At 70.1% G+C, this 226,434-nt stretch carries 220 protein-coding genes, 2 tRNA genes, 4 pseudogenes and 1 riboswitch (1 of these 227 only partly in view); of the genes and pseudogenes, 91 read left to right on the forward strand and 135 right to left on the reverse strand.

Annotated features, from left to right (window positions below):
- Positions 1–34 precede the first annotated feature (34 nt).
- From ACFFBG_RS12770 to ACFFBG_RS12840, 15 genes are all read right to left on the reverse strand, one after another.
- Positions 35–2,044 (reverse strand): EAL domain-containing protein, encoded by a 2,010-nt coding sequence (locus ACFFBG_RS12770; protein ID WP_375479244.1) that lies wholly within the window; start codon positions 2,042–2,044, stop codon positions 35–37.
- Positions 2,041–3,369 carry a glycosyltransferase family 2 protein gene (locus ACFFBG_RS12775; RefSeq protein WP_375479246.1) on the reverse strand — a complete coding sequence of 443 codons (1,329 nt, stop codon included), beginning with the start codon at positions 3,367–3,369 and terminating at the stop codon, positions 2,041–2,043. The genes ACFFBG_RS12770 and ACFFBG_RS12775 overlap by 4 nt, the downstream gene beginning before the upstream one ends.
- A gap of 25 nt (positions 3,370–3,394) precedes the next feature.
- Positions 3,395–4,582, reverse strand: coding sequence for a non-hydrolyzing UDP-N-acetylglucosamine 2-epimerase (gene wecB / locus ACFFBG_RS12780; RefSeq protein WP_375479248.1), 1,188 nt, complete (start codon positions 4,580–4,582; stop codon positions 3,395–3,397).
- Positions 4,583–4,648: 66 nt separating this feature from the next.
- Positions 4,649–5,080, reverse strand: coding sequence for a hypothetical protein (locus tag ACFFBG_RS12785; RefSeq protein ID WP_375479250.1), 432 nt, complete (start codon positions 5,078–5,080; stop codon positions 4,649–4,651).
- Between the two features lie 356 nt (positions 5,081–5,436).
- Positions 5,437–6,336 carry a helix-turn-helix transcriptional regulator gene (locus tag ACFFBG_RS12790; protein ID WP_375479252.1) on the reverse strand — a complete coding sequence of 300 codons (900 nt, stop codon included), beginning with the start codon at positions 6,334–6,336 and terminating at the stop codon, positions 5,437–5,439.
- Between the two features lie 272 nt (positions 6,337–6,608).
- Positions 6,609–7,559 carry a diguanylate cyclase domain-containing protein gene (locus ACFFBG_RS12795; protein ID WP_375479254.1) on the reverse strand — a complete coding sequence of 317 codons (951 nt, stop codon included), beginning with the start codon at positions 7,557–7,559 and terminating at the stop codon, positions 6,609–6,611.
- A gap of 124 nt (positions 7,560–7,683) precedes the next feature.
- On the reverse strand, positions 7,684–8,139 hold the full coding sequence (locus ACFFBG_RS12800) for a MerR family transcriptional regulator (protein WP_375479256.1): 456 nt from the start codon (positions 8,137–8,139) through the stop codon (positions 7,684–7,686).
- A complete protein-coding gene (locus ACFFBG_RS12805) occupies positions 8,136–9,347 on the reverse strand; it encodes a thiolase family protein (protein WP_375479258.1) in 1,212 nt (403 codons plus the stop codon). Before ACFFBG_RS12805 ends, ACFFBG_RS12800 begins: the two co-directional genes overlap by 4 nt.
- Positions 9,340–10,413 carry an alcohol dehydrogenase catalytic domain-containing protein gene (locus tag ACFFBG_RS12810; RefSeq protein ID WP_375479260.1) on the reverse strand — a complete coding sequence of 358 codons (1,074 nt, stop codon included), beginning with the start codon at positions 10,411–10,413 and terminating at the stop codon, positions 9,340–9,342. Before ACFFBG_RS12810 ends, ACFFBG_RS12805 begins: the two co-directional genes overlap by 8 nt.
- Positions 10,414–10,430: 17 nt before the next feature.
- The gene (locus ACFFBG_RS12815; RefSeq protein ID WP_375479262.1) at positions 10,431–10,967 is read right to left on the reverse strand and encodes a cupin domain-containing protein; all 537 of its coding nucleotides are present in this window, start codon (positions 10,965–10,967) and stop codon (positions 10,431–10,433) included.
- A 73-nt stretch (positions 10,968–11,040) separates the two neighbouring features.
- A complete protein-coding gene (locus ACFFBG_RS12820) occupies positions 11,041–12,255 on the reverse strand; it encodes a sugar ABC transporter substrate-binding protein (RefSeq protein WP_375479264.1) in 1,215 nt (404 codons plus the stop codon).
- 48 nt (positions 12,256–12,303) lie between these two features.
- Positions 12,304–13,365: an ABC transporter permease gene (locus tag ACFFBG_RS12825; RefSeq protein WP_375479266.1), complete on the reverse strand. Its 1,062-nt coding sequence runs from the start codon at positions 13,363–13,365 to the stop codon at positions 12,304–12,306.
- Positions 13,366–13,387: 22 nt separating this feature from the next.
- Positions 13,388–14,974 carry a sugar ABC transporter ATP-binding protein gene (locus ACFFBG_RS12830; protein WP_375479268.1) on the reverse strand — a complete coding sequence of 529 codons (1,587 nt, stop codon included), beginning with the start codon at positions 14,972–14,974 and terminating at the stop codon, positions 13,388–13,390.
- Positions 14,975–15,024: 50 nt separating this feature from the next.
- A complete protein-coding gene (locus tag ACFFBG_RS12835; protein ID WP_375479270.1) occupies positions 15,025–15,798 on the reverse strand; it encodes an SDR family NAD(P)-dependent oxidoreductase in 774 nt (257 codons plus the stop codon).
- Positions 15,799–15,920: 122 nt separating this feature from the next.
- Positions 15,921–16,904, reverse strand: coding sequence for an amidohydrolase family protein (locus tag ACFFBG_RS12840; RefSeq protein ID WP_375479272.1), 984 nt, complete (start codon positions 16,902–16,904; stop codon positions 15,921–15,923).
- A 123-nt stretch (positions 16,905–17,027) separates the two neighbouring features.
- Between ACFFBG_RS12840 and ACFFBG_RS12845 the strand changes: the two genes are divergently transcribed.
- The 8 genes from ACFFBG_RS12845 to ACFFBG_RS12880 all read left to right on the forward strand — a co-directional run bounded on the left by ACFFBG_RS12845 (position 17,028) and on the right by ACFFBG_RS12880 (position 26,637).
- Positions 17,028–18,695 (forward strand): bifunctional 3-(3-hydroxy-phenyl)propionate/3-hydroxycinnamic acid hydroxylase, encoded by a 1,668-nt coding sequence (locus tag ACFFBG_RS12845; RefSeq protein ID WP_375479274.1) that lies wholly within the window; start codon positions 17,028–17,030, stop codon positions 18,693–18,695.
- Positions 18,692–19,786, forward strand: coding sequence for a maleylacetate reductase (locus tag ACFFBG_RS12850; protein WP_375479276.1), 1,095 nt, complete (start codon positions 18,692–18,694; stop codon positions 19,784–19,786). The genes ACFFBG_RS12845 and ACFFBG_RS12850 overlap by 4 nt, the downstream gene beginning before the upstream one ends.
- 8 nt (positions 19,787–19,794) lie before the next feature.
- Positions 19,795–20,721, forward strand: a complete 927-nt coding sequence (locus tag ACFFBG_RS12855; RefSeq protein WP_375479278.1) for a dioxygenase — start codon at positions 19,795–19,797, stop codon at positions 20,719–20,721.
- Positions 20,722–20,730: 9 nt separating this feature from the next.
- On the forward strand, positions 20,731–21,612 hold the full coding sequence (locus tag ACFFBG_RS12860) for an IclR family transcriptional regulator (protein WP_375479280.1): 882 nt from the start codon (positions 20,731–20,733) through the stop codon (positions 21,610–21,612).
- The gene (locus ACFFBG_RS12865; RefSeq protein WP_375479282.1) at positions 21,609–22,517 is read left to right on the forward strand and encodes a VOC family protein; all 909 of its coding nucleotides are present in this window, start codon (positions 21,609–21,611) and stop codon (positions 22,515–22,517) included. The genes ACFFBG_RS12860 and ACFFBG_RS12865 overlap by 4 nt, the downstream gene beginning before the upstream one ends.
- Positions 22,518–22,600: 83 nt before the next feature.
- Positions 22,601–24,238, forward strand: a complete 1,638-nt coding sequence (locus ACFFBG_RS12870; RefSeq protein WP_375479284.1) for a (2,3-dihydroxybenzoyl)adenylate synthase — start codon at positions 22,601–22,603, stop codon at positions 24,236–24,238.
- Positions 24,235–25,713: an MFS transporter gene (locus ACFFBG_RS12875; protein WP_375479286.1), complete on the forward strand. Its 1,479-nt coding sequence runs from the start codon at positions 24,235–24,237 to the stop codon at positions 25,711–25,713. Before ACFFBG_RS12870 ends, ACFFBG_RS12875 begins: the two co-directional genes overlap by 4 nt.
- 9 nt (positions 25,714–25,722) lie before the next feature.
- A complete protein-coding gene (locus tag ACFFBG_RS12880; RefSeq protein WP_375479288.1) occupies positions 25,723–26,637 on the forward strand; it encodes a TrmB family transcriptional regulator in 915 nt (304 codons plus the stop codon).
- A gap of 3 nt (positions 26,638–26,640) precedes the next feature.
- Here ACFFBG_RS12880 and ACFFBG_RS12885 read toward each other — a convergent pair whose 3' ends face one another.
- Together ACFFBG_RS12885 and ACFFBG_RS12890 are read right to left on the reverse strand one after the other, a co-directional pair.
- Complete coding sequence (locus tag ACFFBG_RS12885) at positions 26,641–27,405, reverse strand: SDR family NAD(P)-dependent oxidoreductase (protein WP_375479290.1); 765 nt, start codon at positions 27,403–27,405, stop codon at positions 26,641–26,643.
- Between the two features lie 61 nt (positions 27,406–27,466).
- Positions 27,467–28,327, reverse strand: coding sequence for an amidohydrolase family protein (locus ACFFBG_RS12890; protein ID WP_375479291.1), 861 nt, complete (start codon positions 28,325–28,327; stop codon positions 27,467–27,469).
- Positions 28,328–28,392: 65 nt separating this feature from the next.
- On the opposite strand from ACFFBG_RS12890, the gene ACFFBG_RS12895 reads away from it, so the two are divergent.
- From ACFFBG_RS12895 to ACFFBG_RS12910, 4 genes are read left to right on the forward strand one after another with little or no spacing between them, the layout of a single operon-like run.
- Positions 28,393–29,313, forward strand: coding sequence for a fumarylacetoacetate hydrolase family protein (locus ACFFBG_RS12895; protein WP_375479293.1), 921 nt, complete (start codon positions 28,393–28,395; stop codon positions 29,311–29,313).
- A complete protein-coding gene (locus ACFFBG_RS12900; protein ID WP_375479295.1) occupies positions 29,310–30,203 on the forward strand; it encodes a VOC family protein in 894 nt (297 codons plus the stop codon). The genes ACFFBG_RS12895 and ACFFBG_RS12900 overlap by 4 nt, the downstream gene beginning before the upstream one ends.
- Positions 30,204–30,208: 5 nt before the next feature.
- Positions 30,209–31,246 carry an alcohol dehydrogenase catalytic domain-containing protein gene (locus ACFFBG_RS12905; protein WP_375479697.1) on the forward strand — a complete coding sequence of 346 codons (1,038 nt, stop codon included), beginning with the start codon at positions 30,209–30,211 and terminating at the stop codon, positions 31,244–31,246.
- A 20-nt stretch (positions 31,247–31,266) separates the two neighbouring features.
- Positions 31,267–32,046 carry an SDR family NAD(P)-dependent oxidoreductase gene (locus tag ACFFBG_RS12910; protein ID WP_375479297.1) on the forward strand — a complete coding sequence of 260 codons (780 nt, stop codon included), beginning with the start codon at positions 31,267–31,269 and terminating at the stop codon, positions 32,044–32,046.
- Between the two features lie 54 nt (positions 32,047–32,100).
- Here ACFFBG_RS12910 and ACFFBG_RS12915 read toward each other — a convergent pair whose 3' ends face one another.
- Genes ACFFBG_RS12915 through ACFFBG_RS12925 form a run of 3 tightly spaced genes read right to left on the reverse strand, consistent with a single transcriptional unit; the run spans position 32,101 to position 35,168 of the window.
- The gene (locus ACFFBG_RS12915; RefSeq protein ID WP_375479299.1) at positions 32,101–33,036 is read right to left on the reverse strand and encodes a VOC family protein; all 936 of its coding nucleotides are present in this window, start codon (positions 33,034–33,036) and stop codon (positions 32,101–32,103) included.
- A 39-nt stretch (positions 33,037–33,075) separates the two neighbouring features.
- A complete protein-coding gene (locus tag ACFFBG_RS12920) occupies positions 33,076–33,990 on the reverse strand; it encodes an MBL fold metallo-hydrolase (RefSeq protein ID WP_375479301.1) in 915 nt (304 codons plus the stop codon).
- 38 nt (positions 33,991–34,028) lie between these two features.
- Positions 34,029–35,168, reverse strand: coding sequence for an FAD-dependent monooxygenase (locus ACFFBG_RS12925; protein WP_375479303.1), 1,140 nt, complete (start codon positions 35,166–35,168; stop codon positions 34,029–34,031).
- Positions 35,169–35,293: 125 nt separating this feature from the next.
- Between ACFFBG_RS12925 and ACFFBG_RS12930 the strand changes: the two genes are divergently transcribed.
- The 6 genes from ACFFBG_RS12930 (at position 35,294) to ACFFBG_RS12955 (ending at position 42,193) form a co-directional block, all read left to right on the forward strand.
- Positions 35,294–36,226 carry a LysR family transcriptional regulator gene (locus ACFFBG_RS12930; RefSeq protein ID WP_375479305.1) on the forward strand — a complete coding sequence of 311 codons (933 nt, stop codon included), beginning with the start codon at positions 35,294–35,296 and terminating at the stop codon, positions 36,224–36,226.
- 139 nt (positions 36,227–36,365) lie between these two features.
- Positions 36,366–37,319 carry a fumarylacetoacetate hydrolase family protein gene (locus ACFFBG_RS12935; protein WP_375479307.1) on the forward strand — a complete coding sequence of 318 codons (954 nt, stop codon included), beginning with the start codon at positions 36,366–36,368 and terminating at the stop codon, positions 37,317–37,319.
- Entirely contained in the window at positions 37,316–38,326 is a 1,011-nt protein-coding gene (locus ACFFBG_RS12940) for an amidohydrolase family protein (protein WP_375479309.1), read from the forward strand. Before ACFFBG_RS12935 ends, ACFFBG_RS12940 begins: the two co-directional genes overlap by 4 nt.
- Before the next feature lie 3 nt (positions 38,327–38,329).
- Entirely contained in the window at positions 38,330–39,253 is a 924-nt protein-coding gene (locus tag ACFFBG_RS12945) for a fumarylacetoacetate hydrolase family protein (protein WP_375479311.1), read from the forward strand.
- Positions 39,250–40,107 (forward strand): SDR family NAD(P)-dependent oxidoreductase, encoded by an 858-nt coding sequence (locus ACFFBG_RS12950; RefSeq protein ID WP_375479313.1) that lies wholly within the window; start codon positions 39,250–39,252, stop codon positions 40,105–40,107. The genes ACFFBG_RS12945 and ACFFBG_RS12950 overlap by 4 nt, the downstream gene beginning before the upstream one ends.
- A 625-nt stretch (positions 40,108–40,732) precedes the next feature.
- Complete coding sequence (locus ACFFBG_RS12955; RefSeq protein WP_375479315.1) at positions 40,733–42,193, forward strand: aromatic amino acid ammonia-lyase; 1,461 nt, start codon at positions 40,733–40,735, stop codon at positions 42,191–42,193.
- Positions 42,194–42,223: 30 nt separating this feature from the next.
- Here ACFFBG_RS12955 and catC read toward each other — a convergent pair whose 3' ends face one another.
- The 4 genes from catC to ACFFBG_RS12975 form a co-directional block, all read right to left on the reverse strand.
- Positions 42,224–42,511: a muconolactone Delta-isomerase gene (gene catC / locus ACFFBG_RS12960; RefSeq protein WP_375479317.1), complete on the reverse strand. Its 288-nt coding sequence runs from the start codon at positions 42,509–42,511 to the stop codon at positions 42,224–42,226.
- Between the two features lie 4 nt (positions 42,512–42,515).
- Positions 42,516–43,364 (reverse strand): catechol 1,2-dioxygenase, encoded by an 849-nt coding sequence (gene catA, locus ACFFBG_RS12965; RefSeq protein ID WP_375479319.1) that lies wholly within the window; start codon positions 43,362–43,364, stop codon positions 42,516–42,518.
- 45 nt (positions 43,365–43,409) lie between these two features.
- Entirely contained in the window at positions 43,410–44,513 is a 1,104-nt protein-coding gene (locus tag ACFFBG_RS12970; protein ID WP_375479321.1) for a mandelate racemase/muconate lactonizing enzyme family protein, read from the reverse strand.
- Between the two features lie 133 nt (positions 44,514–44,646).
- On the reverse strand, positions 44,647–45,561 hold the full coding sequence (locus ACFFBG_RS12975; protein ID WP_375479323.1) for a LysR family transcriptional regulator: 915 nt from the start codon (positions 45,559–45,561) through the stop codon (positions 44,647–44,649).
- A gap of 151 nt (positions 45,562–45,712) precedes the next feature.
- Here ACFFBG_RS12975 and ACFFBG_RS12980 point away from each other — a divergent pair, with 151 nt between their 5' ends.
- Positions 45,713–46,456 carry an SDR family oxidoreductase gene (locus ACFFBG_RS12980; protein ID WP_375479325.1) on the forward strand — a complete coding sequence of 248 codons (744 nt, stop codon included), beginning with the start codon at positions 45,713–45,715 and terminating at the stop codon, positions 46,454–46,456.
- Positions 46,457–46,645: 189 nt separating this feature from the next.
- Positions 46,646–46,804: a hypothetical protein gene (locus ACFFBG_RS12985; RefSeq protein WP_375479327.1), complete on the forward strand. Its 159-nt coding sequence runs from the start codon at positions 46,646–46,648 to the stop codon at positions 46,802–46,804.
- A 24-nt stretch (positions 46,805–46,828) separates the two neighbouring features.
- Here the strand turns inward: ACFFBG_RS12985 and ACFFBG_RS12990 are convergent, their stop codons facing one another.
- Positions 46,829–48,196, reverse strand: coding sequence for a DUF2254 domain-containing protein (locus ACFFBG_RS12990; RefSeq protein WP_375479329.1), 1,368 nt, complete (start codon positions 48,194–48,196; stop codon positions 46,829–46,831).
- 270 nt (positions 48,197–48,466) lie between these two features.
- On the opposite strand from ACFFBG_RS12990, the gene ACFFBG_RS12995 reads away from it, so the two are divergent.
- Together ACFFBG_RS12995 and kdpA are read left to right on the forward strand one after the other, a co-directional pair.
- A complete protein-coding gene (locus tag ACFFBG_RS12995) occupies positions 48,467–48,874 on the forward strand; it encodes a hypothetical protein (protein ID WP_375479331.1) in 408 nt (135 codons plus the stop codon).
- Between the two features lie 13 nt (positions 48,875–48,887).
- Positions 48,888–50,531 (forward strand): potassium-transporting ATPase subunit KdpA, encoded by a 1,644-nt coding sequence (gene kdpA, locus ACFFBG_RS13000; RefSeq protein ID WP_375479333.1) that lies wholly within the window; start codon positions 48,888–48,890, stop codon positions 50,529–50,531.
- A 147-nt stretch (positions 50,532–50,678) separates the two neighbouring features.
- Here kdpA and ACFFBG_RS13005 read toward each other — a convergent pair whose 3' ends face one another.
- Positions 50,679–51,668 carry a glycosyl hydrolase family 18 protein gene (locus ACFFBG_RS13005; protein ID WP_375479335.1) on the reverse strand — a complete coding sequence of 330 codons (990 nt, stop codon included), beginning with the start codon at positions 51,666–51,668 and terminating at the stop codon, positions 50,679–50,681.
- A 108-nt stretch (positions 51,669–51,776) separates the two neighbouring features.
- Here ACFFBG_RS13005 and ACFFBG_RS13010 point away from each other — a divergent pair, with 108 nt between their 5' ends.
- The 4 genes from ACFFBG_RS13010 (at position 51,777) to ACFFBG_RS13025 (ending at position 55,741) form a co-directional block, all read left to right on the forward strand.
- A complete protein-coding gene (locus ACFFBG_RS13010; protein WP_375479337.1) occupies positions 51,777–52,922 on the forward strand; it encodes a metal ABC transporter solute-binding protein, Zn/Mn family in 1,146 nt (381 codons plus the stop codon).
- Between the two features lie 140 nt (positions 52,923–53,062).
- Positions 53,063–53,881 carry a metal ABC transporter ATP-binding protein gene (locus ACFFBG_RS13015; RefSeq protein ID WP_375479699.1) on the forward strand — a complete coding sequence of 273 codons (819 nt, stop codon included), beginning with the start codon at positions 53,063–53,065 and terminating at the stop codon, positions 53,879–53,881.
- 34 nt (positions 53,882–53,915) lie between these two features.
- Positions 53,916–54,833: a metal ABC transporter permease gene (locus ACFFBG_RS13020; RefSeq protein WP_375479339.1), complete on the forward strand. Its 918-nt coding sequence runs from the start codon at positions 53,916–53,918 to the stop codon at positions 54,831–54,833.
- On the forward strand, positions 54,830–55,741 hold the full coding sequence (locus ACFFBG_RS13025; RefSeq protein ID WP_375479341.1) for a metal ABC transporter permease: 912 nt from the start codon (positions 54,830–54,832) through the stop codon (positions 55,739–55,741). The genes ACFFBG_RS13020 and ACFFBG_RS13025 overlap by 4 nt, the downstream gene beginning before the upstream one ends.
- A 30-nt stretch (positions 55,742–55,771) precedes the next feature.
- Here ACFFBG_RS13025 and ACFFBG_RS13030 read toward each other — a convergent pair whose 3' ends face one another.
- The 5 genes from ACFFBG_RS13030 to ACFFBG_RS13050 form a co-directional block, all read right to left on the reverse strand.
- Complete coding sequence (locus tag ACFFBG_RS13030; protein ID WP_375479343.1) at positions 55,772–56,548, reverse strand: L,D-transpeptidase; 777 nt, start codon at positions 56,546–56,548, stop codon at positions 55,772–55,774.
- 75 nt (positions 56,549–56,623) lie between these two features.
- The gene (locus tag ACFFBG_RS13035; RefSeq protein WP_375479345.1) at positions 56,624–57,157 is read right to left on the reverse strand and encodes a Fur family transcriptional regulator; all 534 of its coding nucleotides are present in this window, start codon (positions 57,155–57,157) and stop codon (positions 56,624–56,626) included.
- Positions 57,158–57,311: 154 nt separating this feature from the next.
- Positions 57,312–57,821: an asparaginase domain-containing protein gene (locus ACFFBG_RS13040; RefSeq protein WP_375479347.1), complete on the reverse strand. Its 510-nt coding sequence runs from the start codon at positions 57,819–57,821 to the stop codon at positions 57,312–57,314.
- On the reverse strand, positions 57,818–58,813 hold the full coding sequence (locus tag ACFFBG_RS13045; protein ID WP_375479348.1) for a threonine synthase: 996 nt from the start codon (positions 58,811–58,813) through the stop codon (positions 57,818–57,820). The genes ACFFBG_RS13040 and ACFFBG_RS13045 overlap by 4 nt, the downstream gene beginning before the upstream one ends.
- A gap of 246 nt (positions 58,814–59,059) precedes the next feature.
- Positions 59,060–61,357 (reverse strand): EAL domain-containing protein, encoded by a 2,298-nt coding sequence (locus ACFFBG_RS13050; RefSeq protein ID WP_375479350.1) that lies wholly within the window; start codon positions 61,355–61,357, stop codon positions 59,060–59,062.
- Between the two features lie 607 nt (positions 61,358–61,964).
- Between ACFFBG_RS13050 and ACFFBG_RS13055 the strand changes: the two genes are divergently transcribed.
- The 3 genes from ACFFBG_RS13055 (at position 61,965) to ACFFBG_RS13065 (ending at position 63,527) form a co-directional block, all read left to right on the forward strand.
- Complete coding sequence (locus tag ACFFBG_RS13055) at positions 61,965–62,660, forward strand: winged helix-turn-helix domain-containing protein (protein WP_375479352.1); 696 nt, start codon at positions 61,965–61,967, stop codon at positions 62,658–62,660.
- Positions 62,661–62,767: 107 nt separating this feature from the next.
- A complete protein-coding gene (locus ACFFBG_RS13060; protein WP_375479354.1) occupies positions 62,768–62,986 on the forward strand; it encodes a hypothetical protein in 219 nt (72 codons plus the stop codon).
- Between the two features lie 4 nt (positions 62,987–62,990).
- Positions 62,991–63,527 carry a cupin domain-containing protein gene (locus ACFFBG_RS13065; protein ID WP_375479356.1) on the forward strand — a complete coding sequence of 179 codons (537 nt, stop codon included), beginning with the start codon at positions 62,991–62,993 and terminating at the stop codon, positions 63,525–63,527.
- Between the two features lie 88 nt (positions 63,528–63,615).
- Here the strand turns inward: ACFFBG_RS13065 and ACFFBG_RS13070 are convergent, their stop codons facing one another.
- Positions 63,616–63,951, reverse strand: a complete 336-nt coding sequence (locus tag ACFFBG_RS13070; protein ID WP_375479358.1) for an antibiotic biosynthesis monooxygenase family protein — start codon at positions 63,949–63,951, stop codon at positions 63,616–63,618.
- Between the two features lie 699 nt (positions 63,952–64,650).
- On the opposite strand from ACFFBG_RS13070, the gene ACFFBG_RS13075 reads away from it, so the two are divergent.
- Entirely contained in the window at positions 64,651–65,436 is a 786-nt protein-coding gene (locus ACFFBG_RS13075; protein WP_375479360.1) for a class I SAM-dependent methyltransferase, read from the forward strand.
- 1,045 nt (positions 65,437–66,481) lie between these two features.
- Here the strand turns inward: ACFFBG_RS13075 and ACFFBG_RS13080 are convergent.
- On the reverse strand, positions 66,482–66,625 hold the full coding sequence (locus tag ACFFBG_RS13080) for a hypothetical protein (RefSeq protein WP_375479362.1): 144 nt from the start codon (positions 66,623–66,625) through the stop codon (positions 66,482–66,484).
- 373 nt (positions 66,626–66,998) lie between these two features.
- Between ACFFBG_RS13080 and ACFFBG_RS13085 the strand changes: the two genes are divergently transcribed.
- Positions 66,999–67,571 carry a hypothetical protein gene (locus tag ACFFBG_RS13085; protein ID WP_375479364.1) on the forward strand — a complete coding sequence of 191 codons (573 nt, stop codon included), beginning with the start codon at positions 66,999–67,001 and terminating at the stop codon, positions 67,569–67,571.
- Between the two features lie 181 nt (positions 67,572–67,752).
- Here ACFFBG_RS13085 and ACFFBG_RS13090 read toward each other — a convergent pair whose 3' ends face one another.
- From ACFFBG_RS13090 to ACFFBG_RS13130, 9 genes are all read right to left on the reverse strand, one after another.
- Positions 67,753–68,235: a PIN domain-containing protein gene (locus tag ACFFBG_RS13090; RefSeq protein ID WP_375479366.1), complete on the reverse strand. Its 483-nt coding sequence runs from the start codon at positions 68,233–68,235 to the stop codon at positions 67,753–67,755.
- Positions 68,169–68,375, reverse strand: a complete 207-nt coding sequence (locus tag ACFFBG_RS13095; protein ID WP_375479368.1) for a DUF2191 domain-containing protein — start codon at positions 68,373–68,375, stop codon at positions 68,169–68,171. Before ACFFBG_RS13095 ends, ACFFBG_RS13090 begins: the two co-directional genes overlap by 67 nt.
- A 196-nt stretch (positions 68,376–68,571) precedes the next feature.
- Positions 68,572–68,988 carry a hypothetical protein gene (locus ACFFBG_RS13100; protein WP_375479370.1) on the reverse strand — a complete coding sequence of 139 codons (417 nt, stop codon included), beginning with the start codon at positions 68,986–68,988 and terminating at the stop codon, positions 68,572–68,574.
- Between the two features lie 260 nt (positions 68,989–69,248).
- Positions 69,249–69,974, reverse strand: a complete 726-nt coding sequence (locus tag ACFFBG_RS13105) for an RES domain-containing protein (RefSeq protein WP_375479371.1) — start codon at positions 69,972–69,974, stop codon at positions 69,249–69,251.
- 4 nt (positions 69,975–69,978) lie between these two features.
- Positions 69,979–70,398 carry a hypothetical protein gene (locus ACFFBG_RS13110; RefSeq protein WP_375479374.1) on the reverse strand — a complete coding sequence of 140 codons (420 nt, stop codon included), beginning with the start codon at positions 70,396–70,398 and terminating at the stop codon, positions 69,979–69,981.
- A 321-nt stretch (positions 70,399–70,719) separates the two neighbouring features.
- Positions 70,720–70,792 (reverse strand) — tRNA-Glu (locus ACFFBG_RS13115).
- Positions 70,793–70,815: 23 nt separating this feature from the next.
- Positions 70,816–70,887: transfer RNA gene (locus ACFFBG_RS13120), tRNA-Gln, on the reverse strand.
- A gap of 178 nt (positions 70,888–71,065) precedes the next feature.
- Positions 71,066–72,229, reverse strand: coding sequence for an acyl-CoA dehydrogenase family protein (locus ACFFBG_RS13125; protein ID WP_375479376.1), 1,164 nt, complete (start codon positions 72,227–72,229; stop codon positions 71,066–71,068).
- A gap of 139 nt (positions 72,230–72,368) precedes the next feature.
- Positions 72,369–73,268 (reverse strand): alpha/beta fold hydrolase, encoded by a 900-nt coding sequence (locus ACFFBG_RS13130; protein ID WP_375479378.1) that lies wholly within the window; start codon positions 73,266–73,268, stop codon positions 72,369–72,371.
- Between the two features lie 213 nt (positions 73,269–73,481).
- Here ACFFBG_RS13130 and ACFFBG_RS13135 point away from each other — a divergent pair, with 213 nt between their 5' ends.
- Together ACFFBG_RS13135 and ACFFBG_RS13140 are read left to right on the forward strand one after the other, a co-directional pair.
- The gene (locus ACFFBG_RS13135) at positions 73,482–73,739 is read left to right on the forward strand and encodes a hypothetical protein (protein ID WP_375479380.1); all 258 of its coding nucleotides are present in this window, start codon (positions 73,482–73,484) and stop codon (positions 73,737–73,739) included.
- On the forward strand, positions 73,739–73,942 hold the full coding sequence (locus ACFFBG_RS13140; protein WP_375479382.1) for a CsbD family protein: 204 nt from the start codon (positions 73,739–73,741) through the stop codon (positions 73,940–73,942). Before ACFFBG_RS13135 ends, ACFFBG_RS13140 begins: the two co-directional genes overlap by 1 nt.
- A 93-nt stretch (positions 73,943–74,035) precedes the next feature.
- On the opposite strand, the gene gltX is transcribed toward ACFFBG_RS13140, so the two are convergent.
- Together gltX and ACFFBG_RS13150 are read right to left on the reverse strand one after the other, a co-directional pair.
- Complete coding sequence (gene gltX / locus ACFFBG_RS13145) at positions 74,036–75,499, reverse strand: glutamate--tRNA ligase (RefSeq protein ID WP_375479384.1); 1,464 nt, start codon at positions 75,497–75,499, stop codon at positions 74,036–74,038.
- Between the two features lie 58 nt (positions 75,500–75,557).
- Positions 75,558–76,358: a fumarylacetoacetate hydrolase family protein gene (locus ACFFBG_RS13150; protein ID WP_375479386.1), complete on the reverse strand. Its 801-nt coding sequence runs from the start codon at positions 76,356–76,358 to the stop codon at positions 75,558–75,560.
- Positions 76,359–76,433: 75 nt separating this feature from the next.
- On the opposite strand from ACFFBG_RS13150, the gene ACFFBG_RS13155 reads away from it, so the two are divergent.
- Positions 76,434–76,964 (forward strand): hypothetical protein, encoded by a 531-nt coding sequence (locus tag ACFFBG_RS13155; RefSeq protein ID WP_375479388.1) that lies wholly within the window; start codon positions 76,434–76,436, stop codon positions 76,962–76,964.
- A 59-nt stretch (positions 76,965–77,023) separates the two neighbouring features.
- Here the strand turns inward: ACFFBG_RS13155 and cimA are convergent, their stop codons facing one another.
- The 5 genes from cimA to ACFFBG_RS13180 form a co-directional block, all read right to left on the reverse strand.
- The gene (gene cimA, locus ACFFBG_RS13160) at positions 77,024–78,613 is read right to left on the reverse strand and encodes a citramalate synthase (RefSeq protein WP_375479390.1); all 1,590 of its coding nucleotides are present in this window, start codon (positions 78,611–78,613) and stop codon (positions 77,024–77,026) included.
- A 268-nt stretch (positions 78,614–78,881) separates the two neighbouring features.
- A complete protein-coding gene (locus tag ACFFBG_RS13165; RefSeq protein ID WP_375479392.1) occupies positions 78,882–79,904 on the reverse strand; it encodes a 3-isopropylmalate dehydrogenase in 1,023 nt (340 codons plus the stop codon).
- 95 nt (positions 79,905–79,999) lie between these two features.
- On the reverse strand, positions 80,000–81,028 hold the full coding sequence (ilvC, locus tag ACFFBG_RS13170) for a ketol-acid reductoisomerase (RefSeq protein WP_375479394.1): 1,029 nt from the start codon (positions 81,026–81,028) through the stop codon (positions 80,000–80,002).
- Between the two features lie 30 nt (positions 81,029–81,058).
- The gene (gene ilvN / locus ACFFBG_RS13175; protein ID WP_375479396.1) at positions 81,059–81,583 is read right to left on the reverse strand and encodes an acetolactate synthase small subunit; all 525 of its coding nucleotides are present in this window, start codon (positions 81,581–81,583) and stop codon (positions 81,059–81,061) included.
- Between the two features lie 46 nt (positions 81,584–81,629).
- Positions 81,630–83,426: an acetolactate synthase large subunit gene (locus tag ACFFBG_RS13180; RefSeq protein WP_375479398.1), complete on the reverse strand. Its 1,797-nt coding sequence runs from the start codon at positions 83,424–83,426 to the stop codon at positions 81,630–81,632.
- Between the two features lie 487 nt (positions 83,427–83,913).
- Between ACFFBG_RS13180 and ACFFBG_RS13185 the strand changes: the two genes are divergently transcribed.
- Positions 83,914–84,522, forward strand: a complete 609-nt coding sequence (locus ACFFBG_RS13185; RefSeq protein ID WP_375479400.1) for a CAP domain-containing protein — start codon at positions 83,914–83,916, stop codon at positions 84,520–84,522.
- A 120-nt stretch (positions 84,523–84,642) separates the two neighbouring features.
- Here ACFFBG_RS13185 and ilvD read toward each other — a convergent pair whose 3' ends face one another.
- Positions 84,643–86,346: a dihydroxy-acid dehydratase gene (gene ilvD, locus ACFFBG_RS13190; protein ID WP_375479402.1), complete on the reverse strand. Its 1,704-nt coding sequence runs from the start codon at positions 86,344–86,346 to the stop codon at positions 84,643–84,645.
- Positions 86,347–86,376: 30 nt separating this feature from the next.
- On the opposite strand from ilvD, the gene ACFFBG_RS13195 reads away from it, so the two are divergent.
- Positions 86,377–86,850, forward strand: coding sequence for a PH domain-containing protein (locus ACFFBG_RS13195; RefSeq protein WP_375479404.1), 474 nt, complete (start codon positions 86,377–86,379; stop codon positions 86,848–86,850).
- A 48-nt stretch (positions 86,851–86,898) separates the two neighbouring features.
- Here the strand turns inward: ACFFBG_RS13195 and ACFFBG_RS13200 are convergent, their stop codons facing one another.
- Positions 86,899–87,807 carry a 2-hydroxyacid dehydrogenase gene (locus tag ACFFBG_RS13200; RefSeq protein WP_375479406.1) on the reverse strand — a complete coding sequence of 303 codons (909 nt, stop codon included), beginning with the start codon at positions 87,805–87,807 and terminating at the stop codon, positions 86,899–86,901.
- 64 nt (positions 87,808–87,871) lie between these two features.
- Positions 87,872–88,660, reverse strand: a complete 789-nt coding sequence (locus ACFFBG_RS13205) for a polysaccharide deacetylase family protein (protein ID WP_375479408.1) — start codon at positions 88,658–88,660, stop codon at positions 87,872–87,874.
- A gap of 146 nt (positions 88,661–88,806) precedes the next feature.
- Here ACFFBG_RS13205 and ACFFBG_RS13210 point away from each other — a divergent pair, with 146 nt between their 5' ends.
- Positions 88,807–90,015: a PQQ-dependent sugar dehydrogenase gene (locus ACFFBG_RS13210; protein WP_375479410.1), complete on the forward strand. Its 1,209-nt coding sequence runs from the start codon at positions 88,807–88,809 to the stop codon at positions 90,013–90,015.
- Between the two features lie 49 nt (positions 90,016–90,064).
- Here the strand turns inward: ACFFBG_RS13210 and ACFFBG_RS13215 are convergent, their stop codons facing one another.
- The 6 genes from ACFFBG_RS13215 to gatC form a co-directional block, all read right to left on the reverse strand.
- Positions 90,065–90,565 (reverse strand): hypothetical protein, encoded by a 501-nt coding sequence (locus tag ACFFBG_RS13215; RefSeq protein WP_375479412.1) that lies wholly within the window; start codon positions 90,563–90,565, stop codon positions 90,065–90,067.
- 30 nt (positions 90,566–90,595) lie between these two features.
- Positions 90,596–91,723: a hypothetical protein gene (locus ACFFBG_RS13220; protein ID WP_375479414.1), complete on the reverse strand. Its 1,128-nt coding sequence runs from the start codon at positions 91,721–91,723 to the stop codon at positions 90,596–90,598.
- Positions 91,724–91,788: 65 nt separating this feature from the next.
- Positions 91,789–92,232 carry a hypothetical protein gene (locus ACFFBG_RS13225; protein ID WP_375479416.1) on the reverse strand — a complete coding sequence of 148 codons (444 nt, stop codon included), beginning with the start codon at positions 92,230–92,232 and terminating at the stop codon, positions 91,789–91,791.
- On the reverse strand, positions 92,229–93,707 hold the full coding sequence (gene gatB, locus ACFFBG_RS13230; protein WP_375479418.1) for an Asp-tRNA(Asn)/Glu-tRNA(Gln) amidotransferase subunit GatB: 1,479 nt from the start codon (positions 93,705–93,707) through the stop codon (positions 92,229–92,231). Before gatB ends, ACFFBG_RS13225 begins: the two co-directional genes overlap by 4 nt.
- A complete protein-coding gene (gene gatA / locus ACFFBG_RS13235) occupies positions 93,704–95,203 on the reverse strand; it encodes an Asp-tRNA(Asn)/Glu-tRNA(Gln) amidotransferase subunit GatA (protein WP_375479420.1) in 1,500 nt (499 codons plus the stop codon). Before gatA ends, gatB begins: the two co-directional genes overlap by 4 nt.
- Positions 95,203–95,529: an Asp-tRNA(Asn)/Glu-tRNA(Gln) amidotransferase subunit GatC gene (gatC, locus tag ACFFBG_RS13240; protein ID WP_375479422.1), complete on the reverse strand. Its 327-nt coding sequence runs from the start codon at positions 95,527–95,529 to the stop codon at positions 95,203–95,205. Before gatC ends, gatA begins: the two co-directional genes overlap by 1 nt.
- A 144-nt stretch (positions 95,530–95,673) precedes the next feature.
- Between gatC and ACFFBG_RS13245 the strand changes: the two genes are divergently transcribed.
- Complete coding sequence (locus ACFFBG_RS13245) at positions 95,674–96,357, forward strand: ACT domain-containing protein (RefSeq protein ID WP_375479424.1); 684 nt, start codon at positions 95,674–95,676, stop codon at positions 96,355–96,357.
- On the opposite strand, the gene ACFFBG_RS13250 is transcribed toward ACFFBG_RS13245, so the two are convergent.
- Genes ACFFBG_RS13250 through ACFFBG_RS13260 form a run of 3 tightly spaced genes read right to left on the reverse strand, consistent with a single transcriptional unit; the run spans position 96,323 to position 100,444 of the window.
- Positions 96,323–97,132 carry a phosphatase PAP2 family protein gene (locus ACFFBG_RS13250; protein ID WP_375479426.1) on the reverse strand — a complete coding sequence of 270 codons (810 nt, stop codon included), beginning with the start codon at positions 97,130–97,132 and terminating at the stop codon, positions 96,323–96,325. The two genes, ACFFBG_RS13245 and ACFFBG_RS13250, sit on opposite strands and share 35 nt — an antisense overlap.
- Complete coding sequence (gene ligA / locus ACFFBG_RS13255; protein ID WP_375479428.1) at positions 97,129–99,405, reverse strand: NAD-dependent DNA ligase LigA; 2,277 nt, start codon at positions 99,403–99,405, stop codon at positions 97,129–97,131. Before ligA ends, ACFFBG_RS13250 begins: the two co-directional genes overlap by 4 nt.
- 37 nt (positions 99,406–99,442) lie before the next feature.
- Positions 99,443–100,444 carry a methionine synthase gene (locus ACFFBG_RS13260; protein WP_375479430.1) on the reverse strand — a complete coding sequence of 334 codons (1,002 nt, stop codon included), beginning with the start codon at positions 100,442–100,444 and terminating at the stop codon, positions 99,443–99,445.
- A gap of 79 nt (positions 100,445–100,523) precedes the next feature.
- Between ACFFBG_RS13260 and ACFFBG_RS13265 the strand changes: the two genes are divergently transcribed.
- The 3 genes from ACFFBG_RS13265 (at position 100,524) to ACFFBG_RS13275 (ending at position 102,153) form a co-directional block, all read left to right on the forward strand.
- Positions 100,524–100,901 (forward strand): VOC family protein, encoded by a 378-nt coding sequence (locus tag ACFFBG_RS13265; protein ID WP_375479432.1) that lies wholly within the window; start codon positions 100,524–100,526, stop codon positions 100,899–100,901.
- 143 nt (positions 100,902–101,044) lie between these two features.
- Entirely contained in the window at positions 101,045–101,362 is a 318-nt protein-coding gene (locus tag ACFFBG_RS13270; RefSeq protein WP_375479434.1) for a DUF222 domain-containing protein, read from the forward strand.
- A gap of 125 nt (positions 101,363–101,487) precedes the next feature.
- Complete coding sequence (locus tag ACFFBG_RS13275; RefSeq protein WP_375479436.1) at positions 101,488–102,153, forward strand: hypothetical protein; 666 nt, start codon at positions 101,488–101,490, stop codon at positions 102,151–102,153.
- Between the two features lie 54 nt (positions 102,154–102,207).
- Here ACFFBG_RS13275 and ACFFBG_RS13280 read toward each other — a convergent pair whose 3' ends face one another.
- Positions 102,208–102,648, reverse strand: a complete 441-nt coding sequence (locus ACFFBG_RS13280) for a MarR family winged helix-turn-helix transcriptional regulator (protein WP_375479438.1) — start codon at positions 102,646–102,648, stop codon at positions 102,208–102,210.
- Between the two features lie 80 nt (positions 102,649–102,728).
- Here ACFFBG_RS13280 and ACFFBG_RS13285 point away from each other — a divergent pair, with 80 nt between their 5' ends.
- Positions 102,729–103,943, forward strand: coding sequence for an FAD-dependent oxidoreductase (locus tag ACFFBG_RS13285; RefSeq protein WP_375479440.1), 1,215 nt, complete (start codon positions 102,729–102,731; stop codon positions 103,941–103,943).
- Between the two features lie 177 nt (positions 103,944–104,120).
- On the opposite strand, the gene ACFFBG_RS13290 is transcribed toward ACFFBG_RS13285, so the two are convergent.
- Positions 104,121–104,792 carry a response regulator gene (locus ACFFBG_RS13290; RefSeq protein ID WP_375479701.1) on the reverse strand — a complete coding sequence of 224 codons (672 nt, stop codon included), beginning with the start codon at positions 104,790–104,792 and terminating at the stop codon, positions 104,121–104,123.
- Positions 104,793–104,796: 4 nt separating this feature from the next.
- The gene (locus ACFFBG_RS13295; protein WP_375479441.1) at positions 104,797–106,806 is read right to left on the reverse strand and encodes a histidine kinase; all 2,010 of its coding nucleotides are present in this window, start codon (positions 106,804–106,806) and stop codon (positions 104,797–104,799) included.
- Positions 106,807–107,000: 194 nt separating this feature from the next.
- Between ACFFBG_RS13295 and ACFFBG_RS13300 the strand changes: the two genes are divergently transcribed.
- Positions 107,001–107,678: a hypothetical protein gene (locus ACFFBG_RS13300; protein ID WP_375479443.1), complete on the forward strand. Its 678-nt coding sequence runs from the start codon at positions 107,001–107,003 to the stop codon at positions 107,676–107,678.
- Positions 107,679–107,730: 52 nt separating this feature from the next.
- Here ACFFBG_RS13300 and ACFFBG_RS13305 read toward each other — a convergent pair whose 3' ends face one another.
- The 7 genes from ACFFBG_RS13305 to ACFFBG_RS13335 all read right to left on the reverse strand — a co-directional run bounded on the left by ACFFBG_RS13305 (position 107,731) and on the right by ACFFBG_RS13335 (position 113,657).
- On the reverse strand, positions 107,731–108,012 hold the full coding sequence (locus ACFFBG_RS13305) for a GNAT family N-acetyltransferase (RefSeq protein ID WP_375479445.1): 282 nt from the start codon (positions 108,010–108,012) through the stop codon (positions 107,731–107,733).
- Positions 108,013–108,106: 94 nt separating this feature from the next.
- Positions 108,107–109,105 (reverse strand): hypothetical protein, encoded by a 999-nt coding sequence (locus ACFFBG_RS13310; protein ID WP_375479447.1) that lies wholly within the window; start codon positions 109,103–109,105, stop codon positions 108,107–108,109.
- A 7-nt stretch (positions 109,106–109,112) separates the two neighbouring features.
- Entirely contained in the window at positions 109,113–109,295 is a 183-nt protein-coding gene (locus ACFFBG_RS13315; RefSeq protein WP_375479449.1) for a hypothetical protein, read from the reverse strand.
- A 165-nt stretch (positions 109,296–109,460) separates the two neighbouring features.
- Positions 109,461–110,528: a tRNA 2-thiouridine(34) synthase MnmA gene (gene mnmA / locus ACFFBG_RS13320; protein WP_375479451.1), complete on the reverse strand. Its 1,068-nt coding sequence runs from the start codon at positions 110,526–110,528 to the stop codon at positions 109,461–109,463.
- Positions 110,529–110,609: 81 nt separating this feature from the next.
- The gene (locus ACFFBG_RS13325) at positions 110,610–111,785 is read right to left on the reverse strand and encodes a cysteine desulfurase family protein (protein WP_375479453.1); all 1,176 of its coding nucleotides are present in this window, start codon (positions 111,783–111,785) and stop codon (positions 110,610–110,612) included.
- A gap of 104 nt (positions 111,786–111,889) precedes the next feature.
- Complete coding sequence (locus tag ACFFBG_RS13330; RefSeq protein WP_375479455.1) at positions 111,890–112,849, reverse strand: electron transfer flavoprotein subunit alpha/FixB family protein; 960 nt, start codon at positions 112,847–112,849, stop codon at positions 111,890–111,892.
- 28 nt (positions 112,850–112,877) lie between these two features.
- A complete protein-coding gene (locus ACFFBG_RS13335) occupies positions 112,878–113,657 on the reverse strand; it encodes an electron transfer flavoprotein subunit beta/FixA family protein (RefSeq protein WP_375479457.1) in 780 nt (259 codons plus the stop codon).
- Positions 113,658–114,054: 397 nt separating this feature from the next.
- On the opposite strand from ACFFBG_RS13335, the gene ACFFBG_RS13340 reads away from it, so the two are divergent.
- Positions 114,055–115,116 carry a M23 family metallopeptidase gene (locus ACFFBG_RS13340; protein WP_375479459.1) on the forward strand — a complete coding sequence of 354 codons (1,062 nt, stop codon included), beginning with the start codon at positions 114,055–114,057 and terminating at the stop codon, positions 115,114–115,116.
- A 102-nt stretch (positions 115,117–115,218) separates the two neighbouring features.
- Here ACFFBG_RS13340 and ACFFBG_RS13345 read toward each other — a convergent pair whose 3' ends face one another.
- The 4 genes from ACFFBG_RS13345 to ACFFBG_RS13360 form a co-directional block, all read right to left on the reverse strand.
- A complete protein-coding gene (locus ACFFBG_RS13345; RefSeq protein ID WP_375479704.1) occupies positions 115,219–115,599 on the reverse strand; it encodes a DUF779 domain-containing protein in 381 nt (126 codons plus the stop codon).
- A gap of 70 nt (positions 115,600–115,669) precedes the next feature.
- The gene (gene adh, locus ACFFBG_RS13350) at positions 115,670–117,193 is read right to left on the reverse strand and encodes an aldehyde dehydrogenase (protein WP_375479461.1); all 1,524 of its coding nucleotides are present in this window, start codon (positions 117,191–117,193) and stop codon (positions 115,670–115,672) included.
- A gap of 91 nt (positions 117,194–117,284) precedes the next feature.
- Positions 117,285–118,604, reverse strand: coding sequence for a GAF domain-containing protein (locus ACFFBG_RS13355; RefSeq protein WP_375479463.1), 1,320 nt, complete (start codon positions 118,602–118,604; stop codon positions 117,285–117,287).
- A gap of 91 nt (positions 118,605–118,695) precedes the next feature.
- Positions 118,696–119,568 (reverse strand): LLM class F420-dependent oxidoreductase, encoded by an 873-nt coding sequence (locus ACFFBG_RS13360; RefSeq protein ID WP_375479465.1) that lies wholly within the window; start codon positions 119,566–119,568, stop codon positions 118,696–118,698.
- Between the two features lie 137 nt (positions 119,569–119,705).
- Between ACFFBG_RS13360 and ACFFBG_RS13365 the strand changes: the two genes are divergently transcribed.
- On the forward strand, positions 119,706–120,836 hold the full coding sequence (locus ACFFBG_RS13365; protein ID WP_375479467.1) for a magnesium and cobalt transport protein CorA: 1,131 nt from the start codon (positions 119,706–119,708) through the stop codon (positions 120,834–120,836).
- Between the two features lie 19 nt (positions 120,837–120,855).
- Here the strand turns inward: ACFFBG_RS13365 and ACFFBG_RS13370 are convergent, their stop codons facing one another.
- Both ACFFBG_RS13370 and ACFFBG_RS13375 read right to left on the reverse strand, forming a co-directional pair.
- Complete coding sequence (locus tag ACFFBG_RS13370; RefSeq protein WP_375479469.1) at positions 120,856–122,427, reverse strand: ATP-binding protein; 1,572 nt, start codon at positions 122,425–122,427, stop codon at positions 120,856–120,858.
- A 545-nt stretch (positions 122,428–122,972) separates the two neighbouring features.
- Positions 122,973–123,545: an NTP transferase domain-containing protein gene (locus ACFFBG_RS13375; protein WP_375479471.1), complete on the reverse strand. Its 573-nt coding sequence runs from the start codon at positions 123,543–123,545 to the stop codon at positions 122,973–122,975.
- Between the two features lie 88 nt (positions 123,546–123,633).
- Here ACFFBG_RS13375 and ACFFBG_RS13380 point away from each other — a divergent pair, with 88 nt between their 5' ends.
- Positions 123,634–124,854, forward strand: a complete 1,221-nt coding sequence (locus tag ACFFBG_RS13380; protein ID WP_375479473.1) for an XdhC family protein — start codon at positions 123,634–123,636, stop codon at positions 124,852–124,854.
- Between the two features lie 78 nt (positions 124,855–124,932).
- Here the strand turns inward: ACFFBG_RS13380 and ACFFBG_RS13385 are convergent, their stop codons facing one another.
- From ACFFBG_RS13385 to ACFFBG_RS13395, 3 genes are all read right to left on the reverse strand, one after another.
- Positions 124,933–126,801: a substrate-binding domain-containing protein gene (locus ACFFBG_RS13385; RefSeq protein ID WP_375479474.1), complete on the reverse strand. Its 1,869-nt coding sequence runs from the start codon at positions 126,799–126,801 to the stop codon at positions 124,933–124,935.
- A gap of 171 nt (positions 126,802–126,972) precedes the next feature.
- On the reverse strand, positions 126,973–128,727 hold the full coding sequence (locus tag ACFFBG_RS13390; RefSeq protein WP_375479476.1) for a putative bifunctional diguanylate cyclase/phosphodiesterase: 1,755 nt from the start codon (positions 128,725–128,727) through the stop codon (positions 126,973–126,975).
- Positions 128,728–128,913: 186 nt separating this feature from the next.
- Positions 128,914–129,285 (reverse strand): VOC family protein, encoded by a 372-nt coding sequence (locus ACFFBG_RS13395; RefSeq protein WP_375479478.1) that lies wholly within the window; start codon positions 129,283–129,285, stop codon positions 128,914–128,916.
- A 62-nt stretch (positions 129,286–129,347) separates the two neighbouring features.
- On the opposite strand from ACFFBG_RS13395, the gene ACFFBG_RS13400 reads away from it, so the two are divergent.
- On the forward strand, positions 129,348–129,815 hold the full coding sequence (locus ACFFBG_RS13400; protein WP_375479480.1) for a MarR family winged helix-turn-helix transcriptional regulator: 468 nt from the start codon (positions 129,348–129,350) through the stop codon (positions 129,813–129,815).
- A gap of 80 nt (positions 129,816–129,895) precedes the next feature.
- On the opposite strand, the gene ACFFBG_RS13405 is transcribed toward ACFFBG_RS13400, so the two are convergent.
- From ACFFBG_RS13405 to ACFFBG_RS13420, 4 genes are read right to left on the reverse strand one after another with little or no spacing between them, the layout of a single operon-like run.
- Complete coding sequence (locus tag ACFFBG_RS13405) at positions 129,896–132,472, reverse strand: ice-binding family protein (RefSeq protein WP_375479482.1); 2,577 nt, start codon at positions 132,470–132,472, stop codon at positions 129,896–129,898.
- Positions 132,472–132,957 (reverse strand): hypothetical protein, encoded by a 486-nt coding sequence (locus ACFFBG_RS13410; RefSeq protein WP_375479484.1) that lies wholly within the window; start codon positions 132,955–132,957, stop codon positions 132,472–132,474. The genes ACFFBG_RS13405 and ACFFBG_RS13410 overlap by 1 nt, the downstream gene beginning before the upstream one ends.
- Positions 132,954–133,661, reverse strand: a complete 708-nt coding sequence (locus ACFFBG_RS13415; protein WP_375479486.1) for a hypothetical protein — start codon at positions 133,659–133,661, stop codon at positions 132,954–132,956. The genes ACFFBG_RS13410 and ACFFBG_RS13415 overlap by 4 nt, the downstream gene beginning before the upstream one ends.
- Before the next feature lie 5 nt (positions 133,662–133,666).
- Complete coding sequence (locus ACFFBG_RS13420) at positions 133,667–134,146, reverse strand: hypothetical protein (RefSeq protein ID WP_375479488.1); 480 nt, start codon at positions 134,144–134,146, stop codon at positions 133,667–133,669.
- A gap of 536 nt (positions 134,147–134,682) precedes the next feature.
- Here ACFFBG_RS13420 and ACFFBG_RS13425 point away from each other — a divergent pair.
- Positions 134,683–135,474 carry a class I SAM-dependent methyltransferase gene (locus ACFFBG_RS13425; protein WP_375479490.1) on the forward strand — a complete coding sequence of 264 codons (792 nt, stop codon included), beginning with the start codon at positions 134,683–134,685 and terminating at the stop codon, positions 135,472–135,474.
- Positions 135,471–136,916, forward strand: a complete 1,446-nt coding sequence (locus tag ACFFBG_RS13430) for an amidase (protein WP_375479492.1) — start codon at positions 135,471–135,473, stop codon at positions 136,914–136,916. Before ACFFBG_RS13425 ends, ACFFBG_RS13430 begins: the two co-directional genes overlap by 4 nt.
- Positions 136,917–136,941: 25 nt before the next feature.
- On the opposite strand, the gene ACFFBG_RS13435 is transcribed toward ACFFBG_RS13430, so the two are convergent.
- The 7 genes and pseudogenes from ACFFBG_RS13435 to ACFFBG_RS13465 form a co-directional block, all read right to left on the reverse strand.
- Positions 136,942–137,487 carry a hypothetical protein gene (locus tag ACFFBG_RS13435; protein ID WP_375479494.1) on the reverse strand — a complete coding sequence of 182 codons (546 nt, stop codon included), beginning with the start codon at positions 137,485–137,487 and terminating at the stop codon, positions 136,942–136,944.
- A gap of 14 nt (positions 137,488–137,501) precedes the next feature.
- Positions 137,502–138,131, reverse strand: coding sequence for an acyltransferase (locus ACFFBG_RS13440; protein WP_375479706.1), 630 nt, complete (start codon positions 138,129–138,131; stop codon positions 137,502–137,504).
- A complete protein-coding gene (locus ACFFBG_RS13445; RefSeq protein WP_375479708.1) occupies positions 138,131–138,313 on the reverse strand; it encodes an HAD hydrolase-like protein in 183 nt (60 codons plus the stop codon). The genes ACFFBG_RS13440 and ACFFBG_RS13445 overlap by 1 nt, the downstream gene beginning before the upstream one ends.
- Positions 138,311–138,676, reverse strand: a pseudogene (locus tag ACFFBG_RS13450) (haloacid dehalogenase-like hydrolase); the annotation flags it as partial. The gene ACFFBG_RS13445 and the pseudogene ACFFBG_RS13450, both read right to left, overlap by 3 nt.
- Positions 138,631–138,795, reverse strand: a pseudogene (locus tag ACFFBG_RS13455) (HAD hydrolase-like protein); the annotation flags it as partial. The pseudogenes ACFFBG_RS13455 and ACFFBG_RS13450, both read right to left, overlap by 46 nt.
- A gap of 175 nt (positions 138,796–138,970) precedes the next feature.
- Complete coding sequence (locus ACFFBG_RS13460; RefSeq protein ID WP_375479496.1) at positions 138,971–139,930, reverse strand: class I SAM-dependent methyltransferase; 960 nt, start codon at positions 139,928–139,930, stop codon at positions 138,971–138,973.
- Positions 139,927–140,724: an enoyl-CoA hydratase/isomerase family protein gene (locus tag ACFFBG_RS13465; protein WP_375479498.1), complete on the reverse strand. Its 798-nt coding sequence runs from the start codon at positions 140,722–140,724 to the stop codon at positions 139,927–139,929. Before ACFFBG_RS13465 ends, ACFFBG_RS13460 begins: the two co-directional genes overlap by 4 nt.
- A gap of 77 nt (positions 140,725–140,801) precedes the next feature.
- Here ACFFBG_RS13465 and ACFFBG_RS13470 point away from each other — a divergent pair, with 77 nt between their 5' ends.
- On the forward strand, positions 140,802–141,263 hold the full coding sequence (locus ACFFBG_RS13470) for a nitroreductase family deazaflavin-dependent oxidoreductase (RefSeq protein ID WP_375479500.1): 462 nt from the start codon (positions 140,802–140,804) through the stop codon (positions 141,261–141,263).
- Positions 141,264–141,360: 97 nt separating this feature from the next.
- Here the strand turns inward: ACFFBG_RS13470 and ACFFBG_RS13475 are convergent, their stop codons facing one another.
- Entirely contained in the window at positions 141,361–142,194 is an 834-nt protein-coding gene (locus tag ACFFBG_RS13475) for an ABC transporter ATP-binding protein (protein ID WP_375479502.1), read from the reverse strand.
- 70 nt (positions 142,195–142,264) lie between these two features.
- Positions 142,265–143,794, reverse strand: coding sequence for a S1C family serine protease (locus tag ACFFBG_RS13480; protein WP_375479504.1), 1,530 nt, complete (start codon positions 143,792–143,794; stop codon positions 142,265–142,267).
- A gap of 46 nt (positions 143,795–143,840) precedes the next feature.
- On the opposite strand from ACFFBG_RS13480, the gene glgX reads away from it, so the two are divergent.
- The 17 genes and pseudogenes from glgX (at position 143,841) to ACFFBG_RS13565 (ending at position 159,430) form a co-directional block, all read left to right on the forward strand.
- The gene (gene glgX / locus ACFFBG_RS13485) at positions 143,841–146,036 is read left to right on the forward strand and encodes a glycogen debranching protein GlgX (RefSeq protein WP_375479506.1); all 2,196 of its coding nucleotides are present in this window, start codon (positions 143,841–143,843) and stop codon (positions 146,034–146,036) included.
- 116 nt (positions 146,037–146,152) lie between these two features.
- Positions 146,153–146,926 carry an HAD-IIA family hydrolase gene (locus ACFFBG_RS13490; protein ID WP_375479508.1) on the forward strand — a complete coding sequence of 258 codons (774 nt, stop codon included), beginning with the start codon at positions 146,153–146,155 and terminating at the stop codon, positions 146,924–146,926.
- Between the two features lie 73 nt (positions 146,927–146,999).
- A complete protein-coding gene (locus ACFFBG_RS13495; protein ID WP_375479510.1) occupies positions 147,000–147,983 on the forward strand; it encodes an ATP-binding cassette domain-containing protein in 984 nt (327 codons plus the stop codon).
- Positions 147,980–148,828: an ABC transporter permease gene (locus tag ACFFBG_RS13500; protein WP_375479512.1), complete on the forward strand. Its 849-nt coding sequence runs from the start codon at positions 147,980–147,982 to the stop codon at positions 148,826–148,828. Before ACFFBG_RS13495 ends, ACFFBG_RS13500 begins: the two co-directional genes overlap by 4 nt.
- A 107-nt stretch (positions 148,829–148,935) precedes the next feature.
- Positions 148,936–150,264 carry a bifunctional o-acetylhomoserine/o-acetylserine sulfhydrylase gene (locus ACFFBG_RS13505; RefSeq protein WP_375479514.1) on the forward strand — a complete coding sequence of 443 codons (1,329 nt, stop codon included), beginning with the start codon at positions 148,936–148,938 and terminating at the stop codon, positions 150,262–150,264.
- 3 nt (positions 150,265–150,267) lie between these two features.
- On the forward strand, positions 150,268–151,374 hold the full coding sequence (locus ACFFBG_RS13510; protein WP_375479516.1) for a homoserine O-acetyltransferase: 1,107 nt from the start codon (positions 150,268–150,270) through the stop codon (positions 151,372–151,374).
- 155 nt (positions 151,375–151,529) lie between these two features.
- Complete coding sequence (locus ACFFBG_RS13515; protein ID WP_375479519.1) at positions 151,530–152,465, forward strand: hypothetical protein; 936 nt, start codon at positions 151,530–151,532, stop codon at positions 152,463–152,465.
- Positions 152,466–152,517: 52 nt separating this feature from the next.
- On the forward strand, positions 152,518–153,420 hold the full coding sequence (locus ACFFBG_RS13520) for a DUF4397 domain-containing protein (protein ID WP_375479521.1): 903 nt from the start codon (positions 152,518–152,520) through the stop codon (positions 153,418–153,420).
- Positions 153,390–154,118 carry a class F sortase gene (locus ACFFBG_RS13525; RefSeq protein WP_375479523.1) on the forward strand — a complete coding sequence of 243 codons (729 nt, stop codon included), beginning with the start codon at positions 153,390–153,392 and terminating at the stop codon, positions 154,116–154,118. The genes ACFFBG_RS13520 and ACFFBG_RS13525 overlap by 31 nt, the downstream gene beginning before the upstream one ends.
- 139 nt (positions 154,119–154,257) lie before the next feature.
- The gene (locus tag ACFFBG_RS13530; RefSeq protein WP_375479525.1) at positions 154,258–154,713 is read left to right on the forward strand and encodes a tellurite resistance TerB family protein; all 456 of its coding nucleotides are present in this window, start codon (positions 154,258–154,260) and stop codon (positions 154,711–154,713) included.
- Between the two features lie 74 nt (positions 154,714–154,787).
- Complete coding sequence (locus tag ACFFBG_RS13535; RefSeq protein ID WP_375479527.1) at positions 154,788–155,363, forward strand: TerD family protein; 576 nt, start codon at positions 154,788–154,790, stop codon at positions 155,361–155,363.
- Between the two features lie 45 nt (positions 155,364–155,408).
- Complete coding sequence (locus tag ACFFBG_RS13540; protein WP_375479529.1) at positions 155,409–156,074, forward strand: Tellurium resistance; 666 nt, start codon at positions 155,409–155,411, stop codon at positions 156,072–156,074.
- A gap of 128 nt (positions 156,075–156,202) precedes the next feature.
- Positions 156,203–157,165, forward strand: a complete 963-nt coding sequence (locus tag ACFFBG_RS13545) for a magnesium transporter CorA family protein (protein WP_375479531.1) — start codon at positions 156,203–156,205, stop codon at positions 157,163–157,165.
- Between the two features lie 43 nt (positions 157,166–157,208).
- The gene (locus tag ACFFBG_RS13550; RefSeq protein ID WP_375479533.1) at positions 157,209–157,949 is read left to right on the forward strand and encodes an SGNH/GDSL hydrolase family protein; all 741 of its coding nucleotides are present in this window, start codon (positions 157,209–157,211) and stop codon (positions 157,947–157,949) included.
- Positions 157,950–158,014: 65 nt separating this feature from the next.
- Entirely contained in the window at positions 158,015–158,389 is a 375-nt protein-coding gene (locus tag ACFFBG_RS13555) for a hypothetical protein (protein ID WP_375479535.1), read from the forward strand.
- An 87-nt stretch (positions 158,390–158,476) separates the two neighbouring features.
- Positions 158,477–158,716: pseudogene (locus ACFFBG_RS13560) on the forward strand (MFS transporter); the annotation flags it as partial.
- Positions 158,717–158,780: 64 nt separating this feature from the next.
- Positions 158,781–159,430, forward strand: a pseudogene (locus ACFFBG_RS13565) (MFS transporter).
- Positions 159,431–159,518: 88 nt separating this feature from the next.
- Here the strand turns inward: ACFFBG_RS13565 and ACFFBG_RS13570 are convergent.
- Together ACFFBG_RS13570 and ACFFBG_RS13575 are read right to left on the reverse strand one after the other, a co-directional pair.
- Positions 159,519–159,971, reverse strand: a complete 453-nt coding sequence (locus tag ACFFBG_RS13570) for an FxLYD domain-containing protein (protein ID WP_375479537.1) — start codon at positions 159,969–159,971, stop codon at positions 159,519–159,521.
- Between the two features lie 885 nt (positions 159,972–160,856).
- On the reverse strand, positions 160,857–161,051 hold the full coding sequence (locus tag ACFFBG_RS13575; protein ID WP_375479539.1) for a hypothetical protein: 195 nt from the start codon (positions 161,049–161,051) through the stop codon (positions 160,857–160,859).
- Positions 161,052–161,623: 572 nt separating this feature from the next.
- On the opposite strand from ACFFBG_RS13575, the gene ACFFBG_RS13580 reads away from it, so the two are divergent.
- From ACFFBG_RS13580 to ACFFBG_RS13600, 5 genes are all read left to right on the forward strand, one after another.
- Positions 161,624–162,997, forward strand: a complete 1,374-nt coding sequence (locus ACFFBG_RS13580; protein ID WP_375479541.1) for a peptidase S8 — start codon at positions 161,624–161,626, stop codon at positions 162,995–162,997.
- A gap of 202 nt (positions 162,998–163,199) precedes the next feature.
- Positions 163,200–163,433, forward strand: coding sequence for a DUF6290 family protein (locus tag ACFFBG_RS13585; protein ID WP_375479543.1), 234 nt, complete (start codon positions 163,200–163,202; stop codon positions 163,431–163,433).
- Entirely contained in the window at positions 163,430–163,726 is a 297-nt protein-coding gene (locus ACFFBG_RS13590; protein ID WP_375479545.1) for a toxin, read from the forward strand. The genes ACFFBG_RS13585 and ACFFBG_RS13590 overlap by 4 nt, the downstream gene beginning before the upstream one ends.
- 163 nt (positions 163,727–163,889) lie before the next feature.
- Positions 163,890–164,384, forward strand: coding sequence for a helix-turn-helix domain-containing protein (locus ACFFBG_RS13595; RefSeq protein WP_375479710.1), 495 nt, complete (start codon positions 163,890–163,892; stop codon positions 164,382–164,384).
- Complete coding sequence (locus tag ACFFBG_RS13600; protein WP_375479547.1) at positions 164,381–164,548, forward strand: hypothetical protein; 168 nt, start codon at positions 164,381–164,383, stop codon at positions 164,546–164,548. Before ACFFBG_RS13595 ends, ACFFBG_RS13600 begins: the two co-directional genes overlap by 4 nt.
- A gap of 71 nt (positions 164,549–164,619) precedes the next feature.
- On the opposite strand, the gene glgP is transcribed toward ACFFBG_RS13600, so the two are convergent.
- Entirely contained in the window at positions 164,620–167,172 is a 2,553-nt protein-coding gene (gene glgP / locus ACFFBG_RS13605; RefSeq protein WP_375479549.1) for an alpha-glucan family phosphorylase, read from the reverse strand.
- A gap of 77 nt (positions 167,173–167,249) precedes the next feature.
- Between glgP and ACFFBG_RS13610 the strand changes: the two genes are divergently transcribed.
- The 4 genes from ACFFBG_RS13610 (at position 167,250) to glgB (ending at position 174,773) form a co-directional block, all read left to right on the forward strand.
- Positions 167,250–169,250 carry an alpha-1,4-glucan--maltose-1-phosphate maltosyltransferase gene (locus ACFFBG_RS13610; protein ID WP_375479551.1) on the forward strand — a complete coding sequence of 667 codons (2,001 nt, stop codon included), beginning with the start codon at positions 167,250–167,252 and terminating at the stop codon, positions 169,248–169,250.
- A 116-nt stretch (positions 169,251–169,366) separates the two neighbouring features.
- Positions 169,367–171,115 carry a maltose alpha-D-glucosyltransferase gene (gene treS, locus ACFFBG_RS13615; protein ID WP_375479712.1) on the forward strand — a complete coding sequence of 583 codons (1,749 nt, stop codon included), beginning with the start codon at positions 169,367–169,369 and terminating at the stop codon, positions 171,113–171,115.
- Positions 171,112–172,563, forward strand: coding sequence for a hypothetical protein (locus tag ACFFBG_RS13620; protein ID WP_375479553.1), 1,452 nt, complete (start codon positions 171,112–171,114; stop codon positions 172,561–172,563). Before treS ends, ACFFBG_RS13620 begins: the two co-directional genes overlap by 4 nt.
- Positions 172,560–174,773 (forward strand): 1,4-alpha-glucan branching protein GlgB, encoded by a 2,214-nt coding sequence (gene glgB, locus ACFFBG_RS13625; RefSeq protein WP_375479555.1) that lies wholly within the window; start codon positions 172,560–172,562, stop codon positions 174,771–174,773. Before ACFFBG_RS13620 ends, glgB begins: the two co-directional genes overlap by 4 nt.
- Before the next feature lie 4 nt (positions 174,774–174,777).
- Here glgB and ACFFBG_RS13630 read toward each other — a convergent pair whose 3' ends face one another.
- Positions 174,778–175,704: a tetratricopeptide repeat protein gene (locus ACFFBG_RS13630; RefSeq protein ID WP_375479714.1), complete on the reverse strand. Its 927-nt coding sequence runs from the start codon at positions 175,702–175,704 to the stop codon at positions 174,778–174,780.
- Positions 175,705–175,967: 263 nt separating this feature from the next.
- On the reverse strand, positions 175,968–176,108 hold the full coding sequence (locus ACFFBG_RS13635; protein ID WP_375479557.1) for a hypothetical protein: 141 nt from the start codon (positions 176,106–176,108) through the stop codon (positions 175,968–175,970).
- A gap of 67 nt (positions 176,109–176,175) precedes the next feature.
- Here ACFFBG_RS13635 and ACFFBG_RS13640 point away from each other — a divergent pair, with 67 nt between their 5' ends.
- Positions 176,176–176,382 carry a hypothetical protein gene (locus ACFFBG_RS13640; protein WP_375479559.1) on the forward strand — a complete coding sequence of 69 codons (207 nt, stop codon included), beginning with the start codon at positions 176,176–176,178 and terminating at the stop codon, positions 176,380–176,382.
- Here the strand turns inward: ACFFBG_RS13640 and ACFFBG_RS13645 are convergent.
- Both ACFFBG_RS13645 and ACFFBG_RS13650 read right to left on the reverse strand, forming a co-directional pair.
- On the reverse strand, positions 176,367–177,008 hold the full coding sequence (locus ACFFBG_RS13645) for a DUF421 domain-containing protein (RefSeq protein WP_375479561.1): 642 nt from the start codon (positions 177,006–177,008) through the stop codon (positions 176,367–176,369). The genes ACFFBG_RS13640 and ACFFBG_RS13645 overlap by 16 nt on opposite strands.
- Positions 177,009–177,053: 45 nt before the next feature.
- A complete protein-coding gene (locus ACFFBG_RS13650) occupies positions 177,054–177,581 on the reverse strand; it encodes a MarR family winged helix-turn-helix transcriptional regulator (RefSeq protein ID WP_375479563.1) in 528 nt (175 codons plus the stop codon).
- 93 nt (positions 177,582–177,674) lie between these two features.
- On the opposite strand from ACFFBG_RS13650, the gene ACFFBG_RS13655 reads away from it, so the two are divergent.
- From ACFFBG_RS13655 to ACFFBG_RS13665, 3 genes are all read left to right on the forward strand, one after another.
- Positions 177,675–178,862: an acyl-CoA dehydrogenase family protein gene (locus tag ACFFBG_RS13655; protein ID WP_375479565.1), complete on the forward strand. Its 1,188-nt coding sequence runs from the start codon at positions 177,675–177,677 to the stop codon at positions 178,860–178,862.
- A gap of 22 nt (positions 178,863–178,884) precedes the next feature.
- On the forward strand, positions 178,885–179,655 hold the full coding sequence (locus ACFFBG_RS13660; RefSeq protein ID WP_375479567.1) for a DUF2127 domain-containing protein: 771 nt from the start codon (positions 178,885–178,887) through the stop codon (positions 179,653–179,655).
- An 86-nt stretch (positions 179,656–179,741) separates the two neighbouring features.
- Positions 179,742–180,929 (forward strand): alpha/beta fold hydrolase, encoded by a 1,188-nt coding sequence (locus tag ACFFBG_RS13665; RefSeq protein WP_375479569.1) that lies wholly within the window; start codon positions 179,742–179,744, stop codon positions 180,927–180,929.
- Positions 180,930–181,005: 76 nt separating this feature from the next.
- On the opposite strand, the gene ACFFBG_RS13670 is transcribed toward ACFFBG_RS13665, so the two are convergent.
- The 5 genes from ACFFBG_RS13670 to ACFFBG_RS13690 all read right to left on the reverse strand — a co-directional run bounded on the left by ACFFBG_RS13670 (position 181,006) and on the right by ACFFBG_RS13690 (position 186,287).
- Positions 181,006–181,719 carry an energy-coupling factor transporter transmembrane component T family protein gene (locus ACFFBG_RS13670; RefSeq protein ID WP_375479716.1) on the reverse strand — a complete coding sequence of 238 codons (714 nt, stop codon included), beginning with the start codon at positions 181,717–181,719 and terminating at the stop codon, positions 181,006–181,008.
- A gap of 5 nt (positions 181,720–181,724) precedes the next feature.
- Positions 181,725–183,191 (reverse strand): ABC transporter ATP-binding protein, encoded by a 1,467-nt coding sequence (locus ACFFBG_RS13675; protein ID WP_375479571.1) that lies wholly within the window; start codon positions 183,189–183,191, stop codon positions 181,725–181,727.
- On the reverse strand, positions 183,188–183,808 hold the full coding sequence (locus ACFFBG_RS13680; RefSeq protein WP_375479572.1) for an ECF transporter S component: 621 nt from the start codon (positions 183,806–183,808) through the stop codon (positions 183,188–183,190). Before ACFFBG_RS13680 ends, ACFFBG_RS13675 begins: the two co-directional genes overlap by 4 nt.
- An 83-nt stretch (positions 183,809–183,891) precedes the next feature.
- Positions 183,892–183,997, reverse strand: a riboswitch (TPP riboswitch).
- Positions 183,998–184,044: 47 nt separating this feature from the next.
- The gene (meaB, locus tag ACFFBG_RS13685; RefSeq protein ID WP_375479574.1) at positions 184,045–185,013 is read right to left on the reverse strand and encodes a methylmalonyl Co-A mutase-associated GTPase MeaB; all 969 of its coding nucleotides are present in this window, start codon (positions 185,011–185,013) and stop codon (positions 184,045–184,047) included.
- 83 nt (positions 185,014–185,096) lie between these two features.
- Positions 185,097–186,287, reverse strand: a complete 1,191-nt coding sequence (locus tag ACFFBG_RS13690; RefSeq protein WP_375479576.1) for an acetyl-CoA C-acetyltransferase — start codon at positions 186,285–186,287, stop codon at positions 185,097–185,099.
- Between the two features lie 181 nt (positions 186,288–186,468).
- Here ACFFBG_RS13690 and mce point away from each other — a divergent pair, with 181 nt between their 5' ends.
- The 3 genes from mce to ACFFBG_RS13705 all read left to right on the forward strand — a co-directional run bounded on the left by mce (position 186,469) and on the right by ACFFBG_RS13705 (position 189,351).
- Entirely contained in the window at positions 186,469–186,897 is a 429-nt protein-coding gene (gene mce / locus ACFFBG_RS13695; protein WP_375479578.1) for a methylmalonyl-CoA epimerase, read from the forward strand.
- Between the two features lie 68 nt (positions 186,898–186,965).
- Positions 186,966–188,294: a crotonyl-CoA carboxylase/reductase gene (gene ccrA / locus ACFFBG_RS13700; protein ID WP_375479580.1), complete on the forward strand. Its 1,329-nt coding sequence runs from the start codon at positions 186,966–186,968 to the stop codon at positions 188,292–188,294.
- Between the two features lie 52 nt (positions 188,295–188,346).
- A complete protein-coding gene (locus ACFFBG_RS13705) occupies positions 188,347–189,351 on the forward strand; it encodes a hypothetical protein (RefSeq protein WP_375479582.1) in 1,005 nt (334 codons plus the stop codon).
- A gap of 56 nt (positions 189,352–189,407) precedes the next feature.
- Here the strand turns inward: ACFFBG_RS13705 and ACFFBG_RS13710 are convergent, their stop codons facing one another.
- The 3 genes from ACFFBG_RS13710 to nucS all read right to left on the reverse strand — a co-directional run bounded on the left by ACFFBG_RS13710 (position 189,408) and on the right by nucS (position 192,862).
- Positions 189,408–191,183 (reverse strand): 3-hydroxyacyl-CoA dehydrogenase family protein, encoded by a 1,776-nt coding sequence (locus ACFFBG_RS13710; RefSeq protein ID WP_375479584.1) that lies wholly within the window; start codon positions 191,181–191,183, stop codon positions 189,408–189,410.
- 142 nt (positions 191,184–191,325) lie between these two features.
- A complete protein-coding gene (locus ACFFBG_RS13715; protein WP_375479586.1) occupies positions 191,326–192,081 on the reverse strand; it encodes an enoyl-CoA hydratase in 756 nt (251 codons plus the stop codon).
- 121 nt (positions 192,082–192,202) lie between these two features.
- Positions 192,203–192,862 (reverse strand): endonuclease NucS, encoded by a 660-nt coding sequence (nucS, locus tag ACFFBG_RS13720; protein WP_375479588.1) that lies wholly within the window; start codon positions 192,860–192,862, stop codon positions 192,203–192,205.
- A 152-nt stretch (positions 192,863–193,014) separates the two neighbouring features.
- On the opposite strand from nucS, the gene ACFFBG_RS13725 reads away from it, so the two are divergent.
- Complete coding sequence (locus tag ACFFBG_RS13725) at positions 193,015–193,863, forward strand: aldo/keto reductase (protein ID WP_375479590.1); 849 nt, start codon at positions 193,015–193,017, stop codon at positions 193,861–193,863.
- 89 nt (positions 193,864–193,952) lie between these two features.
- Here ACFFBG_RS13725 and ACFFBG_RS13730 read toward each other — a convergent pair whose 3' ends face one another.
- Positions 193,953–195,938 (reverse strand): protein meaA, encoded by a 1,986-nt coding sequence (locus tag ACFFBG_RS13730; RefSeq protein ID WP_375479592.1) that lies wholly within the window; start codon positions 195,936–195,938, stop codon positions 193,953–193,955.
- A 109-nt stretch (positions 195,939–196,047) separates the two neighbouring features.
- Here ACFFBG_RS13730 and ACFFBG_RS13735 point away from each other — a divergent pair, with 109 nt between their 5' ends.
- The 3 genes from ACFFBG_RS13735 (at position 196,048) to ACFFBG_RS13745 (ending at position 197,794) form a co-directional block, all read left to right on the forward strand.
- A complete protein-coding gene (locus tag ACFFBG_RS13735) occupies positions 196,048–196,551 on the forward strand; it encodes a phosphoribosyltransferase (protein WP_375479594.1) in 504 nt (167 codons plus the stop codon).
- Positions 196,552–196,638: 87 nt separating this feature from the next.
- Positions 196,639–196,950 (forward strand): hypothetical protein, encoded by a 312-nt coding sequence (locus ACFFBG_RS13740; protein WP_375479596.1) that lies wholly within the window; start codon positions 196,639–196,641, stop codon positions 196,948–196,950.
- Positions 196,951–197,002: 52 nt separating this feature from the next.
- Positions 197,003–197,794 carry a CDP-alcohol phosphatidyltransferase family protein gene (locus ACFFBG_RS13745; RefSeq protein WP_375479598.1) on the forward strand — a complete coding sequence of 264 codons (792 nt, stop codon included), beginning with the start codon at positions 197,003–197,005 and terminating at the stop codon, positions 197,792–197,794.
- On the opposite strand, the gene murA is transcribed toward ACFFBG_RS13745, so the two are convergent.
- The gene (murA, locus tag ACFFBG_RS13750; RefSeq protein WP_375479600.1) at positions 197,774–199,054 is read right to left on the reverse strand and encodes a UDP-N-acetylglucosamine 1-carboxyvinyltransferase; all 1,281 of its coding nucleotides are present in this window, start codon (positions 199,052–199,054) and stop codon (positions 197,774–197,776) included. The two genes, ACFFBG_RS13745 and murA, sit on opposite strands and share 21 nt — an antisense overlap.
- A gap of 56 nt (positions 199,055–199,110) precedes the next feature.
- Here murA and ACFFBG_RS13755 point away from each other — a divergent pair, with 56 nt between their 5' ends.
- The 3 genes from ACFFBG_RS13755 (at position 199,111) to ACFFBG_RS13765 (ending at position 201,678) form a co-directional block, all read left to right on the forward strand.
- Positions 199,111–199,683 (forward strand): cob(I)yrinic acid a,c-diamide adenosyltransferase, encoded by a 573-nt coding sequence (locus ACFFBG_RS13755; protein ID WP_375479602.1) that lies wholly within the window; start codon positions 199,111–199,113, stop codon positions 199,681–199,683.
- Between the two features lie 94 nt (positions 199,684–199,777).
- Complete coding sequence (locus tag ACFFBG_RS13760; RefSeq protein ID WP_375479718.1) at positions 199,778–200,251, forward strand: gluconokinase; 474 nt, start codon at positions 199,778–199,780, stop codon at positions 200,249–200,251.
- The gene (locus tag ACFFBG_RS13765; RefSeq protein WP_375479604.1) at positions 200,248–201,678 is read left to right on the forward strand and encodes a gluconate:H+ symporter; all 1,431 of its coding nucleotides are present in this window, start codon (positions 200,248–200,250) and stop codon (positions 201,676–201,678) included. The genes ACFFBG_RS13760 and ACFFBG_RS13765 overlap by 4 nt, the downstream gene beginning before the upstream one ends.
- A 100-nt stretch (positions 201,679–201,778) precedes the next feature.
- Here ACFFBG_RS13765 and ACFFBG_RS13770 read toward each other — a convergent pair whose 3' ends face one another.
- The 25 genes from ACFFBG_RS13770 to argS form a co-directional block, all read right to left on the reverse strand.
- Positions 201,779–202,180: a DUF2550 domain-containing protein gene (locus tag ACFFBG_RS13770; protein ID WP_375479606.1), complete on the reverse strand. Its 402-nt coding sequence runs from the start codon at positions 202,178–202,180 to the stop codon at positions 201,779–201,781.
- A 38-nt stretch (positions 202,181–202,218) separates the two neighbouring features.
- Positions 202,219–202,605: a F0F1 ATP synthase subunit epsilon gene (locus tag ACFFBG_RS13775; protein ID WP_375479608.1), complete on the reverse strand. Its 387-nt coding sequence runs from the start codon at positions 202,603–202,605 to the stop codon at positions 202,219–202,221.
- Positions 202,606–202,665: 60 nt separating this feature from the next.
- The gene (gene atpD, locus ACFFBG_RS13780; protein ID WP_375479610.1) at positions 202,666–204,120 is read right to left on the reverse strand and encodes a F0F1 ATP synthase subunit beta; all 1,455 of its coding nucleotides are present in this window, start codon (positions 204,118–204,120) and stop codon (positions 202,666–202,668) included.
- Complete coding sequence (locus tag ACFFBG_RS13785; protein ID WP_375479612.1) at positions 204,117–205,133, reverse strand: F0F1 ATP synthase subunit gamma; 1,017 nt, start codon at positions 205,131–205,133, stop codon at positions 204,117–204,119. The genes atpD and ACFFBG_RS13785 overlap by 4 nt, the downstream gene beginning before the upstream one ends.
- Positions 205,133–206,695: a F0F1 ATP synthase subunit alpha gene (gene atpA, locus ACFFBG_RS13790; RefSeq protein WP_375479614.1), complete on the reverse strand. Its 1,563-nt coding sequence runs from the start codon at positions 206,693–206,695 to the stop codon at positions 205,133–205,135. The genes ACFFBG_RS13785 and atpA overlap by 1 nt, the downstream gene beginning before the upstream one ends.
- Before the next feature lie 93 nt (positions 206,696–206,788).
- Entirely contained in the window at positions 206,789–207,625 is an 837-nt protein-coding gene (locus tag ACFFBG_RS13795; protein WP_375479616.1) for a F0F1 ATP synthase subunit delta, read from the reverse strand.
- On the reverse strand, positions 207,622–208,113 hold the full coding sequence (atpF, locus tag ACFFBG_RS13800) for a F0F1 ATP synthase subunit B (protein WP_375479618.1): 492 nt from the start codon (positions 208,111–208,113) through the stop codon (positions 207,622–207,624). Before atpF ends, ACFFBG_RS13795 begins: the two co-directional genes overlap by 4 nt.
- The gene (locus ACFFBG_RS13805) at positions 208,110–208,655 is read right to left on the reverse strand and encodes a F0F1 ATP synthase subunit B (protein ID WP_375479620.1); all 546 of its coding nucleotides are present in this window, start codon (positions 208,653–208,655) and stop codon (positions 208,110–208,112) included. The genes atpF and ACFFBG_RS13805 overlap by 4 nt, the downstream gene beginning before the upstream one ends.
- 20 nt (positions 208,656–208,675) lie before the next feature.
- On the reverse strand, positions 208,676–208,930 hold the full coding sequence (locus ACFFBG_RS13810; RefSeq protein WP_375479622.1) for a F0F1 ATP synthase subunit C: 255 nt from the start codon (positions 208,928–208,930) through the stop codon (positions 208,676–208,678).
- A gap of 52 nt (positions 208,931–208,982) precedes the next feature.
- A complete protein-coding gene (gene atpB / locus ACFFBG_RS13815) occupies positions 208,983–209,714 on the reverse strand; it encodes a F0F1 ATP synthase subunit A (RefSeq protein ID WP_375479624.1) in 732 nt (243 codons plus the stop codon).
- A gap of 49 nt (positions 209,715–209,763) precedes the next feature.
- Entirely contained in the window at positions 209,764–210,162 is a 399-nt protein-coding gene (locus tag ACFFBG_RS13820) for an ATP synthase subunit I (RefSeq protein ID WP_375479626.1), read from the reverse strand.
- A gap of 17 nt (positions 210,163–210,179) precedes the next feature.
- Complete coding sequence (locus ACFFBG_RS13825) at positions 210,180–210,392, reverse strand: AtpZ/AtpI family protein (protein WP_375479628.1); 213 nt, start codon at positions 210,390–210,392, stop codon at positions 210,180–210,182.
- Positions 210,393–210,543: 151 nt separating this feature from the next.
- The gene (locus ACFFBG_RS13830) at positions 210,544–211,749 is read right to left on the reverse strand and encodes a glycosyltransferase family 4 protein (protein ID WP_375479630.1); all 1,206 of its coding nucleotides are present in this window, start codon (positions 211,747–211,749) and stop codon (positions 210,544–210,546) included.
- Entirely contained in the window at positions 211,746–212,423 is a 678-nt protein-coding gene (locus tag ACFFBG_RS13835; RefSeq protein ID WP_375479720.1) for an L-threonylcarbamoyladenylate synthase, read from the reverse strand. The genes ACFFBG_RS13830 and ACFFBG_RS13835 overlap by 4 nt, the downstream gene beginning before the upstream one ends.
- A 129-nt stretch (positions 212,424–212,552) precedes the next feature.
- The gene (gene prmC, locus ACFFBG_RS13840; RefSeq protein ID WP_375479632.1) at positions 212,553–213,500 is read right to left on the reverse strand and encodes a peptide chain release factor N(5)-glutamine methyltransferase; all 948 of its coding nucleotides are present in this window, start codon (positions 213,498–213,500) and stop codon (positions 212,553–212,555) included.
- Positions 213,436–214,509, reverse strand: a complete 1,074-nt coding sequence (gene prfA, locus ACFFBG_RS13845; RefSeq protein ID WP_375479634.1) for a peptide chain release factor 1 — start codon at positions 214,507–214,509, stop codon at positions 213,436–213,438. The genes prmC and prfA overlap by 65 nt, the downstream gene beginning before the upstream one ends.
- Before the next feature lie 142 nt (positions 214,510–214,651).
- The gene (rpmE, locus tag ACFFBG_RS13850) at positions 214,652–214,870 is read right to left on the reverse strand and encodes a 50S ribosomal protein L31 (RefSeq protein WP_375479636.1); all 219 of its coding nucleotides are present in this window, start codon (positions 214,868–214,870) and stop codon (positions 214,652–214,654) included.
- Between the two features lie 183 nt (positions 214,871–215,053).
- Positions 215,054–215,677 (reverse strand): hypothetical protein, encoded by a 624-nt coding sequence (locus ACFFBG_RS13855; RefSeq protein WP_375479638.1) that lies wholly within the window; start codon positions 215,675–215,677, stop codon positions 215,054–215,056.
- A 278-nt stretch (positions 215,678–215,955) separates the two neighbouring features.
- Entirely contained in the window at positions 215,956–216,660 is a 705-nt protein-coding gene (locus tag ACFFBG_RS13860) for a DUF6318 family protein (RefSeq protein ID WP_375479640.1), read from the reverse strand.
- Between the two features lie 166 nt (positions 216,661–216,826).
- A complete protein-coding gene (gene rho / locus ACFFBG_RS13865; RefSeq protein WP_375479642.1) occupies positions 216,827–218,884 on the reverse strand; it encodes a transcription termination factor Rho in 2,058 nt (685 codons plus the stop codon).
- 292 nt (positions 218,885–219,176) lie between these two features.
- Complete coding sequence (thrB, locus tag ACFFBG_RS13870) at positions 219,177–220,088, reverse strand: homoserine kinase (protein ID WP_375479644.1); 912 nt, start codon at positions 220,086–220,088, stop codon at positions 219,177–219,179.
- A gap of 91 nt (positions 220,089–220,179) precedes the next feature.
- Positions 220,180–221,268, reverse strand: a complete 1,089-nt coding sequence (gene thrC, locus ACFFBG_RS13875) for a threonine synthase (RefSeq protein ID WP_375479646.1) — start codon at positions 221,266–221,268, stop codon at positions 220,180–220,182.
- Complete coding sequence (locus ACFFBG_RS13880) at positions 221,261–222,568, reverse strand: homoserine dehydrogenase (protein WP_375479648.1); 1,308 nt, start codon at positions 222,566–222,568, stop codon at positions 221,261–221,263. The genes thrC and ACFFBG_RS13880 overlap by 8 nt, the downstream gene beginning before the upstream one ends.
- On the reverse strand, positions 222,565–223,971 hold the full coding sequence (gene lysA / locus ACFFBG_RS13885) for a diaminopimelate decarboxylase (protein ID WP_375479650.1): 1,407 nt from the start codon (positions 223,969–223,971) through the stop codon (positions 222,565–222,567). Before lysA ends, ACFFBG_RS13880 begins: the two co-directional genes overlap by 4 nt.
- 4 nt (positions 223,972–223,975) lie before the next feature.
- Positions 223,976–225,631, reverse strand: coding sequence for an arginine--tRNA ligase (argS, locus tag ACFFBG_RS13890; protein WP_375479652.1), 1,656 nt, complete (start codon positions 225,629–225,631; stop codon positions 223,976–223,978).
- Positions 225,632–225,800: 169 nt separating this feature from the next.
- Between argS and ACFFBG_RS13895 the strand changes: the two genes are divergently transcribed.
- Positions 225,801–226,434, forward strand: the 5' portion of a protein-coding gene (locus tag ACFFBG_RS13895; RefSeq protein WP_375479654.1) for a DUF3105 domain-containing protein. 407 nt of this gene lie beyond the right edge of the window; 634 of the gene's 1,041 nt are visible here — the first part of the coding sequence; it begins with the start codon at positions 225,801–225,803; its stop codon lies beyond the right edge, outside the window.

Genomic DNA, 226,434 nt, shown 5'->3' on the forward strand with positions numbered 1-226,434 from the left:
CACCCACCGATGAACGACTCTCACACCGAGTGGATCAGTTCTCGGGGTCCGGCCAGTCCCACGCGTGGCGGTTGCGGATGCCGGTGAGCGAGTCCGTGGTGGCGTAGGTGAGCACGGCGTCGGATTCTGCTCTCGCGGCGTGGAGGGCACGGTCGGCGGCCAAGGAAATGGTGAGGAACTCGGCCAGCATGTCGAGCGTCGGCACGAACTGGACGAGGTCTTGGCGGGGGACGCGGTCCACGCCGAAGATCACGCCGAACAGGCTCCCGTCCGGTTCGGCGATCGGCGCTCCGGCGTAGGCGCCGATTTGGACCGCCGCGTTGGCGGCTGCGGCGGCATAGACGGGGACAGCTGCGGCGTCGGGCGCCACTCGGGGGGCGGTGCCGGCCACCATGTGCACGCAGCAGGAGGCTTGCCACGGCTGGCTGCAGCCGACGGTGAGTCCGTAGTCGTTCTCGTTGAGGTACAGGTGGGTTTGCCGGTCGTTCTCGACACGGGTGATCGACCAGATCGCCATCGGCATGTTCGTGCGCAGGTAGTTCAGCGCGACCTGCGCCGCCGCGCGGAAGCCGCCGGAGTCGGCGGTGACCATCCTAAGAAACGATTCGAGCCCTGGCACGTCGTCGGCGGCCCGTCCCGGACGAGATTTCATGTCAGTTTTCCGCGCCTCGCGGAGCTGTGCGCCCGGGAGCTCACTGCCCTGCTCGGCGTGTCCGTGGGTCATGTTTTCGACAGCTGTGCCGACCGCGCCGGGCGGGTAGCGGTGCGCGGGGTTCGCTGCGAGGTTTTGGGTGAAGCTTCGGGCGGCGTCGATGACGGCGTCGCGATTGTGGGTGTAGATGAAGTCGAATTGGCGATTGCGATCGGCGCTCGGGTCGCCGCAGTCGCGGGCCACGAGCGCGGCGGCGAAGTGCGGGGACAAGACGATGACGAGCCATTCCTGACCCAACGGGCTGTGCGGCGCCAGCGGTCCGATGTGATAGGTCGGCTCGTCGTGGGATGCCAGCCCGTCCGCGAGGACGACCGTGAGCGCGTTGGCGGCGGCCAGTTGTCGGTAGCGGGCCTGCTTGGCGGCGGTGAAGTACGTCTTGTGCTGAAATCCCGCGAGCAGAACGGAGGCATGCGTGTCCTGAGCGGCTTGCTTCTCCAGATGCGAGCTGATGTGCGATAGGTACTGCTTCTCCGCGCGTTGCGGCGTGATCGTCGTGGCCAAGACCTCGAACGGCGTCCGCCCATCCAAGGGCGCCACGTATTGGCGCAGCGGTATCGGCGCGGCGGGTGTTTCAATCGAGTCCGGCAGCGGTCCTGGCCTGCCGTAGTAATAGCCCTGCCCATAGGTAGCGCCGAATATCTTGGCCAGTTGCTCATGAGCGTGCGTTTCGATCCCCTCGGCGAGAATCACGGCGCCGCGCTGTTCTGCGTAGGCCCGGACAGCGGCAGTGATGGTCGCCGCTGCTTCATGCGGCACACCCTGCACCAGGGACATGTCTAGTTTGACGACATCCGGGCGCAGGAACGGCAGCAGCGCCAGCGATGCTTCGTCAGCGCCGACATCGTCGAGCGCGACGCCCCACGAGCTGAGCCGGGCGTCGTCGGTGGCGCGGATCAGCTCCCACACCTTGCCGTTCACATCACGCTCGACTATTTCCATAATCACCCGCAAGTCGATCCGCGCCCGCTCCTGAGCGGCGCGCAGGTGCGCAGGGCAGTCGATGGCGAGCCCAGCGGGTTCGACGTTGATCAGCCAGGACAGCGTGTCCGGCAGCCGCGCGTCGGCCGCGATCTGCATCGCCCGAGTGCGACACAGCCAGTCCAACTCGCCGAGTCGGCCCGCCTGCGTAGCCGCCTGGATCAGCGTCATCGGCGACTCGAAGGCGGTGCCCGCCGGTCCGCGCGACAACGCCTCGAACCCGGCGATCGAGCCGGTCGCCAGGTGGACGACCGGCTGAAAGACGGTGCGCACGGCCTGATCGTCGATGATCGCGTCGATCGACCATCCTGAGCCGATCCGCCCTCCGGGCGACCAAGGCTTGGCGGCGGTCACCGGCCTGCCTGTAACCCGATCGTTGGTGGCAAGGACGGTGTTGGGCCGACGCGTGGTGTCTTAACCCATCCGTTTCGGCGCAGCAGCATTCGAGTCCAGGCGCGCAGGGTCGTGACGATCCAGACGTAGGAGTAGGCCGAGAAGATGAGCGCAAACGTGGGCACTTCCCACCACCTGTAAGGGTGCCGCGAGTTCATTTGGTAGGTCAGCATGAAGATCGCGAGCGGCAGGATGCTCAGCACGAGCGAGGTGACTCGTAGGCCGAGCCCGTCGGGCACGAACGACAGGAACGAGGAGGTGAGGTGGACCAACCCGAGACCGCTGGCCAGCACGGCCGTCATGCTCAAGCTGATGACGACCACCGTCACCACGAGGAACAGGTACGTGACCAGGTCGAACCGTCCGGCATAGCTGGCCCCTTTGGCACGGGCCAGTTTGGGGATGTGCGACCAGCACTGGTAATGACCTTGAATCCATCTGGTGCGCTGGCGCAGCAGCGGTTTCCATCTCGTCAGACCCTGCTGGGCAACGGTGGTGTGGTGGCAAAAACGGGTTCGCCAACCGGCTTCGATCAGACGCAAGCCGAGGTCGAGGTCCTCGGTGAGAGCCGACGTCTTCCATGGTGCGTCGCCCAGCGAGATGAGCGCGGAGAGCCGGGTGAATTGGCCATTGCCGCCCAGCCCGGACGAGCCGATCTTGTCCCTGGCGATCTGCACGAGGTAGGTGAAGCCGACGAACTCCATGTCCTGCATGCGGGCCAGCGTGCTGTCGCCGGCGTTGTAGATCCTGACGCCGACTTGGGTCGAGCCGACGGATGGGTCGATGAAGTACGGCGCCACGACGGTGAGGCTGTCCTTCTCCAGGCGTCCGTCCGCGTCGACGATGGCGTAGACGATGTCGGCAGGCGCGCGGCCGGCCAGCCACGGATCGCCGTCGGCGGCGGCGTCGCGGATCAGCCGGTACGCGTGGTTGAGAACGTCGCTCTTGCCACGGCCGCCCTGCTCCGCTGTCCGCGACAGCAGGCGCACCCTCGGGTCCTGCGAGACATGCGCTGCGATGACGGCGGCGGTGGTGTCGGTGGATGCGTCGTCGACCACGAGGATTCGGCACTCGCCGGCGTATTCCATACCGCGAAGGTTGGCGATGGTCTCCCCGATGACCTTGTCCTCGTTCCGCGCGGGAACGACGACGATCATGAGCGGTGCTTCCCAGCCCGCCGGAGCGGTGTCAGCGCGCGGTCGGCGGAGGGAGACGACGAACAGGACTGCGTAGTACAGCACGACGACGCCGGTGAACCAGCCCGCCCAGGTCAGGTCGATGGTCACGAAATGTCTCCTGTGTGATGCGCGCTCATGCGACGCGCTCGGTGACGGCGCCCGGGACGAGATCGGCGAGCAGCCGCTGGGTGATCCGGCGGGCGGCGCGGCCGTCGCCGAACGGGTTCGCGATCCGCGACATGTCGTGGTAAACGCCCGGGTCATTCAGCAGCAGATCGACAGTGCTCTCGAGCACTGACGGGTCGGTGCCGATCAAGCGGGCGCAGCCAGCCTCGACCGCTTCGGGCCGCTCTGTGGTGTTGCGCAGGACGAGCACTGGCTTGCCGAACGACGGCGCTTCTTCCTGGACTCCGCCGGAATCGGTGAGGACGAGATCGGCGTCGCGCAGCGTGGCGGAGAAATCGAAGTAGTTCAGCGGGTCCAGCAGCCGGACTGCGGCGTTCTCGCCCAATGCTGGCAGGACCGTGGCGCGCACGGCGGGATTCGGGTGGACGGGGAACACGACCTCGAGGTCGTGCCGCCGCGCCAGCCGGCCGATCGCCGTAGCGAGGGCCCCGATCGTCGCGCCGTGATTCTCCCGGCGGTGCATCGTGACCAGCACCCTGCGCCGCCCGGTGGCCTGCGAGGCGAACGCCGAAGTGCCCAATCCACGTTCGGTCACCCAGTGCAGATTGTCGATCACGGTGTTGCCGGTGACCTCGATCGCGGTGGGCGCGAGGTTCTCCAACTCCAGCGCGGCCCGCGCGCGCTGCGTCGGCGCGAAATGCCAGGTGGCAATACGGCTGAGCAGCTGCCGGTTCGCCTCTTCGGGGAACGGATCGGTGATCGAGCCTGAACGCAGCCCGGCCTCGACGTGGGCGACCGGGATGCGGGCGTAGCAGGCGGCGAGCGCCCCGGCGAAGGCTGTGGTGGTGTCACCCTGCACGAGCAGCACACCAGGCCGATGCTCGGCGAGGTCCTCGGCGACCGCCTCGATCACCCGCGCCGTCAGAGCGGGCAGCGTTTGCGCCTCGCACATGAGGTCCAGGTCGCGGTCGGCCGGCGTGCCCAACGCCGGCAGCAGTTCGGCGACCAGGTCCCGGTGTTGTCCGGTGGCGAGGACGCGGGTGTCGACGCCGACCGCCCGCAGATCGCGGGCGACTGGCGCCATCTTGATCGCCTCGGGGCGGGTGCCGACAAGAACGGTGGCGCGGAAGGGCGGTTTGCAGGCGGTCTGGTGAATTGACTCGGACAACAACGAGTTCGGACATCTGGCGGTCATGCGCCGCGCTCCTCACGCTCTGGTTGTCCGGGGCAAAGGCGGAAAGCCTTTGCCCCGGACAGTCGATCAGTAGGTGGAAACGGGCAGGAAGCTGAACAGCGCGTGCTTGGAGACGTGGCCGCCCAAGCGGTACGAATGTCCCGGCCTGAGATGGAACACCTTAATGGCGTGATAGGTCCTATGACCGATACGCGCGGTCACCCTGATGCGATAGGTGCCGCTGTGTTTGCGGTGCAGCACCTTGCGGTAGATGCCCTTCTTGTTGGCCGAGAACCCGATGATGTGCACCCAGTGGCCGGATTTGTTCTTCCTTGCGATGTTCACGCGAACGTGATTCGCAGGCTTTCCTTTGGCGTTGGTGAACTTGCCATAGAGGACCTCGGTCCGGTGTGGCGCCTTTCCGGCGGAGCTCGCCTGCAACGTCAGCGCTGTGGAACTCGGGGCGACCAGGAACAGGGCGACGGCGACGAGCGCCACCACCGAGCTGATGGCGACCACGACGTGACGAGTGCCTCGTCGAATGGTGGGGATTGGCGACACTAGCTTCTCCTTCGGTCGAATACCTGCCTGGGGGTGGCGGGCGTACGTCCATTCGGCGGCACCCCGATGAAGCTGAGCGTCAATAAAATCAGTCTCGAAACCGCTCGCATTTTGAATAGCGAATTCGTCCTCGCACTGATAAACACGTCGCGTCGAGGATTGCAAGAGATCAAAGGCCTGTTTCGTTTTCGACCGATTAGCGCCTTAATCCCGGATTGAAAGACGGTGCGCACGGCCTGGATTCACTGTATGGACGAAGTGTCCAAAGCCATGGGTGTTTTCGGATAAACCGGATAAACCGCAGCCAGGTTTCGCTATGCGCTGGGCGCGGGCTTACGGCGCAGGAGGTCAAGCAGCTCCTGCTGCGAGCCGACGTGGAGCTTCGCGAACACCAAGCCCAGGTGGCTGCGCACGGTGCTCGGACTCAAATACAGCGCGGTGGCGATCGCGGGCACCCGGTCGCCGGCGAGTAGCCGGCCCACTATCTCCCACTCCCGGGGGGAGAGTTCGCTGAGACCGGGCAGGTCACGGTCACTGAGGTCACCGAACCGATCGGCGAGCCCGGCGACCGCAGCGCCACTGTGCAACTGAAGCAACAGCCCCGACAGGTCCGGCGCGGCGCGGTCCGGCGCGTGCGCGGGTGGTACCACCGCCGAGATCTCTGGCAGGCGCAGCAGGACGAAGGCACAACCCGGCGGCGGCGCCATAGGCAAGATCATCAGCTGGTGGACCGCGTCGAGGCCGTTCACGCCGGCAACGGTGGGCTCCCGCATGCGCACGGTGACCGCTCGGTGCGTTGCTGCTGCGGCATCGATGGCAGCTGCCAGCTGGCCGCGCTCATCCTCGGCCACCAGGTTCGTCAGCGGCTGGCCGAGCAGCTTTGCGGTGGACTCGCGGATGGGCGCCGAGCCACCGCTCGTCTCCCGCTCGATCACCAATGATTTATCCGTGGTCCCCACGACGAGTGGCTGGCCGGAGTCCGACCACGGCTCCGCCACGACGGGCGTGTCGGGGACGGAAAACACCGCCAGCGCAAAGCGGGCGCGGGACTGATGGTCGAACTTGAGCATCCGCACGCTGACAGCGAGACTGTCCCCCTCCCTTCTGCGCAGCATGCGAGTTGTCTCGTATCCCGTCACGCGCCCGGACGCGAAGAGGTCGAGAGCGCCGCTGGCGGCGTCGGTGGTGAACTCCTCGACGTGGTGTCCGATCACCTCGCCACCGTCTGGGTCGAGCAGCGAAGCTCCGGACGAACTCGCCGCCACGACGCGTCCGCTCGGAACCTCTAGCACCACAGCAGGCGCCAGGCTTCCTCGCAACTCTTCGGCGGAGTCGAAAAACGCCTGAGCCTCGTCCGGCGCAGAGCCGCGACCGCTGGAGGCGACTGCGTCACCTGGATCGACCACAACGACCAACTCCGTCGGCTTGCGGGTCGCGTCCCAGGTGCGTCGTCACTATCCACGGACCGGGTTACTTGTTGGTGATGCTAGGCGACTACCGCGACAGGTTCTAGTGGGTGAGAGCTTGATTGTCCTGAGCGGTCTCGTGATGTTCGCCTCGATCGTTTGACGGCGTACATCGCGCGGTCGGCCCGCCGCATGGCAGTGGCCGGCGCCTCGCCGGGGACGGCGAGATATGCGCCTACGCTCGCCGGCACCTGCACATGCTGGCCGTGCACTAGATGTGGCTCCTGCAAGGCGGCGGTGATCCGAGCGGCAAGCGCCTCGAGACCGGCAGCGGTGATCCGCGGAGCGACGACAGCGAACTCGTCGCCGCCAAGCCGGGCGACCGTGTCCTGCGGACGAACCAGCTTGCGCAGACGGTCGGCGGTCGTGAGCAACACCTCGTCCCCGGCGTCGTGGCCAAAGGTGTCGTTGACAGGCTTGAAGCAGTCGAGGTCGAGATAGAGCACGCCGACGCCGCCTCGCGCGGTTCGCCCCTTCGGCGGGTTGAGCGCGTTCGTGAGCTTCGCGGTGAATAGCGTGCGGTTGGCAACCGCGGTCAGCGGGTCATGGGCAGCTTCATGCGCGAGCTCACGTTCGGCCTGCTTGCGACGAGTGATGTTCACGTGGGATATGACGGCGCCATGCGCGGGAGCGGCGAGCGGCGCGATCCGGAGCAGGAACCAGCGGCTGACGGCCGGCGAAGGGCAAGGGTATTCCAGCTCGACGTGATGGGTCTGCCCCTCCAGCACAGTCCGGATCCCGTCGGCGACGACAACCGCGTCCGCGCACCCCGCGGCCGCCGACCGCTCGCAGAGCTGGAGATAGTTCACGCCGACGCCGGTGGCCTCTGGCCGTCCCCCGTTGTCGACGGCAAACATCCGCCACGCCCTGTTGACGGCGACGATCGCTCCGCTGCCGTCAATCACCGCCATCGCGTCCGGTAACGCGTCGAGCACCGCGTCGGCGAACCCGACGACCGTGGATCCGGTCATCGATTGCCTCCTCGAGGTCGCCGGCAGGTTGGGTTCTCACCAACCAGCATCGGCAGGAGCGGCCGGTATCTGAAGGTTGTGCGTCGTCGGCTCAGTGAGTCGATGAGCCGAAGTACCCGCGCCGTCAGGACGCGAGCGCACGCGTCTCTTGCTCGGTCGGGCTCGGCGTTGCCGCGCTCCCGCACGAACGAGCGGCGACTAGGACCACGTCCAAGGTCTCACGAGTCCGCACCAACGACGCGATCTCGGCGTCGATGCGGTCCCGTTCCCGGTGCAGCAGGTCGTGCGAGTGCGGCACGTCGGCACTCCCCGGCGTGTCAACACACGGCAGCAGCATGCGGATCGTGTTACTCGACAACCCGGCCGCGTAAAGCTGCTGAATCAATTCGACGCGCTTCACCGCGCCACTTGGATACAGCCGTTGACCAGCAGCGCTCCGCTCGGCTGACAACAGCCGCTGCTCCTCGTAATAGCGCAGCGCCCGCACGCTCACTCGGGTCCGAGCGGCAAGTTCTCCGATGCGCACCTCGCGGCCCCCTTCGATAGCCTGGTCCGGATCGGCGCGTCGGCGCCGGCTCACGGCGTCGCGACGTCCGTCGGATTGCTCCTCGCCAGATTCTCCAGCACAACGGCGAGCCCCTGACCCACCCCGATGCAAATGGCCGCGACTCCCCACCGGTGGTGGCCGGCACGGAGGACCGCGGCCAGCGTGCCGAGGATGCGCGCGCCGGACGCGCCGAGCGGATGGCCGATTGCGATGGCCCCGCCGCGAGTGTTCACGATGTCCGGATCGATCTTCCACGCGTCGAGGCAGGCGAGCGACTGCACGGCGAAGGCCTCGTTCAACTCGACCGCGCCGACGTCGCCCCAGCTAATCCCTGCCCGGTCGAGGGCGCGGTTCGCCGCCTCAACGGGCGCGATGCCGAAGTCCAGCGGATCGAGGGCCATCGCGCCGCGGCTGGCGATCCGCGCCAGCGGAGGGCGACCTAGTCGGTCGGCCGCAGCGGCCGATCCGAGGACGACCGCGGACGCCCCGTCGCTCAGCGGTGACGCGTTGCCGGCGGTGATGGTCCCGTCCGGGCGAAAGGCGGGCCGCAGTCGAGCCAGGGTCTGCGCCGAGGAGTCCGCTCGCACCCCTTCGTCCTGGGCGAGCTCCACTCCGCCGACCGGCACGGTGAGCGAATCGTAGAAGCCGGCGTCCCACGCGGCCGCGGCGAGCGTGTGCGACCGCGCGGCGAACTCGTCCTGCCGCTCGCGGGAGATTGCGAGGCGCTCGCCAAGCCGCTCGTTCGCCTCGCCCATGGACACGGTCCACAGCTCTGGCATCGCCGGGTTCACCAGCCGCCAGCCGAGCGTCGTCGACACTGCGGACAGGTCGCCGGCCGGGAACGCGCGCGCTGGTTTCGGCAGCACCCAGGGCGCGCGGGTCATCGACTCCACGCCGCCGGCGATCATCAGGTCGGCGTCGCCGGTCTCGATTTGCCGCGAGGCGCTCATCGCGGCGTCGAGGCTCGACCCGCAGAGCCGGTTCACCGTCGAGCCGGGAATCGACACCGGCAAGCCCGCCAGCAGCGTGGCCATCCGGGCCACGTTGCGGTTGTCCTCACCCGCGGCGTTGGCGGCGCCGAAGATGATCTCGTCGAGGTCCGAAGGGTCGAGCGCTGGACTGCGTTCGACCGCGGCGCGGAGCACGGTCGCCGCGAGATCGTCCGGGCGGACTCCGGCCAGCGCCCCGTTGAACCGCCCGAACGGGGTGCGGACGGCGTCGTAGAGAAAGGCGTCAGGCACCGGCGACCTCGATCACGACACGTCCGACGTTGCTCATCGCCTCGAGGCGCCGATGGGCGTCGGCGACGGCCTCCAGCGGGAAGGTCGAGTCGATCACCGGACGCAGCTGATGGTCCTCGACGAGCTGCCAGAACAGCGCGCGGGACGCCTCGTTCGCGCTCCGGACGCCGATGATCCGCTGGCTCGCCAGGTACAGCGCGGCGAGATTCAGCTCGACCTTTCCGCCGAACATCGCTCCGGAGCTGACCACCCGGCCGAGCGGCGCGAGCGCTCCCATCGTCAGCTTCCACAGCTCGGGGGACCCGACGTTGTCGACCACGATGTCCACGCCACCGCCGCTGCGCTCGCGGATCTGATCGAGGGCTCCTGGCTCGTTCGAGTCCACCACGGCGTCGAACAGCTCCAGCCGCTCTAGCTCAGCCAGCTTGGCCGCGCTGCGGGTGGTGCCGAGGACCCGGCAGCCGAGCGCGCGGGCCACGACGGCCGACATCGTGCCGGTCGAGGACGCGGCGCCCTGCACCAGCACCGTGTCGCCGGCTCGCACGCCGGCGTCGGTGAGCTGCACCGTCGCCAGCGGACCGTTGACGCTCATCGCCGCCGCCTCGACGAAACTCACGTGCTGCGGCAGCGGCCGCAGGTTGGCGGCCGGCACCACGGTGAACTGCGCGTAGGCGCCGGGTCGCGTGACGCCGACCAGCTCGAGGTTGGCGCAGCTCTCGGCGCGCCCGTCCGAGCACGGCTTGCATGTGCCGCACGAGATCGCGTTGTGCACGACCACCCGCGAGCCGAGCGGGAACTCGGCTTCGGTGTCGGGTCCGTACTCGACGAGCTCGCCGGCGTGCTCGGAGCCCAGTACGTGCGGGAAGTCGTAGCGCGCGAACGGCACCCGGCCGGCCCGATTCGCGACGTCGAGAAAGACGTTGACCGAGACCGCGCGGACTCGGATGAGCGCCTCGCCGAAGCCGGGCCGCGGGGTCGGCAGGTCAGCGGATTCGAGCACGTCCGGATCGCCGTGTCGGCGGATCACCATTGCCTGCATGACGTCCTCGATCCTCGAGCTGTTCACGGTGTCGTGCTCGCGTGTCACGCGCCGGCGGGCGCGCGCCCGCCGTCCAAGGAGGTGATCTGCTCGATGTCGTAGCGGGTGCGGAGCTCGGCCACCGCCTGCGGATCGGGCTTGCCGGCGGAGGCGGCGAGCAGCTCCATCAGCTCGTCGAAGTAGTGCTCGTGGCCGCCTGGAACCGACGACTGGAAGAACACCTTCGCCGGCTGGTCGCTGCTGTTGCCGAACGCGTGCGGGGTGTTGGGCGGCACGAACAGGAAAGCGCCCGGTCCGCCGCGCAGGAAACGCTGCCCGGTTGCCGATTCCCACTCGTGCCAGTCGGCCACCGAACGGTCGAGCGGTTCGAAGGCCAGCACGTCGAGCTGCCCTTCGAGCACGTAGAAGATCTCCTCGCCCACCGCGTGGACGTGGGCGCCGACGTCCCAGCCGGGCCGGACGACGACCTCGAACGTGGACGTCAACGCCGGCTGGTCCATCGTCGTCTTCACGGTCGCGTCGAGGCCGCCGCCGACGATCCGGCGGCCGGCGCCCGGCGGCAACATGAGTCCTTCAGACATCGGCTCGCTTCCTGCTCGTCGCGAAGCTCAGCGGGCCGGCGGCAGATCGCCGCCGGCCCGCCCGGGTGGAACCTCAGCCGAGGCCCCAGAGCTTGGTGTACATGGCCCGGAATCCGCCGTTCGAGTACCACGAACCCGACGCGTAGGCGGCTGCGCTCTTGGTGTCCGACGGCACGTTGGCCTTGTCGAACAGCCGCAGCGCCGGGAGGTAGTCGACCTGCTTGGCGCCGGTGATGATGCGCAGCAGCGAGTCCGCGGCATTCCACATGGTCTCTGCGGTGTCGACTCCCGGGTCGGCGGCCTGCTGCCCACTGGCCACCCGCTGCAGGCCCGGCGGCTGGCCGGTGACCGTCAGGTAGGTGAATTTGCGGCCGGTGACCTGCTTGGCGCCCTGCAGGGCGAAGATGCCCGACGGGGCGTCGTAACCGCCGAACACGTAGTTGATGTTCGGGTTCGCGGTCATCGCGGAGCTAACCGCGGTGGGCAGCTTGTCGATCGTCGGGTCGCTGAAGCTGACGACGGTGAGCTTGCAGCCTGGGCACTGCTTGGCGAACTCGGCCTTCACCGCCGACGTCTGGGTGACGCCTGCGTTGGAGTTGTCGGCGACGTAGAGCACCTGCGCCTTGCCGTCGGAATCGGCGATGATCCAGTCGGCGCCGAGCGCGGCGTACACCGGGCCGCCGATGGTGAGCCGCCGGACGTCCGGGCTGTTCGGGAAACTGCCGGGCTTGTCGTTGTCGGTCGCGACGATCGGGATCTTCGCGGCGATGGCGGCGCCGTAGGCCTGCGAGGCGAAGGAGTAGTCCAGCGCGGCGGTCACGATGCCGGCCGCGTGGCTCGACACAGCCTGCTTCAGGCAGCTGTCGGCGGTGGACGGGTTGGTCGCCGCGTCGCACACGTGCACGGTCGCGCCCGCTGTCTTGAGCGCGTCGGTGAGCGCGATTGACTCGGCGGTGAAGATGGGCGCCTGCAGGAAGATCGGGATGTACCAGACCGTCTTGCCGGCGAGCTTGCTCTTCACGTCGGTCAGCGCAGGTCCGGGCTCAGGGAACGTCGTGCGCAGGGGCGAATACTTCGCCACCTCGCTCTTGGCGTAAGCCACCCCGGTGGCGCCGGGCGAGCTGGTCGACGACCCACCGCCGCCGGTGGTGGTGGCGCCGCCGCCCGATGACGGCGAGGAGCCGCCGCTGCTGCTGCTACTACACGCCGCGAGCGCGACAGCCGCGCTCAGGGCGAGGCAGGCTGCGCCGATCCGTGCGCGGCCTCTCGGCCGGACGAAACGCATCATGATGACACTCCTTCTGCTCTGCTTTGAGCGGGGTTGGTGGGTTGGCGATCAGACGCGCAAGGCGCGTTTGCGGGTGAGGGTCGATGCGATGACAGCGGTGATCAGCGCGGCGCCGTAGAAGACGTCGCTGATCCAACCGGTGTAGCCGAGCAGCTGAAGGCCGACGATCCCGGTGACCAGGAAGTAGATCGCGATCATGGTGCCGATGGGATTGAATCGGCCGGGCTGCACGGCCGCTGTCCCGAGGAACGTCGCCGACAGCGCCGGCAGCAGATACGTGGGCGAGCTGTTGGGGTCGAAGCCGCCGACGGTCGCGGTGACCAGAACGCCGCCGATGCCGCACAGCAGCCCTGAGGTGACGTAGGCCCCGATCCTGATCCGGGTCACGTGCACGCCGGCCAGTCGGGCGACCTCGCGGTTGGCGCCGACGAAGGCCATGTGCCGACCGAGCGAGGTGTACCGCATCAGGTAGGCGATCAGAATCGCCAGCGCGAGGCCGTAGAAGAAGCTGATCGGCAACCCGAAGACGACGGTGGTGTTCGCGATCTTGCTGAAGCCGTTGCTGAGTCCGGACACCGCTTGCGAGCCGGAGAACCCGGAGGTCAGGCCGAGCAGCAGCGTGCCCATGCCGAGCGTGGTGACGATGGCGTCGATGCCGAGCTTGACGACGATGAACCCGTTCACCGCGCCGACACCGCAACACAGCGCGACGGCGACGAGCGACGCGACGGCCGGATTCCACCCGTGCTGGACGACCATCACGGGAATGAAGGTGGCCGACAACCCGAGGATCGCGGAGATGGAGAGGTCGAATTCGCCGACGGCGAAGGTGACCACGGCAGCCATTCCGAGGAAGACGAGCGCGGTCTGCGAACCGAAGATCGTCTGGAAGGTTCCGGACGTGAGCAGCACGTCCGGCTCGATGATCGCGTAGACGGCGGCGACCACCAGCCAGACGCCGACGAGAGCGTACCGGCCGAGGAATCCGCTTTGGCCGCGGCGGTGGAAGCGGCTCATGAACCCGCCGGTGGGCTCCGGCAGGGTCGTCTCCCCGGGCTCGGCAGGCTCACCGGCGACGCCGGCTATCGGGTTCTCGGTGTCGATGCTCACGAGTCCTCCGTCGTTTGGTCGGTCAGCCGGCCGCAACGGGCACCGGATAAGTGGCGGCGGTGATGGTGTGTGGCGACAGGTCCGTCGTCAGTTCGGCCGCGACGACGCCGTCGCGAAAAACCAGAACGCGGTCGCAGACGGCGGCGAGGTCCTGCGTCTCGATCGAGGCCAGCACGACGCCGACGCCGCGGTCCGCGGCGGCACGGATGGCTCGCAGGATGTCGATGCGGGCGCCCACGTCGACGGCCTGCGTCGGCTCGTTGAGCAGCACGACCTCGGGATTGTTGAGCAGCCACTTGGCGAGCAGGATCTTCTGCTGGTTGCCGCCGCTGAAGGACGAGCAGGGCAGGTTCCGCTTCGCCGGGACGATGCCGAGCATGGCGACGGCCTCGCGAAACTCCGCGGCCTGCCAGCCGGATCGCAGCATCAGGCGGCCCCGGGCGCGCGCGCGGGGCAACGTCAGGTTGTCCTGTGCCGAGAGCTCGACCGCCAGGCCTTCCTGGCCGCGGTCTTCCGGGACAAACGCGACGCCGGCTGCGATCAGCTGCCCAGGGCGCGTCGAGGGCAGTGTGAACGCCCGGCCGAGGATGTCGATGTTGCCGCGGCCCTTCGCCGCGACGCCGGCGAGGATGGCCGGCAGCTCGGCGTGTCCGGAATTCGCGCCACCGGTGATCCCGACCACCTCGCCCGGCGCGACGTCGAGGTCGACGCCGCGCAGGAACTCGCCGTGGATGCCGCGCGCCCGCAGCACTGCGGCGGTGTGTCCGGCGTGGGAGGGCGCCTGCGCCGGCGCGCGCTCTTCGAGCAGTTCGATCTCGCGGCCGAGCAGCAGACTCGCCAGCGACGCCTCGGTCAGCGTCTTGGTCTCCCGGTCGCCGGCCACGACTCGGCCGTCCTGCAGCACGGTCACCCGGTCGGTCAGCGCCAGCACCTCGTCCAGGCGGTGGCTGACCAGGATGATCGCTGTGCCGGTCGCCGCCAGTCGCCGGATCGTCGCGTAGAAGTCGGGCAGCAGGTCGCGCGGCAGCGCGCGCGTCGACTCGTCGAACACCACGCAGCCGGTGCCCGGCAAGAGGTTCTGCAGCGCGCGCCCGATGGCGACGATGGCCTTCTCGCCGGGGTGCAGCGTGCTCACCAACCGCGAGGTGTCGATGTCGGAGTGCAGCCGTTCCAGGGTTTGCCGCGCGGCCGAGCGTTCGGTTCGCCAATCGATGCGCCGGCTCAGCCGATGCGCGGAATACTGACCGAGCCGGATGTTCTCCAGCACCGTCAGCTCTTCGACGAGCCCGAGGTCCTGGTGCACGAAGGCAAGGCCGTGCTCGCGCAGTTCGCGGGGCCGGACCGGGTTGGCCAGCCGGGTGCCGTCGATCTCGACCGCGCTGCCGGCGTCCGCCGGATGCACCCCGGAGAGCACCTTGATCAGGGTCGACTTGCCAGAGCCGTTCTGACCGACCAGCCCGTGGATCTCGCCGGAGCGAGCGGTGAAATCGACGTCGCGCAACACCTGCGCCGGCCCGAACGTCTTGCTCAGCCCGCGCACCGACACCCACGGCGGCCGCGAGGCGCCCGGCTCCGCCGTCGCCGTGGACGGGGCCGTCGCCTTCGTCATCGCCGTCGTCGTTGCCGTCGGCTCGCGCGTCGCACCGGGAGGAGACATGGTCACGCCATCTGCCATCCGCCGTCGACGTTGAACGACGCGCCGGTGATGTTCTGCGCGCGGTCCGAGGCCAGGAAGGCGGCCATCTCGCCGATGTCCCTGGGCGTCTGGAAGCGGGCCAACGGGATGCGGCTGCGGAAGAACTCCCAGCCTTCTTCCTCGGTGGTCTCCTGCAGCGTCGCGAATTGCCCGACGACGGCGGAGTGCAGGTCGGTCTCGAGAATGCCCGGCATGATCGCGTTGACGGTGACGTTGTGCGGCGCGAGCTCGAACGCGAGCGTGTGCGTCATGCCGCGGACCGCGAACTTCGACGCGACGTAGGGCAGCACCATGCCGAAGCCACGCTGTCCGACGATCGACGACACGTTGATGATCCGGCCGCTGGACTGCGCGATCAGATCCGGCACGAAAGCGCGCGTGGTCAGAAAGGTGCCGCGCGCGTTGACGTCCATGACGCGGTCGTACTCGTCCTCGGTGAGGTCCTGGATCGGCGCGGGGTGCGGTCCGACCCCGGCGTTGTTGATCAGAATGTCGACCCGGCCGAACGCCTCGTGCGTGGCGTTGCGCAGCGCGGTCGCAGAGTCGGCGCTGCGCACGTCGTGCCGCACGGCGACGGCCGGGCCGGGCAGCTCTTTCGCCGACAGCTCGCCCTGGTCGCTGTCGACGTCCGCGATCACGATCGACGCGCCAGCCGCGCTCAGCGCCTCGCAGCAGCCGAATCCGATGCCGCGGGCGCCGCCGGTGACCACGGCCACCCGCCCGTCCAGATCTCCCATGGCTTGTCCCTTCGTCGTCGTGTGTCGAGCGAGAGCGTTGTCGAGCGAGATCGAGGTGACCGGGCCCACATGAGCCACCTCACCACACCACCTACTGAAGTAGGTAGCAATGTTTCAAATTGTTACTGTGAATCGTCGGCGGCCGGCGCGATATGCAGCAGGGTCTCGGCGTTGACGTGCGCGATCGAGCGGCGATCGGCCTCGCTGATCGCCGCGCTGTCCAGGAACTCGGTCGCCGTCGTCATGTCCTCGAACGGGTAATCCGTGCCGAACAGGACATGGTCGGCCCCGAGGGCGCTCAAGGCGCATATCAACGGCGGATCGGAGCACACTCCGCTGGTCGTGATGAACAGGTTTTGGCGCAGGTACTCCGACGGCTTGCCTCGGCGCAGCTCGATCCCCTGATGGTTGTGGAAGTCCCAGCGCGAGTCGAGCCGCCACAGGACGTAGGGCAGCCCCTCGCCCATATGACCGAGCAACAGCTTCGCGTTCGGGAAGTCGTCGAACACCCCGCCGAAGATCAGCCGCAGCGCGTGGGTGGACGTGTCGGTGCCCCAGCTCCACATCGGCCCGATGAGCTCAGGATGGCCGCTCAGCACGTGCCCGGCGTCGAAGCCGTTGCCGGGATGCAGGTAGAGCGGGACGTCCAGCCGTTCAGCGGCCTCCCAGACGACCCGCAGCGAGGGATCGTCGAGATAGACACCGTGGGTGTGCGCGTTCACCAGCGCGCCCTTCAGGCCGAGCTCGGTGACCGCGCGGTCAAGCTCCTTCGACGCCGCGAGCGGGTCCTGCAACGGCAACGCCGCAAACCCGGCGAAGCGGGTCGGGTGCGCTGCGATCACTTCGGCCAGGAAGTCGTTGACGCGCACCGCGGCGCGGGCGGCGAGCTCCGGGCGGGTCTCGGCCTGGATGCCCGGCGAGTTCAGCGACAGGACCGCGACGTCCACGCCGGAGCGGTCCATCTCTTCCAACCGCTCGCCGGTTAGGTCGAGCAGGCGGCGGGAGGCTTCGCGCCAGACCTCGGGCTGGGCGATCGTCGCCGTCGCGGCGCCGTAGCCGGCCAGCTCCTCGGTGACGAAGTGCTCTTCCAGCGCGATCTTGCGCATGGTCCTCCTCGCTTGCTGCTCGCGACCGGCGGCAAATTTCGTTCACCATGTCGCATTGACTTCACGAATAGTGGAACCTATCGTCGGATCCGTCAAGGGCCAGTTATTCGTCAGGAGCGACGCGTGCAGCGAAACGGACGGGGTAGCGAGGGCTTCGACGCCGATGTGGCCGTCGTGGGATATGGGCCGACGGGGATGGCGATGGCCGGGCTGCTCGCCCAGGCCGGGCACCGCGTGCTGGTGCTGGAACGCTATGCCGGGCTGTACAACCTGCCGCGAGCGGCGATCTTCGACGACGAGACCATGCGGACGCTCGACAAGCTCGGCATCGCCGAGCAGATGGCGCCCAAGTTGCATGTCCAGCGCAACTACGAATGGGTCAACGCGGCCGGCCAGCTGTTGATCGACCACTCGTTCGCCGAGCGTGGTCGAAGCGGCTGGGCGGAGTGGTACATGATGTACCAGCCCGAGTTGGAGGACGCCCTCGACGCTGCCTGCCGAGCGCTGCCGAGCCTCACCGTCGCGCACGGCGCCACCGTCGTCGATCTCGAACAGGACGACGCAAGCGTCGTCTTGCACGTGGAGGACCTCGACGGCGCCCGCCGCGCGATCTCCTGCCGCTACGCCGTGGCGTGCGACGGCGGCAACAGCGCCGTCCGCCGCCGGCTGGACATCGGCGAGCATGACTACGGCTTCTCCGAGCCGTGGATGGTCTGCGACTTCCGCCTCACCCGCGACGTGGAGCTGCCCTCAGCACGGCAGGTGGGCGACCCGGCGAAGCCGGTGTCGATCATCTCCCTCGGCCCCCGGCACCACAGGTTCAGCTTCATGCTCGACTCCGCAGCCGATTTCGAGGTGGCCAGCGAGCCCGCGTTGATCTGGGCACGAGTCGCCGACTACCTGGTTCCGGACGACGCCGAGCTGATCCGGGTGGCCACTTACACGTTTCGGTCCTTGGTCGCCGACCGGTGGCGCGACGGCCGCATCGTGCTGGCCGGGGACGCCGCGCACCAGATGCCCCCGTTCCTCGGGCAGGGCATGTGCTCGGGCATCCGCGACGCCCAGAACCTCGCCTTCAAATTCGACCTGCTGTTGCGCGGCCGGCGCGATGAGGAGCTGCTGGACACCTACCAGCTCGAGCGCGAGCCGCACGTGCGCGCCGTCGTCGAGAAGGGCATCGAACTCGGCAGGCTGCAGACCGTGCGCGACCCGGTCGCCGCGGCCGAGCGCGATCGGCGGCTGATCGCGGCGCGCTCCGAGGGCCACGACACCGGATCCATGCGCTTTCCCGGCCTCCATGCCGGGTTCTTGTCCAGCTCGCCGGCAGGCGGCCGAGGCGAGCTCTCGATCCAGGCGGACGTGGACGACGCGGGTCGGCGCGGACGATTCGACGAGGTGCTCGGCCGCGGCTTCGCACTGATCGTCACCGCGGAGGTGCACCGCCTCCTGAGCTCCGACGGCACCGCCGACGCGCTGCGTTCCGCGGGAGTCGTGCTCGCCGGCGTCACCCAACAGGCGCCGCAAACCGTGCCGGGCTCGGTCGTGCTGGACGTCGACGGCGCCTACGCGCAATGGTTCGCCGACCACGACGCGGTCGCGGTCGCGGTCCGACCCGATTTCTATGTGTACGGCGCCGCGGCTGACGGGCCGGCCGCCCTTGAACTGGCTGCCGAGCTCCTCCGCGACCTCGGCGCCGCAACGTCGACAGCTTCGGAGACGGCTACGGCTACGGACACGGGCACGGACACGCACGCGCTGGCGGTTTCGCTGCGCTCAGGGGCGTCGGCGTGACCGCCTTCCACTATGACGCGCTGCCGGGACGGGTCGTCTTCGGCGCCGGCTGCAGCACGCGGCAACTCGAGCCGGAGCTCCAGCGGCTCGGCGCGCGCCGAGTCCTGCTCGTGGTGGCCGAGCAGGAGCACGCACTAGCGGACAAGCTCATCGCGCCGCTGGGCGCGCTTGTCGCCGCCACCTTCACCGACGTCCATCAGCATGTCCCGGAAGCGACCGTCGAGCAGGTGCTGGCAGCAGCGCGAGCGGCGGACGCCGACGCGGTGCTGAGCATCGGCGGCGGGTCGACCACCGGCACCGCGAAAGCCGTGGCCTTGCGGACGTCGCTGCCCATCGTGGCCGTGCCCACCACCTACGCCGGGTCGGAGATGACGCCGATCTGGGGCATGACCGCAGGTGGCCGAAAGACCACCGGCCGCGACCTCGCGGTGCTGCCGAAGACGGTGCTCTACGACCCCGATCTCACGCTGTCGCTGCCCTCGTCCATCACCGTGTCCAGCGCATTCAACGCCGTGGCGCACTGCGTCGAGGCGCTGTACGGGCCTGGCGCCAACCCGATCACCAGCCTGGTCGCCGTCGAAGGAATCCGCGCGCTCGCTGCAGGTCTCGTGCCCGTCGTCACCGATCCGCACGACGGCGCCGCGCGCGCTGATCTGCTCTACGGCGCCTATCTGGCCGGCACCGCGTTCGCCACCGCCGGCTCAGGCCTGCACCATGCGATCTGCCATGTGCTCGGCGGCGCGTTCGACCTGCCGCACGCGCAGACACACGCCGTCGTGCTGCCGCACGTCGCCGCCTTCATCGAGCCGGCCGTCCCGGACATGCGGCGCGCCGCGCAGGCGCTGGGCGGCGCCTCGGTGGCCGACGGGTTGGCCGGATTGGCCGCCACCACAGGCGCCCCGACATCGCTACGGGAATTGGGCATGCCGGCGGACGGCGTGGAGGAGGCGGTCCGGGTGATCATGCAGAAGGATTTGACCGGCAATCCCCGGCCAGTCGGAGAGGGCGACGTGCGCGCCATCCTCAGTGCGGCGCTGGACGGCCGGCCAGCCACTGTCGACGCCTACGCGACGACGGCCCCGGCCCGATGACGACTGACATGAATCCGACCCTCGCGGGCGTCGCCTCCTCCGTCGATCCGGCCCTGACCCAGCGCGTGCTGGACAGCTTCGACGACTCGGCCTCGCCCCGTTTTCGGCAGGTGATGCAGAGCCTGGTGACCCACCTGCACGCGTTCGCATCCGACGTGTCTCTCACGGAGGACGAGTGGGCGTCGGCCATCGAGTTCGTCACCCGCATCGGCCAGATCAGCGACGACTCGCGGCAGGAGGCGATCCTGCTGTCCGACGTGCTCGGGCTGTCCATGCTGACCATCGGCATCAACCATCCGCCCGCCGCGCCCGTCACCGAATCGACCGTGATCGGCCCCTTCTTCGTGGCGGGGTCACCCGAGTTCGCCAACGGCGACGACATCTCCGGCGGGGCAAGCGGTCAGCCGTGCTTCTACTCGGGCACCGTCACCGGACTCGACGGGCAGCCCCTCCCCCACGCGCTGCTCGAGATCTGGCACTCGGACGAGGAAGGGAACTACGACGTCCAATACGCAGACCGCGAATCGGCGCAGGGCCGCGGGCACCTGCGCGCGGACTCGCGCGGCCGCTACTGGTTCTCCTCTGTGCTGCCCGAGCCGTACCCCATTCCGCAGGACGGCCCGGTCGGCGACCTGCTGACCGCCGCTCGGCGCAGCCCGATGCGGCCGGCGCACGTCCACTTCATGATCGCGGCGGCCGGCTTCGTCACGCTTATCACGCATGTGTTCCGCGACGGCGACCCTTACCTCGGCAACGACGCGGTGTTCGGCGAGAAGGACTCCCTCGTCCGCGCGTTCGAAGCCCACGGGCCCGGACCGGCGCCGGACGGGCGGCAGCTCGATGAGTTCTTCACCATGAGCTACGACTTCGTCCTGCAGCCGTCCCCCGACGCACCCGCCCGGCTGGACCCGCGTGACCCGCGTGGCCCGCAATAGGATCAGCCGATGACATCCGAGGTTGACGGCCGGGCCCACCGCTTGTCAGTTCCGGTTGCGCACAGCGGCCGCGACAGCGCCGAGACCGGCCGCGACCAGGGCGCCGAGGACGGTCGCCAGGGCATTCAATCCGTCGAGATCGCGATGACGGTCCTGCTCACCCTCGAAGAGGGCGGCGGCCCGATGAGCCTCACCCAGCTGGCCACCGCGAGCGGCATGCAGCCCAGCAAGGTGCACCGGTATCTGGTCAGCTTGAGCCGCGTGGGCCTGGTCGCGCAGTCCGCGACGTCGGGACGCTACGACTTGGGGCCGTCGTTGCGGCGCCTCGGCGCCGACGCGCTGCGGCGCATGGACGAGGTGGGGATCGCCTCAGACCACCTGCCTGCGTTGCGCGATCGAACGGGACACGCGGTCAACCTGGCGGTGTGGGGCGATCACGGTCCGGTGATCGTGCGGTGGGATTACGGCGCCTACGCCCTGCCGATCACCGTGCGGGTGGGGTCGACGCTGCCGTTGCTTACCTCGTCCGTGGGGCGCGTCTACCTCACGTACCTGCCTGCGACCCTGACCTGGCCGGTGCTGCGCGCGCAGGGCCCGGACGTCGCCCGGGCCGATCCGCGGGTCGTCGAGGAGATCGCCGCCACGGTGCGGCGCGACGGCTTCGCCACGACAGCCGGCGCGGTCATCCCCGGGATCTACTCGGTGGCGGCCCCGGTCTTCACCACCGAGGACCAGTTGCCGCTGGCGGTTTCCATCGCACTGCCCGAACGACTCGCCGACGCGGCGCTGCTGCAGTCGGTGACCGCGACGCTGCTCGAGACCACCAGCGCGATGTCGGCCGACATCGGCTACGCACAGCCCACGAAGCTCGAACCCAGGAGATCCCGATGAGAGTCAGCGGTTTGCTGCACTACGGCCTGCAGGTGCCCGACCTGGACACGGCCGCCGATTTCTACGGCACGTTCGGCCTCGACGTGAGCGAGCGCTCGACGTCGCTGGCCGTTCGGTGCGTGGGCCGCGATCAGGACCAGACCGTGCTGGTCGAGGGTTCGGACAAGCGGCTTCATCACGTCAGCTTCGCCATCACGCCAGGCTCCGGGCCGCAGTGGCAGCGCCATCTCGAGGCGCAGCACATCGAACTGCTCGACGGGCCCGGCGGGGACATCGGCGCCGGCCTGTGGTTCGCCGACCAGGACGGCAACCTGGTGAACCTGCTCGAGCGCGAACTCGCGGCGCCCCGGGCGGTCGACACGATCCCGGTGAATCTCGCCGGCAGCTACCAGCGGGTGGACCGCGCCAGGTGGCTCGACGCGGACGCGCCGGCTGTCCCCCGTCGGCTCGGCCACATGCTCATCTTCACCACGGACAACGTGCGCGCCGAGCAGTTCTACGCCGCCGCGCTCGGACTGAAGCTCTCCGACCGGGTGCCGGGCAAGGCGAGCTTCATGAACAGCGGGCCGGGCGACCACCACATTTTCGGCTTCATCCAGAGCAGCCATCCCGGCCTGCACCATTCGAGCTGGGAGGTCGAGACTTTCGACCAGCTCGCAATCGGCGCTCGGACCATGGCAGACAGCGGTCACCGGGTGGGCTGGGGCCTCGGCCGGCACACGCTGGGATCAAACCTGTTCCACTACATCCGCGACCCCTGGGGCAGCTGGATCGAGTACTTCACCGACATCGACCAGATCACCGAGGAGTGGCAGGCCCGCACGGACTGGACTGCCCCGCCCGCCGTGTGGTGCCCGATGATGCCCGAGGACTTCCTGCAGAACCAGGAGGACAAGCGAGACTGACGCACTCGCCCTACCTACGCAGGTAGGTAGTATGGGGGTCGATCCGATCTCCGACGGAAGGGCACCTCATGAGGCTGGCAGGCGTGACGCCGTTCCCGCCGGAGTACGCGCGTCGATATCGACGCAAGGGGTACTGGGAGGACCGCCCGCTCGTCGACCACTATCTCGACGCCTTCGAGCAATACGGCGACCGAGTGGCGATCATCGACGACACCGAGTCCGTGACGTATGCCGAGCTGGCGGCGCGCGCCGCGACCGTGGCGCGCGCGCTCGTCGACCTCGGCTTGCGCCCGCTGGATCGCGTCGTGGTGCAGCTGCCGAACACGGCGCTGTTCGCGTCGCTCTACATCGCGTTGCAACACATCGGCGCGATCCCGATCATGGCGCTGCCGTCGCACCGCTACCGCGAGATCGAACAGTTCGTGCGGCTGTCCGGCGCGGTCGCGCTGGCATCGCCGGCCACGTCCAAGGACGCGGACTTCGTCTCCATCTTCGACCGGATCGCCAGCGCGCAGCCGTCGTTCACGCTGCACATCGTGCAGGGCGCGGCGCCGGATTCCAGCGCGGTGCGGCTGGAGACGTTGCACGAAGCCCAGCCCCGCACGTCGGCCGACCACGTCAAGGAACTGCGCAGCGCCATCGACCCGGAGGACCCGGCGGTGTTTCAGCTGTCCGGCGGCACCACCGGCATCCCGAAGCTGATCCCGCGAAGCCACAACGACTACGCCTACAACTCCAAGCTCGCCGTCACCGTGTGCGACGTGCGCGCCGGCGACGTGTTGCTCGATGTACTGCCGATCTCGCACAATCTGCCGCTCGCCTGCCCGGGCATGCAAGGCTTCCTGTTCTCCGGCGCGACGGTCGCGATGAGCGCCAGCACCAACGCGGCCAACCTCTTCCGTCGGATCGAGCGCGACCGCGCGACGCATGTGCACGTGGTGCCGGCGCTGCTGATCAAGCTGATCAACGACGGCTCGGCCGCCGACTTCGACCTCAGCTCGATGCGGGTCATCCAGAGCGGCGGCCAGCGATTGCAGCCGGAAACGCGCGCCCGCGCGCAACGGATCTTCGCCAATGCCACCGTGCAGGAGAACTTCGGCATGGCCGAGGGCCTGATCATGTTCGTGCGGCTCGACGACCCGCTCGAGGTGCGGCTGGAGACCGTCGGCCGGCCGATCTGCCCCGACGACGAGGTGCGACTGGTCGACGAGGTCGGCGCCGACGTGCCGATCGGCGAGACCGGCGAGATGTGGACTCGCGGGCCGTACACGCTGCGCGGCTACTTCGACGCGGCCGAGCACAACGCGCACGCCTTCTCACCCGACGGCTTCTACATGTCCGGCGACTTGATGTGGCAACACCCCAGCGGAAACTACGTCGTGGCGGGCCGCCGAAAAGATCTGATCAACCGCGGCGGCGAGAAGATCTCCGCCGAAGAGATCGAGAACCTGCTGCTGTCCCATCCCGCGGTCCTGAACGCCGCGTGCGTCCCGGTCGACGACGACGTGCTGGGCGAGCGCATGTGCGCCTGCCTCGTGCTCCGCCCGGGAAGCTCGGTCACCCTGGAGGCCTTGATCGCGCACTTGCAGTCCTTCGAACTCGCCCGGCACAAGTTGCCGGAGTACCTGCGGATCTATCCCGAATTCCCGCTGTCGCCGGTGGGCAAGATCTCGAAGAAGCAGCTGGTCGCCGACCTGCGCGAGCAGCCGCCGCGCCGGTGATCGGCGCCCGCCAGCGCAACGTCGCCCTGCTGGTGGCCGGCTGCTTCTTCATGGAGAACCTGGACGGCACCATCGTCGTGACGGCGGCGCCGCGGATCGCCGCGGATCTGAATGTGACGGCCGCGTCGGTCGGTCTCGTGATCACCGCCTATCTGATCACCCTCGCCGTCCTGATCCCGCTCAGCGGCTGGCTGGCGGCCCGCTTCGGCAACCGCCGCGTCTTCTTCGCGGCCATCGCCGTCTTCACGCTGGCGTCGGTGTTGTGCGCGGCCAGCCCCAACCTGAACGTGCTCGTCGGCGCCCGGGTCCTGCAGGGTGTCGGCGGGGCCATGATGGTGCCGGTCGGCCGCCTCACCGTGCTGGCCGGGACGCCCAAGGCCGATCTGCTGAGGCTGATGTCCTACATCGTGTGGCCGGGACTCATCGCGCCGGTGATCGCTCCGCTCGCCGGTGGGCTGATCACGACATATGCCAGCTGGCGGTGGATCTTCCTCATCAACGTCCCGCTCGGCGCCGTCGCGCTCGTGGCGGCGGTCCGGCTGTTGCCGGCGTCGCCGCGGGGCGACGTGCCGCCGCTCGACTGGAAGGGCGTCGGGCTCACCTGCACCGGCTTGGGCGGACTGACCTACACCGCTCACCTGCTGTCCATCAGCACCTCGTCGTGGACCCCGATCGTCGTCCTCGGCACGCTGTCGGCGCTCGTGCTGGCCGGCACCGTGCGCTACCTGCTGCACGCGCCCTCGCCCGTGGTGGACCTGCGGACGCTGCGCATCCGCTCGCTGCGCCTGTCGCTCTCGGGGCTCTGCCCGTTCTGGTTGACGGTCGGCGCGGTGCCGTTCCTGCTGCCGTTGCTCTTCGAGGACTTGTTCGGGTGGAGCGCGGTCAAGGCGGGCGCCGTGGTGCTCGCCGTCTTCGTCGGCAACATCGGGATCAAGCCGGCGACGACGTTCCTGCTCAATCGCTACGGGTTTCGACGCAATCTGATCTGTGCGAGCGTCGCGGTGGCGGCCACCGTGGCCGTCGCCGGACTGTTCACCGCGACCACGCCGATCCTGATCATCCTGACGGTGACCGTGCTCAGCGGCGCCGCTCGCTCGCTGGGTCTGACCTCGTACAACGCCCTGAGCTTCAGCGAGGTCCCGGAGGACCAGATGCGGCACGCGAACAGCCTCGCGGCCACGGTGCAGCAGCTGTTCGCGGGCTTGGGCGTCGCCGCGGCGACCGTCGCCCTGCGCGTGGGCGCGCCGATCGGCAGCGCCGTGTTCGGCCGCCACACGCCGGCGACCCCGTACACGATCGCGTTTCTGCTGCTCGCGTTGGTCGCGCTGCTGGCCACCGCGCAGGCCTTCCGGCTGCCGCGGGACATCGGCGACGCCGCCCGCCGGCCGTCCCGGCCGCCCCCGGCGGCGAACCGCCGACCCCCGCTTAGCAGTCCTGACGCGAGCGCGCAACGCCCTGGCAACCTACCGCGGTAGTATGCATTCTTGACCGACGAGGAGGGTCCCCGAATGGCGACGTTTCCCGGCTCCGCGCACGCGGCCGACGCACGATTCACCGAAGCGCTGTCCAGCCTCGGATTTTCCCAGTACGAAGCCCGCTGCTACGTCGGCCTGCTCGGTTCGACGCCGCAGACCGGGTACGCGGTGGCCAAGGCGACCGGCGTGCCGCAGCCCAAGGTGTACGAGGCGCTGCGCAAGCTCGTGACGCGCGGCGCCGCCCGCCAATTGCCTGGCGAGCCGGCGCGCTTCGTCGCGCTGGATCCGGCCACGCTGCTCGACGGCCTGCAGGCCGCGTTCGACGAGCGGCTCGACGACGCGCGTCGATCGACGCCGGACGTCGCCGACATCGCGCAACCCTCGACCCAGGAGGACGTCGCGGGACTGGCCGGGCGTGAGTCGGTGCTCGCGTCGGCAAGCGCCGCCCTGCACGCTGCTGCGCGCCGCGTGTACCTGTCGGCGAGCGCAGCCGAGATCACCGCGCTGGCCGACGACATCGCGGCCTGCGCGGCCCGCGGCGTGGACGTCGTCGTGCTGGCCTTCGGGCGCATCACGCTGGACGTCGACGGCGTGCGCGTGTTCCGGCACGCCAGCACAGACGGCGCGGTGTTCCGCCACCACCAGGCCCGGCACGTCGCCATGGTGACCGACTCGCGCGAGACCGTGTTCGGCCTGGCCGCGGACGGCCGGGCGTGGTCGGGCATCCACACCGCGAACGCCGCGATCATCGCGGCCGTCAAGGGCTACATCCGCCACGACATCGACATGCAGCAGGTGTTCAGCGACTTCGGCGCACAGCTCGTCGCAGCCTATGGACCCGGCCTGCAGGAGCTGGAGAGCTACCGGGCCGAGCAGCCGCGCGCCGCCGACCGCGGCGCGGCGTCGGCCCGGCGCACCGGCTGAGGATCACGTCGTCGCGGTGTAGCCGCCGTCGATGACGATCACCTCGCCGGTGACGAACGGGTGGCTGACGGCCAGCGCGTGGATGCTCTCGGCGACGTCCTCGAGCGTGACGTTGCGCTTGAGCGGGGTGTGCTGGGCGCGGCGCTGCATGAGCCGGTCGTAGTTGTCGCCGAGGGTGCGCTCCATCCACTCCCCGGCGATCCAACCCGGCGCGACCGCGTTGACCCGGACCTCGGGCGCGAGCACCGCCGACAGCGTCCGGGTCAGGTTGACGACCGCGGCCTTGCTGGCCGCGTAGACCAGTGGCTGCGGCCCTGGCCGCAACCCGACGATGCTGGCGACGTTGACGACCGATCCGCGCGCCGCGCGCAGGGCCGGCGCCGCGGCGCGGACGACCTGGACGAGCCCGCGCACGTTGGTGGCCATGACGCGGTCCCAGTCGGCGAAGTCGAGGGCGTCCAGGTCCTGCGGCGGGGTCTCGCTGGTGGTGCCCGCGTTGTTGACGAGGACGTCCAGCGTGCCGGTCCGCTCGACGGCCCGCCCGACCAGCTCGCGCACCGCCGCGTCGTCGGCGACGTCAGCCCGCACCGCCTGGTGAGCGCCGCCGATCGCGTGCAGCTCGCCGAGGACCTGCTCGGCGCGATCGGCCGACCTGCTGTAGTTGATGGTGACGTCGAAGCCGGCGCTAGCCAGCCGCAGCGCCGCGGCGCGGCCGATGCCAGCGGCCGAACCGGTGACCAGCGCAGCAGGGCGTCGGGTTTCGGTCACGCGCGTCTCCCGTCGTCTTCGCGTGGCCGCGCCGTCAGCGCCGCTCCTCGCGCGGGCGCCATCAGGCTGCCGCCACCCGGTCGAAGCCGAGCACCCGCTCGGCGTTGGCGTGGAACACCTTGTTCATGACGTCCTCGGAGTAGCCGAGGTCGGACCACTCGTTCAGCAGCCGATCGAACGGGATGCTCGGATGGTCCGTGCCGAACATGATCTTGTCCTGCAGGCGGGCGCGGATGTCGGTGCGCAACCCGGGCGGAAAGTGCTTGGGCGCCCAGCCGGACAGCTCCCAGAAGACGTTGCCCTTGTGCAGCGCGACCGCCGTCATCTCATCGATCCACGGGTAGCCGGGGTGCGCCGCGATGATCGTCAGGTCCGGCAGGTCGGCGGCGAGGTTGTCGATCGCGAGCGGGTGCGCGTTGCTGATCCGGCTGCCCAGCCCGCCCGGCAGCCCGGCGCCCATGCCGGTGGTGCCGACATCGATCATGACCGGCAGGCCGAGTTCGGAGATTCGGGCGAACAGCGGACGCCACTGCGGGTCGTCGACCCGGAAGTGCCCCATGATCGGGTGGAAGTGGAAGCCCAGCACGCCGTCTTCGCGAGCGGCCCGTTCGGCTTCGGCGACGGCAGCGGCGCCCGCCAGCGGATCGACCGCGCCCCATGCGCCCAGGAAGACGTCCGGGTGTCGGTCGCGCATGGCCGCGACCGACGTGTTCCCGCAGGCTGGCGCACCGGTGGAGCTCTCGATGTCGAACGCGACGAGGACCGCCTCCATCCCGGCCGTGCGGATGTCGGCGACCACGTCCTCCTCGGCGCGGCCCACCCACGGCTTTTTCCAGTAGCGGGCCAGCGCCTCGGCGAACGGGCCCTGCGAGCGCACCCACTCGTCGGTGCCTGGGTAGCAGTGCAGATCAATGCGACGCATGGGCTCACCCTAACTACTTCAGTAGGTACTACGCTACTGTCGGGTGGACCACAGGAGGCGAGCCGATGACAAGTCCGAGCACGGCCAACTGGGCGCTGGTGACGGTGACCAGCCCGACCGCCCCGGCGCCACGAGTCGGCGTGCGGCAGCTGGGCGGGACGCAGGTGCGGATCCCGGAGTTCCTGCGTGGCTACGGCGGCGTGCTCGACGTCATCCACGATTGGGCCGAGCTCGAACCGGCCTTGCGCGCCCATGACGGCGCCACGGGCGAGCTCGTCGCCGATCCGGAGATCCTGCTGCCGCTGCGCTACCCGGCGAAAGTGCTCTGCTCGGGACCCAACTACCGCGATCACCTCGCGGAGATGAAGCAGGCCGGGCTCGGCGACTCGTGGACGGCGTACTTCTTCTTCAAACCCCCGACCACCAGCCTCGTCGGCCCGACCGATCCGGTGCTGGTCGGCGAGGACTGGGCGACCGATCAGGTCGACTGGGAAGGCGAGCTCGCCGTCGTCATGGCCCGCGGTGGCCGCGACATCGCCCACGGCGACGCCTTGTCGCACGTGGCCGGCTACTGCGTGGCCAACGACATCTCGCTTCGGGGCCCACACCGCCGGGACACCCCGGCGGCGCCGTTCGTGTGGGACTGGGTCGCGTCCAAGGGCGCCGACACGTCGCTGCCGATCGGTCCCGGCGTCGTGCCCGCGTGGCAGATCGACGACGTCCAGCAGCTGCCCATCCGGACCCGGGTCAACGGCGAGCTGCGCCAGGACGGCAACACCTCGAACATGGTGCTCGACGTCGCGACGATGGTCGCCCAGGCAAGCGAACTGCTGACTCTCGAGCCCGGCGACGTCATCGTCACCGGCACGCCCGCCGGCGTCGGCGCCTCGAGCGGCACGTTCCTCACGCCGGGCGACGTGGTGGACGTCGACATCCCCGGGGTGGGCCAGCTGCGAAACACCATCGAGCGCAGGAGCGCGCGATGACGCTCATCACGCGCCTGCGCAGCATCGCCATCTCGGCGCAGGACCCGGCTGCCTTGCTGCCGTTCTACGAGCAGACCTGGGGCCTGGAACGCGTCGCCGAGACGACCGACGGCGCGATTCAGCTGCGCGCGCGGGGGCCGGAGCACCATGTCTTCACCCTGGTGCCGGGCGACGGGCACAGCCTGGAGCTGATCAGCCTGGCCGCGTCCTCGCCGGACGCCGTCGACACCATCGTCCAGCGGGCGCGTGACACCGGCGCCGAGGTGGAGCAGCGCCCTGCGGCCAGCACCGAGCCGGGCGGCGGCTACCGCGCGATCATCCGCGATCCAGAGGGCCGGCGGCTCGAGGTCAGCGCCGACCTCGCCGAGCACGACGGCGCGCCCGGGCGGGACTTCGGCCCCGATCGCCTCAGCCATATCGTCCTGAACTGCACCGACATGACCGCGGCCAAAGACTTCTACCAGCAGGTGCTCGGGTTCCAGATCTCGGACTGGTACGAGAACGACCAGATGGTCTTCCTGCGCTGCAACGAGCTGCATCACTGCATCGTGCTGGCGCCGGGCCGCTGGACGTCGCTCAACCACGTCGCGTTCGAGGTCGAGTCGGCCGATGAGGTCATGCGGGCGTTGGGCCGGATGCGCAAGGCCGGCTTCGACACCATCTGGGGACCGGGCCGGCACGGTCCCGGCGGAAATGTCTTCTGCTACTTCATCGACCCCGTCGGCAACGTCATCGAGTACACGGCCGAACTGCTGGTCCTCGCCGACGACTGGCAACCGCACTCGTGGGTGCGCAATCAGGAGAACGCCGACGTGTGGGGAACCAGCGGCGGCATCAGTCCCGAGGTCATCGCCGCGATGGCGAACCCGCCCGCGGGCGAGCGCTCGTGAAGGCGATGGTGATCAACGGTTTCGGCGGCCCGGAGGTTCTGGTCCCGGCGGAGCTGCCGCTGCCCGAACCGGGCGCCGACGAGGTGCGCATCCGGGTGCAGGCCATCGCGGTCGCCCGGACGAAGGACGTCGCGGCGCGTGCCGGCCGGCCGCCGTTCGCACCGATGATCACCGCGTTCCCGCACGTGCTGGGCACCGAGCACGCCGGCGTGGTGGACGCCGTGGGCTCAGCCGTGGGCGACCTGGCGCCGGGCACGCGCGTGGCCGTCTCGGCGGTGCTGTCCTGCGGCAAGTGCCGGGGCTGCGTGATCGGCCACGAAGAGGCGTGCGAGACGTTCGGCTTGATCGGCGTGCACCGCCAGGGCAGCTACGCCGAATACGTCGTCGCTCCCGCCGGCAACGTCCATCGGCTGCCCGACGACGTCGACGCGGCGTCCGCCGCGGCGGTGGCCGCGAACGGCCCGGTCGCCCGCGCTCAGCTCGACGCGGGGCTCGTCGGCGAAGGCAGCACGGTGCTCGTCATCGGCGCCGGTGGCGCGTTGGGCTCGATGGCGGCCACGATGGCGGCCTGGCGCGGCGCGCGTGTGATCGGCGTCGACCGGCTGGCCGACCGTCCCGACCGGCTCGACGGGCTGCCGCTCGCGGCGAGCGTCGACGGCGACGCCGAGCAGCTCCCCCAGCTGATCGCGTCCGCGGCCGGCAGCTCAGGCCTGGACTGCGTGATCGACAACCTCGGCCTGCCGGCGGTCTGGACCGCCTACCGGCCAGCCGTCGCCTACCTGGGCCGCATCGTCGTGTCCGGCGCCATCAGCCACGACGCGCTGCCGATGCAGTTGCTGCCCTTCTACCTGCGCAGCCAGTCGCTGATCGGCGTCCGCACCGGCAACCGCGCCCAGATGGCGGCGGTTTGGCGCGATGTCCACGAGGGATTCCGGCCGCCTCGCGACCATGTGCGACGGTTGCCCTTCGCGGACGTCTCAATCGCCCACGCCCAGGTCGAAGCGGGCGCCGCGCACGGTCAGATGGTCTTGGAGATGTCGTGAGTCCGACTCAGGAGGCACCGATGAGCTTGCCGGATCAGGTCGCGTTGGTCACCGGCGCCGCCCGGGGAATCGGGCGCGCGATCGCCGAGGCGCTCGCCGCAGACGGCGCCGAGGTCGTCGTCGCCGACATCGACGCGGACGAGGCGGAGCTGACCGCCAAGGCGATCACCGCCGGCGGCGGCCGCGCTTTCGCGGCGGCGCACGACGTGCGCGACGAGCAGTCCAGCGCCGACGTCGTCGCGCGCATTCTCGAGCGGCGCGGCCGGCTCGACATCCTGGTCAACAACGCCGGGGTGGGTCCGCGACCCGGCCCGTTCCACACGCTCACCGCCGACGAGTACGACCGCGTCATGTCGATCAACGCGCGCGGGCTGTTCCTGACGACGAAGGCCGCGGCGCCGCCGATGATCGAGCAGCGGTCCGGACGCATCATCCACATCTCGTCGGTGGTCGCCAAGCGGGCGTCGCCGAACATCCTTCCCTACGCCGCGTCGAAGTGGGCGGTGATCGGCATGACGCAGACGATGGCCCGCGAGCTCGCGCAGTACGACGTCACGGTCAACGCGGTCTGCCCGGGAGTGATCCGCACGCAGCTGCACGAGGGCGTCGTGGAGAAGATGTCGACGCTGTACGAAAAGACCGAGGACGACACCTGGCAGATGTTCTACGACCGGATCGCGCTCGGCCGGTTGCAGGAACCCGCCGACATCGCCGACATGGTCGCCTTCCTGGCCTCGGCGAAGGCCCGCAACATCACCGGGTCGGCGTTCAACGTCAACGGCGGCATGGAGTTCAACTGACGCCGCGAGGTTGAGCCGGCCGCGAGTCAGCTGACCCCCTGCCGCGCGGCGGGCTCAGATCGGCGAGCCGGTCCACACGCCGCGGTCCGGGTCGTTGAACATCGCCGGGATCATCTGCTCGGTGATCGGGTTCGACGTCCCCCACTGGTCGGCCTCCTCGGGCGTCGCAACCCAGACCCGCGGCTCCCACGCCGCGTCGTCCTCGATGCGTTCCAGCTCGGTCGTGTACTCGACGATGTTGCCGTTCGGGTCGAGGAAGTAGGAGAACGTGTTGTCCCCCGCGCCGTGCCGGCCCGGTCCCCAGATCGGCGGCCGGCCGGACCGCTTCATCCGGCCGGTCCCCCGCATGTACTCGTCGATCCCGCGCATCTCGAACGACACGTGGTTCAGCGACGTGTGCGGCCCGTGCGCGATGGCGAGGATGTGGTGGTCGACGCGGGTGCGCAGGAAGCACATCTGGTCCTCGAGCCAGTCCGACAACCGGAAGCCGAGCAGCGTCTCGTAGAACTTCTTCGTCGCCACCACGTCGGTGGCGTTGACGACCACGTGGCTGAGCTTCTGCGGAATGGACTCGCGAGGTTCGAGCGGCCGGTAGGGCCGCTCGGCGACCTCGGCCGACACCTCGATCAACCGCCCGTCCGGGTCGAAGAAGCGCATGCCGTAGCCGCCGCCGGGCGTGCCGAGCTTGTCCGGTTCCCGGTCAACCTGCACGCCCGCGGCGATCATGCGCTCGGTGACGGCGTCGACGTCGTGTTCGGTCTCGACCGCGAACGACAGCAGGTCGAGCCGCTTCTCCGCCGCCCGGCGCACCCGCAGGATGTACTGCTCAGGATGGGCAGGCGTCGCGAAGAAGGTGATGTCGGAGTCGTTCGCGACGGGCACCAAGCCCCAGATCTTGTCGTAGAACTCGACCGACTCCCGGTAGTCGGGCATGGCCAGGCCCACGTGACGCAGGTGCGTGATGGGCGAACGGGTCAGCGGCTCGGACACCGGCTGTCTCCTTGGGACGGGTCGCTGCGGGCGACGGTTTCAGGCGTAGCAGGCAAGCGGGCCGCCGTTGTAGGCGACCATGTCGCCGAGCGCGGCCGCGATGTCGAGCGGGTGCCCCGCGGGATCGAGATCGCAGTAGGCGCGGTGCAGGTTGCCGACTATGCGTTCGGCGTCGAGCCACTCGGCGTATTGGCCGAGGTCAGTTTGCCGCGCCGCGTCGAGCGGCCCGACACCGGCGTCGAGACCCTGTCGCGCGACGCTGAGCACGAAGCGCAGGTAGCCGACGACGGTGTCGATGAGGCTGCTCGTGCACGGCGCCCCGTGGCCCGGCACGATCACCACCGCCGGATACGCGGCGACGACGTCGGTGAGCACGCCGATCGCCCCGCTGACCGATCCCATCAGCAGGAACGGCGTTCCGCCGTTGAACAGCAGGTCTCCGCAGAACAGCACCTGCTGCCGGGGCAGCCACACGAGGCTGTCGTTGTCGGTGTGCGCCGGCCGGCCGACGTGGCTGACCTCGATCGGGTCGTCGTCGGACCACAGCGTGACCCGGTCGGTGAACGTCAGCGTGGGCGGCGCCAGCTCGATGTCCCCCCAGTCGACCGGATCCCACACGCCCGGCCGCGGCGGCAACCCGGCCTGCAGCAACGAGGCGCGGCAGTTCTCGTGCGCGACGATGGTCGCCGTGCCGAACAGATAGTTGCCGAACGTGTGGTCGCCGTGGTGGTGGGTGTTGATCAGCGTCGTGACCGGCGCGCGGGAGACGGTGGCGATCCGCTCGAGGTAGGCCGCGGTGCGAGCTCGCGTCGAGCACGCGTCGACGCTGATCACCGCCTTGCCGCCGACGACGAAACCGGTGTTGTTGATCCACCATGAGCCGTCAGGCTGGATGTAGGCGAAGACCTGATCGGCGACCTCCACCAGCTCTGCCGGTCCGAACCCCGCGCTCACGTCGGGGTGCTCACGTCGGGCTGCTCACGTCGGGCTGCTCATGCTGGCGCGTCGAGCAACCTGTCGACGGCTCGCGACTGTTCCGGCAGGTGGGTGCGCATCGCCTCCACCGAAGCGGCGTAATTGTCGGCGTTGATCGACATCTCGTTCGCCAGGATCTGGTGCGACACGTCCTGCACCAGCTTGGCGCGCGGAAACCGGCGCTCGCCGAATTGCCGCAGGGTCTGCTCGATCGGCCCGCCGGCGGCCAGCATCTCGGCCAGCACGACACCGTCCTCGAGCGCCATGCCGGCGCCCTGGGTGAGGTGCGGAGCGCACGCGTGCGCGGCGTCGCCCAGCACGCCGACCCGACCGGCAAACCACGGCAGCGGCAGCATGACGTCGGAGATCGGGCTGTACACGATCCCGGCCGGGCCGCTGATCGAGTCGCGAACGCGCCCGGGCAGGTCGCCGAAGGGCTCGAGCTGGCTGCGAAGCAGATCGCCCAGCGTCGCCGGATCGTGTACGACATCCGCCGGCTGCGCCGTCACGACGAACATGTACATCGAGTTCTCGCTCAGCGGGCAGAAGCCGAGCTTGACGCCGAGGGCCTGGTAGACCCGCATTCCGGTGACCTCCGCCGGCCGCGGCAGCGTGATCCGCAGGACGCCGAACCCGGAGTGCACCGGATCGTACTGGTCGCCGAAGATCTTGCGCCGCGTCCAGGACTTGATGCCGTCGAAGGCGACCACGAGGTCGTAGGTCTCGTGCCGGCCGTCGGTCAGCTCGACCTCGACCTCGTCGCCGCGATCGGCGAGGTCGGCGACGCTGGTGTGGTAGCGGATCTTGATGCCGACGTCCTCGGCCCGCTCCAGCAGGATGCGGTGCAGGTCCAGCCGGGACAGCGCGTTGTTGCAGGGCACGTCCTCGCCGCTGAAGCCGTAGGGGATGTTGACCAGATGCTCGCCGTCGGCGCCGTAGAAGTCGCACTGGTCGAATTGGTACCCGACGGCCAGGCAGCGTTCGAGGACGCCCAGCGACCTGAGGGCGCGCAGGCTGTTGGCAGGCTGGTTGATGCCCACGCCGTAGACCGAGAACTCCGGCTTCACTTCGACGACATCGACGTCGATCCCGCGTTGGGTGAGTGCGATGGCCGCGCCGAGACCGCCGATCCCGGCGCCGACGACGAGAACTCTCACGACCGCCTCCGAGGGATGCTGTAGTGCGACGCCCTGCACGATAGGACGCCGAGGCCATAAGGCACAGACGACCTTTGCGATGTGCGGCATCGACGCTGTCGATGGAACGCCGTCGTTCTGGGACGATGAGCGGTGTGGACGTGTCCGGGACGCTGCGTCGTGCCGATCTCAACCTTCTGCTGCCGCTGAACGCGTTGCTCGAGCACCGGCACGTCACCCGCGCGGCAGAGGCAGTTGGGATTGGCCAGCCGGCGATGAGCGCGGCGCTCGGCCGGCTGCGCCGGCTGTTCGACGACCCGTTGCTCGTGCGCAGCGGTCGGGTTCTCGAGCTGACGCCGATGGGTCAGGCGCTGCTCGAACCGGTCCGGGCCGCGCTGACCGGTCTGGAGCAGCTGTTCGTGACGACGCCGCGCTTCGACCCGGCCGTCGACTCCCGCACGTTCACCGTCGTGGCGAGCGACTATGTGACGCTGGTGCTGCTGCGCCCGCTGCTCGAGCTGTTGTACCGCGAAGCGCCGGGAGTGGCCGTCAACGTGGTGCCGGTCGACGGCGCCACCGCGGTGCATCTCGAGCGCTCGCAGGTAGACCTCGTGATCATGCCGCGCGAGCTGCCGGACACCGGGATGGCCGGCTTCCCGCATCGCGCGTTGTTCACCGACCGGTACGTGCCCGCGGTCTGGAGCCAGAACCGCGACGTCGGCGACGTCCTCGACCGCGACGCGATCTCGCGGCTGCCCTACATCCAGTTCAACCCGGTCGGCGGGAACGCCGCCTATGTCGACGTGCAGCTACGCGCGCTCGGGATCGAGCCGAAGGTCGCGTTGTCGACGCTCAGCTTCACCCTCGTCCCGGCGTTGCTGCCGGGCACCGCGCTGTTCGCGTTCGTGCACGAGCGGCTCGTCGCGGCGTCGCACGTGCGCCGCGATCTCAAGATCCTCCAGACAACGGTGCAGCTGGCGCCGATCGTCGAGACGATGTACTGGCATCCGGTGCTGCACAGCGACCCGGCGCACCTGTGGCTGCGCGAACGGGTGGCGACGCTGGCGGCGAACCTGTGACGCGCGGCGAGCCCATCGCCGCCGTCGATGACGGATATCGGCGAGCACGTCTTTCCCACCTGGGGTGGTCAGACCTAGGGTCGCGACGTCGGACGAGGTGACCGGCGTCGCATCGCCCGCCAAGCCCGACGGAGACCTGATGGCTTACCAGCTCGGCACGTTCCAGCCCGCGGTCGGCGACGCCTTCGCCGGCGTGCTGGTGGGCGAGCAGGTGGTGCCGCTGGCCGAGCTCGGCCTCGGCGCCACGACCGTCGAGGCGCTGCTGGCCGACTGGGCCCAGAGCAGCGCCGCCCTGGACGCCGCGGTCTCAGCGGACGCTGTGCCGGCGTCGGCGCTGGCTCTGTCGTCGCTGACCGCCGCCGCGCCGTTCGTCCCCAACCAGATCTTTCAAAGCGGCGCCAACTACCGCACCCACGTGGTGCAGCTGATGGTGGCCGCCGCGGCGGAGCAGGGCGCCGACGATCTGGACGACGTCCGCGCCCGAGCCGTCGCGACGATGGACGAGCGCGCCCGCTCCGGCACGCCGTACGTCTTCCTCGGCCTGCCTTCGGCGGTGTGCGGACCAGAGGACGACGTCGTCCTGCCGCCGACCGGCGTGCAGCACGACTGGGAGCTCGAACTCGGCGTCGTCATCGGCGCGCACGCCTACCTGGTCGACCGGGAAAGGGCGATGGACTGCGTCGCCGGCTACGTCGTCGTCAACGATCTGAGCACGCGCGACCGGATCTTCCGGCCGGACATCCCGTCGCTCGGCACCGACTGGCTGGCGGGGAAGAACGCGCCGACGTTCCTGCCGCTCGGACCGTGGGTGACGCCCGCCCAATTCGTGCCCGACCCGATGGATCTGCGTATCCGCCTCTCGCTCAACGGCGAGGTGATGCAGGACGAGTCCACCGCCGACATGATCTTCGACATCCCGCGCCTGATCGAGCACGTCAGCGCCATCACCCCGCTGCGCCCCGGAGACCTGCTGCTCACCGGCTCGCCCGCCGGCAATGGCGCGCACTACGGGCGCTATCTGCGGGCCGGCGACGTCATGGAAGGCGCCATCACCGGCCTGGGCACGCAGCGCAACCGGTGCGTGGTCCGGTGAGCCGGCCGCAGACCGTCGACGTGCACGCCCACGTGGACGTGCCTGCGATCGAGGAGCTGGTCGACGGCCAGCCGGGGCTCGCCGCCGAACGCGCCGCGCAGCTTGCCACGTTCGGCGCCGAGTCCACCGCGCGGAACATCGAGCTGGCGAACACGTCGTACCAGCCGTTCCTGACGACGCCGGCCGCCCGGCTGAGCCGGATGGACGCCGGCGGCATCGACGTGCAAGCGGTCAGCGTCGTGCCCACGCTCTACCACTACTGGGCCGACGAAGCGCTCGCCGCCGACCTCGTCGCCGCCGCGAACGGGCACATCCTCGACCTCGTCGCGCTCGAACCCCGGCGTCTAGTCGGGTTGGCCACGGTCTCGCTGCAGCATCCGGCGCTCGCCGTCGATCAACTGCGCCAGGCGTTCACCGCGGGCATGCGAGGAGTGCAGATCTCGACCTCGGTCGCCGGCCGGGAGCTGTCCGACCGATCGCTCGACCCGTTCTGGGCCGCCGCCGAGGAGCTCGGCGCGTTCGTCTTCATCCACCCGTGGGGGTGCAGCCTCGGATCGCGATTGGCGACCTCCTACCTCGGCAACATCGTGGGCAACCCAACCGAGACGACGCTGGCGCTGACGCACTTGGTCTTCGGCGCGGTGTTCGACCGGTTCCCCAGGCTGCGGGTGTGCGGCGCGCACGGGGGCGGGTACTTCCCGCACTATCTGGGCCGGGCTGACCACGCCTACCAGGTGCGCCCGGAGAGCCGGACGATGAGCCGGCCGCCGAGTGAGTACCTGGACAGCATCTGGGTGGATTCCCTGGTCTACGAGGCCGACATCTTGACCGCGCTGGTGAAGGTGCTGGGCGCCGAGCACGTCGTGCTCGGTTCGGACTACCCGTTCGACATGGGCGTGCTCGATCCACTCGAGCGGCTGGACGCCGCAGGGTTGTCGCCAGCGGACCGCGACGCCATCGCCGGCGGCGCCGCCACTCGGCTCTTGAACTTGGCGACGGAAGGCTAGGACATGCGCTGGTGCACGTACTCGACCCCGACCTCCGACCCAGGCGTCGGGCTTGTCGAGGATTCCGTGGTCTACGGCCTTCGCTCACCCGCGACGCTGATCGAGATCCTGGGCTCGCCCGAGTCGTTGGCGGCAGCGGCTGGATCGGCCCGCACGTCCCCGTCCGAGGTGCTGCCGCTGGCAGACGTGCGATTGCACGCGCCGGTGCCGGTTCCGCCGTCGGTGCGCGACTTCATGGCCTTCGAGGAGCACGTGGTCACGTCCACGACCGCGCTGGGGCTTCGGGTCGACCCGCTCTGGTACGAAGTTCCGGTCTTCTACTTCACCAACCCCGCGGCGATCCGCGGACCGCACGACGACGTCCCGATCGCGCCAGGAAGCGCGGCGTGGGACTTCGAACTGGAGATCGCGGCGGTGATCGGCACACCCGGCTCGAACATCGCCGCCGACGACGCCGACCGGCACATCGCCGGCTACACGGTGCTCTGCGACTGGAGCGCCCGAGACCTGCAGGAGCGCGAAATGAGATTGCATCTGGGCCCGGCGAAGGGCAAGGACACCGCCACGAGCATCGGGCCGGTGCTGGTCACCCTCGACGAGCTGGAGCCGTATCGCGCCGGGAACGCCTACGACCTGACGATGACGGCGACGGTCAACGGAAAGCCGTACAGCAACGGCAACTTCTCGACCATCCACTGGAGCTTCGGCGACTTGCTCGCGTACGCGTCTCGCGGCACCGAGCTGCGCACCGGCGACGTGATCGGCAGCGGCACGGTCGGCACCGGATGCATTCTCGAGCTGTCCCGCACGCACGGGCTGGACGCCTATCCATGGCTGGCGCCAGGCGACGCCGTCACGCTGTCGATCGAACACCTCGGCGAGATTTCTGCCTCGGTCACACCGAGCGTCCCTGGACCCGGCGCATGAGCACCCAGCCCGGCAGGCTCGACGGACGTGTCGCCGTCGTCACCGGCGCGAGCTCGGGCAACGGCCGGGCGACGGCGCTGGCCCTGGCCCGCGAGGGGGCCGCGGTCGCCTGCGCCGACCTGCGCCCCGATCCGGCGAGCGGCGGCTTCGAGGGAACGGGGGTCCTGCCCACCCACGAGCAGATCGAGGACCTGGGCGGGTCCGCGTCCTACGTGCACGCCGACGTGACCTCGCCGGAGGAGATGGATGCGCTCGGTCAGCACGCGGTCGACCGGCACGGCCGCATCGACATCTGGGTCAACAACGCGGGCATCGTCGTGCCGTCTCCCATCGACGACATGCCCATCGACGCGTTCAACAAGGAGCTGGCGGTCGATCTGACCGGCACCTGGCTCGGCTGCAAGGTGGCCGCCCGGGCGATGCGCTCCCAGCCGCGCATCGGCCGCGCGGCGGGTCACATCATCAACCTGGGCTCCATCGCCGGGTCCTTCGGCAACGCGAATATCACCGCGTACGCCGCGGCCAAGGGCGGGGTGCACGCCATGACCCGCGCGCTGGCCACCGAGCTCGGCGGGGACGGGATCACCGTGAACGCCGTGCTGCCGGGCTTCTTGCCGACGGCGATGAACCGGGGGTTCTGGGATCATCCGCAGATGCTCGCGGCGATCCTGGCCGCCACCGCGCTCGCCCATCCCGGGATGCCGGAGGATGTCGCGAACGCGATCGTCTTCCTGGCCTCCGAGGACGCGGCCTGGATCACCGGCGTGCTGCTTCCGGTCGACGGCGGCTTCAGCGCGATCGGCGCCTTCACCTCGATGGTCGACGTCATGCTCGGCATGTCCGAGGACGCCTAGCCGCTTCGCCCGGCGACAGTCGCCGCGTGCCAGTCGTCGGCGAGCAGCGCCATCACACGCAGCGCGCACCGCTGTCTATCGCCCACGTCCCGTTCGGCAGCCGCACGGCATGCAGCGAGACCGTTCCGTCGATCAGCGTGGCCGCACCGCGACCGACCTGCCCGGGGTCAGCCAGCACCCACACCGATGACGGTGTCCCAAATCCCGCCACTTCGCCGCGACGTACGAACGACCGGGCGGCCGCGACCGGATCAGCCGCGCCTCGGAACCCGGCGGCAAGCGACAACCCAAACCCGCTGCCCTGAGCCCGACATGGGGGCACAGCACGCCCCGCGGCCTCCGGCGAGATCGCCGTCGACGTCGCCGCGAGCGAGGTCGCCGACGACGCCCGACGGCCAGTCGCGGCGGTCTTGCTTGCGCAACCCGACAACCAAACCGCGGCCGCCAAACCAACGAGCACCGCTCCCGCAGAGGTCTTCGAACGAGCCGTCATCGCACTCCCCCTCCACAACTCCATACGCCAGTGTGGGACTTCGCGACCCGCCCGGCGAGCTGGCCTGGTCGACCACCGGTCGTGTGATGCGAAGCTTGAGGCGGCAACGACGACAGCCGGGAGTTCTCGCTGATGCGCACTGTGCAGGTGGACGGACAGCATCTGTCCGCCGACGATCTGGCCGGGGTGTGCAGCGGGCCGATGCACGCCGTGGTGACCGACGAGGCGATGGCCCGCGTCCGCGCTTCGCACGACTGGGCCGTCCGGCTGCGCGGGGAGCGGCCGATGTACGGACGCAGCACCGGCGTGGGCGCGAACCGCGAAGTAGTCGTCGAGCCGAGCGTCGAAGCGGCGCAGGCGCTGCTCGTCAGCCACGCGACGACGGCCGGTCCGATCCGAAGCGCAGAACGCGTGCGCGCGATGCTGCTGGTCCGGCTCAATCAGCTGTGCGCCGGAGGCTCGGGGGTCAGCCCGGACGTCGTCGCCGGGCTCGCTCGGTTGATCTGCGACGACGCGTTGCCCGTGATCCACGAGCACACCGGCGTCGGGACCGCGGACCTCTCGGCGCTCGCCGCGACGGCCCTCGCGATGCAGCGGCACGAGCGCTCGTCCGGGACCGATCCGCTGGTCCTGGGCACGGACGACGCGCTGCCGTTTCTGTCGAGCAACGCCGCCGCGTTGGCCGACGCCGCGCTCGGCTTGTCCCGCCTGTCTGTCGCGGCACGCGCGGGGCTGGCCGTGGCCGCGCTCGCCTTCACTGCGCTGGGCGGCAACCTGGAGGCGTTCTCCCCCGCTGTCGAACGAGTGACGCCCATGCGCGGCGCGCGCGCCACCTGCCGCGCGATGCGCGCCCTGATCGGCTCGCAGGCCAGCGCGAGCCTGCGCATCCAAGACCCCTACGGCCTGCGCGCCCTGCCGCAGAGCCACGGCGTGCTGCTCGACGCCCTGGCCGCGCTGCGCGACACCGTCGACGCCTACGTCAACGCCCCCTCGGAGAACCCGGTGGTGCTGCCCGACGGCGCGGTCGCGCACCACGGGGGCTTCCACGCCTCCTACCTCGCGGTCGCAGGCGACACCGTCCGCAACGCGGCCGTGCAGTCGGCCCAACTGGTGATCCACCGGCTGACCTATCTCAGCGAGCCGAACCACACGGGCCTGACACCGTTTCTGGGCGACGGGACTCCCGGGGCGTCCGGCGTCATGCTCGTCGAGTACGTCGCAGCGGCGGCGCTGGGCGACCTGCGGTCTGCGGCCAATCCGGCCGCGGTGCAGACCACGAGCCTGTCGCGCGGGGTCGAGGACGCGGCCAGCTTCGCCTCGCTGTCGGCTCGGCAGCTGGTGGCGAGCGCCGAGAGCTATGAGTTGCTCGTCGCCGCCGAGCTGCTCACCGCCGTCCGCGCGAACCGGATGGCGGCCACACCGCCGACGGAGACGCTCCGCGCCGTGCTGGACACCTGCGCCGACCTGCCCACCGCCGTGGCGGACCGCGACCTCACCGTCGACATCGACATCGCCCGCCGACTCGTCAGCAAGCTCACCCGATTCGTCGATCTGCAACTGCCCGAGTCGAGCTGGGAGAACGAACTCGATTGACGGGCCGGCCAGCCGGCATCGCCTATCGCCCTACTCGGTGAGCGAGATGTCCGAGGGATGCGTGGCGAGCGGCGTGACCTCGATCGTCATGAACTTGAACAGCGGCAGGTTCCAGAGCAGGTCGTGCAGCTCGGCGTTGTCGACGACGTCGAAGACGCTGAGGTTCGAATACTGGCCGACGATCCGCCAGATGTGCGGCCACTTCCCGGAGCGCTGGAGTTCGTGGCTGTAGGCCTTCTCCCGGGCGAGCGTGTCCGCGCGCTCGCCCGGGTCCATGTCGAGCGGCAGGTCGACATCCATCTTCACCGCGAAGAGCATCGGCTCAGGCCGGGTCCAGGATGAAGTCGTACTCGACGTCGACACCCGCGCCGTCCGAAGTCGGCTTGGGGTCGAGCATCAGCTCGGGCTTGACGGCCGCGGCGATGTCGTCGTCGTTGTGCGGATCGCCCGGGAAGTACAGCTGCGTGGTAATGAGCAGATGATCGGGAGCCGAGACCTTGAGATGCAGGTGCGCCGGTCGCCAGGCATGCCAGTTCGCGGCGCGGATGATCGCGCCCGTCGCTCCATCGGTGGGGATCTGGTACGGCGCCGGCTGGATGGTGTGGATGGTGAAGTGGCCGTTCTCGTCGGTGGTGAACACGCCGCGCAGGTTCCACTCCGGGATGCCGGGGGCGAACTGGGCGTAGAAGCCCTCGTCGTCGCAGTGCCAGATGTCCACAGTCGCGTGGGCCAGCGGCTTGCCGGCGACGCTGCGAACCTGGCCGTGGAAGGTCATCGGGGTGCCGGCCTCGCCGTCGCGCATCGGCAGCGTGCCGTCGGAGCCCAGCTGCGGCGCGCCGGGGGCGTAGAACGGCCCTTCGATGGTGCCCTTGCTGCCCTCGCGCGGCGCGTTTACGACCTCTTCGACGACGTGCTCGACGAACACGTCGAGGAAGAGCGGCCACTCACCGTCAGCGCCGACCTGGATCAACCAGGATTTCAGCGCGTCGTACTCGGCGTAGGTGACCTGGTGCTTGCGGATCGTGGCGTGGACGGCGTCGAGCACCTCGCGGGCGAGCAGGCTGACGCGCTCAGGCGAGGTGTCGGCGGCGACTGCTTTGTCGGTTCGGAATCGTTCGGTGGCTGACGCGCCCGTGGCGGCGGCGGTCGCCTTCTCTTCGACGGTGGTCATGTTCGGTCCCTTCGTTGGGTTCGTCCGGCCGCGTGTGCCGGAAGTTCAGTTGTCCTGGCGGTAGCGGGTGAGCTTGTCCTCGTCGATCTCAATGCCGAGGCCGGGCGCCTCGCGGACCCGCAGGCTTCCGTCGCGGATCTGCAGGGGCTCGGCGAGCAGGTCGTCCGTCATGTCGAGGAAGTTGGACAGCTCGCCGGCGCGGCGTGAGGTGAGTTCGAAGGCGGCGCCGAACGCGAGGCTGCACAGCGACCCGATCTGGCCGTCGATCTGGTTGCCCATGACGACGTCGACACCCAGTCCCTCACACTGGAACAGCACGCGCTGGGAGTAGGTGAAGCCGGTGCGGGCCGTCTTGATGCTGATCCCGGTCGCCGCGCCGTCGAGCAGCTCCCGGGTGACCTCGCCGGGGCGCGAGACGCTCTCGTCGGCGAACATCGGAATGCTGCTCTGCGAGACGAGCCACCGGCGGCCGAGGACGTCGTCGGCCGGGCACAGCTCCTCGGCGAACTGCAGGTCCAGGTCGGCCATCGCGCGCAGCGCGCGGGCGGAGTCTGCGGCGGTCCAGCCACGGTTGCCGTCGATGTAAAGCTCGATGCCGTCGCCGAGCGCTTCTCGAAGGGCTCGGCATGCGGCGACGTCCATGTCGATCGGCCGGCGGCCGACCTTGACCTTGAAGGTCGTGATGCCGTACTCCTCGCGCACGCGGCCAGCCTCGGCGACCATCTCAGCCGGCTCAGCGAATCCGACCATGTGCGCGACGCGCATGCGGTTGCCGTAACCGCCGAGCAGGTCGGTGACCGGCAGGCCGACGGACTGGCCGATGATGTCCCACAGAGCCATGTCGAGGGCTGACTTCGCGGTCGGATTGGCGATTGTGCGGTTGAGTCGCGTGTGGACGCTTTCGCGCTCGAGCGGGGACAGACCCACGATCTGCGGGGCGAAGATCGTGTCGATGACGCCGATGATCGACGCCTGGGTCTCGCCGTAGGTGAACGCACGCGGCGGCGCCTCCGCCGTGCCCACCAACCCGTCGTCGGTGTGCACCCGCACCAGGACGTGCTCGGCGGCGAGCACCTCGCCAGAGGCGAAGCGCAGCGGCTTGCGATACGGGATCGAGAACGGGATCGCCTCGATCTTCGTGATCTTCATCGATGCCTCCCCAGCGGTTGTGGTGGCGGGTCAGCGTCTGCCAGTCGGTGCGACCAGCGGATTCGACGAGTGTCACACCGCGCGAAGGGCCTTGGGAAATACTAAATTCGTTGCGAATAGGACGTTGAGCGTCCTAGCGAGATCGGTTGCGCACTCGGCGCGCGCCGCCGATGAGTGTCTCGGCGCGCGCGCGAACGCGGGCGACGTGTGGGGATCGATCGTCCACGCGGGTTGCCAGGGCGAGTTCGACTTCTTCGGTGTTGCCGGCAAGCGGCAGGTAGTGGGCGCCCGTGATCTTCAAATGCTGCACCGACGCTGGGACGAGCGCGACGCCGAGCCCGGCGGCGACGAACGAGACCAGCGTCGAGGTCTCGCCGACCTCGTGCACCAATGATGGAGCGAAGCCGGAACGCTGGCAGGCGTCGATGACCGACTCGTAGACCACGGAGCGGTGGTGCGACGGGTAGGTGATGAACGGTTCGTCTCGGAGGTCGGCGAGCTTGACCTTGGCCCGACCCGCCAGCGGATGCGCCTCAGGCAGAACAGCGATCAACGGTTCGCGGCGCAGCACCCTGACGTCGATATCCGCGCTGCGCACAGGGGGCCGGAGGAAGGCCAGATCCAGCGTGCCGTCGAGCAGCGCGGAAACCTGATCCGGCGTCAACATCTCGCCCTTCAGATCGAGCTCGATTCCTGGGAGCTCCGCCCGGAGAACCCGCGCCAGGGAGGGCAGTAGATCGTAGGTCGCCGATCCGGTGAACCCGATGGCCAGCGTTCCCACCATCCCGTCCGCGACCCGCACCGCCTCGTCGACCGCCTCGTCGACGGACAACACGATCTGTCGGGCACGGTCGAGGAAGCGCTCGCCGGCGGGGGTCAGCTCGACTTTGCGGGTCGAGCGGGTAAACAGGGTGACACCCATCTCGGCCTCGAGATGCTTGATCTGCTGCGACAACGGCGGTTGCGCCATTTGCAGCCGGGCGGCGGCGCGGCCGAAGTGGCACTCCTCCGCCACCGCGATGAAGTAATGGATGCGCCGCAGTTCCATCGCCGCAGGCTAGTTCTCCCCGCTGAGTAGATCCAGACCTTGCGCGTCTTAGTCGCACCGATTTGAGTCATTGCCTCTGCAGTCGGCAGTGCTCGAGCAAACGCATAGCCGAACCCGGCAGAGGAATCGCTCGTCATGCCATCATGCGATCATGCGAATCGCCGTTGCCGGAGCCACCGGAAACATCGGTGCGCTCACCGTCGTCGCGCTCGAACGGGCGGGCCACGATGTCGTTCACATCAGCCGTTCGCTCGGTGTGGACCTGCTGACCGGCGCCGGGCTCGACGCGGCATTGGCCGGCGTCGAGGCCGTCATCGACGCCACGAACTCCGCCGCGACCGACCTCGCTGAGGCAGTCGAATATTTCCGCGCCACCACCCGGAACCTGCTTGCCGCTGAAGAGCGGGCCGGCGTCCGCCATCACGTGCTCCTGTCGATCGCCGGGGTCGACCGCGTCGAGGGAGACGCGCACTACGTAGGCAAGCAGGAACAGGCACGCCTGGTGGCTGCGGGTGCGGTGCCGTGGACGATCGTTCCGGCCACCCAGTTTCATGACTTCGCCGCGATGGTCGTGCAATGGAGCGAGCACGAAGGCGTCGCCACGATTGCGCCGCTGCTGGTGCAGCCGATAGCGCCCGCGGACGTCGCAGACATCCTCGCCGAGATCGCCGCGGGCCCGCCGCAGGGCCGCTACGTCGACATCGCCGGACCCGACCGGCAGGACCTGGTCGACATGGCCCGCCGCACCAACGACGCCCGCGGGCACGTGGTCAAGCTCGTGCCGACGTGGTCGGGGATGTTCGGCCTGGCGATGGCCGGCGACGTGCTGCTGCCCGGCGCCGGCGCCCGCATCGCCCCGACCACCTTCGAGGACTGGCTCGCGACGCAGCGTTAGATCCCGTGCCAGCACGCACGGCAGCGTAAGGATCCCGTGTCGATGGCGTGGCTTTCGCGTGGCTGCCGCTGCGGCGCCGTTCGTCATCGGCGCATTGTCCAGGTTGGGCGGCGGCAGTTCGTCACCAGCGCTCATCCCCCAGTTGGTTCCCGAGCCAGGAGTCCAGCCATCGGCCCTATCGAGTTGCTCGTGGGGTTTGCCCTCGCGTTTGGCGGTGTCGTCGCCACCTTGGCGGCCTACGGCGGGCGCTGGGCGGACCCGGACGCGCCCAGCGGCCTGCGGATGACGGGACCTGCAGAACTGATCGTCGGTCTCGTCCTGCTCGCGGTCGGCCTGGCTACGGTGTGACCGCGTGGCCGCCGCGCGCCGGGATCACGTGCTGCGGTGAGACACGTCCAAGCGATCGAGTTCGGTCACCAGCAGGTCGTAGCGTCGGCGCACCTCGCTGCGATCTTCATCCTCGTCGATCCCGGCGGCGCTGCCGCGCAGGATCATGTCGGCCTGCCGCAACAGCACGGCACGCTGCTCGCTGCTCTGCGTGTAAGCGAAGACCTTCCCGAGGCTCTCCATGAGCCTGATCGCGACGGCCGGCATCGCCGCGCCCGCCTGGCGGATCTTGTCGTAGGACCGGTCGACCATCCGTCGATAGCTCGGGCCGAGACCGATCACCCGAATGGCGCCGGCAGAGTCTCGGTGCACGCCGTCGGGCAGGTCGCGCTCCGACGCGGTGCACAGGCCGTCGGCCAGCCAGTCGATGCACGTCAGGGCGGTGAAGGTGTCGTTCACCGCCGGCGACAGCGCGCGGATGGCGATCTCGACGAGTTGGTCGATCGCGAAAACCGGGTCTTGGTCCAGCGTGCGGTGCGGGCCGGTGATGTGCGCATTCTCGAGCGACGCGAGCACCTCGCGAGCGTCCGACGGCGGCCACACGCGGGCAAGCGGCAGCCCGTGGGTGACGAAATGCCCCGGGCGATGCATGACTTGCAGCACGACGTCGTGCTTCGTCGCGATGCGGACCAGCCGTTCGTAGCCGACGAACTGGAGATATCCGCTCTTCGTCGCGACTACCGGGAAACCTTCGCCTGCCAGCAGTTCGCGCAGTTGCTCAGCGGAGCGGCCGGTGGCAAAGACACGGCGAGCCGGCGGCTGTGACGCGACCGGGAACTGGACGTCGATGGCGCGCGACAAATTGCCGGCGATGGAGGAGATCACCACCGGAAGCTGGATGCTGACGGTGATGTGGTGAATGAAGTAGATGAGCACCAACACGTTGACGAGCACGAGGATGAGCGCAACCGTCACCGAGATCTGCGGGACGAACGTCTGCGCCGTGCTGCCTCCGCCGATCGCGCCCAGCGTGAGGACCGAGTACACGAACGTCGCGACGAACGTGCCCAGCGTCGCCTGCGTGCCGAAATCGCGGATGAAGTTGCGCAGCATCCGCGGCCCGAATTGTTGCGACGCCAAGGTCAACGCGACGATGGTCACCGAGAACACCACGCCCAGGACGGTGATGACGCCGGCCGCCAACGCGCTGAGCAATTGACGGGCGCCGTCAGCGCTTTCGAGGCGTATCCACGACGGCAAGACCGTGCCGCGGTTGTAGACGTGGTAGTCGACGTTGTACGTCACGACGAACAGCGCCACTGCCGCCAGCAGCAGGGCCACCGGCACGACCCACAGCGTCGTGCGCAACGCCTCCCTGCGCCACGGCGACAGGCCGAAGGTGACTGCCCGCAACGCCGCCGCCCTCCGACCGTTCCGCCGTTGCAGACCATCCGGCCGACCCGGGGCGCAATCGACGCTCGCCTGGAGAATATCGATCCGAACGGCCGACTCCGGACGACATCTCACGACTCGATGCGAACCGTCCGGTCTCGATGTGAGCAGCGCGTGGGGATCGCGTGACAACGACGTGTTCGGGGCGGCAGCGCCGCACTCCGGGGGCGACGCTGTCGGTTGGGGGCGACATGGCGCCACCCGTGAGCGTCGAGATCGGGAGTGTGGTCGGTGACTTCGGCCAATCTCGTGCGGCCCAGCCTCGCCAGTCGCCGGGCCGACGTGGTGATCACGTGGGCAGACGTCGTGGACAGCTACCTCTGCCTGCGATACGAGGTCTCGCCGGCTCCCACCGTTCTTCGTGACGGCGAGCTGCTCGAGGGCGGCGGCGCGGGCGTCGCGATCGATTCCAAGCGCCACGGATGTCATGACGGCCGCAGCGCGTATCGCAGGTCCCACACGGGAGCGCAGGTAATCGGAGCGCTGATATTCGGCCCCACCTCGTGGCCAGAGAACTGTTCGATCGCGGTGCTGTTCGCACCGTTTGCGCACACCGCGGCGCTGCACGCGCACCTGTGCGAGGTTCGCCTGCTCGTCGACGACGGCCGCGTCCGCGTCGTGTCGGCCCGCGCCGCCTGATCCGGTTCGCCACGTGCTCACTGCCGTAGTGGTGGTCGCCGTCCTGATTGCGGTCCACGTGCCGCTCGGCGACTACATCGCCCACGTCTACACCAGTGATCGACATTGGCGCGTCGAACGAGTGGTGTACCGCGTGGGCGGCATCGACCCCGAGTCCGAACAGCGCTGGCCGACATACCTCATGTCGGTCCTCGCGTTCAGCGCAGCCGGGATCCTCGGCCTCTACGCGCTGCTTCGCCTGCAGTCACACCTCCCCTTCGCAGAAGGCCATCCGGGCGTGCCTGCGGCGCTGGCGTTCAACACAGCCGTCAGCTTCACGACCAACACCAGCTGGCAGGCCTACGCCGGCGAGTCCACCATGGGCCACCTGGCCCTCGCCGTCGGACTCGGCACGCAAGCCTTCCTCTCCGCCGCCGTCGCGATGGCCGCCGTCGTCGCGCTCATCCGCGGTCTGACCCGGCGCAACACCGACCGGCTCGGCAACTTCTGGGTCGACGTCACTCGCAGCTGCACCCGAATCGTGCTGCCGCTGGCGCTCGTCGGCGGCGTGGTGCTGCTGATCCTCGGGGTGATCCAGAACTGGCACGGCCCGCTCACGATCACCACGCTCGCCGGCGCGCACCAGACGATACTCGGCGGCCCGGTCGCCTCGTGGGAACCGATCAAGCTGCTCACCGGAGACGGCGGCGGGGCGTTCAACGCCAACAGCGCGCACCCGTTCGAGAACCCCTCGCCGATCTCTAACGCGGTGGAGATCATCCTGATGCTGCTGATCCCCTCGGCGTTCCCGCGCGCGTACGGCCGGATGGTCAAGGACCGCCGCCAGGGTTGGGCCCTCGCGGCGGTGAGCCTGGCTCTGCTCGCGATGGCCATGGTGGCGGGAATCGCGTCGGACGCGGGACACCACGGGACTGTTCCCACCTCGGTCGGCGCCTCGGTCGAAGGCACCGAGACCCGCAACGGGGTGGACTCCTCGGCGCTGTTCGGCGTCGCCGCGACGTCATCTGCCGATGGCGCGGCCGACGCCAGCTATGACTCGTTCAGCGCGCTGGCCGGCGGTGTCCTGCTCGGCAACATGATGCTCGCCGAAGTGAGCCCCGGCGGCGCCGGCAGCGGGCTCTACGGGCTGCTGGTCGCCGCAATCCTTGCGGTGTTCGTCGGCGGGTTGATGGTCGGCCGAACGCCGGAGTTCCTCGGTAAACGCATCCGGCGACGAGAGATGACCTTTGTCGCCCTCTACTCGCTCGCGTTCCCCGCGACCTTGCTCATCGCAGCGGCGGTGGCGGTCGCCCTGCCGGCGGGACGCGCGACGCTGGGCAACAGCGGCGCTCACGGCCTGTCCGAAGCGCTGTACGCAGTGACGTCGACGACGGCGAGCAACGGCAGCGCGTTCGCGGGGCTGAACGCGAACACCGACTTCTACAACATCCTGCTCGGCATCGTCATGCTGATCGGCCGCTACCTCCCGCTCGTGTTCATCCTCGCCCTTGCCGGGGCGTTCGCCCGGCAGCGCCGCACCGTCGCGGCCACGGCCGGAACACTGCGAACCGACACACCCATGTTCGTCGGGCTCGTCCTCGGCGTCGTCGTGCTCGTCACGCTGCTGTCGTTTCTGCCGGCGTTGGCTCTCGGCCCGCTGGCCGAAGCCCTGCATTGAGGCGCGCACCGAGATCGGTTCGGTGATGCGAACGAGGCCGCGGGTATCGCGTTGGAGACTGTGTTACTTCCGTAGCACAGTCCTCGGCACAGTCCTCGGTACGGATGCTGCCGGTCGATGCGCGTAGTCGGCCACGTCGACGGCCGGTTAGCCGAGGAAGGCGTCGGTGTAGTCGAGGGGTTGTTGGGTCAGGCCGGTGCAGGTGTCGGGTTTGGTGTCGCCGGTCCCGCAGGCCTGGTCTCGGTTGAGGTCCCAGAACGCGAGTCGGCGGACCTTGTTGGTGTGGGCGAAGGCGACGATGGTCCCCGCGTTGGCGTACGTGAAGGTCTCGCCGGCCGAGTCGTTGGCGCCGATCATCGGGGTTATCCCGATGTTGTTGTAGGTGTCGGCGGGCCAGATGGTCTTGATCTGGGCCAGGGCGTCCTTCGCCGCGGTGGTCGCGGCGGTAGCCATGTTGGCGACGCGGCTGCCGTAGTTCATGGTCATCAGGTTCACGACGTCGATGCGCGCGCCTTGGCTCTTGGCCAACTTGAGAAAGGCGAGCGCGTTGCCGTAGGTCGCGTTGGCGTTGATGCCGGACAGGCCGACCGGGATGGTGACTGACACCTCGAGCTTCGGGAAGTTCTTCTCGAGCGTCTTGATCGCTTGATAGCGCCGCGTGTTGGTGGTGGTGTCGTTGAGCGGGCCGACGCCCTCGATGTCGAAGTCGATCTTGCTCACGCCGAACTTGTTGATCACACCGGTGTAGGCGGTGACCAAACTGGTCGCGCTGGTGCACACTTTCGCCAACTCGTTGCCCGACTGTCCCCCGAAGGACAGGATCGGGGTAGCCCCAGCCGTCTTCGCCTTCTTCACCAGCGCACTACGCGCGTCGGTGCTGGTGATCGTGGAGTAGTCATCCCAGGTCGGGGTGCAGCCCTTGCCGAGCACAAAGGCGGCGGTGAACGACTTCAGCCCGTGCTTGGTGACCGCGGTGTTCAGATTCGCGCTATGCGGCCCGGTCGTCTCGAAATACGGCGCAATCTCCAGGGCCGAGGTCGCCGCACTCGCTGACGGCGCGGCCAGCATCGGCGCAACCGCGCACGTCACAGCCGTACCGATGATCGCCGCAATTCGCCCCCGCACGAACAGCCTCAAGACATCTCCCCCGTAAACACCCAATAAGGGCGAATCGGACGGATCAATCTGCCCAATTCACCCTGCCGCGCTTCCGCCGCCGTCCAGACGATATGGACCGACCCGGCGGTGCGTCAACTTGCCGCGATCTACGCATTGCTCATCGCCATGGCTTCGATGGCGCGGCTGAGTATTTGCAGCGGCAGGCGTGGGCGAGGTGGACGAGGGCCTCGGTTATCGACCTCCCAACCTCATCAACTCAGATACGCACCCGCAGTGGAATTGACAACCGATGTCATTACGGAGTTGGCTGTCTCAGTCGGCCGATCGTCCGACCCACTGCGCGAAGGAGCTGTCGTGAATCGTGCCTGGACGGCGTCGGTTGCTGTTGTTGTGCTCGCCGCGACAGCAGGGTGCAGCACAACATCGGGCGGCTCGGCCGGCGGTGAATCGAGCAAAATCGTGCAGGTGGGGGCGAGCATCAACGCTTGGGGCAGCATCCTGAAACAGCTTGGCGGCGCCCATGTTCAGGAGACGTCGATCATCACGAATCCGGACACCGACCCGCACGACTACGAGCCCACGCCGAAAGACGGCACGGTGATCGCCAAGACCCAGTTGTTCATCGAGAACGGCATCGGCTACGACTCCTGGGCGGCCAAGTCCCTGGCGGCCAGCCCGGATCCGAGCCGCGCGGTGATCGATGTCGGCGAGCTGGTCCACGTCCCAGACGGTGGGAACCCGCACCGCTGGTACTCCCCCGCCGATGTGACCACCGTCGCCGACACGATCACCGCTGATCTGAAGAAGCTGGACCCAGCCGACTCGTCCTACTTCGACGCGCGGCGGCAAGAGTTCGCGACCGTCGGCCTGGCGACCTACAACAAGCTGATCAAGGACATCCAGACGAAGTATGCTGGGACGCCGATCGGTGCGAGCGAGTCGATCTTCGCTCCGCTCGCGGCGGCGCTCAAGCTGGAGCTGATCACTCCGCCCTCGTTCCTGAAGGCGATCAGTGAGGGCACCGATCCGTCGGCGGCGGATCTGTCGACGATCAACTCGCAGATCAGCGGGAAGAGGATCAAGGTCTATGTGTTCAACAGCCAGAACGCCACCCCCGACGTGGCGCGCCAGGTGAAGGCGGCCAAGGCCGCCGGCATCCCGGTGTCGACGGTGACCGAGACGCTGTCCCCCGCCACAGCCAGTTTCGAGCAGTGGCAGGCCACGCAGCTGCAGGCTCTGGAGACAGCGTTGCACCAGGCGACCGGCAAGTGAGTCCACGTTCTTTCCCTCACCAGGGCGCTGTCACTAACGGCGCCAGCGGCACCAGCGGCACCAGCGTCACCAACGGCGCCGACGGCCCGGCGACCAGGCGGCCCGACGAGTCGACGGCTCGGCGCCCGGGGCAGCCGGTCATCGAGCTCAGCCACGCCGCGGCAGCCGTCGGCGGACGCCGAATCTGGTCCGACGTCAACCTGACCGTCGCGGCTGGGGAGTTCGTGGCCGTGCTCGGCCCGAACGGGGTTGGCAAGTCGACGCTGCTGAAGATGGTCCTCGGCCTGATCCCGGTCGCCGCGGGAACCGTCTCGGTGCTCGGCGCCCGCCCAGGGCAACGGAACAAGCGGATCGGATACCTGCCCCAGCGCCGCGCGTTCGATCCGGCCACCCGGGTGCGCGGCGTCGACATCGTGCGCCTCGGGCTGGACGGCGACCGGTGGGGCGTCCCGGTGCCGGGCTGGGTGCCGGGATCGCGCGGCACGCAGATCGCGCGGCGCGTCGACGAGGTCATCGACCTGGTCGGCGCCTCCAGCTACGCCCGCAGACCGATCGGACAGTGCTCCGGCGGCGAGCAGCAACGGCTGCTCATCGCCCAGGCGCTTGCCCGCCGGCCCGAGCTGCTGATCCTCGACGAACCACTCGACAGCCTCGACGTCACCAACCAGGCTTCGGTCAGCGCGCTGATCCGCGAAGTCAGCCAGAGCCAAGAGGTCGCAGTCCTGCTCGTGGCCCACGACGTGAACCCGATCCTGTCCTACCTCGACCAGGTCATCTACCTCGCCCACGGCGGCGCGGTGATGGGGCCGCCGGCGCAGGTCATCACCGCCGACACCTTGACCATGCTCTACAGCACCCCGATCGACGTGCTGACCGACCGGACCGGACGCCTGGTCGTCGTCGGGCAGCCGGACAGCCCGCCTCAGCACCACGTGCCCGGACCGACCCGACGGCGATGACGCACCGGGCGACAGACGCTCCGGGACGGACGCGGTGAACGGCGGGCTGAGCTGGAACGTCATCGACGACGCCCAGCGGATGCTGGCCTTCCATTTCATGCTCAACGCGCTACGCGCGGGCACGATCGTCGCGGTGGTCGCCGGCGCGATCGGCTACTTCATGGTGTTGCGCCGGCAAAGCTTCGTCGGCCACACCCTGGCCGTCGTCGGATTCCCCGGCGCGGCCGGCGCGACCTACCTCGGCCTGGCGACCCCGCTGGGGTATTTCGGATTCTGCGTCGCCGCCGCGCTCGTCATCGCCGCGCTGCCCGGCGCCGGCCGCGCCAACTCCGGCCTGGGCGGCTACGGCGAGGAGTCCGCCGTCATCGGCACCGTGCAAGGCTTCGCGCTTGCCTGCGGCTTCCTGTTCGTCAGCCTCTACAAGGGCTTCCTCACCGGGCTGAACAGCCTGCTGTTCGGCTCCATCATCGGCGTCACCGACGACCAGGTCGTCACCTTGCTGATCGCCGGCGGCCTGTGCCTCGTCGTGCTGGCGATCATCGGCCGGCCGCTGCTGTTCGGCAGCGTCGACCCTGCCGTCGCCCGAGCCCGCGGCGTCCCGGTCCGCCTGCTCAACGCGCTGTTCCTCGTCGTGCTGGGTGTCGCGGCGGCCGGCGCCAGCCAGGTCACCGGCAGCCTGCTCGTCTTCGCGCTGCTGGTCGCGCCCGCGGCCACCGCGAGCCGGCTCACCGCCCGCCCCGGCCTCGGACTCGCGCTGTCGATCGTCATCGCCGTCGTCGTGGTCTGGGTCGGTGAAGCAGTCGCGTTCTTCTCCCCGTACCCGATCGGGTTCTGGGTCACCACCTTCGCGTTCGGGCTGTTCCTGCTCGCCACGGCCTACCGGGCCGCCGTCGACGCCGTCGGCCGCCGACGGATCCGGACGAGCCCCGAACGAACGGCGGCGACGGCATGACCCCCGCGGCTCTGCTCAACGGGTTGACGAACATGCTCTCGAGCGGGTTCATCGAGCATGCCCTGCTCGCCGGGACGTCGATCGCGCTGCTGTCCGGCCTGGTCGGCTACTTCGTGGTGCTGCGCGGCCAGGTGTTCGCCACCGACGCGCTGTCGCATGTCGCCTACGCCGGGGCGCTGGCCGCGCTCGCGGCTGGCGTCGATCTGCGATTCGGGCTGTTCGCCTCCTGCATCGCGGTCGGCCTCGTCCTGGGGCTGCTGGGCGGTCGGGGCGCGGCGGACGACGTCGTCATCGGCACCACCTTCGCCTGGATCCTCGGGCTCGGCGTGTTCTTCCTGGCCTACTACTCCACCCATTCCGCGACCGGGAACGGCGCCGCGAACGTCAACGTCCTGTTCGGTTCGATCTTCGGCATCAGCGCCGACGACGCGCGCGCCGCGACCTGGATCGCGCTGGCCACGATCGCCGTCCTGCTGCTCATTGCCCGCCCGCTGCTGTTCGCCAGCCTGGACCCGGCGGTCGCCCGGGCCCGCGGTGTCCCAGTGCGCCTGCTGGGCCCGCTGTTTCTCGCCGTCGTCGGCGTCACCGCCGCCGAGGCCAGCCAGGCGATCGGGGCGCTGCTGTTGTTCGGGCTCGTCGCCGCCCCACCGGCCGCCGCTCAGCTGCTCACCGACCGACCGTGGCGGGGCTTCGTGGTCTCCGGACTGCTGTCGGTCACGGCGATGTGGATCGGCATCGTGGTCGCCTACGCCGCCCCGAAGCTGCCGGTCAGCTTCGACATCATGAGCGCCGCCACCCTCATCTACCTGATCGCGGCCGTGATCGCCCGGTTGCGCCGACATCGCTCACGTCAGTCCGCGGCGCCGGCGCCTGGGTCCGAGGCGCCGCAGGCTCGAGCCGCTTCGTGAGCTGCAGGCCCAGCGCTGCGCGGCCTTCCGCTAGCTCTCGACGGTGACCACGGTGTCGCCGACGCCGACCCACCGGTAGAGCCACGCCATGGTCGCTGTCGGCACGTGGACGCAGCCATGCGAACCCTCGGTCGGCCAGTTCTTCGACCCGAAGGGCATGGTCTGCCAGGGCGCGTCGTGCAGGCCGAAGTCGCCGTTGAACGGCACCCAATAGTGGACGTAATCCTTGTAGTCCCGGCCGATGAGGTAGCGGTCGCGCTGTTTGGCCTGCACGCGCCACGAGCCGAGCGGGGTCTGGTCGTCGTCGACGGTCGCGCCCGTGGTGACGGCCGTTTCGTCGACCTGTCTGCCGCCCTCACATGCCCACAGGTGCTGCTTGCTGATGCTGACCAGGACGAGGTGCTGGTAGGTGTTCGTCGCGCACGAGGTGGTGTCGTCGCCGAGGTGGACGACCACCGGCGCGGGGGTGGACCCTGCGCCGAAGCCGGCGTCTCGGCCGGTCAGACCCTCGATCCGAACGCTGGCATCGGCGTGGCTGGGCGCGACGACCGTCGAAGCGCTGGAGCCACCCGTCGGCTGGGTCGCCTGGGTCGGGCGGGTCGCTGCGCCGCGATGAGCCGAGGCGGCAGAGACTGGCGCCGCAGTGGGGGTGTCGTGCACGAGGGCGAGCACAGTGATCGCGCTCAGAATCGGCAGCGCGTAGGCCCGCCAGCCGTAACGCCGGACGAATCGCGCCCACCGGCCGCCGCGTCGGCGTTCGACGGGGCGGCGATTCGCGCTCATCTTGGCGTCCGGAAATACAGGCATTGCTTCCCAGCCTGACACAATCTGGCGTCCTGCCCGAATCGCCACGCCTGGCTGTGCTGCGACGCCAACGGCGAGCTATCGGCGGGCTTTGCCCGTCGTGCTCCGGGGCGGCGCGCTCCGGGGCGGGTTGGGCGAGTGTTGCGGGCAGAGGCCGAACAGCTCGACGGTGTGCGTGATGTCGGTGAACCCTGCGGCGGCGGCGACCCGGTCGGCCCACGCCTCGACTTCTGGGCCGGACACTTCGACGCTGCGACCGCAGAGGCGGCAGACGATGTGGTGGTGATGCCCGTCAGGATTCGACGTGTCGCGGGGGCCGCACAGGCGGTACTGCGCTTCCCCTTCGGCGGTGTGCACGACGTCGGCGCGATCGGTGTCGGCGAGCAACGCGAGATGGCGATAAACGGTTGTCAGGCCGATGCGCTCGCCGCCGGCGCGGATGTCGGTGAACAGGTCGTGGGCTGTGCGGAATCCGTCGGCGCCGGCCAAGGCGGTTTCGATCGCCTGAGCCTGTCTGGTGTTGCGTTGCCGGCCGGCTGCGTGGCTCTGCGCGGGCGCGGCGGCCGGCTCGGTCCGCACGGCGGCGTCAGCATGTGCTCGCGTGGCCTTCACGGAATCCATGCTGGCTACCTCCGCTCGTGCTCGACATGCCCAACCGCCACACTCGACCTCAGCCTAGACAAGCGTGTCTCGCACAGCGGTCGACCACGCAATCGACCGGGCACCAGAAGTGTCGATCCGCCCCGGGCCCCAACAGCAGCTCGGTTTACGAGGTCGGCGCTGAATCCTGGAAGACGCCGAGGTCGTCGCGCTTGGCGGCTCGATCGATGGGGAGGACGAGGCCGCTCATGGCGACGTAGACGCCTTCCGGGAGGAGCTGGACGGCGGCGACGGCGAGACCGAGGTTGGCGGCGGCGTCGCTGTCGCGCATGCGCGCCGGTTGCATCGCGCCGGTCAGCACGATCGTCTTTCCAGGGAGGCCGCGAAGCGCCAGACCGGTCCTCACCATGGTGTCCGTGCCGTGGGTCACGATGATCTTCGTATTGCCGCTTCTGGCGACACCGGCACGGATCGCTGCTCGATCCTCGTCGCTCAGTTCCAGGCTGTCCTTTCGGCAGACCGCCTCAAACGACACCTCGATGTTCGTGCGGGCGGTCGCGATGAGGGACGGCGCCATCGCGTCACCCACAACGAGTTCGCCGCGGATCGAATACTCCTTGTCGATGGTGCCGCCCGTCGTGATGATGTGGATGGACGCCGTCCCCGCCACGGTCATGCGTGCAGCCCCGTGTCCTTGGGAGATTTCAGCCCCGCTCCACACAGCGGGACCACCACGTCGGCCGCTCGCAGGTGTGGTGTCGCGGCCGCCCAGGTCGAGTTCGGCGATGCAGGTGAATCAGCTGCAGCCGCCAGCACCGCCGCCCAACAGACTGCGGACGTGGGTTCCACGAATAGGCCCTGCCGCGCGAGATCGGAGCGCGCGGCCGCCGTCTGCGGATCCGTCACCGCTACGATGGTGCCGCCGGTCGCGCGGATGGCGGCGAGGATCTGCCGCCCGCGGGGCGGCGCCGCGATCGCGATGCCCTCGGCGATCGTGCCGGCCGCCTCGACCGGGAGCGCAGCCGTCGCGCCAAGTTCCATCGCCTGCTCGAGGGGCGAACACCCTTCCGCCTGCACGCCGATGAGCACGGGAACATGGTCGGCCAGGCCCGCCGCGACAAGCTCGTTGAATGCCAACGCGCAACCGAGGACCATCGTCCCGTTGCCGACGGGCACGACGATCGTGTCAGGCAGACGACGCCCGGACTGCTCCCAGATCTCGTATCCGTAGGTTTTCACGCCGTGCAGGAAGTAGGGGTGATAGACGTGACTGGCATACATGACACCCGGCTCCCCCGCTGCGGCTGCCGCAGCAGCCGAGGTGTCGGCGCGCGTGCCCGGGACGAGCTCGACTGACGCTCCGTGCGCGCGCATCTGGGACAGCTTGCCGCTGGACGTGCTCGCTGGAACGTAAACGGTGCAGGCGATGTTCGCCCGGGCGAAGTACGCCGCCACCGCCGTCCCGGCGTTCCCGCTGCTGTCGACCATCGCGGCATCGATCCCGAGCCTTTTCGCAAGGGTTGCCAACACGACGGCGCCGCGATCCTTGAACGACAACGTGGGCATGAGGAAGTCGAGTTTGAGTCGGACATTGGGGTGCCCAGCTGCCACGACGATCGGTGACATGCCTTCGCCCAGGCTGATCGTCGGATCCTGTGGAACCGGCATCGTCCCGGTGTAGCGCCACATGGTCGGCGGTTGTCGCGGGAGATCGTCGACGTCGAGGAGCACCGGAAATTGCGCGACATCCAACACGCCGCCGCATTCGTCGCATCGCCACGCCAGCTGCGCGATCGGGAACCGTCGATCGCAACGCGCACAGACGAGATCGGGCACAGCCTGCTGCCGCCCAAGGTCGTCGGCCAGTTCTCGGCTACTCACAGGGGCCTCTGTCTGCGCGGGGACCTGTCGGCGTCAGGTCCGAGTGGTGGTCGGGGTGGCGGGGCGTGTGGGTTCGAGCAGTTGCTCTTCCAGTGTGGCGGGATCGAGTGGGCGAGACATGAGGAAGCCTTGAGCTTGGTTGATGTCGGCTCCGCGGAGCAGATCCATCTCCTCGGGGGTCTCCACCCCTTCGGCGAGAGTGCGCAGGCCGAGGTCTTTGCCGAGCTGAACGAGGGTGCCGACGAGCGCCTTGGATTCAGGCGAGGTGGTGATCGCGTTGGTGAACACCCGATCGATCTTCAGGCAGTCGACCGGAAACTGGCGAAGATAGGCCAGGGACGAGTAGCCGGCGCCGAAGTCATCGACCGCGATCCTGACGCCGAGCGCTTTGATTGCGTTCAATCGACGGGCAGTCGCTTCCACGCCGTGCATGAGCGTTGCTTCGGTGACCTCGATGATCAGTGATGTTGCCGGCAAGGCGCTGACCGCCAAGGCGGCGCGGACGTCGGCGATGATGCTGTCGTCGTCGAGTTGGCGACCGGAGACATTGACCGAGATGTCGAGGATGTCGCCCCTTGCGTGCCAGGCGGCCATCTGCCGGCAGGCGTGTTGCAGGACCCAGCCGCCGACCTCGCGGATCTGTCCGGTCTGCTCGAGGATCGGTATGAACTCGTCCGGAGAGATCAGCCCGCGGGTCGGATGGTCCCAGCGTAGGAGCGCTTCGACACCGACGACGGTGAGGTCCTCGAGGTTGTAGATCGGCTGGTAGACGAGCCGGTATTCCTGCCGATTCAGGGCTGACCGGAGGTCGAATTCCAGATCGGTTCGGCGGCTGATCCTGGTTTGCATGAGCGGGTCGAAGACTTCGTAGCGGTTCTTGCCGGCCGCTTTGGCCTGGTAGAGCGCGATATCGGCATCCCGGAGCAGTTCCCCGGCGCTGTCGCGATCGCCGCTGGCGATACCGATGCTGATGTTGACTGACAGCGGCATGGTCGTGCTGTCGAGTTCGAAGGGTTGGCGCATCACCTCGAGGAGGCGTTCAGCGACCAGTTCGGGGGCGACGTCCACGGAGGCGCCGTCGATGAGCACGACGAACTCGTCACCGCCCATCCGAGCGATCGTGTCCGCGTCGCGCAGAGTGCTCGCGAGGCGGGCCGCGACCGCGATCAGGAGCCGGTCGCCGGCGCCGTGGCCGAGAGTGTCGTTGACGTTCTTGAAGTCGTCTAGATCGAGGAAGAGGAGGGCCCCGGTGGTGTGGTGGCGGCGGTCCCAGACCAGCATCTGCGCGATGCGGTCCATCAGCAGCGCCCGGTTCGGCAGTCCAGTCAAAGCGTCGTGCAGGGCTTGGTGATGCAATTGGCCGGTCCGCTGCTCCAACTGGCGCCGGGCGCGCTCGCGGCCGGTGCCCAACACAAACATCAACAGACCCAGGAGCGCGCTGAGCGCGATCCCGGCGAGCAACACGGCGAGCGCGTCGCCGGTCGTGATCGCGCCGCGACTGACGACGCCGAAGGACTGCACGGTCCACCCGTTGTGCAGGTCGATCGTCGCCGATCGCGCGCCGGCCGCCACGGCGCCGTGGGTGAACGCGACGTCCTGGGCGCCGACGTGATATCGCATCGCCACTGACAGGCCACGCTGATCTCGTAGGGCCCGAATCAGTAACACTGCCGGATCGACCGAGGTGCCGACCCAGCCGACGAACGCTGCCCGGCGGCCGGCGACCGTGGCCGGCTGCACGCCGCCGCGATAGATCGGAGTCTGGATCGAGAGCAACGTCCGCCCACCGACCGTGTAAGGCAAGTAGTCGCCCTGGCCGGAGTCGCGAGCAGCAATGAGCGGAATGTCATTCGCCGGGTCGGCGCAATAATCCAAGCCCGCCGGGGTCGCCGTCGCCGAGGCGCGGGTGACACCAGCCGACGCCAGGCAGTAGAAGGGCCGGGCGCCGGCCGGCACGACCGCGAAGGTGCCGTCCACCGCCAGCGTTCCCGCCGGATCGGCCACCGCCCGCGCCGCGAACGCAGGCAGCGCCGCGGCGTCAACCAGCACCACCGTTCCGATGCCGGTCATCTCGGGGTAGCGGTCGAACATCCGGGCGGCACTCGCCCACTCGTCGAACTCTGTCTTCGTCAGGTTCGGATTGGCGAGGAGCCCACCCGCGTCGGCGACGATGTCGTTGTCGTGCTCGATGGCGAGCTGCAGCGTCGAGGCGACGCTCGCCGACGACTTCTGAAACGACTTCAGCGACTCGTCAGCGTTACTGCGCCTCACCGCACCTGCCGCCAATACGGAAGCGACTGCGCCACACCCAATCAGCACTGCGGTCGCCACTACCCACGCGGAGTGCCGACGCGACCGCCCACCGGCAGTCGGCCGTCCGCGAGTGACGTCGGTCAGAGAATCTTCGTCACGCTTGACCATCGAATGCTCCGAACCCAGGCAGCTAAGCCCAAACGGACTGCACTACTTGCGACGGCGGAGACTCGGTGTCGCTGACTGGCGCCCCGTGGTCGACGTCGTCTGCCGTCCACCACAACCGTCAACGTGTGATCGCCGTGAAGTGTCAACCTATCACAGATAGCGAGATATTGAACACGCAGAGTAACCATCTCGGCCCGCGGCCGGCGGGGCCGGCGTCATCCGCCCGATTGCCTACTAAGTAGGTAGACAACATTGACAATGTTGCGTCCCTCGGTGAGACTGACCGCTGTGAGATCGAATGCGCTCGTCGCGAGACACCCCATCAACTTGATGCGCGCCTGCGGCGCGGTCTGTCCCCGCTGAGCGCTCGGCTCCGCCGCCACACGGCCAGATCGCACTGATCGCCGGGTCACGACCGCGGCCCGACTGACACGCGTGCCTCTCCCCCGAACGGTCCTGTCGGCTGATATCCGCCGTCTCACCCCGTCTGTGCTCACCTACGTTTGGAAGCTCTGCCATGACTACCGATACCTCTTCGCCAACACCGGCCGGGTCGGCGCGTGCGGCGTCTGGCTACAACCTGGCCCGGTCCGGCAAGACCCAGTCCGGGGTGCACATTGCCGACCTCGACGACCACCGTCTCCGTCGCGTCAGGACACAACCTCTCGGCCCGGGTGAGATCGTCGACGCCCAGAGGCTGGCGGTGACCGTCCTCGTGTTCGCGGGATCCCCCGATCAGGAGTGGCTTCGCGAGTTTGCGGCGACGCATTTGCTCAGCTCGACCGAGCTCCCCCGCCTCGAGCAGCCGGGCCGCATCTCCGCAGACCCGGCTAGCGAGCCGGCCGATGCCCAGCGCGGCTCGATGGACTGCTTGACGGTGGGGGAGCTGCGGATGGACCTCGACCAAATGCGGGTCCAACTCGCTGGCCAGCCGATCACGCTGAGGCGACGGGAGTTTCTCCTGCTGAAGGCGTTCATGGAGCACCCGGGTCGCGTGCTCAGCCGTGAGCAGCTGCTCGAGCAGGCCTGGGGCGACAGCGATTGGAAGGGCGATCGCACCGTAGATGTGCACGTACGGCGAGTACGAGTCAAGCTCGGCGAGCGGGCGCCGCAGATCACGACGGTGCGCGGCTTCGGGTACCGCTTCGAGCCGTGCGAGGACAAACCGACACCGCCCATGACCGCAGCCCGCGGTCGACCACGACTTCGGTAGTCGTGATCGACTCGAATCCTCGGCGCCAACTCACCACGCGACGCGGCATACTCGCGTTGCACGATGAAACGCTGCGCAGTTTCGGCAAGGGGTCGGAGGAGTCGGTGGTGATCGGCTCAACCGAGCACGCCGACGCACAGCTGCTGCCCTATCTCGCGAACCAGCTGGCCGGCGTGCGGGCGGCGGTCGGCGCCGGGCAGGGCGTCGCCTGGCTGGCGACGCAGGGCCAGACGCCGGAGGGCCTGATTGCCCGCGACGATCTTCCCGCGCCGGAGCCGCTCGGGCTGCGCCGCGTCCCGGACCGCGAACTCGCCAAGGGGGCGTGAACCGATGTCCGCCATCCACGTCCCCGCCGGGGGCTCTGACCCGGGACTGGTCCGCACGCCGAGCGGGGTCCTGCTCCCGGCCGACATCGACGCCTTCCACCGGCGGCTGCACCACGTCGCCCCGAGCGGACTGATCGGCCAGACCACCCAGACGTCGGGCATGCGACGCCTCGAGGCGATCAGTGGCAAGACCGTGGGCGCGGCCAAGCTCTGGATGGGGCAGACGCACGTCCCGGGCTCGACCAACTCCGGCAACCACCATCACGGGGCGTCGGAGACCGCGATCTACGTCGTGTCTGGTGCGCCGGTGTTCGTCTTTCTCGACGTCGACGGCGACGAGCCGGTCGAGACCCGCGTGCAGACCGCGCCCGGCGACTACGTGTTCGTCCCGCCGTTCGTCCCGCATCGCGAGGAGAACCCCGATCCCGACGTCGAAGCGGTAGTCGTCATCGCGCGGACCACCCAGGAGGCGATCGTGGTCAACCTGGCCGGCCTGGACTGGTCCGCGGTCCGCATTGGCCAGCCGGCCGACACGGCCTAGGCGACCGCGCACGCCGCTGGGCGTCGTTCAGCCGATGTCGACCTTGTCGCCAGCGCGGGTACGGACCGCTCGCCCCGGGCCGGCGAGCTCAGCCGCTGCGGGCGGCGTTGCCGCCGACGATCTCGTAGGACCACAACTCGCTGTGCACGCCGACCGGCGGCGGCGCATCGCCCCCCGAGCGCTCCTGCGCTGATCGGTGGCCGTGGGCGAAGGCTGGCGAGTTGACCCAGGCTTGGAAGGATTCGTCGTCACGCCAGCGGGTCACGACCAGCCAAGCGGTCCGCTCGTCCGTCGGCTTGAGCAACTCGAAGCCCTCGAACCCGTCCTGGTCGTCGATTGCGCCGGCGCGAGCGGCGAACCGATGGGCGAGCTCGTCGCCGCTGGCGGCGGGCACGGTGATTGCGTTGATCCTGATGACCGTCATGAGGTCAACGATCCCAGCTGCCCGCGCACGCGGCCCAAATGCCCGTTTTGAATCTTGGGCACATTCAATCTCTACTTTAGGTTTATCTTGCCCTCATATGCGGAAACCTATGTGCATATCGGTGCGCAGTTCCCCCCGAGCTGTTAGCCGGTCAACTCACTCGTAAGGCGCTCGGCGAGAGCGGGGGCTCAGGCGAGCCGGAGAGTGCGGGCGGCAGCGGCGCTGGTCGCTGCCGCCCGCTCTCAGTTGCAGCGAACGCACTGCGGTTACCGCGATCGACGCGTTTACGGGTCGCACCGCGGGTCGCGCTAGGTCTACACGCACCTGTTGCGCGAACGCTGCAAGGAGGGCCGGGGCCGGTTTGGCGACGTCCTGCGCGCGGACGCGGAGACGAACTTGGCCGTCTACGGCGTCGGCGGCCTGTCCGTCTGGGTCCCCGCCGACGCCGCGGGCGAGGAGGCGCTGCTCGCGACCAAGCTGCTCTCGCGCATCGCGCCGCCGGCCGAAGGCACGACTGTTCGAGCGATACGACAGGGATCCCGCAGCGCTCGTCTGCGGGGTCGACGGCACACACGGCGCGAGAATCCCCGGCCGGTCATGCTCCGGTCGCGGATGCGCTTGTGCCGACGCTGTTCACGGGCGTTCGCCGTAGGTCTCGAATCGTGATCCGCAGTCGTTGCGCGATGGCAGGATGCCGGCATGGTCATCTACGACACCATCGGCCGGTCGTATCGGGCCACTCGGCGTCCTGATCCTCGGATTGCCGCTGCGATCTTCGAAGCCATTGGCGAGGTGGGCACCGTCGTCAACGTGGGAGCAGGATCCGGGTCATACGAGCCGCCAGAGACCGTGGTTGCGGTGGAGCCCAGCACGGTGATGATCGACCAGCGCCCCGCAGGGAGCGCACCGGTCGTGCAAGCCGTCGCCGAAGCGATACCGCTCGCCGATCAGTCCGTCGACGCCGCGTTGGCTGTGCTGACCGTGCATCACTGGACTGATGTCGCCGCCGGTGTCGCCGAGATGCGGCGCGTAGCCCGCAAACGGTTGGTGTTCTTCACCTGGTGGCCAGAACGCGTCGCGCAGTTCTGGCTGCTGGAGGAGTACTTGCCTGAGGTGGCAAAGACCGACGCAGCGCAGGCGGTCCCGATTGAGGTCCTGACCGGGCTGCTGTCCGACGCTCACCTCACGATTCGTCCTGTGCCGGTGCCTCACGACTGCATCGACGGTTTTGGTGCCGCGTTCTGGCGCCGGCCCGAGGCTTACCTCGATCCTCATGTGCAAGCCGGGATATCAATGCTCGCCAAGACCGACCCGTACTCACTGCGCCCCGGCCTGGCCATGCTTGCCGAAGATCTCCGAACCGGCCGCTGGCGGGACCAACACGCGGAGTTACTCCAACTCGAGGCCCTCGACGTCGGCATGGCCACCGTGTCGGTCGACCTACAAGGGCCACGCAGACCAGGGCCGTCGCCGGAGGTCGAGTAGCCGAGTCAAGGCCCGATCGCCCGGTGATGGATCCCTTGACGCAGCGGCTCGATACTCACGCGCGTTGGCCAGAGACGCATGTCCAGGACCATCGCTCGCTACGGACGGGTCGATCTCCTGATTTGTGACAAGCTCGGCTACCTCGAGCTCGACCGCCGTCGGCCGAGTTGCTGTTCCAGGTCCCGATCCGAGCGGGAGGAGGAGTCGGCCCATCGCGATCGCTTCTTTCACACCACCCAAGCTGGGTAGCAAGACCACCATGAGGCGAGACCACCGGCCGGGCCGCCTGGCCGGTTCGATGAGCGTCGCGCTCGGCCCACGCAGTCCTTGCCGCGCTTGTAACGCGCGATGGCGGCGCTTCCCGAAATCAAGGTAATCGCAAGCACCAAGAATCCACACAGCCAAAGGAAGACTCCTCGCCCGCCCAAGAGAAATCCCACGATGATCATCACCGCCCCGATGGCAAGACCACTAGCAATCAGCTTGTATAACTGAACGACTGGCGGCCGAGGTACACGATCACTTGCATCCGGCCGCGCCATCAGCCCCAATCTCCGTTCGCACCAAGACGCTCGCTGAATTCCAGGACCGTGACTGTGAAGTGAATACCTGGGCGCTGGGAAATCGCCGCTCGCTCGATCAAGGTCGTCTGACCGCATACAAGGCAGGACGCGTTGATCGTCCGAAACCGTCGGCCGCGCACCCAGCAAGCATGCACCACGGGCTGCTAGCAGCCCGCCGTACAGCACGCAGAGCATCGGCGTGCCGCTTTCACGGGCGCTCATAGCCGCGGAACGGCTCTACACACTCATGCCGCGTGCGGAACGCTCCCGGTCCTTCCGCGTCACGGATGCCGCGCCCGGCACCATCGAACGAGTCGACGCCGCTCGCCACCGCAGCAAGGGATGCTCCGGGAGCGCCCACGATGAGTCTCCCATTGGCTCGCAACTAGCAAGATCGAACAACCGTTTCTGCCGCGAACCGGGCGACTCTGCCGATGAGCGTGCGTCGTCGGCGGCAGGACGCTGTCTAGGGCTGCCAGCGCTCAGCCGAGGGCCCTCCCCACCATTGCGACGAGGAGAAAGAGCAAGCCGAGCAATATCGCGGCCGCGATTGGCACGCTGATCACGAAGGCGACGATCCAGGCGCGCGCGTTACCGCGAAAGGACGGTCGGTCATCAGTGCCCACGGGCTGACGTTACGGGTCGAGCCGTCGAGACCAATGATCTTCGTGTGATTCGTGACGAGGTCGATCGTCCCAGGTTGAGCTCTGCCGCGCTCTCTATGCCGCGTTGAGCGCTGCCGCGCTGTCATGCCGCAGATCGCTTGGTCCCGGGGTCCCGAGATGCTGATGAGCGCGGCCCGCGCGACCGTGTCGATGGAGCGGCTGTTCGTTAGAACTGCTCTTAGGAAACCGATCTGCGCTATACGGTCACGGCGTGGACCGTGTCGGCTGGACTGCATCAGTGACGAGCTGGTGCGGGCTTAGAGTCTTCACGGCTCGGTGGGCAGTTCAGTCCCGATGGCGACGGATCCGCGGCCGGTCCGGCGAATTCCGAGAAGTGGAGATCAGTCCTCGAGCGCTGCACCTCACGCAGCTCTGGGAGACGAGATTCGGGCAATTGAATCCGGGTTGGCCGTTTCGTGGCCTCGATTCGGACCGTTGGGTTCGGTTTCACAGCCTGCCGGGCTCGAAGCGGTACGCCGACACCGACGACGAGCACCAAGAGGTCCTACGTCGTCACCGCACCGTCCTAAACGAATTGCTCGCCCACCAACCCGTCGAGACCCTGATCGTCATCGGCACGGACTGGGATCATCGCGACCTGATGTCCGGGAAAACCAAACAATCCATGCCGGGTGCGTGGCCGTGGCGGCAGCTGCCAGAGGACGAGTACTGGGAACGCGTCAGGTACATCTGGGTCACGTCTGGGCTCGCGAGCGAGGTACTGGACCGGCTGCTCGCTAGCGTCGCCGACGATCGCGCGAAGGCCATCATCAGCGACGCGGAACTCTCGTGGATCTACGCGCCCTACGACAGCGGCGCTGACGTATGGCTCGAAACCCGCTTCGAACGGGACCTCCTTCGAGATCGCCACGAGGACTGGCTCTCCTCACGCCAAGACGGCTTGTGATCAGCTGGCGGGACGGCTACGGCACCGACCGCTCATAGCCGCGAGCCGGGCGACTCTGCCGATGAGCGAGCGTCGGATCCTGTTGCTGGGCGGGCCCCCGTCGCGGGGAGTTCTGTCGGCTCGCGGTCGGGACCGGGGACGCGTCGGCACCTGTCTACACCTTGACACCTTGGCGCGTCAGTCACAGGATGCTGCCGCGTGGCGCCACCCACTGATGCTTGAAAGCGATCACCTCGGCGGCGACGTCGAAGTCGGCGTCGTAATGGACGAGGGTCAGTTGGTGCTCATCTGCGAGAACTGCGTTGAGCAGGTCGGCGATCCCGACCGCGCGGTGTCGGCCGGTCCGGGCGAGGCTGCGCTGAGCGTCGACGGCGGCTTGCCAGTGCTCGTCCTCGGTCGCCAGGTATTCGTAGGCGTGCCGCCGATCAGAACGCAGCTGCTCGTATTCGGTCGGGCTTCGTGCGCTGTAGAGCGCCTCGGCGTCCAGGGTGGCGCATGTCGCTACCGTCCCCGCCTCGATGAGCGGTGACAACCGCTGTGCGACTACTGGGTGTCGCATGCGAGCGGCGGCGCTGGTATCGATGAGGTAGCGGGCGATCAGCGCCACACTGCGGCCCGAGTTTCCGGGTCTTCCAGCTGCTCCATTCCACCGTCGCGTAACCACTCGACCTGACGCGCTCGCGCCGCTGCGGCGGAGGCCTGCTTCAACGCGGTGCGCACCGTGTCAGACACGCCGGTGGTGTGCAGCTCGCGCTGCGCGTCGGCAAGCAGATCGTCGTCCAGCTCGATCAGCCGCTTCGTCATCACGGACCTCCATATACGGGCGCGATCACAAGTATATAGCTTGCACGCATCCGTGCACTTCCGACTCGCACCACCCGACGCCCATGGCAGCCGCGGATGGACTGATGGGCATGAACTCGCCGATGCCGCCAAGATCAACGCACTCATCTGCCGCGTCTAGCGCCACGACTCGGTCGTCATTTCTGCGCTGGTCGCGCTAGTCCCAGGCGGCGCTGACGACAAGCAGTTCCTTCGCTCCAAGATCAACGAGAACCACTTCGGTGTAGTCGCCCAGAGCTTCGTAGCGGGGGCCTGCGACAGCTTCGTCCGGGCGGGTGCGGAGTCTGTAGCGGATCGACATCTTGCGTATCTGACGGAGGACACGAAAGTCGATGTCGGCCCTCACATCGTCGCTGAGCACAGGTTCGGCGGCGTCCTCGTCCTCGTCCTCGTCCTCGTCCTCGTCGTCGTCACGGTCACGGAACGCCGTGATGGTGCCGATCGCGGTCTGTTCGTCGACATGCTCATAAGCGTCGACGCTCAGATGGTCAAAGCGGTAGGGCCCGTGCATCAAGGGGTCGCCGTCCGGGTGCTCGCCTTGATAGTTCAGTTGGTACCGCGGGTGTGCCATCAACAGGCGAAGCGCACTGACGCCGCTCGTGGGCGAGTGGTGGTGTCGTCCTGTTCGAAGACGAGTATTTACCGGAGTTCGGCACTGTGGTTGTGCGCGACCACGTCGGTCCGGATGGATCGAAGGTTTGGCCTGCGCGGACAGCCTGTACCGGGAAGAACTCGACGAGTTCTTCTTGGATGCGCTGGGGTGCGGATCGGTGGTGCGCGGGTGCCGAATGGACGCAGTTGGCTGCGCCGCCGAACTCACAACTCCGCACAGTGTTACTGCCACTCCTCCGGCGTCTGGATTTCAAGTAGGTGTGCGGCGTGTTGGACGGCGCGGCGGTGGTGGCGTTGGACGGGGTTGAGGGGCTCGATGTCGACGCGGACGTCAGTGGTGTCCCAGATGGCCCAGCACCATTCGTCGTCGTCGAGGCGCGAGCGGTAGGCGAGGCCGGCGATGTCGGGCAGCCATTCGCGGGCGGCGCGGCTGAGCGCTTGGGTGACGGGCCGCCCGTGCGGGCCGCCGAGGCGGACGATGCCTTCGTCTAGGCGGGGCGGGTTGAGCGGGGTGCCGAGGCCGCTCTCGGCGAGCGCGTCGCGGACGAGAGGGTGCTTGTCGAGGTCGCGCAGCAGCTGCGGGTCGTGCACGTCGATCAACGGCTCGCCCGCGGCGAGGGCGACGCGTGCGACGTTCTGGACGGCTAGCCAGCCGGCGACGCCGTCGCCTGGATCGAGGTGTCGCTCGTCGTCAGATTCGACGCCCTCGACGGCGGCGAGCAGCGCCTCGGCGGCCGGCGCGCGGCGGAACCGCGCCATGGTTTCGACGAGGGCACCAGTGAGGTTCTCTGCGACGTAGCGGACCGCGTAGCGGGCGTGTGGGTCGTCGTAGCGGTTCGCGCCCGGACCGTCGTCGGTCAACCTCGGTAGCACGTCCGGCGCGGGGTGAACCCGCCACGCGCCGGTCTCGGGCAACGGCCGCCGAGCGTAGAGGGCGTAGTCCGCCATGCGGTCAGCCTTCGAGGAACGCGCGGGTCGCGGCGAGCAGCCGGCGTTGCACGTCGTCGACGGGGCTGGTCGCCAGTAGCACCAGCGGGGCTTCGTCGTCGAGCTGGGGGTTGGCCGAGCGCAGGAAGCTGGCCGCCACCGACGCCCGCCCGTAGACCAGCGTGATGGCGTAGGCGATGCGGAACAGCAGCTGCAGCCGGCCCTGCTCGTCATGATCGCGGGGCTCGGTCTGGTCATCGCGCCACCGGCGCACCGTGCGGGCGTCTCGCACGCCGATCCCGGCGGCAGTGAACCTCGGCCCGATCTGCTCCAGCAGCCATCCAGCCTGATGCCAGGCCAGGCTGGTCGCCGCCTCTTTGTAGGCGCGCTCCCACGCCAGCTCGACCGGCACAAGCTCCACCGCGTCGAGGGATTCCGCGGCCATGCGCACCACTCCCGACTGATCAAACGACCTGATAACTGACCGTACTACACACGCCGCTATTGACAACTCTGACGCACCACCACTGACAGCACTACAGCATCACTGATGCTTCGTGAAGCGAGCGGATTCTGATCCGGCATCGCCCGCTGCCGGCGGATCTCTAAGTGGCGCCACCGCCTCATGGATCCGCAGCCCGGAACCCCGACGATGATCTTCGCCGTGGCCCGGTGCCAGGTGGTCAAGACAGCCGACCTGTGGTCAGTTTCGAAGCGCTGCTAACAGCGTGCCCCGCTGCGGGGCTCTTAATAGGCGTGTTATGAGTAGCCCCGACCGGATTCGAACCGGCGCTACCGCCTTGAGAGGGCGGCGTCCTGGGCCACTAGACGACGGGGCCCCAGAAACTTCATGTGCACTGCGCTGGGGTACCAGGACTCGAACCTAGACTAACTGAACCAGAATCAGTTGGGCTGCCAATTACCCCATACCCCATGGGCACGCCCGCGCGATGTTCCGCTCAGGCCGACGCCGAAGTTTACCGGACCGCCGAGGCGGTTCAAAACGGCACGGCAGCCGCTCGAACGTCTCGAACCCCGGCGCGAACTCCCGGTCGTCCGCCGCGCCGCGAAGCGCCTCGAAGTCCCGCGTCGACCTGCTGCGCGCCGGTGGCTCACAGGAACCGCGAGATGATCTCTTTCATGATCTCGTTGGTGCCGCCGTAGATCTTCTGGATGCGCGCGTCGGTGTACATCCGCGAGATCGGGTACTCCTGCATGTAGCCGTAACCGCCGAAAAACTGCAGGCACTCGTCGGCGACATCGCACTGCATCTGGGTGGTCCACCACTTGGCCATCGAGGCGGTCGGGATGTCGAGCTCGGCCCGCAGGTGCTTGGCGACGCAGTCGTCGATGAACACCCGAGCGATCTTCGCCGTCGTCGCCATCTCGGCGAGCTTGAACCGGGTGTTCTGGAAGTTGAACACCGGCTTGCCGAACGCGTGCCGGTCCTTGGTGTAGGCCAGCGTGTGCGCGAGCGTCTCCTCGATGGCGGCCACCGCGCCGACGGCGAGCACCAGCCGCTCCTGCGGCAGCTGCTGCATCAACTGGACGAAGCCTTGGCCCTCCTCGCCGCCGAGCAGATTGGCAGCTGGGAGGTGGACGCCGTCGAAGAACAGCTCGGCGGTGTCCTGGCCGTGCTGACCGATCTTCTTCAGCACCCGGCCGCGGGAGAAGCCGTCGACCTCGTCGGTCTCGACGACGACCAGGGAGATCCCCTTGGCCGCGTCGGCCGGGTCGGTCTTCGCGACCGTGACGACGAGGTTGGCGAGCAGGCCGTTGGAGATGAAGGTCTTCGAGCCGTCGAGCACGTACTCATCGCCCGTGCGGATCGCCTTTGTCGTGATGCTCTGCAGGTCCGAGCCGGTGCCCGGCTCGGTCATCGCCACCGCGCCGACCAGCTCGCCGCTCGCCATTCGCGGCAGCCACCGCCGCTTCTGCTCCTCGGTGCCGTACGCGTTGACATAGTGGGCGACGATCGTGCTGTGCACCGCAGTGCCGAGGCTTGGCGCGAGCGCCCGAATCTGCTCCTCGGCGAGCACCGCCTCCAACGCGAACGTCCCGCCGCCGCCGCCGTACTCGATCGGGATCGACGGACACAGCAGCCCGAGCTCGCCGGCCTGATTCCAGACCTCGCGGTCGATGTGCTGCTGCTCGCCCCAGCGCTCCTCGTGCGGCGCGCATTCCTTCTCCAGGAACCGGCGGGCGAGATCGCGAAACGCCTCCGAGTCGTCGTCGCTCCATGTGGGGCGCGCGGCGTGCGGACGGGCAGCGGTCATCGAAACTCCCGGCGCGACTGTGACAGTGCTTCCGTCATCGTAGAAGCGCGCGGCGCCGAGCGCTACCGCGACCAGGCCGCCTGCGACAACTCAGCTCGCTCGGCACGGCCCGGAGAGCGACGCGCGATGCGAGGCTGGCTCAGGCGGAACGGGCGGTGCGGCTGATCTCCTCGTGATCAGCGGCGCGGTGCTCGGCCCGCGAGGCGCGCAGGAAGGGCAGCACCTCGCTCAGCAGCGCGGCCGGCTGGTCGATCTGCGGGCAGTGGCCGCAGCCCGGCAGCACGACGGCGCCGCCCGGCCGGCCGATCCGGCGCAGCACCCGAGCGGGGGTCAGCACGTCACGCGCGCCGAAGACGACGAGCGCCGGCGCCTCGCTGCGGGCGACCAGGCCGCCGAGGTCGGCCGAGCGGAGTTCGCGAACGAGCGCGCGGCCGATCGGCATCAGCCCGGCGACGCTGTCGCGCAAGGCGTACGGGTCGCAGAACCCCCGTCGGACCGAGGGGTCGAGATCGCGGGGGCGCGCGACCGCAATGTGGCTGTAGACCCAGCCGAGGCCGAACTGCGCGGTGCGGGACGGCACGCAGCGCAAGGCGGCGCGCACGGCCAGCTCCGCCGGCCGGGAAAGCCCGAGCCGCCACAACTGCGGCACCCCGCGCATGCCCGGCATGTCGATGAGCACCATGCCGTCGGTGCGCTCGGGGTAGCGCGCGCCGAACAACGTGGACACGGCCGCGCCCATGGAGTTGCCCATCAAGGAGACCGGGCCGTCGACGCCTTCGGCGTCGAGCACCTCGCGCACGACGTCGACGTAACCGCTCAGCAGCGGCGTGGACCATGGGCGTGAGCTGGCGCCGAAGCCGGGCAGGTCGATGGCGATCACGCGATGGCTCGCGGCCAGCACCGGAACGACGCGCTGCCAGGTGGTCACATTGTCGGTGTAGCCATGCAACAGGACGATCGTGCGCGGCGCATCGCCGGTGACGACATAGTGCACGCCGGGCACACGGGTCCGGGGACGCGGCGCCGTCATGGCCTGCATGCCCGAACGTTACCCAGGTCACACGTCCCATTAACATTGTCGACACACGAACGCCAGCTCGCCGCAGCGGAAACTGGCCGAGCGGCAGGCCAGGGATTGAGACCATTTCGACCTTTTGTGGAAGTTCGGCTACTCGCGGGTAGGTCTACTGCGAAGCGGGCGAGCACAACCCGACGCCGTCCGCCCGGACCGAAACGACCCCGAGGGAGGATCATGCAGATCCCGCGAATTGACCCCAAAAACGTTCTCGGCTTGGCCGACAAGATCATCGGCCTGGGCAAGGAGATCATCGGCACGCTGACCAGACAGGATCGGTTGAGCAAGGCCGGCCAGGTGCAGCAGGACAAGGGCACTGAACGCATCAAGGCGATCAAGGCGCAGGTCGAGGCAGACGCGCACGAGACCAAGGCGGCGGCCGCCGGCCGCGCACAGAAGAGCGCGCAGAACACCAAGGAAGCGGTGAACAGCTGATGGGCATCGGCGAGACGATCAAGGGCACGATCAAGGAAAAAGTCGGCGACGTCACGGACGACGACCAGCTCAAGGCCGAGGGCGACGCCCAGCAAACCAAAGGCGAGGCGCAGACGGACGAGTCCAAGTCTCGCGCCGAGGCCAAGGCGCACGAGGAGAAGGCCGACGCGCTCGAGCAGGAGCAGAAGTCGCTCGAAGACTGACCAATCCGGTTGAGTGGCGCGAAATCTGGCTGAGTGGCGCGGTGTTCCGCGCCACTCAGTCCGTTAACGCACCACTCGACCTCGGGAGCCGAATCACGCGGTGTGGGCCGCGCGCAGCCGGGCCAGCGAACGCTGTTGGCCGAGCAGCGCCATCGACTCGAACAGCGGCGGCGACACCGTCGAGCCCGTGATTGCCACCCGCACCGGCCCGTAGGCATTGCGTGGTTTGAGGCCCAGACCGTCCACCAGCGATTCGCGCAAGGCCGTCTCGATCGGCCCGGCTGACCAGTCCCCCAGCGCCGTCAACGGCGGCAGTGCCGCGGCGAGCACGGCTTGGCCGGCCTCGCCGAGCTGTTTGTCGGCGGCCGTCGGGTCGATCGCGAAATCCGCGTCGTCGATGATCAGGAAGCGGACCATCTGCACGCCTTGCCCGAGCGTCTGCACGCGCTCCTGGACCAACGGCGCCGCCGCGTGAAGAGTCGCGTCGTCGGCCGGCAGCCCCGCCGCGCGAACCTGGTCGGCGAGCCGTCGCGCGAAGTCGTCCGGGGCGAGCAGCCGCAGGTGTGTCGCGTTGATCGCCTCGCACTTCTTGCCGTCGAACCTCGCCGGGTTCGCGTTCACGTCCCGGACGTCGAACGCCTCGATCATCGCCGTCATCGAGAATACGTCGTGGTCGTCGGCGATCGACCAGCCGAGCAACGCGAGATAGTTCAACAAACCCTCGGGTATGTAGCCCGCCTGGCGATACGTGTTGAGCGCGGCCTGCGGGTCGCGTTTCGAGAGCTTCTTGTTGCCCTCGCCCATGACGTACGGCAGGTGGCCGAACTCCGGGGTGAAGTCGGTGACGCCGATGTCGATCAACGCGCGGTAGAGCGCGAGCTGCCGCGGCGTCGACGGCAGCAAGTCCTCACCGCGCAGCACATGGGTGATGCGCATCAGCGCGTCGTCCACCGGATTGACCAGCGTGTACAGCGGATCGCCGTTGGCGCGGATGACGACGAAGTCCGGGACGGACCCCGCGGCGAAGGTGACCTCGCCGCGCACCAGGTCATCCCAGGTGAGGGCGTGGTCGGGCATCCGCAGCCGGAACACCGGCCGCCGGCCCTCGGCCCGATACCCGGCGAGCTGCGCCTCGGTGAGCGTGCGGTCGAAATTGTCGTAGCCGAGTTTGGGGTCCCGCCCGGCGGCGCGGTGCCGCGCCTCGGTTTCCTCATTGGTCGTGTACGACTCGTACAGGTGGCCGGCGGCGACCAGCTGCCCGGCGACGTCGCGGTAGATGTCGCGGCGTTCGCTCTGCCGGTACGGCCCGTGGGGGCCGCCGACCTCCGGTCCCTCGTCCCAGTCCATGCCGAGCCAGCGCAGCGCGTCCAGCAGTTGGTGATACGACTCCACCGAATCGCGCGCGGCGTCGGTGTCCTCCACGCGGAAGACGAACGTGCCGCCGACGTGCCGCGCGTAGGCCCAGTTGAACAGGCAGGTCCGGATCAGCCCGACGTGCGGATTGCCGGTCGGCGACGGGCAGAACCGCACGCGAACATCGGACGCTGGGCTGCTCATTCGGGGTCTCCGCGGAATCGTGAAGCGTTCTTTGCCGAGCGATTGCGTGGGGTGCGGCTCACGCTGCGACCACCGGATTGGTCAGCGTGCCGATGCCCTCGATCTCGACGCTGACGGTGTCGCCGGCGACGATCGGGCCGACGCCAGCCGGCGTGCCGGTGAGGATCAGGTCGCCCGGCAGCAGCGTCATCACCGCCGACATGAAAGCGATCTGCGTCGCCACGTCGTGGATCAGCTGGCTGGTCCGTGCGTCCTGCTTCACCTCGCCGTTCACCCGGGTGACCAGGCGCAGGTCGCGCGGGTCGAGCACCGTCTCGACCCACGGTCCGAACGGGCAGAACGAGTCGTGCCCCTTCGCGCGGGTGAACTGGCCGTCCTCGCGCTGCTGATCACGAGCCGTCACGTCGTTTGCCGCGGCGTAGCCGAAGACGTGCCGCAGCGCGTCCTGCGCTGTCACATTGCGGGCCGGCGTGCCGATGACGACGGCGAGCTCGCCCTCGAAGTCCACGTGCGCGGTGGACGGCGGGAGCCGGATCGAATCGCCGTCGCCGATCACCGAGGTCGATGGTTTGAGGAAGATCAACGGCGCGGTCGGGGCGTCGTTGCCCATCTCCGCGTTGTGCGCGGCGTAGTTCCGCCCGATCGCGACGACCTTGCTCGGCAGGAACGGCGACAGCAGCCGGACGTCTGACAGCGCCCACCGGTCGCCGGTGAACTCCAGCGCCCCGAACGGGTGGCCGGCGATCGCGGCCACCGTGAGCCCGTCCACCTCCGCGCCGGCGGGTCCTTCAACCGTCCCCCACGCCACGCCGGCCGGCGCCGAGGCGGATCCGGGATGGACGAAGCGGGCGATGCGCACGAAGAACGAGGCTACCGACGTGGGCGGCCGGCTCCGGCGTCGGTGACCCCGCGGCCGGTCAGCCATAATCGCGGGGTGAGCTCTCTGACCGCGGTGCCCGCCGCGAAACGTCGACAGCTGGCCGCGACCCTCGGCCTGTTCAGCGTGCTGTTCGTGGCGATCGGCGCCGTGGCCGCCACTGGCCTGAGCAGCGGCCTGGTGCTCTCCTTCGTGGTCATCGCGTTCGTGCTCGCGCTCGTGCTGGCGTTGATGTCGTGGGGCGTCGCGATATCGATCAAGGACGAGATCGCCGAGCGACGCCTCGATGACGCGCTCGAGGCGGCGCTGGCCGCCCACGGCGCCGCCGGCGGCGGCGGCGGCGGCCGAGTGTGCGGCTGCGGGCATGAGCACGACCCGGACGAGCTGCACATCGTCGATCAGGACGACGCTGCCGACGCGGGACCGGCAGCCGGCGCCGTTGCCGCCGACGTCTGCGCGCACGACGGAGCAGGCGCCGACTGCGCCCACAGCTGCGACACGTGTGTGCTCGCCGGGGCGCGCGCGGACGACCTCGCGCAGGACCGGCCGCGGCCGGCGCCGGCACGCCGGCCGTCACCCACTCGCTGACCGTCACCTGCTCGGTAACCGTCACCCGCTCGGGGTGACCGTTGCCCACTCGCTGACAGCTAGAGCGCCGGGGTCGCCGAGCCGAGCAGGCCGAAACGCACCGCGTCGTGCAGCGCGAGCCAGGACGCCTCGATGACGTTGCCGTGCACGCCGACCGTCGTCCACTCGCGCTCGCGGTCCGTCGTCTCGATCAACACCCTGGTGACCGCGTCGGTGCCGTGCCGGCCCGCCATGATCCGCACCTTGTAGTCGGTCAGCTCCATCTTCGCGAGCTGCGGATACGCGCCCTCGAGCGCGCGCCGCAGCGCGCGGTCCAGCGCGTTGACCGGGCCGTTGCCCTCTTCGGTCGAGATCACCCGGTGGCCGCCGGCGCGCAGCTTCACCGTCGCCTCGCTCACCAGGGCGCCGTCCTCGCGGCGGTCGATGATCACCCGGTAGGACTCGAGGTCGAACGGCGTGCTGACGGCCCCGGCCAACTCGTCGCGGACCAGCAGCTCGAACGACGCGTCCGCGGCCTCATACGACCAGCCCGCCGCCTCGCGCTCCTTGACCCGCTCGACGACCCGGCTGACGACGTCCGGGCGCGACGACACGTCGACGCCGAGCTCTTGGGATTTGAGCTCGACCGACGCGCGGCCGGCCATCTCGGTGACCAGGATGCGCTGGCCGTTGCCGACCACGGATGGGTCGAGGTGGTTGTACAGCTCGGGCGACACCTTGATCGCGCTGGCATGCAGGCCGGCCTTGTGCGCGAACGCCGCCGCCCCGACGTAGGGCGCGTGGGTGTCGGGCGCCAGGTTCGCGATCTCGGCGATGGCGTGCGCGACGCGGACGAGCTCGGTGAGACAGCCGTCGGGCAGCACGTCGCGGCCCATCTTGGTGACCAGGCCGCCGATGACGGCGAAGATGTCGGCGTTGCCGGCGCGCTCGCCGTAGCCGTTCGCGGTGCCCTGCGCGTGAGTGGCGCCGGCGTCGACCGCGGCGAGGGTGTTGGCGACGGCGCAGCCGGTGTCGTCCTGGGTGTGGATGCCGAGCCGGATGTCCGCGCGGCGGGCGATGTCGGCGACGACGTCGTGCACGCCCATCGGCAGCATGCCGCCGTTGGTGTCGCACAGGACGCCGACGTCGGCGCCGGCCGCGGCTGCGGCATCGAGCACCCGCACGCCGTAGTCGGGGTCGTGCTTGTAACCGTCGAAGAAGTGCTCGCAGTCGAGGAACACCCGTCGGCCGTGCGCGCGCAGGAAGGCGACGGTGTCGCGCACCATGGCGAGGTTCTCCTCGAGCGTGGTGCGCAGGGCCCGCTCGACGTGCCACACGTCGGACTTCGCCACCAGGGTGACGACGGGCGCCTGCGAGTCGATCAGCGCGCGGACCTGCGTGTCGTCCTCGACCCGGACGCCGGCCTTGCGGGTCGCGCCGAACGCGACCAGCGTCGCGTGCCTCAGCGTCAACTCGCCGGCGGCCGCGCGGGCGAAGAACTCGGTGTCCTTCGGCATCGCCCCGGGCCAGCCGCCCTCGATGAAGCCGACGCCGATCTGGTCGAGCAGCCGCGCGACGGCGAGCTTGTCGGCCACCGAGTAGGTGATGCCCTCGCGCTGGGCGCCGTCGCGCAGCGTGGTGTCGAAGACGTGGAAGGCGTCGGTCTGCATGGCAAGTCCCTGTTTTCCTAGATATTCGAGAGCAACAAAAAACCCCCCGCGGATGCGGAGGGTCGGCGCGTCGGTGAAGAACCTGCTACCGACGCGCTCCGATGATAATGATCGAGGTGGGGCGCACGTGCTCAGTCTGCCACAGCTGCGTCGAGCGCGTCAGTGGTCAGTTTGCGCGGTCAGTGGTCATCCGCACGTGACCACTGTCGGTCCTAACTGACCACTGACGTCGGCGAGCCAGGAGCCCGACCCCAACCTGCCGAGCCACTCAGCCGGCGGCGGCCTTGGCGAGCCGCTCGCCGATCTCGCCGGTCGAACCCGGCTGACGCGGGTCGCGCGAGGCGAGATCTGCGGCGACGGCCGATTCCACGCGCTGCGCCGCGGCTGCCTCGCCCAGGTGCGCGAGCAGCATCGACACCGACAGCACCGCGGCGGTCGGATCGGCCTTGCCCTGCCCGGCGATGTCCGGCGCCGAGCCGTGCACCGGCTCGAACATCGACGGGTGCGCGTGGCTCAGGTCGAGGTTGCCGCTCGCCGCGAGGCCGATGCCGCCGGCGATCGCGGCGGCGAGGTCGGTGATGATGTCGCCGAACAGGTTGTCGGTGACGATCACGTCGTAGCGGGCCGGGTCGGTGACGAGATAGATCGTCGCGGCGTCGACGTGGTTGTAGGCGACGGTGACGTCGCCGAACTCCGTCGACACCTGCTGCACGGTGCGGAACCAGAGGTCGCCGGCGTTCACGAGCACGTTGTTCTTGTGCACGAGGGTGAGGTGCTTGCGCGGGCGGGCCTGCGCCCGGGCGAAGGCGTCGCGCACCACCCGCTCGACGCCGAAGGCGGTGTTGAGGCTGACCTCGGTGGCGATCTCGTGCGGGGTGCCCTTGCGAAGCACTCCCCCGTTTCCGGCGTATGGGCCCTCGGTGCCCTCGCGGACGACGACCAAGTCGATGGCCGGCTCGCCGGCCAGCGGCGTCCGCACGCCGGGGTACAGCTTGGCCGGGCGCAAGTTGACGTGGTGGTCGAGCGCGAAGCGCAGCTTCAGCAGCAGCCCGCGCTCGAGCACGCCGGACGGGACCGACGGGTCGCCCACCGCGCCGAGCAGGATCGCGTCATGCCCGCCGATCTCGTCGAGCACCGAGTCGGGCAGCACCTCGCCGGTGCGGTGCCAGCGCGCCGCGCCGAGGTCGTAGTGCGATGCGTCGACGCCGGGCAGGACCGCGTCGAGCACGCGCAGCGCCTGCTCGGTGACCTCGACGCCGATGCCGTCCCCGGGAATGACCGCCAGCCTCATACGGCGAACCCTATCGAGGCCACCCGTCGGCAAGTTGTCCGCGCTTCGGCGGCGGCCAGCCCGACGAAGCGAGGACAAGTCGCGTAAGGGCGGGGTCAGCGCGCGGCGGTGCCCTCGGTGTAGTCGTCGTCGGAGGCGACCCAGGACATCAGCCCGCGCAGCTTGCGCCCGACGTCCTCGATCGGGTGCTGCTCGCCCTTCGCGCGCAGGCCCTTGAACTCCGGCGCGCCGGCGTCCTGATCGGCGATGAACCGGGCGGCGAACGCGCCGTCCTGGATGTCGCGCAGGACAGCCTGCATGTTCTCCTTCACGTGCGGGTCGATGACCCGCGGCCCCGACACGTAATCGCCGTACTCAGCGGTGTCCGAGACCGACCAGCGCTGCTTGGCGATGCCGCCCTCATACATCAGGTCGACGATCAGCTTCAGCTCGTGCAGGCACTCGAAGTAGGCGATCTCCGGGGCGTAGCCAGCCTCGGTCAGCACCTCGAAGCCGTACATGACCAGCTGCGACGCGCCGCCGCAGAGCACCGCCTGCTCGCCGAACAGATCGGTCTCGGTCTCCTCGGTGAAGGTCGTCTTGATCACGCCGGCACGCGTCGCGCCGATGCCCTTCGCGTAGGACAGGCCGAGCGCGAGCGCGTTGCCGGTGGCGTCCTGCTCGACGGCGACGAGCGCCGGAACGCCCTTGCCGTCGGCGAACTGCCGGCGCACCAAGTGCCCGGGTCCCTTCGGCGCGACCATTACCACGTCGACGTTCGCGGGCGGCTTGATGTAGCCGTAGCGGATGTTGAAGCCGTGGCTGAAGAACAGCGCGTCGCCGTCCTGCAGGTTGGGCTCGATCGCCTCGGCGTACAGACCGCGCTGCGCCGGGTCCGGCGCGAGCACCATGATCAGGTCGGCCTCGGCGCACGCCTCGCCAGGGGTCAGCACACGAAGGCCCTCGTCCTCGGCCTTCGACCGGCTGCGCGAGCCCTCCGGCAATCCGACGCGCACGTCCACGCCCGAGTCGCGCAGCGACAGCGCGTGCGCGTGCCCCTGGCTGCCGTACCCCAGGACCGCGACCTTGCGCCCCTGGACCAGTGACAGGTCGGCGTCGTCGTCGTAGTAGATCTCCACTGCCATCGGAGGCGTTCCTTCTTCCGTCGTGTTCGGTTAGGCGCTGCGCTCGACCGAGCGCAACGCGGTCTGGGTCATCGATCGTGGGCCGCGGCCGAGCGCGACCATGCCGGACTGCACCATCTCGCGGATGCCGTACGGCTCGAGCATCTTCAGCATCGCCTCCAGCTTGTCGGGCCGGCCGGTGAGTTCGACGGTCAGGGCTTCCGGGCCGACGTCGGCGATCTTCGCCTTGAACAGCTCGGCGATCTGCAGCACGTCGCGCCGGCTCGTCTCGTCGGCGCGGACCTTGACGAGCAACAGTTCTCGCTGGACTGCTTGCTTCTCCTCCAGCTCGACGATCTTCAGCACGTTGATGAGCTTGTTCAGCTGCTTGGTCACCTGCTCAAGCACCGCCCCCTCGACGCTGACCAGGATCGTGATGCGCGAGACGTTGGCGTGCTCGGTCGGCCCGACGGCGAGGGACTCGATATTGAACCCGCGGCGGGCGAAGAGCCCGGCCACCCGGGTCAGGACACCGGGCTTGTTCTCCACCAGCACGGACAGCGTGTGGGTGCTCATCGGTCCTCGTTCCGGATGGTCGCGCCGCTGGGGGTCGGATCGATGCTCACTCGTCGCCGTCCCACACGGGGCGCATGTCGCGCGCGGCCTGGATGTCGTCGTTGCTCGCGCCCGCGGCGACCATCGGCCACACCATGGCGTCCTTGCCGACGGTGAAGTCGACGACGACCGGCTGGTCGTCGATCGCCATCGCCTTCTCGATCGTCGCGTCGACTTCGGACGTGGTCTCGCAGCGCAGCCCGATGCAGCCCAGCGCGTCGGCGAGCTTCACGAAGTCGGGGATGCGCTTGGTCTTGCGGCCGGTCGAGCTCTCGGATCCGTGGGTGCCGAGTTCGGTCTGGCTGTACCGCTCGTTGTAGAACAGCGTCTGCCACTGCCGCACCATGCCGAGGTTGCCGTTGTTGATCACGGCCACCTTGATCGGAATGCCCTCGATGGCGCAGGTGGCGAGTTCCTGATTGGTCATCTGGAAGCAGCCGTCGCCGTCGATCGCCCAGACGAGCTTGTCCGGGCAGCCGACCTTCGCGCCCATCGCGGCCGGCACCGCGTAGCCCATCGTGCCGGCGCCGCCGGAGTTGAGCCAGGTATAGGGGTGCTCGTACTTGATGAACTGCGCGGCCCACATCTGATGCTGGCCGACACCGGCCGCGTACACCGCCTCCGGCCCGGCGATCTCGCCGATCCGCTCGATCACGTACTGCGGCGCGAGCGCGCCGTCGGCCGGGTCGTCGTAGCCGCGCGGGTAGGTCTCGCGCAGCCGGTCGAGCTGGCGCCACCAACCGGTGAGGTCGGCCCGGCGATCGGCGGCGTACTCCGTCTCGATCGCCGGGATCAGCTCGAGCAAGACCTCGCGGACGTCGCCGACGATCGGGACGTCTGCCACCCGGTTCTTGCCGATCTCGGCCGGATCGATATCGGCGTGGATGACGGCCGCGTGCGGCGCGAAGCTGTCGAGCCGGCCGGTCACGCGGTCGTCGAAGCGGGTGCCGAGCGCGATGAGCAGGTCGGCCTTCTGCAGCGACGTGACCGCGGCGACCGAGCCGTGCATGCCGGGCATGCCGAGGTGCTGGCGGTGGCTGTCCGGGAAGGCGCCCCGGGCCATCAGCGTGGTGACGACCGGAATGCCGGTGATGTCCGCGAGCTGACGCAGCTGCTCGGTCGCGCGGCCCTTGAGCACGCCGCCGCCGACGTAGAGCACCGGCCGTCGCGCGGCGGCGATGAGCTTGGCGGCCTCGCGGATCTGCTTGCCGTGCGGGCGCAGCACGGGACGGTAGCCGGGCAGGTCGAGCCGCGGCGGCCAGCTGAATGACGTCGGCTCCTGCAGCACGTCCTTGGGCAGGTCGACGAGGACGGGACCAGGGCGGCCCGTCGCGGCGAGGTGGAAGGCCTCGGCGATCGCCTGGGCGATGTCCTCGCCGCGCTGCACCAGGAAGTTGTGCTTCGTGATCGGCAGCGTGATCCCGGAGATGTCGGCCTCCTGGAACGCGTCGGTCCCGATCATCGGACGGCCGACCTGGCCGGTGATCGCCACCATCGGCACCGAGTCCATATAGGCGTCGGCGATCGGCGTGACGAGATTCGTCGCGCCCGGCCCGGATGTCGCCATGCAGACGCCGACCTTGCCGCTCGCCTGCGCGTATCCCTCAGCGGCGTGTCCCGCGCCCTGCTCGTGGCGGACGAGGATGTGCCGGACCTTCGTGGAGTCGTAGAGCGGGTCGTACGCCGGCAGGATGGCCCCGCCCGGAATGCCGAACACGACGTCGGCGCCGACCTCCTCAAGCGACCGGACCAGCGCCTGAGCGCCGGTCATCGTCTCGCTGTGGGGGGTGGGGGTGTCGGCCATGGTCGATCGCTTTCTTCCGGTCCTACGTCGGGTTTGGCTGCCGAGTGCTGCCTCGTGACTGCAACAAAAAACCCCCCGTGCCAATGCACGAAGGGGTTGCGCGCCGCGAGGTGTGGTGCTTGCCTACGCGGCGCGCTCGATAACGAGTACGAGTCGACGCACGCGCCGACACTACCGCTCCCGACCCGCGCGGGACAACCACTGAACGGCGCGACGTCCACCTGGCGACGACCGGACGACCCCGGGACCACCCCGGGACCACCCCGGGGACGACGAGCCGCCGGCCTCGGTCGGCCGGGACCGCGCTAGCCCTTGTGTGGTTCTCGTAAAAACTTAGTCACTGCAAGTGAGGGACCTTTGGCCCTTGGGTAAACCCTGATTACCAGGAACCGCCCGGGGGGGATGGGGTTCTGGCAGTCGCCGAACAGGCGGCATCGCACGTCTGGCGGGGGTCGTCCTAGACCGCACCTCGACCAGGAGTGCCCCCATGAACACGCTCACCGCGCCCCGCTGCACGCTCCGGCTCACCGCGCTTGCCGGCGCCCGCCTGGGCCGCCGACTGGCCGCCCTGACCGCCGTGCTCGCCTCGCTGGCCGCCTTCGCCCTCGTCCTCATCGGCGGCACCACCAGCGCCGACGCCGCCACCCACACACCGGCCCTGCGCCACGCCCGCACCCACTACGAAGCCTCGATCGCCGTCGCGGTCCAGCGCGCCCTGAACGCCGAGCGCCGCGCCCACCACCTCGCCCCGCTCACGATGAGCAGCAAACTCAAGCACTCCGCCCGAGTGCACAACCTGCGGATGGCCCAGGCCAACACCCTGTCCCACCAACTGCCGCACGAGGCGTTCTTCGCCAACCGGATCACCAAAGCCGGCTACCACTGGACCTACGCCGGAGAGAACATCGCCTGGAACTCCCGCATCTCCACCGCCGCCGTCCTCCAACTCGAAACGATCATGTACAACGAGCGCCCGCCGATGAACGACCACCGCCAAAACATCCTCAGCCGGAACTACCGCAACGTCGGCATCGACGTCTTCATCGACCGCATCCACCACAAAGTCTGGCTCACCACCGACTTCGGCCACCGCTAAACCCACACCGCCACGCGGGGAAGCGAGCGGAGCCACCCACACCCGGGCGGCCCCGCTCGCGGCATTTAAGCCCGCGGTCGGACTAGCTACACAGAGTGACCGTTCGCCGTGAAGCGCGGTCTAGTCGCACACGGCGCCGTGCGCCGCGGAACCGACGAGCTTGGCGTACTTGCGAAGCACGCCGAAGTCGAACTGCGGCTCGATCGGCTTCCAATTCGCCCGTCGCCGTTCGAGCTCGGCGTCGTCGACGAGCAGGTCGAGGGTCCGCGTGGCCATGTCGAGAAGGATCCGGTCGCCGTCCTCGACGAACGCGATCGGCCCGCTCATCGCGGCTTCCGGCGCGATGTGGCCGATGCACAACCCGGTGGTGCCGCCGGAGAACCGGCCGTCGGTGAGCAGCAGGACGTCCTTGCCGAGCCCGGCGCCCTTGATCGCGCCGGTGATCTGCAACATCTCGCGCATGCCCGGGCCGCCCTTGGGCCCTTCCCAGCGGATGACGACGACGTCGCCGGACTGCAGACGGCCCGCAGCGAGCGCTTCCATGGCCGCCTGCTCGCGGTCGAACACCCGCGCGACCCCGTCGAAGCTGTCGGCGTCGAACCCGGCGCTCTTCACGACGGCGCCGTCCGGCGCGAGCGAGCCGCGCAAGATCGTCAGTCCGCCGGTGCGATGGATCGGGTCGCTCATCGCATGGATGATCTTGCCGTCCGGGTCCGGCGGGGCGATGTCCCGCAGGTTCTCGGCCACCGTTTTCCCGGTCACGGTGAGCGCCTCGCCGTGCAGCAGACCGGCGTCCAGCAGCGCCTTCATCACGACCGGGACGCCGCCGATGGCGTCGACGTCGGTCATGACGTATTCGCCGAAGGGTTTGACGTCGGCGAGATGCGGCACCTTGTCGCCGATCCGGTTGAAGTCGTCGAGGGTGAGGTCGACCTTCGCCTCGCGGGCGATGGCCAGCAGGTGCAGCACGGCGTTCGTGGAGCCGCCGAGCGCCATCACGACGGTGATCGCGTTCTCGAAGGCGTGTTTGGTCATGATCGTGCGGGCGGTGACGCCGGCGTCCACGAGGTGCACGGCGGCCTCGCCGGACCGCACCGCGTAGACGTCGCGGCGGGCGTCCGGCGCCGGCGGCGCGGCGCTGCCGGGCAGGGACATGCCCATGGCCTCGGCCGCGGACGCCATTGTGTTGGCGGTGTACATGCCGCCGCAGGCGCCTTCGCCGGGACAGATCGCGCGCTCGACGGCGTCGACCTCTTCCCGGGTGATACGCCCGGCGAGGCACGCGCCCACCGCCTCGAACGCGTCGATGATCGTGACGGTGCGGTCGCCGAGCTTGCCGGGCAGGGTGGAGCCCGCATACAGGAACACCGCGGCGACGTCGAGTCGCGCGGCGGCCATCAGCATCCCGGGCAACGACTTGTCGCAGCCGGCGAGCAGCACCCCGCCGTCGAGCTGCTCGGCCCGGAACACCGTCTCGACCGAGTCGGCGATCACCTCGCGGGACACCAGCGAGTAGTGCATGCCGCTGTGGCCCATCGAGATGCCGTCGGACACCGAGATCGTGCCGAACTCCAGCGGGAACCCGTCCGCGCCCTTGACGCCGACCTTCGCCTGCTTCGCGAGCCGGTCGAGCGACAAGTTGCACGGCGTGATCTCGTTCCACGACGAGGCGACGCCGATCTGCGGCTTTCGCCAGTCGTCGTCGCCCATGCCCACCGCGCGGAGCATGCCGCGGGCGGCGGCGCGCTCGATGCCGTCGGTGACGACGGCGCTGTGCGGCTTTCGGTGGGCGGGCCGGGCAGGGCCGGTCTCCTCGCTGGTCACCGGCCAAACGATACGGGTTACCGTGCAGACGTGAGCTCGGCCTCGGACGCGACTGCGCGCGCATTCCGGTTGTCGCCGGCGGCATACCTGGTGGTGCTGTTCCTGCTGTTCGGCTCGGCGCCGATCGCCTTCTCGAACCTCGACCTGACGACGAACAACGGCGGCAACGACAACGGCGACCCGCTGCCGGTCGGCTGGCAGACGCTCGTGCTGCTGGCGCCGATCGCGGCCGCGGTGTTCATCGCCCGGACGGCCACCTTCGCCGACTCGACCGGGTTGCGGGTGCGGGCCGCGTTCGGTTCCCGGCGGCTGCCGTGGGACGACATTCGCGGGCTGTTTGTGCGCGGCCGCAGCGTGTACGCGGTGAGCGACGGCGGCGCGCTGCGGCTGCCCTGCGTGCACGTCACCGAGCTCGGCGCGCTGTCGCGGACCAGCGGCGGGCGGCTGCCCGAGCTCGCCGACCCGAAGCCGAAGCACGCTCCGCAGCGCCGCCGGCGGCGCTGAGCACGCCGGGGTGACGTCGGGCCGACCCGGCCGCGAGCGGCACAGCCGTCAGTACCCGTCGACCTCGTTGAGCAGCGGCTCCCCCGCCGCGTAGCGGCGGATCTGCTCGCGGACGAGTCGGTAGACCCGACGCTCGCGGGCGGTCGTCGCGCCGCCGATGTGCGGCGTCACCATTAGGTTGGGCGCCGTCCACAGGGGATGGTCCGCGGGCAGCGGCTCGGGGTCGGTGACGTCGAGGAAGGCGCGCAACCGGCCGCTCGTCAGCTCGGCGAGCAGCGCGTCGGTGTCGACGATGCCGCCGCGCGACACGTTGACGACCAGCGCGCCGTCGGGCAGCGCGGCCAGGAAGCCGGCGTCGACCAAATGATCGCTCTCCGGCGTGTGCGGCAGCGAGAGCACCACGACCTGCGCCTCCGGCAGCAGGGCGGGGAGGTCGGCGAGTTCGCGCACGCCGGCACGCCCGTGCCGGGCCACCAGCGTCACCTCGGCGTCGAAGGCGCGCATCGCCACGGCGACCCGCTCGCCGATGTCGCCGGCGCCGAGGACGAGCACCTTCCGATCGGCCAGCGTGTCCGCGTCGGAGCGCTGCCACTGCCTCGCCGCCTGCGCCTGCACGAGCTCGGGAAACCTGCGCAGTACGGCGATCGCGCCGGCGACGGCGACTTCGGCCGTCGACGGGCCGTGCGCGCCGCGCGCGCTGCACAGCCGCACGCCGTCCGGCACCAAGGGCAGCCAGGCGTCGACGCCCGCTGACGGGGATTGGACGACTTGCAGCGCGGCGAGGGCGGCCAAGGCCTCCCGCGGCGGCGGCATGAGGTCGTCCCGGCCGATGAGGAACTCGATCTCGTCAGCCCGCCTCGGCGCCTCGCCCGAGCCGTTCCAGACGATCAGCTCGACACCGTCCGGCGGATCGCCGAGCAGCTTGCGTCCAGACTCGGAGGGAACGCAGATCAGCACGCCTTGAGCCTAACGACCAGGATGTGTCGACTCGACGCCTCCGAGTGGAACGCGTCCGTCTCGATCAGCGCTTCGGCTGCGGCGCGGGAAGGGTGACGAACGTGTGGCCGCGGCGCAGCAGCACCGGGATGACCCGCTTCAACGCCGCGTAGGTCTCCGCGCGATTTCCTCCGCCGTCGTGGCACAGGATGATGTCGCCGCTGCGCGCGGTGAGCATCGTGTGCTCGATCGCGGCCACGCCGGGCAGCGCCCAATCCTGCGGGTCGACGTCCCAGCCGAGCGGCATGAGCCGTTGCCGGTGCAACTCGGCGAGCAGCGCAGGGCCCCAAGTGCCGCCGGGGGCGCGGAACTGGCTCGGCACGAAGCCGGTCGCGTGGTGGATGGCGTGTGTCGTCCGGCTGATCTCCGACCGGATGTGCCGTGGCGACGCGTACGTCAGCTGCTCGTCGTGGTCCCATGTGTGGTTCGCGATGACATGGCCGTGCTCGACGACCTCGCGGGCGATGTGCCGGTTGGGGTGGATCTGCTCGCCGATCATGCAGAAGGTGGCCCGCACGTCGTGCTTCGCGAGCAGCCGGAGATAGCGCGGCGTCCACACCCGGCTCGGACCGTCGTCGATCGTCAGCATCAAGGCCCGGCGCGGGAAGTGGACCGCCGGGCAGCGATGCCGGAACTGCCGCAGATCGCGGATCGCATGCCGCCATTCGCGCGTCCACGGCGGCGGGCGGCGCGTGCCGTCGGCGGCGTGCGCGGCGGCCGGCAGCAGCGCTTCGCCGAACCCGGCGGCCGCCAGCGGCGCGATGGCGGCAGCGCCAAGACGCAGCACGCTTCGACGGCTCGGCAAGTTGTCCATCAGCGCGTCCCCTCCCCTCCTCGATCAGCCGATCGAGGACTTATCAGCCCCGTCGGATCTTCGCCGACCGACGCCCCCAGCGCGCTGAGGACACGGCAACGAAACGGTCTCGACGCGGCCACAGCGACGCCAGGCACACTGGGGCGGTGCGACGTTCGCGACTGGGGCTGCTCGTGGCGGCGGCCGCGCTGCTGGCCGGCTGCACGTCGGCCCGCGCCGCGCAGACGCCGACCTGGGCGCCCAGCCCGGACTTCGGCACCGCTGGCGAGGGGCCCGGCATCCAGCTGACCCCGATCATCCCGCAGCCGGGGCAGTCGAGCAGCGCCCAGCGCCCGGCCCCGGGCGGGATCGGCGGCGGATCGTCGTCCGGCGCGGCGGGTCAGGGCGATCCCGACGTCGTGGCCACGCACCTGACCTCGCCGGTCGGGCTGGCCGTCCTGCCGGACAACACCGCGCTCGTCGGCGAGCGCGCCACCGGGCGCATCGTGCGGGTTCAGCCGACCCCCGGCCGGCCGGTGCCGACCGTGCGGACGCTCACCGGGCTCGACACGAGCGGCGACGGCGGTCTGCTCGACCTCGCGCTGTCGCCGACCTACGACCAGGACGGCCTCATCTACGCCTACATCACGACGAAGACCGACAACCGCGTCGTCGACTTCACGTTGACCGGGCCGGTCACCCCGGTGCTCGCCGGCATCCCGAAGGGCCGCACCGGCAACACCGGCCGGATCGCGTTCGGCGCGGACGGCCGGCTCTACATCGGCACCGGCGACGCCGGCGACCCCCGCGCAGCGACCAACCCGCGCAGCCTCGCCGGCAAGGTGCTGCGGGTGACCGACATCGGCGGCGCGGCGCCGGGCAATCCGCGGCCGGGCTCGGCGGTCTGGACGTCCGGCCACTCCGAGGTCGACGGGCTGTGCACGGCCGACGGCACAGCCGTGTTCGAGACTCAGCCTGGCGGCGCCGGCTCACCGGCCGAGGTCAACGCGCTCGCCGCCGGCGCGAGCTACGACGCGACGTCGGGCGCTGGTCGCCCGCCGGCCGCCACGCTGCCGGCGCCCGACACCGCGCCTGGCGGCTGCGCGATCCAGGACGGGGTGCTGCACGTGACGACGCTCGACGGCCGGGCCCTGCTGTCCGCCCGCGTCGGCGGCGGCTCCGCGGCGCCGGCGGTCGGCGCGTTCTCGGCGAGCCTGACCGGCAAATACGGCCGGCTGCGGACGGTCGTCGCCGCCGACGACGGCGCGCTGTGGCTGACGACGTCCAACCGCGACGGCAAGGGCAACCCGGTCGCCGCCGACGAGCGGGTGCTTCGGATCCTGCCGCCGCAGGGCGGCGGCAGCAATCCCGCCTGACCCGGCCCCCGCCTGACTCAGCCCCGCCAGACGCTGCCCGCGCTGGTGGTCAACTGTCCCGTTCGCGGACCGCGCGGCGGATCTGGGTCACGTTGTCGCGCAGCATGTCTGAGACCAACTCGTCGGTACGCGGGTCGGTCAGGATCTCGAGCAGCACCCGCAGCGTCGTGTCGCTGGCCTGTTCGATGATCCGGTCGTGGAACGGGATGAGGTTCACCCGCCCGGCCGTCGGATCGTCCTTGATCTTCTCGAGCACCATCTGCTTGATCTCCTCGCGGTTCTCCTCGAGCGCGGAGGCGATGTTGCGGGTGTAGTGGCCGGTGCGCAGCACCTCGGCGACCTCGTCGAGCACCGCGATCGTCAACGGACGCTTGACGGCGTTGACGAAGCGGTCGGAGATCCGGTTGAGCAGCCGGACGATCATCGGCTCGCGCATGCCCCGCTTGTGAAACACCCGCCGCAGCACGGCGGCGACGACCAGCAGCGCCACCACGCCGACGACGATCCAGATCGTGATGGTGGTGGCCTCGTGCTTCGCGGCGAGGGGCATATGCCGATAGTGCCCTGAATGACGCTGCCGTCAGCGCGCCGGGCGGCGCAGTTGCGCGATCCACCAGGCGCCCGCGCCGACCAACGCCAGAGCGAGGATCACCAGGCCGGGCAGCCAGCTGCCGCTGCCGCCCTTCGAGCCGGACGCGGACGACGAGCTGCCCGTGGCCGACGGCGACTGTGCGGCCGCCGAGCCGGAGGCCAACGCCGGGGTGGCGCGGGAGTCCGTCGCTGGCGACGTGCCGCGCGGAACGCTCGGCGTGGCCAGCCGCGGCGCCGCGATCGTGTCGATCGACGTGCCGACGCCCTCGGAGTCGAGCAGCACGTGGTCGCCGTCCAGTGCGATGCCCTCGCCCTGACGCTGCCGAGGCAGCGCGACCCGCTTCGGCGCGGACTTCAGGGCATCGGCGAGGTCGCCGTCGCGGACCGGCCAGAAGTAGGCATCGCTGTAGGTCCGGACGGCGAACACCGCGCCGTTGCGCGAGAACGCCGCTCCGGTGGCCGTCAGCTCGCCGGGCATGCCGAACGGGTCGTCGGTGCCGGTGGGGTTGAACGGGATCGCGCCGACGCGCTGCAGAGTCTGCACCCGGCGCCGGTCCGGCTTCGCGGGCAGCCGGAAGACCTCCGACTGGCCGAGCACTGACTTCGTGACGATATAGCCGACCCCGTCCGGCGTTACGGCGAAGGACTCGGCATTGTGCGCGCCGTCGGGATAGCGCAGCCGCCACTCGTCGGCGGTCGCGGCCTTGACCGCCCGGTCGCGGCTGCCGGCGGCAATCCGCGGCTCGTCCACGCGATAAACCTCGACCGAGCTGCGGATCTCGTCGTTGTCGCCGATGTCGGCGAGCCACACCGATGGCGTGCCCTGCGCGTCCGGGGCGGCGGCGAGGTCCTCCCAGTCGACGTTCGCAGCGCCCGGCACCGTGACGACCGCGGCGGTGGCGCAGGTGCGACGGTCGACGGCGAAGAACCGGTTGACGTCGCCGCTGTCGTTCTCGACATAGAGCACTCCGGGCGAGCGGATGCCGCGGGCGATGCCGCTGGCCTCGTCGATGCGCGGGTCGCTCAGCCGGCACTCGACACGCGAGGTCCGGGTCGACGCCTGCGCTGGCAGCGCCGCGGACATCACCGGCGACAACACCACCGCGAACAACACCACCGCGAACAACGCTACCGAGCGGAGCGCCACCGCGCTTGAGACCACCGCCGCGAGGCGTCGCCGCATCAAGCGAACGCGGCGCGCGCGGCGGCGTACGCGGCGACGTCTTCGAGCAGCGCGCCGGGCAGGTCGCTGCCCAACGCCTTCGCCGCGACCGCGCGGTAGCGGACACCGCCGAAGGACCAGCTGGCCGCCGCCGCCGCGCTCAGCGCGACCGTCCGCGCGGGCGCGACACCGGCGCGGCGGCCCAGCACGAAGCCGCACAGGGCCGCTGTGGCGATCCGGCCGGCCAGCGAGGGAGGCGCGGTGCGCGACGGTGTCATCGGCAGCTTGTCGCCGATCACCTCGCCCCACGCGCTGGTCGTCACGATGTGCCGGGCAGCCGAGGAGGTGAGCCGCTTAGGTAGCGGGTCGCCTCGGCGCGGACGCGCGACGAGCAAGGACAGCGCGCTGAAGGTGCGGCCGCCGGTGGCCAGGCCGGCCAGCGCCGCGCGGCCGTAGGCGTTCACGACGCGTCCAGCTTGGCCAGCAGGATGTCCTTCACCGCGGCGGCGTCGGCCTGGCCGCGGGTCGCCTTCATGACCGCGCCGACGAGCGCGCCGACCGCGGCGACCTTCCCGCCGCGAACCTTGCCCGCGACATCGGGGTTCGCCGCGATCGCGTCGTCGGCCGCCTGTTCCAGCGCGCCGGCGTCCGAGACGACCTGCAGCCCGCGTTCGGCGATGACGGCGTCGACGTCCGCGCCGGTCTCCAGCACGCCGTCGACGACCTGCCGGGCGAGCGCAACCGACAGCGAGCCGTCGGCCACGAGGGCGATGACCCGGGCGACCTGCGCCGGGGTGATCGGCAGCTCGGCGGCGCCGATCTCCTGCTCGTTGGCCCGCTGCGCCAGGTAGCCGAGCCACCAGTTACGCGCCTCGCCGACCGGCGCGCCGGCGTCGACGGTGGCGCCCACCGCGTCGACCACGCCGGCATTCGTCATGTGGATCATGTCCTCGACGCTGACCCCGAGGACGTCGCGCAGCCGGACGCGGCGCGCCGCCGGGAGCTCGGGCAGCCCGGTTCGCAGCGACTCGACCCAGTCGACGTCCGGCGCCATCGGCACGAGGTCGGGCTCGGGGAAATACCGGTAGTCGGTCGCCTCTTCCTTGCTGCGGCCGGGCCGGGTGTCGCCGCTCTGCTCGGAGAAGTGCCGGGTCTCCTGCTTGATGCGGCCGCCGGCGTCGAGGATGTCCGCCTGCCGCAGGATCTCCGAGCGCACCGCGCGCTCCACCGAGCGCAGCGAGTTGACGTTCTTGGTCTCCGTGCGGGTGCCCCATGGCGCCCCCGGCCGATTCAGCGAGGTGTTGACGTCGCAGCGCAGCGAACCCTGCTCCATCCGCACGTCGCTGACCTCGAGCGTGCGCAGGATGTCACGCAACTCGGCGACGTATGCGCGGGCGGTCTCCGGCGCGAGCGCGCCCGTCCCCTCGACCGGCTTTGTGACGATCTCGACGAGCGGGATGCCGGCGCGGTTGTAGTCGACGAGCGAGTGATCGGCGCCGTGGATGCGACCCGAGACGCCGACGTGGGTGTTCTTGCCGGTGTCTTCCTCGAGATGCACCCGCTCAATACCAACCCGCACGGTGTGGTCGCCGACCACCACGTCCAGATAGCCCTCGACGCACAACGGCTCGTCGTACTGCGAGGTCTGGAAGTTCTTCGGCATGTCCGGATAGAAGTAGTTCTTGCGCGCGAAGCGGCACCACGACGCGATCGAGCAGTTCAGCGCGAGGCCGATGCGGATGGTGGACTCGATCGCCTTCTCGTTCGCCACGGGGAGCGCCCCGGGCAGGCCGAGGCAGACCGGGCAGACGTGCGTGTTCGGCTCGGCGCCGAACTGCGTCGAGCAACCGCAGAACATCTTCGACACGGTGCCGAGCTCGACGTGCGTCTCGAGCCCGATCACCGGCTGGTACGTCTCAAGCACCGATTCGTAGGTCATCTGACCAGCTCCGGGATGCGGGCGAGGACGGGGGCGACGGCCGCCTCGAAGGCGGCGGCGACCCGGTAGCAGCGGTCGTCGGCGAGCGCCGGCGCCATGATCTGCAACCCGACCGGCAGCCCCTCCGACAACCCGCAAGGCACGGAGATGGCAGGGGTCCCGGCCAACGACGCGGGCAGCGTGCACAGGTCGTTGACGTACATCGCCATCGGGTCCGCGACCCGCTCGCCGATGCCGAACGCGACGAACGGCGACGTCGGCGACACGAGCACGTCGGCCGCCTCGAACGCGGCCAAGAAGTCGCGGGCGATCAACGTGCGCACCTTCTGCGCCTGCCCGTAGTACGCGTCGTAGTACCCGGACGACAGCGCGTACGTGCCAATCATGATCCGGCGCTTGACCTCCGGCCCGAAGCCGGCCTCGCGAGTGAGCGACATGACGTCCTCGAGGGAGTTGACGCCGTCGTCGCCGACCCGCAGCCCGTAGCGCACGGAGTCGAACTTCGCGAGGTTCGACGAGCACTCGCTCGGCAGGATCAGGTAGTACGCGGCGAGCGCGTACTGGAAGTTCGGGCAGCTGACCTCCACGACCTCGGCGCCGAGGCCGCGCAACGTCGTCACCGCCGCGTCGAACGACGCCAGCACGCCGGCCTGGTAACCCTCCCCGCCGAGCTCGCGCACGACGCCCACCCGCACGCCGCGCAGATCCCCGCGCGCGCCCTCGCGCGCGGCCGCCACGACAGCCGGCACCGGCGCGGCGATCGACGTCGAGTCGAGCGGGTCGTGCCCGCCGATCACCTCGTGCAGCAGCGCGGCGTCGAGCACCGTCCGCGCGCACGGCCCGGCCTGGTCGAGTGACGAGGCGAGCGCGACGAGGCCGTAGCGCGACACGCCGCCGTAAGTGGGCTTTGCACCGACCGTGCCGGTGACCGCGGCGGGCTGGCGGATCGAGCCGCCGGTGTCGGTGCCGATGGCGAGGGGCGCCTCGAACGCGGCTAGGGCGGCCGCGGACCCGCCGCCTGAGCCGCCGGGGATCCGGGTGAGGTCCCACGGGTTGTGCGTCGGCCCGTACGCGGAGTTCTCGGTCGACGAGCCCATCGCGAACTCGTCCATGTTGGTCTTGCCGAGCATGACGATGCCGGCGTCCTTGATCCGGGTGGCGATAGTCGCGTCGTACGGCGGCGCCCAGCCCTGCAGGATCTTCGAGCCGGCCGTCGTCGGCACCCCGGCCGTGACGACGACGTCCTTCATCGCGAGCGGGACGCCGGCCAGCGGGCCGAGGGGGCGGCCGGCCGCCCGCGCGTCGTCCACCGCGCGCGCCGCGGCGAGCGCGCCGTCCGCGTCGACGTGCAGGAACGCGTGAACGCTGCCATCGACGGCGTCGACTCGGTCCAGGTGGGCCTGCGCGACCTCCACGGCGGAGGCCGACCCGTCGGCGACCAGCGCCGCCAGAGCCGCGGCCGTCATCGTCGTCAGGTCGCCGCCCGCGGCGCCCATCAGGCCTCCTCGGTGAGGATGCGCGGCACGCGGAACTTGTCGTCCTCGACCGAGGGGGCGCCGGCGAGGACGGCCTCGCGGGGCAGCGACGGGCGCACGACGTCCGGCCGGTAGACGTTGGTCATCGGCACCGCGTGCGACATGGGCGCGATGTCGTCGGCGGCGACCTCGCGCACCCTGGCCACCGCGCCGAGGATCACGTCCAGTTGGCCGGCGAAGACGTCGAGCTCGTCCTCGGTCACGGCGAGCCGCGCGAGCCGGGCGAGATGGGCGACGTCGGCGCGGCTGATCCGGCCGGGCGGGGATGCGCTGGAAGAGTCGGACACGACGTCGAAGTCTACGTTCCACCAGGTCCCCTGCCTTGGTGCCCGAGATGGTCGCTTCAGGGGGGCCGATCTCGACCATCTCAGACACCGAGGCGGGAGGTACCCGTAACCGGGGTGACACGTCCATGCGGCAGGCTGGCGGCCGTGTCCTACCTGCTGCGCCTCGTGCTGCCCGATCGGCCGGGCGCGCTCGGCGCGGTCGCGTCGGCCCTCGGACTCGCGGGCGCGGACATCCTGAGTGTGGACGTCATCGAACGCTCCGCGGGCAAGGCGACCGACGACCTCGTCGTGGAACTGCCCGCAGATCGGCTGGCCGACACGCTGGTGAGCGCCGCCGCGACGGTCGCCGGGGTCCAGGTGGAGTCGATCCGCCCGTACGCCGGCCAGCTCGACCCGCACCGTGAGCTGGAACTGCTCGAATCGCTCGCGCGGGAGCCGCAGTCGAGTCTGCCGCTGCTTGCCGACGGTGTCGCACGGGTGTTTCGGGCCGGCTGGGCGCTGGTGCTCAGCGAGCCGGTCGCCGGCGACGCCGTCGACGGCAAGGGGCAGGTCCTGGCCCGGGGCGGGGCCGCGCCCGAGCTGCACACGCTGGCCATGCCGTGGTGGCCGCCGGGCCCGGCCCGCCAGCTGGACGCTGCCGCGGAATGGGCGCCTGCCGACTGGGACCGCCTCGGCACCGAGCTCGCCGTCGCGCCGTTCGGCAAGGCCGCGCTCCTGGTCGGCCGTCCCGGACTGCGCTGGCTCCCGTCGGAATTGGTGCGGCTGGCCCACCTGGCCGCGATCGCGGCCAGCGTCACCCCGCCGGCGCCGGTGGGGCCGGGTCCCTGAGCGCGTCAGGGGGCACGGGGGACCCGGCCGGCTCGAAACGTGGCGTCGGGTCCAGCCAGGCGACCCATCGCCAGCGACGACCGAGCCAGCCCACGAACTCGTCGGCCCACTCCTGGGCGGTGGGCAGCACTGTCGGCAAGCCGAGCAGCACCACCGCGCCGGCGAGCAGCCCGGCGATGAGATCGCTGAACCAGTGCGTGTTGAGGTAGACGGTGCCGGCGCTGACGCCGAGTGACAGGAACACCGCCGCCGCGACCGCGCTCTTGCGAAATCGCAGCGAGGTCCAGGCGACGATTCCGTACAGCACCACGACGTTGGACACGTGCCCGGAGGGATAGATGTCCCCGCCCATGAAGACCTCGTGGGCGAACCGGCTCTGCTGCGGCCCGAGCCGGCTGGTGACCACCTTGACGATCCCCACGCTCAGATTCAGCAGGATCAGCGACGTGAACAGCATCACGAGCGGCCGGGTGCTGCGCGTGCGCCAACAGACCCACAGGAAGAACGGCAGGAACGAGATGGTCGCCGGCCCGCGCTGGCCGAACAGCTCGAAGTAGTAGATCAAGCGGTAGTACGACGGGTGGTGCACGTGCAGATGCAAGCCGTACAGCTTCTGGTCCAGGTCGATCACCGGCGACGGGAGGATGATCAGCACGGTCAGCGCGAGGTAGAGGCCGAGCACGACCCAGAACGTCACCACGCGGGCGGCGGACCAGGTGCGGCCCGCACCGGGTTGCGCGGGCGGCCGCGCCGTCGTCGTTCGCGTCGCGGTCACTGCGTTCCTCCTTCCGGGACCTCGCCGGCAGGCTCCTCGCCGGCAGGCTCCTCGGCGGGCGGCTCCTCGGCGGCAGGCTCCTCGGCGGGCGGGCCGTCGGCGAGCAGCGCGCGGAAACCGTCCTCGTCGAGGATGCGCAACCCCAGTTCGGCTGCCCTTTCCGCCTTCGTCCCGGCGTTCTCGCCCACCACCACGTAATCGGTCTTCTTCGACACCGAGCCCGAGGCCTTTCCGCCGTGGGACAGGATCGCCTCTTTCGCCTGGTCGCGGGAGAACCCGGCCAGCGAGCCGGTCACGACGACGGTGAGTCCGGCCAGCGTGCGCGGCGCCGAGTCGTCCACCTCGTCGGCCATCCGCACGCCGGCAGCGGCCCACTTGTCGACGATCAGCGCATGCCAATCCACGTCGAACCACTCGACAACGGCCTCGGCGATGATCGGGCCGACGCCTCCCGCGGCGGCCAGCTGCTCGACGGTGGCCGCCCGCACCGCGGTCATGGCGCCGAACTCGCTGGCAAGAGCGCGCGCGGCCGTCGGCCCCACATGGCGGATCGAGAGCGCGACCAGGATTCGCCAGAGCGGCCGGTTGCGCGCCGTCGCGAGATTCGCGATCAACTTCTCGCCGTTGGCCGACAGCACCCGGCCGTCGCGCACGCGTTCGGGCGGATCGGACTTCTTCGCCGCGCGGGTGTACGCGGCGACGCCCGACAGCAGTTCGCGCGCAGCCGAGTCGTCGCCGTCGAGGTCCGGCGCGAGCGCGAAGAGGTCGCCCTCGTCGGCGATGGCCGCGCTCTCGAGCAGAGCGTTCGCGCCCTCGTAGCCGAGCGCCTCGATGTCGAGTGCGGACCGCGAAGCCAGGCTGAACAGCCGTTCGCGCAACTGCGCGGGGCAATAGCGGGTGTTGGGACAGCGGATGTCCTTATCGCCCTCCTTCTCCGGCTTGAGCTCGGTGTCGCACGACGGGCAGCGGGTCGGCATCACGAACGGCCGCTCGCTGCCGTCGCGCAGGGCGACGACCGGCCCGACGATCTCGGGGATGACGTCGCCGGCCTTGCGCAGCACGACGGTGTCGCCGATGAGCACACCCTTGCGCTCGACCTCGTGCATGTTGTGCAGCGTCGCCATCTCGACCGTGGAGCCGGCGACCTTGACCGGTGTCATCAGCCCGAACGGCGTCACCCGGCCGGTTCGCCCGACGTTGACCTGGATGTCGAGCAGCTTGGTGTTGACCTCTTCGGGCGGGTATTTGTACGCGATCGCCCAGCGCGGCGCGCGACTGGTCGCGCCGAGCTGGCGCTGCAACGACAGCTGGTCGACCTTGATCACCACCCCGTCGATCTCGTGCTCGACGTCGTGCCGGTGGACGCGGTAGTCCTCGATGAAGTCCTGCACCGCGGCGAGGTCGGGCAGCACGCGACACCGCGGCGACGTCGGCAATCCCCAGTCCGCGAGCCGGGCGTACCACTCGGACTGCCGCTCAACCTTCGGGCCGCCCAAGACCCGGCCGACGCCGTGCAGCACGAGCGCCAGGCGCCGGCTCGCGGTCACCCGCGGATCCTTTTGCCGCAGGGAGCCCGCCGCGGTGTTGCGCGGGTTCGCGAACGGCGCCTTGCCCGCCTCGACCAACGAGGCGTTCAGCGACTCGAACTCGGCGACCGGAAAGTACACCTCGCCGCGCACCTCAAGCAGCTGTGGGACGTCCGCGCCGTCAGCGCCGCCAATGCGGTCCGGGACATTCGCGATCGTGCGGATGTTGGGCGTGACGTCCTCGCCGGTGCGGCCGTCGCCGCGGGTGGCGCCGCGCAGGAGTCGGCCGTTCTCGTAGACGAGGTCGACCGCGAGGCCGTCGACCTTCAGCTCGCAGAGATAGTCGGGCACCGCGCCGATGTCGCGCTCGAGCCGCTGCGCCCACGCGTTCAGTTCGTCGGCGGTGAAGACGTTGTCCAGGCTGAGCAGCCGTTCGAGGTGGTCGACCGCGGTGAACTGCGTCGAGTACGTGCCGCCCACCCGCTGCGTCGGCGAGGACGGCGTGCGCAGCTCGGGGAACGCGTCCTCCAGGGCCTGCAGCCGGCGCATCGACTCGTCGTACTCGGCGTCGCTGGCGGTCGGCGCGTCCAGGATGTAATAGCGGTACTGGTGCTCGTCGAGCACCTGAGCGAGTCGCGCGTGCTCGACGCGGGCGTCGTCGAGCGGGGGCGCGATCACGTCGACGGCCGCGTCGTCGATCGTGCGCCCGTCCGCCACCCGTCCGTTCGCCACCCGCCCGTCCGACATGGCCGAGACGATAGCGAGCCCTGCTGACAGACCGACGTCACTGCCGGTCGATCATGTCCTTGCCGAGGTCGCGCAGCAGCGCGAGCGCTCGTCGGACATAGGCGGGGCTCGCGCCGGCGAGGCCGCACGCGGGCGTCGGCACGACGGTGCGGGCAAGCAGGGCGGGCGGGAACCCCAGCTGCGACCACAACCGGTCGAGCGGGCCGCGGGCGGTGTCGAGGGTGATTGCCGCGTCGGTCGACGGGAGCAGGCCTAGCCACAGGCTCACCCCGGCGTCGACGGCTTCGCCGAGCGCGTCGAAATCGGCCTGGGTGAGCAGGCTCGCGTCGAGGGAGATCGCGTCCGCGCCGGCCCGGCGCAGCAGCTCGATCGGCACGTCCGCCCCGCAGCTGTGCACGACCCGCGCGCCGGCTGCGGCGACGGCCAGCACGCCGGCGAGCGTCTGCTCGACGACGCTCTCCTCGACCGAGCGGATTGTGCCGTAGCCCGACGGCGTGGACACGCGGCCGCCGAGCACCGCGGGCACCGACGGCTCGTCGAGCTGGAGCACCGGCTGCACTCCGGAAACGCGCGCCGACAGGTCGGCGAGGTGCACCGCAAGACCTTCGGCCAAGGATTCCGCGAGATCGCGGGTGGCGCCGGGGTCGCTCACCACCTTGTGGCCGTTCGGCAGCTCGAGGTGCGCGGCGAGGGTCCACGGGCCGGCCGCCTGCGTCTTCAGCGCGCCGGCCCCGGCCGCGGCGGCTTCCAGGGCGTCGAGGTCGTAGGCCAGGAAGTCGCGGGCCCGGCGCAGGTCGCGCCCGGCGTGCGCGGCCAATCGCCAGCCCGAAGGGACGATCTCCACCGGCAGGTCGACCAGCAGCGCCGCGGTGCGACCGATCATGTCCGCGCCGGCGCCGCGCGCCGGCAGCTCGGCCAGATGGGGCAGGTCGGGCAGCTCGCCGACGACGAGCGCCGCGGTGTCGGCCGGATCGTCGCCAGGCAGCGAGCCGATGCCCGTCACGGCGCCGGGTGGCCACGGTCGCGTCGAGGAGGTCACCGCGCCCATCATCCGCGTCCGCTCATGTCGACGGTGCAGCGCCCGGCGGTGCACGAGCCCACCTGGCAGAGTGCGCGTCGTGGATCTCATCTGGGAGCAGATCGTCGTCGACGCCCACGATCCAGTCGCGCTCGGCCGATGGTGGGCCGAAGCCCTCGAATGGGTAGTCGTGAGCGACGCCGCGGACGAGTTCGAGATCAGGCCGGCGCCGGACCGGCTGCCGGGGCTGTTGTTCGTGCCGGTGCCCGAGCAGAAAGCAGGCAAGAACCGGCTCCACCCCGACTTCCGTCCAACCGATCAGCGCGCGGAAGTCGAACGGCTCCTGTCCCTCGGCGCGCGGCAGGCCGACGTCGGGCAGCAGGAGCAGCCGTGGGTGGTGCTGGCCGACCCCGAGGGCAACGAGTTCTGCATCCTCAGTGGGCGGCCTTGGCCCGACACGGCGCAACCGACGATCTGAACCGTCTCGGCGATCCGCGCTCGACGGCCCCAGAAGCGGCCCCGGCCTCGGCAGCCAGTTTCTGCCTTGCTCGTACCACGCAGTTCTGTCGTACCCTCGTTCTATTCTCGGGTTATGTCCGAGAGTTGCTGTCCGAGAGTTGCTTGGCTGACGCGGTCAAGTTTTTCCGCGCCGCGGTCGAGAGGCTGCTGGATGCCCTGTTGACGCCGGTGGCGTCGGTGGAGTTGGCGCAGACGCTGGTCGAGCTGGAGACCCAGCGCCGCCGCCTGGAGGCGGTGGAGCACCGGCTGCTGCCCGAGGTCGCCGAGCGCGGGCTGGCCGGGGACTACGGGCGGGCCTCGACGGCGGATCTGCTGGTCGAGCTGCTGCGGGTCGCCCCGGCCGAGGCGAAAGCCCGGGTCGCCAGCGTCCACGTGCTGGTTCCCAACCGCCCCTGCCCGATCGGTTTGGGTTGGTTGTAGTGGCCCGGAGTTATCGCATAGGTGTTCTCGACGTAATGCGACTTTGGTTCGGAGCTGCACACGCGACGACCATGCCGCGCGCTTGGAAGTAGATACGATCCGCCTGACCTCGGAAGGCAGACCAGATGACTGACGCTCCAGCCACACCGGCGAGCGGCGCTGTGCTGATCGACGGACGGATCGAGCGGGCCACAAGCAACGCGCTGCGCATGGTGTTTCGCGATGGGCCCGGCGAACCACTCGGTGTCGCCAAGCAGGGCGCCGGCGACGGTCGCGGCAAGAAGCTTGGCGTCCTGTTCGGCTTCAAGAACGGTGGCACCGGAACTCACGAGCTGACCTTCGCAAACGGGTCAGTCCTCACCGTCGAATCTAAGGACGGCAGACCTTCGGAGCTGACCAGCGGCGGGAAGCCCTTCGCGACCATCACGCGATCGGACACCGCGACGGCCACGCTCGCCGACGGCACGGTTGTCGCTCGGTTCCTCCCCGACCCGGACGAGCCGAAGTCGTTGGAACTCTTCCGCCTCGTGATCGCTGATGCCGCCGACCATGAAATCGGCCGTCTCGACGTGGTGCGCCGCAGCACGGGCTGGTCGCTCGCACGAACTTTGTGGCGAGCCGACCAAGTCGCCTATTGGTGGGATCACGCCGGCGCCGCGCTGTCGATCCCGATCCTCGGCACCCGCGTCGTTTTGAACGCCGCGCCGGACGACGCGCTGCGCGACGTTGTGCTGGGCGCGTGCACAGACATCGCGATCGGGCTGCGCCCGTACGTCTCGGCGATGAGCTGACGGGCGCCGCACGGTTCGGCGAGAAGCGACACGACACGATCGCGCGGTCATCCTTCAGCTTCCGGCAACCAGTCCGCTTGTGGCGTCTTCTTGCAAGTGCGCGGCCGCAGTCAGGAACTGACTGATGAGACGGATCTGATCAACCTCGTACTGCTGGCACAGCTGTCGGATCGAGGTGACGAAAGCGGTGAACAGAGTGTCATTGCGCTGGGCGTAGCCCGGATCGATCTCCACGAGCACCCGGCGTTGGTCAGTGGGATGCGGCGTTCGTCGAGCGACCTTCTTGGTAGTCAACCGGTCCACGAGCGCGGTGACCGACGCTGGGGCCAGCCCTGACTCACGGGCAAGTTCGCGGGGCGTGAGCGGACCGAGCCGTTGAATTATCTCCATCGCCTTGCTTTCGGTGACCGTCAGGCCGGCGTGGTCGGCGACCGCCGTATGAAACATGACCACGGCGGTGGAGTGCAGTCGACCGGCTGTCAGAAGCTCGTCCACGGCTTGGCGTTTGTCGCTTGACATCCGTCTACGATACCGGAATTCTTTCGTTCGATCGAACGAACGAATGAGGGGCGGCCGTGAGAATTTTGATCGTGGGGGCCGGTATCGCCGGAACCGCAACGGCTGTGGCGCTGGCGAAGGCCGGGATCAGAGCCGAGATCTGTGAGGCCTACGACCGGGGATCGGAGGGCGTGGGGGCCTGGCTGACGTTGGCCAGCAACGGCATCGACGCCGCAGCCACCCTCGGCCTCGGCGACGCGGTGATCGCTGGCGGGTTCCCCACGCCTCTGATGCGCATGTACACCCACCGCGACCGGCTTCTCGCCGAGTTCCCGTTCGGTTCGCCCCGTCGCGACGGTTTGCAAGTTCACTCCGTTCGCCGCGCGGACCTGTATGCGGCGCTACGAGATGCCGTCGCAGCGCGTCAGGTGCCCGTCACCTACTCGCGTCGCCTCGTCGGGATCGACGCTCCCGACACCGGCCCGGTGCAGGCGCACTTCGACGACGGGAGCACGACCATCGCCGACGTCCTGGTTGGGGCCGACGGCTTGCGATCGGCCACCCGCGCGATCATCGACCCCGCGGCGCCGCCGGCCCGGTACGGCGGCCTGCTCAACACCGGCGGGTTCGCGCCCGCCGGCGTCTTGCCGGCGCGGTACGAGACCGCGCCGGGAACCCTGTGCTTCCGCTTCGGGCGACGTTGCTTCCTCGGCCACGTCAGCTCGCCAGCAGGCGAGACGTGGTGGTTCGCGAATCCGCCGTCCAAACGAGAACTCTCGCGACAGGATCTGGCCGCCATCGACGACCACACCTGGCGCGAGACACTCCACGAACTCTTTCGCGGCGACGACACTCCCGCGGCCGAATTGATCGACGCCACCGAGAACATCTTCGCCGGGTGGAACACCTACGACTTCCCCACCGTGCCAACCTGGCACCGCAACGGCATGGTGATCGTCGGCGACGCCGCCCACGCAGTCAGTCCCGCTTCTGGGCAAGGGGCCTCGCTGGCGCTCGAAGACGCCGTCACCCTCGCTCGCGCTCTGCGAGACGCGACCGACGTTGCCTCAGCGCTCACCCGTTTCGAAACCGAAAGGCGTGAGCGGGTTCAGAAGATCGTCGAACTCGGAAAACGAAACGGCGACGGCAAGTCCGCCGGCCCACTTGCGCGCGTGATCCGCGATCGCGTCGTCATGCCCCTGGTCGCCGCGCGCTTTCAGCGTCAGCACACCCATCCAGAAGCCTGGGTGTTCGATCACCACATCGGCTGGGACGAAACACAGATCACGTAGCCGTCAAGGCGCCACATCATCGCGCGGGTCGCTCGCAGTGCGTCACGCCGGCCCTGGCCGCAAGCTGCTGTCGCGTCAGATGCGCGCGCTTGGCTGCGCCCGTACATCTCGGCGATGAGCTGACGGCGCCGCACGGTTCGGCGAAGCAACCGGGGGCGGTGGATCGGGGCCGACGACCTAGGCGCTGTCGCTGTCTTCCTGGGCACGCAGGAAGGTCAGCACCGCGGCGACGCGCCGGTGCACAGGCGTCTCAGGCGGGAGATCCAGCTTGCCGAAGACAGCGGCCACGTGCTTCTCGATGGCGGACGCCGAAAGGTGCAGGGCCGATCCGATGGCCGGGTTGGTCAGCCCTTGCGCCATGAGCCTGAGGACATCGCGTTCCCGGTCGGTGAGCCGGTCGAGCGGTGAGGTCGCTCTGGCGCGCTGCCGCACCAGCGCGTCGACGATCACCGGATCGATGACCGACCCGCCGGCCGCCGTCTGGCGCAGGGCGTGCAACAACTCGTGATGGTCACCGACGCGGTCTTTGAGCAGGTAGCCGAGGCCGGCGCTGCCATGGGCGAGCAGCGCCAGCGCGTAGCTGCCTTCCGCGTGCTGCGACAGCACGACCACGCCGATCGCCGGCCATTCGCGGCGCACTGCATGCGCGGCCTCGATGCCCTCGGTGCGCAGCGTGGGTGGCATCCGGATGTCGGTCAGGACGGCGTCCGGACTCAGACGGCGCACCGCATCCAGCAGTTCCGGCGCGGTGCCGACCGCGGCCACGACCTCGACGTCGCCGGTGGCGTCGAGCAGTTGACGGGTTCCCTCTCGGACGAGGTAGTTGTCCTCGGCGATCACGACGCGCATGAGGTCAGTCATCGCCCGCCTCCGCCGCTGGATCGAGTGGCAGCACGCCGACGAGAGTGGTGCCGGCGCCCGGCGTAGAGGCGACGTCGAGGCGTCCGCCCAGCGCCTGCAATCGGTCGGCGAGTCCGCGCAATCCGTGCGTGGTCACGGCGTCGGCGCGGAAGCCTGATCCGTTGTCGACGATCTCCACGCGGAGCTCATCGACGCTGCGGGACAACCCGACGGACGCGGTGGCGACCCCGGCGTGACGCATGACGTTCGTCAGACCCTCGATCGCCACGAAATAGGCCGCACCCTCCAGGTGCACCGGCAACCGCCGCTGGCGCAGCGCGGCGTCGGCGGTCACTGTCACCGTGACCGGCAGCGCCGCGGTGCGATCCTCGATGGCGCGCACCAGCCCGTGATCCTCAAGGACGGCCGGATGGATGCCGCGCACGACTTCGCGTAAATCGAGATGCGCGTGGCGCACGGCAGCGGCCAGCTCGTTCAGGGTGTGGGCCACCTGCTCGGGCCGAGTTTCGTGCAGCAGCCGCGCAAGATCGACCTTGGCGGCGACCGCGACGAGCTGAGCCTGGATGCCATCGTGCAGGTCTCGCTCGATGCGTCGCCGCTCGCGCTCCTCGGCCCGGACGAGCCGGGCGCGCGACGCTGTCAGTTCGGCCAGTTGCTCCGCGAGTCGGCGGTTCAGCTCAGCGTTGTGCAACGCCGGCGCCACCTGGCGGGCCAGGTCCTCGACGAGTCGCCTATCGGCGCCCGTGGTGCTCCGCGGGCGGCCGCATCCGATGGTGGCGACGAGCTCGCCAGCATGCCGCACGTCGACGATGAGATCCGCCGCGGCCTTCGGCGGGCACGTTCCGTCGACGGCGAGAAATGCCCCGTCGGGCCGTGCGACATTCGTCCATTCACAACCCAGGCCGCGCCGAACGGTCGTGGCCACCACCGCCGCGATGTCGTGGACGTCGCCGGCGCGTTGCAGGGCATCCCCGAGGCGACGCATCGCATCGGCGTCGGAGAGCCGGTCGCCGTAGACCCATCGGTCGGCCACCCGTTCGAGCCGGGTGCGTGCGGGCTGGAACAGCACTGCAGTCAGAATGGCGATCGCGACGGCGGGCCCGAGCGCGAGCTCGTGTCCGGCGGCGAGCCCGAATAGGGCGGCGACCGAGGCGTACACCGCTGCGATCACGATCCACAGGACGCCATAGATCAGTGATCGCAGGACGAGGCGGTCGATGTCGAACAGCTCGCCGCGGATCATGCCGAGCAGCAGAGCGACGGGCAGAGTGGCGACCAGCAGGACGAACACGTAAGACTGCGCCGTCTCGCCGAGGAGCTCCGAGACCGGCGCGGACGTGACCAGCGCGAGCGCGGCGAGCGCCGCGGCGCCAAGCGGCAGTCGCAGCTGCGCGCGCCTGGCCGCCGCCGACCGGCGATAGCGCAGGACCAGGAGCAGGACTCCGCCCAGCACCGAGGCCGGGATCGCCTCGGCGGCGGTATGCAGCGGCCCCAGCGCGGACGTCCAGATAGGAACCGGCGTGCTCGGCCGCGACACTGCGCCGATCAACGGCTGGCGGGCGGCCGAGAAGAAGCCGGCCGTCGGCAGGATGACCGCGGCGACGGGAAGCAGGACGACGAACACCCGCTCGGCCCGGGTCTCGAGCCGGCCGTCGGGAAAGATCACGAGGACGACGGCCCAGGCGGCGAAGCCGCCGACGAAGGCGACCTGGGAGAGCAGGTTCACCCACCACAGCGACGGCGCGTGCGCGGCCGCCGGCAGCACGGCCAATGCGTGCGCCACCGCGATGAGCGTGCCGGCCAGGCACAGCCACCGCGCGCACCGTAGCTGCGGACGGTAGGCGAACGCCACGGCCCCCGCCGACCAGAACACCGGAACCAGGACGGCGGGATCTGCGTAGTCGGCCGCGTCGTGGATCCCGGCCAGCAGTTGCAACACGACGGCGAGCACCACGGCGAGCGCGCCGAAGACCAGCACTGCGGTGCGGGCCAACCTGCTCACGATCAGGAGTGTGGGCCACCGGCGTCGGAATGGCGAGGGGGCTGACCACACGTCGCGGGTGTGGGCCTGCCTCAACGGGTTCTGCGCCGCGCCGTACCGGGCCGTCCGGCCAACCGGATGCCATCGCGTTGCCTGCGTTCCTAGCGTTTCGGCCTAGGCGACGTCGGCTCGCCACTCTCGAGAGGACGACGCTGGTGAACACTCTCACGCTCCAACGCAACTGCGGCGTGGCCCTTGCCGTCGGTTCGGTGCTGGCCGCGGCCGCGATCGCTCTGGAGGCGGTGACCGATCCAGATGATGCCGACCGTGCTCCGCACTACATCCACGGCCTGGCCGTGCCGGTAGCGCTACTGCTGCTCGGCGGTGTCCTGGTGCTGCTCGTCGGTCTGGTCGGCCTCGCCGTGCGGATCCAGACCATCCGGGGCCGTGGCACGGCGTGGGTCGCAGCTGTCGGTCTCGGTCTGACCGTCGCCGAGGTCCCGCACACGATCCTCGACATGACGGCGATCCCGGTCCTCTTCGATCGACTACCCCATGCGCAGGCGCGCGATCTCGTCGACAATCACATCGACTCGCTGCCCGGCGCGCTGTCGGGCATCGGCATCCTGCCGCTGCTCATCGGCTCGGTGCTGCTGGCCCGGGCGTGCTGGAACGGCGAGATCGTCCCGCGCTGGTCCCCGCGCTGGGCGATCGCCCTGCTCGTGGTCGCCGTGGGCACGCTGCCGCTGTCCGGGCTGGCCTGGTGGTTCCCGCACGGACCAGTGCTGCTCTACGTCGGCATCGCCGGGTACGGGATCGGGCTCGTGCGGGCGGTGGCGACAGCCGACGCCCAGCCCACCCAGCGTCGGACCGCCGACGCCGCCAACTCCTGAAGCTTTGGGGTCGCGAGGTCATCCGTCACCCCGTGGTGTTCCGGCAAAGCCATTACTTGAGTTCGATCCAATAGCGGTCTTTCGCCGTGGCGCCGCCCAGCGGGAATGCTGCGTTGGCGAGAATGACTCGCTGAGACGCTGCATTGTCCGGGTCGCAACAGAGCAGCGCGCGCGTCATGCCCAGAGCCGCGCACTGCTCGAGTCCGGCAGCCAGCATCCGTGTCGCGTGTCCGTGTCGTCGCCACGGAGCGACGACGTGGTAGCCGATGTGGCCGCCTTCTTCCTCGGCGAGTTCGCCGTCGAGCTGATGACGGATCACCAGCGTCAAGCGCATCCGAGTGATTTCCTGGCATCCAACCGCAACGCGAGACTGACCCCGACGCCAGTCTCTGGTGCCAGTCAGCAATGCGACCGATGGATCGGTCCCGCTAAACGGCAGCGAGCAGGAAGGGTAGGCGCTGCGTCAGGAAGCGGCGTGGGAACTCGTCGCGCAGCCTCCAGAGCCCGGCGTCGATGACGAAGTGCGCCATGACCGCGCCCAGGTAGACGCCGAAGATCGCGCGCTCGACCGGGCCGCCGCCATGCAGGTGCGACGCCTGGTTCAACGCCAGGCCCAGCACCAGCGCGATATTGACCAAGATCAGCACGCCGACGCGCCCGGATTGCCCACCGCTCGGCACCCGGGCGAGCAACCCCATCAGCAGCAGGTATTGCAGACCGTGGGCCATCGTGAGGCCGGCGACAGCGGCGTAGGGGGACGAGAAGCAGAACACCGGCAGGAAGAACAGCAGCGAGATCAGATAAACGATGACGAACTGGCCTGGACGGGTCGATCTTTGCCGCCGAGCCAGGCAGGCCGCTCCGAGCAGCACGCTGGCGGCGAAGATGACGGCGCCGACGCCGAACAGCAGCGTTGCCCGGTGCTGCGGCGCGAGCTGAAGCAGTGCGGGGTGACCGACCAGCGCGCAGACGCCGCCCACGCCGACGCCGGTCAGCGCGAACCGCTCCCAGTGGCTGAGCCGGCCGGCCCCGTTCGCGCGGGCGGCCAAGGCCGCAATACCGAGGTTCTGCTTCTGGAAGTGAAAGAACTGCCAGGCGAAGTAGGCCAGCAATCCCCAGATCAGTGCCGAGGCCGAGGCAACGATCGACGCAATTGTCGCCGCGACCACGAGCCCGACCGGTGCCAGCTGATAGCGCAGCCGGTGCGCACGCATGTGCGCCCGCACCTCGGGAACGCAGTAGAACCAAGCCGTCGCGCCGACGTGGGCTGATGAGCCGACGAACAGCAGCCAGACCAGCGCCACCGACGGGGCGGCTGAGCCGGCCGGAGCCAGTAGCACCGCGGCTACGAACGGTGTCAGCGTGAGCAGCACTGTCGCCGCGAGCCACCTGCGGCGAAGGTCTGCGCCGGCCGGGCTGACCGTCACGCTCAGGTCAGCCGCCGCCACAACCACCCGCCGCGCTGGCTGCGGAGTTCATCAGCAGCACGCCGCCGACGACCAGCAACAGGATAAATCCGATCATCAGCGACAGCGCCAGGTATTGGCGACTCACCCACCGACCGGGCGTCCCTGCGTCCTCGAGAGCCGCCGCGGCGCCGGGCTCGCTCTCGATCATCGCCGGATACTATCGAAAATCGACGAAGACGACGAGCGTGATGGCGTCGACGCGTTCGCACTCGCACCTCTGTACGTAGCCGCATTCGTGTCGACGCGGCTGATTGGGCGGGCCGCGCAGCGGGGCGACACGCCGGGCGCGCGGCGGCCGCGGGGGGCAAGACGGTTAGCAGGCGGAGGTGATCGTCGCGGAGCCGAGCACGGTGTCGCCGTCGTACATGACGAGCGCCTGCCCGGCGGCAACTCCGCGCTCCGGCGTCGCCAGCCGCGCCACCACCTCGCCGTCGGCGCGCACCTCGACGGCGGCGTCGGTGGTCGCACCGTGGGCGCGCAACTGCACGACGCAGTCGAATCGCTCGGCCGGGCGATCGCCGGCCGTCCACACCGGCGACCCGGCAGTGACGACATCGGTGTCCAGCATGGCTCTCGGCCCCACGACGACGGTGTTGTCCGCCGGCTGGATCGCGAGGACGTATCGCGGGCTGCCATCAGGCTCGGGCCGGCGCAGGTCGAGGCCGCGGCGCTGGCCGATGGTGAAACCGAACGAGCCCTCGTGCCGGCCGACCTCCGCGCCGCTGCGAGCGTCGACGACCGGCCCGTTCACCGCGCCGAGCCGAGCAGCCAGGAAGCCCCGGGTGTCCCCGTCGGCGATGAAGCAGATGTCGTGCGAGTCCGGCTTCGCGGCGACGGCGAAGCCGCGCTCGGCGGCCTCGGCACGCACCTGCGCTTTGGTCGAGTCGCCGAGCGGGAAGATCGCGTGCGCGAGCTGGCGGGCGGTGCACACCGCGAGCACGTAGGACTGGTCCTTGCTCGCGTCGACCGAGCGCATCAGCCGGCCGTCGGCCAGCCGGGCGTGATGGCCCGTCACGACCGCGTCGAAGCCCAGCGCCAGCGCTCGATCGAGCACAGCAGCGAACTTGATCTTCTCGTTGCAGCGCAGGCACGGGTTCGGCGTGCGGCCGGCCGCGTATTCGCTGACGAAGTCGTCGATCACGTCGGCGCGAAACCGCTCGGCGAGATCCCAGACGTAGAACGGAATGTCGAGCAGATCGGCGACGCGGCGGGCGTCGTGCGCGTCCTCGACGGTGCAGCACCCTCGCGCGCCGTGTCGCAGCGTGGCCGGCGCGGCGGACAGCGCGAGGTGAACGCCGGTGACGTCGTGTCCGGCGTCGACGGCGCGCGCAGCGGCCACCGCGGAGTCGACGCCGCCGCTCATCGCGGCCAATACCTTCATGATCCCAGCACCCTCATGATCCCAGCACCCTCATGACGTAAACACCCTCACGACGCGAGCACCCTCATGACGCGAGCACCCTCATGACGCGACGGTCGCCAGGCCGGCCGCACGGGCGCGCTCGACCGCGGGCACAACGGCGGCCACCGCCGCGTCCACGTCCGAGCGGGTCGAGGTCGAGCCGAGGGAGAAGCGCAGCGAGCCACGGGCCCGCGCGGCGTCCGCGCCCAGCGCCCGCAGCACATGCGAGGGCTGGGCGACCCCGGCCGAGCACGCCGACCCGGTCGAGCATTCGACCCCGGCCGCGTCCAGCAGCATCAGCAGCGCGTCGCCCTCGCACCCGGCGAAGCTCAGGTTGGCGATGTTGGGCAGCCGTGCCGCGTCGCCGCCGTTTCGCACGACGTCCGGCACGGCCGCGGTGATCCGCGCCTCGAGGTCGTCGCGCAACGCGGCAACCCGGGCCGACGTCGCGACGCGCCGCTCGACGGTGACACCGGCGGCGACCGCGAGCCCGACTGCGCCCGGCGCGTCGAGCGTGCCCGAGCGCACCTCCCGCTCCTGCCCGCCGCCGTGCAGCAGCGGCACGCAGGCCTGCGCACGCCGCAGCAGCAGCACGCCCGCAGCGGGCGGCCCGCCGATCTTGTGCCCGGTCATCGTCAGCGCGTCCAGCCCGGAGGCGGCGAAGTCCACCTCGACGCCGCCGACGGCCTGCACGGCGTCGCTGTGCATCGGAACGCCGAACTCGTGCGCGACATCGGCGAGAACGCGCACCGGCTGGATCGTGCCGATCTCGTTGTTCGCCCACATAACGCTCACCAGCGCCACGGCGCCGGGGTCCTCGGCGAGCACGCGACGCAGATCGGCCGGGTCGACAGCGCCGCTCGGATCGACCGGCAGCACGACGAGCTCAGTGCCCTCGTGCTCGACCAGCCACTCTGCGGCGTCAAAGATCGCGTGGTGCTCCACCGCGCTGATCACGACCCGGCGCCGCGCCGGCTCGGCGGAGCGCCGCGCCCAGTACAGGCCCTTGATCGCGAGATTGTCCGACTCCGTGCCACCGGCGGTGAAGATCACCTCAGACGGCCGCGCCCCGAGCGAGGCGGCGATGCTCTCGCGCGACTCCTCGACGCGACGGCGAGCCGCGCGGCCCGCTGCGTGCAACGACGACGGGTTGCCGACAGTGCCCATGGCAGCGGTGACGGCGGCGACGGCCTCGGGCAGCATCGGCGTCGTCGCAGCGTGGTCGAGGTACGGCATCGCGTTTCGAGCTTACGTGCGTCGCGCCGCTGCGCCGCGTGCCGCCGCGTGCTGCCGAGGCGCACGGGCCGGCCGCTCGACGCCCGGCCCGTGCGGTCGAGCGGTCAGCCCTTGCGCTTGCTGATCTCGTCGGTCAGCTGCGGAGCGACCTGAAACAGGTCGCCGACGACGCCGAAGTCGGCGAGCTCGAAGATCGGCGCCTCCGCGTCCTTGTTGATCGCGACGATCGTCTTGGACGTCTGCATGCCGGCGCGGTGCTGGATGGCCCCGGAGATCCCGACCGCGATGTAGAGCTGCGGCGAGACCGTGACGCCGGTCTGGCCGACCTGCATCGTGTGCGGGACCCAGCCGGCGTCGACGACCGCCCGGGAGGCGCCGACGGCCGCGCCGAGGGAGTCGGCAAGCTTTTCGATGATCTCGAAGTTGTCGGCCTTGCCAATGCCGCGCCCGCCGGAGACGACCACCGACGCGTCGGACAGCTGAGGGCGGGAGCCCTTCTCCTCGACCACCGTGTCGAGCACCTTCGCGGACTTGGCGGAGTCGGACAGCGTGAACTCGACCGTCACCTCCTCGGCCGCGCCGGCAGCCGGCTCGGGGGCGAACGAGTTCGGCCGGACGGTGACGACCGGCGTGCCCTTCGCCTTCGACTGGACGGTGACCGCCGCGCCGAAGATCGACTGGGTGACCGTGCCGTCCGCGCCGAAGCCGACCGCGTCGTAGAGCAGGCCGGACTCGAGCTTCAGCGCGAGCCGCGCCGCAATCTCCTTGTTCTCCGCGCTGGAGGACAGCAGGACCGCGGCCGGCGACCCCGCCTGCTGGGCGGCGGCGGCAAGCGCCTCCGCCTTGGGGGCGACCGCGTACGCGGCTATGTCGTCGCTTTCGACGACGTAGACCTTGCCGGCGCCGAACTCGGCCAGCTGGTTGGCAAGCGGCGCGGCCGTGCCGGGCGTGCCGACCACGACTGCGCTGGGCTCGCCGAGCTGGCGGGCCGCGGTCAGCAGCTCGAGCGTGGTCTTCTTGACGTTGCCGTCGAGCGAGTCGACGAGCACGAGGACCTCTGCCATGACTTTGTCTCCTTCGTCTCGCCGGGTGTCAGATCAGCTTCTTGGCCGCGAGGAAGTCGGCGATCTTCGCGCCGCCGTCGCCCTCGTCCTTGACGACCTGGCCGGCTTCCCGAGGCGGGGCGTTCTCGAACGACTCGACGGAGGACCAGGCGTTGGCCAGGCCGACCTCCCCGGCGTCGAGGCCGACGTCAGCCAGCGACAACGTCGCGATCGGCTTGCTCTTGGCGGCCATGATCCCCTTGAACGAGGGGTATCGCGGGTCGTTGATCTTCTCGACGACGCTGATGACGGCCGGTGTCGAACCCTCGACCTTTTCATATCCCGTCTCGGTGACGCGCTCGATCGTGACGGTCGAGCCGTCGACGCTCACCTTGCGCGCCTGCGTCAGCTGGGCCGTGCCGAGGACCTCGGCGAGCAGGGCCGGCACGACCGCCCCACGCGCGTCGGTGGCCTCGGAGCCGGCGATCGCGACATCCCACTCGAGGGTGCCGAGCGCCTTCGCGATCGTCTTCGCGGTGGCAATCGCGTCCGAGCCGTGCAGCGCGTCGTCGAGGACGTGCACCGCTTTGTCCGCGCCCATCGACAGCGCCTTGCGGATGGACTCGGTGGCCTTCGCCGGGCCGACGGTGAGGATGGTGACCTCGCCGCCGTGCGCCTCTTTGAGCAGCAGACCCTCTTCGATGGCGAACTCGTCGATGTAGTTGATCACCGGGTCGACCGCGGCGCGATCGACGGTGTTGTCGGCGGAGTCCAGCTTGCGGTCGCCCTCGGTGTCGGGCACCTGCTTCATCAGCACCACGATGTTCATTCGGCCTGCGAACCTCTCAGTCGGTCGCGACGGTCGCCGCCGCGGGTCGAGTGACGCGGGTCCGGATCGGCCGCCGGCGCCGCGACATGTTCACGAAACACTCTGCCTAGGTTACTCGCGAGTAGCAACATGAGCCTGGTCTCCCGCGACTCGTCGTCCGCGCCTCCTCGCTCATGACGCCGGACCTCCATCACCTTCCGTTCACCCTCCCACGCCCGAGCGCAACACGCGCCCCTGGCCATCCGCGGCGTTGTCGCGCCGCGCGTCCGCTGCCGCGGCGGCGGTCACCGCGCGTCACATTCCATCGCTCTGGGTAGAAGTAGCCGTAAGGCGGGTATCAAGACTTCACTCTCAGCGGGGGCCGAGCACATAGGTTCGACCACCCTAGGAGATCGCGATGTACCGGGTCCCCCGCCCCCTCCGCCTCATCACCGCCCTGCTCGTCTCAGCGCTGGCCGCCATGTCGGCCGTCATGGTCGGCAGCACCAGCGCGTCGGCCAAGACCATCTTCGTCGCCGCCGGCGCGAGCACAGCGCACCCGTTCTCCGACCCAGTTTGGTACCCGCTGCGTGGCAGCGACGCGACAATGGACTGCGCGTCGAGCAACCCCGGCTGCTCAGGCGCAAAGCTGCACAAGAGCGACAAGGCGATGACGCTCTTGTCGCGGCACATGTACGGCAAGACGCCGGTGTACACCGCAGAGCCCGTCTACGCCGCGGGCGCCGGCATTCTGCACATCGGCCGCAACGTCGGCGACCGCTGCGAGAACCCCTCGACGATCGGCAGCTGGGTGTGGATCGACCACGGCGGCGGCATCACCTCGCGCTACGGCCACCTCGACGGCATCCTGGCGTCGATCCACGAGGGCGAATACGTCACGCCGTCGACGATCATCGGCTACACCGGGCACAGCGGCGAGAAGACCACGGGCGATTGCAACCGGGCCACGCACTATCTGAACTTCCAGATCACCCGCAACGGCATCTACGGCAAGGGCGTCAAGCAGAGCGCATTGAAGGTCTGCGAGGGCAACAGTGCGGTTTGGTGGCCTCAGGCCGCGTACCGCGGCGCCGCCACCTTCCAGCAGCTGCCGCAAAAGTCGGCGCTGTACAACAGCGGCCAGTCCGCAACCTCGTGCGTCGGCAAGCCGGCGGCGCGCACGACCACGGCACCGGTCGCGAAGAGCCTCAAGCGGGTTCCCAAGCACGCGCTGCGGTTCAGGTGGCAGAGCCAAACCGGCATCCGCTCGATCCAGGTGCTGGCGCAGATGTGGCACCGGCACAATCACACCTGGTCGGTTGAAAGGCGCAGCACGCTGCACGTCAGCGCGGCCCACCCGGTCAACTCATGGAAGTTCTGGCACCCGGTGAGGGGTCGGATCTATAAGGTTCAGGTCGCGTTCCACACCAGCGCCGGCTGGAGCGCGTACTCCCGCCCGCTCACCGTCAAGGTGAAATGAGATAGGCGGACTGAGATTACAAGGGGCAAAGCCTGACCCGGCCGCTCCGCACACCGCGACGAGGCCACCGCCCTAGGGCGGTGGCCTCGTCGCTGTCCGAGCTCAGGTCAGCAGCCCGAGCTGCTCGGACTCGGCGTCGGTGAGCAGCCGCGAGCGGATCAGGAACCGGACGCCTTCCGGCGCCTCCACCGAGAATCCGCTCCCCCGGCCCTTCACGACGTCGATGGTGATGTGCGTGTGCTTCCAGTACTCGTACTGGCTCACCGACATGTAGACCGGGATCACCCGGTTCAAGCCGACATCGAGATCGCCGAGATGGGCGTCGGCCTCGCTGATCAGGAAGTCGCCGTCCGGAAAACACATCGGCGACGACCCGTCGCAGCAACCACCCGACTGATGGAACATCAGCGGGCCGTATTGGCGGGTGAGGCGGCGGAGCAGTTCCGCCGCCTCGTCCGACACGTCCACGTGCCTCGTCACCAGTTTCTCCGGGGTGCCCGGGGTTCCCGAGAAATCGTGCAGCGTTCTGCGCGGAGCGATTTCACGCCGGCGCTTAGAAGAAGCCGAGGGCGTTGGGCGAGTAGCTCACCAGCAGGTTCTTGGTCTGCTGGTAGTGGTCGAGCATCATCTTGTGGTTCTCGCGGCCGACGCCGGACTGCTTGTAGCCGCCGAAGGCCGCGTGCGCCGGGTACTGGTGATAGCAGTTCGTCCACACCCGGCCGGCCTGGATCTCCCGACCCGCCCGGTAGGCGCGTGCGCCGTCGCGCGACCAGACGCCGGCGCCCAATCCATACAGGGTGTCGTTGGCGATCTTCAGAGCGTCGTCCTCGTCGTCGAACTTCGTGACCGACAGGACCGGCCCGAAGATCTCCTCCTGGAAGATCCGCATCGAGTTGTCGCCCTCGAACACGGTCGGCTCGACGTAATAGCCGCCCGAGAGGTCGCCGTCCAATGTCGCGCGCGATCCGCCGGTGAGGACTTTCGCGCCTTCCTGCTTGCCGATGTCGAGGTAGGACATGATCTTCTCGAGCTGGTCGTTGGACGCCTGGGCGCCGATCATCGTCTCCTCGTCGAGCGGGTTGCCCTGCTTGATCTTCTTGACCCGGTCGATGGCGTCGTTCATGAAGTCGTCGTAGATCGACGCCTGGACGAGCGCGCGCGACGGGCAGGTGCAGACCTCGCCCTGGTTGAGGGCGAACATCGTGAAGCCCTCGAGCGCCTTGTCATAGAAGGCGTCCTTCGAAGCGGCGACGTCCTCGAAGAAGATGTTCGGGCTCTTGCCACCGAGCTCGAGCGTGACCGGGATCAGGTTCTGCGAGGCGTACTGCATGATCAGCCGGCCGGTCGTGGTCTCGCCGGTGAACGCGATCTTCGCGATCCGGCTGGACGACGCCAGCGGCTTGCCGGCCTCGACGCCGAAGCCGTTGACGACGTTGATCACGCCGGCGGGCAGCAGGTCGGCGATCAGCTCGATGACCTTCAGCAGCGACCACGGCGTCTGCTCGGCCGGCTTGATGATCACGCAGTTGCCGGCCGCGAGCGCCGGCGCGAGCTTCCAGGTCGCCATCAGGATCGGGAAGTTCCACGGGATGATCTGGCCGACCACGCCCAGCGGCTCGTGGATGTGGTAGGCCACGGTGTCCGCGTCGATCTCGGAGACGCCGCCCTCCTGCGCGCGGATCGCACCGGCGAAGTACCGGAAGTGGTCGACCGCGAGCGGCAGGTCCGCGGCCATCGTCTCGCGGATCGGCTTGCCGTTCTCCCAGGTCTCGGCCAGCGCGAGCGCCGGCAGATTGGCCTCGATCCGGTCGGCGATCTTGTTCAGGATGTTCGCGCGTTCGGCGGCCGGGGTCCGTCCCCAAGCCCGCTTCGCGCCGTGCGCGGCGTCGAGCGCGAGATCGATGTCCTCGGCGGTGCTGCGCGCGACCTCGGTGAACGCCGCGCCGGTGACCGGCGTGATGTTCTCGAAGTAGTCGCCCTTGCTGGGCGGAGTCCATTCGCCGCCGATGAAGTTGTCGTAGCGGCTTTCCACCTTGACCGGGCTGTCTGCGGTGCCCGGGGCTGCATGTAGCGCCATGGGAAGAACCTCCTCGCGGTCGGCCCGCCGCCATCGGCGGGCTCACTCGCGACGCTAGGTCCCGCGACGCTGCAATCTCGCTGCGTCGTGGCTAACGCATTCCCAGCTCGCGGTCGAGGCGGGACAACTCGCGCGCGGCGATTGCGTGCAGCGGCGACCCGGCCGTGGAGAGATCGAGCTGGCGCTGCCACATGTCGAGGTCGTCGGCGCCCCACCGCGAGCGCGTCCACGCCGCCATCAGGTCGACCTGGCCGCTGGCGAGCACCGTCGCGCGCAGCTGCCGGTCCAGGCGCTCGCGACGCTGCACCACGCCGGGCGCCTCGGACTGGGGCAGCAGGGGGCCGCGGTAGGCGCGCAACGCGTCGGCGGGCCGGACGGCATCGATGGCCTGCTGCACGTCGAGCCAATCGGCGCGCAGCTCGCTGCGCAGCCGGTAGGGCCGCGAGTCGAGCAGGTCGGCGCCGAGGAGCGCGCGCAGCCTGCTGAGCTCGGCGCGCATCGTCGAGGCGCTGACGTCGTCGGCGTACATCTCGACGGCGAGCTGATCGCCGGTCAGGCCGTCCGGCAGATCGGCGAGCAGCACGACGATCTCGCTGTGCCGCGGGCTCAGGCGCATGGTTCGCCCGCCCCGCTCGAACAGGCAGTCCGGGCGGCCGAGCGCGCTGACCGCGGGCCGACGCTCGGCGGCGGGCGGCGTCCAGAACAACGTGGGCGACGAGCCGGACGACCAACCCGACGGCTGCCGCGACGACGATCCGGCGGCCTGCGCCGTCGCCAGCAGCCGGCCCAGTTCGGCCTCGGCCATCCGCGCGGCCGCTCGCACCATCGCGAGCGTCTGCGGCGAGGCGACCGCTTCGCCGCCGGTGACGTCGAGGATGCCGAGGATCGCCTGGCTGACCGGGTCGTGGATCGGCGCCGCGGTGCACGTCCACGGCTGGACGCGACGGGCGAAGTGCTCGGTGGCGAGGATCTGGACCGGCGCGTCGAGCCGCAGCGCGGTGCCCGGGGCGTTGGTGCCGGCGTGCGCCTCGTCCCAGGCGGCGCCCTCGACGAAGTCGATGCGTTCGGCGCGGCGAAGCTCCGCCGGCTTGCCGCAGACCCACAGCAGCCGACCGGCGGCGTCGCCTACGGCGAGCACGGAGTCGCATTCCTCCGCCGCCCGGCCGAGGACGTCGTAGAGCAGCGGGAACACCCGCGACAGCGGATGCGCCTCCCGGTAGGCGAGAAAGTCGGCGTCGCCGTCCGAGAGCCGGGCGGCGGGCGCGTCGACGTCGACCCCGGCCGCGACCGAACGCCGCCAGGACTCGGCGACCACGGCGCGCACTCCAGGGGCGACGGTGCCCGATGTGAGGAACTGCTCGTGCGCGTCGCCGACCGCGCGGACGTCGTCCGCGCGGGGTAGCAACCGCATCGTCTCGATGGGCCGATCCTACGTCGCGGAAGTGACGCGCGTCACGCGAACGCCGGCCCGCAGCGGTCCGCGGATCACGCGGGGCGAACCGTCAGAGCTCGGCGATCGCCGGGATCACGCTTTCGCCGAGGACCTTCAGCCGGGTCAGCGACGCGACGTCGGGGACGATGCACTGCACTTGCTGGATGCCGAGGTCGGCAAGACGGCGCAGCGTCTCGAGCAGGTCGGCCACCTGCTCGCCGTTCTCGCCCGGGTCCAGCGGCATCATCACCGTCTTCTCGATCTCCGCGTAGTCCCGGCCGACATCGGCGCAGTGCCCGCGCAGCACGTCCAGCTTGTGCTCGAGGTCGGGCGAGGGGAACAGGTTGCACGCCTGCGCGTATTGGGCGACGAGGCGCAGCGTCTTCTTCTCCCCGCTGCCCGCGACCATGATCGGCGGGTGCGGTCGCTGCAACGGCTGCGGCGAGTTCAGCGTGCGGCCGAGGTGATAGTGCTTGCCGTCGAAGGGCGATTCGTCCTCCCCCCACATCTGCAGGAAGATCTGCAGCGCCTCCTCCAGCCGCTCGAACCGCTCGGCGGTCGGTGGGAATGGCAGCCCCAGGCCGCGGGACTCCGCCTCGTTCCACGCCGCGCCGATGCCCAGCCAGGCACGGCCCTTCGACAGCACGTCGAGCGTCGTCACCGCCTTGGCGAGCAGGCCGGGCTCGCGGTACACCACCGCGGTCACCCAGGCGAGCAGCTGGATCCGCTCGGTGCGCGCGGCGAGATAGCCGAGCGTCGTGTAGGCCTCGAGCATGTCGAGCTCCGGCGGCCCGACGACGTCGATCTGCCACACGTGGTCCATCACGCTGAGCTTCGCGAAGCCGACGTCCTCGGCCGTGCGGGCGATCGTCGCCAGGTCGTCGGCGAGGGTCGGCGGCCCGCCGGGATAGGTGAAGTTGGGCAGGTGCAAGCCGAGTTCCACAGGCGTCGTCTCCTTCGGTCGTGCGACGACTCGACGGTAGCCCGCCGGGCTGCGCGGTCGACGGGCCGCGCGGCGCGGCCGACGGGCCGCGGCCATCGCAGCCTGGTGTTCACGCTCCGCGGCTAGGGTCTTCAGCCATGCCCGATCGTCGCCACCTGCCCTTGCCGGTGGGCCGCATCCGGCGCAAGCCGCGCGAGGACGAGCAGCGCCCGGCGCTCGACGAGCCGAGGCATGTCGACGAGAGGCGACCGGGGGTCGTCGACTCCGCCGTCTACCGCGACGGCAAACGCCAGTGCTCGCCGAACACGCTGGCCGAAACTTACGACGCGCTGCGGCATGAGCAGGACGGCATGGCCTGGATCGGGCTGTACCGGCCAGGCGCGAAACTGCTCAGCTCGCTCGCCGCAGAGTTCGGCCTGCACGAGCTGGCCGTCGAAGACGCGATCAACGCGCACCAGCGGCCGAAGCTCGAGCGGTACGGCGAGACCTTGTTCGTCGTGCTGCGCGCCGCCCGCTACCTCGATGACGTCGAGGAGGTGGAGTTCGGCGAGCTGCACGTGTTCCTCGGCAAGGACTTCGTGATCACCGTCCGGCACGCGGAGAGCCCCGACCTCGCGGTCGTCCGGCACCGGCTCGAAGACGATCCGGACCTGCTCGCGCTGGGCGCGGAGGCGGTCCTCTACGCGATCCTCGACGCGGTCGTCGACGGCTACGGCCCGGTCGTCGCCGGCATCGAGAACGACGTCGACGAGATCGAGACGCAGGTCTTCGACGGCGATCCGGCGGTGTCCCGGCGCATCTACGAGCTTTCCCGCGAGGTCGTCGACTTCCAGCGCGCGGCTCAACCGCTCGTCCAGATGATGGACGCGCTGGCGGCCGGCTTCGACAAGTACGGCGTGGACGAGGAGCTGCGACGCTCGCTGCGCGACGTCGCAGACCACGTGACGCACGTGAACGAGCGCGTCGACGGCCTGCGAGTGCTGCTGCGCGACATCCTCCAGGTGAACTCGATCCTGGTCGCGCAGAAGCAGAACGAGGAGATGACCGCCCTCAGTCGCACGAGCAACGCGCAGAACGACGAGGTCAAGAAGATCTCGGCGTGGGCGGCGATCCTGTTCGCTCCCACAACGATCGCCTCGATCTACGGCATGAACTTCAAACACATGCCCGAGCTGCACTGGTTCCTGGGTTACCCGTTCGCCATCCTGTTGATGGTGATGGTGAGCGCCGGCCTCTACATCGTGTTCAAGCGGCGCGGCTGGATCTGACCGGCGGCTGGCGGCGCGCTCAGGACGATCGGGCGAGCTCGACTGTGACGCTGGTCCCTCTGCCGACCTCGCTGTTGATCACCGCGTGGCCGCCCTGCAGCGTGAGGAGCTGCTGCACGCTCGCGAGGCCGAGACCCGTGCCGCCGTCGTCCTCGGCGAGCCGGCCGCGCACGAACTCGCCGAAGATGTGCTCGAGGTCTTCCGCCGCGATGCCGCGCCCTTCGTCGTGCACCGTGAGCCGCACTCGGTCGTCGGCGACGTCGGACGTGACCCAGATGCGGGTGCCCGCCGGCGAGTACTTGGCCGCGTTCGTGAGCAGGTTGTCGAGCACCCGGGTCATCGCGCTGCGGTCGGCCATCGCGACGGCGTCGGAACTCTGGACGTCGACCTGGAATCCGGAGAGCACCCCGCTCAGGTTGTCGACGCACTCGGCGGCGAACGGGGTCAGCGGCAGCGGTTCCAACACGATCGGCACGACGCCGGCGCGCACCTTCGCGTAGTCGAACAGGCCGGTCACCAGCTTCTCGATCTGCGCGGCGTTCGTCTCGATGCGCTCCGCGAACTCCGCGCGCGCCTTCGGCTCGGCCTCCTTGACGAGCGAGGCGAAAGCACGAATGGCGATGATCGGCGTGCGCATGTCGTGCGACACCGCGGCGAACATCGACGCCTGCGCCTCGTCCAGGCGGCGCTGATCGGTTTCGTCGCGGATCGTCAGCGCGAACCCGGCGGGTTGGCCGTCGTCGTGCAGCGCCCGCAGCGCGACTTCGCCCCAGACCTTCGCGCCGCCCGGGCCGGCCAGCCAGCGTCGGTGCGCCGCCCGGCCGCGGGCCGCCGCGTCGCGAAGCAGCGCGCCTGGCAAGCCGGCGGCGGCGTCCGCGCCCGGATACAGGACGGCGAAGGGGCGGCCGAGCGCCTGGGACTCCGCCAGGCCGGTCACCCGTGCGGCCGCGGTGTTCCAGGACAGGATCCGGCCGTCCCGGTCGAGCGCGGCGAGGGGGTGCTCGACGCCTTGCTCGACGAGCAGTCGGTAGCACCGGTCTGCCGCGCCAGCTGCCGACGGCGCCTCGACTGAAGTCGCGGCGCCGGCGGCCTCGCTGGCCCCGGTGTCGGCGGGAACCGAATCGGCGGCGTCGAAGCTCGTGGCAGCCAACCAATCATCCGTGGGGTTCGGGATAGCGCTGTCCAAGTCGGCGCCGAGGCACCCTCCGATGGTCTCGATGATGTCGCTTGGCGATGCGCCTTTGTGGATGTAGGCCGCCGCGCCGGCCGCCAGCGCCGCCGGCCCCGCCTGTTCGCTCTCGAAGGCGGACAGCACGACGACGGCGCTGTTTGGCGACGCCTCGCGGATCAACGGCAGCGCGTGCATGCCGTCCATCCCGGGCATGGCGAGGTCGAGCAGCACGACGTCGGGCTTGAGGCTGCGCGCGAACTCGACGCCCGCCTCCCCGTCGCCCGCTTCGCCGATGACCGCGAAACTCCCCTGCCTGCGCAGCGCCACCCGCAGCAACAGCCGCATGTCGGGCGAGTCGTCGACGATCACCACCGACACCAGGCGCTGCCGCACGACGGCCGAGGCGCCCGGGCGCGGCACGGCGCCTGGTGCCGGGCGTCCCGCCGCGAGGTCAGCTGCGCGGTCAGCTGCGAGGTCGGCCGGCTGGCTCATTCGCGACCCGGCCGACGTGAAGATCGCCGAGCGCGCACTGTGCCCGCGCAGTTGTGAGCGTTCTGTGCGAGCGATTCGTGAGGTGATGTCATGGCCGCTCGTCCACGTCAGCCTTGCCCGCCGAAGCTTTGGCCGCCGAAGCCGCGCCCACCGATGAGCCGAGCCGATGTCGCGGACCGGGCGGCCAGCCCGAGTGACGCTGGGGGCATCGCGGAATCTTCCCTATCGCTGACAGGACTCGATCGCGGGGGTTCGCGCACGAACCGTACCGCCCCAGATACGGGCCGCGTGAGCCAACACGCGCTAGTCGCGGCGTGCGTCGGCGACTCGCTCACGCGAAACCGGGTTCGCTCACCGGACATCGCAGACATCGTCGGACAAGTCGGCGACCGGCGCGGCTTCAGCGGCGCCCCCACGCGGACGCGCCGGCCCGGCGACAATCAGGACTCGTGGAATCTGCGGTGTACAGCGAATCACGGCCGGGCCGGCCGGGCGTTCCACCGCGCCAGGTCCTCGGCGGTGTCCAGGTCGGTCGGGTCGCCGTCGACCGCGATCTCGTCCACGGCGGCGACTTCGGCCCGCAACAGCGCCCGCGCGCCTTCATCCGGCCCGGCCAGGGCGATTGCGCGTCGCCACGACGCGGGCGCCATGACCGTCGGGTGGCCGCGCCGGCCGTCGTAGGCGGCGACGGCGATCCGGCCCGGGCGCCACGCGGCCAGCACCGCGCGCACTCCGGCCGGCGCGATTCCCGGGGTGTCCACCAGCACGACGACGACCGCGTCCGCGGCAAGCGCCGCCGCGGCTTCGACGCCGAGTTCGAGAGACGAGCGCATGCCGCGATCCGGGTGGTCGTTGACGACGACCCGCGCATCGCACACCGTCATCCCGCGGCGGGCGACCACCACGACCTCGGCGCACCCGCCGTCGGACAGCGCCGACCGGGCCCGATCGACCAACCGAACGCCGTCGACCCTCACCTCGGCTTTCGGCCGGCCCATGCGGGCGCCGGCGCCCGCGGCCAGCACCACCCCGATGACGCGCGCCACGCCCGCGAGACTATGCGGGCCGGCGCTCCGCCGAGATGGCCGCGGATTGGCTGTCTTCGGCCAGCCAGTGCGGAGGAGGTGAGCGTGCGTGCGTGACGTGATGCCCGAGCTCGAAGCGTGGTGGCGCGCGGGCTGCGGCGTCGCCGTCGGCACGGTCGTCGGCGCCTGGAAGTCCGCGCCCCGCCAGCCCGGCGCGGCGATGCTCGTCGGACCGGACGGCGCCGTGGTGGGCAGCGTGTCCGGCGGGTGCGTCGAGGGCGCTATCTACGAGCTGGCCGTGGCCGCGCGCGAGTCCGGCCGTCCGTCGCTGCAGCGCTTCGGCGTGCGCGACGACGACGCGTTCGCGGTCGGCCTGACGTGCGGCGGGGTGATCGACGTCTTCGTCGAGCGGGTGGACCGGCGCACCTTTCCGGAACTCGGCGACATCGCCGACGACATCCGCGCCGGCCGGCCGGTGGCCGTCGCGACGTTCATCAGCGATGTCGACGGCGACGTCGACGGCGACGTCGACGGGGCTGTCGACGGGGCTGGCCACGTCGACGCGGGTCCGCGGGTTGGACGCAGACTCGTCGTGCGCGGCGGCGTCACCACCGGATCGCTGGGCAGCGACCGGCTCGACGCCGCAGTGCACGACGACATGCTCGGCATGCTGGAGCAGGGCCAGACCGGCATTCTCCGATACGGCCCCGACGGCGAGCGCCGCGGCGACGACATCGCGGTCTTCGTCGCCTCCTACGCCGCCCGGCCGCGCATGATCGTCTTCGGCGCCACCGACTTCGCGGCGGCGGTCGCGCGGATCGGGGCGTTCCTCGGCTACCGGGTGACCGTGTGCGACGCCCGCGCCACCTTCGTGACGCCCGCGCGATTTCCGGACGCCGACGAGGTGGTCATCGACTGGCCGCATCGGTACCTGGAGAAGACGTTCGAGAGCGGGGAGGTCGACGAACGCACCGTGGTGTGCGTGTTGACGCACGACCCGAAGTTCGACGTGCCGCTGCTCGAACTCGCGCTGCGCATCCCGTTGGCGTACGTCGGGGCGATGGGCTCGCGGCGCACCAACGACGACCGCGCCGCCCGGCTTCGCGACCTCGGCGTCACCGACGACGAGCTGTCCCGCCTGCACGCGCCGATCGGCCTGGATGTCGGCGCGCGCACGCCGGAGGAGACCGCGGTGTCGGTGGCGGCGGAGATCATCGCGCTGCGCTGGGGCGGCAGCGGATCGCCGCTGCGCCGCACCGACGGGCCCATCCACCACGACTCGCACCACGAAGTCGGGCATGATCACGGTTTGCCACACTGGCCATCGTGAACGCTCCATGCGTCGAGCTGACCCGTGCCGGTGGCGGCCCGGCGCAGATCCCGGCATCGAGGCGCACGACTTACCTCGTCAGGACACCGTGACGCGCACCTTGGCCGAACTCGTGCCGATGTTGGCCGCTGTCGCGGCCGACCAGACGCGCAAGGTGGCCCGTCCGCGCCAGCGCGGGGTGAACCTGAACCGATAGCGATGGCTGTAGCGGGCAGTGGCGAGCGTGCGCCAACCGTGCCTGGTCTTGCGTTGCACCCAGACGACACCGCGGCGGTGCAGCGGCTTGATGACGCCCCGAACGGTCAGCCGGTGGCCGTGCCGCAGCCTGCGCGCGCTCGTGCGGATGGTCACCGCCTGCTTGACGTGCACGCTGACCACGGCGGTGTGGGCGGCGTGCTCATCGTCGCCCCGGTAGTCGAACTGGTAGCGGGTGTTCGTGGCGGCGCGGATCGTCAGGCTGGCGCGGCCCGCCCGGTCGGTCCGCAGCGTGCTCAGCGGGTGGTAGGCCGTCGCCCTCGCTGGTCTCACGCGGACGACGACAACTTGGCCCCCGAGCGCGGTGCTTGCAGACGCGTCGAGCAGCCGGACGGCGATCCGAGTGCGATGGCGGTAGCCGATGGCGTGCGGGTCTGCGACGGTCAGAGCGGTGCGGTCCGCCGGCGTGCCGCACGGGCCGTGGCCGACAGCGTCGCAGGCCGCCGGCTGGGGGTACTGATCGAACGCATCGTGTGGTGGGTCGCCGGCGAAGGTGGGGTTCGCGCAGTGACCAATGTCGTCGTCGCCGAGATCGACGGTCGGGTCGGCGTCATGCAAGACCTGCAATTGGGCCAACCCCTGCTGCACGAGCGCCAGCGGAAGTGGGGCGTAACCGATAGGCGCGGCTTCAGCCTGGCCCTGGCAGAGGCCGTAGAACATGAAGTCCGCGACAGTCTGCAGCTGCGCGGCAGTCGAGGTCTTTGTGTCGTGCTGGCCAGCCGGGATGACGGCGTAGGTGTATCCGGACAGCGGGTAGGTGCGCGGGTCTGTGAATTCGTAGACGCGAGAATAGTCGGCGACGAGGTAGTCCGGTGAGGTCTCGTCGGTGTTGAACTGCGTTTGGGTGAGCGCGACGGTTACGTCGCCCGCCGACGGCGCGGCGTAGTAGCCGGCCGCGTTTTGAATCTTTGCGACTGGCGCGTTCGCCAACAACGCGTAGGTGTATTCGTCGACGCCGATCGCGCCGTCGCCCTCGTTAGACTCGACGTAGTTGATGACGGCGTTCGAGCCGGGCTCGGCAATCTGGTCGTCGCTCACCGGGAAGTAAGCGGTGGCGGTGGGAGCTCCGGAAAACTCGTTCCATTCCTCTGGGTACTCGTGCGCGAGGTAGGACGTGAACTGATACGTCACGCCCGAGCCTTCGATGTGGACGACAGGTCTGACGGCCAGGTGGGGCAACGCGAGCCGATTGTTGTTGTCGGCGCGAATGGCCGGGGCGTCCCAGTATCGGATCCGCCCGGTGAAGATCCCGCTCAGCGTGGCGCCGGAAAGCCGCAGGTTGCGAATCAGACGGCCGCCCACCTCCAGGTGATACGGGAAAGCGACTCCTCCTGCGACCAGCGGGATGTACCGGTAGGGACGACCCTCGGAGTCATCTTCCTGCCCGGTGACCGGATCAGTGCCCTGGTACGGAGTATCGGTAACGGCGAAGTCCGTCGTGCGGCGGGCGAAGTCCAGGCGTCCCTGCGCCGAACCTGACGAGGTGTACACGACCTGCAGGCCTTGCCTATTCGTGTCGGCGGCCCACTGATCCAACGCGTTCGCGGCGAAGCTGGATCCCGATCCCCCGATCTGGGCGTGCATGACGGCCGGGGCCATCACCACGGACGCGCCAGCGCCACCCGACGCCAAGCTGGTGACGAGCGGAATCAGTGCGAATAACACCAGGATCGGACCTGCGCCGCGCGTCATGAGCAGATGATCGTGCCGACCTAGCGGTGTGGCGTTTCTGCCGTCCGAACAGAGGATGAATTGGTGGGTCATTCGAGCGAAGCGGCTGTCCGCACGCCACCCGTCAGGTTCGGCGCTCTGGTGCGAGCAGCTACGACGGGCTGGCTGGCGGGCGTCGCATGTCTCGAGCAGTCATGATCCATCGACCGCGAGTGTTTCGTTGACCGCGAGCTCTTCGGGCGGGGTCGGACGGGCGATGAGGAAGCCTTGGATGGTGTCGCACCGCATTCGGCGTAGCGCGGCCAGCTGTTCGGGACGTTCGACGCCTTCAGCTGTCACGGTCAGGCCGAGCGCGTGGGCGGCGCCGATGACTCCTTCGACGAGCATCTGGTTGGCCGGGTCGGAGTCGATGTCGTCGATGAACGCTTTGTCTATCTTGACTGCGGTCAGCGGCAGCGACCGCAGCATCGACAGCGACGAATGGCCGGTTCCGAAGTCGTCCAGGTCGACGGCCAGGCCGGCTGAGCGGAGCTGGTTCAGCTGTGTGAGTGTGCGCGGCAGATCAGCGACCGCCGAACCTTCGGTGATCTCGATCCGCAGCAGGCGGGGCGGGAGCTGGTGTTGCCGCACCGTGCCGAGCAGCTCGTCGACGAAGGAATCGCTGGCGAACTGGCTGGGCGAGACGTTGATTGCGACCGTGCGTGGCGTTCCGGCAGCGAGCCACCGCGCGGCCTGGGCGCAGGCTTCGCCGAGCACGTACTGGCCGAGGTGATGGATCTGTCCGCTGCCTTCCGCGGCCGGAATGAACTCCGCCGGTGAGACGACGCCCAATTCGTCGTCGGTCCAGCGCAGCAGGGCCTCGACGGTGTCGGTGGCGCCTGTCTCGAGATCGAGCGTGGGCTGGTAATGCAGAGTCAGCCGGTCGTGGTTGAGGGCGTGCCGGAGCCGACGCCGGATGTGCGCGGCGCGCGCCATGGACGAACCCGCCGAAGCTTGGGTCTGGGTGAGCCGTCCGACCTGGCGTTTTCCGGCTCGCTTGGCTTTGAGCATCGCGCCGTCGGCGTGTCGGAGGAGGACGTCGAGCTGCGTCATTTCTGTTTCCGAGGCCGTGTCGTGGGCCATCGCGACGCCGACGCTAGCCGAGATGTGCAGCGGCTCGTCATCGAACACAAATGGAGCGGTGGCGTTGAGCACGATGCGGTCTGCGATCGCCAGCGCCTCGACCTCGGTGACGTCCAAGAGCATGGCCGCAAATTCGTCGCCGCCCATCCGGGCGATGATGTCGCTCGGCCGCACGCAGGAGCGCAACCGGTCGGCGAAGGCGATGAGCAGCTCGTCGCCGGCACGGTGTCCAAAGGTGTCGTTCACCGCTTTGAAGCCGTCGAGATCGACATAGAGGATGGCCACGCGGCGCAGATCGTATCCTCGCCGGGCAAGATCGGCGCTGTGCTCGTCGAGTCGGCGGCGGTTGGGCAAACCGGTTAGCGGGTCGTGCAAAGCGACGTGCCGGAACATCGACGCCAGCCGCTCGAACACCGCCGACACGGACACCGTCCGCGGGCCGTCCGGGGTGAGCACCAGCACGTCCCGGTATCGACTGGCGATCGGGCGGTCCAAGATGAGCTGCGCGACCTCGGTCAAGGTCGCGTCGCCCGACAGGCAGATCACGTCATCAGGCACCAAGTCGGCTGCCGTCGCCCGAGACCGTAGCGACCTGCCATAGCCGAATCGACCGCTCAACTCGAACTGCAGATGTTCCCGCGGCAGCAACGACACGGCGTGACCCGTCCGCACCACGATCGCGCTCAACGCCCGGTCTGCGCCGAACATCCGGTCCACCTCAGCGATCGGCGTCGAACCCGGCACAACTGGCACCGACACCGCCAAGGGCATCACCGACGGCGCCAAGGCGGCATCGCCGAGATGGCCGGGCAACAGAAGAGTCACCCGCTCCGGTTCGGCAGGATCGCGGCGAGATTAAGGCTCTGAGCAAACGATTCACTTGACGTTCACCTCGGGGGCCGCCGCACCAGCCATTCCGCAGGGCGTAGCCCCTGCCGAGTCGTGAGCGAAGCCCGCGGGTCCACGAGAGTGGATGCTGCTGCCGGACGTCGAGGACGAACTCAGCCGGTGTCAGGGCTTGTCGTGAATCGTGACGTCGTAACCGTCGAGGTCGCTGAAGGTGAAGGTGCGACCGAACGGCCCGTCGAACGGCGCCAGCGTGATCTGGATCCCGTCGGCGGCAAGGGCGTCGTGTAGTGCCTGCGCGTCGTCGGCGTGCAGCCACAGCGCGACACCGACACCGGGATGGGGGCGGGCGGCGTCGAGGTCTACGCCAGGTAGCGGTTCCCGCACGGCGAACGACGCCGGCGCGGTGTCGAAGACCACCGCTCCTGGCGGGGCCACGGGCGCGCGGACAAGTCCGAGCTTCGTCTCGTAGAAGTCGGCGGCGCGCTCCAGCTCGCGCACCTGAAGTGCGATGAAGGTTGGTCCGGTCACGGTCATCAGGATCCTCCGATGGTCTTGTCAGTACATTGACATAGCCCAGTATGTGTCAGAATGTTGACATGGGTCAAGTCGAGCTGGTCGGGCCGGTGGACGAGGCGGTGGGTTACGTGCTCAAGCAGGCGGCCACCGCCCTAAGAGCGGCGATGGACGTCGCGTTGCGCCCGCTGGAGCTGACGGTTCCGCAGTACTCGTGCCTCGAGCTGCTCGGTCAGCGGTCGGGACTGTCCGGCGCCGAGCTGGCGCGAGGCACGTTCGTCACCCGCCAGTCCATGAACCTGGTGCTGCAAGGACTACAGCAGCGAGGGCTGCTGACCCGACCAACCACTCCCGACCACGGCAAGGCACTGCCTACCGAGCTCACCGCGGCCGGCCGCAGGCAGCTCAAAGCCGCCAGCGTCGCCGTGCGCGCCGTCGAAAAGCAGATGCTCACATCGCTGAGCGCCGGCGCCCAGCGTCGGCTACGTGCCGATCTCGCCCGCTGCGTCGCCGCTCTGAACGACAACCGAACCCCGCCCAACAGTCGGTGACGAGGTCAACCGCCCCTCACCCCTTGCTCGGCAGGCGGACCGATCACAAGACCGAACCTCGACCCGACCGTGAGCCGACCTCAGCTGTCGACGGTGTTGTTGGCGAGTGTCACGGCGTCGTGGGTCAGGGCGCGGCCGGTGAGCGCCGCGCCGTCGCCGAGCGTCACCGCTCCGGCCGACATGATGGTGCCGGCGAAGGTCGACGAGGCGCCGGTGTTGGTTGCGCCGGCGACCTGCCAGAACACGTTCGAGGCCCGCGCGCCGTTGGTCAGCACGACGTGGCTGCTGGCAGCCGTGTTCAGCGCGGCGCCGACCTGGATGATGAACACCGCATCGGGGTCGCCCTGCCCGTCGAGGGTGAGCGTGCCGGTGAGGGCGAACGCGGCCGCGGTGTGGTGCACCCCCTCGTGATAGGTCTGTCCGTTCTGGTCGCCTGCGAACTCGCTGCTCGGCGTGCGCTGCGCCGCGTCGGCGTAGGCCAGCACGAGGGCGGACTGCGCCTGGTCCGCTTGCGAGTCCCCGGCATGGGTGGCGCCGCCGACCGTGCCCGGTGGGAACCCGGTCACCGCGGCGCCGGGACTCACGCCCAGGTCGCCGCTGAGGGCGGTGAATCCCGTTCCGACGACAGCGGTGCCGGCGAGCACGGAGTACGTGCCGGCAGCGCCGAGCGACACAGCGCCGGGATTGACCTCGATCGTCAGCGTCTGCCGCGCGGAGCCCGCGTTGCCCGCCGCGTCGCGCACCGTCGCCGTGACCAGGTGGTCGCCGGCGGTCAGGGCCGCCGACGCGACGTCCCACGTGCCGTCCGAGTGGACGGGGCTGGTGAGGGTCTGTCCCGCGACCGTGACCGTCACCGTGCGGCCGATCGCGGCGTTGGTGGCGCCGCTGATCGTCGGCGTCGTGTCCTTGGTCTCGAGCGCCGCCGCGCCGTCGATCGAGATGGTGGGCGATGCAGCGTCGCTGAAGCTGATGGTGTTGCCGGCGAGCGTGACGTGGTCCTGCGACAAGGCCCGGCCGATCAGCTGCGCGCCCGCCCCGAGGGTGATGGCGCCGGCGGCCATGATCGTCCCGGCGAAGCTCGACGAGGCGCCGGTGCCGGCGGCGCCGAGCACCTGCCAGAACACGTGCGAGGCCTGGGCGCCGTTGACCAGCACGACATGGCTGGCGGCGGCCGTGTTCAGCGCCGCGCCAACCTGGAAGACGAACAGCGAGTTGGGATCGCCCTGCCCGTCCAGGGTCAGCGTTCCGGTCAGCGCGAACGCGGCGCCGGTGTGATAAACGCCGGGGGCGAAGGTCTGGCCGCCCTGATCGCCGGCGAACTGGGCGTCCGCGCTGCGCTGCGCCGCGTCGTCATAGGCGTCCGACAGATCCGACTGCGCCGCGGCGGCCGCCGCGTCGTCGGCGTCGACGTCGCCGGCGACGGTGCCCGGCGGGAACCCGATGATCGTGCTGCCGGGGCTCGGGTCGACGCCGAGATCGCCGCTGATAGTGGTGGGGCCGGTGTTCGTGACGCCGGTCGCCGCCAGCACGGAGTACGACCGGGCGTTGCCGAGCGGGGGGCCCCCGGCGGACGGGTCGACCTTGGTGACGCTCGCGCTCGTCGTGACGCGGACGTTTCCAGCCCGGTCGCTCACGAGGTACCGGTAGCGATAGCACGAGCCGTCGGCCACCGTCTCGTCGACGTACGGCGACGTCGGGTCGGCCGCGCCGAGGTCGGCGAAGCCGGCGAACACGCCGCAGACGCCGTCGGCCAGGGCGGCTTCGGCCCGCTGCAGCTGGGCGCCCGCGATGCCCGAGGCGGCGTCCGTCCCGGCGGCGAAGCTGATCGGGACGGACTCGTCGGCCAGGTAGCCGTCCGGGTAGCTGATGGCACCCGCAGTGGGCGGGTCGGAGTCGTCGACGAAGGCGAGCGTGGACGTGGCGGAGTTGCCCGCGGCGTCGCGGCCGGTCACGTCCTCGGTCGGCGAACCGGTGGTGCCGGCGGCCCAGCTGAACGGGTTCGAGACGTACGGGCCGCCGGCGGGCGAGGATTCGGTTGACGGGGTGTGGGCCCAGCCGGTGTCGTCGCCGGCCAGCGCGGTGGTGGTGCTCGAGGCTGGTCCCGAGGACGAATCGGCGACGGCGTTGGTCAGGGCGAACGACCCGGCAGCGACGCCCCGGTAATAGATCGTGGCACCCTCCTGCACCGCGTTTCCGGCGCCGACCGTGGTCGTGATCGCGTTGGCCGGCAGAGTCGAATCGGTCGTGACCGCGTCGCCGAGCGGGCTCTCGGCGCCGCTCCAGTGGGCGCCGAGCACCGGCGTGACGGTGTACGCCCAGCTCCCGTCCGGCAGCGCGGCCTCCATGCAGCTGGTGTCGGCGACGACGCCGGCGCAACCGGCCCCGACGGGCTGGGCGGTCAGGGTCGCGGTGTCGTAGCGGGCGATCCGGTAGCCGCCGACCGGGTCGCCGGAGGCCGTGGTGCTGGCCGCCCAGCTGACCGTGACGTCGCCCCTGGCGGCAACAGACGAAGGCGTGGCGCCCCGGTCGAGCGTGGTGGCGGCCGCAGCGCCGTTGCCGCGCGAGTTGGCGCCGACGCTCCAACTCGCGGCCGCGACGCCGGACATCGCGACTAAGAAGACAGTGGCCGCGGCAAGCAGCCGGCTCGAGCGCGTCATCAGCCGGCCGACAGATAGACGGTGAACTGCGCGCCCTGGCAGGCGTCGACCGCGTCGACGCTCATGGTCAGCGCGTTCGGCAGCGTGATCGCGAGCGTGCCGTCCGTGCCGCCGACCCTGGCCGGCACGCGCCAGCCCGCGCCGGCGTTGATCTGCGTCGTGAAGCTCAGGCTGGACACCGCGCAGCCGGCGTGACCGGAATCGACGGCGAACCCGCCGGCGCCTTGGGCGGTGTCGAGCGTCAGCGAGGCGATGATGACGGCCGTGTCGTTCGGGCTCGTCGCGACGGTCTCGACGGCTGCCTGACCGCCGGGGTAGAGCGTGTCGGTCGGGGTGCCCGACGTGAGCGTCACGGCAAGCGCGGACCCGGTCGTGGCCGCGCCGGTGCCGTGGCCGGCGCCGGACCAGTAGGCGTGGGCTACGACTGCGACGCCGACCAGGGCCGCGACGGCGAGGGCGGCGATGAGCGAGCGGGCGCGCGTCATGTGCCGACCCGCGACGAGCTGACGTAGCGCAGGCTGACGACGGCGCCCTGGCAGGCGTCCTGGTTGACAGCCCTGTTGCGGAACCCGATCCGCGCGCCGGCGAAGTCGGCGGACGCGCCGGCGGCAAGCGTCCGGGACACCGGCATGACCGCGTCGAGCAGGACGTAGTCGGCCGGGGTGCACGTGCCGGTCGACTGCGCGGTCACCAAGGTGATGCTGACCGTCACGGTGGCGACGAAAGCGCTGGCCGAGCCGCTATTGGTGATGACGCCGGCGATGGCGGCCGGAGCGACGCGCGGCGCCAGCCCGGACATGGTGGAGGTCTGCACGATCCGCAGGTGCGCCGAACCCGCCGGCGACGGGGTCGATGTCGGCCTCGGGGTCCGCGTCGGCGACTGCGTCGGCGTCGGCGTCCGCGTCGTCGTCGGCGTCCGCGTCGTCGTCTGGACCGGAATCCCGCCCGACGGGCAGTCGGCGGAGGCGGCCCGGGCCTTGGCGGTGAGCGCGTCGCCGGTGAACATCGCGCCGGTCAGCGCCAGCAACAGCAGGATCGCCGTCCCCGTGCCGGCCCGACCGCGAGTCGTGCCGGCGCGACCGCGCCGGGACAGCACGAGCAGCACGCCGCCGGTGACGAGCAACGCGGCGCCCATCGTGATCACCCAAGCGACGGGCGCGCCGGTGCCGGCCAGCGACGAGCAGCTCACGGCAATCAGCTGGCGACGAAGTAGAGCGGGACGCTGACGCCCTGGCAGGCATCCTGGTTCAGGCCGGTGTCGTTCATCGAGACCGAGACGGCGCCATCGCTGGTGCCGCCGGCGACGATCTCGCCGAAGCCGACGACCGGAGTCGCGACGGTGTAGTCGTCGGCCGAGCAGCCGGGAACGGCCGTCCAAGCGCTGCCGTCCGCGTTGGCGATCGTGGCGGTGACGGCGGACAGCAGTTGTTCGCCCGCCCCCGGATTGGTGACGGTGAACGGGACGGACTCTGCGCCGCCCCCGGGGGCCAGCGGCCCGCCGGTCGGGGTGCCGCCCGCGACGGTGAACCCGGTGCTGGTTCCGGTCGTGGCGGCGCCGGTGCCGGTGCCGTCAGCAGTCCAGTACGCGAAGCTGATGCCGCCGCCGACGGCGATGACTGCGGCCGCGGCGACAAACGCGGCGAGACGCCGTTTTCGGGTGAGCACGAAGCGCATGACGCAGCTCGATCCGTTCGGGGTGGCACGCAATCGAGCGGCTCGTTCCCCCGAGCGGGCTACGTCAGCGACGTGTGGGCCTCATCCAGCCCTGCGACGAAGCTAACAGATTCTTTACTTGGGGTCAATCGGGCGCATTGCTTCGCTCCACAACGTCGCCGCAGCCCCTGCGGCCGTCAGCTGACGAGCGCGGCTTCGATCGCCTCGATCAGTTGCGGGTTGTCCGGGGTGACGCTGGGCGCGAACCGCGCCGTCGTGTCGATCGGAATGGACTGCAGAGAGGTCATCGAGGGACGACTCCGTAGGCGGCGATCGGGTGTTCGGCCGCGACTCTTGGACGCTCGCTCAGCCGGTACGCCGCCGCCGCAAGAACGGGTCGGACAGCGACGGCGGCACGTATCCCTTGTCGAAGTCGGCCAGCGTCGTTCCCGTACGACCCTGGCCGACGACGCGGCGCGCAGCCTCGGCCGTTACCGTCGCGCAAGAGCGCTGAGTGCAGCGCGGGAGCAGACAGGGGCGTCGCGATCGAGCCACGTGTGCTGGGACTTCCGGCCGGTCTGCCGCTGACCGGCGAGCGGACGGCGCCGGACGTCCCGGCGGAGAACTATTGGTTCCGCCGCCACCAGGCGGCCTACGCCTGGGCGGTCCAGCACGCTCGCGGCCGGCGGGTGCTCGAGGTCGGTTGCGGCGAGGGTTACGGCGCCGACACCCTCGCCGCCGTCGCCACGCGGGTCGTCGGCGTCGACTACGACGCGCTCGCGGTGGCGCACGCCGCCCGGCGCTACTCCCGGCCGCGCTTCGTCCGTGCCAACCTGGCCGCGTTGCCGGTGCGCACCGGCTCGGTCGAGCTCGTGGCGACGCTGCAGGTGGTCGAGCATGTGTGGCACCACGGCCAGTTCCTGCGGGAGTGCCGCCGAGTGCTCGCCGCCGGCGGGCTGGTGCTGGTCACCACCCCGAATCGGCTCACCTTCTCCCCCGGCCGGGAGACGCCGCTGAACCCGTTTCACACCGTCGAGTTCAGCGCGGCTGAGCTGCTCGACCTGCTCGCCCGCTGCGGTCTCGAAGCGTCGTTCGTCGGCGGCCTACACGCCGGCCCGCGGATCGCGGAGTTGGACGCGGCGCACGGCGGATCACTGGTCGACGCGCAACTTGCCGCCCCGCCGGACGAGTGGCCGGCCGCGCTCGCAGCCGCTGTCGCCGCGGTGCGCAGCGAGGACTTCGCGGTGCTCGACGCCGCCGCGCACGACGTCGACCTGGCGCTGGACCTGGTGATGCTGGCCGCCCCGGCAGGCGCGCCCGACCGGCGCGCGGCAGGATTCGTCGGATGAGCGACGACGAGCAGCTGACCCACCGCTCCGCGACCCAGCTGGCCGCCGACATACGCGAAGGTACGGTCACGTCCGCCGAGGTCGTCGAGGCGCACATCGCAGTGCTGCAACGCCTCGGGCCGCTGCACGCCGTGGCGGCCGAGCGCTACGCGCTGGCCCGCGACGAGGCCGCCGCCGCGGACAAACGCGTGGCCGACGGCGGGGCCGGCCTGCCGCCGCTGCACGGCGTTCCCGTCACGATCAAGGAGATGCTCGCGGTTGAGGGCATGCCGAACACCGGCGGCTATCCGCACCGTCGCAAGCACCGGGCGGCGCGGGACGCCACCGTCGTGCGCCGCCTGCGCGACGCCGGCGCGATCGTGCTCGCCGTGGGCAACACCGCGGGCGCGTTCGTCTGGTTCGAGTCGAACAACTGGCTCTACGGCCGCGCCGCGAACGCCTACGACCCGAGCCGCACGGCGGGCGGCTCGACCGGCGGCGACGGCGCGATCGTGGGGTCCGGCGGGGCGCCGGTTGCGCTCGGCTCGGACCTCGGCGGCTCGGTGCGCATCCCCGCCTATCTCAACGGCGTGTTCGGCCACCTGCCGTCGCCCGGCCTGGTGCCGCTGACCGGCCATTACCCCGTGCCGGAGGGCGCCGTGCGCCGCATGCTGTACCCGGGCGTGCTCGCGCGCCGCGCCGAGGACCTCGCGCCGGTGCTGCGGATCATCGCCGGTCCGGACGGCGTCGACGAGTGGGTCACCGAGCAGCCGCGGATCGGCGACCCGGCGACGGTGGCCATCGACGGACTGCCGGTCGTCGTCTCCTACGACACCGTGACGCCGTTGCGACCGGTGCTCCGGGCGGCGGTCGACCGCGCCGCCGAGGCGCTGGCCGCGCGAGGCGCGCAGGTGCGCGAACAGTCGCTGCGCCAGTTGCGCGGGGCGTTCGCGCAGTTCACCGCAGTCGTGTCCGCCGAGATCGACTTCCTGGCGTCCTGGGAGGGCATCTTCGCCCCGTCCGCAGAGAAATCGGCTATGGGGAAGCCGGCTGCGTCGCCGCCGCTGCTCGTCCGTGCGCCCGCGGCGCTGCTGAAGGTGCTGGAGGCGACCCCGGTGCGCCACGCGCGCAAGCTCGCCGTCGGCCGGCTCGTCGACGCCGCCCGCCGCGCGCAGGACGAGATCGCCGAGGTCATCGGCGAGGGAGCGCTGCTGTACCCGCCGTTCCCGCGCGAGGCGCCCAAGCACCGGCGCACGCTGGGCCAGCCTTGGCTCGCGATCAACACGGCGATGTTCAACCTCTACGGCCTGCCGGCCACCCAGGTGCCGCTCGGCATCGGGCCGTCCGGCTTCCCGCTCGGGCTGCAAGTGGCGGCGGCGCCGAACCACGACCACGTCTGCATCGCGGTCGCCCGGGAGCTCGAGCGCGCGTTCGGCGGCTGGGTCGACCCCGCAGACCTGTGACGCCAGCTCGTGAGCCGGCGGCGCGTCAGGCGGCGTGCGCGCCAACCGCTGCCTGCGGACGCGGCGCGTCACGCGTGCGGAGCCCGGACAACGTGAGCGGCACGCCGATCGCCAGGGCGATCGCGGCCAGCACGAGCAGATAACCGGACGGGTCGCTCGTGGCGGTGTCGACGCCGGCATTGGGCAACCCGGCGCACGAGACATGGGCATGGCCGCTGAACGGGGCGACAAATGAGCCGATCTGAGTCGTCGCCTTGGTTCCTCGCTGCTCGGGGGTGACAGACAGCCGCACGCTCTCGCCGGCCAAGTTGGTCAACGTGCAACGCAGCGCAGAAGGCGCGACGCCGCGAGCGATCTCCTGATCCACGCCGCCGGCCAACCCCAGCCAGTACGTCGAACCGCGGGCGAGCACGACCTCGCGCGGCGGCGTCCCCGAGCCGTACGCATGGTGTTCGCCGCGCAGGACGACGGCGCCCAGCACCCACGCGATCGCGCCGACGGCGATCAGCAGGGCGCCGACGGCGGTGGCGCGGCCTGATCGGCGACCGCGCTGGTAAGGCAGCTGGGTCACGGGGAAAAGCGTAGTCAGCCCTTGCGGCGGCGGTCCCTGATGACGCGCGCCGGCACGCCGACCGCCACCGAGTAGGGCGGAACGTCGTGGGTCACCACCGCGTTCGCGCCCACCACCGAGCCGCGGCCGACCACGACGCCGCGCGTGATCGTCGCCTTGGTCCCGATCCAGACGTCGGGCTCGATGCGCACCCGCGATTTGACGATGCCCTGGTCCTTGATCGGCATGCTGAGGTCAGCGAACTTGTGGTCGAAGTCGGAGACGTAGATATCGTCGGCGAACAGTGCGGCGGCGCCGATCTCGATGTCGAGGAAACAGTTCACCGACACGTTGCGGCCGAGCACCGCCTTGTCGCCCACCGTCAGCGTGCCCTCGTGGCAGCGCAGCGCAGTGTGCGCGCCGAGGTGCAGCCAGCGGCCCAGCACGATGCGGGCGTGCCCCGGCCGCGCCTGCACCTGCGCGCCGCGGTCGAAGAACACGAAGCCGCGCGTGACGACGTGCGGGTTCGCGAGTTTGAAGCGGAAGAAGCGCCAGTACCGCACGAGATGCCACGGCTTGTAGGCGCGGTGGCGCAGCACCCAGCGCAGCGAGGCGAGCGTGAGGAACCGCGCGCTGCCGAGTTCTGGATCGGGACGCCGCAGCATCACGATCCGAGCCCGACCGGAGCGAGGCCGAGCGGGGCGAGCAGGTCGGCCGGCGTCGCGCAGACCTCGCGCGCGCCGGCGCGAGCGAGCTCAGCTTCGCCTCCGTAGCCCCATGCCGCGCCCAGGCAGTCGATGCCGTGCGCGCGGGCGCCGTACACGTCATGCTCGCGGTCGCCGATCATGATCACCGACTCGGCCGGCGGGTTGCCGAGCCGGCGCAGCACCTTCGCGATGACGAGCGCCTTCGTCGACAGCGAGCCGTCCAGCTCGTCGCCGCCGACGGTCGCGAAATGCTCCGCGAGACCGAGCCGCTCGACGATCGGCGTCGCGTAGTGCTCGGGCTTGCTGGTGGCGACGGCGAGCGTGCGGCCGGCGCGGCGCGCGGCGGACAACACGTCGTCGACGCGGCGTAGACGGTCGTGTCGAACATGCCGCCCGCGCCGTAGCGCTCGCGGTAGGCGGCGATGACGTCGCCAAGTTTGACGTCGCCGATCAGCCGCGGCAGCGACTCGTAGAACGGCGGGCCGAGCAGCGCGCGCTCGGTGTCCGGATCGAGCTGCGGCAGGCCATGCGCCGCGAACGCGTGCCGCAGGGCGGCGAGGATCCCCGGCGCGGAGTCCGACAGTGTGCCGTCGAGGTCGAACAGGACGACGTCTGCTGCCACGAGCGGCAAGGTAGCAGCCGAAGCCGGCCCGGCCCGACCGGCTGACTGGCCGCCTTGCTTGGCTGGGCGTCCGGGCGACCCGACGAGCAGCCACTCTCTGCTGTAGGACTGTGTTACCGCGGTAATACAGTCCTACAGCAGAGCATCCACGATGGCGTGGACGCCCGGCAGCAGGTCACGCCGGCTTGCGGCCGGTGATCTCGGCGTTGTAGAACAGCCCGCGCGGCACGATGCCCTCGAGGCTCGCGTCCAGGCGCGACAGCCGCTGCCAGCCGCGCAAGGCGAAATTGGCCCAGCGCATGCCCAGCTTCTCCCGCGGGACCGCGCACTCGAACGTCCGAACCGGCCAGCCGAACCACGACGCGAGCAGCTCCGACGTCACCACCCGCACCTGCGTGGCGCCAGCGTCGCGGGCCAGCTGTTCGAGTTCGGCGGGCACGAACGTGTGGATGTCCACGACCGCCTCGAGCGCCGCCGCCCGGGACGACTCGTCCAGCTCGACCTGCGGACGCCGCCAGGCGGCCAGCGCCGACAACCGAGTGGCGTGCGTGGCCGCCCACCACGTGAGCCGCGACAGCCGACGCGCCACGATGTCGCCGTGCCGGGTCGGCTCGCCGGCGAAGACGAACCGGCCGCCGGGCTTGAGCACTCGCAGCACCTCGCGGAACGCTCGGTCGAGGTCGGGGATGTGGTGCAGCACTGCGTGCCCGATGACGATGTCAAAGGCGCCGTCGTCGTAGGGCAGCCGCTCGGCGTCGGCAACCTCGCCGTGCACCTCGAAGCCGAGGGATCGGGCGTTGCGCTTGGCCACCTCGACCATGCCCGGGCTCAGGTCGGTGACGTGGCCTTCGTCGATGACGCCCGCCAGCTTGAGATTCAACGTGAAGAAGCCGGTGCCGCAGCCGAGCTCCAGCGACGTCGGATACGGCCAGCCGCCGACGCCCGCGACATGGGCGAACCGGTCGCGGGCGTAGTCGATGCAGCGCTGGTCGAACGAGATCGACCACTTCTCGTCATACGTGCCCGCCTCCCAGTCGTGATAGAGGACGTTCGCCAGCTTCTTGTCGTGCCAGGCGGCCTCGACCTCGTCGGCCGTCGCGTGCGGATGCGGCAGCGGGCGTGGTAGCGCGGTCACGAGAAGACGGCCTTGCCCGGGCCGTTCTCGAGGAACGACTGCATGCCGATCGTCCGATCCTGCGTGGCGAACAGCGCGGCGAACAGGTGCGACTCGAGCCGCAGGCCGCTCGCCAGGTCGCCGTCCAGGCCGCCGTCGACGGCGGCTTTCGCCGCGGCCAGCGCCAGCGCCGGGCCCTTCGCGAACTTCGCCGCCATCTTCAGCGCGGTGGGGTACACCTCGGCCTTCGGAGCGATCGCGTCGACGAGGCCGATCTCGAGCGCTTCGGCGGCGCCGACGAACCGGCCGGTGTAGATGAGGTCCTTCGCCCGCGCCGGGCCGATCAGCCGCGGCAGCCGCTGCGTGCCGCCCGCGCCCGGGATGATGCCGAGCAGGATCTCCGGCTGCCCCCAGCGCGCGTCGTCGGCGCTGATCCGGAAGTCGGCGGTCAGCGCGAGCTCGCAGCCGCCGCCGAGGGCGAAGCCGGTCACTGCGGCGATCACCGGCTTGGGAATGCGCGCGAGCGCGTCGAGGGCGGACGTCAGACGCGCCGCGTCGCGGGCCATGTAGGCGTGGTCCTGGTTGGCGAACTCCTTGACGTCGGCGCCCGCGGCGAACACCCGCTCGCCGCCGAACAGCACGACGGCGCGGACGCTCGGATCAGCGGCGACCTGCCCGGCGGCGGCGCGCAGCTGCTCCTGCAACTCGGTGTTCAGCGCGTTCATCGGCGGCCGGTCGAGCCGAATCGTCGCGACGCCCGCCGGCGCCTGCGCCGAGCCGTCGCCAATCTCGACCCGCACAAACTCGTTCGCCATCGCGCGCCTTCCCGATAGGTTCCACGGCTCAGCGGAGCCTACGGTGTGACGCGAACACTGCCGTCGAAGGAGAGCGCGTGCCCAGTCTCGGCCGGATCGAGCAACTGCCCGCCGTCAAGGCGATCGGCATCCAGTTTCTGAAGGCGCACCAGGAGGTGTACGTGCGCAGCGGCGGCCGGATCGGCCATCGGCTCTTCGGCACCCGCAACCTGATTCTGCGCACGGTCGGCGCGAAGACCGGCGCGCAGCGGGTGAACGCGCTGACCTATGCCCCGGACGGGGACAGCTTCGTGATCGTCGCGTCGAACGGCGGCGCGGCGAAGTCGCCTGGCTGGTATCACAACCTGCGCGCCCGGCCGGAGACGGAGGTCCAGGTCGGCACCCGGCGCATCCCGGCGCGGGCCAAGGTCGTGCTCGGCGACGACCCGGACCGCGATCGGTTGTGGCGGCTGGTGAACGCCCACAACGACAACCGCTACCGCGGCTACCAGCGGGCGACCGACCGGGTCATCCCGATCGTGGTCCTCAGCCCGCGCTGATCGGCGCGCGTCGGACGCCCGCCGGACGGTCCGCCGGTCAGCCGTCCGCCGGTCAGCCGTCCGCCGGTCAGCCGTCCGCCGGTCAGCCGTCCGCCGGTCAGCCGGCGTCGACGGCGCGTGCGGACCAGCGTCCGTCGCGGCGGTCCACGTCCAGCGCCAGGCCGAACGTCTCCGAGAGAGCGCGCGCGGTCAGCACGTCGCGAGCCAGCCCGGCGGCGACGGCCTTGCCGCCGCGCAGCAGCAGCACGTGGGTGATGCCCGGCGGCAATTCTTCGACGTGATGGGTGACCAGCACGGACGCCGGCGAGTCAGGGTCGGCGGCGAAGCGGGTGAGCCGACGCAACAGGTCCTCGCGACCGCCGAGGTCCATGCCCGCGGCCGGCTCGTCCAGCAGCAGCAGCTCGGGGTCGGTCATCAGCGCGCGCGCGATCTGGACCCGCGCGCGCTCCCCCTGGCTCAGCGTGCCGAAGGTGCGCTCGCCGAGGTCGCCGACCCCCATGCGTTCCAACAAGCTCGTCGCGCGGCGGACGTCGTGTCGACCGTATGCCTCGCGCCAGCGGCCGATGACGGAATACCCGGCGCTCACGACGACGTCGGTGACGAGCTCCTGGGCCGGGATCCGGTCGGCGAGCGCCGAACTGGCCAGCCCGATCCGCGGTCGCAGGTCGAACACGTCGACGCCGCCGAGCCGCTCGCCGAGGATCCGGACCTCGCCGGCGGACGGATGCAGCCGGGCGGCGGCGATCTGCAGCAGGGTGGTCTTGCCGGCGCCGTTGGGGCCCAGCACCGCCCAGCGCTCGTCTTCCTCGACCGTCCAGTCGATCGCGTCCAACAGCACCTTCGCCCCGCGGCGCACCGTGACGGCGTCGAACTGCACGACGGCGTCCGGATTGGGCTCGACCACGGCACCATCAAAGCGCACCGCCGTCATGCCCTGCGCGCGCTATAGCGCGCGTGGAGCATGACGGGGCACCTCAAAGCGGCGGCCGCGGAGCGCTGGCTCAGTCGGCTGGGCCGGTCGCGAGGGTGACGGTCGCGCTGTGCGTCGCGCCGGCAGCGTCGGTCCAGGTCACGCGCACCGACGAGCCTGGCTTGTGCCCGAGCAGCGCCGTCTTGAGCGAAGCCGCGGAAGTGACGGACTTGTCGCCGACGCCGGTGATCACCGAGCCGGAGGAGATGCCGGCGTTGGCGGCCGGTCCGCCGTCCAGCAGCCGGGTCACCGCGGCCCCGCTGCCGTTGGAGTCGGCCACCGACACCCCGATGAACCCGGGCAGGCCGATGTGGACCGTTGACGTCTGCACCCCCGACTCGATCTCGGCGGCGACCGAGAGCGCCTTGTCGATCGGGATGGCGTACGCGGTGGTCTCGCCCGCCGACCCGGCGCCGGCGCCCGAGCCGGCGCCGAGCCCGCCCTGGCCGGTCGCGGTCGAGGCCGCGGTGTTCATGCCGATGATCTCGCCGCTCGCGTCGTACATCGGGCCGCCCGAGTCGCCGGAGATGATGCCGGCGTCGACGCCGATCAGGCCGGTCAGCTTCTCGGCGTTCTGCCCATCTTCGTCGGTGGCGGTGATCGACTGGTTCAGGGCGGTCACCGAGCCCTTCGCCGCCCGCAGGGTGCCCGTTCCGCCGGCGTTGCCGACGCCGGTGATGGCGTCGCCGGTCGCGACGTCAGAGGAGTCGCCGACCTTCGCGGTCTGCAGCCCGGACGCGTTGGTCAGCTGCAGCACCGCGATGTCGTCGCTGGGATCGGTGCCGACGACCGAGGCCCGGTATGACTTGCCGGTCGAGGCGACCGTGACCGTGACGCTCGTCGCGCCGGCGATCACGTGGTTGTTGGTGAGCACCTCGCCGTCAGAGGTGAGGATCATGCCGGTGCCGGCGCTCTCCGCGCTCTGGTACTTCAGCACCGACACCACGGTGACAACGCCCTTCTGCTGCGCGCTCGTCGCGACCGCCGCGCTGGTGGTGCCCCCGCCGGCGCCGGTGCCGCCACCCGGGAAGATGCCGCCGTTCGGCGTCAGCCCGCCGTTGCCCGACCCGGTCCCGCCGGAGCCGGTCCCGCCGGAGCCGGTCCCGCCGGAGCCGTTGATTGAGGGGAGCACCGAACCGGAGCCCGCGAGGCTGCCGGACGACGCGACGTCGTTGCCGATCGCCACTCCGCCCGCGACGAGCCCGGCGGCGACGAGCGCAGCGCCGACCCCCAGCGCAGCGCGGCGACGCCGGCGCGGGCGGCTCGGCGCGGCCGCGGGCGGGGCCCAGCCGTAGGACGTCGCGTAGATGGCTGTCGCGTACGGCGAGCCGTAGCCGGCCGTCCCGTGCGGTGAGCCGTAGCCGGCGGTCCCATAGGGCGAGCCGTAGCCGGCCGCGCCATAGGCCGTGCCGTAGCCACCCGGCCCGTACAGCTGGGTCGAGCCGTAGCCGGCCGCGCCATGGTCCGTGCCATAGCCAGCCGGCCCGTACAGCTGGGTCGAGCCGTCGGGGTCTATCGGGCGCTGGTCGGCGGCGTCGCCGAGTGGGTCGTTCGTCGTCATGAGTTCAGAAAACCCGTCCGGCCCAGTGTTGAACTGAGCGCTGTCCATGAGATGTCTGAGAATACCGGGCCACGCTGGCGATACTGCGCGATCCACTACTGTCCGATCGGTGCAACCCGAGCGAACCCCCGCTCTCGCCGCCCGTCTTCCGCGCGCGTGGCCCGGGACGCCGTTCCCGCTCGGCGCCCACTGGGACGGCGACGGCACGAACTTCGCGCTCTGGTCCACCACCGCGACGGCAGTGACGGTGTGCCTGTTCAACGGCCAGCACGAAGTGCGAATTCCGCTGGACGAGTCGACGTATCGCGTCTGGCACGGCTACTTGCCGGAGGTCGGCCCGGGGCAGCGGTATGGCTACCGCGTCGACGGGCCGTACGACCCGCGGCGCGGACTGTTCCACAACCCGAACAAGCTGCTGGTGGACCCCTACGCCCGAGCCCTGGAAGGCGACTTCGTCGACCATCCTGCGACGTACTCGGACAACCCGGCCGACTCCGCGCCCTACGCGCCGCGCTCGGTGATCATCCACGGCGCGTTCCCGTGGGGCGGCGACCTGCCGCCGCGGGTGCCCTGGGCGGACACCGTGATCTACGAGCTGCATGTCAAAGGTTTCACCTATAACCACCCCGGCATACCGCCGGAGTTGCGCGGCACATATGCCGGCCTCGCGCACCCGGCGGCGATAGACCACCTCATCCGACTCGGCGTCACCGCGGTCGAACTGCTGCCGATTCACCAGTTCGTGTCCGAGCCGCACCTGCAGCGCCGCGGCGCGCGCAACTACTGGGGCTACAACTCCCTCGGCTTCTTCGCCCCGCACGAGCAGTACGCGTCTCGCCCGGGAAACCAGGTGCGCGAGTTCAAGTCGATGGTCCGGGCGCTGCACAAGGCCGGCATCGAGGTGATCCTGGACGTCGTCTACAACCACACGGCCGAGGGCGGCCCGGACGGTCCGCTGCTGGAGTTCCGCGGCATCGACAACGGCTCGTACTACCGACTCGACGACAACTGCGACTACGTCGACTACACCGGCTGCGGCAACACCTTCGACCCGCGCCGGCCGTTCCCGCTGCAGCTGATCACCGACTCGCTGCGGTACTGGATCACCGAGATGCACGTGGACGGGTTCCGCTTCGACCTCGCGTCCGCGTTAGCGCGCTCGCTGCACGACGTCGACAAGCTGTCCTCGTTCTTCGACACCATCCACCAGGACCCGCTCATCGCGCAGGCGAAGCTGATCGCCGAGCCGTGGGACGTCGGCGCCGGCGGGTACCAGGTGGGCGAGTTCCCGCCGCTGTGGACGGAGTGGAACGGCAAGTACCGCGACACCGTGCGGACGTTCTGGGCGCGCGGCGGCGAGGGCGTGCGCGATCTCGCGTCCCGGCTGTCCGGCTCGTCGGACCTCTACGGCGACGACGGCCGGCTGCCCTTCGCGTCGATCAACTTCGTCACGGCGCACGACGGCTTCTCGATGCGCGACCTCGTCTCTTACGAGCGCAAGCACAACGAGGCGAACGGCGAGGGCAACCGCGACGGCACCGACGACAACCGGTCGTTCAACTGCGGCGCCGAGGGCGACCCCGCGCCGCCCGCCGTGCAGACGCTGCGCCGGCGGCAGGCGCGCAACCTGCTGGCGACCCTGCTGCTGTCGACCGGCGCCCCGATGCTGGTGGCGGGCGACGAGATGTGGCGCACCCAGCGCGGCAACAACAACGCCTACGTCCAGGACAACGAGCTGTCCTGGCTCGAATGGGCCGAGGACGAGCCCGCCGCCGACATGCTCGCGCTGGTGCGCCAGCTGCTTGCGTTGCGCCACCGGCACCCGGTTCTTCGCCAGCCCGCGTTCTTCGACGGCCGGCCGATCACCACCGGCGACGGCGACGGGATCGTCAAAGACCTTGCGTGGTTCCATCCCGCCGGCCGCGAGCTGAACCGGGCCGACTGGTTCGACACCGGTCTGCGGACGATGGGGATGTATCTCGACGGGCGCGGGCTGCGGCACCGCGACGTCCGCGGGGAGACGATCACCGACGAGTCTTTTCTGCTGCTGTTGCACGCCGGCGACGCCGACCTGGACTTCCGGCTGCCCGGCAAGCCGTGGGCCGACGGATACGACGTCGTCATCGACACGACGTCCTTCGGCGGCGCGTCCGTCGGCGGAGATGTCGGCGGAGCTGTCCGCGGAGGTGAGCCGTTGGCGATGGCCGCCCGCTCGGTGGTGCTGCTGCAAGTCGTCCGCTGACGCGGGCGCGCGAGTCGTCCGCTGACGCCGTCTCGCGAGTTGTCCTCGCTCGGCCGGGCTGGCGGCCGACGACACGCGGACAACTTCCGAGGGACGGCGGCTGACACACTGGCGGCATGCGCGGTACGGCGGAGTGCTGGCTCAGCGACATGGACGGCGTCCTCGTGCGCGAGGAGGCCGCGCTGCCGGGCGCCGCAGAGTTCCTCGCCCGGCTGGAGGAGCGCGGCCGGCGCTTCCTCGTCCTGACCAACAACTCGATCTTCACCCCGCGCGACCTGTCCGCGCGGCTCGCCCGCTCCGGGCTCGTCATCCCGGAACACGCCATCTGGACCTCCGCGCTGGCGACGGCGACCTTCCTCGCCGACCAGCTGCCCCGCGGCTCGGCGTACGTCATAGGCGAGGCCGGCATGACCACCGCGCTGCACGAGATCGGCTACACGCTCACCGACCGCGCGCCGGACTTCGTCGTGCTCGGCGAGACGCGCACGTACTCCTTCGAGGCCATCACCCGCGCGATCCGGCTGATCGGCGACGGCGCGCGGTTCATCGCGACCAATCCCGACGTCACCGGTCCGTCGGACGAGGGCCCGCTGCCGGCCACCGGCTCGGTGGCGGCACTGATCACCACCGCCACCGGCCGGCAGCCGTACTTCGTCGGCAAGCCCAACCCGATGATGCTGCGCAGCGCGATGAACCGCATCGAGGCGCACTCGGAGAACACGATCATGGTCGGCGACCGGATGGACACCGACATCATCGCCGGCATCGAGGCCGGCCTGGACACCATCCTGGTGCTGTCCGGCTCGACGAAGCCCCCCGACGTCGAGCGCTACCCCTACCGGCCGGGGCGGGTGCTCGAGTCCGTCGCCGACGCGATCGAGCTGGTCTGAGCGCGAAACGCTGTCAGAGCCTGCCTCTAGGCTCGGCTGCGCTCGACAGAGTCGTCGATGAGAGGAGGCCGGCGTGCCAGACGTGATCCACGCCGAAGGCCTGGTCAAGGTGTACGGCGAGCTGCGGGCGCTCGACGGGCTCGACCTGTCGGTGCCCGAGGGGACCGTGCTCGGCCTGCTCGGTCCCAACGGCGCCGGCAAGACCACCGCGGTGCGCATCCTGACGACTCTGCTCGAGCCCGACGGCGGCACGGCCACCGTCGCCGGGATCGACATCCGCCGACCGGCCCAGGTGCGGGCGCGAATCGGGCTGTCCGGGCAGTACGCCGCGGTGGACGAGTACCTGACCGGCTTCGAGAACCTGGACATGATCGGCCGGCTCTACGGCCTGCGCTCGAAGTCCGCGAAGGCGCGCGCCCGCGAGCTGCTCGGGCGGTTCGACCTCGCCGACGCGGGCGACCGGCCGGTGAAAACGTACTCCGGCGGCATGCGCCGGCGCCTCGACCTCGCCGGCGCGCTGGTCGCGTCGCCGCCGGTCCTGTTCCTCGACGAGCCGACCACCGGCCTCGACCCGCGCAGCCGCAACGACATGTGGGACGTCATCCGCGAGCTGGTCACCGGCGGCACCACGTTGCTGCTCACCACGCAGTATCTGGAAGAGGCCGACCGGTTGGCCGACGACATCGTGGTGATCGACCATGGCAAGGCCATCGCCCACGGCACGGCCGACGAGCTGAAGGACCAGATCGGCGGCGAGCGCGTCGAGATCGTCATCGCCTCGGCGGCCGACCTGGCGACGGCGCGCGAGGTGCTGGCCACCCTGTCCGACGGCGGCGTCGAGGTCGACGCCCACACCCGCCGGCTCACCGCGCCGGTCAGCGGCGGCGCGGCGGTGCTCACCGAGGCGTTGCGCGGCCTCGACGCGGCCGGCGTCGCGTTGCAGGACGTCGCGTTGCGCCGGCCGACGCTCGACGACGTCTTCCTCACCCTGACCGGCCACCGCAGCGAGGACGCGCCGGCCGGCGGGGCGCCCGAACTCGCGGAGGCGAAGCCATGACGACCACGTCCGCCGAACCAAACGAGCGCGACCTGGTGAACGGCGGCCTGCGCAAGGCGCTCGTCGACGGCGCCATCGTCACCAAGCGCAACCTGATCAAAATCAAGCGGGTGCCGGACCTGTTGGTGTTCACCACGCTGTCGCCGATCATGTTCATCCTGCTGTTCGCTTACGTGTTGGGCAGCGCCATCACGGTCGGACCGGGTATCAGCTATCGCGAGTTCCTGATCCCCGGCATCTTCGCCCAGACCGTGATCTTCGGGGCGACCGTCACCGGCGCCGGCCTCGCCGACGACATGCAGAAGGGCATCATCGACCGCTTCCGGTCGCTGCCCATGTCCCGGTCGGCGGTGCTGGTCGGCCGGACGACGAGCGACGTGCTGAACAACGTGATCGTCATCGTCGTGATGTCGGTGACCGGGTTGATCGTCGGCTGGCGCATCCGCTCCTCGGTCGGCGAGGCGATCTGCGGCTTTCTGCTGCTGTTGCTGTTCGCCTACGCGTTCTCATGGATCATGGCGGTCGTCGGCCTGACCGTGGCCAGCCCGGAGGTCGTGAACAACGCGTCCTTCATCGTGATCTTCCCGCTGACGTTCATCGCGAACACCTTCGTCGCGTCGTCGAGGCTGCCCGCCTTCCTGCGCGCGATCGCCGAGTGGAATCCGGTGTCGTCGGTGACGCAGGCCGCCCGGCAGCTGTTCGGCAACACCGGCACGGCCCCCCTGCCCCGCGGGCCGTGGTCGCTGCACCACCCGATCATCTACACCCTGCTGTGGGTCGCTGTGCTGCTCGCCGTGTTCGTGCCGCTGTCCGTACGCCAGTACAAGCGCGCCGCCACCCGTTGAGCTGGCCGGCCGGCGCCGCCGAGCTGGCTCGCCGGGAAGAAGCGATCTTGCGCTAGCTTGACTACCGACTTGATAGACATCGCCGGCTCGAACACCGAGGAGTTCCCATGACCGAATCGCCCGCGTCCGGCTGGTCCTTCGAGACACGCCAGATCCACGCCGGCCAGTCGCCGGACAGCGTCACCCACGCCCGCGCGCTGCCGATCTACCAGACGACGTCCTACACCTTCGAGAGCACCGAGCAGGCCTCGAACCTGTTCGCGCTGCAGGAGTTCGGCAACATCTACACGCGGATCATGAACCCGACGCAGGCGGCGGTCGAGGATCGGATCGCCTCGCTGGAGGGCGGCGTCGGGGCGCTGCTCACCGCGAGCGGCCAGGCGGCCGAGACGATCGCCCTGTTGAACCTCGCCGAGACCGGCGACCACATCGTGTCCAGCGCGCGCCTCTACGGCGGCACCTACAACCTGTTCCACTACACGTTCCCGAAGCTGGGCATCACGGTCAGCTTCGTCGACGACCCCGACGACCTCGAGCAGTGGCGCGCGGCGGTCCAGCCGAACACGAAGGCCTTTTTCGCCGAGACGATCAGCAACCCGCAGATCGACGTGCTGGACATCGAGGCCGTCGCCGGGGTGGCGCATGAGGTCGGCGTGCCGCTGGTCGTCGACAACACGATTCCGACGCCGTACCTCATCCGGCCGCTCGAGTGGGGCGCGGACATCGTCGTCCACTCCGCGACGAAGTACCTCGGCGGCCACGGCACCGCGATCGGCGGCGCCATCGTCGACGGCGGCACGTTCGACTACGCGGCCCAGCCCGACCGGTTCCCGCAGTACAACCAGCCCGACGAGAGCTACCACGGCCTCGTGTACGCCCGCGACCTCGGCGTCGGCTCGCCGCTCGGCGCGAACCTCGCGTTCATCCTGAAGGCCCGGGTGCAGCTGCTGCGCGACCTCGGCTCGTCGATCTCGCCGTTCAACGCGTTCTTGTTGGCGCAGGGCATCGAGACGCTCAGCCTGCGCGTCGAGCGGCACGTGTCGAACGCGCTCGCAGTCGCGCAGTGGCTGGAGCAGCGCGACGAGGTGCTGTCGGTGAACTACGCCGGCCTGCCGTCCAGCCCGTGGCACGAGCGGGCCGGCAAGTACGCGCCGCTGGGCGCCGGCGGCGTGCTCGCCTTCGAGATCTCCGGCGGCGTCGACGCCGGCCGGAGCTTCGTCGAGGCGCTGGAACTGCACAGCCACGTGGCGAACATCGGCGACGTCCGCAGCCTGGTGATCCACCCGGCGTCCACGACGCATTCGCAGCTGAGCCCCGCCGAGCAGGTCGCGACCGGCGTGACGCCGGGCCTGGTGCGGCTGTCGGTCGGCCTCGAGAACGTCACGGACATCATCGCCGACCTCGACGCCGGATTCCGCGCCGCGAAGGCAAGTTGAGCCGTGCCGGGCGCCGTGTGGCGCGACGGCGATCCGGTCGGCGGCCGCCAGTTCGCAGCGCTCGGCCAGCTCGACCTCGAGCTCGGCGGCCGCCTGCCGGAGGCGCGCCTCGCCTTTGAGACCTGGGGCGAGCCGCGCCGCGACGCGCACGGCGACATCGACAACGCAGTGCTCGTGCTGCACGCGCTGACCGGCGACGCGCACGTCAGCGGGCCGACCGGGCCGGGCCAGCCGACCCCCGGGTGGTGGGACGGGCTGATCGGCGCCGGCCGGCCGCTGGACCCGCAGCGTTGGTTCGTCGTCGCGGCCAACGTCCTCGGCGGCTGCCAGGGCTCGACCGGGCCGGCGTCCCTCGCGCCGGACGGCCGCGCGTGGGGTTCGCGCTTCCCCGCGGTGACGATCCGCGACCAAGTCGCCGCCGAGGCGCTGCTCGCCGACGAGCTGGGCGTGGCGCGTTTCGCCGCGGTGCTGGGCGGCTCGATGGGCGGGATGCGCGCGCTCGAATGGGCCGTCGGCACGCCTGATCGGGTCGGCGCCGCGCTCGTGCTGGCGGTCGGCGCGGCCGCCAGCGCCGACCAGATCGCGACGCAGACCACCCAGCTGCAGGCGATCTACGCCGACCCCGCGTGGGCCGGCGGCGACTACTCCGGCGACGGGCCGGTCGTCGGCCTCGGCATCGCCCGGCGCATCGCGCACCTGACGTATCGCAGCGAGCGCGAGCTGGACGCCCGCTTCGGCCGCGCCGTGCAACATGACGGCCGCTACGCGGTCGTCTCCTATCTCGACCACCACGCGGACAAGCTCGCCGGCCGCTTCGACGCCCGCAGCTACGTGGCGCTGACCTTGGCGATGAACTCCCACGACGTCGGCCGGGGCCGCGGCGGCGTCGAGGCCGCGCTGGCAGCCGCCGCGACCCCGGTCGTGGTCGCCGGCATCGACACCGACCGGCTGTATCCGCTGCGCCAGCAGCAGCGGCTCGCAGACCTGCTGCCGGGCAGCGACGGCCTGCACGTGGTGCGTTCCGATTACGGCCACGACGGATTTCTGCTCGAGGCCGACCAGGTCGGCGAACTGGTGCGGCGCACTCTGGCGGCGCGGGTGCCGGCCTGACCGGACGGCCAGCAAGGCGGAACTGCGTCGCCAGGTTTGCCCACCGTCAAATCGTGACGTATCGGCCGTTACGCCGAGTCGTCACGCCGGGTAGCGTGAGCGGGCCGGATAGATGTGAGGAAGCCGTGGCCTCGCCGTTGACCACACCGAGCCGCGTGCCGAGCGGTGAGCGTAGCGCCGCGGGCACGCGGTCCTCGATGCTGCTCGGCCGCCATGCTGGCTCGCCGCGCCGGCGCTGGATCGTGGTCGGCCTCGGCTTGCTGCTGCTGGCCAACGCCGTCGTCGCCGTCGTCGCCCTCGCCGGGCTCGGCACGAACCCGTCTTCGGGGAGCTCGAAGAACCCCAGCCCGGCCGCGCAGCCGCTGGCGAGCGCCACCGCGTCGAGCTCCACGGCGGCGCGAACGCCCCCCGGCGTGGTCTCCGCTGTGCAGTGGATGGCCCAGACGCTGCCGAAGACCGTCGTCGTGCTCGCCGACGCCCAGGTCGGCGACGCGCTGCGCGCGCAGGGGTTCTCCGCCGTGCGGCCGGTGACCGGCGCGACGTCGACGCCGGCCGCCGGCGTCGTCGTCTCCACCCCGCAGTTGCGCGCCGCGGCGACGAACAGCGCAATCGACGCGGCGGTCCGCTCCGCCATCCCGCTCGCAGTGGTCGGCTCGGGCGGCAGCCAGATCACCGTCGCGCAGCTGTCCAGGCTGTCCGCCGCCGAGCTGGCCACGCATCGCGCGGCGGACGCGGGGCTGCGCAAGAGTTCGGAGCCCGAGCTGCTGGCCAATCCCGCGGTGCGCGTCGATTCCGGCGCCGCGGCGGTGCTGCGTGCTGGCGCGCTCGACCTGCGGGCCGCGACCGTCCTGGCGCAGATGGCGTCGATTGGCGCCGTCCACCTCCGCGCCGTCGTCGGCGATGCCGCCGAGCAGCGCGCCGGACTGCCCGCGCGGGTCGTCGAGCTGACGGCGACGCCGTTCGATGAGCAGAGCGTCTACCTACGGGGCCTCAACCCGCCCTACCGTCCGGCGGCGCAACAGTCGCTGTCCGGCGGCGTGCTGCGGCTGACCTGGTCGCTGCGCCCAGACCCGACCGACATCTCACGCTGAGCCGACAGTGGAGAGCCGAACAGTGCACAGCCGAACAGTGGAGGAGCCCACCATGCCCAACCGTCTCGCCATCCGCAGGACCCCTTTGCACGGCGCCGCCGCACTCGCCGGCGTCGCCGTAGCCGCCGCCGCGCTCGCAGTCGCGGCGCCCGCGGCCGCGTCCACACACAAGCAAGCCGCGCAGAGCGCGTACGTGCGCGTCGCCCACCTGTCCCCCGACACCGGCGGGGTGGACGTGTATCTGACGGCGTTCACCGGCGGCAAGCAGACGCTGTGGGTGTCTGGCGTCGGCTACGGCGATTTCAGCGGATACCGCCGGGTGCCCTCCGGCACCTACGCGGTCTCGATGCGCCCGCACGACGCGCCGGCGTCCACCCAGCCCGCGCTGTCGTGGACGCTACGGCTCGGCTCGGGCCAGGCGTACACCGCCGCGGCGATCGGCATGCACGCGACGCTGCACGGCGTCATCCTCGGCGACTCGACGGCGACCCCGAAGGCGGACACCGGGCTGGTCCGGATCATTCAGGCGTCGAACCGCGCCGGCTCGGTGGACGTCACCGCGGGCGCCACCGAAGTCGCCAGCGACACGCCGTTCGGCAGCACGACGCCGTATCGGGACGTCGCCGCGGGCCAGACCACGGTCGTCGCCCGCTCGGCCACGCAGTCCGGCGTGCGTGCGCAGACCTCGCTCAGAGTCGGCAGCCGGACGATCTCGACGGTTGTCGTGCTGGACAAGAAGGGCGGCGGCGTGACGCTGCGGACCCTCACCGACGCGGCCGGCGCGGCGACCGCGCCGAGCGGCGCCGTTGACGCCGGCGGCGGCGGCACGGCTGGCACGGTGATCAACGCCGGCGGGGCGTCGTGGCACGACTGGCTGCCGATCGGGCTTGGCGCAGCGCTCGTCCTCGCCGCCGGCGCCGGGCTATGGCGCCGGGCGGCGTCGCGGCGGTCCTGAACCTGCGGAACGCGTCGCTGCGGTACGCCGCGGCGGCGCTGGTGCTTGGCGGGGCGGCCGCGGGAATCGCGGTCGCGGCCTCCGACGGTTCGGACGGCAGCTCCGCGGCGGCACGTCCGGCGGGCGCGGCCAGCTCGCCGGCGGCCGCACGAGTGGCCTCGGGGTTGCCGACCTCCGCCGCCAACGGCGGTCCGGCGCTGCCGACGCTCGCCGCGGGCGACGTGGGCGTGGCCGCCGTCAACGCCGGCCCGCAGGCGGCGGCCCGGCCGGTGCGGGTGGAGATTCCGGCGATCGACGTCGACTCCACCCTGCAGGCGCTGGCGCTGCTGCCCGACGGGACGCTGCAACCGCCGTCGAAGTGGCAGCGGGCCGGCTGGTACGCCGACGGCGTGGCGCCCGGCGAGGTCGGGCCGGCGGTGATCGCCGGCCATGTCGACTCGACCGCCGGCCCCGCGGTGTTCTTCCGGCTCACACAGCTGCGTCGCGGCGAGCGGGTGTACGTCACGCGCCGCGACGGGCGACGGCTCGCGTTCGTCATCGATCGGGTCGCCGAGTTTCCGAAGCGGCGCTTCCCGACCGAGTACGTCTATGGCGCGACCCCCGACGCGCAGCTGCGGCTCGTCACCTGCACCGGGGACTTCGACGCGGCGAAGCACAGCTACGTCGACAACCTGGTGGTCTCCGCCCACCTCGCGTGAGCGCCTCGGCCCGAACTCGCCGTCTGGCCCGAGGCTGAACGCAGCTCGGCGATGAGCGAGCTGTGCGTCGGCGGGAAGTCGGTACTAAGGCCCGGTCCCGACCGTTCTCACACCACCACCTCATCAAAAGGAGCCCGAGATGCCCATCTGGGATCAGCTCAGGACCAAGACGCAGACCATCAACGACCAACTCAAGACGAAGAAGGACCAGTTCCGCAGCAAGGAGTTCGCCGACGCCACCATGGCGATGTGCGCGCTCGTCGCGGCGGCCGACGGGTCCATCGACGCCACCGAGCGGCAGAAGACGGCGGCGCTGATCGTCAGCAACGACGTCCTCTCGGTCTTCGCCCCCGACGACCTGCGGACGAAGTTCGACGCCTACTGCGACAAGCTCGCCCGCGATTTCGACTTCGGCAAGGTCGAGGCGATCGCCGCGATCGCGAAGCTCAAATCCAAGCCCGACCAGGCCCGGGCCGTCGTCTCGATCGGCCTGATCATCGGCGGCGCCGACGGATCGTTCGACGCCGACGAGCGCAAGGTTGTCAAGGAGGCGTGTTACGCCGTCGGCATCGAGCCGGCCGAGTTCGACCTCTGATCCGCTAGCGCACCACCAGCACCCTCGGGCAGCCGCATCCCGCGGCCGTCCGGTCCCACGAGAAAGGAACTGTCATGAGTGTCAGCCTTACCAAAGGCGGAAACGTCTCCCTCACCAAGGAGGCCCCCGGCATGACCGACGTGCTCGTCGGCCTCGGCTGGGACGCCCGCACGACCACCGGCACCGACTTCGACCTCGACGCCTCGGCCATTCTGGTCAAGTCCGACGGGAAAGCGCTGTCGGACAAGCACTTCATCTTCTTCAACAACCTCACCAGCCCGGACGGCTCGGTCGAGCACACCGGTGACAACCTCACCGGTGAGGGCGACGGTGACGACGAGGCGATCAGGGTCGACCTGACCAAGGTGCCCGCCGACGTCGACAAGATCGTCTTCCCGGTGAGCATCTACGAAGGGTCCTCGCGCGGGCAGGGCTTCGGCCAGGTGCGCAACGCCTTCATCCGGATCGTGAACCAGGGCAGCAACGCCGAGGTCGCCCGCTACGACCTCACCGAAGACGCCTCCACGGAGACCGCGATGCTCTTCGGCGAGCTGTACCGCAACGGCCCCGAGTGGAAGTTCCGCGCCGTCGGCCAGGGCTACTCCTCCGGCCTCGCGGGCATCGCGCAGGACTTCGGCGTCAACGTCTGACAACCGAAGACAACCAGAACCCCCGACAAGAGAGGCACACCCGTCATGGGCACGATCGACTACAGCAAGCGGCCACCCACGGTGCTCGCCGCAGGAGGGGTGTCGCTGTCGAAGGTGACGCTAACCAAGAGCAGCCCGAGCGTCTCGTTGAGCAAACAGTCCGGCCAGCTGCGGGTGAACCTCAACTGGGACGCCCAGCCCGCCGAACCGCAGAAGGGCGGGTTCCTCAAGAAGCTCGCCGGCAACCCGGGCATCGACCTCGACCTGGGCTGCCTGTTCGAGCTGGCAGACGGCCGCAAGGGCGTGGTGCAGGCTCTCGGCAACTCCTTTGGCAGCCTCGACCAAGCGCCTTACATCCTGCTCGACGGCGACGACCGCTCGGGCGCCAACAGCGCGGGCGAGACGATGTTCGTCAATCTTGCCCATGCCGCCGAGATCGCGCGAATCCTCGTCTTCGCCTGCATCTACAGCGGCGCGCCCAACTTCGAGGCGGCGAAGGGCGTCGTGACGCTGACGCCGGCGTCGGGCCCGCCCATCGAGGTACGCCTCGACGAGGCCGCCGGCGGTGCGCGGATGTGCGCGATCGCCCTCATCGAGGGCGGCCCGAACGGCCTGTCGGTGCAGCGCGAGGTCCGCTACGTCGAGGGGTCGCAGCGAGCGCTCGACGAAGCCTACGGCTGGGGCATGAAATGGACCGCCGGCCGCAAGTAGCCGACGCTCCAACCGACGAGGTCCTGGTGCGCCGAGCCGGCGCGGGGTCTGCCACCGTTGTCGGCATGGATGTGTACGCGGTTTCCGAGGCAGGAATAGAGCGACGTGATTCTGGTGAGCTGCGGCAGTTGCTAGCTGACCCGGATCTGCTCATCTGGGTGGACATGACGGTGTGCGCTGACGATGAGGCGTCGGTGCTGAGGGAGGTCTTCGACTTTCACGACCTCGCGGTCCGCGATTGCGTGCAGCGTAATCACGTCTCGAAGATCCACGTCTATGCCGACCATGTGTTCACGGTGGTGCACGCTCCGGAACTCAGGACGGGCGGTCACGTGCACTACGTGGAGCTGGATCAATTCGTCGGCCCGAACTACGTGGTGACCGTGCACGGCCCGCTCAACCCGGCAGTGAATCCAAGCGTCGCGGTCCGCGAGACGAGCGCGGTGCGTCACCGGATCGAGGAGGGCGTCCTGCGGCCGCGATCGCCGATGGAGCTGTCAGTCGCGATCCTGTCCGCCGTCGTCCGCCACGAGACCGGTGTCGTCGCGGGCCTGGCGCGCGCGTCTGGGCAGCTGGAACAGCAAGTGACCGACGACCAGCGCGACGACGACCCCGAGGCGCTGCTGGAGGAGCTGTTCGTGGTGCGGCAGGAACTGCTCGCAGTGCGCACCATGGCCGCGCACGCGGGCGCGACCTACGGACGGATGGCCCAGCTGACGGTGCTCCGCGAGGACGACCGGGCGCTGGTGTCCGACCTCGCCGACCGGTTCGAGCTGGTGTGCAGCATCGCGGAGGATCAGCGTGACTTCGTGCACGGAGTCATCGAGTTCTTCCAGACCCGGACGAGCACGCACATGACGATCGCGACGGAGAAGCTCACGGCGACGTCGGTGCGGCAGAACAACGACACGCGCAAGATCTCGGCCTGGGTCGCGATCATCGCGGTGCCCACTGCGGTGACCGGCTTCTTCGGGCAAAACGTTCCGTACCCCGGGTTCGCGGCGCACTCGGGCTTCTACGCCTCGAGCGCGATCATCGTCGTCGTGGCCGCGGCGCTGTACGTGGTGTTCCGGCTGAAGAAGTGGCTGTAGCGAGCCTGCGACGTGATCTTCGGCGGACGGCGGAATCCTGACCGTGGTCCGCTCGTTGAGCGCGATGATGACAGAGCTCGCCTTCGACTACGCCAACGTCACCGGACGTCCGCGCGGCGCGATCGTCGCGACCGTCGGCCGGGTGCTCCCCGGCGTCGCGGAAGTGCAGCGCCAGGTGCAGCCCTACGCCGCGGCCTGGCGCGCCGCCAACCTGGCGGCGCTGTCCCGGCCCGGCCGTCGGTGGATCGTGCTCGGCGACTCGATGTCGCAGGGCATCGGCGCAGATCCGTTCGCCGGGTGGGTGAACCAGCTGCTGGACCGGCTGCCCGAATCCCTCAACGTCGTCAACCTCTCGGCGAGTGGCGCGCGGGTGCCCGATCTGCTCGAGCAGCAGATGCCGGTCTGGCGCGCGCTGCCGGCCGCCGCCCCGGGCGCCGCACCCGACATCGTCACGGTGCTGGTCGGCTCGAACGACCTGATGAGCCGCCGACACCGCGACGCCATGCCCGAACTGTTCGGCCAGCTGCTCGAGCAGTTGCCGCCCGGCGCGATCGTGGCCACGCTGCCGCAACCGCGCGCCGCGGCCGCAGCGGCGAACAAGCTCATCGACGCCGCTGCCCGCACCCGCGGGTTGCGAGTCGTCGACATGCGCAAGAGCGGCCCGCGATCGTGGCGCGGCAAGCTGGCCGCCGACCACTTCCATCCGAACGAGATCGGCTACGCCAGCATCGCCGACGCGTTCGAGCCGGCCGTCCGCAAGGCAGTGGCCGCGCCCCCGAATTGAGCGTGGCCCCGGCCGAATTGAGCGTGGTCCCTGGCAATGTCGCAGCTGCTGTAGATAATCGACGGGTGCAGGGGCACGAGAATGTCGCGACCGTCCTGGTCGACCCTGCCGTGCTGCGCGATTTCGAACTCGATCTGATGGCCTGCGACTTTCGGGTGTGGGCCGTGCACACCGTGCCGATCGTCCCGGACGCTGCTCGGCTGGCATTCCAGATCCGCAGGTCGCTGATCGACTGGAGCCAGGGCCGCTGGGCCGACGCCGCCGCCTGGACGCTGGTGTGGATCACCTTCGGCGAGAGCTGGCTCGACGGCGACGAGCCGATCCCGTGGCCCGCGCACGCGGCGCTGTGGGACAAGCTCGCCGAATACTCCGGCCAGGTCCGTTACAACCTCGGGCTCGGCGGGGTGCCCCGGCTGTCCGTCCCGCGCGACCAACGCTGAGCAGGACCAACGCCGAGCTGATTGGCCGCCGCGGTCTGACGTCGTTTCCAGCAGGAGCTCGTCACGAGCCTGCTGCTGATCGGCGCGATGATCGGCGCCCTGGCCGCCGGCCGGGTGGCCGACCGGATCGGCCGCCGCGCGCAGGTGCTGCGCCGGCTGGGCGCCGAGGGCGACATCGAGGCCGAGATCGAGGCCGAGATCGACGAGGTGCACAAGGTCGCGGCCAAGGAAAAGGAGGGCAGCGCCCGCGAACTGCTCAGCCGCGGCGTGCGGCCCGCGCTGTGGGTCGGCGTCCTGCTCGCGGTGTTCCAACAGGTCACCGGCATCAACACCGTCATTCTAGTACGCGCCGTCGCTGCTGCAGGGCGCAGGCTTCGGCGACAACGCCTCGCTGCTCGCGAACGTCGCCAACGGCGGGGTCAACGTGCTGCTGACGATCATCGCGATCCGGCTGCTCGACCGGATCGGCCGGCGGCCATTGCTGCTGGCGGCACCGCGGGCATGGCCGTCGGCATGGTGCTGACCGGCTGCGCGTTCCTCGGCGGCGACACGCTCCACGGAGCGGCGCCTGGGCTCGCGATCGCCGGGCTGCTCGTCTACACCGGCTCGTTCGCCATCGGCCTGGGCCCGGTCTTCTGGCTGATGATCGCCGAGATCTATCCGCTGCGGATCCGCGGCCAGGCGATGAGCGTGGCGACGATCGCCAACTGGGGAGCGAACTTCGTCGTCAACGCGTCCGTCCTGACGCTGCTCAACGCGATCACCCCGAAGGGCGGGTTTTTCCTGTTCGCGTTCCTGACGGTGGTGGCGCTCGTCTACCTCGCCAGGCGGGTGCCGGAGACCAAGCAGCGCCCGCTCGGAGAGATCGAGCGCGACCTCGGCGCGACGATGACCAAGCACGGGGCGCTGGAAGCGCCGCCTAGAGCAGATGGTGTCCGGGCCGGCATGAGCGGCTGGCCACCCGCTCATCCGATGAGCGGGCGTCAGAACGTCGCCCACCTGACGGTCAGCAAGCCGAACCGGGAGTCGGCGCGTGCTTGACGGCCAGTGTTCGGGTGAAGGGTCACGGCTTCGTCGCGCCGATGGCGATCACGACGTGCTCGGATTACCACCTCATCCGTCTTGGTCGCTACCCCGAGGGGTAGCGCTGCACGGTTCGCAAGCTGACTCGGGCGCCAGCCGGCACGGCGTTGTAACTTTGCTGGAAAATTTCGGGCCGCGTGGTGGATTGGCCCGGTCCGACGTCGTTGACGAACGCTTCCTTGGTGCCGAGCTGCATGCCATTTGCCGACACGAGCGCAAGTTCGACGACGTAGTCGCTTCGCTGACTCGAGTGATTCGTCACGGTCACTTTCACCGACGCCAAGCCGAGCTCACCCGAAGTCACCTGTTTGCCGACGGCGACATCTCCAGCCGCGCCGTTGCCGGCCGGCGCAGGGGCAACGCCAGTGGCCTCCGACCCCGAGGACGATGCCGACTGGGTCGGGGATGGGCCGGCGGTTGCGGAGCTGTTGCGAGCAGCAGTCGAGGCCGGGCTGGTGTCAATGGCGTTGGACTTGCTGTCGCTGCCACAGCCGGCCACGCCGCTGAGGGCGATGACGAGTACGAGTGGGGTGACGACCCGGTAATAGTTCGGCTTCGAGGTCGTCGACGACCTGAATCCTTTGTGCATAGGAGTTCTCCTCGGTCACGCGGAAGACGACTGCGCGGCAACGCTGTTGACATGGGCCTCTGGCACGTGACGTTGGGCCACGGCGATCCCGGCGCACGAGCTGCTGTCCGCCTAGGACGCTAGTTCCGACGGCACCTCGTTGAATCGGGCGAAACCCTAGGCGTGAGAACCCCGAGCCCGGCAAGGCCCAGTCTGGTCATCCCGCTTTGGGGATCCGCGGCCGGTCGAGCATGCGATGCCCCAACCTGTTGTGGGCCCTGTAGTTGGCACCGTGACCCCCGCCCGGCGACGCGTGCAACAGCGCACCATGTCTTCGGACTCGAGCGCAGCGACGGGTGTACGGATCGTGAAGGGTTCCTGCCCAACCCGACTGAGGGACCCGGATGCGGCGTATCGAGCCCGGTGGGCTCACCCGCGAGGGCGGGCAGCCACGTTGAGCGCTACCGCGCTGTCATGCCGCATTGAGGTGCCGCGCTGTCATGCCGTGTTGAGCGCTACCGCGCTCTAAGTAGCCGCGAGCCGGGCGTCACGCCAGGCGTCCGCACAACGCCAGATGTCGCGGTCACCGGTAGCGGTGAAACCGCCAAGGACGAAGAACAAGCGACACCAACGCCGCAGAGATGGCGATTCCGATCAGGACCGACATGCCCATACCTAGGCCGCCCCGGGCGGTGCCGACGGCGAACCCGATTACCGCGAAAACTGTGTAGACCAGATACAGCCTGCGCGCGGGCGACGTCACGCGGAAATGATCGCACGCTCAGGTCACCGCGAGGTGGTAGAGGCTGCTGGGCACTACGGTGCGCGGTCCGGCCGCCGACGACGGAGCAGGACCACGGCGACAGTGAGGAACAGGTAGAGCGAGAAACCAAAGCCGGCCGACACAAGCGCCCAGCTCAGCGCGTCGCCGTTATGGATCGCATGGTCAAGGCCCGACGCTCCCGATACAGCGGCGGCGAGCCCGAGCACGGCCAGCTGCGCCGGAGACACCGGACGCCATCGCACCCCGACGTGGTGCCCGCCGGCAGCCAGAGTCTCCCCCGTTTGCCGTTCCTGCGGCCCTTCGCGGCGCGCCTCTGACCGGTTGGGTTTGTCAGGTAGAACAACGCCCTCTTGGCAAGTACCGGAGAACCCACGAGGGACGACGCTCTCTAATGCCGCGTTCCCGCTACCGCCCGCTCATAGCCGCGTTTCGCGCTACCGGCTCTGCCGGGGTCTGCTGCACGGATAGGTGACGCCTTGATCTGATCTGCTTTGGCCGAGGAGCGGGCTGAGGAGGATGCCACGGCACCCTGGGGACCGGCTCGAGGACGCAGGCAGGAAATCGTCGAGATTTCACCTCCGGCGCACCGATCGTCCGGTTAGATGTGTCTGCGGGAGGGGTCACCTGTGTGCCCGATCAGATCTCCCAATGAACAGGAGAGGGACGTCAGCCGATGCATCAGATCCCCATCACCACCCGCGGCCCGGGCCGCCTGTCTCGACGGCTGAGTACCTCCGTTGTGGCGGCCGCAGGCGCTGCGTCGGTACTCGTCGCGCTGGCCTGGCCCGCGGGTGCCGTGGTGGCGCCCAATCGGACCCAACGCCTGACCTCGGCGCAGGCTGCCGCGCTGCACTCCGACCTGCGCGCGGGCACGCTGTCTCATTCGACCAGCTCGCTGCAGCTGTGCCGAGCCGCCAAGCTGCGCTGCGATCTCCAGGTCATCACCAGTAAGAAGACCGCCGCGAAGAACGCCCCGACGATCCTTACCTCGACTGCGTCGCCGAAGTCCTCGGGCGTGCACCCCAACGCCGTCGCCCCGCCGGTCGGCTACGGGGCTGACGAGCTGTCCACGGCTTACGGCCTCCGCTCGGCCCCGTCCCGCACCGGGACCATCGTGGTAATCGGTGCCGGCGCGTACCCGACGCTCGAGTCGGATCTGTCCATATACCGCTCCACCTATGGGCTCCCGGCCTGCACGAAGTCCAGCGGCTGCTTCAAGCAGATGAACTACAAGGGTGGCGCGCCGTACGCGCCCGCGACCGACCTCGACGACCAGTTCGGTGAAGAGGACATCGCGGTCGAGACTGCGCTCGACGTCGACATGGCATCGGCCGCCTGCCCGAAATGCAAGATCATCTCAATGCAGGTCCCACTGGCAGACGGCTTCTACGGCGACGAGCAAGCGACGCACAAAGCCATCCTGCACTTCGCCACCGGCGTTCAGACCGCGCGCAAACTCGGCGCGTCGGCTGTCAGCATCAGCTACGGCTACCCGACCGACAGCTACGCCGATTCCGGCACGGTCGCGAAGCTGATGAAGCAGCCCGGCATGCCCATCGTGTCCAGCTCCGGCGACAGCGGGTTCCTCGGTCAGTACTCCGATCAGGGCGACACCCTGGACGGCACGTCCTGGCCCCAGGACCTGCCGACCGTCACCTCGGCCGGCGGCACATCGCTGTTCCCGAGCCAGACGGCGCGCAAGTACATCGAGACCGCGTGGAACGGTGCCGGTAGTGGCTGCACCTACGACGTCGCGCCGGCCGTGGGTCAACCGAAGTCCGTGAGCGACCACTGCTACGGCGGCCGCGCCGCCAGTGATCTGTCTGCGGTGGCCGACCCCTACACGGGAGTGGCCGTCTACGACAGCTACGCGCCGGGTTCGGGAGTGCCCTACGGCTTCCTTGTCGTGGGCGGCACCAGCGTCTCCTCGCCGTTCCTGGCCGGCATGTATGCGCGCGCCGCGGCGAACAAGTCCGTCCTCGGCCCGAACACGATCTACAAGGCGCCCAAGTCGTCCATCAACGACATCGCCGTCGGATCAAACGCCCCGCCGAACTACTGCCCGAACTACGGCTGGGACGTGCAGCTGTGCGTATCCGGCAAGGGCTGGGACGGCCCGACCGGCGTCGGTTCGCCGAAAGGTCTCGCCCCGTTCGCGTCCGCTTCAGCCTGAACCCAGACGCGGAGCTTGACCGTTTGTCTGCGGCGGCTACGGCTATGTGCCGTGGCCGCCGCACGGGGGCGGAATCGCGGCGTCGCCGGCCTCGTGGGTAGCTGGTCGGCACTCGTGTGCACGGCACGGTGACTGGCTGGGGCCAGTGTCGGGTCAGCGGGACTCTCTACCGCCAATCCGATTTACGTCATACGATATTTACATGGTGAGCGAAGAGCAGATCCAACGGTGGGCGGACGAGGCCGAGACCGGATACGACGTCGAGGAGTTGAAGCGTCGCGGGCGTGGTCGCCCCGGGCGCGGGGCTGAACCTATGCAGGTTGTGGCTGTGCGCCTGACGGCGGAGGAGCTCGCCGCGCTGGATGAGGTGGCCGAGCGGGAGCACATTTCGCGCTCGGAGGCGATCCGGCGGGCTCTGGCCGACTTCGCCGCGTGAAGGTTCACGGCAGTGCGCTCAAGCACGGCGTGTCGAGCGAAGACGCAATTCAGGCCGCCGACTGGCCGCAATGGATCGAGCCTCCTCAGGACGACGAGTGGCCGCATCGTGAGTTGCGGCTCGGCTTCGATACGCAAGCGCGGCTGCTCGAGACCGTCGTGCTGATCTTCGATAACGGCGAGGAGCTGGAATCCACGCCATGCCGGCGCGCGAGCAGTTTTGGGAGCTGCTGCCCTGAGACCGACGGCGCCCTCGGGCCGACTCAACTTTGGCGAGTCGGAACTTCCCGGTAGCTCATCCGGTTGCGGCCTCCGTGCAGGCGAGGGTCGCGCTCAGCCATCAAGATCAAACGCCCTCATCTGCCGCGAACCGGTCGACTCTGCCGATTACAGCGCGACGACTCCGGACGTGCGATAGTTACGATCCGCTATGCTGTTGCGCGTGGATGGAGCGGTCGTGTTGCGGTCGGCGCGGCAGCGCGCGCATCTGACGCAACAGCAGCTTGCGGCCAGGGCCGGCGTGACGCAAAGCGTCGTCAGCGCCTACGAGTCGGGTAGGCGCCAACCCTCGGTGCCGACCCTCGCCGCGCTGATCGCGGCGACCGGTTTCGAGCTCGACCTGCAGCTGCGAACAACTCCGCGCCGTCTAGATGTATTGACTGGCCCGATCGGCCGGCGGGTGCGACGACACCGACGACAACTGCTCGACACCGCGACCGCGCACGGCATCCATGGCCTGCGGGTGTTCGGCAGCGTCGCCAGAGGTGAAGATCAACCCGGCAGCGACCTGGACCTACTGGCAGACCTGCCGCCCGGCATGGGACTGATCGGGCTCGGACGCGCCCGCGACGCACTTGGGGCGATCATCGGATGCAGCGTTGACCTGGTCCCAGTAACCGACCTCAAGGCCGGCGTTCGTGAACACGTCGAAGCCGAGATGGTCGCCCTATGAATCCTCGCGACAAACGGCGCCTGACCGACATCACCGACGCGATCACCGCCATCGAGTCCCACCTGTCCCGTGGCGACCTGAGCGACGGGTTGATCTTCGACGCCGTCCGGATCCGGCTGCTCGAGATCGGCGAGGCCGAGAAAGCAACCCGTACCCATTCCTAGATATTAGAACCGGGGTACGACAAAACCGGGTGGCACGAGTCAGACCCGGCTAGCTGCCTCGGTGAACCCCGTCAGGCTGAGGACACCACGCCGAGTTCGGCGGGGCTCGCCAGCAGCGGGTGTTTCGGCAGCACGCGGACGGTGTAGCCGAACGCCCCGGTCCGCCGCAGCGGCACCTCGCCCTCCCACCGGCTCACGCCGTCGACCTCGACGGGTTGCAGGGTGAGCGTCGAAATGTCGGTCAGCCGGTCTTCGGCGTCGACCGGCCCGTACACCGCTTCGACCTCGACGTCCTCGGGCTGCAGCGGGCCCAGCGCGACTTCGGCGCGCAGCGCGAGCGACTGGCCGACCTGCGCGTCGCCGGCGCCGGAGAGCTGCGAGTCGACATGCAGCACGGCCACCTGCGGCCAGGTGTCGACGACCTGCCGGCTCCACGAGGCGAGCGATCTCGCGGCGGCGTAGTCGTCGGCGGCCATCTGCGCGGCGGACGCGGCGGCCGGCGCGTAGAGCCGGGTCACGTACTCGCGCACCATCCGCGAGGCGAGCACCTTGGGACCGAGCGAGGTCAGCGTGTGCCGCACCATCTGCACCCAGCGCGTCGGCACACCGTTTTGCCGGTCGTAGAAGCGCGGCGCGACGTTGTTCTGGATCAGCTCGTAGAGCGCGTTGGCCTCGAGGTCGTCGCGGTGGTCGGGGTCGCTCACGCCGTCAGCCGACGGGATCGCCCAGCCGTTGTCGCCGTCGAACCACTCGTCCCACCAACCGTCCATGATCGACAGGTTGAGGGCGCCGTTCAGCGCCGCCTTCATGCCCGACGTGCCGCACGCCTCCAGCGGGCGCAGCGGGTTATTCAGCCAGACGTCGACGCCCCAGTACAGGTAGCGGGCCATCCCGATGTCGTAGTCGGGCAGGAAGGTGATCCGGTGCCGCACGGCCGGGTCGTCGGCGAAGCGCACCATCTGCGCGATTAGCTGCTTGCCGCCGTCGTCGGCCGGGTGGCTCTTGCCCGCGATGACGATCTGGACCGGCCGTTGCGGGTCGAGCAGCAGGGCGCGCAGTCGCTCCGGGTCGCGCAGCATCAGCGTCAGCCGCTTGTAGGACGGCACCCGGCGGGCGAAGCCGATCGTCAGGACAGCCGGGTCGAACGTGGAGGCCGTCCAGCCGAGCTCGGCCGGGGCCATGCCGCGCACCAGCGAGGACTCCTGCACCCGCCGGCGGATCTCGCCGACGAGCTGCGCGCGCAGCGTGTTGCGCACCTTCCACAGCTCCGCGTCGTCAACCTTGTCGATGGCGTCCCAGCCGCCGCCGCTCTCCAGCGCCGCGGCGCCGACCTCGCGCTCGGCGATCTCGGTCATCTCCCGCGACATCCAGGTGGGCGCGTGCACGCCGTTGGTGACGGAGCTGATCGGCACCTCGCTGACGTCGAAGCCCGGCCACAGCCCGGCGAACATGCCGCGGCTCACCTCGCCGTGCAGCAGCGACACGCCGTTGGCGCGCTGCCCGAGCCGCAGGCCCATGTGCGCCATGTTGAAGATCGCCGGGTCCTCCTCGGCGCCGAGGGCGAGGATGCGCTCGGCGGACAGCGCGGAAGGGCCGGCGATGCCGGTCAGGTGTGCGGCCACGAGGTCGCGCTCGAAGCGGTCGATGCCGGCCGGGACGGGCGTGTGCGTGGTGAACACAGTGCCGGCGCGGACCGCGCGCAACGCCTCGTCAAAGCTCAGCCCGTCGCTGTCGACGAGTTCGCGGATGCGCTCGACGCCGAGGAAGCCGGCGTGCCCCTCGTTGGTGTGGAACACCGCGGGCGCGGGCGTGCCGGTGGCCGCGCAGTAGGCGCGGATCGCCCGCACGCCGCCGACGCCGAGCAGCAGCTCCTGCTCGAGCCGGTGCTCCTTGCCGCCGCCGTAGAGCCGGTCGGTGACCTGACGGGCGTCGGCGTCGTTCTCCTCGATGTCGCTGTCCAGCAGCAGCAGCGGCACCCGGCCGACCTGCGCGACCCAGATCGCGGCGTGCAGCGTGCGCGACTCCGGCAGCGCGATCGCGACCCGCGCCGGGGCGCCGTCGGCGTCGGACAGCGCGATGATCGGCAGCCCCTGCGGGTCGAGGGACGGGTAGTGCTCGAGCTGCCAGCCGTCGCGCGAGAGCGACTGCCGGAAGTACCCGGCGCCATAGAGCAGGCCGACCCCGATGATCGGCACGCCGAGGTCGCTCGCCGCCTTCAAGTGGTCGCCGGCGAGGATGCCGAGGCCGCCCGAGTATTGCGGCAACACCTCGGTGATGCCGAACTCCGGGGAGAAGTAGGCGATGGACGCCGGCAGCGTCGGGTCGTCCTGCCGCTGGTACCAGCGCGGGGCGCTGAGGTACTCGGCCAGGTCGTCCGCGACGTCGTTCAGCCGCCGCAGGAACCGGCGGTCCTGCGCGAGGGTGGCGAACCGCTCGGCGGTGATCTCGCCGAGCATCCGGCCGGGGTCGTGCCCGCAGGACTGCCACAGCTCGGGGTCTACCGCCTGCAGCAGGTCGAGGGAGTCGGCGTGCCAGGACCAGCGCAGGTTGGCGACGATCTTGCCGAGGGGGCGGAGCTCCGGGGGGAAAGCGGCGCGGACGGTCAGTCGTCGGAGGGCCTTCATCGCCACGACGCTAGCAGCGACGTAAGGGCTTACGGCGCCGGTGCGAGGCAAGACGCCCACCTGGGTATGTCCCAGGCGTGGTTGGACGCTTCGGACTCACCGACATCACCCCCGTCGTCGGCTCCACCAGTCTCGGCGAGTTCCCGGCGCGAGCCGTCGTGGGCGAGCCGCTGCCGATCTGCGCAACCGTCTTCCGCGAGGGCCACGACGCCGTCGCCGCGACCGTCGTGGTCCGCGACGCCGCCGGCAAGAGGGCGCAAGTCGTCCGGATGGAACTCGTCGACAAGGGCACCGACCGGTGGCGCGCCGACGTGACACTCGACGCCCCCGGGCAGTGGAGCTTCGCGGTCGAGGCGTGGAGCGACCCCTTCGCCACCTGGCACCACTCGGTCACGGTGAAGATCGAGGCGGGCCAGGGCGCGGCCGACCTCGCCAACGACTTCGAGACCGGCGCGCGGATCTTCGACCAGCTCGCCAAGACCTTCCCGCGCGCTGAGCGGCCGCGGGCCGCCGCCGCCGCGCGGGCACTGCGGGACACCTCGCTCGACGTCGTGCATCGCGTCGCCCCAGCGCTCGACGCCAATCTGCGGGGTCTCGCGAACACCCACCCCGTGCGCGAGATGGTGACGTCCTCGCCGCGCTACCCGCTGTGGATCGACCGGCCGCGCGCGCTGTTCGGCTCGTGGTACGAGTTCTTCCCGCGCTCGATCGGCGCGGAGCTGGCCGGCGACCCGCTCGCCCCGGCGAAGCCGGCCCGGCACGGCACCCTCAAGGACGCGACCGAGCATCTCGACTACGTCGCCGCGCTCGGCTTCGACGTCGTCTACCTGCCGCCCATCCATCCGATCGGCGAGGTGAACCGCAAGGGCCCGAACAACACGCTGGCGGCCGCCACGTGGGACGTCGGCTCGCCATGGGCGATTGGGTCGAAGGACGGCGGGCACGACGCGATCCACCCCGAACTCGGCACGCTCGCGGACTTCAAGGCGTTCACGAAGCGCGCCGGCGAGCTCGGCATGGAGGTGGCGCTCGACTTCGCGCTGCAGTGCGCGCCCGACCACCCGTGGGTCGCCGCGCACCCCGAGTGGTTCACCACCAAGCCCGACGGGACGATCGCGTACGCGGAGAACCCGCCGAAGAAGTACCAGGACATCTACCCGCTGAACTTCGACAACGACCCGAACGGCTTGTACGCCGAGTGCCTGCGGGTGGTGCGGCACTGGATGTCGGCCGGCGTGCGGATCTTCCGCGTCGACAACCCGCACACCAAGCCGATCAACTTCTGGCAGTGGCTGATCGCCGAGGTGCGCAAGACCGACCCGGACGTGTTGTTCCTCGCCGAGGCCTTCACCCGGCCGCCGATGATGCACGAGCTCGGGAAGGTCGGCTTCCACCAGAGCTACACCTACTTCACCTGGCGCACCGAGAAGCTCGAGTTAGAGGAGTACGTCGAGGAGCTCGCCGAGTCCGAACCGCACATGCGGCCGAACTTCTTCGTCAACACCCCGGACATCCTGCACGGGTACCTGCAGACCGGCGGCCCGGCGGCGTTCGCGATCCGCGCGGTGCTGGCGGCGACGCTGTCGCCGAGCTGGGGGGTGTATTCCGGCTACGAGCTGTACGAGCACCTGGCCGCCCGGTCCGGCAGCGAGGAGTACCTCGACTCGGAGAAGTACCAGCTGCGCCCGCGCGACCTCGCCGGCGCGCTGGCCGACGGCCGCTCGCTGGCGCCGTTCCTGGGCAAGCTCAACCAGCTGCGCCGCGCGCATCCGGCGCTGCAGCAGCTGCGCAACGTGACCTTCCACCAGGTCGACAACCCCGACATCCTCGCCTTCAGCAAACGCGACGACGCCAGCGGAGACACCGTCCTCGTCGTCTGCACGACCAACCCGCACGAGTGGCGCGAGGCGACCGTGCACGTGAACCTCGAGGCGCTCGGCCTCGACTGGGACACCGGCTACACGGTGCTCGACGAGCTGAGCGGCGAGCAGTACGCGTGGTCCGAGCACAACTACGTGCGCCTCGACCCGTACTTCCGCAGCGCGCACGTGTTCTCGGTGCTGCCCGGGCCCAGGTAGCCCCCGTCGCGTCCGCTCAGCGCGCGCGCCGATTCGTGGCCGCGCTTCGTCCGCCCGCCCGCACAAGGTAGGAAGGTTCGGTGACGACCCCCGCCGTGACGACCGACGTCGACCCGATCACCAATCACCCCGGCCCTGCCGCAGCCGGTGAGCCGGAGGTCCACCGTGATCCCGAATGGTTCAAGCGCGCGGTGTTCTACGAGGTGCTCGTCCGCGGCTTCGCCGACTCCAACGGCGACGGCACCGGAGACCTAAACGGCTTGCGCGACAGGCTCGACTACCTGAAGTGGCTCGGCGTCGACTGCCTCTGGCTGCCGCCGTTCTACTCCTCGCCGCTGCGCGACGGCGGCTACGACGTCAGCGACTTCACCGGCGTGCTGCCGGAGTTCGGCACGATCGAGGACTTCAAGGCGTTCCTCGACGCCGCCCACGAGCGTGGCATCCGGGTGATCGTCGACTTCGTCATGAACCACACCTCCGACCAGCACCCGTGGTTCCAGGCGAGCCGGTCGGACCCGGACGGCCCATACGGCGACTTCTACGTGTGGAACGACGACGACCGCCGCTACCCCGAGGCGCGGATCATCTTCGTCGACACCGAGCCGAGCAACTGGACCTTCGACCCCATCCGCAAGCAGTACTTCTGGCACCGCTTCTTCAGCCACCAGCCCGACCTAAACTTCGACTCGCCGGGCGTGCAGCAGGCGATCATCGAGGCGTTGCGGTTCTGGCTGGACCTCGGCATCGACGGCTTTCGGCTCGACGCCGTCCCGTACCTCTACGTACGGGACGGCACCAACGGGGAGAACCTGCCGGAGACGCACGAGTTCCTGAAGCGGGTGCGCAAGGAGGTCGACCGCGACTACCCCGACCGCGTGCTGCTCTGCGAGGCGAACCAGTGGCCGGCCGACGTCGTGGAGTACTTCGGCGACCCGTCCGTCGGCGGCGACGAGTGCCAGATGGCTTTTCACTTCCCGGTGATGCCGCGGATCTTCATGGCGGTTCGGCGCGAGTCGCGCTACCCGATCTCGGAGATCATGGAGCAGACGCCGCAGATCCCGTCCAGCTGCCAATGGGGGATCTTCCTGCGCAACCACGACGAGCTGACGCTCGAGATGGTCAGCGACGAGGAGCGCGACTACATGTGGGCGGAGTACGCCGCCGACCCGCGGATGAAGGCGAACATCGGCATTCGCCGCCGGCTCGCGCCGCTGCTCGAGAACGACATCAACCAGATCGAGCTGTTCACCGCGTTGCTGCTGTCGCTGCCCGGCTCGCCGGTCCTGTACTACGGCGACGAGATCGGCATGGGCGACAACATCTGGCTCGGCGACCGCGACGGCGTGCGCACGCCGATGCAGTGGACGCCGGATCGCAACGCCGGATTCTCCACCGCCGACCCCGGCCGGCTGTACCTGCCGGTGAACCTGGACTCGATCTACGGCTACCAGGTCACCAACGTCGAGTCGCAGACGCGCAACACGTCCTCGCTGCTGCACTGGACGCGGCGGATGATCCGCGTGCGCAAGGCCAATCCGGCGTTCGGCGTCGGCACGTTCACCGACATCGGCGGCAGCAACCCCTCGGTGCTGAGCTTCGTCCGCTCCTTCGGCGACGACATCGTGCTGTGCGTGAACAACCTCTCCCGCTTCCCGCAGGCCGTCGAGCTGGATCTGCGCCCGTGGATGGGCGCGCACCCGATCGAGTTGTTGGGCGGCAATCAGTTCCCCGGGATCGGCGAGCTGCCTTACCTGCTCACCTTGGCCGGGCACGGCTTCTACTGGCTGCGCATCCCGCGCGTCCCCTACCAGAGCGGCGAGCCGGCGGCCGACCATAGCGGCGGCAACACGGCGGAGAGCCAGTGAGCACCGTCGACGCCGACGCTCTACGACCGCTTGTCGAGGGCTGGCTGCCGACCCAGCGCTGGTTCGCCGGCAAGGGCCGCGACGCCCGGCTCGAGGTGGACCTGCTCGCCGACCTGCAGGAATCGCCGCTGGTGTCCGTCTGGCTCGCCCGGGTCCGCTACGCCGACGGCGACGTCGAGACCTACCAGTTGCCGCTGGTGTTCCTCGACCACCCGCAGGCCAGCCTCGAGCACGTGCAGCTCGGCACCGTCGAGGCTGACAGCAACGACGGCGGCGGCGATAGCGGCAGCACGCGGTGGGTGTACGACGCGCTGCACGACAAGGGGATCACCCCGCTCTGGCTCGCCGGGCTGCAAAGCCCGGAGGCTGAGCTGGACGGGCCGAGTGCGCCGGCGGCGCCGGCCGAGCCGCTGCGATTCCTCCGGTACGCCGAATCGCCAGACGACATCCCGGTGCACGAGCCGAGCCTGGTCCTCACCGGCGAGCAGTCGAACACCTCGATGGTCTTCGGCGACGTCGCGATCATGAAGGTCTTCCGGCGGCTGCAGCCCGGCGTCAATCCGGACATCGAGGTGCAGGGCGCGCTGTCCCGCCTGGGCGCCAAGCACGTGGCCCGGCTGCTCGGCGCGGTCGAGGCCGACGTCGACGGCGTGCAGACTTCGCTGGCAATGGTGCAGGAGTTCCTGCGCACGGCCACCGACGGCTGGGTGCTGGCGACGAACAGCGTCCGCGACCTGATGGCCGAGGCCGACCTGCACGCCGAAGAGGCCGGCGGCGACTTCGCCGGCGAGGCCGAGCGCCTTGGCGCCGCCGTCGCCGAGACGCACGCCGACCTCGCGCTCGCGTTCGGCAGCCGCGACGCCGCGGCCGACGAGCTGCGCGAGCGAGCCGACGGCATGCGCGATCGGCTGCGCCGGGCGCTGGAGATCGTCCCGCAGCTCGAGGGCGTCGCCGAGGGGCTCAACGACATCTACCACGCGGTCGGATCGCTCAGCGGGTCGGCCACCGTGCAGCGCATCCACGGCGACCTCCACCTCGGCCAGGTGCTGCGCACCGTCTCCCGATGGGTGCTGATCGACTTCGAAGGCGAGCCGATGGCCGAGATCGAGGCTCGGCGGGAGTTCGACTCGCCGCTGCGCGACATCGCGGGCATGCTCCGCTCCTTCGAGTACGCCGGGCATCACCGGGTGATCGACGTCGGCTTCGACACCCAGCTCGCGTACCGGGCGAACGAGTGGTCGGCCCGCAACCGCGACGCGTTCCTGTCCGGCTACAGCGCCGCCGCCGGGGCCGACCCGCGCGAGCACGACGTGCTGCTGCGCGCGTTCGAGGCGGACAAGGCCGTCTACGAGGCCGTCTACGAGGCACGCAACCGGCCGGCGTGGCTCGCCATCCCCCTCGCGTCCCTGACCCGACTTGCCCATGCCACTGACGGAGGAACGTCATGACGACAGCTTCGGTCGCCCGCGACGAGCTGGATCGGCTGGTCTCCGGGTCGCACCACAACCCGCACGGCGTGCTCGGCGCGCACCCGACCGGCGAGAAGACGACGATCGTCCGCACCCTGCGTCCGGAGGCGTCGTCGGTCACGGTGCTGTCCGGCGGCGCGCGCCAGGAGATGCGGCGCATTCACGACGGCGGCGTCTTCGAAATCGAAGTTCCGGGCGCGCCTGGCGACTACCGCCTCGAGGTCAGCTACGGCGGACACGTGTCGACCGTCGACGACCCGTACCGGTGGCTGCCGACGCTCGGCGAGGTCGACCTGCACCTGATCGGCGAGGGCCGGCACGAGAACCTCTGGGAGGTGCTGGGCGCGCACGTGCGCGCCTACGACACGCCCGGCGGCACGGTCAGCGGCACCTCGTTCGCGGTGTGGGCGCCGAGCGCGCAGGGCGTGCGGGTCGAAGGCGACTTCGACTACTGGTCGGGCCGCTCGCTGCCGATGCGCTCGCTCGGCTCGAGCGGCGTGTGGGAAATCTTCGTCCCCGAGGTCGGCGACGGCTGCAAGTACAAGTTCCAGATCCTCGGCGCCGACGGCGTTTGGCGGCACAAGGCCGACCCGATGGCCTTCGCCTGCGAGGCGCCGCCGGCGACAGCCTCGGTCGTGACGACGCCTCGGCACGAGTGGGCCGACGCCGACTGGCTCGCCCGCCGAGCGCAGACGCAGTGGCACAAGGCGCCGATGTCGATCTACGAGGTGCACCTCGGGTCGTGGCGGATGGGGCTGTCCTATCGCGAGCTCGCCGACGAGCTCGTCGGCTACCTGCAGGAGACGAAGTTCACCCACGTCGAGTTCCTGCCGGTGGCCGAGCACCCGTTCGGCGGCTCGTGGGGCTACCAGGTGTCGTCGTATTACGCGCCGTCGGCGCGCTTCGGCAGCCCGGACGAATTCCGCTACCTCGTGGACAGGCTGCACCAGGCAGGCATCGGGGTGATCGTCGACTGGGTCCCGGCGCACTTCCCCAAGGACGAGTTCGCGCTCGGCCGCTTCGACGGCACGCCGCTCTACGAGCACGGCGACCCGCGGCGCGGCGAGCAGCTGGACTGGGGCACCTACGTCTTCGACTTCGGCCGCAGCGAGGTGCGCAACTTCCTCGTCGCGAACGCGGTCTTCTGGCTCGAGGAATTCCACGTCGACGGGCTGCGGGTGGACGCCGTCGCGTCGATGCTGTACCTCGACTACTCCCGGCCCGAGGGCGGCTGGACGCCGAACATCCACGGCGGGCGGGAGAACCTCGAGGCCGTCGCGTTCTTGCAGGAGATGAACGCGACCGTCTACAAGCGCGTCCCCGGCGTCGTCACGATCGCCGAGGAGTCGACGTCGTGGCCGGGCGTCACCCGCTCGACGCACCTCGGCGGGCTCGGCTTCGGCTTCAAGTGGGACATGGGGTGGATGCACGACACCCTGAGCTACATCTCGCACCCGCCGGTCTACCGGCAGTACCACCACAACGAGCTGACGTTCTCGATGATGTACGCCTACACCGAGAACTTCGTCATGCCGCTGTCGCACGACGAGGTCGTGCACGGCAAGGCCTCGCTGCTGAACAAGATCCCGGGCGACCGGTGGCAGCAGTTCGCGACGCTGCGCTCGATGTACGCCTACATGTGGGCGCACCCGGGCAAGCAGCTGCTGTTCATGGGCCAGGAGTTCGCGCAGGGCGGCGAATGGGCGGAATCCCGCTCGCTGGACTGGTGGCTGCTCGACGACCCGGGGCACCGAGGCGTGGCGCGGCTGATCCGCGATCTGAACACCGTCTACGGCGACACTTCCGCGCTGTGGTCGCGCGACACCACCGAGGACGGCTTCCACTGGATCGACGCGAACGACGCGTCCGGCAACGTGTACTCGTTTCTGCGCTTCGGCGACGACGGGTCGGTGCTGGCGTGCGTCGCGAACTTCTCCGCCGTCCCGCACGAGGGCTACCGGCTCGGGCTGCCGTTCGCCGGTCGCTGGGAGGAGATCATCAACACCGACGCCGAGACGTACTTCGGCTCCGGCGTCGGCAATTTCGGCGGCGTCGAAGCTGTCGACGAGATGTGGCACGGCCAACCGGCGTCCGCCCGGCTTCGGGTGCCGCCGCTCGGCGCGCTGTGGCTGCGCTACGCCGGCGGGCCCTTGGGGCTCGGCGGCGGGAGCGCGACGACCCTCGCCTGATTGCTCAGAAGAGGGCGCGGGCCAGCGCGCGGCGGGCTGCGGGCACCCGCGGGTCGTCCGGGCCGAGCAGCTCGAAGAAGTCGAGGAGCCGCTGCCGCACCCGGTCGCGGTCGTCCCCGGACGCCCGGGCGACCGTCGTGACCAGCCGGTCCAACGCGCCGGCCACATCGTTGGCCGCGATCGACAGGTCGGCGGCGGCCAACTGGGCGTCGACATCGTCGGGTGCGTTGTCGGCCCGCGCGGCCGCGCCGCGGTCGATACTCTCCAGCCGCTGCAGCAGCCGGACCTGGCCGAGCGCCAGTTTCGCGTCCTCGTTTGCCGGCTCGCTGGCCAAGATCGTCTCGTAGCGCTGCTGGGCAAGGGGGTAGTCGCCGGCATCGAGCGCCTCTTCCGCCGCGACGAAGCGCGGGTCCTCCGGCGGCTGGACCGGCTCGGCCGTCGTGGACGCCTCGCCGCCCGTCTCAACCTGGTGGCCGTCGGCCGGCGCGGGGCCCGTCAGCCCCGCCTGGGCGGCCGCCTGCAGCACCGCGTCGACGAATTCGCGTACCTGCGCCTCCGGCAACGCGCCCTGGAAGCCCGGCACCACCTGGCCGCCGATCACCGCGAACACCGACGGGATGCTCTGCACCTGCAGGGCCTGCGAGATCCGCGGGTTGGCGTCCACATCGACCTTCGCGAGGATCCACGCGCCCGCGGCCGCGGTGGCCAGCTTTTCGAGCACCGGCGACAGCTGCTTGCAGGGCTGGCACCAGTCGGCCCACAGGTCGAGCAACACCGGCACCTGGAAGGACCGGTCGAGCACCTCGGCCTGGAAGCTCGCCTCCGTCACGTCGACCACGTAGTTGCCGGCGGCGGGGGCAGGCGCCTCGGCCGCCCGCTGCGCGGCCTCGGAGCGGGCCTTGACGGCCGCGAGGTCGACGGCGCCGGCCATCGCCACCGCGGTGGCCGGGTTCACTGGCGGTTGACGCTGGGCCTGACGTGGAGCACCGGGACGCATGGGCTCCAGTTTTCCACGCCGCCGGCAGCGCCCGCCGCGACGGCCGTCCCCAGACCCGCGGCCAGCTGACCGTGCTCATGACGCCCGCGCAGGGCCGCCGACCTGGTGCGAGCGCGTTGATCGACTCGACCAGGCAGAATCGGCGCAGTACTTGGCGGCTTCGAGGGCGACGACGGCGACGAGTCCGAGGAACTGTCCTACCGCTCGCCGGCCGCCGAGCGGCGGACGAAGGTCGTCGCGCTGTGGGCGCTCGGCATCGTCGTGGCGATCATCGTGGTCGTGATCGTCAGCGTGCAGTTCCTCGACACCGACAACAGCGCGGTCCGAGCGTCTGCCACACCGTCACCGTCCGGCGCCGCGGCGACGAACTCACCTGGCGGCGTCGCCATTGAGTGGCTCCGAGCGGTGCTGCGCGGCGACTCCGCCCGAACGGCCGCCTTGAGCTGCGACAGCGCCAACACCTTCATCCAGATCACGGGCGACCAGTCGGCCGTCACCGTCGCGAAAGTCCAACGGGCGGGCGACCGTTGGCGCGTGACGCTGCGCATTGGCTCGCACGAAACGGTTCCGCTGAACCTCGTCCGACAGGCCGGCCACTACGTGGTCTGCTGACGGGTCTGCTGAGTCGTCGACCCACCGTCGAGCGCCGCCTCGATCCGGGCCAGCTGCGCGGCCAGCCGCTCGACGTCGGCCTTGGTCGCGCCCTGCTCGCTCGACTTGAGGGTGAGCACTAGTTGCCCGCCTGGCTCCAACACGCCCGTCTCCACCTGGCCGACGTCATCGCCGTTCTGCTGGCGCACCGCGTGGTCGAGGGTCGCCGGCCGCAGGCCCACCCGGCGCATCGCCCGGTCGACGATCGCGCCGTGGTCGATGACCCGGGTCTCGACGCCGTCGAAGATCTTCGCGAACAACGGGCTGGCGAGCGACGCGCGGTTGAGCAGCGCGTTGACGGCGACGAGCGTCCCGGCGCCGATCGCTCCCCCGGTGACGCTGACGTCGTCGCCGATGATCGCGTTCTGCACCACGTTGGACAGCAAGATCATCACGACGACGTCGAGGTTGTTGAGCCCGGTAAGGCCGCGCTTGCCGGTGGCGCGGACCAGCACCGCGACGAGCGCGTAGACGAGGACGGTGCGCAGCACCTTTTCCGCCACCGGCCCCTGGATCACGAACATGTCGTGCCACATCGCGTGCTCCTCTACGTTGACGATCAGCTCTTGTGCCGTCGGCCGGGCCATACCGGACCCGGCAATCAGCACGAGGTCGGAAGGCGGCCGCCGATCTCAGGCTTGAGAGTCGGCGGCGAAGTCGGCGGCGGCCACGCGCACCGCGCGCAGCGTCTCGAACAGCCCGCGCAGCTCCTGCGCCGACAAGGCGGACATCCCGAATCGAGCGGCGTTCAAGTCGGCGGTGGCCTTCTCGGCGACGGCCCGGCCCTCGGCGGTGATCACCGCGAGCGTGCCCCGACCGTCGCGCGGGTTCGGCTCGCGGCGCACCAGCCCGGCCGCCTCGAGCCGGTCGATCACGTTCGTCACCGACGTCGCATGCACCTGCAGCCGCTCGCCGATCTTCGACAGCGGCAGCGCGCCGGCGCGGGAGTGGACCAGCAGGACAAGCGCCTCGTACCGGCTGAACGTGATGCCGTGCGGGCGCAGCATGGCGTCCAGCTGCGCGATCAGGATCTGGTGCGCCCGCATGATCGAGGTGACCGCCCGCATCGACGCGTACACGTCGGGTTCCTCGTCCGGCCAGCGCTCGGCCCACAGTTGCGCGGCGCGGTCGATCGGATCGAACCCGAGCGGCGGCGGCATAGCCGAAAGGCTAGTCAACGCCAGCCGCCGCCGGCGTCGACCGCGCCGTTCGGCGGTCTCCCGCAGGACGACGACGGCGTAGCGTGCCGTGGCATGACTGACGCTCTCGACCGCCTCGACCTGCTGGATCTGGACGACGACCTCGACGGCGACGACCGGCTGCTGCGCGACACTGTGCGCAAGTTCGCCGACGACCGGCTGCGTCCGCACATCCGCGAATGGTTCGAGAGCGGCACGCTGCCCGCACGCGACCTCGCCCGCGAGTTCGGCGACCTCGGGGTGCTGGGCATGCACCTCGAGGGTTACGGCTGTCAGGGCGCGAAAGCCTCGCAGTACGGCCTGGTCTGCGCCGAAGTCGAGGCCGTCGACTCGGGTTTGCGCTCGCTCGTCAGCGTGCAGGGCTCGCTCGCGATGTACGCCATCCACGCCTACGGCAGCGAGGAGCAGAAGCAGCGCTGGCTGCCCGGCATGGCCAAGGGCGAGCTGATCGGCTGCTTCGGCCTCACCGAGGCAGACTCCGGGTCCGACCCCGGGTCAATGCGCACCCGGGCGCGCCGGGCCGGCGCCGGACCAGACGCGGACTGGGTGCTGAACGGCTCGAAGATGTGGATCACCAATGGGTCGCTGGCCGACGTCGCCGTCGTGTGGGCGCGAACCGAAGACGACGGCGTGCGCGGGTTCCTCGTCGAGAACGGCATGCCTGGGTTCACCAGCCAGGACGTCCATCACAAGATCTCGCTGCGCGCGTCGGTGACCAGCGAGCTTGCCCTCGACGACGTCCGGGTGCCGGCGTCGTCGATGCTGCCCGAGGTGCGTGGTCTCAAGGGGCCGCTCGGCTGCCTGACCGAGGCGCGGTTCGGCATCGTGTGGGGCGTCACCGGCGCGGCGCGCGACGCGCTTGCGGCGGCGCTCGACTACGCAGGCACGCGCACGCAATTCGGCAAGCCGATCGCCGGATTCCAGCTGACGCAGAAGAAGCTCGCCGACCTGGCCGTGTCGCTGCAGCACACCCAGCTGACCGCGCGCCGCATCGGCGAGCTGAAGGACGCCGGCCGCGCCGAACCGCACCACATCAGCTTCGGCAAGTTCAGCAACGTCCACGCGGCGCTCGCGATCTGCCGTGAAGCGCGCTCCATCCTTGGCGGCAGCGGCATCACCACCGAATACCCGGTGCTGCGGCACGCGGTCAACCTGGAGACCGTCTACACCTATGAGGGCACCCACGAGGTGCACACGCTTGTGCTCGGCTCGCGGCTGACCGGCCTCGACGCGTTTCGCTGACCGGCAGCCGGGCACACCCGCCGTGGACTGGAACCTGCGCACCTGCGCCCGCAAGGGCCACGTCACGTATGCGCCGTCAGAAGCCGATTACCGCGACCGATTGCACGCCGACACCCCGCTCGGCGACGGGTGGCGGTGCCTGCGCTGCGGCGACTACGTGCTCGGCGAGCCGGCCGGCAACGGCGCGGCCGACGACGCCCCGGTGCTGTTGCGCGGCCGGGCCCTGCGCAGCGCGTTCATCCTGCGACTGCTGGCGCTCGAGCGGTGGACGCGCGGAGTGATCCTGATCCTGCTGGCGATCGCCGTGTTCCGGCTCAAGAGCGCCCAGGTGAGCCTGCAGGAGCTGTTCGCCCGCGACCTGCGCGCGCTCGGGCCGTTCTTCCGCCAGATCCACTTCAACGTGTCGGACTCCTCGACGATCCACTCGGTCCAGAACGTGCTGCACGCCAAACCGTCGACGCTCAACCTCGTCGGCATCGCCGTGCTGGCCTACGGACTGCTGCAGGTGCTCGAAGGAATCGGCCTGTGGTCGCTCAAGCGCTGGGGCGAGTACGTGGCGGTCGTCGGCACGACGCTGTTCATCCCGCTCGAGGTCTATGAACTCAGCGAGAAGGCCAGCTGGCTGAAGATCGCCGTGTTGGTGATCAACGTGGCCGCGGTGCTCTACCTGCTGCTGTCGAAACGGCTGTTCGGCCTGCGCGGCGGTCATCGCGCCTACGAGGAGACGCTGCACGAGGAGTCGCTGCTCGAGGTGCAGGCGTCGGCGGCGCCGGCCGAGCAACCCGCCAACTGACCGGCGACACGATGCCGCGAGGTGACGTTACTCATCGGTAAGTACTTGGCCCGTCGGCTTTGACGATCATCGGGGAAACTGGGCTCGTGCCGGACAACGATCTACTGCCGCTGCTGCGGGATCGACTGCGCGGCACCTACTCGCCGCTGCTGTCCGACGTGGACGCGACGCTGCTGTTCACGGCGGGCGGCATGGCGAACTGGACGGTGCGGATCGAGCAGGGCCGGGCTAGCGCGACCGGCGGCGGCCCGCCGCATCCGACGACCACGGTCCGGGCGTCGCTGCCCGTGTTGCGCCACGTGTTCTTGGGCGAGCGCTCCGGCGTCCAGGCGTTCCTGGACGGCGACCTGACGGTGCGCGGCAACCTGGCGCTGGCGCTGCAACTCGACGGCCTGTTCCCTGGCGACGCCGCCGACGTCACCCGCACCACCACCCGGCTCGTGCGCGCGGGCGGGATCGACACCTTCTATCTCGAGTCCGGGCCGGTGGACGCCCCGCCGGTGGTGCTCGTGCACGGGCTCAGCGCCACGAACGCGTCGATGCTGCCGTTGATCCCCGCGCTGTCGAAGGACTTCCACGTCCTCGCGCCCGATTTGCCCGGGCACGGCGGCACGCAGGCGACGAGCGCCCAGCACGCGGCGCGGTTCCTGGGCGACTGGCTGATCGCGTTCCTGCGCGAGACGTGCGACCAGCCTGCGGTGCTCGTCGGCAACAGCCTCGGCGGACGCACCTCGCTGGAGGCGGCGCTCAACTCGCCGTACGAGGTGCGCGGGCTTGTGCTGTTGTGCCCCGCCGTCGCCTTCCGCAAGCTGCGGCAGCTCGTGCCGTTCGTGCGGCTGGTGCCCGATGAGATCGCCGCTCTCCCCTTCCCCATACCTCGACGTATGGCGATGGGCGGTCTGCGCAACCTCTTCGCGCATCCGGACCGGCTGCCGGAGGCTTGGCTGGACGCGGCGATGGACGAGTTCATCCGGGTGTTCTCGATGCGCCCGAACCGGTTGGCCATCTTCTCCGCCCTGCGGCACATCTACCTGGACGAGCCGTTTGGCGAAAGCGGCTTCTGGGACCGGCTGCCCGCGTTGAAGCCGCCGTCGCTGTTCGTGTGGGGCGACGTCGACCGGCTCGTGCCCGCCGGCTTCGCGCGCTTTGTCGAGGAGGCGCTGCCGACGGCCGAGTCGATCGTGCTCGCGGACTGCGGCCACGTGCCGCAGTTCGAGTACCGCGAGAAGACCGCCCAGTTGACCCGCGACTTCATCACCGCGCTAACGGTGTGACGTCAGTGGTCACTTGCGGCGTCAGTGGTCGCGCAGAACCGACCACCCATCCGGTAAGTGACCACTGACGGACAGCTCAGGCCAGCGCGCCCACGACAACCGCAGCGACCGCGAGCAGGACGGCAGCGGCCATCGTCGCCCAATCCACCTTCCGCAGCCGCGACGGCCGGGCGAAGGTGCGGCCTGACCCGGCGCCGAAGCCGCGCGCGTCCATTGCCGCGGCCAACCGCACCGCGCGGCGGATCGCCGTCACCATCAGGGCGAAGAGCAGCCCGAAGCCCACGCCGACCGCGCGCAACGGGTTCGCGCCGGCCGCTAGCCCGCGCGCCCGCCGCGCCCGCCGCAGCGACACCCAGTCGGCCCCGAGCAGCGGCATCAGCCGGAACGCCGCCAGGGCGCCGTAGGCGAATCGCGCGGGCGCCCGCCACACCTGAACAAGCGCGTCGGCCAGGTCGACCGGCTCGGTGGTCAGCACGAGCACGATGCCGGGCAACGCCAGCGCCGCCACGCGCGCGGTGATCGGCAACACCACTGCGATGTCGCCGGACGCGAGGTAGTTCGCCGCCCAGATCCCGGCCAACGCGACCAGGAACGGCCACCCGTAGCGCACCAGCACCCCCGGCCACAGCCCGAGCGCGGGCAACGCGAGCAGCTGGCCGGCAAGCAGCACCAGCGCGACAACCGGGTCGCCGGTGATCAGCACCGGCAGCGAGAGCACGGCGAGCGCGACGATCTTGGTCACTGGGTTGAGGCGCGTGCCCCGGATGTCCATCACGCCGGACGTGAGCATCGCCGTCACGAACGGCTCACCACCCCAGCGCGCATGGTCAGCCGCCGATCGGCGAGCGCCGCGGCGAACTCGCGATCGTGGCTCACGACGAACAACGCCGCGCCGGCGTCGCGGGCGTCGGCGAGCATGCCGGCGAGTTCTGTCCAGGTCAGCGCGTCCTGGCCAAACGTCGGCTCGTCCAGCACGAGCAGCGCCGGCGCGGTGACGAGCGCGGTCGCCACCGACAGCCGCCGTTTCTGCCCGCCCGACAGGGTGAACGGGTTTGCCGCCGCCAGCCGGCTCAGCCGCAGCCGCTCGAGCAGCTCATCCACGCGGGCGACCGTGCGCGCCGTCGGCCAGCGGAGCCGCCGCGGCGCGACCTCCAATTCGGCTCGCACGGTGCCGCGCACGAACTGGTGCTCCGGGTTCTGGAACACCGTCCCGACGTGTTTGGCCAGCGCGCGCGCCGGCCAGCGGTGCAGCGGCCGCTCGCCTCCGGGGGCCCGCACCACGCCCGTCGACGGGCGGGCCAGCCCCGCCACCAGCGTCGCCAGGGTGGACTTGCCCGACCCGCTCGGCCCCTGCACCGCGGTGAGCTCGCCGGCCCGCAGCGCGAGGTCGGTCGGAGCGAGCGCCGGCTCGGTCGCGCCGCGATGGCGATACCCGGCGCCGTCGGCGACGACAACGACCTCGCCCGGCTCGTGTCGCGCGGCTCGACGGGCCGCGACCTTGCCCGGGACCCACACCCCGGCCGCGGTGAGCTCGGCCGCGCGGCTCGCGAACACGTCGGCTGGCTTGCCGTCGGCCAGCAGCGCGCCGTCGACGCCGAGCACGACGACCCGGTCGACCTGCTCGGCCCACAGCTCGACCCGGTGCTCGACGACGACCAGCGTCGCGCCGGCCGCCGCCACCGCGTGCGAGACGGCGGCGACGAGCGCGACAGCGGAATCCGGGTCGAGATTCGCCGTCGGCTCGTCCAAGAGCAGCAACCCCGGCTGAACGGCGAGCACCCCCGCCAGCGCCAAGCGTTGCTTCTCGCCACCGGACAGCGCGCCGGTCAACCGGCTCCGGCCGTAGGGAAAGCCCACGAGCTCGAGCGCCTCGTCGACGAGGCGCCAGATGCGATCGGGCGCGACAGCGTGGTTCTCCGGCCCGAACGCGACGTCGTCGCCTACCCGGTTCATCACCAGCTGGGTGTCCGGGTCCTGCAGCAGCAGGCCGGCCCGCCCCCGCGCCTCATGAGCCGCCACGCCGTCCAGCGTCAGCGACCCGGCGCGCTCGCCGCTGTCCGCGCCGAGCAGACCGGCCATACCCGAGAGCACGGTCGATTTGCCAGACCCGGACGCGCCGAGCAGCAGCAGCCGCTCCCCCGCGCCCACGTCCAGGTCGAGGTCGCGCACCGCCCAGGCGCGCCGGCCGGCGTGCCGCCAGCCCCACCCCCGGGCGCGGACCGCGACCCCGCGCTCACGGACTCCGGGCCCGCGGGCGCTCACACCAGCCGCTGGCCGCGCCCGGACGCGAACGGCGCGAGCACCCCGGTGACGGCGAGCGCGCGGACCAGCAGCCAGGACAGTCCGCCGGCGATCACCAATCCGCTCAGCGCCACGATCGCCAGATAGCCGACCTGCCAGCCGCCGGAGAAGCCGGGGTAATACCGGTAGACCCACAGGTCGAGCACGGCCGCCATCGCGCCGGCCGCAAGGCCGCTCAGCAACGCGACGGGCAGCGTCCAGCGGCGGTACCGGGCCAACGCGAACACCAGCTCGGCGGCCAGGCCCTCCAGCAGGCCGTAGACGATGATCGACGCGCCGCTCCAGGTCACCGCGACCAGCGCGGAGAACAGCCCGGCGAGGAACTCGGTGAACAGCGCCGCGCCGGGCTTGCGGACGATCAGCGCGCCGAGAACCCCGGCCATCACCCACACGCCGTAGAACATCGCCTTGGCCGGCACGGCGACGCCGGCGAGCGTGTTCCAGAGGTTGTCCCAGGCCCAGAAGACGACCCCGAACACGACGGCGACGGCGGCCGCGACGACGATGTCGACGGTGCGCCAGCGGGCGTCGCCGGTAGGCCGACCGGTGAATCCGGTGGTGGCGGCAGAGCTTGCCATGATGATCCTGCTTTCCGTTCGACGGGTGACGAACGGGGCCACCGGCGTCTCGGCGTCGCCCATGTGGGACGACGTGCGGATGCCGATGCGAGCAACCGACTCCCTGCGCTGGCATGACCCAGATCAGGTTCGAGGGTCTGCGGCCGTGGCCGCACTCTCAGCGCGAGGTGCGCTCCCCTGTCGTATTCAGTTGTGCGTGCGTGCTCACCCTAGCCCGGCGCGACCAACAGCGCGGCCTACAGCGCGGCGACGAGCTCGTCGGCGGCCGTGTACGGGTCCGTCTCTCCGGCGACCACCCGGCCCGCCGCGTCGTCCAGCGCCGCCGAGCCATGCACCGAGGTGAAACGCAGCTTGACGGTGCCGAGGGTGATCGCCTCGATCTCAGCTGCCGCGCGCGCCTGCCGCCGCCGGTCGAGCTCGCCGTGCTCGGCCAGCCAGCCGCGGTGCTTCTCGATGGCGGCGAGCACGTCGTCGACGCCTTCACCGCGTGCCGCCACGGTCTTCACGATCGGCGGTCGCCATGCGCCGGCGGCCGAGTGCCGCCCCCCGAGCGACTGCATGTGGCGCAGCTCGCGCACGACCTGGTCCGCGCCGTCGCGGTCGGCCTTGTTCACGACGAAGACGTCGGCGATCTCGATGATGCCGGCCTTCGCGGCTTGGATGCCGTCGCCGAAGCCGGGCGCGACGACGAGCACCGTGGTGTCGGCCAGCGAGGCGATCTCGACCTCGGCCTGCCCGACGCCGACGGTCTCGACCAGCACCACGTCGCAGCCCGCCGCGTCGAGCACGCGCAGCGCCTGCGGCACGGCGGCTGACAGCCCGCCGAGCTGCCCGCGCGAGGCCATCGAGCGGATGAACACGCCGTCGTCGGTGGCGTGGTCCTGCATGCGCACCCGGTCGCCGAGCAGCGCGCCGCCGGAGAACGGCGAGGAGGGGTCGACCGCCAGCACGCCGACCCGCTTGCCCGCCGCGCGCAGAGCCGCGACGAGCGCGTTGGTCGACGTCGACTTGCCGACGCCGGGCGAGCCGGTCAGCCCGACCACCTGCGCCGCGCCGTCAACGCGCTCACGATGCGCGCCGCCACCGCCCCGTGCGAGCAACGCGGCGACCTCGCGCAGGACCGGCGAGTCGTTCTCCACGAGCGAGATCAGCCGGGCGACGGCCCGCGGCTGGCCGTCGCGCGCGCGCTCGACCAACCCCGCCAAGTCGTCCTCGCTTCGTCGGCTTCCCGCCCGACGACGCGCGGACAACTCCGAATCAGGCAAGGCGAGTTCGGGCAGGTCGCCGGTCAGGCGGATTTGGCGACGTGCAGGATCAGCGCGTCGCCCTGGCCGCCGCCGCCGCACAGCGCGGCCGCTCCGGTCCCGCCGCCGCGCCGCTTGAGCTCGAGCGCGAGGCTGAGCGCGAGGCGGGCGCCGGACATCCCGATCGGGTGGCCGAGCGCGATCGCGCCGCCGTTCACGTTGACGATCTCCTCGCTGACGCCAAGCTCCTTCGTCGACTGCAGGCCGACGGCGGCGAATGCCTCGTTAATCTCGACGAGGTCGAGGTCCTCGACGGTCAACTGCTCCTTGCGCAGCGCGTCCTTGATCGCGTTGGCGGGCTGCGACTGCAGCGAGTTGTCCGGGCCGGCGACGTTGCCGTGCGCGCCGATCTCGGCGAGCCAGGACAGCCCGAGCTCCTGCGCTTTGGCCTTGCTCATCACGACCACCGCGGCGGCGCCGTCGGAGATCTGCGAGGCCGACCCGGCGGTGATCGTGCCGTCCTTGCGGAACGCCGGGCGCAGTTTGGCGAGCGACTCGACGGTCGTGTCGGCGCGGATGCCCTCGTCGTCGCGGAACTCGATCGGGTCTCCCTTGCGCTGCGGGATCAGGACGGGGGCGATCTCCTCGTCGAACACGCCGTTCTTGGCGGCGATCGCGGCGCGCTGGTGCGAGCGCGCGGAGAACTCGTCCTGGTCCTCGCGGGAGAGGTCCAGCGTCTTGTTGAAGTTGTCCGTCGACTCACCCATCGGGATGTGGTCGAAGATGTCGGTGAGGCCGTCGAAGGCCATCGCGTCGACCATCTCGACGGCGCCGTATTTGAACCCGCTGCGCGACTTCGGCAGCAGGTGCGGCGCCTGGGTCATCGACTCCTGCCCGCCCGCGACGATGATGTCGAACTCGCCGGCGCGGATGAGCTGGTCGGCGAGCGCGATCGCGTCCAGGCCGGACAGGCAGACCTTGTTGATCGTCAGCGCGGGCACGGTCAGCGGAATGCCGGCCTTGTGCGCGGCCTGGCGGGCGGGGATCTGGCCGGCGCCGGCCTGCAGCACCTGTCCCATGATCACGTACTGGACCTGGTCCGGCGAAACGCCGGAGCGCTCGAGCGCGGCCTTGATCGCGACGCCGCCGAGATCCGCGCCGGAGAAGTCCTTCAGCGAGCCGAGCAGGCGGCCCATCGGGGTCCGCGCTCCGTGGACGATGACCGATCCAGCCATGGGCAAGAGCCTCCTCGAAGTGCCCGCGGATAGCGCGCTGAGCACGGGTATGCCAGGGTTTCGCGCCATCGGGCGATCAACCCACTCTATCCCGGCCACTTCGCCGCGCCGATTGTGAAGCAGGGCACGAGAGCGCCGCGTCGATTGGCCCGTAAGCGGTTGAGGTTGCCACGATCGGCAGATGAGCAGCCTGTTTGCCAAGATCGACCACGTCGGCATCGCGGTGCCCGACCTCGACGACGCGATCGCCTTCTACGCCGAGACGTTCGGGATCGTGAGCGTGCACGAGGAGGTCAACGCGGAGCAGGGCGTCCGCGAGGCCATGCTCGCCGTCGGAGACGGCGCCACCCGCATCCAGCTGCTCGCCCCGCTCACCCCGGAGTCGACGATCGCGAAGTTCCTCGACCGCAGCGGCCCGGGCGTGCAGCAGGTCGCCTACACCGTCGACGACATCGACAAGGTCTCGGCCACGCTGCGCGAGCGCGGCATGCGGCTGCTCTACGACGAGCCGCGCCGCGGCACCGCCAATAGCCGGGTGAACTTCATCCACCCGAAGGACGCCCGCGGCGTGCTGGTCGAGCTCGTCGAGCCCGCGGCGGGCGCGCACTGACTCGGCACACCTCTGGTTACCGTCCGGTAACATATCCCGACCTCCTGCTGGCGAAAGGCAACCTCCCCGTGGACGACATCCGCAACGCGATCCTCAGCGACGATCTCGCCGCCGTGGCCGACCTTCCGGTGCCCGACAGCTACGAGGGCATGGTCGTGCGGGCCGACGAGGTGGAGATGTTCGCCGGGCTCACCACCAAGGAGAAGGACCCGCGCAAGAGCCTGCACCTGCAGGAGGTCCCGACCCCCGAACTCGGGCCGGGCGAGGCGATCGTCGCGGTCATGGCCAGCGCGATCAACTACAACACCGTCTGGACGTCGATCTTCGAGCCGGTCTCGACGTTTTCCTTCCTCACGCGCTACGGACGCTCGTCGGACCTGGCGAAGAAGCACGACCAGCCGTACCACGTCGTCGGCTCCGACCTCGCCGGCGTCGTGCTGCGCACCGGGCCGGGCGTCACGAAATGGCAGGCGGGCGACGAGGTCGTGGCGCACTGCCTGTCCGTCGAGCTGGAGGATCCGCAGGGTCACGACGACACGATGATGGACCCGCAGCAGCGCATCTGGGGGTTCGAGACGAACTTCGGCGGCCTCGCCCAGCTGGCGCTGGTGAAGTCCAACCAGCTGATGCCCAAGCCCGGCCACCTCACCTGGGAGGAGGCCGCCGCGCCGGGGCTGGTGAACTCGACCGCCTACCGGCAGCTGGTCTCGCACCACGGTGCGGCGATGAAGCAGGGCGACACGGTGCTGGTGTGGGGCGCGTCCGGCGGCCTGGGCGGGTACGCCACCCAGTACGCGCTGAACGGCGGCGCGACGCCGATCTGCGTCGTCTCCTCGCCCGAAAAGGCCGAGATCTGCCGTGCCATGGGCGCCGAGCTCATCATCGACCGAAGCGCGGAGGCCTACGAGTTCTGGAAGGACGGCGTTCAGCAGCCGTCGGAATGGAAGCGGTTCGGCGCCAAGATCCGCGAGCTCACCGGCGGCGACGACATCGACATCGTCTTCGAGCACCCTGGCCGCGACACCTTCGGCGCGTCGGTCTTCGTCACCCGTCGCGGCGGCATCATCACGACCTGCGCCTCGACGACCGGCTACATGCACGAGTACGACAACCGCTACCTCTGGATGCCGCTCAAGCGGATCGTCGGCTCGCATTTCGCGAACTACCGCGAGTCGTGGGAGGCGAACCGGCTGATCGCGAAGGGCGCGATCCACCCGACGCTGTCGAAGGCGTATCCGCTGGCCGAGACCGGGCAAGCGACCTACGACGTGCACCGCAACCTGCATCAGGGCAAGGTCGGCGTGCTGTGCCTGGCGCCTGAGGAGGGCCTGGGCGTGCGTGATCACGAGCTGCGCGAGCGGCACCTCGAGGCGATCAACCGGTTCCGCAACCGCTGAGGGCGCGGGCGAGGTGATGGAATCCCCCGCCCGGTAGTGACACCATGGCGGCATGAGCGATCCAAGCTCGGACCTCCTGCCTATGTACGATTCCAGCCGCGGCTTCGACTCCGCGCTGCGCGGCTACGACCGCGAGCAAGTGGATCGCGAGATCAGCCGGCTCGACGACGACGTGCGGGTCACCGCCGCCGAGCGCGATCAGGCTGCCGCCCGCAACGCCGACCTCGCCGCCCAGCTGGGCAGCGCGCAGGCCAAGCTCGAGTCGCTGCGCCGGCAGCTGCGCGCGGCGTCGGAGGCCGTGACCGTCGACAACGTCGACGACCACGTCACCCAGCGGCTGAAGAGCGCCGCCGAGGACGTCGCCAAGCTGCGCCAGGAGGCCGAGCAACAGGCCGAGCAGCTGCGCACCGCCGCGTCGGACAGCGCCGCGCGCACCCGCTCCGCCGCGCAGGCCGACGCGGACCGGATCGTCGGCGAGGCGACCGCGCGCAAGGCGGAGGCCGACGAGATGTTCCGCGTCCGGATCGCGGAGGCAGATGCGCACAAGGCGGCGGTCGAGGCCGGGCTGGCCGAGTCCATCGCCCGCACCCGGGCCGAGGAGGATCGGTTGTCCGCCGACGCCGAGGCCGAGCGCGAGCGACTCAACGCCGCCGCGCTCGCCGAGCGGCAACGGCTCGACGCCGAGGCGCTGGCCGAGCGCGAGCGGCTGGAGGCGGAATCACGCCGCGCGCGCGAGCTGCAGACCGAGGACTTCGAGATCACCCAGCGCATCCGGCGCAGCGCCGCGAACCGCGAGCAGGCGGAGCAGAAGGCGGCCGCCGACGCGCTGGCCGCGAAGACCGTCGCGGACGCCCGCGCGCAGGCCCGTCAGCTGATCGCCGACGCGGTCCGCGAGGTCCGCAGGCTGCACTCCCTGCGCGACGACACGCATGCGCGGCTGTCCGGTCTGCAGGATCACCTGGGCGCGGGTTTGCAGGAATCGCTGGCCGCCACACCGGACGAGCCGGACCTGCCGCCGACGGACTCGCTCGCGACTCTCCGCGACCCGGACGTCTGACCGATCCGGACGTCTGATCGCGAGCTATTTGAGCCAAATCCGACTCCAGCTCGACCTCAGGTGTAGTCGCGGAAGCCCTTGCCGGTCTTGCGGCCGAGCCGGCCCGCCGTCACCAGATGCTCCAGCAGCGGCGCCGGCGCGAAGCCGGGCTCGCGGAACTCCTGGAACAGCTCGCGCTCGATGGCCAGCGACACGTCGTTGCCGACGACGTCCAGCAGCTCGAACGGCCCCATCGGGTAGCCGCAGCCGACCTTCATCGCTGAGTCGATGTCGTCGGCCGAGGCGTAGTGCGCTTCCAGCATCTTGATCGCGTCGTTCAGGTACGGGAACAGCAGCGCGTTGACGATGAACCCGGCGCGGTCGCCGCAGCGCACCGCGTGCTTGCCGAGCGTGCCGGTCACGGCGAGCACGGTGGCCTCCACGTCAGCCGAGGTGGACACCGTCGTCACCACCTCGACCAGCCTCATCACCGCGGCCGGATTGAAGAAGTGCATGCCGATGACGTCGGCAGGGCGGGACGTCGCCGCAGCGCACTCGATCACCGGCAGCGAGGACGTCGTGGTGGCGAGCACCGTCCCCTGCGCGCAGATGTCGTCGAGGTTGGCGAATAGCGTCTGCTTGACCGTCAGGTCTTCGACGACGGCCTCGACGACGAGCTGCACGCCGGCCAGGTCGTCCAGCGACGTCGACGGGATGATCTTGCCGAGCGCCGCGTCGCGGGCCGCCTCGGTGAGCTTGCCGCGGCCCACCGCCTTGTCCAGCGAGCGGGTGACCGCCTTGACCACCTTGTCGGTCTTCTCCGCCGACCGGGCGACGAAGGTGACCTCGTAACCGGCCTTCGCGAACACCTCGATGATGCCGGTGGCCATCGTCCCCGAGCCCACGACGCCGACCTGGGACACCACGCGCGCGCCCTGCGCCGCGGCGCCCGCAGCCGGGGTGAGCGCGTCCGGGACGACGGCGGAGGAGCCGGGCGCGTCGTAGGTGTAGAAGCCGCGGCCGGACTTCCGGCCGAGCAGGCCGGCGGTCATCATCTGCTTGAACAGCGGCTGCGGCGCGTGCAGCCGGTCGCGCGACTGCGCGTACATCGTCACCAGGATCTCGTAGGCGGTGTCGATGCCGATCAGGTCGAGCAGCGCCAACGGGCCCATCGGCAGCCCGCAGCCCAGCTTCATCGCCGCGTCGATGTCCTCGCGGGTGGCGTAGCGGGTCTCGTAGAGGGACACGGCGTGGTTGAGATAGCCGAACAGCAGCGCGTTGGCGATGAAGCCGGCGCGGTCGCCGATGGTGACGTCGACCTTGCCGAGCCGCTGGGCGAACGCCTCGACGTCGTCGATCACCTCCTGCTCGGTGACCACCGTGCGCACGATCTCGACGAGCTTCATCACCGGCGCCGGGTTGAAGAAGTGCAGGCCGACGACCTTGCCGGGACGCCCGGTCGACACGGCGATCTCGGTCACCGACAGCGAGGAGGTGTTGCTGGCGAGCACGGTGTCGGGCTTGCAGAGGGTGTCCAGCTCGGTGAAGATCGCCCGCTTGAGCTCGAGGTGCTCAGGCACCGCCTCGATCACCAGGTCCGCCTCGGCGAGCGCGCCCAGGTCGCTGACCCAGGTGATCCGGCCGAGCAGGTCCTGCTGGTCCTCGGCGGCGAGCTTGCCGCGTTCGACCGCGCGCCCGGTCGAGTGCTCCAGCGTCGCCCGGCCGTGCTCGACGCTGGCGGGGTCCTTATCCACGGCGACGACCGTGAGCCCGTTGCGCGCGAAGACTTCGACGATCCCGGCGCCCATCGTGCCGAGCCCGACCACGCCGACTTGCTGGAATTCGCGCGCCATACCCGTCCTCTCGTGCGTTTTGTTGCCGCCCGACCCTAACGCGGGACGCCGATGCGGCTGAGGTGCCCTGCCTTGGCGCCTCAGCTGGCTGCGTTTTGGCGTCGAAACGCGGCCACCTCGGGCACCAAGGCAGGGCGACGGGTCAGCCGCTGAGGCGGGCGATGGCCTCCTGCAGCAGCGGGCTGCGGGTCGACGCGGCCTGCGCCCAGCCCTCGAAGTCAAGCGTGGCGTCGAAGCCGGCCGTCTCGGCCAGCCCGACCGCCCGCTTGATGTCCTGCGCGAGCGGCGGGTCGATCGCAGCCCAGCGCGCGGCCCGCTCGAGCGCGGCGGCCAACGGATCCTCGGCGATCTGCAGGACGAGCCCGAGGCGCAGCGCCTCGTCGGCGTCGAGCACGTCGCCGTCGAGCACGATGGACAGCGCGCGTTGCCGGCCCAGCGCCTGGGTCAGGAACCAGGTGCAGCCGCCGCCCGGGTGAATCCCGAGCTTGGTGAAGGTGACGCCGAACTTGGCCCGCGCCCCGGCAATTCGGACGTCGCAGCTCATTGCCAGATTGACGCCCGCGCCGACTGCAGCGCCGTGCACCGCGGCGATCGTCGGGATCGGCAGGCGGCGGACACGCAGGAAGCTGTCGTAGATCGCCAGCAGTCCGGCCCGGATCTCGACGACGTCGCGATCGGCGCCGCCGAAGACCGCGGGCAGGTCGGCGCCGGCGCTGAACGCCGAGCCTGCGCCGGCGACGACGAGCACCCGGGCGCCTGGATCGGCGGCGACCTGGTCGACGGCGGCGCCGAGCGCCTCCTGCAGCGACGGCGACATCGCGTTGCGCTTGTCGGGGTCGTTGAGGGTCAGCACCCGAACACCGTCGGCAGGTCCGTCCGTCAGCAACACGAGAGACATGCCGTGCACTGTCCCAGAGGGGGCGGGCGGCGCAGCGGGGGCCCTCTGCCGACAGTGGTCACTTTCGCGGTGAGTGGTCGCGGATTTCCGCCCACTGACGGGTCCAAGTGACCACTGATGACTAGAACAGACGGTCTTCGACGTTGTCGATGCCGCGCAGGACGTCGTAGTCGAGCACCAGGCACTCGATGCCGCGATCGAGCGCGAGCGTGCGGGCCTGCGGCTTGATCTCCTGAGCGGCGAAGACCCCGCGCACCGGCGCGAGCAGCGGATCGCGGTTGAGCAGGTCGAGATAACGCGTCAGCTGCTCGACGCCGTCGATCTCGCCGCGGCGCTTGATCTCCACGGCCACCGACATGCCGCCAGGGTCGCGCACGAGCAGGTCGACCGGGCCGATCGGCGTGGGGTACTCGCGCCGCACGAGCCGGTAGCCCGCGCCGAGAGTGTGGACGTGCTCGGCGAGCAACTTCTGCAGGTGCGCCTCGACGCCGTCCTTGACCAACCCCGGGTCGACGCCGAGGTCGTGCGCCGAGTCGTGGTCGACGGACTCGAGGGTGATGATCAGCTGTTCGCCGGCCTTGTTCGTGACCGTCCAGGCGCCGTCGCCCTCGACCAGCGAGCACGGCGGGCTCATCCAGTTCAGCGGCTTGTACGACCCGCCGTCGGAGTGGACGAGCACCGAGCCGTCGGCCTTGACCAGCAACAGCCGGGTGGCGAGCGGCAGGTGAGCGGTCAGCCGGCCGACGTAGTCGACGCTGCAGCGGGCGATCACCAGGCGCACAGGAGGCAGGCTAGCGGCGGCGTGAGTGCCGCGGCCGGCTCGGGTAGGCCGATCGGCGAGCAGACTTGGCCCCGCTGCGGCTCGACACGCCGAGCGCGCCGCACGCGCCGCCGCAGCGGGGCCAACCCACGCCGAGAAGGAGTTCAGCTCACGTGACCACATCCCACGTCCCAGGCATCACGCTCAACGACGGCCGGACGATCCCGCAGTTCGGCTTCGGCGTCTTTCAGATCGAGCCGAAGGACACCGTGAAGGCCACCCTCGCCGCGTTCGAGGCCGGCTACCGGCACATCGACACCGCGGAGATGTACGGCAACGAGAAGGAGGTCGGCGAGGCCGTTCGGCAATCCGGTTTGCCGCGCGACGAGGTGTGGGTGACCTCAAAGCTGAACAACAACGCCCACCGGCCGGACGACGCCCGGCGCTTCTTCGACCGGACGCTGAGCGAGCTCGGCTTGGACTACGTCGACCTGTTCCTCATCCACTGGCCGCTGCCCACCCGCTACGACGGCGACTTCGTCTCGACCTGGAAGACGCTCGAGGAGTTCCAGCACGACGGGCGCGCCAAGTCGATCGGCGTCTCGAACTTCCAAACCAACCATCTCAACCGGCTGCGCGACGAAGCCGACATCACCCCGGCGGTCAACCAGGTGGAGGTGCACCCGTACCTCGCGCAGAACGAGTTGCGGCGTTATTGCGTCGAGCACCAGATCGCCGTCGAGGCGTGGTCGCCGATCGCGCAGGGCAAGGTGCTCGACGACCCGACGATCATCGAGATCGCCCAGCGCGTCGGCAAGTCGCCTGCGCAGGTGGTGCTGCGCTGGCACATCGAGCGCGGGGACATCGTGTTTCCGAAGTCGGTGAACCCGGAGCGGATCACGGAGAACATCGACATCTTCGACTTCGAACTCTCCGGCGAGGACGTCCAGGCCATCACCGGGCTGGATCGCCACGAGCGCACCGGACCGGACCCGGACACGTTCGACATGATCCCCGACTGACGAGGCCCTTCGGAGCGGCTTTACGGCCCCCTCCGTCATGCCCAGCGGTCGCCATGGCGGCCGCAGAGCATGACAGGACGCGACGACGCTCAGGCGCGGGCGGCCTCGATGGCGTCGACGATCTCGGCGAGCACGTCGCTGATCGCGAAGTCCTTCGGCGTGAACACCCGCGCCACGCCCGCCCTCGCCAAAGTGGCCGCGTCCGCCTCGGGGATGATCCCGCCGACGACGACCGGGACATCGTCCAGGCCCTCGCGGCGCAGCCCCTCGACGACGTCCGGCACCACCGACATGTGCGACCCGGACAGCACCGACAGCCCGACGACGTCGACGTCCTCCTCGACAGCCGCGGCGATGATCTGCGCCGGCGTCAAGCGGATGCCGGAGTAGACGACCTCGAAGCCGGCGTCGCGCGCGCGCACCGCGATCTGCTCGGCGCCGTTTGAATGCCCGTCCAGGCCGGGCTTGCCCACCAGGAACTTCAGCGGCCGGCCGAGCCGGTCGCCGAGCGCGCGAACCCGCCGCTGGACCTCGGCCAACGACCCCTCGTGCCCGCCGCCGCTCGCGCCGGCCACACCCGTCGGCGGCCGGTACTCGCCGAACACCTCGCGCAACACGCCCGACCACTCCCCGACGGTGACGCCCACCTTCGCGCACCTCAGCGACGCGGCCATCAGGTTCTCCTCGGTCTTCGCGGCGTCGCGCAGCGCGGTGAGCGCGTCGTCCACGTCGGCGGCGTTGCGCCCGGCGCGCCACTCGCGGATCGCGCTCTTGGCCGACTCCTCCACCGCCGGATCGACGGTGAGGATGCCGCCGTCCGAGCCGCCGACCAGCGGGTTCGGCTCGCTCTCGGTGTAGGAGTTCACGCCGACCACGACGTCCTCGCCGGATTCCATCCGCCGGCGGCGCATCGCGAGCGAGGAGACGAGCGCGGACTTCAGGTAGCCGGACTCGACCGCGGCCACCGCGCCGCCCATGTCCAGGATCCGGTCGATCTCCGCGCGCGCGCCGGCCGCGATCTGCCCGACCTTCGCCTCGACCACCTTCGACCCCTCGAACAGGTCCTCGTACTCCAGCAGGTCGGACTCGAACGCCAGCACCTGCTGCATGCGCAGCGACCACTGCTGGTCCCACGCCCGCGGCAGGCCGAGCGCCTCGTTCCACGCCGGCAGCTGCACGGCGCGGGCCCGGGCGTCCTTCGACATCGTCACCGCGAGCATCTCGAGCAGGATCCGGTAGACGTTGTTCTCCGGCTGGGCCTCGGTGAGCCCGAGCGAGTTCACCTGCACGCCGTAGCGGAACCGGCGGTGCTTCGCGTTCTGCACGCCATAGCGCTCGAGGGTGATCTCGTCCCACAGCCGGCCGAACGCGCGCAGCTTGCACATCTCTTCGACGAACCGCACGCCGGCGTTGACGAAGAAGGAGATGCGGGCGACGACCTCGCCGAACTCGGCTTCCGGCACCTGGCCGGAGTCGCGCACCGAGTCGAGCACCGCGATCGCCGTGCACAGCGCGAACGCGACCTCTTGCACGGGCGTCGCGCCGGCCTCCTGCAGGTGGTAGCTGCAGACGTTGATCGGGTTCCACTTCGGCACGTGCGCGACGGTGTAGGCGATCATGTCGGTGATCAGGCGCATCGACGGCGCGGGCGGGAAGACGTAGGTCCCCCGCGACAGGTACTCCTTGATGATGTCGTTCTGCGTCGTGCCGGTCAGCTTTGCGAAATCCGCGTCGTGCTCCTCGGCCACCGACAGGTAGAGCGCCAGCAGGTACATGGCCGGCGCGTTGATCGTCATAGAGGTGTTCATCTGCTCCATGGGAATGCCGTCGAACAGCGCCCGCACGTCGCCGATGTGCGACACCGGCACGCCCACCTTGCCGACCTCGCCGCGCGCAAGCTCCGCGTCCGGGTCGTAGCCGGTCTGCGTCGGGAGGTCGAACGCGACGGACAGCCCCGTCTGCCCCTTCGACAGGTTCCGCCGGTAGAGCGTGTTGGACGCGCCGGCCGACGAGTGGCCGGCGTAGGTGCGCATCAGCCAGGGGCGGTCGGGCTTGTCGTCGCTGGGAAAGGGCATGTGCTTGGACCTCCGAGTATTTCGCGGAGTGTATTCCCGCCCGCGGCGCGCCGCCCGGCGATCGCGCGGGCACTGTGGCTGACTTCGCAGCTCTGGCAGGCTGTCCGGCGTGACGGTTGCCGCGGCCGACGAGCACGAGATCCTCAGCTGGCAGCTGTTCGGCCAGGCCAGCCGCGAGCTGGCCGAGACGGTGCACGCGGACGGCTTCGCGCCAGACCTGATCCTCTCGATCGCCCGGGGCGGGCTGTTCGTCGCGGGCGCGCTCGGCTACGCCCTGGACGTCAAGAACCTGCACGTGATGAACGTCGAGTTCTACACCGGCGTCGACGAGCGGCTGGAGATGCCGGTAATGCTGCCGCCGGTGCCCGAGCCGGTCGACCTGCGCGGCGCGAAGGTGCTGGTGGCCGACGACGTCGCCGACACCGGGGCCACGCTGGCGCTGGTCAAGAACTACTGCCAGCAGCATGTCGCCGAGGTGCGCTGCGCGGTGGTCTATGAGAAGCCGCGCAGCACCGTGCACTGCGAGTACGTGTGGCGGCGCACCGAGCGCTGGATCGACTTCCCGTGGTCGGACCGGCCGCCCGTCACCGGCGCCCGCAACAAGGACGCGTGAGGCCGGGCCCGCGCTCGACGCGATCTTGTGCAGACGCCCCGGGATCGCGCGGCGCGTCTGCACATCGACGGCGGGCATCATGGAGCGATGGGCGACGATCCGCGGGCCGGCATCGTGGCCATCGTCGTCATCCTGCTGCTCGGGCTGGTGTTGCGCTGGATCTTCAAGCCGTCCCGGCCGCGCTCGATCACCCGCCCGGTCGACGCCGCGCAGTCGCCTGACCTCGGGCTGCTGACCGTCGTGCTGACCGGCGTGAGCCGGCAGGAGGCGCTCGAGCGCCGAGCCCGGCTGGGCGAGGCGGACATCCGCTCGTCGATGTCGCGCCGCCGGGACGGGACGATGGACGTGCTGGTGTTCCACGGCGACGCGGACGCCGCCCGGATCCTGCTCGGCACGTGAGCGACGGGGTGTCCAACTTTCGTCGGGGCGCCGCACCGCTTACTGTCGAGCAATGACCTCGCCGTTTCGCCACTCCGGGGACGAGTTCTCCCCAGGCCAGTGGGGCTCCGCGTGGCTCGTGCACACCTTCACCACGCTGGGCATCGTCGCCGCGATGCTGGCGCTGCGCGACGTCCTCGTCGGCCGGCCGGGCCCGGCGATCATCTGGCTGCTGATCACCCTGCTGATCGACGGCGTGGACGGCCCGATCGCCCGCGCGCTGCAAGTCGAGCGGCGGGTGCCGCTGATCGACGGCTTCCTGCTCGACCTGATCATCGACTACGTGACGTGCGTCATCGTCCCGGCCTGCTTCATGTACCAGTTCGCGGTCGTGCCGCAGAACAACTACGGCATCGCCGTGCTGTGCGTCATGGTCTTCACGTCCGCGATCTGGTTCGCGCGCAAGGACATGATGACCGACGACAACTGGTTCCGCGGCTTCCCGGCCGCCTGGAACATCGTCGGCCCGCTGCTGTACCTGATGGAGGCGCGCACCGTCGTCGGCGCCATCATCACGCTGGTTCTGTCCGTCCTGACGCTGTCCAACATGCCGTACCCGCACATCGCCCGGGCGAAGTTCATGCGGCCGTACACGCTGGTCGGCGCAGTGGTGTGGATCGGCGGGGTGGCGCTCGGCGCGTTCGCGCTGCCACACCACCACCTCTACGTGAAGATCATGCTCTACGCCGGCAGCGCCTATTTCGTCCTGCTCGCCGCGATCCGCGCCCTGCACGACCGCCGCCAGCGGCAACGCGGGGCGGCCGTCGCCGCGGCGCAACCGGCGTCAACCGCCGAAGCTCGCTGACTCGACCCGCTCGATCTCCGCGCCGAGCCCGCGCAGCTGCTCCTCGAACCGGACGTAGCCGCGGTCGATGTGGTGGATCTCGGCCACCTCGGTGACCCCCTCGGCGACGAGCCCGGCGATGACCAGGCCGACGCCGGCGCGGATGTCGGTGGCCCGCACCGGCGCCCCGGACAGCCGTTCCTTGCCGCGAACCACCGCGTGGTGGCCGTCGGTGCGCACATCCGCGCCCATCCGGGAGATCTCGTCGCAGAACATGAACCGCGCCTCGAACAGGTTCTCGGTGATCATCGCGGTGCCGTCGGCGACCGACAGCGCAGCGATCGCCTGCGGCTGCAGATCCGTGGCCAGCCCCGGGTAGGGCAGCGTGACGACGTCGAAGCTCTTCGGCCGACGATCGATGGCGACCCGGAAGCCGTCGGCCAGCGCCTCGACCTCGCCCCCCGCCCGCGCCACCTTGTCCAGGGCGATGCGCAAGTGCGCCGGATCCGCGCCGCGCACCGTGATGTCGCCGCGGGTCGCGAGCGCGGCCATCGCCCAGGTGCCGGCGACGATCCGGTCCGAGACGGCGTCGTGGCTGGTGGGCCGCAGCCCCTCGACGCCGGTGATCTCGAGCGTGGACGTGCCGATGCCGTCGATGAGCGCGCCCATCGAGACGAGCATCCGGCACAGGTCGACGATCTCCGGCTCGCGGGCGGCGTTGTCGATGACCGTCGTGCCCTTCGCCAGCACCGCGGCGGTCATGATGTTCTCGGTGGCGCCGACGCTCGGGAAGTCCAGCCAAATCGGGGCGCCGCGCAGGTCGCCCGCCTCGGCGACCACGTAACCGTGCTCGACGCGGATGTCGACGCCCATCCGCTCCAGGCCGGCGAAGTGCATGTCGAGGGGCCGGGTGCCGATCGCGTCGCCGCCCGGCAACGCGACCTTCGCCGCCCCGGTGCGGGCGATCAGCGGGCCGAGCACGCAGATCGACCCGCGGATCTTGCGGACGAACTCGTAGGGCGCCTCGGGGCTGAGCTCGTCGGGCACCGTGATGGTCACCCGGTCGACCGGGCCGTCCTTGATCTCGACGGCGCCGCAGCCCATGCCCTCGAGCAGCTGGCGCATGATCGTCACATCCGAGATCGCCGGCAGGTTGCCGATCGTCGTCGCCCCGGGGGCGAGCAGCGTGGCGGCCATCAGCTTGAGGACGCTGTTCTTCGCGCCGACGACGTCCACGGCGCCGGCCAGCCGCGCGCCGCCCGTCACTCGCAAGACCTGCACCCGGGCAAGGCTAACGTCCGCGCGGCGGCGGCGGCGCACGTCCTAAGGTCGGCGGTATGGCCGTGCACCTCACCCGCATCTACACCAAGACCGGCGACGACGGCACGACCGCGCTGGGCGACATGTCCCGGGTGCCGAAGACCCACCCCCGGGTCGGCGCCTACGCGGACTGCGACGAGACCAACGCCGCGATCGGGGTCGCGCTCGCGCTCGGCGACCTGCCCGCCGACGTCGCGGCGGTGCTCCAGACGATCCAGAACGACCTGTTCGACGTCGGGGCGGACCTGTGCACGCCCGTGGTGCCCGATCCGCCATACGCGCCGCTGCGGGTCGAGCCGGCCTACGTCGAGCGGCTGGAGGGCTGGTGCGACCGGTTCAACGAGGAGCTGCCGAAGCTGAGCAGCTTCCTGCTGCCGGGCGGCACGGCCGGGGCTGCGCTGCTGCACCAGGCGCGCACGCTCGCGCGCCGCGCCGAGCGCAGCGCGTGGGCGCTGTGGGAGGCGGAGCCGCAGCGGACGAACCGCGACGCGATGCTGTATCTGAACCGACTCTCGGATCTGCTGTTCATCCTCTGCCGGGTCGCCAACCCCGGCGGCGACGTCTTGTGGCGCCCCGGCGGCGAACGGTGAGGCTTGGCCCCATAGGGGCACGACCCGCCGAGCGCGCCGCCGCCCCAAGGCCGCCACGGTGCTGAGCTTCGAGCGGCCGCCGGTGCTCGTGCTGATGGGCGTGTCCGGCTGCGGCAAGTCGACGGTCGGCGGCGTGCTGCACGGCCGCGTCGGCTGGCCGCTGTGCGAGGGCGACGACCTGCACCCGCCCGCGAACGTGGCCAAGATGGCCGCCGGCCATGCGCTGACCGACGAGGACCGGCGGCCATGGCTGGCGCTCGTCCGGGCCTGGATCGACGCACGGGTCGCCGCGGACGGCGCGGGTCTCGTCACCTGCTCGGCGCTCAAACGCGCCTATCGCGACGTGCTGCGCGAGCCGCACGTCGTGTTCGTCCACCTCGACGGGACCCGCGAACAGCTGCTGGCCCGGCTGGCTGGCCGGCACGGGCACTTCATGCCGGCAGCGTTGCTCGACTCGCAGCTCGCCACCCTCGAGAAGCCGGACGCCGACGAACAGGCGATCCGGGTCGACATCGCTGCCCCCGCGGCCGTTCAAGCGAACGAAATCGTGGACATCCTTCGCCTGTGACCCACCTCTCCGTCGGTCCGGCAAGCGTGGTCGCGGCCAAGGCAACGTCGAGCGCCTGGCACGTGCACGACACCCGGCTCATCCTGGTCGCCGTCGTCGGCATCGCGCTGATCGTCGTGTTGATCGCCGCGCTCGACCTGCATCCCTTCCTCGCGTTGATCCTCGGCTCCGCCTTCGTCGGGATCGCGTCCGGTATCGACGTCCAGGACGTGATCAAGAACTTCGAGACAGGGGTTGGCGCGACCCTGATGGAGGTCGGGCTGCTCATCGCCCTCGGCGCGATGCTGGGCAAGCTGCTGGCCGAGTCCGGCGGCGCGGACCGGGTGGTCGACACGCTGGTCCGGCGCGCCGGGCCGCGCATGCTGCCGTGGGCGATGGGGCTGGTCGCGTTGATCGTCGGCCTGCCGATGTTCTTCGAGATCGGCCTGGTGCTGTTGCTGCCGGTCATCGTGCTGGTGACCAAGAAGTCCGAGCTGCCGCTCATGCGCATCGCCATCCCGGCGTTGGCCGGGCTGTCGGTGTTGCACGGCCTCATCCCGCCGCACCCGGGCCCGCTCGTGGCGATCAGCCAGATCCACGCCGACCTCGGCATCACGCTGGCCCTGGGGGTGGTCGTCGCGATCCCGACGGCCATCATCTGCGGCCCGCTGTTCTCCATCCTCGCCGCGAAGTGGGTGCCGGTCGGGCCGCCTGCGCAGGCCGGCGGCGTCGTCACCGAACGGGAGGGAACGGGCGTGGCAGCCGACGACGTGACCCGTCCGCCCTCGTTCGCGGTCACGCTGGCGACGATCCTGTTCCCGGTCGTGCTGATGCTGCTGAAGGCCCTCGCCGACGTCGTCTGGGACGACAGCATGCCGACGGCGCGCAAGATCGCCGACTTCATCGGCGAGCCGCTGGTGGCGCTCACCCTGGCCGTGCTGCTGGCGTCGGTGACGTTCGGCTACGCCGTCGGATTCAGCGGCAAGGCGATCTCCAAACGTCTCGGCGACAGCCTCGGGCCGATCGCGGCCATCCTGCTCATCGTCGGCGCGGGCGGCGGGTTCAAGCAGACGCTCGTCGGGGCGGGCGTCGGAGACTCGATCGGCAAGGCCGCGCACAACTCCGGCGTGCCGCTGCTGGTCGTCGGCTGGCTGCTAGCGGTCGCGATCCGGCTGGCCACCGGCTCGGCGACGGTGGCGACCACCACTGCCGCCGGCATCGTCGGTCCGCTCGCCGGCTCGCTCGGCTCGGCGCACCTGGCGCTGCTCGCCCTCGCCGTCGGCTGCGGATCGCTGTTCCTGTCCCATGTCAACGACGCCGGCTTCTGGCTGGTCAACCAGAGCTTCGGGCTCACCGTCGGACAGACGTTCAAGACCTGGTCGGTGATGGAAACCCTCGTCTCGACGGTCGGCTTCGGCTTCGTCTCGATCCTCTGGGCGGTCACCTGACCACCCCTCCCCCGACTTGTCCTCGCTCGGACGGGCGATAGCGCGACGACGCGCGGACAACTCGCGACAGAGGGAGTGAGTGGAGTGGCGGGAGGTGCCGCTAGAGCGGGGCGGACGATTCCAGCCAGGAGACAAAGCCGGTGAAGGCGCTCTCGCCGATCGCCAGCTGAAAAGTCTCACCGTCCGCTCGACATTTGACCACCACGACGGACGCGGGCAGCGAACCGCGCTCGGCGTCGGTGATGCCCCGCCGGTCCAGCAGCTCCACGTGCCCGCGACGGAGCACCCGGGACGGCCGGGTGCCGACGCCGAGCGCGCGGTACCACCGCAGCTCGGCGCCGTCGTAACGGCCGATTCCGTAGAGCCAGCGGTTGTTGCGCTGCACCGCCAGAGGCACCGCGCCGGTGGTGCGCAGCATCTGCCGCTGCCGGGCCAGCACCGCGATCATCACCAGGACGAGGGCTATCGCGACGCAGACCAGGATGACATCGACGGTGTGCACTGGCCTGGCGTCGTTCCGCGCTCGTCAGACGTCAGACGTCAGACTTCTTCGCCGGCGGCCCGCAGCCGGGCCAGCGCCCGGTTGCGCGCGGCCTGCTCGTCCGGGTCGCCGTCCTCGGCGTGCCGGTTCAGCGCTTCCCGCGCCCGCGCCACATCGATGTCGTCGGCCAGCTCGGCCTGCTCGGCGAGCACGGACACGCCGTCCCGGCTGACCGAGAGGAAGCCGCCGTGCACGGCCACCCGCAGCTCGTCGCCGTCTTCGCGGTCGATGCGCACCATGTACCCGGGCTCGAGCGCGCCGAGCAGCGGAATGTGGCCCGGCAGGATGCCGATCTGCCCCTCGCTGGTGCGCGCGAAGACGGCGCTCGCCTCGCCGGACCACAGCTGACGTTCGATCGACACCAGCTCGACGTGCATCGTCGCCATGCGCTTGTCAGTCCCGTTCCGTGTGTGTGCGGTGTCGTCAGGTGCTGCCGGTTGGAGCGGTCAGCTGTTCTTGAGCTCGTTCGCCTTGCGCTCGAGGTCCTCGAGGCCGCCGCACATGAAGAAGGCCTGCTCGGGATAGCTGTCGAACTCTCCCGCGGTCAGTCGCTTGAACGCGTCGATCGTCTCCTCGACCGGCACGAACGAACCGGGGATGCCGGTGAACTGCTCGGCGACGAAGGTGTTCTGCGACAGAAACCGCTCGATGCGTCGAGCCCGGTTGACCGTCACCTTGTCCTCTTCGGACAACTCGTCGACGCCGAGGATCGCGATGATGTCCTGCAGCTCCTTATAGCGCTGCAAGATCTGCTTCGTGCGCTGGGCGACGTCGTAGTGCTCCTGGCCGATGTACTGCGCGTCCAGGATGCGCGAGGTCGAGTCGAGCGGGTCGACCGCCGGGTAGATGCCCTTCTCCGACACCGGACGCGACAGTGTCGTGGTCGCGTCGAGGTGGGCGAAGGTCGTGTGCGGGGCCGGGTCGGTGATGTCGTCGGCGGGCACGTAGATCGCTTGCATCGAGGTGATCGAGTGACCGCGCGTCGAGGTGATCCGCTCCTGCAGCTGACCCATCTCGTCGGCGAGCGTGGGCTGGTAACCCACCGCGGACGGCATCCGGCCGAGCAGGGTCGACACCTCCGAACCCGCCTGGGTGAACCGGAAGATGTTGTCGATGAACAGCAGGACGTCCTGCTTCTGGACGTCGCGGAAGTACTCGGCCATCGTCAGCGCCGACAACGCGACGCGCAGCCGGGTGCCCGGCGGCTCGTCCATCTGGCCGAAGACGAGCGCGGTCTTCTCGATGACGCCGGACTCGGTCATTTCCGCGATGAGGTCGTTGCCTTCGCGGGTCCGCTCGCCGACGCCGGCGAACACCGAGACGCCGCCGAAGTTCTCCGCGACGCGGTAGATCATCTCCTGGATGAGCACGGTCTTGCCCACGCCCGCGCCGCCGAACAGGCCGATCTTGCCGCCCACCACGTACGGGGTGAGCAGGTCGATCACCTTGATGCCCGTCCAGAACGGCTCGGTCTTGCTCTCGAGCTGGTCGAAGGCTGGCGCGGTGCGGTGGATCGGCCAGCGCTCCTTGATGTCCAGTTCGGAGATCTTGACGTCGAGCGGCTCGCCGAGGGCGTTGAAGACGTGGCCCTTGGTGACGTCGCCGACCGGGACCGTGATCGGGCCGCCGGTGTCGACCACCTCGGCGCCGCGGACCAGCCCGTCGGTCGGCTGCAGCGCGATCGTGCGGACCATGTCGTCGCCGATGTGCTGGGCGACCTCGAGCGTCAGCGTCTTGGACAGCTCGCCGAGCTCGACCTCGGTGGTCAGCGCCTGGTTGAGGTCGGGGATGTTGTTGCGTCCGAACTCGACGTCGACCACGGGGCCGATCACCCGCACGACCCGGCCGGTGCGGTTGCCGGTGTCGGACTTCTGCTCGGTGCTAGCTGCGGTGGCTGTCATTGCTCGCTCCCTGCTGACGCGAGGGCGTCGGCGCCGCCGACGATCTCGCTGATCTCCTGGGTGATCTCCGCCTGGCGGGCCTGGTTCGCCAGGCGGGTATAGGTCTTGATCAATTCTGTCGCGTTGTCACTGGCCGACTTCATCGCCCGCCGTCGCGCGGCGGACTCCGACGCCGCCGATTCGAGCAGCGCCGAGAAGATCCGCGAGCTGACGTAGCGCGGCAACAGCGCGCCGATCAGCTGCGCCGGCTCGGGCTCGAACTCATACGACCCCGCGGCGCGCTCGCGGTCACTGTCGCCGTCCTCGTTGCCCCTGCCATCGCTGTCGTCCGAGCGGTTCGCCGACCGCTCGTCGTCGTCCAGCCCGACCTCGCTGTCGTCTTCGGCGTCGCTGTTGACCGGCGCGGCCTGAATGGCGACCGGCGTCTGGGTCACGCTGTTGACGAATCGGGTGAAGACGATCCAGAGCTCGTCGATGCCTGGCTTGCCCTCGCGTTCGCCACTGGTGATCTCGCCCTCGGACGTCGCCGATAGCGCCGCGACGATAGCGTCGGTGGCCGCACGCGCGTCGGTGAAGTTCGGCTGCTCGGAGAAGCCCGTCCAGGCGCCGGCCAGCTCGATCTGGCGGAACCGGTAGTAGACGACGCCCTTGCGGCCGATGATGTAGCGCTCGATCTCCTTGCCCTCGCCAGACAGCCGCTCGGCCAGCTCGTTCGCCCGGCGCAACGCGTTGGCGTTGTAGCCGCCGGCGAGGCCGCGGTCGCTGGTGACCACCAGGATGCCGGCCCGGCGCGGGTTCTCGACGCCGGTCAGCATCGGGTGCTCGAGCGTGCGGTCGCTGCTGAGCTGCTCCAGTGCGCGCCGAATCTCCTGCGCGTACGGACGTGCGTTGCGCATGCGGTTCTGCGCCCGCACGATGCGCGAGGCCGCGATGAGCTCCATCGCCTTGGTGATCTTCTTGGTCGACTCGACCGAGCGGATCCGCCGGCGCAGAACCCGGATTTCTGCTGCCATTAGCTCTTTTTCTTGTCAGCGTCGGGTTGGAACTGCTTCTTGAACTCGGTCACGACGTTGTCGAGGTCGCTCGCCATCTCGTCGGTGAATTTCGAGGCGCCGGCGAGGGTGTCGAACAGCTCCGGCTGGCTGTGCTGGATGTAGTCCAGCAGCTCCTGCTCGAAGCGCCGGACGTCGGAGATCTCGATGTCGTCGAGCTTGCCGTTGGTGCCCGCCCAGATGGACACGATCTCGCGGCCCACCGGGAACGGCGAGGCGGCCGGCTGCTTGAGCAGCTCGACGAGTCGGCCGCCGCGGGCCAGCTGCTGCTGGCTCGCCCTGTCCAGGTCGGAGCCGAACGCGGCGAACGCCTCGAGCTCGCGGTACTGCGCGAGGTCGACGCGCAGGCGGCCCGCGACCGCGCGCATCGCCCTCGGCTGCGCCGCGCCGCCGACCCGGGACACCGAGATGCCGACGTTGATCGCCGGCCGCACGCCGGCGTTGAACAGGTCGGTCTCGAGGAAGCACTGGCCGTCGGTGATCGAGATGACGTTGGTGGGGATGTAGGCCGAGACGTCGTTGCCCTTGGTCTCGATGATCGGCAGGCCGGTCATCGAGCCGCCGCCGAGGTCGTCGGACAGCTTTGCGCAGCGCTCGAGCAGCCGGCTGTGCAGGTAGAACACGTCGCCGGGGTACGCCTCGCGGCCCGGCGGGCGGCGCAGCAGCAGCGACACCGTGCGGTAGGCCTCGGCCTGCTTGGTGAGGTCGTCGAAGACGATCAGCACGTGCATGCCCTGGTACATCCAGTGCTGGCCGATGGCCGAGCCGGTGTAGGGCGCGATGTACTTGAATCCGGCGGAGTCCGAGGCCGGCGCGGCGACGATGGTCGTGTACTCCATCGCGCCGGCCTCTTCGAGGGTGTTGCGCGCCGCCGCGATGGTGGTGCCCTTCTGGCCGACCGCGACGTAGATGCAGCGGACCTGCTTCTTCGGGTCGCCGGTCTTCCAGTTGTCGCGCTGGTTGATGATCGCGTCCAGGCAGACGGTGGACTTTCCGGTCTGCCGGTCGCCGATGATCAGCTGGCGCTGGCCCCGGCCGATGGCGGTCATGGCGTCGATCGCCTTGATGCCGGTGAGCAGCGGCTCGCGGACCTCTTGCCGCTGCACCACCGTGGGCGCCTGCAGCTCGAGGGCGCGGCGCTCGCTCGACTCGACGTCGCCCTGGCCGTCGATCGGGTCGCCGAGCGCGCCGACGACGCGGCCGAGATAGGCGTCGCCGACCGGCACCGAGAGGATCTCGCCGGTGCGGGTGACCTCTTGGCCCTCTTCGATGCCCTCCTGCGCGCCGAGGATGACGACGCCCATGTCGCGGACGTCGAGGTCGAGGGCGATGCCGAGCGCGCCGTTCTTGAAGCGCACCAGCTCGTTGGCCATCGCGCTGGGCAGCCCCTCGACGCGGGCGATGCCGTCGCCGGTCTCGGCGACGATGCCGACCTCTTCGCGCGAGGCGTCGGGCGAATACGACGAGACGTAGCCCTCGATCGCGCTCCGGATCTCGTCCGCGGAGATCGTCAGCTCTGCCATGAATGTCCTCTATTCCTCAGTGCTCGGTCGGTGCTGGGTGAAGCTGGGTGGTGCTCGTCGAAGTCTCGAAAGTAAGGGCCAGAACGGTCTTGCTCAGCCGGCGATCGCGCTGCGCGCCTGCGCGAGGCGGGTGGCGACGCTGCCGTCGATCACCTCGTCGCCGACCCGCACGATCAGGCCGCCGCGCACCGCCGGGTCGAGGGCGGTGCGCACGCTGATCTCGCGGCCGTAGATCTCGGACAGCACCGCTGACAACCGGGTGCGCTGCTCGTCGCTCAGCTCGACCGCGGAGGTCACCCGGGCGACCGACCGGTGCCGGCGCAGGGCCGCCTTCTCGAGCAGGTCGTCGATGGCCAAGGTGACCGATCGCTTGCGCTGGCTGGTCACCGCGTGGTGCAGCAGCTCGAGGGTGACGGCGCCAACCTTGCCCTCGACGAGCGCGTCGAGCAGCGTCAGCCGCCGCTCGGCCGGGACGGATGCCTCGTCGAGCAGGCTGCTCGCCTCGCTCTGGCCGTCCAGGATGCGTTCGAAGCGGAACAGCTCGTCCTCGACGGCGTCGAGCGCGCCGTTCTTCTCCGCGGCGGCGAACAGCGCGTCGTCGGCCGCCCCCTCGATCGCGTCGGTGAGGTCCCAGGGAGTCGACCAGCGCTGTTCGACGGCTGCCTTGACGAGCTCCAGCGCCTGCTTGCCGATCTTGCCCGACAGCAGCTGCTCGGCCAGACCGGCACGCGCGTCGGGCGAGGTCGCCGGGTCGCCGAGGGTGCGCCGCAGGCGTGGCTGGCCGACCAGAAGTTGGGCGACCGAATACAGCTCGCCGGACAGGTCGGCCAGCGTGTTGGCCGACACCCGGCCGCCGAAGACCGCGTCCTCTTTCTCGCTCAGCTCGTGCTGCGCGCGTCGGCTCGCCGAGCGCATCGTGCGCTCCGTCATGTGCTTGGCCCCGCCTTGTCGCTCGATTCCAGGCCGGCTAGGAACGCGTCGACGCTGGCCGACACCTGGCCCTCGACCGCGAGCCGCTCGCTGACGATCTTCTCCGACAGCTCGACGGCCAGCGTGCCGATCTCGCCGCGCAGCTCGCGCACCAGCGAGGCACGTTGGCTGGCCAGCTGCTCGTCACCGCGGGCGACGATCCGCGCGTGCTCTTCCTGCGCGGTCGCACGCAGCTCGTCGATGGTGCGTTGCGCCTCTTCGCGGGCGTGTTCGCGGATCTGCGCCGCCTCGGTGCGGGCCTCGTTCACCGCGTTCTGATAGGCCCGCTCGGCCTCGGCGAGCCGCTTCTGCGCCTCATCGCTGTCCTCGACCTGCTTGGCGATCAGCTGCTGCCGCTCCCCCAGCGGCCCGCGGATGCGCGGCACCACGTAACGCCCGAGCACCGCCAGGATGATCAGGAACGCGACGAACTCGGCGATGAACGTCATGACGTGTCCGTCCCGCTGCGCGCGCGGTCGTCGGCGGCCAGACCGGCGAGGAACGCGCTGACCGTGGACGAGACGTCGGAGTCCTGCGCGAGCGGCTGGTCGACGATCTTCTCCGACAGCTCGACAGCGAGCGTGCCGATCTCGGCGCGCAGCTCGCGCACGATCGACGCGCGCTGGCCGGCCAGCTGGTCCTCGCCGCGGGCGATGATCCGCGCGGACTCCTCCTGCGCGGACGCGCGGAGCTCGTCGACGGTGCGCTGACCCTCCTCGCGAGCGTGTTCGCGGATCTGCGCCGCCTCGGTGCGGGCCTCGTTCAACGCGTCCTGGTAGGCCCGCTCGGCCTCGGCGAGGCGCTTGCGCGCCTCGTCGCGGTCCTCGATCTGCTTGGCGACCATCCGCTGCCGCTCGCTCAACGGACGCTGGATTCGAGGCAGCACGTAACGGCCGAGAATCGCCAGGATGATCAGGAAGGCGATGAGCTCGACGATGAACGTCGCGTTGGGCACGAGGAAGTTGTTGCTCGCGGCCTCGACGTGGGACATGGGGTTCCGATCCGCGACGGTTACTTGCTGCCCTGGACGAAGACGAAGAGAACGGCGAAGGCGAGGTTGATGAAGTACGCCGCCTCGACCAGGCCGACGGTCAGGAAGAACAGCGTCTGCAGCTGCCCCTGCGCCTCGGGCTGGCGGGCCACGCCCTGGATCAGCGAGCTGCCCGCAATGCCGTCGCCGATGCCCGCGCCGATCGCGCCGCCGCCGAGGGCGATGCCACCGCCGATGAGGCTGCCCGAGATAACGGTTTCGTGAACTGTTGCCATGGTCCTCTTCTTTCCTTACTCCTGTGGTGGTCGATGAGTGGCTGGTGCGCGGTCAGTGGTGCGCGCCCTCCTCTTGCGGCCGGATCGAACTCAGGTAGAGAACGGTCAGCAGGCCGAAGATGAACGCCTGGATCAGCCCGATGAACATGTCGAACAGCTTCCAGGCGACCTGCGGCGCCCAGAGGATGTAGGCCGGCAATGCCGCGAGGAGCGCGACCATGATCGTGCCGGCGAAGATGTTGCCGAACAGACGAAGGGCGAGCGTCACCGGCTTGATGATCTCTTCGATCAGGTTCAGCGGGATCAGCAGGCGCGGCTTGGCGAACAGGTGGCCGTAGTAGCCGCGCAAGCCGCGCTTGCGGACGCCGACCACGTGCATCGTGCCGATCACGGTGATCGCGAGGGCGTAGGTCAGGTTGACGTCCGAGGCCGGCGGCGGCGCGTACTCCGGGTGGTGGCCGGTCGGGATGATCGAGATCCAGTTCGCGATCAGGATGAACAGGAACAGCGTGAACGCAAACGGCACCACCCACGGGGCGGTCTTGATCCCCATCGAGCCCTCGACCTGCGCCTCGACCTGCTCGGTGATCGTCTCGAAGGCCAACTGCAGCTTGGACGGTTTGCCGACGCTGGGCCGGCGGGCGACCAGCAGGCCGAGCACGATGATGATCACGCCCGCGACAAGCGTGCCGGTGATGGTGTCGCCGTTGAGCGTGAGCCCGAAGACGTGCCAATGCGTGTGCTCGCCCGGCGTGATGTTGATCGCGACCGGTCGTGCGCTCATCGACGAACCCCCGAACTGTGCACGTGCCTGTGCACGCGGCCGGCGCAGGTCATGCGCTCGGCCGCAGACTACGGAACACCGGCAGGGCTGCGCCCACCAGCATGAGGACCTGGAAGACGGCGAGGCCGGCGAAGACGCCTAGGCCGTCCGGCCGGACGAGCAGGACGAGCGCGAACGCCACCAGGGTGATCGCGCCCAGCCGCATCAGCACGCCGCCGCCGAAGGCGCGCTTGCTCGCGTCGCCGCTCGCCCGCGCGATGACCGAGCGCTGCAGCAGCTTGTTGTTGACCGCGCCGAGGCCGAGACCGAGACCGAAGAAGACGCCCATGAGCGGGTGGCCGGCGAGCGAGCAGACGGCGACTGCCAGCACGGTCAGCCCGGCGCTGATCAGCGACGAGCGCCGCAGGTTGACCACGGCGGAGGTCGGGGTGTAGACGCCCGGTTCCACGCTCTTTGTCTCCAATTTCAGGTCTTGAGGTGCTGACGGAACTTGCTGACGGTGTACCCCACGGCTGCTGCCATGCCTAACAGCAACCCGACGAGCAGAAAGATCGGCGTCGTCCCGGCGAGCGAGTCGACCAGCAGACCGAGACCAAGGCCGACAGCCAGCTGGACGGCGATGACGAGGCCCATGCCCAGCAAATCCGACCAGCCCAGCGGCTTGTCGGGCGCGGGCATGCGCCTACGCGCTCGTCGTCCGGGAACCGATATCGCTCACAGGGCGCTCCTTGACCATGGGACTTGGCTGCCACTCACGCCGAGAGCCCATAGGTCGACGGCCGCGCGGGCCGACGTTGAGTCCACGTGCGCCAGAGGCGATGCCCACACCCTACCGGGGACCCTGAGCATGCACTGAACCGGGTCGCGCGCTCTCCGCATCCATGGCGCGTGCGACCCGACGCCGCGTGCGCTGAATTCGCCGCCGCCGCAGCGCGGGCACGGCCAGCGCCAGCACCGCGGACGCGGCGAGCACGACGAGCACGCTGACGACCAGCCAACCGCTGTCGCTGATCGAAACGCCCACGCCGCCGAAGGCCACGAGTCCCGACCAGAAGTACATCAGCAGCACCGCCCGCCGGTGGGTGTGGCCCATCTCGAGCAGCCGGTGGTGCAAGTGCCGCTTGTCCGGCGCGAACGGCGAGCGGCCGCGCGAGACCCGGCGCACGACGGCGAGGAGGAGGTCGATGAACGGCAATGCCAGCACAGCGACGAGCACCAGCTCGGGCAGGAAGATCGGCAGCGAGCTCAAACCGTCCCGGTAGACCTGCGGATCGGTCGAGGTCGTCGCCGTCGTGGACGCCGCGGACAGCAGCAGCCCGAGCACCATCGACCCCGAGTCGCCCATGAAGATCCGGGCCGGGAAGAAGTTGTGCGGCAGGAAACCGAGGCAGGCGCCGGCGAGCACCGCGGCGAGCAGCGTGGCCGGCGAGACGATGTCGGCGAAGCCGGCGCGGCCGAGGTGGTAGCTGTAGACGAAGAAGCCGCCCGCGGCGATCGCGGTGATGCCGGCGGCCAATCCGTCCAGCCCGTCGACGAAGTTCAGCGCGTTGATCGTCAGGACGGTGAACAGGATCGTCACCGGCACGCCGAGATCGCGACCGAGCACGAGCGTCGTGTCGCTCCACGGCACGCCGACCTCGGCGATCTGCACGCCGCCGAGGGTGACCATCAGGCCCGTCGCCAGCACCTGGCCGGCGAGCTTGGTGAGCGAATCGAGCTCGTAGCGGTCGTCGAGCACGCCGACCGCGCAGATAACCGCCGCGGCGATCACCACCCACATCATCACCACCGTCCCGCTCTGGAACGACTCGTGCAGCGTCGGCAGCCGGGATGCCACAAACAGCGCGAGCGCGAAGCCGCCGAACAGCGCGACGCCACCCATCCGCGGCGTTGCGACGGCGTGCACGTCACGGTTGCGCGGCTTGGCGACCGCCCGCCAGCGAATCGCCACCCTGCGGGCGAGCGGGGTCAGCAGGTAGGTGACGATCGCCGCGACGCAGGCGACGAGGAGGTATTCCAGGCTGGGGTGCTTCACCGGCCGGCGGCACTGTCGATGTCCGGCACGTTGTCCGGCACGATGTCCGGCACGAATTCGCGCAGCTGCGCGAGGCCCACGGCGCCGGCGCGCAACAGCACCGGCCGGGCCCCGCTGACGTCGACGATGGTCGACGCGACGCCGCCGGACGCGGGGCCGTCCTCGAGGTAGACGGCGACGTCGTCGCCGAGCTGCTCGCGCGCCTGCGCGGCCGTCTGAGCCGGCGCGACGGCGTGCCGATTCGCGCTCGACACCGCCATCGGGCCGGTCTGCTCGAGCAGCTCGATCGCGACCGGATGCAGCGGCATCCGCACCGCGACCGTGCCGCCGGCGTCGCCGAGATCCCAGGTGAGCGACGGCGCGTGCCGCACGACGAGGGTCAGCGCGCCCGGCCAGAACGCCTCGACGAGGGTCCGGGTGCGCTCGTCCACCATCGCCACCAGGCCGTCGATGGTCGACCAGGAGCCGACGAGAACCGGCACCGGGAAGTCCCGGCCGCGGCCCTTCGCCCGCAGCAGGTCGGCGACCGCGGACGCGTCGAAGGCGTCCGCGCCCAGGCCGTAGACCGTGTCGGTGGGCAGCACCACCAGCTCGCCGGCCGCGACGCTCACCGCGGCCGTCTCGATCGCGTCGGCCCGGACGTCGGGGTCGGCGCAGTCGAAGAACAGGGCCACGGCGGCCATCCTGCCGCACCGGCGCATGCGGACGGCAGCACCGGCTGCCGGGCGTCGCCACGCGCCGGCGCCTGGCGACGCCCAGCCGGCCGGCTCACCGGCTGCGTCACCGGTTGCCCACCGGCTGCCTCACCGGCGGAAGGCGACGGTGTATCGCGGGCGGCCGGCGAGGTCGCGGTGATCGGCGATGTCGCGCCATCGGCCGTCGGCGGCGAGCAGCGCCGGCACCGACTCGCCCTGTGTGTCGTCGTGCTCGAGCGCCAGCAGACCGCCCGGCCGCAGCAGAGTCGCGGCGCGCGAACCAACGCTCGGCATGAGGTCGAGCCCCTCCGCGCCGGCGAAGACCGCGTCCGCCGGATCGGCGCGCACCTCGGGATCTACGGCGGCTGCCGACCGGACGTACGGCGGGTTCGACACCACGGCGTCCACCTGGCCGGCGAGTCCGCTCAGCAGGTGTTCGTCCCGGACGTCGCCGACGACGATCTCGACGTTCGGCGCCGCGGCCGCGTTGCGCTCGAGCCAGCCAAGCGCAGCCGGCGAGCGCTCCACCAGCACGACCCGCGCGGCCGGGATCTCGTCGGCGATGGCGAGGCCGAGCGCGCCGGAACCGGCGCACAGGTCGACGGCAAGCCGGCCGGGTCGATCACCCAGGGCCGGCAGCACGGCGTCGACCAGGAGTTCGGTCTCCGGCCGCGGAACGAACACTCCCGGGCCGACCGCGAGCTCGAGATGGCGGAATGGCGCCCGTCCGACGATGTGCTGCAGCGGCTCGCGCGCGGCCCGTCGGTCGAGCACCTCGGCGAAGCGCGCGGCGTCGGCGGCCGAAACCCCGGGGGCGGTGAGCAGGCCGCCGCGCGATGTCCCCAGCACGTGGCCGAGCAGCAGCTCGGCGTCGACCCGCGGCGACCCGACGCCGGCGGCGGACAGCCGGCGGGCGGCGTCGGCGAGCAGCGTCTGGACGTCGGCCACGGTGTCAGTTGGTCGGGGTCGGCCGGTCAGCGCTGACGGCCGGTCAGCGCTGACGGCCGGCGAGCAGGGACTCGGTGTCGGCGTGTTGCAGCGCGGCGATGAGATCATCCAGGGCGCCGTCGAGCACCTGGTCGAGGTTGTAGGCCTTGAAGCCGATGCGGTGGTCGCTGATCCGGTTCTCGGGATAGTTGTAGGTGCGGATCCGCTCCGAGCGGTCGACGGTGCGCACCTGCGAGTGCCGGGCGTCGGCGGCGGCGGAGTCGGCTTGCTCCTGCGCGGCGGCGAGCAGCCGTGCGCGCAGCACGCGCATCCCCGCTTCGCGATTCTGCAGTTGGCTCTTCTCGTTCTGCATGCTCACGACAGTCCCGGTCGGCACGTGGGTGATGCGCACCGCGGAGTCGGTGGTGTTGACGCTCTGCCCGCCCGGCCCGGAGGAGCGGAAGACGTCGATGCGCAGGTCGTTGGGGTCGATCGCCACTTCGACGTCCTCGGCCTCGGGCAGCGCCAGCACACCTGCCGCGGAGGTGTGGATGCGGCCCTGCGACTCGGTGGCCGGGACGCGCTGCACCCGATGCACGCCGCCCTCGTACTTCAGCTGCGCCCACACCGCGTGGTCGGCCTTGCGCGAGCGCACGGCGATGGTGACCGACTTCTTGCCGCCCAGGTCGGTGGGCTCGTCGTCGAGGACGTCGATGACCCAGCCCTGCCGCTCGGCGTAGCGCAGGTACATCCGCAGCAGGTCGCTGGCGAACAGCGCGGACTCCTCGCCGCCCTCGCCCGCCTTGATCTCCAGGATGACGTCCTTGCCGTCGTCCGGGTCGCGGGGCAGCAGCAGGTGCCGCAGCCGGGTCTCCAGGTCGTCGATACGGGTCACGAGGGCGTCGGCCTCGGCGGCGAACGACGCGTCCTCAGGCGCCAGCTCGCGGGCCGTGCCGAGGTCGCCGCGGGCGGCGTCCAGCTCCGCGGCCACGGCGACGACCGGCGCGAGCTCGGCGAAGCGCCGGCCGAGCGTGCGGGCGCGGGCGGCGTCGCCGTGCACGGCCGGGTCGGAGAGCGCCTGCTCGACGTCGCGGTACTCCGCGATCAGCTCGGGCAAGCGGCCCGCGGTCGCGTTCACTGTTCCGCCTCTCCGCACTTCACTGTTGTCGTCGCCTTCCAGCTGAGTGGAGCGTTGTCGCTGCTGCCTTCGGCTTCCAGCGTGTCGTTAAGCGCGAACGGCGCCCGCCCCTGGAAACCGGGGTCGGGCGCCGTCAAGGCAGTTAGCTGTTGCGTACTCGCTTGCCGTAGCGCTTCTCGAACTTGTCGACGCGGCCGCCGACGTCCATGATCTTCTGCTTCCCCGTGTAGAACGGGTGGCAGGCCGAGCAGACGTCCGCGTGCAGATGACCGGTCTTCGATGTGCTGCGCGTGGTGAAGGTGTTGCCGCAGGAGCAGGTCACCTCGGTGACCTTGTACTCCGGATGGATGCCTTGCTTCATGTCCACAGATCCTTTTTCGTGGCCGCCGGGTCGCCTGCGTGCGGGCGTGAACCGGAGCCGGGTGGCTGTTCGGCGCGAGCGCGCCGACTGTCCAGTCTGCCAGCCGCGAGGCGGGCGAACCAAACAGGCAGCAGAACGTCGCCGGGGCCGCGGTTGTTCCGACCACGTCACTGCGGACAGCGGTCAGTGCTCGCCCGGGTTCGGCACGAGCACGCCGCGGGCCTCCTTCACCTGCAGCGGCGTCTGCGCGGTCGGACCCGCGATGGCGCCCGGAATGGTCTGCGTCGCGCCGCCGTCCACGCGGAACGTGGCCACCCAGCTCACCGTCGCCGACACCCGCACCGCGCCGGTGGCTGTGTAGACATGGCCGAAGTAGCCCGGGCAGGTGACAGTTCGGCAAGGGTGGCGCGCGCCGTCATAGGACTGCCCGGCGTCGTGGGTCGTGGCCGAGACGCCGTCGCCGAACCGCCAGTCCACATGATCGATCTTGATGCCGATCGTCACCCGCCGGCCCAAGATCGCCACCGCCGGCAACTCGCGGATTGCCGGGGTGTTCGCCCACATCACCGTCTGGATGTTCACCAAGGTCGCGGTGTGCGGAGCGACGCCCACCGACGCGGACGGGATCAACCGCACCGCCCGCGCCCGCACATCCGCCGCCGTCACCTGCGCTGGCGCCAACAAGGTGCAGGCCGATCCGGTAAGCGACCAACTGTTGTCGGCTACCTTCTCGACGCGGACAGCTGCGGAGGCAGCCGCCGAGCCCGCCGCCACGGCGCGACACTGGTTGACCCAGGTGGTGCACATTGCGGCATCTTCAACGGCGTTTGCATCGGATAGGGCGGACAATTGGGACTGCGCGTTGGGGCCACATCCAACGAGGGCTACCGAGCCGATTGGCACGGGATGGCTCGATCCCTTTCGGCCGTGGCCTGAGTCTTCGCCGGCAATTTGAACGGACCCCCGTGCATTACATCCTGTTATATAAAAGCTCGTTTCACACGGACCGGCGGTTGCTTCGCTGAAGGCGGGATAGAACGCAAAGCTGGCGAGCAGCAGAGCCACCGGCGCAACCAGGCGCCCAATCACCGAACCACGCCCTTCTGAACTACCAACCAACGCGACCCTGATCGAGCCAGCCAGAGCCGGAATGTAACCTCACGTGTCGCCGGGGACGAGCTCACGGTCTCGCCGGACGCATTGACCAAACGAGCCTTCGCCGCCGTAAAAGAGACGTCCACGGCTCGCGAAGCATTGAATTGACCTCCGGTAGGAGCCAGCTGCGCCGACCGCAGGCTTAGCCGACCACCCACGAAATGATCACCTGCCGCTCTCGGCTCGTCGAAGTTCCGCATCAACAATGCGCAGTCCGTGCAACTCGGGGCGAACCAGGCTCGGCTTAGAGTCGAACTCGTCGTCGCGTATCCCCAATCGAGCGTCTCAACCCAAAACTGGGCAAACGTTATTGCGCCTGCCGCCGAATCGCGTTTCCCGACACCCGGTAGCAGAGGGGGCTTTTCGCCGGGACGGACATTCGGGCCGGTGGTCGGCACTGCCGGACTCGTCGACACAGGCACCGTGGTCGACGCTGGCAAGAAGCTGCTGCTCGCGCTCGACTCGCTTGTCGCGCTCGACGGCGCGCTACTTCCAGAACCGCCCGTGCAGCCGGCAACCAGCAGCGCCACAAGCGCGCTGGCCCCCCGCCATCGACACCCCACCGCTGGATTTTGCCATGCATCGCCGCGCGCCGCCCATTTTTTCCACAGGCTCGGCGCAAACCCTGCCCGCACGACCGGCTGCGGCCCCCGCTCTTCGCTTCTCCTGGCTCGGTGCTGCTCGTTTTCCGGCCGAATCCGGACGTCACGGAACCAGGAGAAGAACCGTGCTCATCTCGGAGATGTTCGAGGTCGTCGCCGCATCGAGCACGCCGGGGCCGGCGCCACTCGAGCTAATGGCTCAGTCCTGGCCGGGCGTCGACTTCGCAATCTGCATCAGGAACTCGTAATTCGTGCGCGTCTTGCGCAACCGGTCCATGAGCAGTTCGATCGCCTGCTGCGGATCCAGTGAGTGCAGCACCCGGCGCAGCTTGATCGTCACGCCGAGCTCGTCCGGCGACAGCAGCAATTCGTCCTTACGGGTCGAGGACTGGTCGACGTCGACCGCGGGAAAGATCCGCTTGTCGGCGATCTTGCGGTCGAGCTTCAGCTCGGCGTTGCCGGTTCCCTTGAACTCCTCGAAGATCACCGAGTCGCCGGCCGAGCCGGTCTCCACCAGGGCGGTGGCGATGATCGTCAGCGAGCCGCCGTTCTCGATGTTCCGCGCGGCGCCGAGGAAACGCTTCGGCGGGTAGAGCGCGGTCGAGTCGACGCCGCCGGACAGGATGCGGCCGCTCGCCGGCGCCGCAAGGTTGTACGCGCGGCCGAGACGGGTGATCGAGTCGAGCAGCACGACGACGTCGTGGCCCATCTCGACGAGCCGCTTGGCCCGCTCGATGGACAGCTCGGCGACCATCGTGTGGTCCTGCGGGCGGCGGTCGAAGGTGGAGGCAATGACCTCGCCCTTGACCGAGCGCTGCATGTCGGTGACCTCTTCCGGCCGCTCGTCGACGAGCACGACCATGAGGTGGACCTCGGGGTTGTTCGTCGCGATGGCGTTGGCGATGGCCTGCAGGACGCTCGTCTTGCCGGCCTTCGGCGGCGAGGCGATGAGCGCGCGTTGGCCCTTGCCGATCGGCATCACCAGGTCGATGACGCGGGTGGTGAAGATGTGCGGCTCGGTCTCCAGCCGCAACCGCTCCTGCGGATACAGGGGCGTCAGCTTGGTGAACTCGATGCGGTTCTTGACCGAGTCGGGACCACCGCCGTTGACGCTGTCCAGCCGCACCAGGGGGTTGTACTTCTCGCGGCGCTCGCCGTCCTTCGGCTGGCGCACGACGCCGGTGATCGCGTCGCCGCGGCGCAGGCCGTGGCGGCGGACGAGGGAGTTGGCGACGTACACGTCGTCGGGGCTGGCGAAGAAGCCTTCGACCCGCACGAACCAGGCGTTCTTGTCCTCGATGCAGTCGACGACGCCGGCGACAGGCAGCAGGACGTCGTCGTCGGTGACGGTCGGCTCGTTCTCGTTGCCGCCGACCGGCCGGGGCTCGCTGCCGACCGGCCGCTCACGGTTGCGGCCACGACGGTCGCGATAGCGCCGGCCGCGGCGTCGGCCGCCCTCGAAGTCGTCGTCGTCGACGCTCGCCTGCCGGTTGGCCTGATTGCCAGCGTTCTGGCCGGTGCCGTTCTGGCCGTTCCCGTTGCCCTGGTTGGCATTGGCGGTGCCCTGACCGGCGATCTGACTGCCGTTGCCCTGGCCGTTGCTGGCGCTGCCTGGGCCGGCGCTCTGGCCGTTCACGGGCCCCTGGCCGGCCGCAGCACCGGCACGCTCGCTGCCCTGCTGCCGGAGGTCCTGATTGCGGTTGGCGTCCTCGTTGCGGTTGGCGTTCTGGTCGCGGTTGGCGTTCTGGTTGCGGTTGCGGGGGACGCGCTGCGGTCGCTCGGTCGCCGGGGTGTCGCCGCCGTGGCTGTCGCTCCCGAACTCGACGGTTGAGTTGGCGTCGGCGGCCCGGTTCGGAGCGCTCTCGACGGCCGGTGCGCCGCCGCCGAACTCGACCCGGCCGCGCTCGGACGCGCCGGACTGCGCAGGTGCTTCGGGCGCGGACTCCGCCGGAGCGGACGCCGCGGACTGAGCGGCCCGCGAGGCGGCCCCGGCGCCATTGCGACCGGCGCCGCTGCCGGCGGCGCGGGTCTGCTGGATCGCGGCGACGAGGTCGCTCTTCTTCATCTTGGCTGTGGTGATGCCGAGGCCTTTGGCCATCTGCTGCAGCTCCGGCAGCAGCATCGTGGTCAGCGAGCCCTTCCTTGCCGCGCCGCGCGTTGCGCCGGCGCGACCGGCAGACCCGTTCTCAGTCGGCGCGGAGTCCGAGGCGGACTTCTCGGCGTCGACAGGCAGGGTCTGCTCGTGGGTGTCGGTCACGTAGATCGGAACCTTTCGACAAGGTGGTCGGCGCACGGAAGTGCAGCACGACGGTCGTTCTCGGATCAGGCCCGAATGTTCGACCGATCCGCGTCCCGGCGACAGCCGAGAAGTCTGTGGTGTGTGTCAGCGTCTGCCGCAGAACCACGATTGGGATCAGGGTTCGAACGACGACGGGTCTGCATCGGGAAGTTCACCGACTCGTCCTGACGGTTACGAAGCGTAGACGCCGCAGCTGATGGCAGCAACACCCGGGCCTCACGGCGTGTTCCCCGACCTCGCGGGCGAGCCCTCAGTCGGCCCGGACCATCGCCCCGCCGACGTCGACCCCCGGCAGCAGTGCGAGCCACCCGGCAGGCGCTCGGGCGGCGGCAGTCTGCGCCTCCACGTCACCTCGAGCCAGCACGAGCACCGACGGGCCGGCGCCTGACACGACAGCGGGCAGCCCGTCCGTCCGCAGCTCGGCCACCAGCTTGGCGGTCGCCGGCATCGCGGGCGCCCGGTAGCCCTGGTGCAGGCGGTCCTCGGTGGCGTCCAGCAGCGCCTGCGGCGTGCCGGTCAGCGCTGCGACGAGCAGCGCGGCGCGACCGGCGTTGAGCGCCGCGTCCGCGTGCGGCACCAATTTCGGCAGCAGACCGCGGGCGTGCGCGGTGGACGCGGCGAACGGCGGCACCAGCAGCACCGGGACCACCGCCGGGTCCGGATCGCGGCGGACCGCCAGTGCGGCGCCGTCGTGCAGCCAGGCCACCGTCAGGCCGCCGAGCAGGCACGGCGCGACGTTGTCCGGATGCCCTTCGAGCTCGCTGGCCAAGCCGAGCAGGACGCCGTCCGGCAGACGATCCCGGCCGTCGACCACCAGCCCCCGGGCGAGCAGCAGGCCGGCCACGATCGCCGCCGCCGAGGAGCCGAGGCCGCGACCGTGCGGGATGCGGTTCAGGCAGCTCAGGTCCATGCCGTCCGGGTGGGCGCCCAATTCGTCGAACACCCGACGCATGGCGCGCACGACGAGGTGGCCCTCGTCGCGCAGGACCTCGTCGCTGCCCTCGCCGGCCACGTCGATCCGCAGGCCGTCAGGCGCGAGCCGAACCGTCAGCTCGTCGTGCAAACCGAGGGCGAGGCCGAGCGAGTCGAAGCCGGGCCCGAGATTGGCGCTGGTGGCCGGCACTCGCACCGCGACGACCCCGGAGACGAACGTGGCGGTCACCGCCGCGCTGCCGTCGCCTTGGTGCCTGCCGTGGTCGCGTTTTGGCCCCGAAAAGCGACCACCGCAGGCACCAAGGCAGGGGATGCGGGGGTCATGCCAGGCCGAGCGCGGTGGCGGCCGCGTGGCCGTCGACCGGCACGGTGATCGGCTTCGGCGCGCCGGAGATCGCCCACTCGGGATCCTTCAGGCCGTTGCCGGTGACCGTGCAGACGACCGTCGAGCCGGGTGCGAGCCGTCCGTCGGCCGCGCTCATCAGCAGCCCGGCGACGCTGGCCGCCGACGCCGGCTCCACGAACACCGCCTCGCGCCGCGCGATCAGCCGGTACGCCTCGAGGATCTGCTTGTCGGTGACGGCGTCGATCAGGCCGCCGGAGTCGTCCCGGGCGCGCTCGGCGAGGCGCCACGACGCCGGGTTGCCGATCCGGATGGCGGTGGCAATGGTGGTCGGCCGGGCGACCGGCGCGCCGCGCACGATCGGCGCGGAGCCCGCGGCCTGGAAACCGAACATCGCCGGCGTCGCCGGCACGACGCCGTCGCGGGCGTATTCCTGGTAGCCCATCCAATACGCGCTGATGTTGCCGGCGTTGCCGACCGGGATGCAGTGCACGTCCGGCGCGCGGCCGAGCACGTCGCAGATCTCGAACGCGGCGGTCTTCTGCCCCTCGAGCCGGTCTGGGTTGACGGAGTTGACGAGCGCGACCGGGTAGTCGACGGCGAGCTTCTGCGCGAGCTCGAGGCAGTCGTCGAAGTTGCCGTCGACCTGCAACAGCTTCGCGCCGTGCACGAGCGCCTGCGCGAGCTTGCCGAGCGCGATCTTGCCCTGCGGCACGAGCACCGCGCACTGCATACCCGCGCGTACGGCGTAGGCGGCGGCGCTGGCCGAGGTGTTGCCGGTGGACGCGCAGATCACCGCCTGCGCGCCGGCCTCGGCGGCCTTCGAGATCGCCATGGTCATGCCGCGGTCCTTGAACGACCCAGTCGGGTTGGCGCCCTCGACCTTCAGGAACACCTCACAGCCGGTGCGCTCGGACAGCACCGGCGCGGGCAGCAGCGGCGTGCCGCCCTCGAACAGCGTGATCACCGGCGTGGCGTCCGTGACCGGCAGACGTACGCGATAGGCCTCGATGACACCGGGCCAGCCGGCCAGCGCGCGCGCCGCGGTGTCGGCCACGTCAGTCACCCGCCATCCCCTCGACGCGCATCACGCTTGCGGCGCGGCGCACGAACGGCATCTGGGCGAGCTTCTGCACGGTGGCGTCGAGAGCGGCGTCCGGCGCGGCGTGCGTGACGAGCACGAGTGTGGCGGCGTCGCCGCGGCCCTCCTGCCGGACGGTCTGGATGCTGACGCCCTGTTCGGCGAACGCCTGCGCGGCGCCGGCGAGAACGCCTGGCTCGTCGTTGACGTCGAGCGCGACGTGATAGCGGGTGTCGACCTCGCCGATGGACTGCACCGGCAGGTGTGCATACGCGCTCTCCCCCGCGCCGCGGCTGCCGCTGACGCGGTTGCGGGCGACCGCGACGATGTCGCCTAGGACGGCGCTCGCGGTCGGCGCGCCGCCGGCGCCGCGGCCGTAGAACATCAGCGAGCCGGCGGCCGCCGCCTCGACGAACACCGCATTGTAGGCGTCGCCGACAGTCGCCAGCGGATGCGCGCGCGGGATCATCGCCGGGTGCGCGCGCACCGCGACCCGCTCGACGCCGTCGGCGCCGACGATGCGCTCGCAGATGGCGAGCAACTTGACGGTGCAGCCCATGGCCCGGGCGCTGGCGAGGTCGGCGGCGGTGACGTCGCCGATGCCCTCGCGGTGGACGTCGGACATCGTGACCCGGGTGTGGAAGGCCAGGCCGGCGAGGATCGCCGCCTTGGCCGCCGCGTCGTAGCCGTCGACGTCCGCGGTCGGATCCGCCTCGGCGTAGCCGAGCGCGGTGGCCTCGGCGAGCGCGTCGTCGAAGCCGGCGCCGGTGGCGTCCATCCGGGACAGGATGAAGTTCGTCGTGCCGTTGACGATGCCCATCACGCGGTTGATCCGGTCGCCGGCCAGCGACTCGCGCAGCGGCCGCAGCAGCGGGATGGCGCCGGCGACCGCGGCCTCGTAGTAGAGGTCGACGCCCGCGCGGCTCGCGGCTTCGTGCAGCGTCGCGCTGTCGTCGGCGAGCAGGGCCTTGTTCGCGCTGACGACGCTCTTGCCGGATTCCAGGGCGGCGAGCAGCAGTGTGCGGGCCGGCTCGATGCCGCCGATCACCTCGACGACGAGGTCGACGTCGTCGCGCGCGACCAGGGCTGCGGGGTCGTCGGTGAGCAGGTGCGCCGGCACCTCGGGATGCCGCGCGGGACGGCGGACGGCGACGCCGACCAGCTGCAGCGGCGCGCCGACCCGCGCGGCGAGGTCGGCGGCCTGTTCGTCGAGCAGCCGCACGACCTGCGAGCCGACGACGCCGCAGCCGAGCAGCGCGATCTTCACCGGGGCGCCGCCGGTCATCGCGCAACTCCCATGTCGAGCATCAGCAGGTCGTCCTCGGTCTCCCGGCGGACGAGCACCTCGGCCACCCCGTCGCGCACCGCGATCACCGGCGGCCGGGGCACGTGGTTGTAGTTGCTCGCCATGCTGCGGCAGTAGGCGCCGGTCGCCGCGACGGCGAGCAGGTCGCCGGGCCGGATGTCGGCCGGCAGCCACGCGTCGCGCACCACGATGTCGCCGCTCTCGCAGTGCTTTCCGACGACACGGGCGAGCGCAGGCTGCGCGGCGGACTCGCGGTTGGCGATCACGCAGGTGTATTCGGCGCCGTAGAGCGCGGTGCGGATGTTGTCGCTCATGCCGCCGTCGACCGAAACGTACTTTCGGGTATGTCCGCCGTCGAGGGTGACCTCTTTGACGGTGCCCACCTCGTAGACGGTGATCGCGCTCGGCCCGGCGATGGCGCGGCCGGGCTCGACGGACAGCTTCGGCGCCGGCAGCCCCACCGCCGCGCACTCGAGCTCCACGATGCCGCTGAGCCGCTCGATGGTCTGCTTGGGCGACTCGGGGTCGTCGCTCGGCACGTACGCGATCCCCAGCCCGCCGCCGAGATTGACTTCCTCGACGACGACGCCGTGCAGATCGCGGATCGTCGCGGCAAGCGTGATCACCCGGTGGGCGGCGACTTCGAAACCGGCGGTCTCGAAGATCTGCGAGCCGATGTGCGAGTGCAGCCCGCCCAGGCGCAGCGACGGCGCGGCGAGCACGGCGGCCACCGCCCGCTCGGCGGACCCGTCCCGCAGCGAGAAGCCGAACTTCTGGTCCTCGTGCGCGGTCGCGATGAACTCGTGGGTGTGCGCCTCGACGCCGACGGTCACCCGCACCAGCACCCGCTGCCGCGCGCCGGCGGCCGCGGCGATGCCGGCCAGCCGCTCGATCTCGGCGAAGGAGTCGACGATCACCGTGCCGACGCCGACGTCCACGGCCCGGCTGAGCTCGCGGACGGACTTGTTGTTGCCGTGCAGTTCGACGCGCTCGGCCGGAAAGCCCGCCGACATAGCGATCGCGAGCTCGCCGCCGGTGCACACGTCCAGGCCGACGCCCTCGTCGGCGAGCCAACGCGCGACCGCGGTGCACAGGAAGGCCTTGCCGGCGTAATAGACGCCGACGCCCGGAGCGGCAGCCTGGTAGGCCCGAGCTCGCGAGCGCATGTCCTCCTCGTCCAGGAAGATCGCCGGCGTCGCGTGCTCGTCGACGAGCGCGGTGATCGGCGCGCCGGCGAGATGCAACACGCCGTCCACCCGCTGCGCGGACGCCGGCCAGACGGGGGGGTCCAAGCCGTTGACGTCGCGTGGCGCGGCGGACGGCGCGGCGTCGGGCAGCACGTCGGCGTGCCGGGGGCCGGCCGGATGGGCGTTTCTCGACACGGCGCTACATCCGCTCCGGCGCGCTGACGCCGAGCAGGCGAAGACCGTTCTCGAGCACCACCCGGGTCGCCTCGCACAGCCACAGCCGGGCATCGGTGGTGGGTGTCGCCGGCTCGTCGCCCATCGGCAAGACCCGGCAGGCGTCGTAGAAGCGGTGGTAGGTGCCGGCCAGCGACTCGAGATAGTGGGCGACGCGGTGCGGCGCGCGCAGGTCGGCTGCGGCGGCGACCACCCGCGGGAAGTCGGCCAGCGCGGCCAGCAGGTCGACCTCGCGCGGGTGCTCGAGCAGCGTGAGGTCGGCGCCGGCGGTGCGGGCGATGCCGAGGTCCGCGGCGTTGCGCTGCAACGAGGCGAGCCGGGCGTGCGCGTATTGCACGTAGTAGACGGGGTTGTCACTCGTGCGCTTGGCCCACGCGTCGAGGTCGAGGTCGATCGTCTGCTCGACGGAGAAGCGGACCAGCGCGTAACGCGCGGCGTCTGCGCCGATTGCGTCGACCAGGTCGGCGAGCACCACGACGTTGCCCGCCCGCTTGCTCATCCGGACCGGCTCGCCGTCCTTCACCAGGTTGACCATTTGGCCGATGAGGATCTCGAGCGTCTGGTCCGGGTCGTCGCCGAAGCAGCAGGCCATCGCCCGCAGCCGGCCGAGGTAGCCGTGGTGGTCGGCGCCCAGCATGAGCACGACACGGTCGAAGCCGCGCTTGCGCTTGTTCAGGTAGTACGCGCAGTCGGCGGCGAAGTACGTCCACTCGCCGCTGGTGCGCACCAACGGGCGGTCGCGGTCGTCCCCGAAAGCCGTGGTGCGCAGCCAGACCGCGCCGTCGGCTTCGAAGACGTGCCCGCCGGCGCGCAGCCGCGCCAACGCGATGTCGAGCGCGCCGCTGGCATGCAGGTCGCGCTCGTTGAAGTAGACGTCGAAGACGACGCCGAACCCCGCGAGCGAGGACCGGATCTCGGCGAACATCAGCTCGACGCCGTCGCGGTGGAAGACGGCCAGCTGCTCGTCGGGCGTCAGGTCGAGGACGTGCGGGTGCGCCGACACGACCTGCTTGGCGATGTCGTCGATGTACGCGCCGTTGTAGCCGTCGTCGGGCACCGGCCGGCCGTTCGCGACCTCGCGCAGCGTGCGCGCGAACCGCTCGATCTGGCTGCCCGCGTCGTTGAAGTAGTACTCGCGGGTGACCGCCGCGCCGCCGGATTCGAGCAGCCGGGCGAGCGCGTCGCCGACGGCGGCCCAACGCACCGCGCCGATGTGCACCGGGCCGGTGGGGTTGGCGGAGACGAACTCGAGGTTCAGGTTCTGGCCGGCGAGCGCGTCGCCGCGGCCGTAGGCGGCGCCGGCCTCGACCACGTCGCGGGCCAGCGCGCCGAGCGAGCCGGCGGCGAGCACGATGTTGAGAAAGCCCGGGCCGGCGACGTCCACCCGGTCGATGGCGTCGTTCGCCTGCAGCCGCGCGGCGATCGCTGCTGCGACCTGCCGCGCCGGCCGGTCCGCAGGTTTCGCCAGGCGCAGCGCGACGTTGGTCGCGTAGTCGCCGTGCTCGGGGTTCTTGGGCCGTTCGACCACCACCTCGCCCGGCGCGTCGCCGGCGAAATCGCCGGCCGCGATCGCCTCCACGACGGCGGCGCGCACCACCGTGGCGAGGTCCGCTGGAGTCACCGGTCAATCGTAGTGGGCTCACAGTGGCGCGTTTTCCTCAGCAGATCGGGCGCCCGGGCGGCCCGCACAGACCGTTCCTAAGCCGCGGCGACCTACACTTGGCGGTTGAACCGCGTTCGCTCTCGCGTCCACGACTCAAGGGTCGACGACTCAAGGATTAGGCAGGTCTATGGCCCAGCGCAGAACCGGCCCCGGGCAGAAGACGGGGTCCGGCAACCCGGCTGGCGGCGCGGCTGCGGCCAACGGCGCCAACGAGGCCGCTGACGACGCCGCGGGCGGCGCTGGCGCCGCGCGCAAAATCCCAACTGGCTCGACGAGCAAGCGGCCGGCGGGCGCCACGGCGGTCAAAGCCGGCGGCGCGAAGACAGCGAGCGGCAGGGGGCCGAGCGGACCCAAGGGCCCCGGTGGCCCCGGTGGCCGCGGACCGAACGGACCCGGCGGCCGCGGTTCCGGCGGCGCCGGCGGCCGGCAGCCTCCGCGTAAGCCAGGCAAGTCGATCGTCAACCAGAAGCAGACGCCGTGGGGGCTGGTCGCCGCGACCGTCGCCGTGGTGCTATTCGCGGCGGCGATCGTGGTCGTCGTCATTGCGACTCATAAGTCCGGCGGCGACGGCTCCGCCACGACCGCCACGAAGGGTGGCCAGTCCGTAGACGCCAACGACCCGTACCGGCAGCCGGAGCTTCCCGCCGCCAAGGCGATCAAGGGCGTCACCTATCGGGTTGAGGGAAATCACACGCACGTCGACGGCCACATCAAGTACGACTCCAGCCCGCCCGTCGGCGGCAATCACAGCCAGTACTGGG

Source organism: uncultured Jatrophihabitans sp. (genome assembly GCF_964251945.1).
GTDB lineage: Bacteria > Actinomycetota > Actinomycetes > Mycobacteriales > Jatrophihabitantaceae > Jatrophihabitans.

Bases quoted from the DNA above. Each gene is read 5' to 3' on its own strand.
- wecB (WP_375479248.1), bottom strand. From the start codon at position 4,582: ATGACCGCCAGATGTCCGAACTCGTTGTTGTCCGAGTCAATTCACCAG.
- ACFFBG_RS12795 (WP_375479254.1), bottom strand. From the start codon at position 7,559: ATGACCGGATCCACGGTCGTCGGGTTCGCCGACGCGGTGCTCGACGCG.
- ACFFBG_RS12815 (WP_375479262.1), bottom strand. From the start codon at position 10,967: ATGTCTGAAGGACTCATGTTGCCGCCGGGCGCCGGCCGCCGGATCGTC.
- ACFFBG_RS12820 (WP_375479264.1), bottom strand. From the start codon at position 12,255: ATGATGCGTTTCGTCCGGCCGAGAGGCCGCGCACGGATCGGCGCAGCC.
- ACFFBG_RS12830 (WP_375479268.1), bottom strand. From the start codon at position 14,974: ATGACGAAGGCGACGGCCCCGTCCACGGCGACGGCGGAGCCGGGCGCC.
- ACFFBG_RS12835 (WP_375479270.1), bottom strand. From the start codon at position 15,798: ATGGGAGATCTGGACGGGCGGGTGGCCGTGGTCACCGGCGGCGCCCGC.
- ACFFBG_RS12840 (WP_375479272.1), bottom strand. From the start codon at position 16,904: ATGCGCAAGATCGCGCTGGAAGAGCACTTCGTCACCGAGGAGCTGGCC.
- ACFFBG_RS12855 (WP_375479278.1), top strand. From the start codon at position 19,795: ATGAATCCGACCCTCGCGGGCGTCGCCTCCTCCGTCGATCCGGCCCTG.
- ACFFBG_RS12860 (WP_375479280.1), top strand. From the start codon at position 20,731: ATGACATCCGAGGTTGACGGCCGGGCCCACCGCTTGTCAGTTCCGGTT.
- ACFFBG_RS12865 (WP_375479282.1), top strand. From the start codon at position 21,609: ATGAGAGTCAGCGGTTTGCTGCACTACGGCCTGCAGGTGCCCGACCTG.
- ACFFBG_RS12890 (WP_375479291.1), bottom strand. From the start codon at position 28,327: ATGCGTCGCATTGATCTGCACTGCTACCCAGGCACCGACGAGTGGGTG.
- ACFFBG_RS12895 (WP_375479293.1), top strand. From the start codon at position 28,393: ATGACAAGTCCGAGCACGGCCAACTGGGCGCTGGTGACGGTGACCAGC.
- ACFFBG_RS12900 (WP_375479295.1), top strand. From the start codon at position 29,310: ATGACGCTCATCACGCGCCTGCGCAGCATCGCCATCTCGGCGCAGGAC.
- ACFFBG_RS12905 (WP_375479697.1), top strand. From the start codon at position 30,209: ATGGTGATCAACGGTTTCGGCGGCCCGGAGGTTCTGGTCCCGGCGGAG.
- ACFFBG_RS12910 (WP_375479297.1), top strand. From the start codon at position 31,267: ATGAGCTTGCCGGATCAGGTCGCGTTGGTCACCGGCGCCGCCCGGGGA.
- ACFFBG_RS12930 (WP_375479305.1), top strand. From the start codon at position 35,294: ATGAGCGGTGTGGACGTGTCCGGGACGCTGCGTCGTGCCGATCTCAAC.
- ACFFBG_RS12935 (WP_375479307.1), top strand. From the start codon at position 36,366: ATGGCTTACCAGCTCGGCACGTTCCAGCCCGCGGTCGGCGACGCCTTC.
- ACFFBG_RS12945 (WP_375479311.1), top strand. From the start codon at position 38,330: ATGCGCTGGTGCACGTACTCGACCCCGACCTCCGACCCAGGCGTCGGG.
- ACFFBG_RS12950 (WP_375479313.1), top strand. From the start codon at position 39,250: ATGAGCACCCAGCCCGGCAGGCTCGACGGACGTGTCGCCGTCGTCACC.
- ACFFBG_RS12955 (WP_375479315.1), top strand. From the start codon at position 40,733: ATGCGCACTGTGCAGGTGGACGGACAGCATCTGTCCGCCGACGATCTG.
- catC (WP_375479317.1), bottom strand. From the start codon at position 42,511: ATGCTCTTCGCGGTGAAGATGGATGTCGACCTGCCGCTCGACATGGAC.
- catA (WP_375479319.1), bottom strand. From the start codon at position 43,364: ATGACCACCGTCGAAGAGAAGGCGACCGCCGCCGCCACGGGCGCGTCA.
- ACFFBG_RS12970 (WP_375479321.1), bottom strand. From the start codon at position 44,513: ATGAAGATCACGAAGATCGAGGCGATCCCGTTCTCGATCCCGTATCGC.
- ACFFBG_RS12975 (WP_375479323.1), bottom strand. From the start codon at position 45,561: ATGGAACTGCGGCGCATCCATTACTTCATCGCGGTGGCGGAGGAGTGC.
- ACFFBG_RS12980 (WP_375479325.1), top strand. From the start codon at position 45,713: ATGCGAATCGCCGTTGCCGGAGCCACCGGAAACATCGGTGCGCTCACC.
- ACFFBG_RS13025 (WP_375479341.1), top strand. From the start codon at position 54,830: ATGACCCCCGCGGCTCTGCTCAACGGGTTGACGAACATGCTCTCGAGC.
- ACFFBG_RS13030 (WP_375479343.1), bottom strand. From the start codon at position 56,548: ATGCCTGTATTTCCGGACGCCAAGATGAGCGCGAATCGCCGCCCCGTC.
- ACFFBG_RS13040 (WP_375479347.1), bottom strand. From the start codon at position 57,821: ATGACCGTGGCGGGGACGGCGTCCATCCACATCATCACGACGGGCGGC.
- ACFFBG_RS13045 (WP_375479348.1), bottom strand. From the start codon at position 58,813: ATGCCGGTTCCACAGGATCCGACGATCAGCCTGGGCGAAGGCATGTCA.
- ACFFBG_RS13055 (WP_375479352.1), top strand. From the start codon at position 61,965: ATGACTACCGATACCTCTTCGCCAACACCGGCCGGGTCGGCGCGTGCG.
- ACFFBG_RS13065 (WP_375479356.1), top strand. From the start codon at position 62,991: ATGTCCGCCATCCACGTCCCCGCCGGGGGCTCTGACCCGGGACTGGTC.
- ACFFBG_RS13070 (WP_375479358.1), bottom strand. From the start codon at position 63,951: ATGACGGTCATCAGGATCAACGCAATCACCGTGCCCGCCGCCAGCGGC.
- ACFFBG_RS13075 (WP_375479360.1), top strand. From the start codon at position 64,651: ATGGTCATCTACGACACCATCGGCCGGTCGTATCGGGCCACTCGGCGT.
- ACFFBG_RS13095 (WP_375479368.1), bottom strand. From the start codon at position 68,375: ATGACGAAGCGGCTGATCGAGCTGGACGACGATCTGCTTGCCGACGCG.
- ACFFBG_RS13105 (WP_375479371.1), bottom strand. From the start codon at position 69,974: ATGGCGGACTACGCCCTCTACGCTCGGCGGCCGTTGCCCGAGACCGGC.
- ACFFBG_RS13110 (WP_375479374.1), bottom strand. From the start codon at position 70,398: ATGGCCGCGGAATCCCTCGACGCGGTGGAGCTTGTGCCGGTCGAGCTG.
- ACFFBG_RS13125 (WP_375479376.1), bottom strand. From the start codon at position 72,229: ATGACCGCTGCCCGTCCGCACGCCGCGCGCCCCACATGGAGCGACGAC.
- ACFFBG_RS13130 (WP_375479378.1), bottom strand. From the start codon at position 73,268: ATGCAGGCCATGACGGCGCCGCGTCCCCGGACCCGTGTGCCCGGCGTG.
- ACFFBG_RS13135 (WP_375479380.1), top strand. From the start codon at position 73,482: ATGCAGATCCCGCGAATTGACCCCAAAAACGTTCTCGGCTTGGCCGAC.
- ACFFBG_RS13140 (WP_375479382.1), top strand. From the start codon at position 73,739: ATGGGCATCGGCGAGACGATCAAGGGCACGATCAAGGAAAAAGTCGGC.
- gltX (WP_375479384.1), bottom strand. From the start codon at position 75,499: ATGAGCAGCCCAGCGTCCGATGTTCGCGTGCGGTTCTGCCCGTCGCCG.
- cimA (WP_375479390.1), bottom strand. From the start codon at position 78,613: ATGCAGACCGACGCCTTCCACGTCTTCGACACCACGCTGCGCGACGGC.
- ACFFBG_RS13165 (WP_375479392.1), bottom strand. From the start codon at position 79,904: ATGAGGCTGGCGGTCATTCCCGGGGACGGCATCGGCGTCGAGGTCACC.
- ilvC (WP_375479394.1), bottom strand. From the start codon at position 81,028: ATGGCAGTGGAGATCTACTACGACGACGACGCCGACCTGTCACTGGTC.
- ilvN (WP_375479396.1), bottom strand. From the start codon at position 81,583: ATGAGCACCCACACGCTGTCCGTGCTGGTGGAGAACAAGCCCGGTGTC.
- ACFFBG_RS13180 (WP_375479398.1), bottom strand. From the start codon at position 83,426: ATGGCCGACACCCCCACCCCCCACAGCGAGACGATGACCGGCGCTCAG.
- ACFFBG_RS13185 (WP_375479400.1), top strand. From the start codon at position 83,914: ATGAACACGCTCACCGCGCCCCGCTGCACGCTCCGGCTCACCGCGCTT.
- ACFFBG_RS13205 (WP_375479408.1), bottom strand. From the start codon at position 88,660: ATGGACAACTTGCCGAGCCGTCGAAGCGTGCTGCGTCTTGGCGCTGCC.
- ACFFBG_RS13215 (WP_375479412.1), bottom strand. From the start codon at position 90,565: ATGCCCCTCGCCGCGAAGCACGAGGCCACCACCATCACGATCTGGATC.
- gatB (WP_375479418.1), bottom strand. From the start codon at position 93,707: ATGACCTACGAATCGGTGCTTGAGACGTACCAGCCGGTGATCGGGCTC.
- gatA (WP_375479420.1), bottom strand. From the start codon at position 95,203: ATGGGCGCCGCGGGCGGCGACCTGACGACGATGACGGCCGCGGCTCTG.
- ligA (WP_375479428.1), bottom strand. From the start codon at position 99,405: ATGTCGGACGGGCGGGTGGCGAACGGACGGGTGGCGGACGGGCGCACG.
- ACFFBG_RS13275 (WP_375479436.1), top strand. From the start codon at position 101,488: ATGACTGACGCTCCAGCCACACCGGCGAGCGGCGCTGTGCTGATCGAC.
- ACFFBG_RS13290 (WP_375479701.1), bottom strand. From the start codon at position 104,792: ATGCGCGTCGTGATCGCCGAGGACAACTACCTCGTCCGAGAGGGAACC.
- ACFFBG_RS13305 (WP_375479445.1), bottom strand. From the start codon at position 108,012: ATGCGCTTGACGCTGGTGATCCGTCATCAGCTCGACGGCGAACTCGCC.
- ACFFBG_RS13315 (WP_375479449.1), bottom strand. From the start codon at position 109,295: ATGATCGAGAGCGAGCCCGGCGCCGCGGCGGCTCTCGAGGACGCAGGG.
- mnmA (WP_375479451.1), bottom strand. From the start codon at position 110,528: ATGAAGGTATTGGCCGCGATGAGCGGCGGCGTCGACTCCGCGGTGGCC.
- ACFFBG_RS13325 (WP_375479453.1), bottom strand. From the start codon at position 111,785: ATGCCGTACCTCGACCACGCTGCGACGACGCCGATGCTGCCCGAGGCC.
- ACFFBG_RS13330 (WP_375479455.1), bottom strand. From the start codon at position 112,849: ATGGCAGAGGTCCTCGTGCTCGTCGACTCGCTCGACGGCAACGTCAAG.
- ACFFBG_RS13335 (WP_375479457.1), bottom strand. From the start codon at position 113,657: ATGAACATCGTGGTGCTGATGAAGCAGGTGCCCGACACCGAGGGCGAC.
- ACFFBG_RS13340 (WP_375479459.1), top strand. From the start codon at position 114,055: ATGTACCGGGTCCCCCGCCCCCTCCGCCTCATCACCGCCCTGCTCGTC.
- adh (WP_375479461.1), bottom strand. From the start codon at position 117,193: ATGGCGCTACATGCAGCCCCGGGCACCGCAGACAGCCCGGTCAAGGTG.
- ACFFBG_RS13355 (WP_375479463.1), bottom strand. From the start codon at position 118,604: ATGCGGTTGCTACCCCGCGCGGACGACGTCCGCGCGGTCGGCGACGCG.
- ACFFBG_RS13365 (WP_375479467.1), top strand. From the start codon at position 119,706: ATGCCCGATCGTCGCCACCTGCCCTTGCCGGTGGGCCGCATCCGGCGC.
- ACFFBG_RS13385 (WP_375479474.1), bottom strand. From the start codon at position 126,801: ATGACGCGCGGCGCAGGTCCGATCCTGGTGTTATTCGCACTGATTCCG.
- ACFFBG_RS13395 (WP_375479478.1), bottom strand. From the start codon at position 129,285: ATGACCGTGACCGGACCAACCTTCATCGCACTTCAGGTGCGCGAGCTG.
- ACFFBG_RS13400 (WP_375479480.1), top strand. From the start codon at position 129,348: ATGGGTCAAGTCGAGCTGGTCGGGCCGGTGGACGAGGCGGTGGGTTAC.
- ACFFBG_RS13405 (WP_375479482.1), bottom strand. From the start codon at position 132,472: ATGACGCGCTCGAGCCGGCTGCTTGCCGCGGCCACTGTCTTCTTAGTC.
- ACFFBG_RS13410 (WP_375479484.1), bottom strand. From the start codon at position 132,957: ATGACGCGCGCCCGCTCGCTCATCGCCGCCCTCGCCGTCGCGGCCCTG.
- ACFFBG_RS13420 (WP_375479488.1), bottom strand. From the start codon at position 134,146: ATGCGCTTCGTGCTCACCCGAAAACGGCGTCTCGCCGCGTTTGTCGCC.
- ACFFBG_RS13430 (WP_375479492.1), top strand. From the start codon at position 135,471: ATGAGCGACGACGAGCAGCTGACCCACCGCTCCGCGACCCAGCTGGCC.
- ACFFBG_RS13440 (WP_375479706.1), bottom strand. From the start codon at position 138,131: ATGCTGCGGCGTCCCGATCCAGAACTCGGCAGCGCGCGGTTCCTCACG.
- ACFFBG_RS13445 (WP_375479708.1), bottom strand. From the start codon at position 138,313: ATGATCGGCGACCGCGAGCATGACGTGTACGGCGCCCGCGCGCACGGC.
- ACFFBG_RS13465 (WP_375479498.1), bottom strand. From the start codon at position 140,724: ATGGCGAACGAGTTTGTGCGGGTCGAGATTGGCGACGGCTCGGCGCAG.
- ACFFBG_RS13475 (WP_375479502.1), bottom strand. From the start codon at position 142,194: ATGACGGCGGTGCGCTTTGATGGTGCCGTGGTCGAGCCCAATCCGGAC.
- ACFFBG_RS13480 (WP_375479504.1), bottom strand. From the start codon at position 143,794: ATGACGACGAACGACCCACTCGGCGACGCCGCCGACCAGCGCCCGATA.
- glgX (WP_375479506.1), top strand. From the start codon at position 143,841: ATGAGATGTCTGAGAATACCGGGCCACGCTGGCGATACTGCGCGATCC.
- ACFFBG_RS13490 (WP_375479508.1), top strand. From the start codon at position 146,153: ATGCGCGGTACGGCGGAGTGCTGGCTCAGCGACATGGACGGCGTCCTC.
- ACFFBG_RS13500 (WP_375479512.1), top strand. From the start codon at position 147,980: ATGACGACCACGTCCGCCGAACCAAACGAGCGCGACCTGGTGAACGGC.
- ACFFBG_RS13505 (WP_375479514.1), top strand. From the start codon at position 148,936: ATGACCGAATCGCCCGCGTCCGGCTGGTCCTTCGAGACACGCCAGATC.
- ACFFBG_RS13520 (WP_375479521.1), top strand. From the start codon at position 152,518: ATGCCCAACCGTCTCGCCATCCGCAGGACCCCTTTGCACGGCGCCGCC.
- ACFFBG_RS13525 (WP_375479523.1), top strand. From the start codon at position 153,390: ATGGCGCCGGGCGGCGTCGCGGCGGTCCTGAACCTGCGGAACGCGTCG.
- ACFFBG_RS13530 (WP_375479525.1), top strand. From the start codon at position 154,258: ATGCCCATCTGGGATCAGCTCAGGACCAAGACGCAGACCATCAACGAC.
- ACFFBG_RS13535 (WP_375479527.1), top strand. From the start codon at position 154,788: ATGAGTGTCAGCCTTACCAAAGGCGGAAACGTCTCCCTCACCAAGGAG.
- ACFFBG_RS13540 (WP_375479529.1), top strand. From the start codon at position 155,409: ATGGGCACGATCGACTACAGCAAGCGGCCACCCACGGTGCTCGCCGCA.
- ACFFBG_RS13585 (WP_375479543.1), top strand. From the start codon at position 163,200: ATGGTGAGCGAAGAGCAGATCCAACGGTGGGCGGACGAGGCCGAGACC.
- ACFFBG_RS13600 (WP_375479547.1), top strand. From the start codon at position 164,381: ATGAATCCTCGCGACAAACGGCGCCTGACCGACATCACCGACGCGATC.
- glgP (WP_375479549.1), bottom strand. From the start codon at position 167,172: ATGAAGGCCCTCCGACGACTGACCGTCCGCGCCGCTTTCCCCCCGGAG.
- glgB (WP_375479555.1), top strand. From the start codon at position 172,560: ATGACGACAGCTTCGGTCGCCCGCGACGAGCTGGATCGGCTGGTCTCC.
- ACFFBG_RS13630 (WP_375479714.1), bottom strand. From the start codon at position 175,704: ATGGCCGGCGCCGTCGACCTCGCGGCCGTCAAGGCCCGCTCCGAGGCC.
- ACFFBG_RS13645 (WP_375479561.1), bottom strand. From the start codon at position 177,008: ATGGCCCGGCCGACGGCACAAGAGCTGATCGTCAACGTAGAGGAGCAC.
- ACFFBG_RS13650 (WP_375479563.1), bottom strand. From the start codon at position 177,581: ATGCCGCCGCCGCTCGGGTTCGATCCGATCGACCGCGCCGCGCAACTG.
- ACFFBG_RS13655 (WP_375479565.1), top strand. From the start codon at position 177,675: ATGACTGACGCTCTCGACCGCCTCGACCTGCTGGATCTGGACGACGAC.
- ACFFBG_RS13670 (WP_375479716.1), bottom strand. From the start codon at position 181,719: ATGCTCACGTCCGGCGTGATGGACATCCGGGGCACGCGCCTCAACCCA.
- ACFFBG_RS13680 (WP_375479572.1), bottom strand. From the start codon at position 183,808: ATGGCAAGCTCTGCCGCCACCACCGGATTCACCGGTCGGCCTACCGGC.
- ACFFBG_RS13690 (WP_375479576.1), bottom strand. From the start codon at position 186,287: ATGGCTGGATCGGTCATCGTCCACGGAGCGCGGACCCCGATGGGCCGC.
- mce (WP_375479578.1), top strand. From the start codon at position 186,469: ATGAGCAGCCTGTTTGCCAAGATCGACCACGTCGGCATCGCGGTGCCC.
- ACFFBG_RS13705 (WP_375479582.1), top strand. From the start codon at position 188,347: ATGAGCGATCCAAGCTCGGACCTCCTGCCTATGTACGATTCCAGCCGC.
- ACFFBG_RS13710 (WP_375479584.1), bottom strand. From the start codon at position 191,183: ATGGCGCGCGAATTCCAGCAAGTCGGCGTGGTCGGGCTCGGCACGATG.
- ACFFBG_RS13715 (WP_375479586.1), bottom strand. From the start codon at position 192,081: ATGTCTCTCGTGTTGCTGACGGACGGACCTGCCGACGGTGTTCGGGTG.
- ACFFBG_RS13730 (WP_375479592.1), bottom strand. From the start codon at position 195,938: ATGCCCTTTCCCAGCGACGACAAGCCCGACCGCCCCTGGCTGATGCGC.
- ACFFBG_RS13740 (WP_375479596.1), top strand. From the start codon at position 196,639: ATGGGCGACGATCCGCGGGCCGGCATCGTGGCCATCGTCGTCATCCTG.
- ACFFBG_RS13745 (WP_375479598.1), top strand. From the start codon at position 197,003: ATGACCTCGCCGTTTCGCCACTCCGGGGACGAGTTCTCCCCAGGCCAG.
- ACFFBG_RS13755 (WP_375479602.1), top strand. From the start codon at position 199,111: ATGGCCGTGCACCTCACCCGCATCTACACCAAGACCGGCGACGACGGC.
- ACFFBG_RS13760 (WP_375479718.1), top strand. From the start codon at position 199,778: ATGGGCGTGTCCGGCTGCGGCAAGTCGACGGTCGGCGGCGTGCTGCAC.
- ACFFBG_RS13775 (WP_375479608.1), bottom strand. From the start codon at position 202,605: ATGGCGACGATGCACGTCGAGCTGGTGTCGATCGAACGTCAGCTGTGG.
- atpD (WP_375479610.1), bottom strand. From the start codon at position 204,120: ATGACAGCCACCGCAGCTAGCACCGAGCAGAAGTCCGACACCGGCAAC.
- ACFFBG_RS13785 (WP_375479612.1), bottom strand. From the start codon at position 205,133: ATGGCAGCAGAAATCCGGGTTCTGCGCCGGCGGATCCGCTCGGTCGAG.
- atpA (WP_375479614.1), bottom strand. From the start codon at position 206,695: ATGGCAGAGCTGACGATCTCCGCGGACGAGATCCGGAGCGCGATCGAG.
- ACFFBG_RS13795 (WP_375479616.1), bottom strand. From the start codon at position 207,625: ATGACGGAGCGCACGATGCGCTCGGCGAGCCGACGCGCGCAGCACGAG.
- atpF (WP_375479618.1), bottom strand. From the start codon at position 208,113: ATGACGTTCATCGCCGAGTTCGTCGCGTTCCTGATCATCCTGGCGGTG.
- ACFFBG_RS13805 (WP_375479620.1), bottom strand. From the start codon at position 208,655: ATGTCCCACGTCGAGGCCGCGAGCAACAACTTCCTCGTGCCCAACGCG.
- ACFFBG_RS13810 (WP_375479622.1), bottom strand. From the start codon at position 208,930: ATGGCAACAGTTCACGAAACCGTTATCTCGGGCAGCCTCATCGGCGGT.
- atpB (WP_375479624.1), bottom strand. From the start codon at position 209,714: ATGAGCGCACGACCGGTCGCGATCAACATCACGCCGGGCGAGCACACG.
- ACFFBG_RS13825 (WP_375479628.1), bottom strand. From the start codon at position 210,392: ATGCCCGCGCCCGACAAGCCGCTGGGCTGGTCGGATTTGCTGGGCATG.
- prmC (WP_375479632.1), bottom strand. From the start codon at position 213,500: ATGATCTCATCGCCGCGCTGCAACACGCCGACACCGAGTCCCTGCTCG.
- rpmE (WP_375479636.1), bottom strand. From the start codon at position 214,870: ATGAAGCAAGGCATCCATCCGGAGTACAAGGTCACCGAGGTGACCTGC.
- ACFFBG_RS13855 (WP_375479638.1), bottom strand. From the start codon at position 215,677: ATGTGCACCACCTGGGTCAACCAGTGTCGCGCCGTGGCGGCGGGCTCG.
- ACFFBG_RS13880 (WP_375479648.1), bottom strand. From the start codon at position 222,568: ATGACCGGCGGCGCCCCGGTGAAGATCGCGCTGCTCGGCTGCGGCGTC.